Source organism: Enterobacter sp. KB-280D8 (assembly GCF_041399405.1).
Classification (GTDB): Bacteria; Pseudomonadota; Gammaproteobacteria; order Enterobacterales; family Enterobacteriaceae; genus Enterobacter; species Enterobacter cloacae_N.
Genome location: NZ_JBGKEC010000008.1, coordinates 1 through 182,918 on the forward strand (window position 1 = coordinate 1; position 182,918 = coordinate 182,918).

Here is a 182,918-nt window from a genome sequence, read left to right on the forward strand (position 1 = left end):
CTGAGCCGCCCTGGCACGTTCACCGGCCAAGTCCTTACAGAGTAGCAAGGAACATAAAGTGAACGGAATGACCACCGGAGCCGTATGTTCCCCCTCACCCTAACCCTCTCCCCAAAGGGGCGAGGGGATTGTTCACTGCTCGCATTAATTTGTGCGGATCACTCAGCCCACAGGGAGAGGGAGATGGAAGCGTCAGGCAATCGTGACTTTGCTATCCAGATAGACGTCCTGAACCGCATTGATCAGCTTCACGCCGTCGGCCATCGATTTCTTAAAGGCCTTACGGCCAAGGATCAGCCCCATGCCGCCCGCGCGTTTGTTGATCACCGCCGTACGCACCGCGTCTGACAGGTCGGTATCACCGCCCGCCGCACCGCCGGAGTTGATCAGCCCCGCACGGCCCATGTAGCAGTTCGCCAGCTGGTAGCGGACCAGGTCGATCGGGTTATCGCTGGTCAGCTTGCTGTAAACGCGATCGTCGGTGTAGCCAAAGTTCACAGCCTTATAGCCGCCGTTGTTCTCAGCCATTTTCTGCTTCACGATATCTGCGCCGATGGTCGCCGCCAGGTGGTTCGCCTGCCCGGTCAGGTCGGCCGACACATGGTAATCCACCCCGTCTTTTTTAAACGCCGAGTTACGCAGGTAGGCCCACAGCACGGTGACCATGCCCAGCTCGTGCGCGCGCTCAAACGCTGCGGAGATCTCTTCAATCTGGCGGCGGGACTGTTCAGAGCCGAAGTAAATCGTCGCCCCAACGGCCACCGCCCCCATGTTGAACGCCTGCTCGACGCTGGCGTAGAGGGTCTGATCATATTCGGTGGGGTAGCTGAGGGTTTCGTTATGGTTCAACTTCACGAGGAACGGAATGCGGTGGGCATAGCGACGCGACACCGAAGCCAGAACGCCGTAGGTGGACGCCACGCAGTTACAGCCCGCTTCAATCGCCAGCTCAACAATGTTCTTTGGATCGAAGTAGAGCGGGTTCGCCGCAAAGGAGGCCCCCGCCGAATGCTCGACGCCCTGGTCCACCGGCAGAATAGAGAGATACCCGGTGCCGCCGAGCCGCCCGGTGTTATAGAGCGTCTGCATGTTTCTCAGAACCGCAGGCGGACGGTTGTTATCAACCATCACGCGATCAACGTAGTCGTGACCAGGCAGGTAAAGCTGGTCGGCTGGAATGGTCATACAACGATGCTGTAAAAGGCTGTCGGCGTCTTTGCCAAGCAACTGCGCAATATCAGTCATGTGATACTCCCGTAAGTCCGACGTCGTGTCGGTGTGTGTTTATCCAGTCCCATTTTTTATGGGCAGACTAAGCCTGGTACCGACTTAACAGATTTTCCACCATTTGCATTTTTTTTCAGCACAATCTGCTGGCTCGATTCGTGTACAACAAAACTGTTACATTGATCAAACAATCGCCACAAAGGTATTTAAAAGGTATTATTGAGTGGTATGTTAAAGGCGTACCCTCTCTGACATGCAGGATTAAAAAATGAAAACGAAAGTCCAACTGTCATTCATGATGTTTGTTGAATGGTTTATCTGGGGCGCGTGGTTTGTGCCATTGTGGCTGTGGCTGAGCAAAAGCGGGTTTACCGCCGGGGAAATCGGCTGGTCTTACGCCTGTACCGCGATTGCCGCGATCCTCTCCCCGATCCTGGTCGGCTCGCTGACGGACCGCTTCTTCGCCGCGCAGAAGGTGCTGTCAGTGCTGATGTTTGCCGGCGCGATCCTGATGTACTTCGCCGCGCAGCAAACCCAGTTCAGCACCTTCTTCCCGCTGCTGCTGGTTTACTCCCTGACCTATATGCCGACCATCGCGCTGACCAACAGTATCGCCTTCGCGAACGTGGATGACGTTGAGGCCGACTTCCCGCGCATCCGCGTGATGGGCACCATCGGCTGGATCGCCTCGGGGCTGGCGTGCGGGTTTCTGCCGCAGATGCTGGGCTACAACGATATTTCCGACACCAATATCCCGCTGCTGATGACGGCGGCCAGCTCCGCCCTGCTCGGCGTCTTTGCCCTGTTCCTGCCGAACACACCGCCGAAAAGTACCGGCAAGCTGGATTTCAAAGTCATGCTGGGGCTGGATGCGCTGATCCTGCTGCGCGACAAAAACTTCCTGGTGTTCTTCTTCTGCTCGTTCCTGTTCGCCATGCCGCTGGCTTTCTACTACATCTTCGCCAACGGCTATCTCACCGAAGTGGGCATGAAAAACGCCACCGGCTGGATGACGCTCGGCCAGTTCTCCGAAATCTTCTTTATGCTCGCCCTGCCGTTTTTCACCAAACGCTTTGGTATTAAGAAGGTCTTACTGCTGGGCCTGATTACCGCCGCCATCCGCTACGGGTTCTTCGTCTACGGCGGTGCGGAGCAGTACTTCACCTACGCCCTGCTGTTCCTCGGTATTCTGCTGCACGGCGTGAGCTACGACTTCTATTACGTCACCGCGTATATCTACGTGGACAAAAAGGCGCCGGCGCATATGCGAACCGCCGCGCAGGGCCTGATTACGCTGTGCTGCCAGGGCTTTGGTAGCCTGCTGGGATACCGCCTGGGCGGCGTAATGATGGAAAAAATGTTCGCCTACAAAGAGCCGGTGAATGGGCTGACCTTCAACTGGGCCGGAATGTGGACATTTGGTGCAATCATGATTGCCGTGATTGCCGTGCTGTTTATGCTGTTTTTCCGCGAATCGGATAAAGAGATCACCGCAATTGAGGTGGTTGATGGCGATACCGCGCTGACACAAGGGGAAGTTAAATGAAACAAGACCGTATTCTCGGGGCCCTTTACGGGCAGGCATTAGGGGATGCGATGGGCATGCCGTCGGAGCTGTGGCCGAGAAAGCGCGTCAAAGCGCACTTCGGCTGGATCGACCGCTTTTTACCCGGCCCGGCAGAGAATAACGCGGCCTGCTATTTCAGGCAGGCAGAGTTCACCGACGATACCTCGATGGCGCTGTGCCTGGCGGATGCGATCATCGAGTGCGACGGCGAGATTAACGCGGAGGTTATCGGCAAGCATATCCTGAACTGGGCGCTCGACTTCGACGCGTTTAATAAGAACGTGCTTGGCCCGACCTCGAAAATCGCGCTTAACGCGATCCGGGACGGTAAGCCGGTCAGCGAGCTGGATAACAACGGCGTGACTAACGGGGCGGCGATGCGCGCCTCCCCGCTGGGCTGCCTTCTCCCGGCGACGCGGCTGGAACACTTTGTGGGGCAGGTGGCGCTGGCCTCCAGCCCAACGCATAAATCGGATCTTGCCATCGCCGGTGCGGTGGTGATTGCCTGGGCGGTTTCCCGCGCCATCGACGGAGAGCGCTGGCAGAACATCGTCGATGCGCTGCCGGGGATCGCCCGCTATGCGCAGGAGGTGAAAACCACCACCTTCAGCGCGTCGCTGGCGGCGCGCATTGAGCTGGCGCTTAAGACCGTACGGGAAGCCAACGGGATCGACTCCGCCAGCGAGCAGATTTATCAGCTCACTGGCGCAGGAACCAGCACCATCGAGTCCGTTCCGGCGGCCATTGCGATGGTGGAACTGGCGGGAACCGACCCGAACCGCTGCGCGATTTTATGCGCCAATCTGGGCGGAGATACCGACACCATCGGCGCGATGGCGACAGCCATCTGCGGCGCGCTCCACGGCGTTCAGGCGATTGACCCGGCGCTGAAGGCCGAGCTCGACGCCGTTAACCAGCTCGATTTTGGCCACTACAGCGAGAAGCTGCTGCACTTCAGGGAGCAAAGGGAGGGCGTATGAATTCATTTGCCCAACGTCTCGACACCCTGCACGCCACCCGCCCGGTGACGGTGCTGGGCGCGGCGGTAATTGACGTCATCGCCGACGCCTACGCCCTGCCCTGGCGCGGGTGTGATATCGAGCTTAAACAGCAGGGGGTAAATATTGGCGGCTGCGCGCTGAATATCGCCATCGCCCTGAAACGGCTCGGCATTGTGGCGCAAAACGCCCTTCCCGTAGGCCACGGCGTGTGGGCGGATATTATCCGCAACGCGATGGCGAAGCAGGATCTGCGCAGCGCCGTGGAGGCTGAAACCGGCGACAACGGCTGGTGTCTGGCGCTGGTGGAGCCTGACGGCGAGCGCACCTTTATGTCCTTTAGCGGCGTCGAGAACCAGTGGCAGCAGCGCTGGCTTGACGAGCTATACGTTCCGCAAAACAGTCTGGTTTATCTCTCCGGCTACCAGTTGGCCTCGCCGTGCGGCGAGCTGCTGACGGGCTGGCTGGAAGGGCTGCAGGACGTGACGGCGCTTATCGATTTCGGCCCGCGCATCGCGGATATTCCCGACGCGCTGATGACGCGGATTATGGCCTGTAAACCGATCGTGTCGCTTAATCGTCAGGAAGCGGAGCTCGCTGCTGAAAGGCTGGGTGTAGAGGCTGAACACCTGGGTGAGGTGTGGCAGCAGCGCTTCGGCGCCGCGCTGATTGTGCGCCACGATAAAGACGGTGCTACGTGGTATGACGGTGCCGTCTCGGGCGTTGTTCCGGCGTTTCCCGCCACGGTGGTGGACACCATTGGTGCAGGCGACAGCCACGCGGGCGGCACGCTTGCCGGGCTGGCGGCGGGATGGTCACTGGCAGACGCCGTTCTGCTGGGGAATGCCGTGGCGTCCTGGGTGGTCAGCCACCGCGGCGGGGATTGCGCGCCCACGCGTGAGGAATTACTCCTCGCACACAAAGACGTATAGATCGCTGCGACAGTAGCTGATGCTGTACTCAATCGGCCGGTGCTGCTGGTCAAGCGCAACCTGCTTGATCACCAGCACCGGTATTTTTTCGTCCATCTGAATGTGCGCCTGAAACTCGCTGTCCGGCATGCGGGCGCTGACCCGAGAACGGGTGCGCTGCGGGAAGATATTCTGACTGCGGAAGTAGTCGTACAGCGAAATCCCTATCGCATCCGGATCGGGAATGAGCCCGACCGGTACCCAGGACTCTTCAATCGACACCGCATCGTCATCCACATAGCGAATGCGCTTCAGCAAAAAGACGTCGCTGTTCGGCTCCAGCGACAGGTGGCCCGCCACCTCTTCCGGGCATTTCACCACGCGTTTATTGACCCACAGCGTGTTTGGCGTTTTGCCGCGCAGCACCACCTGCTGAGAGAAACCGCGCGCTTCCTTGAGCGAGTATTCGAAGATGTTGTTAATTTGCGTGCCGTAACCCCGGGCACGCGTCACAACCCCCTCGGCTTCCAGCGCCTGCATCGCTTTGCGCACGGTGATCCGCGACACGCCGGTTAACTGGCTCAGATCGCGCTCGCCGGGCAAAATGTTCCCGTGCTCCAGCACCCCGCTGCGCACCGCGTTTTTTACCGTTTCGGCAAATTTCAGGTAAAGCGGCGTGTTGTCAGGCGCGGCGATCCGTTCAGTCAGTTGAGCGATTAACCGGGTATGCGCTTGTTCCATCTCTGTTTTCTCAGGCGTGGTGTTTCCTGCCAGTATACTGGGTTACCACCACGCATGAAAATGATGAACCGGCCCAATACCGTGACCGACTTCCAGAGTATCGGCTTTTGCCAGCGCCGCCGAAAGCCAGGTTTTCGCTTCGCGTACCGTATCGGCCCAGCCGTCATGCCGCGGGCGCAGCGCCGCCAGCGCGGCTGAGAGGGTGCACCCCGTGCCGTGGGTGTTTTTGGTCTGCACGCGCGGGGCGGTAAACCGCAATTCGCCGTCACGGGTAAAAAGCCAGTCCGGGCTTTCAGCATCATCCAGATGCCCGCCCTTCATCAGCACCGCCCCGCAGCCCATCGCCAGCAGCGCATTGCCCTGCTCTTTCATTTCCCGTTCAGTTTGCGCGTGCGGCGCGCCCAGCAGCGCGGCGGCTTCCGGAAGATTGGGCGTGATGAGCGCTACCTGCGGCAGCAGCTTATTGCGCAGCGTCTCGACGGCGGAGGCGGAGAGCAGCGGATCGCCGCTTTTTGCCAGCATGACGGTATCCAGCACCACATTTTGCACCTGATAGCGCTTAAGCCGTTCGGCCACCGCTTCCACAATGTCCGTTTCGGCCAGCATGCCGATCTTGGTGGTATCAATACGCACATCGCTGAACACCGAATCCAGCTGTGCGGCAACAAAATCCGGCTCGATGCGGTAGACCGACTGTACACCGCGCGTGTTTTGTGCCACCAGCGCGGTAATCACTGAGCAGCCGTACGCGCCAAGGGCCGAGAAGGTTTTCAGATCGGCCTGGATGCCCGCGCCGCCGCTGGGATCGGTGCCGGCTATGGTCAGGGCGTTAATCCGCTTCATGCCTGCTCCTCCAGCGTGTAGAGTTCATCCAGGAACGCGGCGGCAAAACTGCCTGGCCCGCGCGAGCGCGTAACGGCTGCCGTTCCGGCTCGCTTAATCCATCCACAAGCGGCGGCAACGTTATCCAGCCTGTCCCCCGGCAGCGAACAGCTGGCCGCTACGACGGCAGAAAGCGCGCATCCGGTTCCCACCACGCGGGTCATCAGCGGATCGCCTCCCGTAACCGTGCGGGTGCATTGCCCATCAGTGATGTAATCCACTTCACCGGTGACCACTATGATGGCATTGGTTTGCCGGGCCAGCGCCTGAGCAGCAGGTAGCGCGCTGGCCGCGGTGTCGGTTGTATCGACGCCGCGCCCGCCCGCGCTCATTCCCGCCAGAGCCAGGATTTCTGAAGCGTTGCCGCGAATGGCGGCCGGTTGCAGGGCAAGGATTTGATGGCAAAAACGGGTGCGGAACGTCAGGGCGCCCACGGCAACCGGATCCAGCGTCCAGGGCTTGCCTGCCGCTACGGCGCTTTCTATTGCCCGACGCATCGCCTGCGCGCGCGGCGCAGTCAGCGTCCCGACGTTAACCAGCAGCGCGTCAGCGACGGCGGCGAACTGTTCAGCCTCTTCGGCCTCAACCACCATTGCAGGGGATGCACCAAGTGCCAGCAAAACGTTGGCCGTAAAGGTCTGTACGACATCGTTGGTCATACAATGGGTAAGCGGACAACGGGTGCGGAAGTGGTGTAAAACGTGTAAATCGAGCAGGTCAGGCTGCATGGGTTCGCTCCTGCCTTGCGTGAAGAAGCGATGACCGGGAAGGCATCTGACTTCCCTACGCTGGCATTATCCAGATCAGGTAATACGGGTATTTCTCAGCCTTCACAAAGAAGGGCACCCCGAGTCAAAATACTTATAAAACAATATATTAGAAGATACATATTGCCGTCATTCAGTGTAACCGCGGCGGCGTGCCAGGCGCAAGGGGTTTCGATTGTCATTGAATTTATCGCAGCATCTCCTTCAGACGGCTTTTTGCATTCCCTTGCCTATATTTATTACAGCTTAGTTAATTATACCTCAATACTTGTTAACTATTTATTAAAAAGCAGTATTACGCCCGCTTAACGAGTCAATTATTTTTAATTTTATTTTTGCTTCACGTCGTCTTTTATAAGAGATAAAAACTTCTTTCGTACGAAACAAAAAGAGAGCATTACTTTATTCTCCGCCATGAATTATTCGGATTACCATCAATAGCTTATCGTCAATGAGTTATTCATCATACAATTCGTAAGTTAATGTATACATTGAATAAATCAGCATTACCACGCATCCTGTCGCCGTATTTTTCCCTCTCATTTATGATTTAGATCAAAATCATCAGTTTGGGTTTAATTGATAGTTTATTCACGTTACTAAAAAAGATTTGAGCGAAAAAAAATCCGTATTACCGTACCGGTATAAGGATTCATCTTCGCTCAAAAATCCAGGCTATTCGGCATAATTCGATTTATCAATACGTTAATGATGTGAGTCCTTAAAATGAAATATCTTAATAAATCTTTTATTTCTGTTGTTGTAGGTATTGTAGTTGGGGGTGTAATTAATACAGCTGGAGCTGCTAATATGGTTTGGGATGATGCATACATCTCTTATATTGTAAATGATCATCAAGACCAAATTGCACAAAATAAGGTTGACAGTATTACTCGCGATCTCTCAATTGAAAATCACTTAACGCAAGTTGATAGCGATCTTCAATCAACGAAATTAGGTGTTTTGGTTCTGGAGCAAGCCACGAATGATGCTAACCAAAAGGCATTACTTGCCGGAGCGCTTGCTGATACTGCGAATCAAACAGCCGCAATAGCTTTACAGGAAAGTGCTAAAAATGGCTCGGATATCATTGATCTGCAACAACAAACACAACAACAAGGCTCAGTATTAACCGATCACGATCGGCGCATCACGTCTTTGGAAAATGCACCAAAACCAACTAACGGCGTTGATGGAAAAGACGGCGCTAAGGGTGATAAAGGCGATACCGGCGCGACAGGCGCACAAGGCGTTGCCGGGATTAACGGACGTGACGGAGCGAATGGTAAAGACGGTCAGGACGGCGCTAAGGGTGATAAAGGCGATACCGGCGCGACAGGTGCACAGGGCGTTGCCGGAATTAACGGACGTGACGGAGCGAATGGTAAAGACGGTCAGGACGGCAAAGATGGAAAAAATGGCGTGATGACCACCGTGACACGCACGCAGGTAGACACGGCAACACAGGCTAAAGTCGCTACTAATAGCCAGGCGGTTACGGCCGAGGCTCAGGAGCTGCTGGCGACCAAACAGACATTACAGGCACTGAATAATAACACTAACCAGCAATTTAAATCGCTGCGTGAGGAAGTCGATAATAATAAGAAGGAAGCAAACGCAGGTATCAGCGGCGCGATGGCGATGGCCGGTTTACCACAGGTGCAAACGAATCAGCGCGTGATGTTCTCGGCTGGCGGTGCGACGTACAACGGTGAAAGCGCTTTAGCGGTTGGGGCGTCTGTTAACTTTAACGAACATATGATTGGTAAAGTGAGCTTCTCTGATGATACCGCAAATAACATGGGTGCTTCAGTCGGCGTAGGGATCGGTTTTTAATAAATAAGCAGCATGACAAAATACATTGCTATCTCTGTAATATTGTACCTGATGCTTATTATCGTTGGCGCATGGTTAGGTATTATGTATCAGGCTTATTATATTTGCGGTTATTAAACATCCTTCTATCGTATTAAGGTATTTTTGAAATGAAAAAGTCACTCCTGGCGGTATTAATAGCTGGTGCTGCCATCCTGCTTTCTGCGTGTACCTCATCTGCTCAGCGCATGGCCGATTGCGAGCGCCAGGGGATCAGCAAAGATACCTGCTACCTGGCTGAGCAAAACCGCCAGAATGCCTACAATGAATCCGCACAAAATGCAGCATGGGCGAACGCGCGTGATGCCGCTGCGGGTACGGGTCTCTGGGCTAAGAAAGACGCGAAACAACATGCTCAGGCAGCTAAAGCGACTCACGCCTTTAAATGGGAAGGGATGAAGATCACCATTAAAGGAGAGATATTGGATGTTGACGGCGTATTGGGCGCGCTGGATGAAAACGAGCCTCAGGCAAAGGTCTATTCGCAAGGGTTATACACCTTTATTTACTATCCTGCTAAGGGCAAATTAGCGGTGAGTAAAGAGGGACAGTTCCAGGGCTACGCCAGAAAGATTAAATAAAACTAAAGGCGACATCAGTCGCCTTTATTATTTGCTGACATTACTGGATTTTTCTGACGTAACCCATTTACTCTAGTTGCCACGCCCCGGCCTCAATGAGCGATGCCGTCCCCGTCCAGGCAAACAACGCCAACTCGCGCGCCCCTTCGCAAGGGTAAATGCGGCTGCTCAGGCACGCCTCCCCCTCGTTAACAAACACCTCTACCGACGAGCAGTCAAAGAACAGGCGCAGGTTGAGCGCTTCGTTCAGGTTAAGCGCGACGCTTCGGGTACCGCACAAGCCATACTCCGGATAATGGCGTTCAAGCACCAGACGCTGCACCTGCGCATCGACGTAGACGCGTAATCCGTCGCCAAGGCGAAGGCCGTACTGCTCCGCGCTGCTGTTGGCGCAATCCCACTGCAGAATGACCTCCATCGCGTCGCACCTTTCCACCTGAGCGATCTGCTGATTATTAAGCGAACTTACCGGCCAGGGGAACCATGCCCCGCGCAGGCTTTCCACTTCTCTGGCCGGCCGCATTTGCAGACGATTATCTGCACTGAGCGTCATTTCACGCGGTAAAGAGAGCATGCCCGCCCAACCATCCTGCTGTTCCGGCAGGGGCGATTCCCACATGTCCAGCCAGGCGATAACAATACGACGACCGTCGGGCGTCAGGAAACTTTGTGGTGCATAGAAATCATGCCCGTGGTCCATCTCCTCAAATTCTCCTTCACGCACGAAAGGTTGACCGGGCTGCCACTCGCCAAGCAGGTAGCCGCTCTGGAAGAGATTACGATTTTTGAATCCGTCTGCCGCCAGCCCCTGAGGTGAAAACATCAGCACCCGTTTACCATTGAGGGTGAAAAAGTCCGGGCATTCCCACATATACCCCATCTCTTTTTCGGCTACCGCAATCACTCCCATATCCAGCCACTCGCGCAGGTCGGCAGAACGGTATACGCGCACCTGGCCCGTATCACCCTCCCGTGCGCCAACCACCATGTACCAGTACTCCCCTTCGCGCCACACTTTCGGATCGCGGAAGTGATGCAGGCCAGGCGGCGTATCAACGATCGTTCCCTGCCGGGAAAAATGGACGCCATCACGGCTGGTGGCCAGGCACTGCACCTGGTAGAGATTAGCCTCATCATCAGGATCGCCGTGGAATTTATGTCCGGTGTAAATCAGCGCCAGCGTATCGCCATCCACCACCGCCGACCCGGAAAAACAGCCGTCTTTGTCTTCTGGCCCTTCCGGTGCCAGTGCCACCGGAAGGTGTTCCCAGTGAACTAAATCCTTGCTGCGCGCATGGCCCCAGTGCATCGGCCCCCACTGGGTTGAGTACGGATGATGCTGGTAAAAGGCGTGATACCAGCCGTCAAACCACACCAGACCATTCGGATCGTTCATCCAGCCGGCACGCGCGGCGAGGTGGTAACGCGGATACCAGCGCAGGTTAAGACTGCCTTGTCTGGCCTGCAATTCCTGTTCAGCTTTGGCGATGGAATACGTCATTTGTTTACTCTTTTAGTCAGATAGTAGAGGGTTGCGGCATGAGCGGGTCAGAGGAGGACTTACCCGAGCGCAACAGAAAAATAGAGATCAGCGTGGTGCTGAAAACCAACAGGCCCATAATGAGATAGGATTGGGCAAAGCCGTATTTCTCATAGCTGTAACCTGCCAGCGGCGACAGGACAGAAGCAATCACCGAGCTTGTGCAGGCAAAGCCCACCAGATAGAGGGTGGAGGAGAGCCGCTTATCAAAATGCAGGCTGTTGTATTTAAATACCGAAACCAGCAATACGGGCAGTTCAACCGCATGCAGCAGCTTGGTAATGGAGATGAGCACCGGCCCCTCAACCAGACCCGATCCCACCATACGCATTGCCATCACCATTCCCGCGAAAATCAGGCCGTTTTTCGCGCCGAGGCGGTTCACCAGCCACGGGGCGCAAAACATGCCCGCCGCCTCAAGGAAAACCTGGAAGGAGTTGAGATAGCCGTACATGGCATTCCCTTCCTGCAACGTCGGGAACTGGGAGGAGAAATAGACCGGGAACTGCTGGTCATAAACGCCATAAATACAGGTGCCGATAACGAAAAATACCAGCGCCCAGAAACGAGGCTGCGTCAGCAGGCGCAATGCATCTTCCAGCGTCACCTTGCCACCGGACACCGCTTCCTGCATGGCGTGCGGTGCAGAAGAGACCCTGAGACGTGCCAGCAAAACAAAAAACACCAGCCCGGCGCAGCTCGCAACAGCGAAATTCAGCTTCGGATTGATGTTAAACAGGAGCCCCGCAAAAAAGGTTGCCACCGCCCAGCCAAGCGATCCCCACATTCTCGCCTTGCCGAACTCAAACTGGCTCTGGCGGGCCACGCGTTCAGTATAGGATTCCAGCACACCTATCCCGCCGTTAAACGTCAGGCCGATGAAAATCCCGCCGAAAATGCTGCCGAGTAACACGTTAATCTGCAGCAGGTAACCAAACAGCAAAAAGGCCGGGCCGGAAAGAATGAGCAGGCAGGTCAGAAACCAGAGCAGATTTTTGCGCAAACCGAGCTTGTCCTGAATAAATCCATAACAAATTTGCGCACACAGCGCGGAGACGGAAAGCACAGCATAGATAACGCCGGTGTCCCCCGCTTTTAAGCCCACTTCCTGATGAAGCCAGATCGAGAGCAACGAGCCGGAAGATGACCATGTGACAAAAAAGAAAAACAGTAATGCGCTTAGTAAAGGGTAGCTGTGAGAGTGATGCGTTTTCATCATGGCATTCTCATGTTGGAGGAATGCCTGGATGGTAACGTTAACATTGGTTCTTTCTCATGCTGTTTAGTTAAGATTTAAGATGTTAATCACGAAAGTTAACGTTAACATTAAGGGAATGAGATCGCGATCAAATATTCATCACTGAGGTAAGCATGACCTGAGCCGGGCATCAGCCTTCCTTTTACATCAGCGACTTAGTTGTATACCCTCTAACACAGAGCATTAACGGAGTAAGAAAATGGCTTCCCTGAAGGATGTCGCAAAGCTGGCTAACGTATCGCTGATGACGGTTTCCCGCGCGCTTAACAGCCCGGAACGCCTTAAACCGGAAACGCTGGCGCGCGTTCAGTTGGCTATCGAGCAGACCAGCTACGTTCCCGATCTGTCCGCCAAGAAAATACGCGGTGCGCATGCATCGCCTAAAACCATCGGCGTGCTGGCGCTTGATACGGTGACGACACCTTTCTCGGTTGAGATAACGCTGTCCATTGAAGAGACGGCCCGAATGCACGGCTGGAACAGCTTCGTGATGAATATGTTTACCGATGACAACCCGGATACCATCGTCGACCTTCTCCTCTCCCACCGGCCTGACGGGATTATCTACACCACGATGGGGTTACGTCAGGTTCCGCTTCCCGCCAAGCTGCTTACCCTTCCCTGCGTGCTGGCCAACTGCGAAAGCGTCGATGAAAAGGTCGCCAGCTATATCCCGGATGATGAGCAGGGGCAGTACTCCGCCGTCAGGAAGTTACTGGCGGAGGGCTACAGACGGCCTCTTTGCCTGCATTTACCCGCGGGCCATCTGGCCACAACCCGACGCCGCCAGGGGCTGGAACGCGCCTGCCGTGAAGCCGGGATCGACCCGGACAGTCTGGAACATGAGTATATGGCGCTCGGGGATGAGCATTATCGTGATATTCCGTCCGCATTGCTGGCGCGCATCCAGAATGGCATCCCCCGGTTTGACTCCGTTATCTGCGGTAACGATCGTATCGCGTTTATGGTGTACCAGACGCTGCTGGCGCAAGGGCTTCGCATCCCTGAAGATGTCGCGGTTCTCGGCTATGACAATATGGTGGGCATTGGCGAGCTATTTTTGCCTCCTCTTTCAACGGTTCAATTGCCCCACTACGAAATTGGTCGCCTGAGCGCTCTGCACATTATTAACGGTGAACAACATCGGGAAACGACGCGCGTTGAAAGTCCTTTTTTAAAGCGTGATTCCATTATGCATGCCGTGTGATCGCCGCTTTTCGCTGACGACGCAGAAATAAGGGGGTAAAAAGGCGGCTATCCTCTTTTTTATCTCCGCCGATGGCACGATTTGTCACACTCTTTTCCATGCCTTTACACTCCAGATAAATACGACGTAACACAATGTTTTTATTGGTTATAAAGTGCAATCTTCCTTTTAAAAAAGGGGATATTTCCTCGCCTGTGCCTTCTGTCACAAAACAGTAAACAAATTAACCATTGAGCCCCGTGGCAAAAGGCTCTATATTGGCGGCGTTTTTTTCAGGCCCCCATCTGTTTTTTAACTTTTTATTCAATCGTTGCTCATAGCGAAGCGGCGGTTGTAGGAGTGATATGATGACGGATAAAGTCCGTATTGACACCGTAGATGCCCACAAAAGCAACGAAACCTATCTGGCCCGTCAGGCCGAGTTTGAATCTAACGTCAGGAGTTATCCGCGCAAACTGCCTTTAGCCATCACTAAAGCAGAAGGCGTGTGGATCACCGATGCAGATAATAAAGAATACCTTGACTGTTTAGCAGGCGCAGGGACCCTTGCGCTTGGCCATAACCATCCTGATGTGCTGAAAAGCATCCAAAATGTCATTACCAGCGGCTTGCCGTTACACACTCTGGATCTGACTACGCCTCTGAAAGACGCGTTTTCTGAATACCTGCTCTCTCTGCTGCCAGGTCAGGGCAAAGAGTACTGCCTGCAGTTCACCGGTCCATCCGGTGCCGACGCCGTTGAAGCGGCGCTGAAGCTGGCGAAAAAAGTAACCGGTCGTAGCGGTATCATCAGCTTCTCTGGTGGTTACCACGGTATGACCCACGGCGCACTGTCCGTGACCGGCAACCTGTCACCGAAAGAAGCGGTTGACGGTATGATGCCAGAAGTGCAGTTCATGCCTTACCCGCACGAGTACCGTTGCCCGCTGGGTATCGGTGGTGAAGCGGGCGTGAAAGCGCTGACTTACTACTTCGACAACCTGATTAACGACGTCGAAAGCGGCGTGCGTAAACCTGCTGCGGTGATTCTGGAAGCCGTTCAGGGTGAAGGCGGCGTGAACCCGGCTCCGGCTGAGTGGCTGCAGCGCATCCGTAAAGTGACTCAGGAACACGGCATTCTGCTGATCCTCGATGAAGTTCAGGCAGGCTTTGCCCGTACCGGTAAATTCTTCGCCTTCGAACACGCGGGCATCGAGCCAGACATCATCGTGATGTCTAAAGCAGTGGGTGGCGGTCTGCCGCTGGCCGTGCTCGGTATCAAAAAGCAGTTCGACGCATGGGCGCCAGGTCACCACACCGGTACCTTCCGTGGCAACCAGCTGGCGATGGCAACCGGTCTGACGACGCTGAAAATCCTGAAAGACCAGAACATCGCAGGCAAAGTGGCTGCACAGGGCGAATGGCTGAAAGGCCAGCTGAAAGAGATGGCGAAACGTTATCCGGTCATCGGTCACGTGCGCGGTCTGGGCATGATGATCGGTATCGAGATCGTTAAGCCACACGAAGCCGCTGACCACATGGGCTGCTTCCCTGGCGACGGTGAGCTGTCTGCGCTGATCCAGAAGAAGTGCTTCGAAGCCGGTCTGATTCTGGAGCGTGGCGGCCGTAACGGTATCGTTCTGCGTCTGCTGCCTTCTTTGCTGATCAGCGACGAAGAGCTGAAAATCTTCCTGGATAAATTCGAGCAGGCACTGCTTGCTGCGGGCGTTCGCCCGGCGTAACCGGAGTAGTTGATTACGATGTCTGATTCAAACCCAATTTTGTTCTCCTCTGCGCAGAGCATTGAAGCTTACCAGCAGGCGATTGAACAAAGCACTCAGGCTGTGATGCAGTGGCTGAAACAGCCTGAGATGTACCAGGGCAAAACGGTCGCGGAGCTGCGCGACCGTATTAAGCTGGATTTCAACCCGAAAGGGCTGGGCAACGAAGCGGCGATTGAACGCGCCGTTGAGTTCTTCCTGAAAGACAGCTTGTCCGTCCATCACCCGCAGTGTGTGGCGCACCTGCACTGCCCAAGCCTGGTGGTAAGCCAGGCGGCGGAAGTGCTGATCAACGCCACTAACCAGAGTATGGACTCCTGGGATCAAAGCCCGTCCGCAACCATTATTGAGATCAAACTGATCGAATGGCTGCGTACCCGCGTGGGTTATCAGGCTGGCGACGCGGGTGTCTTCACCAGCGGCGGTACCCAGAGCAACCTGATGGGTCTGATGCTGGCCCGTGATGCGTTCTTCGCACGTCAGGGTCACTCCGTACAGCAGGACGGCCTGGTGGGCGATCTGCGCAAGATCCGCGTACTGTGCTCCGAAAACGCGCACTTCTCCGTACAGAAAAACATGGCGCTGATGGGTCTGGGCTACCAGTCCGTGGTGCAGGTGAAAACGGATGAATTCTCCCGCATGGATCTGACCGATCTGGCGGCGAAAATCGAGCAGTGCAACGCGAACGGCGAACAGATTCTGGCGATTGTCGCAACGGCGGGTACCACCGATGCCGGTGCGATCGACCCACTGCGCGCGATCGCTGAACTGGCGGCGAAGCAAAACATCTGGGTACACGTTGATGCGGCCTGGGGCGGCGCGCTGCTGATGTCTGAGCAGTATCGTCACTATCTGGACGGCATCGAGCTGGTGGATTCCGTAACGCTGGACTTCCACAAGCAGTTCTTCCAGACCATCAGCTGCGGCGCGTTCCTGCTGAAAGAAGCGCGTCACTATGAGCTGATGCGCTATCAGGCGGCATACCTGAACTCCGAGTTCGACGAAGAAGCGGGCGTGCCTAACCTGGTGTCCAAATCCCTGCAGACCACTCGTCGTTTCGATGCGCTGAAGCTGTGGATGAGTCTGGAGGCGCTGGGTCAGGAGCAATACGCGGCAATCATCGATCACGGCGTGACGCTGGCACAGCAGGTTGCGGCCTACGTGAAGGAGCAGCCTGCTCTGGAACTGGTTATGCAGCCGCAGCTGGCAAGCGTGCTGTTCCGCTTCCGCGGACAGGTGCAGACGGACGACGCGGGCATCGCCCTGCTGAACCAGAAAATTGGTGATGCGCTGCTGGAATCCGGCCGTGCAAACGTTGGTGTGACCGAGCATAACGGCATCACCTGCCTGAAGCTGACCCTGCTGAACCCAACCGTGACGCTGGAGGATATCAAAATCCTGCTGTCGCTGGTTGAGCGCACCGCGCAGGAAGTTCTGGCTAAGTAATACAAAACCCCTCTTCCGTCGGGAGAGGGGTTATCTTTATACGCCTGCCCACCACATTCTGATTTTCAATCCCCAGTAGCTCGTCCAGCCCGTTGTGGCGCTGACAACGTTCCCCTTTGACACAATCACCAGCGTTGGCGTTACGCTCACCTGCCACTGCTGCGACAAGGCGCCGCTTGCATCGTTAATCACCGGCATACTCAGGTTTTTCTTTTCAACCCAACGGGCAAGCTTTGCATTATCACCGGAGCGCATGGCAACGCTCACGACGTTACCGCCCTCTTTTGCCAGCTTATCGACCGCAGGAGTTGTATAGCGACAGATGCTGCACCAGGTTGCCCAGACGTAAATCAGCAGCGGGCGCTCCTGGCTGAGCGCCGCGATATCGTAAATGTTACCGTCGATGCTCTGCATTGGCGTTGCGCTAAAGCTGGCGGGTAATGACGGCTTTCGGTATTGATCCACACCCCACATGACCGCCAGCGTAAGCAGAATGAGTATGATCCCCTCCCGCGCCCAGCGGCGCAGGCGACTCAATTTACGGTTATCCATTATGACCTCTCGATTTAACGGAGGTCATCTTAACGGGCTATTCGGCGTCATGCTGTAAAGAAGTGTCGCGTCGCTTTTATTCCGGAGTGTAGCCGCCGTAGTCGTAATGGCTGTACCCCGAGTGGTAATAGAACGCCGCGGATTTCACAATATCATTGAGAATCGCACCTTCAACCTGCACGCCCATTTGCTGCAGACGCTTCAGGCAGTTCTCGATCTCTTTGATGCTGGTTTTACCGAAGCGGGCAACCAGCAACGTGGTTGCAGCGGCTCTGGCGACGAGTAGCGCATCCGTCACGGCCAGCACCGGTGGCGTGTCGACAATCACGATGTCGTACTCTTTGTCTATTCGCGACATTACCGTCCGGAAACGCTCATTCATAAGCAGTTCCACAGGATGCGAAGGTTGTGGTCCACAGGTCAACACGTCAAAACCCCCTTTCTCGAAGCGTTGAATTGCATCCTGCCACTCTACGCTTCCCCCCAGCACGCTGGACAATCCATGGTGGTTGTTCAGTTTGAAAATATTGTGGACATATCCTTTGCGCATATCCGCATCAATGAACAGCACGCGCTGTCCGGCCTGAGCCGCAATCGACGCTAGCGAGGTGCTCACCAGGGTCTTTCCGCAATCCTGCGAAGGGCCTGAAACCACAACGATCCGGTTAGCGGCATCCATCATGGTGAAATGCAGACTTGTGCGCAGCCCGCGCACCGCCTCGACAAACATATCCGCCGGTCGGTCAACGGGCAGGAAAGGTACGTTTGACGTCCTGTGCTTCCACTGGGAAGCAAACAGCGTCCTCCTGCGCAAATGCGTTTTTTTCCAAAGCCACACCGAACGAGGGAGCGTAGCCAGAAGAAGCATTCCCTGCGCTTCCAGCGGTTCAGACGAGGTGATGCCCCGTTTAAAGGCAGAGCGAACCAACACAGTCCCTGCCGAGAGCATCAATCCCACCAGCATACCGAGCACAATGATAATCACTTTGCGCGGTTTGACTGGGGCAGGCTGCGATACAGCAGAGTCAATGATCCGCACATTTCCGATGGCACTGGAGCGCGAGATATTCAATTCCTGCTGGCGCGTCAGCAGCTGCAGGTAGATGGTGCGACCGGACTCAACGTCACGGCTTAAACGCAAAATTTCCTGCTGCGTAGAAGGCATGGATGAGACGCGGTTATTCAGGCGCGTACGTTCCTGCTCAAGGGTCTGCTTTTTTTCCCGTAAGGCGCGGTAGGTTGGGTGATCCTTTTTGAAAAGCTGAGAAACTTCTGCTTCGCGGAACGTCAGCTCGTTAAGCTGATTTTCCACATTAACAACCTGATCAAGAACCGTCTTCGCCTCAAGGGATAAATCGACTGAATCGCGTTGCTCTCTGTAGGCGTTCAGCCGTGCTTCGGCTTCATCCAGTTCGCGGCTGATTTTAGGCAGTTGATCCTGTAAAAACGTCAGGCTACGGGTATCTTTAGCTTCCTGGCGCGCAATATTCTGGCTGAGATAATTTTCAGCAATGGTGTTAAGCACCGCGGCGATCTTGTCAGGCTCCTCTCCCGTTAGCGTTAAGGCGATCATTCCGCTCTGTTTCGCCGACTCCGAAACAATGAGCCGACGCTGAAGGGCGTTAATTGCCTCAAGCTTTGTGACGGTTTTGAGGGAAAACTGGGTCCCTGGTGCCGCGCTGAGGGAGGTGACAAGAAGCGTTACTCCGTCTTTAACCAGCGTTTTCCCAACAACGCCTTCAGCCTCAAGCGTTTTTCCTTCGAGGTGATACCGGCCCTGCTCCTGAACGGTCAGTAAAAGTTCCTGTGGCTTGTCTTCCAGAAGAGGAATAGTCAGCGCGCCAATTGTCAATTCACCCGCTTTACGCCCTCGTTCCAGCAGCGGTCCAATGACGGGCAGCACGTGCCGTTTGACGCTGTACGTTAGCCCCAGCTTATCAACGGTCTCTCCCAGAATCATCCGCGATTTGAGCAGCAAGAGTTCGGGTGCAGCATCAGGTGAAAGATCGGTACCAAACTGGCTTAAGCTTTTGAGCAACGAGTTGTCCTGCTTCGCTTCTATCTGCACAAGGGCATCAGCCTGATAGATCGGTGTGACGCTATATGCATAGATCCCGGCGCATACGGTGAACAGGAGCGTGATGCACGCTATCATTACCCGATGATCAAACATCTCAGCCAACAGCTGAATGAGATCAATTTCATTATCATGCGGTGTCGCAGCACCAAATTTGTCTGATTTATGAGACGACATTATTGCTTCATTCCTTGTTGACGCAAACGACGGGCCCATTCCTGGCTGGCTTTTCCTAACTGCTCGAAAACATATTCGAAGGCTTCCCGGCTTTTACGATACGGGTCGGGAATGTCCTTTGTTTCCAGCCACTGACCAAACAACAGCGATTTCCCCCGATTCTCCGGCGCCACAGAGGCAATAAAACGGAGATGCTCTGGCTCCATCACCAGAATCAAATCGGATTTTTGTAACAGATAACGTGTGACCTTACGCGCCACGTGACCTTCAAGCGAAACGCCATGACGTAAGGCGACTGCCTTTGCAGCCGCATCCGCCGGGCGTCCTTCAAGCCCGAAAATGCCTGCCGAGGATATCTGCGTGTTGGGTAACTGCTGACGCAACAGCCGCTCACCAATCGGTGAACGGCAAATATTGCCGGTGCAAACCACGAGAATTGAATTGAACATTATTGCGGCCACGACCTGATGTAACGGACGGTTTCGGTCAGGTCATGTACGCCACTGATGGTGGGTACCAACTGGGTGATCACACGATTCCAGCGCGAAAGCGGTGCCGTCGTGACATAGACAATGTCGTACGGTTCCAGTTGGAATTCTGTACTCAGCACCATGGCTGAGGCATCTTCCGCATTGAGCTGATAGATGTTGGCGATTTTATCTTTCTCGCCTTTTCGTGAAACCGGGCGAATAACAAAAATTCCGGTTGCATCGGCCATATTCTGGTTCAGCCCGCCGGCACTCCCCAGGGCTTCGGCCAGCGTCATGCCGCTACGATCCATCTTAAGCGTGCTCTGCTTAACCACCTCGCCCATCACAAACACTTTCAGCGCGTCGTTCCGGGGAACAAACAGGATATCGCCCGGATAAAGCAGCTTATTCTGGGTCAAATCGCCATGTTGCATCAGGGCATAAAGTGAAAGCCGCGAATCCTGGCCATCATGCGTAAGCACGACGTTACGCCAGTCGGCATCCGCAGAAAGGCCGCCAGCGGCGTTGACCGCATCCATCACCGTCAGCGGAATATTGGTTATGGGTTGTTGCCCCGATTTTTCGACCTCTCCGGTGACGTAGGCCTTTTGCGAACGGAAGGCGGCAATGCTGACGTCCACCTGCGGGCTCTCAATGACCTTATCCAGCCGCGCGGTGATCTCCTCACGTACCTGCGAAACCGTTTTGCCCGCCACTTTCAGCCTGCCGACGTAAGGATAGAAGAGCGTGCCATCAGCGTTAACCCAGTTACCCGAGTCGCTCGCGCTACGGTATTGCCCTGCGGGCGTCGTGAGTTCAGGGTGATCCCAGACGGTGACCGTCAGAATGTCTCCTGATCCAATGCGGTATTCCCAGTTTTTGATCTGCTCATCCAGATTAGGATTTGCCTGAGATTTCAATACGGCCGGACGCAGTTTTTCAATCAATCCCGGCGTCAGTGGAAAAATTTCCACGTGCTTATCAAGCTGATAATTGACATCTTCCGCAGCAATGCCTTTTTTCCCGGACAGACTCAAATTCTGTCCGGGGGAAAACACACACCCTGTTAATTGACTAACAGTAAGAAATAACAGCGAAAATGCAGTTGTACCTTTCATTATATAAATATTTCTTTTTAACGTTACGTTTATCATCAAGCCCGCAAAGAGACTTTATCTAAGTTTATGAAATTTAATTGCTTATTTTTCTACAATATGAAATTCTGGCATTATAAACGTGACAAAACCGCTCTCTAAAAAAACAAAAGCAATACTCAACCCTGTAAAAAAGGGAAGCAAGCCTGCTTCACCCGAAGACAATATTAAATTTTCTTTAGTGGGAAAGCATTCGCATAGCAGTCCATTCTTGATGTGAAATGTTATTTTCAGAATTTATTAATGAAATAATAAATATTAAAAATACAAGGCGCAGGCAATATTCGCCTTAGTGATAAACATCATCCAATTCGACTACACAAAACCGTCCACTTTTGTTACATTTTTTTTCAAACATACCCTGCGTTGATACTTAAAATGGACTGTCTGCTCCGCTTTGCACGACCCGCAGACAAAAAGTATCTGTAACGATATCACTGGAGAAAAAATGGCTAAGCGTAAATTGCTGCTTCTGGGTGTACTACTGTCTCTGGCGGGATCCGCATTCTCTGCCCCGCAAACCGCCGCTGCGCCATCTGGCATCAAGGCCTATGAAGAACAAGAGTTCATCGCGGATTTCACGAAGTTCAAAATCGGCGATACGGCACCGGCGCAGTATCAAACGCCGGAGTACACCATTAAACAGTACCAGTTGCGTAACCTGCCGGCGCCGGATGCCGGAACCCATTGGACCTATATGGGTGAGAACTATGTGCTGATCGGCGATGCTGATGGCAAGATCTACAAAGCCTACAATGGAGATATTTTCTATCACCGCTAACGCAATTTTGATTCGTCCCTGGCAGGAAAGTGACCGACCTTTCCTGCGCACGCTCTACATCCACGCCCGGCGTGAAGCCTGGCCATGGCTGGACAGTGCAGACTGGCAGCTTGAAGACTTTGACGCGGCAACCCGTGACGAAGTGATTTGGGTTGCTGTTCAGAACGGGCATCGACTGGGTTTTGCCTCCGTCTGGACGAACGATAATTTCCTGCACAACCTGTTTGTCGATCCGCAGTATCAGAGCCTGGGCGTCGGACATGTGTTGCTTGAGCACGTACAGAAGACGTTTACCAGTACGGGTTCGCTTAAGTGTCTGGTGAAGAATGCGCGGGCGGTTGCATTTTACCAGCGCCACGGCTGGCACATCGAGGCGACGGGGAATTCTCCGGACGGCGAATATTATTTGATGCACTATCGGCTGAGTTAACGTCAGGTGGCGCTATGCTTACCTGACCTACACGATCGTAGTTGGCCGGGTAAGGCGAAGCCGCCACCCGGCACTAAGGCGCAGAGGCGTTACACCGCGCGGAAGGCGATTTCACCCGGGATCACTTCACCCTGCCAGTAGAGCTGCGCCGCAACGCGCCCCGCCAGCTGGCGATACATCTCCGCGAATTCGCTGTCCGGACGGCTGACAACCGTCGGTTTCCCGCTGTCCAGATCTTCACGCAAGGAAATATGCAGCGGCATCTGCCCCAGCAGCTGGGTGTGATACTGTGCCGCCAGTTTTTCCGCCCCACCCGTACCGAAGATAGGTTCGTGGTGTCCGCAGTTACTGCAGATGTGCATGCTCATGTTCTCGACGATGCCGAGCACCGGCACTTCCACTTTCTCAAACATCACGATGCCTTTTTTGGCGTCGATCAGTGCGATATCCTGCGGCGTGGTGACCACGACGGCGCCCGTTACCGGAATGTTCTGCGCCAGCGTCAGCTGTATGTCACCGGTGCCCGGCGGCATGTCCAGCACCAGATAATCCAGATCCGGCCACATCGTTTCCTGCAGCATCTGCAGCAGCGCTTTGCTGGCCATTGGGCCGCGCCAGACCATAGCGTTGTCGTCGGTCACCAGGTAACCGATGGAGTTAGTCGCCAGACCGTGCGCCACGATCGGTGCCATATGCGTGCCGTCAGGTGAGGTTGGACGCTGATTTTCCGCACCCAGCATGTTTGGAATAGAAGGACCGTAGATATCGGCATCCAGAATACCGACCTTTGCCCCTTCCGCCGCCAGCGCGAGCGCGAGGTTTACGGCGGTAGATGATTTACCCACCCCACCCTTACCTGAACTCACGGCGATGATGTTTTTCACCCCGTTGACGCCCGGCTGATTTTTCACACGCTTCAGCGTGGCGATGCTGTGGCTCAGCTTCCAGTCAATCGCTTTTGCACCGGTAATGCGCAGCAACTCAGCGCTGGTCTGCTCTTTCAGCGCGTCAAAAGCGCTGGTCCAGACGAACGGCATCTGCAGCTCAACGTGCAATGTATCGTCCAGCCATGCGACGTGGTGTAACGCTTTCAGCGCAGTGAGGTTATGTTTCAGGGTTGGATGCTGAAAGTTAGCCAGCGTCCCGGCGACCATTGCTCGTAAGGCTTCCGGTGATTTGGCCTGGGATTGAGAACTCATCCCGACTCCTTTGTTCTTGTGAATAAGACCTTAGGCAAACAAGTTTACCTGAAAGGCCGCGGTTTGTGCTTACTTAATAATGCCCCTTTTGGTAATATCGAAAACCCTTTTCACAGTTAAAAGAAGTAATGCCTACTATGACTCAAGTCGCGAAAAAAATTCTGGTAACGTGCGCCCTGCCGTACGCCAACGGCTCAATCCACCTCGGCCACATGCTGGAGCATATCCAGGCTGATGTCTGGGTCCGTTACCAGCGAATGCGCGGCCACGAGGTTAACTTCATCTGCGCGGACGACGCCCACGGCACGCCGATCATGCTGAAAGCGCAGCAGCTGGGGATTTCCCCGGAGCAGATGATTGCCGAAATGAGTCAGGAGCATCAGACCGATTTTGCTGGCTTTGACATCAGCTATGACAACTATCACTCCACGCACAGCGACGAAAACCGCGAGCTGTCGGAGCTGATCTACACCCGTCTGAAAGAGAACGGTTTTATCAAAAACCGCACTATCTCTCAGCTGTACGATCCGGAAAAAGGCATGTTCCTGCCGGACCGTTTTGTCAAAGGCACCTGTCCGAAATGTAAATCCCCGGACCAGTACGGCGATAACTGCGAAGTCTGCGGCGCGACCTACAGCCCGACCGAGCTTATCGAGCCGAAATCCGTGGTTTCCGGCGCCACGCCTGTGATGCGTGATTCCGAGCACTTCTTCTTCGACCTGCCGTCCTTCAGCGAAATGCTGCAGGCGTGGACCCGCAGCGGCGCGCTGCAGGAGCAGGTGGCGAACAAGATGCAGGAGTGGTTCGAATCCGGCCTGCAGCAGTGGGATATTTCCCGCGATGCGCCGTACTTCGGCTTCGAAATCCCGAACGCGCCGGGCAAATACTTCTACGTCTGGCTGGATGCGCCAATCGGCTACATGGGCTCGTTCAAGAACCTGTGCGACAAGCGGGGCGACACCGTCAGCTTCGACGAATACTGGAAGAAGGATTCCGACGCCGAACTGTACCACTTCATCGGTAAAGACATCGTCTACTTCCATAGCCTGTTCTGGCCGGCAATGCTGGAAGGCAGTAACTTCCGTAAGCCAACCAACCTGTTCGTACACGGCTACGTAACGGTGAACGGCGCGAAGATGTCCAAGTCTCGCGGGACGTTCATTAAGGCCAGCACCTGGCTGAACCATTTCGACGCGGACAGCCTGCGCTACTACTACACCGCGAAGCTCTCTTCCCGTATCGACGATATCGACCTGAATCTGGAAGATTTCGTGCAGCGCGTGAACGCGGATATCGTGAACAAGGTAGTGAACCTGGCGTCCCGTAACGCAGGGTTTATCGCCAAACGCTTTGACGGTGTGCTTTCTGCCGAACTGGCCGATCCTGAGCTGTATAAAACCTTCACCGATGCCGCCGCTGCGGTTGGCGAAGCCTGGGAAAGCCGTGAGTTCGGTAAAGCGATTCGTGAAATCATGGCGCTGGCCGATGTTGCCAACCGCTATGTGGACGAGCAGGCCCCGTGGGTTGTCGCGAAACAGGAAGGCCGTGACGCCGACCTTCAGGCAATCTGCACCATGGGTCTGAACATGTTCCGCGTGCTGATGACCTGGCTGAAGCCGGTTCTGCCGCAGCTGGCAGCCCGCACCGAGGCGTTCCTGAATACTGAACTGACCTGGGACGCTATCCAGCAGCCGCTGCTCGGCCACAAGGTGAATACTTTTAAAGCGCTCTATAACCGCATCGAAATGAAGCAGGTTGAAGCCCTGGTCGAAGCCTCTAAAGAAGAAGTGAAAGCGGCGGCGGCACCGGTAACCGGCCCGCTGGCTGACGATCCGATTCAGGAAACCATCACCTTCGACGATTTCGCGAAAGTCGACCTGCGCGTGGCACTGATTGAAAACGCGGAGTTCGTGGAAGGTTCTGACAAGCTGCTGCGCCTGACGCTGGATCTGGGCGGCGAGAAGCGTAACGTCTTCTCCGGCATCCGTTCAGCCTACCCGGACCCGCAGGTGCTGATCGGTCGTCAGACCGTGATGGTGGCGAACCTGGCGCCGCGCAAAATGCGCTTCGGCATCTCTGAGGGGATGGTGATGGCCGCAGGCCCTGGCGGGAAAGATATCTTCCTGTTAAGCCCTGACGAAGGCGCGAAGCCGGGCCAGCAGGTGAAATAACAAAAAAGCCGGAGATTCTCTCCGGCTTTTTTGTTCTCCCTCTCCCTGTGGGAGAGGGCCGGGGTGAGGGCATCATGCCGCACCCATGCCACATTTACGCCTTAGGATGATGTACCCGGTGGGTCAGCCCGCGCAGGAAATTGCGCAGAAACTGGTCGCCGCACTCGCGGTAGTTTTTATGATCCGGCGCGCGCATCATGGCGGTCACTTCCGGTACGGATACGCGGTACTTTTGCTCCGTCATGATCGCCACAATATCGTCCGTTTTCAGCGAGAACGCGATACGCAGCTTTTTCAGCACCGTGTTGTTGTTCACGCGGCGCTCCAGCGCCAGCTCCGGCGCGGCCGGATCTTTGCCACGCTTATCGTAAATGAGGCCGTTCAGGAAACCCGACAGAATGATGTCCGGGCAGCGAACGAAGCCCTCTTCGTCTTCTTTGGTCATCCAGGTATCGAAACCTGCAGACGTGGATTCCATATCGGACAGCGCAAGAATGCGCACCATGTCGTTATTGTTTGCTTTCAGGGTGTAGCGCAGGCTACGAAGAATGTCGTTACTTAGCATAGAGCCTTCGAATGTCGATGATGCAATGGCGCGCAGTGTACCAGTTTTACAGGCCAATCGCCTCTTTCAAACTCTTCAGATAGCGACGGCTGACGGGGACGGTCTGCCCGGCACGCAGCACCAGCTCGGCCTGGCCGTTATCTTCCAGGCGGATCTCCTTCAGGTGCGCCATGTTCACCAGATACTGGCGGTGGCAGCGGAGCAGCGGCGTGCGGCTCTCCAGCGTGCGCAGAGTCAGTTCGGTGAACCCTTCGTTCCCTTCCGCACTGGTGACAAACACCCCGCTCAGGCGGCTACTGACAAACGCCACATCATCCATCTGCAGAAGATAAATCCGGCTGTGCCCGGTGCAGGGGATAAATTTCAGCGGCTGCTGGTTCTCCGGCAACAGCGTAACGTCCTGAACGGTTCGCTCCTGGCGTAAACGGCTGAGCGTTTTTTCCAGGCGCTTCTCTTCAATCGGCTTGAGTAAATAATCAAACGCGTGTTCCTCAAAAGCCTTAACGGCATACTCGTCGAACGCCGTCAGAAACACGATGTAGGGGCGATGCTCCGGGTCGAGCATGCCGACCATCTCCAGCCCGCTGATGCGCGGCATCTGAATGTCCAGGAACAGCACGTCAGGGCGCAGTTTGTGCACCGCGCCGATGGCCTCAATGGCGTTGGCGCACTCTCCCACAACCTCAATATCTGGCTGCTCCTGCAGCAGAACGCGCAGGTTTTCCCGTGCCAGCGGCTCGTCATCCACAATCAGCACTCTTAACATGCGTTTTCCTCCAGCGGCAGTCGAACGGTAATACGGGTAAATCGGTCGGGCTCACAGGCAACGGTAATGCCACAGTCATCGCCAAAGTGGGCGCGCAGACGTTTATCCACCAGGCTCATCCCTAAACCGCCGGAGGCGGAAGGCTGGTAAAGCCCGGCGTTATCTTCAATATCCAGCACCAGATGATGGTTAAAACGGCTGGCGGCGATGGTGACCTCCCCTGTCCCCAGAAGCTGCGAGGTACCGTGCTTGATGGCATTCTCCACAATAGGCTGCAGGGTAAAGGCCGGAAGATGCTGATGCGCAAGCTCATCCGGAACGGAGAGCGACACCTGCAGACGGGACTGAAAACGCGCCTGCTCAATCTGCAGATAGGCATTCACGTGCTCAATCTCGTCGGCGAGGGTCACGATCTCAGAGGGCCGCTTCAGGTTCTTGCGGAAAAAGGTCGACAGAAACTGCACCAGCTGCGCGGCCTGATCGCTGTCGCGGCGGATCACCGCTTTGAGCGTGTTGAGGGCATTGAACAGGAAATGCGGATTGACCTGGGCATGTAGCAGCTTAATTTCAGACTGCGTCAGCAGGGCTTTCTGCCGCTCATACTGCCCGGCGAGGATTTGCGCGGAAAGAAGCTGGGCTATCCCCTCCCCCAGCGTGCGGTTGATGGAGCTGAACAGACGGTTTTTCGCCTCATATAGCTTGATGGTGCCCATCACCCGCTGATTTTCCCCGCGCAGCGGAATGACCAGCGTGGAGCCCAGCTTGCACTGCGGGTGCAGCGAGCAGCGGTAAGGCACTTCGTTACCGTCGGCATACACCACCTCACCCGTTTCAATAGCGCGCAGCGTGTAGGTCGAAGAGATCGGTTTGCCAGGAAGATGATGATCGTCCCCGGTGCCGGTAAACGCCAGCAGCTTTTCGCGATCGGTAATGGCAACGGCGCCGATATCAAGCTCCTTGTAGAGCACCTGCGCGACCTTCATGCTGTTCTCTTCGTTAAACCCCTGACGCAGGATCCCTTCGGTCGAGGCGGCAACCTTCAGCGCCGTGGCGGAAAAGGCCGAGGTGTATTTTTCGAACATAGCGCGCTTGTCGAGCAGAATACGCATAAACAGCGCCGCGCCGACGGTGTTGGTCACCATCATCGGGGCGGCAATATTGCTGACCAGGTGCAGCGCATCCTCGAACGGACGCGCAATCAGCAGAATGATCGCCATCTGCGCCATTTCGGCCACAAAGGTAATGGCCCCGGCGGTAAGCGGGCTAAAGACTTTATCCGGGCGACCGCGCTTAATCATATAGCTGTGCACCAGGCCGCCGAGCAGCCCCTCGACGATCGTGGAGATCATGCAGCTGAGCGCCGTCATCCCACCCATGGAATAGCGATGAAGTCCGCCCGTCAGACCCACAAGGCCACCGACGACCGGGCCGCCCAGCAGCCCGCCCATCACCGCGCCGATGGCGCGCGTATTGGCAATAGAGTCTTCGATATGGAGACCAAAATAGGTTCCCATGATGCAAAAAATAGAGAAGGTGACATAGCAGAGCAGCTTGTGCGGCAGGCGTACGGTAACCTGCATCAGTGGGATGAAAAGACGCGTTTTGCTCATCAGCCAGGCAATGACCAGAAACACGCACATCTGCTGAAGCAACAGCAGCACCAGGTTAAACTCGTACATACTCAAAACCGTACACGCTAAAAAACGCGTAACATACACGGATGCGGATGAACTTTCTTTGAAGCATCCCATAAAAGCGTAAAATCGTGTCCGTTATCACACCTTTTTCTGCATATCGCGCATGCTTCGCATTATTTGTCTAAAAATTAACCACCCCTTCCTGGTTCGGCAAAGTGGGTCTACAGTTAAGCTGGGGACGCGTAAGCCAGGGGGCAAATATGGCGCTTTACACAATCGGTGAAGTGGCACTCCTTTGTGATATCAATCCCGTTACCCTACGGGCGTGGCAGCGACGGTATGGATTGCTCAAACCGCAGAGAACGGACGGTGGTCATCGTCTTTTCAACGATGCCGATATCGACCGGATCCGCGAAATCAAAAGCTGGATCGACAACGGGGTGCAGGTCGGCAAAGTGAAGTCTCTGCTGAGCCACGACGACCCGGACACGCAACATCTCTGGCGTGAACAACAGGAAACCCTGCTGCGGCTCCTGCAGGCCGGTAACCTGCAGCGCCTGCGCGCCTGGATTAAAGAGCAGGGGCGCGATTATCCGGCGAAAACGCTTATCACCCATCTTTTCATTCCGCTCCGTCGACGCCTGCAGTGCCAGCAGTCTACCCTGCAGGCGCTGCTCAGTATGCTTGACGGGATGCTGATTAACTATATTGCCGTCTGTCTTGCCTCGGCGAAGAACAAGGCCGGAAAAGATGCGCTGGTGGTCGGCTGGAACGTGCACGATACCACCCGTCTGTGGCTGGAAGCGTGGATCGCCACCCAAAAGGGCTGGCGCGTGGATGTCCTTGCGCACTCGCTGGGGCAGCTCAAACCCGAGTTTTTCGACGGCCAGACCCTGCTGGTCTGGTGCGGCGAAGTGCCGTCCGCCTCGCAGCAACAGCTGCTGACGGAATGGCGTGAGCACGGTTATCCGGTTTATTCCCTGGGCCCGGATGAACCATAACGGCATTTAATGGTTCATTAACAGCTGCGCTTCACCGTATAATTGTTCCGTTAACAACAGGAGCACATGATGAAGGCAACCAAACTCGCCATTATTACCCTTTTTGTCCTGATGGCCGTAAGCGGTATCGGCGGCGTGATGCTGGCCGGGTACTCGTTTATCGTTCGTGGCGGTGTCGGCTGAGGTACAGCGCCAGCCGCTCAAAAAGGCGATCGACGACGATGGCTGCCAGCGCGACCAGCACCGCCCCCTGCACAATATAAGCCGTATTAAACCCGCTTAAGCCGATGATGATCGGCGTTCCCAGCGTATTGGCACCTACCGTAGACGCAATGGTCGCCGTCCCTATGTTAATAATCACCGACGTGCGGATCCCGGCAATAATAACCGGTGCCGCAAGCGGCAGTTCTACCTTGCGAAGCCGCTGCCAGCGGCTCATCCCCATTCCTTCCGCCACGCTTAATACAGACGCAGGGACCGCCGCAACGCCCGCCAGCGTGCCCTGGAGAACGGGCAACACGCCGTATAAAATCAGAGCAATAATCGCGGGCTGCTGACCAAAACCCATCACCGGCACCGCTATCGCCAGCACCGCCACCGGCGGAAACGTCTGCCCAATGGCCGCAACCGTCTCCACCAGCGGACGAAACTCCCGGCCCGCAGGTCGCGTGACCGCAATGCCCGCCCCTACTCCCAGCACCACCGCGATGACGCTTGAGAGCGCCACCAGCCAGAGATGCGCCAGGGCGAGGTTGATAAAGCTCTCCTGCTGATAGACCGGCCGCGGCAGCCCGGGAAAAAGGGCGTTAAACAGCGCCGCGCTGTGGGGCATCAGAAACAGTAAGGCGACAAAGAGCGCTGCCAGCCAGAGGAGCGGATCACGCAGTGCCTTCACGCGTCACCTCCCCGGCCAGCAGATCGCGAAAATGCAGGCTTCCGCACGGCGCGCCCCGGGCATCCGCCACAGGCAGGACTTCACACCGGCGCGCGACAAACGCGGAGAGGGCGTCCCGCAGGCTCATCTGCTCCTGTAGCGGTTCGCCGCTCACCGCTGTCTCCTCGGGACGCATATAGTCACCAACCGTCCGCAGTGAGAGCAGCCTCACGCCCAGCTCGCTGCGGCCAAAAAACTCGCGCACAAAGTCGTTCTTCGGCCAGGTTAATAGCTCAAGCGGCGCGCCCTGCTGCACCACCTCGCCGTGGTCCATCAGCACCAGATGGTCGGCCAGGCGCAGGGCTTCATCAATATCGTGCGTCACGAGGACGATGGTTCGACCGAGAATGCGGTGAATGCGGGTCATCTCCGCCTGCAGCGCCCCGCGCGTAACCGGATCCAGCGCGCCGAAGGGTTCATCCATCAACAGCACCTGCGGGTTGGCCGCCAGCGCGCGCGCCACGCCCACGCGCTGCTGCTGCCCACCGGAGAGCTGGTGCGGATAGCGATCGCGCAGCGCGAGCTCCAGCCCCAGCAGAGACATGAGTTCATCAACGCGGTCAGCGATTTTAGCCCGCGACCATTTCTCCAGCTGCAGCACGGTGGCGATGTTCTGCGCCACCGTCCAGTGCGGAAACAGGCCGATAGACTGAATGGCATAGCCCATCCGGCGGCGCAGCTCCAGCACCGGCAGGCTGCGGATCTCTTCTCCGGCAAAGCGGATCAGGCCGCTGTCGTGCTCAACCAGCCGGTTGATCATCTTCAGCGTGGTGGATTTTCCCGAACCCGATGTGCCAATCAGCACGGAAAACGCGCCCTCGGCAAAGTTCAGGTTCAGGTGGCTCGCCGCCGGGCGACCGGCAAAGGTTTTACTGACATCATGAAATTCAATCATTGGCTCTTCTCCTGAGCAGCGCGAGCCATAAGGCAAACAGCGCGTCGACGACAACCGCCAGCGCAATGGTGGGAACCACGCCCAATAACACCAGATCGAGGGCGCTGCTCAGCAGCCCCTGGAATACCAGCGCGCCAAAGCCGCCCGCACCAATCAGTGCGGCAATCACCGCCATGCCGACGGTCTGGACCGCCACCACCCGCAGGCTGCGCAGCAGCAGGGGCAGCGCCAGCGGAAGCTGAATCCTCCAGAAACACTGTCGCGCGCTCATGCCCATCGCATGGGCGCTTTCCAGCACATCCGGCGCGACCTGGCTTAATCCCGCGACCACGCCGCGCACCAGCGGAAGCAGCGCGTATAGCACCAGCGCAATCAGCGCGGGCGTTAACCCCGTTCCGGCTATGCCCACCGCGCCCAGCGCAGGAAACGACTTCACCAGCCCGGCCAGAGGCGCAATCAGCAGGCCAAACAGCGCAACGGAGGGAATCGTCTGGATGACATTGAGCACGGCAAAGACCCCCCCCTGGCGTGTAGGATGACGATAACACCACATGCCGAGCGGTATCCCAAGCAGCAGAGCCGGGATCAACGTGCCAAAAAGAATTGTCAGATGTTGCGCCAGGGCATCATCAAACACCTCCTGACGGTTGGCGTACTCTTTTAACAGCGAGAGGTTATTTAGTTCCCCGCTGAACAGCAGGAACAATGGAATACACCATATCTGCGCGTTGAGCACCCAGCGCCAGACGGCGCTGGAGATGAGTCGACGAATGGCATCGCTACTGGCCAGCAGACACAGCGCCAGCCACAGCCAGAGGCCGCTACCCACCGTGGTTCTCGCCAGCGGACTTTCCGCCGACGCCATATGCGTCGCCGCCTGCCCGGCGCCCCAGAACAGGACGATAAACAGCCCTTCAGCGAGGAGCAGCGTCAGCCACTGCGCCGTGCGCCCTTGCCAGAGCGACAGTGCAACCCACGCGCCCAGCGCCGCCGCCAGCCACCACGGCGTGAACGCCCACACTTCCCAGATATAGCGCCCTTCCCCCGACATCAGGCGGTTAGGCGCGACGTTCACAAACGGTAACGCGACCGCCGCGATGGCCACGCAGGCCAACAGCAGCAGTACGCGGTTATGACATTTTATTGGCACAGCCCTTTCCCGTTACTTCACAAGCCCTTGTTGTTTCAGGAAGTCGGCGGCCACTTTTTTGGCATCCAGTCCCTCGACGGCAATGCTGGCATTCAGCTGCTGCAGCGTTTTTTCATCCAGCTTTTCGAAGACCGGTTTGAGCCAGTCGGCAATCTCCGGATAGGCTTTCAGCACCGCCTCACGCACTACCGGGGTCGGGGCGTAAATTGGCTGTACGCCTTTAGGATCGGTCAGGGTTTGCAGGCCGAGCGCCGCTACCGGGCCGTCGGTGCCGTAGGCCATCGCCGCGTTAACGCCAGAGGTTTGCTGCGCCGCCGCTTTGATGGTTACCGCGGTATCCCCGCCCGCGAGCGAAAGCAGTTGCGCCTGGTCGAGCTTGAAGTCGTACGCTTTTTCGAACGCGGGTAGCGCGTCAGGACGCTCGATAAACTCCGCGGAGGCCGCAAGCTTAAAATCGCCCTTCTCTTTCAGATAGCGGCTGAGATCCGCAAGCGTAGTCAACTTACCTTTCTCCGCCACGTCCTTACGCACGGCGATAGTCCAGGTATTGTTGGCCGGGGCCGGGGTTAACCAGACCAGCTTGTTCTGCTCTGCGTCGAGTTTTTTGACTTTTTCATAGCCAGCTTTGGCATTTTTCCATGCCGGATCGTTTTCGTCTTTGAAGAAGAACGCGCCGTTGCCGGTGTATTCAGGGTAGATATCCAGCTCGCCGGAGGTAATCGCGCCGCGCACAACGGGCGTGGTGCCCAGCTGAACTTTATTGACGGTTTTCACGCCGTGGCTTTCCAGCACCTGGAGAATAATATTCCCGAGCAGCGCGCCCTCGGTATCGATCTTTGAGCCCACTTTTACCGGCTCCGCCGCCTGTAGCGGCAGGCTTAGCGCTGCGAGTAGCACCGCAGAAGCTACCATCCCCGTTTTAATCGTCATTCCGCTGTCCTCATTTTTTTATCGCCTTTTTCAGAGGCTTGAGAGAAAAGCGTAGCTTAAAACGGCGGATTTACCCGGCAAAATGCCTTTTTAGCATAAGGTAAGACGCATCCCCCGGAAGTCGGGGGATGCAAAGGGAAGGAAAGGTTACAGCAGCTCGAACTCGCCTTTATTCACGCGGGCGGAATCCACCCCGATAAAGACGTTAAACTTGCCCGGTTCCGCATCATATTTCATCTGCTGGTTCCAGAACTTCAGCGCGTCCACGTCAATCGGGAAGCTGATGGTTTTGGTTTCGCCAGGTTTAAGATCAACCTTTTCGAAACCGCGCAGCTGCTTCACAGGACGGCTCATCGACGCAGTCACATCCTGCACGTACATCTGAATCACCGTTGCCCCTTCGCGCTTGCCGGTGTTGGTCACCTCAACGCTGGCGGTAACTTTGCCGTCACGCTTCAGGGTTGGCGCCGACATTTTCACGTCAGAGACCTTAAAGGTGGTGTAGCTCAGGCCGTAACCAAACGGATAGAGTGGGCCGTTAGCTTCGTCGAAGTAACGAGACGTGTACTTGTTCGGCTTGTCGGCGTTGTACGGGCGACCGGTGTTCAGGTGGCTGTAGTAGACCGGGATCTGCCCGACGGAGCGCGGGAAGGACATAGGCAGCTTGCCAGACGGGTTGTAATCACCAAACAGCACGTCGGCGATGGCGTTACCGCCTTCGGTACCGGCGAACCAGGTTTCCAGAATGGCGTCAGCCTGCTGGTCCTCTTTCACCAGCGCCAGCGGACGGCCGTTCATCAGCACCAGCACCAGCGGTTTGCCGGTGGCCTTAAGGGCGGCGATCAGATCGCGCTGGCTCTGCGGGATGGTGATGTCGGTGCGGCTGGAGGCCTCATGCGCCATACCCTGCGCTTCCCCCACGACCGCGACAACCACATCGGACTGCTTCGCGGTGTTGACCGCTTCGTCAATCATCTCCTTCGGCGTACGCGGATCGACCTTAACCGCTTCCTCGTACTGGTTAAGGAACGTGACGATGTCTTTATCGTCGGTGACGTTCGCCCCTTTGGCGTACACCACTTTGGCGTTTTCACCGACGGCGCTCTTGATGCCGGTCAGGACGGTGACGGACTGATCGGCCACGCCCGCAGCAGACCAGCTGCCCATCACGTCGCGCTTGCTGTCAGCCAGCGGGCCGACCACAGCAATGGTGCCAGATTTTTTCAGCGGCAGCGTATCGAGGCGGTTCTTCAGCAGCACCAGACTTTCGCGCGCCACTTCACGTGCTTCTTTACGGTGCAGGCGGCTTTCGGCGTTGGTATCAGCCGGGTCAGAATCTTTCGGGCCCAGATGGCTGTACGGATCGTTAAACAGCCCCATGTCGTATTTCACGTTCAGCACGTGGCGCGCGGCATCGTCCAGCTCCGCCATCGTTACCTTGCCGCTCTTCACCAGCCCCGGCAGGTATTTGCTGTAGTACTCATCGCTCATGCTCATGTTAATGCCGGACTTGAGCGCCACGCGCACCGCGTCTTCCGGGTCGGACGCCGTACCGTGTTTGATCAGCTCTTTAATCGCGCCGTGGTCGGAAACGGTGATGCCCTTAAAGCCCCACTGGTCGCGCAGGACGTCTTTCAGCAGCCAGGAATCGGAGGTCGCTGGCGTGCCGTTTAGCGAGTTCAGCGCCACCATCACCGCGCCGCTGCCCGCGTCCAGCCCTGCCTTGTACGGCGGCATGTAGTCGTTAAACAGGCGCTGCGGGCTCATGTCGACGGTGTTGTACTCTTTACCGCCCTCGACGGCGCCGTAGGCCGCGAAGTGTTTGACGCTGGTCATCACCGAGTAGCGGTCCGCCGGACTTTTGCCCTGCATCGCTTCCACCATGGTTTTGCCCATCGTGGCCGTTAAAAAGGTATCTTCACCGAAGCCTTCCGAGGCGCGGCCCCAGCGTGGATCGCGCGAAACGTCCACCATCGGCGCCCAGGTCATGTTCAGGCCGTCGTCCGCCGCTTCATAGGCAGACACGCGCCCGACGGTTTTCACCGCGTCGAGGTTAAAGGAGGAGGCCAGGCCGAGGCTGATGGGGAAGACGGTACGCTGGCCGTGCACCACATCATAGGCGAAGAACAGAGGGATTTTCAGGCGGCTGAGTTCCATCACCTGATCCTGCATTTTACGGATATCCTGACGGGTGACGGTGTTAAAAATCGCGCCCACCTGATTCTCTTTGATCATCTCGCGGATGGCCTCTTTCGGGTTATCCGGGCCGACGCTGATCAGACGCAACTGGCCGATTTTTTCATCGACCGTCATCTTCTTAAGCAACTCCGTGACAAACGCGTCGCGGGCTTCAGGCGTGAGCGGGTGATTACCAAACAAATCCTCTGCCAGCGCAGGTTGCAGCGCCAGGCTGACGGCGACACCTACAGAACATAGCCATTTCATGTTGTTATTCTCTCTCATCAATAACCGTGGGAAGCACCCGGCCAGACCGTGCGAAAAGCGCAGTGTGCCACAAACCCTCTGAACGTTGCAGGGTTATTCTCTGATTTTTCTCGTGAATACTCGACCGTTGAACAGTTAATCGCGCTATGCTTTACAGCGAGAAATTTGCCCCACCACAAGGAGTGGAAGATGACTTCTGTTCGAACTGACGATAACAAGACTTTTATTAACGAACTGTCGCGCCTGGTTGGCTCCTCTCACCTGCTTACTGACCCGGCCAAAACCGCCCGCTACCGTAAGGGTTTCCGCTCCGGTCAGGGCGAGGCGCTGGCGGTGGTCTTCCCCGGCACGCTGCTGGAGCTGTGGCGCGTGCTGAGCGCCTGCGTAGCCGCCGACAAGATTATTTTAATGCAGGCGGCCAATACCGGCCTGACCGAAGGCTCTACGCCGAACGGCAACGATTACGATCGCGATATCGTGATTATCAGTACCCTGCGCCTCGACAAGCTGCACCTGCTGGACAAAGGCGAGCAGGTGCTCGCGTTCCCCGGCACCACGCTCTACTCCCTCGAAAAAGCGCTTAAGCCGCTGGGACGCGAACCGCACTCGGTGATCGGATCCTCCTGCATTGGCGCCTCGGTGGTGGGCGGGATCTGCAATAACTCCGGCGGCTCGCTGGTACAGCGCGGCCCGGCCTACACCGAAATGTCGCTGTTTGCCCGTATCGACGAAAACGGCAAGCTGACGCTGGTGAACCACCTGGGCATCGATCTGGGCGTAACGCCGGAACAGATCCTCAGCAAGCTCGACGACGACCGCGTGAGGGACGAAGACGTACAGCACGACGGTCGCCACGCGCACGATCACGATTACGTCACCCGCGTGCGCGATATCGAAGCCGACACCCCGGCGCGCTATAACGCCGACCCGGACCGCCTGTTTGAATCCTCCGGCTGCGCGGGCAAGCTGGCCGTTTTTGCCGTACGCCTTGATACCTTCCCGGCGGAGAAAAAGCAGCAGGTGTTTTACATCGGCACCAATCAGCCTGAGGTTCTGACGGAGATCCGCCGTCATATTCTCGGTGAATTCACCCACCTTCCCGTGGCGGGCGAGTACATGCACCGGGACATTTACGACATCGCGGAGCGCTACGGGAAAGACACCTTCCTGATGATCGACAAGCTCGGCACCGACAAAATGCCGTTCTTCTTCACCATGAAGGGCCGCACCGACGCGATGCTGGAGAAGGTGTCGCTGTTCAAGCCCCACTTTACCGACCGCTTTATGCAGAAGCTGGGAAACGTTTTCCCTGCGCATCTGCCGGAGCGAATGAAAACCTGGCGTGATAAGTACGAACATCATCTGCTGCTGAAAATGGCCGGGGACGGGATTGCCGAAGCGCAGAGCTGGCTCACCGAGTTCTTCAAAACCGCCGAGGGGGATTTCTTCGCCTGTACGCCGGAAGAAGGCAGCAAAGCCTTCCTGCACCGTTTCGCCGCCGCGGGTGCCGCCATCCGTTACCAGGCGGTACATTCCGAAGAGGTGGAAGATATTCTGGCGCTGGATATCGCCCTGCGACGAAACGACACCGAATGGTTTGAGCACCTGCCGCCGGAAATTGACAGCAAGCTGGTGCACAAGCTCTATTACGGCCACTTTATGTGCTACGTTTTCCATCAGGATTACATCGTCAAAAAAGGGGTCGATGCACACGAACTGAAGGAGCAGATGCTCGCCCTGCTGCGCGAGCGCGGCGCACAATATCCTGCGGAACACAACGTTGGGCATCTTTATAAAGCCCCTGACGCACTTAAGCAGTTTTATCGCGAGAATGACCCTACAAACAGTATGAACCCCGGTATAGGGAAAACAACGCGGAAGAAATACTGGCAAGAAAGTGCAGACGCGGAGCAGCACATAACGCAAGCGTCTGATTAAACCCTACAGCCAAATTTGAGAGATTGTTTCGCGCGCCGTAATCGTAATAGAGTAGCGTTCAGTCGCCGGAGAAACGTTTCTCCGGCATTCGATAACGAGGAGCGGGCACGTCATGTCGGCTGTTGATGTTTTATCCGAAACCGAACTGGAAGTGCGCGACGCCCTTCCCGATGATGTGCATGCCATCGCCGCCATTTACGCCTGGCATGTGCTTCACGGACGCGCGTCGTTCGAAGAAGTTCCCCCCACCATCGACGAAATGCGTCAGCGCATGAAAAGCGTGGCCGAGAACGGTTTACCGTGGCTTGTCGGGCTGTACCGCGGGATCGTGGTGGGCTACTGCTACGCCGCCCCTTATCGACCGCGACACGCCTATCGCTATACCCTGGAAGAGTCGATTTACGTGGACGCCAGCATGACCGGACGCGGTTTTGGCACCGCCTTAATGAGCGCGCTAATCGCACGCTGCGAGCAAGGCCCGTGGCGGCAGATGATTGCCGTTGTGGGAGATGGCAATAATAATGCCGGATCGCTGCGGCTGCATAAAAAACACGGCTTCGAGATTGTCGGTCAGCTGCGCAGCGTGGGGTATAAGAAAGGCGACTGGCGGGATACGGTGATAATGCAGCGCCCGCTCAACGACGGTGACTGGACGCTGCCGGAATAAAAGCAGTGCGGTCTGGTGCCCTCACCCCGGCCCTCTCCCACAGGGAGAGGGAGAAAACATAAAAAACGGTAACATGCGTTACCGTTTTGCTTTTACCTAATCGTTCTGCGCCGTCGCCATCTGCTCCGCTTTCTGCTTTTTATACGTCAATGCCGCAGCCGGAACGGGCTGCACTTTCCCGGTCTCAATCCAGGTACGCAGGCGGCTCGCATCCGCAAAGTGGGTATATTTCCCGAAGGCATCCATCACCACCAGCGCCACCGGCTTACCGTTAAAAACCGTGCGCATTACCAGACAGTGTCCTGCCGCGTTGGTAAAGCCCGTTTTCGTTAGCTGAATGTTCCAGTTATCCCGGTACACCAGATGGTTAGTATTGCGGAACGGCAGCGTGTAGGACGGGTTCGCAAAGGTCGCCATCTCTTCACGGGTGGTACTGAGCTGACCAATCAGCGGATATTGTTTGCTGGCAATCAGCAGTTTCGTCAGATCGCGGGCCGTGGAGACGTTGTTAATCGACAGCCCCGTCGGTTCAACAAAATGGGTATTGCTCATCCCCAGCGCTTTGGCTTTGGCGTTCATCGCGCGGATAAACGCGTCGTAACCGCCAGGATAGTGGTGCGCCAGGCTCGCCGCCGCGCGGTTTTCGGATGACATCAGCGCCAGCAGCAGCATATTTTTACGGCTGATTTCGCTGTTCAGGCGCACGCGGGAGTAGATCCCTTTCATCTCCGGCGTGTGGCTGATATCCACTTTCAGCTTTTCGTCCAGCGGCAGATGTGCATCAAGCACCACCATCGCGGTCATTAATTTGGTTATTGAGGCAATAGGGCGCACCAGGTCCGGGTGGCTGGCGTAAATCACCTTATTGGTGTTGAGATCGACAATCATCGCGCTGCCGGACGCAATTTGCGGCTGGGCAGCAGCGGCGGTCACCGCGGGCGTTTTGGCGACGGCTGGCACAGCAGCTGACGCGCCCAGCAGCAGCGCCAGGCTAAGTAAAGAGACTCGAAATTTCAGCATGGTGAGACTTCTGATAATTATTCACGCACGTAATGACGTACACCGCCTGTGTCGACGGATAAACACAGGCTGGCTTCGGCATCATAGCGGTCACCGTGCTTTGTCGCCAGCGGATAATCGTGAACAGATGCTGCATTGCTGGCATTTACGCCAGCAATGCAGTGAGCTTAGAAGAGACGGTATCCATACCCCCAAAGAATAACCGTCAGCGCCAGTAACGCCTCCAGCACCAGCACCCCGATGGCAAGCGTGGAGCCGGAGAAGCTCAGGCCCTCTTCTTTGTTGATATTGAGGAAGGTAGGAACGCCCACATACAGCAGATACCCGGTATAAAAGAGGGCAATGGTACCGATCAGCGCGCACAGCCAGACCAGTGGATAGAGCGCAACAATACCGCTTAAGAATAGCGGGGTCGCGACGTATCCGGCGAAGATCATACAGTGTGCCAGCGATGGGCGTTGCGGATAGTTACGCGCCATCCAGTGAATCACGCGTCCCATAACTGCCACCCCGGCCAGCATCAGGCCATAAAAGAGAATGGCAAGATAGAGCCCGGTAAACCAGGAAAGCTGCACCACGGTGCCGTCACCGAAGTTCCAGCCAATTTGTGTTGTGCCAATAAACGCGCATATTACCGGCACCGCGGCCATGAGCAGCACATGGTGCGTGTAATGATGCGAGACCGTTTCGTTCTCACTTTTGATGACATGCATCTCACGATCGGGATGGGAGAAAAGTCCCCAGACATGGTTCATAGCGCCCCCTTGTTGTCGGCCCGTCAGCGATACCTTAAGTATAATGCAGGCTTTAGATTATTTTATGTACAGTGGGAAATTTCCGTTGATTGCCTCGCGGTTGATTCATGGGGTATATGATTAAACGAGGTACGCAGAGGGAGATAACACTTACGTAATGGATATTAACGCACTCATTGAACAATATGGATATGCCGCGCTGGTCATCGGCAGCGTGGCGGAAGGTGAAACCATCACGCTGCTAGGGGGCGTCGCCGCGCATCAGGGCTTACTGAAGTTCCCGCTGGTCGTCGCCGCGGTCGCGCTGGGCGGCATGATTGGCGATCAGCTGCTCTACTTCCTGGGGCTGCGCTTTGGCCCGACGCTGCTCAAGCGTTTCGCTAAACACAAAAAGAAAATCAACCGCGCGCAGCGCCTGATCCAGCGCCATCCTTACCTGTTCGTGATTGGCACCCGCTTTATGTACGGCTTCAGGGTTATCGGGCCGATACTGATTGGCGCCAGCCGCCTGCCGCCAAAAATTTTCCTGCCGCTGAATATTCTTGGCGCGATAGCCTGGGCGCTGATCTTCACGACGCTCGGTTATGCAGGCGGCGAGGTGATTGGCCCGTGGCTGCATAATCTAGACCAGCACCTGAAGCACTGGGCGTGGTTGATTCTGGTGGTTGTGGCGGTGATTGGGGTCAGGCTGTGGCTGAAGCATCGGGAAAAGGTGCGGGATGAGGAGTAGCCTGGTGCGGCCTGATGCCCTCACCCTAACCCTCTCCCCTTTGGGGAGAGGGTTAGGGTGAGGGGAAACCTGCTACCTCTCCGGCTTAAACTGCGGGTTCGCCAGCATAAAGCCCCCGTCGACGATAAACGATTGACCCGTTGTGTAGCTGGCATCGCTGTCGCACAGCCACGCCACCAGGCTGGCAATCTCTTTGGTATGGCCCGGCCTTGCCAGCGGGATTTCCGGCATTGACCCTTCCTTCACTTCGCTGTCGTCCATATCGTTCATCGGCGTGGCAATGGCACCCGGCGCGACGGCGTTCACCAGAATCTTATGCTTAACCAGCTCCATCGCCATGGATTTGGTTAAGCCGCCGAGCGCATGTTTCGCGGCCGTATAGGCGCAGGCCTCCGGCAGCGGGGTGTGCTCGTGCACCGAGGTGATGTTTACAATCCGCCCCCCTTCCCCCTGCTTCACCATTTGCCGTGCCGCAATCTGTGAGCAGAGAAACGCGCCATCCACGTCGACGGTAAAAATATTCCGCCAGTCGTCAAACGCCATCTCAAGGAATGGCGCTTTGGTCATCGCTCCGGCATTGTTAACCAGAACGTCCAGCCGCCCGAAACGCGCAATCAGCGTTTCAATGGCTTCCGCGCCGTCCGGGAGCGTGCTTAAATCAAGATGGATAGCCTCTGCGCGCTGCCCACGCGCTTCAACTTCACGGCAGGTTTCCAGCGCCCCTTTTTCATCGGAATGCCAGGTGACGCCAATATCAAACCCGCGCTCTGCGAGCATCAGCGCCGTGGTTTTACCGATCCCGGAATCCGATGCGGTTACAATCGCTACTCTGGTCATACTCACCTCCTGAAAAACTGCAAAGAGGTAAGTATAGATAATGGCCTTTTTTAGCCCTGGTGATACCCACCGCCCAGCGCTGAGGTCAGCTGCAGCGTGGCGTCGAGATACTGGCCTTTCAGCATGACGCCTTCGAGACGTTCTTTCAGCGCCGGAATTCTGGCTTCGCTGACCCGCGAGCCCGCAATGATACCAGCGCTAAAACGCGCCTGCGCCAGCGCCACCACGCGCGCCGCGTCTTTTTCGACCTGCTGCTGGTGACGATTTTTTGCCGTCAGGGTTTCAACTTCACTGGCCGTACGCGCCACCTGATTGACGGCTTCGACCACAGCTTTGTTGTAGTTCGCGACGGAAAGATTATTCTGCGCCTGGGCAATATCCAGCCTGGCGTTCAGCCTGCCGCTGTCAAAAATCGGCAGCGTCAATCCGGCGGTCACCCCCATCTGCTGCGCTGAAGAGCGAAACAGATCGCTCAGATGGAGGGCATCCTGCTGTAAGAACGCCATCAGGTTCACGTCAGGATAGAAAGCCGCTCTGGCGGCATCCACCTCGCTCATGGAGGCTTCGATATACCAGTGTGCTTCTTGCAGATCCGGACGGCGAGCCAGCAGTTCATAACCGAGCGTCGACGGTAACGAGGCTTCTGCGGCAGGCAACGGGTGGCGTGTAAGGCGTATTGCCGGGGCACCGGTCAGCGCCTCCAGACGCGCTTCAATAGCCTTCATCTTGCCCTTTACGTCCGCCAGCTGTTCATCAGTCTTGCTGGCGTGGATATCGGTTTCAACGCCCTCCACCGAGGAGGTAATCCCGTGCTGATACAGTTCGCGATCGGCGTCGATAATATTTTCCTGCTCCTGTTTAATCCGGGTAAGGACATCCCCTGCTTCGGCCTGGGTCTGCCACGCCCAGTAAAGGCGCGCAACGCTGGTTGAAAGGAGCTGGCGGGTCTGCTCCAGCTCCGCTTTTTGCGCATTCACTTTGCCAATACGCGCTGCGATCCGGTCGCGGTTTTTACCCCACAGATCGAGATCCCAGCCCGCCGTCAGGCTAAAGGTGCCGTTGGTATACCATGGGCCAGTTGTACCCGCCGCCGGGTCGGTCAGGGCAAACGGCCCCATCAGCCCCTCTGCCGACATTTTTTGCCGTTCAACATCCGCAGAAAAATCCATCTGTGGGCCATCGGCAGCAATAGCGGCTCTGGCCTGCGCTTCGGCAAGCGTAATACGCTGCCGGGCAATTTGCATATCGGGAGCATCCGCTACTGCCTTCGCAATCAGCGAATTTAACTGCGGGTCGTTATACGCTTTCCACCACTCATTTTTCGGCCAGTCCGCATGACGAAGTTGGGTATTAACGGAAGCGGCTGTCGCTTGCGTTTTGATTGGCGACACCGTGGAATGTTCCGGTGCGCACGCAGCCAGCATAAAAATAAGGGGAGCACTCAGAGATAAAATAAGAAAACGTTTCATTACGCCATGCACTCAAAAAAATAAAGGCGCAACTTACGCTTGATGACGTTCCATTTTTTAGTAACGCGTGGCAATCCGCAAATTGTCATACACTTACATAATCGGCAAAATATTCACTGTGTGAATTATTTATATTTAAATATAAATGCCAATTATTTTGTCTGTATAACCCGCGCAATATCAGCCGACGTTTGCAGCGTACGGATCTCCTGAAATAACCCCAGCGCTTCGCTGTACTCTTTGCGTAAATAACTCAGCCACTGTTTAATTCGCGCGACGTGATACAAACCGGTGTCGCCCTGCTTTTCCAGACGGCTGTATTTTTGCAGCAGCGTGACGACGTCTGCCCACGGCATCCGCGGCTCGTTATATTTCACTACACGGCTGAGGTTCGGCACGTTCAGCGCACCGCGGCCAATCATCACCGCATCACAGCCGGTAGCGTTCAGGCATGCCTGCGCACTCTCGTAATCCCAGATTTCACCGTTGGCGATCACCGGAATGGTGAGGCGTTTGCGGATCTCACCGATCGCCTGCCAGTTAATGCGCTCGGCTTTGTAGCCATCGTCTTTGGTGCGGCCATGCACCACCAGCTCGGTGGCCCCGGCCTGCTGCACCGCATCGGCGATTTCAAACTGCCGCGCGTCGCTGTCCCACCCCAGACGCACCTTAACCGTCACCGGCAAATGCGAAGGCACAGCCTCACGCATCGCCTTCGCGCCGCGGTAAATCAGCTCAGGATCTTTCAGCAAGGTCGCCCCGCCGCCGCTGCCATTGACCAGCTTCGACGGACAGCCACAGTTGAGATCCACCCCGTAAGAGCCCAGCTCAACCGCGCGGGCAGCGTTTTCCGCCAGCCATTCAGGATACTGGCCGAGCAGCTGAATACGCACCAGCGTGCCGGAAGAGGTCCGGCTCTGGTTGTGCAGCTCGGGGCACAGGCGGTAGAAGGATTTTACCGGCAACAGCATATCGACCACGCGCAGAAACTCCGTCACGCAGAGATCGTAATCGTTCACCTCGGTCAGAAGCTCGCGCACGAGGGAGTCGAGCACGCCTTCCATTGGAGCCAGTAAAACACGCATAGCAGTACCTGTGAAAAAAGACGCGCTATAGTAGCCGCTCTCTATATCGCTGGGAAGCGCTTCTGTTCAGGGAGAAAGTCGGCCGGCGTTGCCCCGACAATGGCGCGAAACGCCGCTGCAAATGCCGCCTGCCCGGAAAATCCCAGCATCCAGGCCACCTGCTTAACCGGGTATCCGTTGGCGAGCAGGTCCAGCGAGGCACAAATCCTTGCGCGCTGTCGCCAGGCCCGGAAGCTAAAGCCTGTATCTTTGATAAACGCGCGTGAAAATGTGCGTTCAGACATCGCGGCCTGTTCCGCCAGACTTTCCATAGAAACATCCCAGAGATTGTTGGCAATGATGTCACAGGCAACGCGATGTAACCGCCCATCAACGGGCATCGGTAATTCGGCCGAAATCTGCTGCGCCTCGCTGAGGATGTCGAGCAGCAAAACGGCCATGCTGCGCTGACTGGCTGGCCGGTATTGCGCACTGAACAGCCCGGCAATCAGCTCTTTTAACAACGATGTCGCCATAATCACGTGAACCTCTTCTTTCCGTGTAAAAGGCTCGCATTGCGATATCAGCGCGGGGCTAAACCAGACTGCGCGGAGCTCCGTGGTGGATAACACGCTGTAGGTGTGTTCCTGAAAGGGAGGGATCCACAGCGCGCGCTGAGGCGGTATGACCCAACGCTTATTGCCAGTCTCGACCAGCATCACCCCTTTGATGGCAAACAAAAGTTGCCCCTGTGAATGCCGGTGAGGGGGATCCACTTCGCCGCGCGTATAACTAATTGCCCCTCTGGACCATCCGATGGCATCGTCGTGAATTGGCGTTTTATCGATAACGGTTGGCATCTCACATTCCTCCCTTCCTCTTATGATGCTGCTTGTACACGTAACCGGAGAGAGACGCAATGCACATTCATTTTATCATTCATGAACATTTCGAAGCGCCAGGCGCCTATGAAATCTGGGGGAAAAATCGCGGCTGTAGCCTGAGCTACTCCAGAGTTTATCAGGGCGATCCGTTACCCGAAGACCTGGAGAGCACAGACTTGCTTATCATCATGGGAGGCCCGCAGTCACCTGCCACCACGCTTGAGGAGTGCCCCTGGTTTGATGCGCAGGCGGAAATGCGACTCATCGGCCGCGCAATAGGGGCGGGTAAAACGGTGATTGGCGTTTGTCTGGGCTCGCAGCTTATCGGTGAAGCGCTGGGCGCAGGGTTTTGCCAAAGCCCGGAAAAAGAGATCGGTAAATTTCCCGTCAGGCTCACAGATGCAGGCAAGGCGAACCCGCTGTTTGAGAATTTTGGCCACGAGCTGAGCGTCGGTCACTGGCATAACGACATGCCAGGGTTGACGCCACAGGCTAAGGTGCTCGCTTACAGCGAGGGCTGTCCCCGTCAGATCGTGCAATATGGCGAACGGGTTTACGGTTTTCAGTGTCATATGGAACTGACGGCGGAGGTCGTTGAGTTGCTGATTGAACATTCGCAGAACGATCTCCGCCGTGCGGATGAATTTCGTTTTGTCGAAACGGCGGAAAAACTACGCTCGCATGATTATCGCGAAATGAATCAGGTGCTGTTTTCTTTTCTCGATAAACTGACCGCCCTGCGCTGATGCATTCTCTGGCTCGTCACTTCGCCACCGCACTCCCTTTCCTCTAAACTGTAGCCAGCCCCTGTGCGGTGATACCGGACGTTCCATTCCGGAATGTCTGGTATGCTCAAATTTCATGATGTGATCCGTGGCACATTTTCAGGTTTAATTGTATGATGAATGCGTTTCAGCAAGGACTATCACCATGAGCAAATCATTGAACATTATCTGGCAATATCTGCGCGCATTCGTCCTGATTTACGCCTGCCTGTATGCCGGGATTTTCATCGCGTCGCTGCTGCCCATCACCATTCCCGGCAGCATTATCGGCATGCTAATCCTCTTTGTTTTGCTGGCGCTGCAAATCCTGCCCGCAAAATGGGTCAACCCCGGCTGCTTCGTCCTCATTCGCTATATGGCGCTGCTTTTCGTGCCAATCGGCGTCGGGGTTATGCAGTATTTTGATTTGCTCAAAGCCCAGTTCGGCCCGATTGTGGTTTCCTGCGCGGTCAGTACGCTGGTGGTTTTCCTGGTGGTGAGCTGGAGTTCGCATCTGGTGCATGGCGAACGCAACGTGATCGGGGAGAAAACAAAAAATGATGGCTAATATCTGGTGGTCGCTGCCGCTAACCCTGGCGGTGTTCTTCGCCGCGCGCAAGCTTGCCGCACGTTTCAAAATGCCGTTGCTGAACCCGCTGCTGGTGGCGATGGTGGTCATTATTCCGTTCCTGCTGCTCACCGGCATTCCTTATGAACGCTACTTTGCCGGCAGCAAAATTTTAAACGACCTGCTGCAGCCTGCCGTTGTGGCGCTCGCCTTTCCTTTATATGAGCAGCTCCACCAGATCCGCGCCCGCTGGAAATCCATCATTACCATCTGTTTTGTGGGCAGCCTGGTGGCGATGATCACCGGCACGTCGGTAGCGCTTTTGATGGGGGCCTCGCCGCAGATTGCCGCCTCGATTCTGCCAAAATCGGTGACCACACCTATCGCGATGGCTGTCGGTGGCAGCCTGGGCGGGATCCCGGCCATCAGCGCGATGTGCGTCATTTTCGTCGGTATTCTCGGTGCGGTGTTTGGTCACACCCTGCTGAACGGGATGCGTATTCATACTAAAGCGGCACGGGGACTGTCGATGGGGACCGCCTCCCACGCCCTGGGCACTGCCCGCTGCGCGGAGCTGGATTATCAGGAAGGGGCGTTTAGCTCGCTGGCTTTGGTGATCTGCGGAATTATCACCTCCCTGCTGGCCCCGTTCATTTTCCCGCTGATTCTGGCGGTGATGGGCTAAAATTTGCGATGCGTCGCGCAAATTTCATTTTGATTTCATAAGTTGCATACATAATGAGAAGTGGATCACATATAAAGCCCTGACGGCTCCGTAAACTACCGATCCATTAACCTTTATGAGGCAAACGCCATGCACCCACGTTTTCAAGCTGCTTTCGCCCAGCTTGCAGAGAATTTGCAGTCAGCCCTTGCTCCCGTTCTGGCAGATGCACACTTCCCCGCCCTGCTGACCGCGGAGCAGGTCACGGTGCTGAAACAGGCAACGGGACTGGACGAAGACGCGCTGGCTTTCGCACTGCTTCCCCTGGCTGCCGCCTGCGCGCGGGCCGATCTCTCCCACTTTAACGTCGGGGCCATTGCGCGCGGCGTCAGCGGCACCTGGTACTTCGGCGGCAATATGGAGTTCCTGGGCGCGACCATGCAGCAGACCGTTCACGCCGAGCAGAGCGCCATCAGCCACGCCTGGCTGCGCGGTGAGAAAGCCCTGAGCGCCATTACCGTTAACTACACCCCCTGCGGCCACTGCCGTCAGTTTATGAACGAGCTGAACAGCGGGCTGCAGCTGCGCATCAACCTGCCGGGACGCGCGCCGCACACGCTGGGCGATTACCTGCCTGACGCCTTTGGCCCGAAAGATCTGGAGATCAAAACGTTGCTGATGGACGAGCAGGATCACGGTTTCGCCCTGTCCGGCGATGACCTGAACCAGGCGGCCATTCGCGCGGCGAACAAAAGCCACACGCCTTACAGCAAGTCCCCGAGCGGCGTGGCGCTGCAGTGCCGCGACGGCCGTATCTTCACCGGCAGCTATGCGGAAAATGCCGCGTTTAATCCAACGCTGCCGCCGCTGCAGGGCGCGCTCAACCTGCTGAGCCTGAACGGCTACGATTATCCGGACATTCAGCGCGCCATTCTGGCCGAAAAAGCCGATGCGCCACTGATCCAGTGGGATGCCACCGCCGCGACGCTCAAGGCGTTAGGCTGCACGACGATCGACCGCGTCCTGCTGGCATAAACCTTCCGGCGGACAGAAATGTCCGCCACGTTGCTGAAAAACCCCTCAGTTGAGTCGCTGTTTCTTGCGCTAACCAGGCGGGTAAAGTAGCCTGAGTTAAATTTCATCCACGAACGAGCCATCTCCATGTTAAAGCGCGTTTTTTACAGCCTGTCTGTCCTGGTCGGCATACTGCTGTTTATCGTGCTGGGTCTCGACCGCTGGATGAGCTGGAAAACCGCCCCCTACATCTTTGACGATCTGCAGGACCTGCCCTATCGTCAGGTTGGCGTGGTGCTCGGCACCGCCAAGTATTACCGCACCGGGGTGATCAACCAGTACTACCGCTACCGCATTCAGGGCGCGCTGAACGCCTACAATAGCGGCAAGGTAAACTACCTGCTGCTAAGCGGCGATAACGCCCTGCAAAGCTATAACGAGCCGGTGACGATGCGGAAGGATTTGATTGCCGCTGGCGTCGATCCTGCCGATATCGTGCTCGACTACGCCGGATTCCGCACCCTGGACTCCATCGTGCGTACGCGCAAAGTCTTCGACACCAACGACTTCATCATCATTACTCAGCGCTTCCACTGCGAGCGAGCGCTGTTTATCGCGCTGCATATGGGCATTCAGGCGCAGTGTTATGCCGTGCCGTCGCCAAAAGATATGCTGAGCGTGCGCGTCCGCGAGTTCGGCGCACGTTTTGGCGCCCTGGCAGACCTCTACATTTTCAAACGCGAACCGCGCTTCCTCGGCCCGCTGGTGCCGATCCCGGCGATGCATGAAGTACCGGAAGACGCGCAGGGTTACCCGGCCGTCACCCCGGAGCAACTGCTTGATATGCAGAAAAAAGAGAAAAAATAGCCTCGCCTTTATACTTTCTTTACGCCGGGCCTGACGCTTTTTATCCCCCCTTTACGCCGCCCCCTTTATGCTGAGTTCACTGCCGCTACGGCTTCATTGAAGAATGACTATGAACTCGATAATGAATGCGTTTTTCCTGAAAAGTCTCCGTCCCTATTTTAACTTTCCCGGTTTATCGCTTCCTGGCGCACTCAATTCCGGCCTTTGGCTTGATGAAAAAATTGACGCGCTGCAGCACAACGTTTCGGTCGAAGTCGCGGATTATCTCGAACGTTACCCGCAGACGAAACATATTGACGTTTACCTGAACGATATCAACGGCATTATGCGCGGCAAGCGGCTCCCGGTAGAGAGCATGCTGGCGCTGGAAAAAGGCTGTTACTTTCCCCTCTCCGTCTACTCTATGGATCAGAAAGGAAAAATCGCCGCCCCGCTTCATGATGAACCGGACCGACTCTGCCTCCCCGTCGCCGGTTCCCTGCGCCCCTGCCCGCAGGATCCGCAGCACAACGCGCAGATCCTGCTGACGATGCAAGACAGCGACGATAACCCCTGCCCGCTGGAGCCACGAGTCATCCTGCAGAACGTCCTGTCCCGCTTCCACCAACACGGGCTCTATCCGGTGATTGCTCCGGAAATCGAATTCTATCTGACGGGACAACGCGATCGGGATCCGCAAAATCAGGGGTGTTTTCATATGGATACCTCAACAACCCATGCGGCACTGTTTGACGAGCTGGAACAGCTGGCGCACCTTCAGCGCATCCCGCTGTCCGGGATCGTGGCGGAAGCCGAATCCGGACAGTACGAATTAAACCTGAAGCACAGCCATCGCGTCATTGAGGTCTGCGATAACGTGCTTGCCCTGCGCCGAATGACCCGTTACGTAGCCGAAAAGCACGGCCTGCAGGCCAACTTTATGGCTAAGCCTTTCAGCCAGCTGTCCGGCAGCGGTTTACACTTCCATTTCAGCCTGAATAACAGTCGCGGCGAAAACGTTTTTGCTTCTCCGGTGAACGCGCTTAACAGCATGATGCGTTTGTGCATTGCAGGGCAGCTGGCGCTGATGCCCGCCTCTATCGCCATCCTTGCGCCGGGCGTCAACGCGTTTCGTCGCCTGCGTAAAAACCTGACGGAACCCGTCTTTAACTCCTGGGGCTATAACACCCGCTCCGCCGCATTGCGTATTCCCTGCTCGGAGGACAGCAACCGCCGCATTGAGTACCGGCTGGCCGGGGCGGACGCCAATCCCTATCTGGTCGCCGCCACGATCCTGACCGGCATGCTGTACGGGCTGGAAAATATCGACGAGGACGATTTGCCTGAACCGCAGCATGATGAACCCGCCCTGCCGCTGTTTCAGCAGGAAGCAATCGAGACATTTTCCCGTTGTCAGTACCTCACCGACAGCCTAGGTGACGCCTTTTGCGAACAGTGGGTGGCCTGTAAGCTTTCAGAGCTCGACTGGTTTGAGAGCATTGTGACCCGCGAAGAGACACATCTGGCGTAGGGCATAAAAAAGCCCGCTCGGTGAGCGGGCCGCATAACGCGAGGAGCAACTACTTCTTGCGCGCGTACTTCAGTGAATCCAGCGCCACCGCGAAGATAATGATGGCACCCTTGATGATGTACTGCCAGTACGGGTTCACGCCGATGTAGGTCAGGCCATAGTTGATGACGGTGAAAATGATCACACCGGTCACCACGCCAAGCACGGTACCCACACCGCCGCTGAACGAGACGCCGCCGACGACGCAGGCAGCAATTGCATCCAGCTCGTACATGAAGCCAAGGTTGTTGGTTGCGGAGCCGATGCGGCCCGCTTCCAGCATTCCACCGAAGGCGTAGAACACACCGGACAGCGCGTAAATCATCAGCAGGTTCAGGGCAACGTTTACGCCGGAGACTTTCGCCGCTTCCGGGTTACCGCCGATTGCGAAGATGTTTTTACCAAAACGCGTTTTGTTCCACAGGATCCAGACGAACGCCACCGCAATCAGCGCATAGAAGGTGATATACGACAGGCGGAAGCTACCCAGCGCGATAAACCCTTGCGTAAAGGTCGAGAAGCCGCTGTCAAAGCCCGAAATCGGTGACGCACCCACAAAGTCGTAGTAGAGGGAGTTGATGCCGTAAACGATGATCATCGTACCCAGGGTGGTGATAAATGGCGTCACGTTCAGGTAAGCGATGATGATACCGTTGATCAGGCCAATCACCGCCCCGATGGCGCAGACGATCAGAATCACCACGAAAATCGGCATGGTCGCCATTTCCGGGAACACCTTGTTGGCGTTTTCCATCGATTGCAGCAGGGTTGCCGCAATAACCGCCGCCAGGCCGACCTGACGGCCGGCAGACAGGTCCGTCCCCTGGGTGACGATAAGGCCCGCCACGCCCAGCGCGATGATGATACGCACGGAGGACTGGGTCAGAATGTTACTCAGGTTCAGCAGGCTTAAGAACGTAGGGTCCTGGAAAATAATAATGGCCAGCAGGACTAAAAGAACAACGTAAATACCGCCTTCTTTCAGGTAAGTGAGAAAACTTTTTTTATTTAACGCACTCATGAGGAGCCCCTGATCTTAAAGGTGCAAAGACGCAAGACGCAAAATTTCGTTTTGCGTTGTCGTTTTGGTGTCAACAATACCGGCAACGAGACCATTGCTCATAACCAGAATACGGTCCGTGATCCCTAACAGTTCCGGCATTTCGGAAGAAATAATAATGATCCCTTTATTCTTTTTCGCCAGCTCGGCAATCAGCTGATAAATTTCAAACTTCGCGCCGACGTCAATACCGCGGGTCGGTTCATCCAGCATCAGAATTTCTGGCTGGGTTAATAGCCAACGGCCGATGATGACTTTCTGCTGGTTACCGCCGGAAAGCGAACCAATTTGGGTACGGTGGCCCGGTGTTTTCACGCGCATGGAGTCAATTACCCATTGGGTATCGCTCTTCATGCGGGAGTTATCCAGCAGCCCGACTTTGTTTTTGTAATTACGGATATTAGAGATTAACGAGTTAAAGTTAATATCCAGATAAGCATAAATACCGGTCGAACGACGCTCTTCCGTCACCAGCGCAAAACCGTTATTAATGGCTTCGTTGGCATTGTGGTTGTTAATTTTCTTCCCGTGCAGCGTGATGGTGCCTTCGGCTTTCTCGCGGATGCCAAACAGGGTTTCCACAATGTCGGTACGCTTTGCCCCCACCAGGCCGGCAATGCCCAGAATTTCGCCTTTGTGCAGGTCGAAAGAAACATCGCGAATGGACGGCTGACGCAGCGAGGTCAGATTGCGCACCTCCAGGATCACTTCGCCCGGCCTGTTCTCTTTGTCCGGGAAGCGCTGGTTCAGAGAGCGGCCGACCATCATGGCGATGATCTTGTCCATGTCCAGCCCTTCCAGCGGCTGCGTTGCAATCCACTGGCCATCGCGCAGGATGGTAATTTCATCGCACAGCTGGAAGATCTCTTCCATTTTATGCGAGATGTACACAATGCCGCAGCCGCGATCTTTCAGCTTACGAATAATGGTAAAAAGGTGGTTAACCTCTTTTTCCGTTAAAGACGAGGTGGGTTCGTCCATGATGACGATTTTCGCGTCGTAGGAGAACGCTTTGGCAATTTCGATCATCTGCATTTGAGAGACGGATAATGTCCCCACGCGGGCGCGCGGATCGATATCAATATCCAGCTCATCAAAAATTGCTTTGGTGTCGCGATACATTTTGTCCTGATCGACAAAGACACCTTTGGTTGGGTAACGACCCAACCACATGTTATCCATCACCGAGCGTTGCAGTACCAGGTTTAATTCCTGGTGAACCATTGAGATACCGTTTTCCAGTGCTTCTTTTGCTGAATGGAAATCGATCTCTTTCCCCTGAAAAAGAATGCTGCCAGAATCTTTTTGATAGATCCCAAAAAGACATTTTAATAATGTTGATTTACCCGCACCGTTCTCCCCCATTAATGCATGAATAGAGTGAGGCCGGACTTTTAAATTAACATTATCGAGTGCCTTAACACCGGGAAATGACTTGTTAATACCGTTCATTTCCAACAAGTATTCACCGGTTGACTGAGTAGTTGTGCTGACCATAATTATACCTTGTTGGCCTCGCATATCGCGTTATAAAAGGGCGCAACAGGTTGCGCCCAGTGAAGACAATGTAGATTGCTTATTTACCGATAAACTCAGCCAGGTTGGACTGGTCTACGCCCACGTAAGGCACGCGAACGATTTTGTTGTCAATTTTCCAGCTGGTGCCATCCGCCGCGCCTTTACCATCGGCGAGGTTTTTCGCCAGATCGAAGGTCGCTTTCGCCTGGTTGTTGGCATCGTTCAGAACGGTACCGGCCATCGCGCCAGATTTAACCAGCGCCAGCGCTTCTGGCAGAGCATCCACGCCAAATACCGGGATGGAAGATTTATTGTGGGCTTTGAGCGCTTCAATTGCACCCATTGCCATCGCATCGTTGTTGGCAATGACGACTTCGATTTTGTTCGCGTTCGGGCCGGACAGCCACGCGTCCATCTTATCTTTCGCCTGAGCGGTATCCCACATCGCGGTATCTAACGCCAGCTGCTGGGTTTTCAGGCCCTTGTCGTTCAGCTCTTTGATAACGTAAGTGGTACGGGCTTCAGCATCCGGGTGGCCGGGCTCGCCTTTCAGCAGCACGAACTGAATCTGACCGTCTTTGTTCAGGTCCCAGTTCGGGTTCGCCGCCCAGTGTTTCGCGATCAGATCGCCCTGAATAATGCCGGACTCTTTGGAGTCAGTACCGACGTAATACGCTTTGTCATAGCTGTCCAGCGCCTTACGGGAAGGTTCTTTGTTGAAGAAGACGATTGGCACATTCTGGCCGCGCGCTTTCTCGATAACCGTGCCTGCTGCTGCCGGGTCAACCAGGTTGATCGCCAGAGCCTTAACGCCTTTTGCCAGCAGAACGTCGATCTGATCGTTCTGTTTGGACTGGTCGTTCTGGGAGTCATTCATCAGCAGCTGTACGTCTGGCGCTGCTTTCGCATCTTTCTCAATCGCTTTACGCACAACAGACATGAAGTTGTCGTCGTATTTATAGATGGTCACACCAATACGGGTATCCGCAGCGTGCGCTGCTGCACCAAAAAGCATGCTTGCCATTACAGCAGACAGGGTCAACACCTTCTTATTCATGGTATCTCCGGTTTTTTTTATGCAGGGTAGTTCTTGTGAATAACGATCGGCAGGCAGGTGTTAATAAAACGTTACTGACAGCCGACGTTCACTTATAAAATTTCTATCTTCCGTGGTCGGTAACGCTCCAGAAATGCGTTTTATTCGTTGTTTGCGGCACATTGGCTATAGTGAAAGTGAATAATCACCGTTACATAGCGTTTCAGCCCCTAAAACGCTGACATCATAGTCAGCGCCTTGTTAAGATACTGTGAATTTACTCACAGATTGAAAACGGTTACATCACCTGATGTAATCAGTTAGTGATCGGAACCACAATTTGCCTGGCCGCGACTGAATGACGACGCACCAGCGTCGGCATGAAGCAGTGCGTTGCCCCTGGATCCAGCAGCCCTGCCGCTCCCTGTAGCGCCAGCTCGGTCGCCAGTTTCGCCATAGAAGCAATGGGATAGCGCACCGTGGTGAGCTGCGGGTCGGTGTAACGGGCAATCGGAATATCATCGAAACCAATCAATGACAAATGCTGTGGCACCGCAATGCCGTTATCCTTCAGCGCAGTCAGCGCGCCCGCGGCCATGCTGTCGTTATAGGCAAACACCGCGGAAAGCTGCAGATTTCGGCCCAGCAATTCCACCATTGCCGCTTCACCGCCCTGCATGTCCGGCGTTCCGGTGCCGATCCAGCTTTCTGATGGCGTAATGCCGTGCTCTTTCAGGGCGTTTTGCCACCCCTCACGCCGCAATGCGTCATCTTCAATTTGATGGCTGGACGCCAGATAGCCGATCCGCTGATGGCCGTTATTGATCAGCATTTTGGTGGCCATCATGGCGCCGCTGACGTTATCCAGCCCGACACAGCGATGGGCATAGCCCGGGACGATGCGGTTGATCAGCACCATACCCGGGATCTGCTCCATAAACCCGGCCAGCTCTTCATCGCTTAAGGCTTTTGAGTGAACAATCAGAGCGTTGCAGCGCTGGCGGATCAGCACTTCAATCGCATAACGCTCCTTTTCTGCCTCGTGATAGCTGTTGCCAATCAGCACATATTTCTGATGCTGCTGGGCGACCACATCGACCGCTTTTACCAGCGCACCGAAAAAGGCGTCCGAGACGTCCATCACCACCACGCCGATGGTATCGCTGACCTGCGTTGCAAGCGCCTGGGCATTGGCATTTGGTCGGTATCCGAGCTGGGTCACGGATTTCATTACGGTTTCACGGGTTTCAGGGCTGACCAGCGCGCTGTTGTTCAGCACGCGGGAGACGGTAGCCACAGAAACGCCCGCCAGACGGGCGACGTCACGAATGGTGATCATATTCACCATCCTTCAAAGGATTGCAGCAACTCACAGACACCCCCTGTGTTTAGCAAGGTGGCTATTTTGGCAGCGAGAGAAAGGGGACTACGTGAAGAAGGTCACACTCATGAAAACGCTTACATCCGTTTTGTTAATGATTGTGATCCAGATCGTTATCTGGATGTATTACTCAATGATACCCCCGAAGCATGTGCGGTTAACTGACGCCACACCCACTCCAGCGGCCCCTGGCGGAAATAACGCAGCCAGATAACCGAAAACGCCAGGTTAACCACCCAGACCGGAATAACAAACGCCAGCAGCGCGAGGCGGTCGAATTTCATAAACAGGCCAAAGCGATAGAAAAGCGTGGTGCAGAGCAGCGTTTGCAGGAGGTAATTGCTTAACGCCATGCGGCCTACGCAGGCCACGGCGCTGACGATCCACAGACGAGAGAGCTGCGGCCAGAAACCATAGATCAGCGCCGCATAGCCGATGGTCTGGAACGGCGCGCTGAGCTCACGCGGCACCTGGAGCAGAAACGCGCACCAGCGGTAATCCCAGTGAAGGTGCCACTGCGCAACCACCGCCGGAAGATTAATCAGCATGCCGAGCAGAACCAGCCCCGCCCCGGTGCGGCGGTAGTGACGCAGGCTAAACTCCCCTTTCAGCCAGCCGGTGCGCATCAGTGACGCCCCCATCAGCATCATGCCCGCCAGTTGCCAGCCGTATTGCGCCCCCAGGGCAAGCAGATTGTCCCCCAGCATATCCGCGCGGTTGCTTATCGCTTCCGTACCGCCTTTCAGCTTCCAGTATTGTTCGTACTGCAGGTTAGCGGCATCCGGGATCCAGGAACGGTTTGTCGCATCACCGGAGATCAGCCCCAGCAAAAACAGAACGCAGAGCCCCATGAGATAGAGCATCACGCCGGTGTTAAACAGGCTTTTCACGCTATGCGCATCGCGAATGAGCCGCCAGCAGATCAGCCCGACTAACCCATAAGCGAGAAGAATATCTCCATCCCAGAAGAACAGGCCGTGGATAAACCCGAGGATGACCAGCAGCGTTAAGCGCGACTGGATCCAGCGTGTGCCGCGTTTGAGCAGAAGCTGCAGGCCCGCGCCGAACAGCAGCGCAAAAAGCGTGAGGAATTTAACCTGGGCAAACAGATCGAGGAGCGCCCACGTCCAGGCATCGCTTCGGGTGATGTCGCCGTACCAGGCGGGATTGAGGTAAGCGGCCTTCGGCAGACCGAAGGCGCTGATGTTCAGCAGCAGGATACCCAGTATGGCGACGCCGCGGACAAAATCGAGCGTGACGTTTCGCTCCATGGTCCCTGCCCTGTTTGATTAGTTGTGGTGACGCACGGCGCGCAGGAACTCCTGGCGGGTGTTCTGGCTCGATTTAAACAGGCCGCCCAGCGAGGTGGTGGTGGTCGCACTGGTCGCATCACGCACGCCGCGGGCTTTCACGCAGTAATGAACCGCGTCAATGGAGACCGCCACGTTATTGGTACCCAGCAGCGTTTGCAGCGCGATCAGGATCTGCTGCGTCAGACGCTCCTGAACCTGCGGGCGCTGCGCGAAGAACTGCACAATACGGTTGATCTTCGACAGGCCAATCACCGTGTCTTTCGGGATATACGCCACGGTCGCTTTGCCGTCGATGGTCACGAAATGGTGCTCGCAGGTGCTGGTCAGGGTGATATCCCGTACCGTGACCATCTCGTCCACCTTCATCTTGTTTTCGATGACGGTAATTTTCGGGAAGTTGGCGTAATCCAGTCCGGAGAAAATTTCGTCAACGTACATTTTCGCGATACGCTTAGGCGTTTCCATCAGGCTGTCATCGCTCAGATCGAGATTCAGCAGTTGCATGATCTCGGTCATATGCCCGGAAATCAGTTTCTTACGGGTTTCATTGTCCATATCCTGAACCGGCGGACGCAGTGGCGTTTCAAGACCGCGCGCGAGCAGGGCTTCGTGGACCAGGGCAGCTTCTTTACTGAGTGATGACATTTTGTTCTCCTGCAGGTGTGGCGTCTTTTGCCCTCGTTGTGGCAAAAGTATGCGCTCATTGTGCGTGAGGCGACGCACATAATCCAGTATTCACGACGATAATTATTGCAATTGCTGTTGCCTTTCAGCGTGGCGATTCCAGACCAGGGCACCGGCGACAAACAGCGCAACGCCCGCCAGCCCCAGCGCAGGCTCCAGCCGGTGGGTTAGCCAGGTCGATACCGCCGAGGTCACCGGACCAATCAATTGCCCGATGGCATACCCGGTGGTGAGCAGCCCCGCCATATAGCGCGTGTGGTGCGGTGCCAGCTCGCGGCCGTATAAAAGTGAGAGCTGCACCGCGCAGAGGAACCCGCCTCCCACCAGCAGCCCGCCCGTCAGCAAGCCGCCAATGCCCGGCAGCAGCCAGGCCGCCAGCACGCCAGCTCCCTGTAACCACAGCACGATGGCCAGCCTGCGGTTAGCCGTTGAGGTGTGGCGCAAAAGAATGCTGAGCGCAATCCCCACCACGGCGGCGGCACCAAAAATTGGCCAGACAAACTGGGCAAACAGGCTGCCGGGAAAGCGCACTGCCGCCATTTGCGAAAGGAAGGTCGCCGGGAGGATATAGCCAAATCCCGCCAGGCTGTAGCTCCAGACCAGGCGCCTTAAATCCGTCGTCAGCACCAGCGGCTCTGGCGCGGTGCCGGGTCGATGAAGCTGCCCGGATCGCGGCAGATAGCGCGCCACCAGCGCAACCAGTACCAGTGCCAGCACGCCGTAGATTTGCCATGCCGCACCGGCCGAAAGGGATTTCGCCTGAATATAAACCGCGAGCAGGCCGCTCAGGGCGATACCTGCCCCGGGCCCGGCAAAGACAGCCGCACTGAGCCCCGGTTTACCCAGCTGTCCCAGCCGCTCGTTGGTCCAGGCAGCAATCAGCACCATTGACCAGCCGCTCATGCAGCCAATCACAAAGCGCAGCAGGCCGTGCACGACGGCGTTATCAGCCGCGGCGGAGAGCAGGGTCAACGCAACCGCGCCGGTGATGCCAAGCCAGAGTCGCGTTTCAACAAAGCGGTGCGCGCGCATGGCATCCCATGCGCCCACCAGATAGCCCAGATAATTCATCGCCGCCACCAGGCCCGCGCTGGTCAGCGTGAGTTGCCCGGCGGCAATCATCAGCGGCACCTGAGGGGTAAAGGCAAAGCGCCCTATCCCCATCGCCACCACCAGAACGACAAAACCACTAAGCGCAATACGCAGCGCCATGACCGCTCCAATTGTTAAAGAAAAGTAAATTTATGATGCAGCATCTCGCCGTTCCGCGAAAGTGAAAGTTGCTCACAGGTAAATGAAAACGCTGTATTATGGCTCTAATGAATAGCTATTCTCATTAAGGAGCCCTGCATGGAACTGCTCGAAGAGCACCGTTGTTTTGAAGGTCGACAGCAGCGCTGGCGGCACGACTCCACCACGCTGAACTGCACCATGACGTTCAGCATTTTCCTGCCGCCGACGGAAAATCCGCCGGTTCTGTTCTGGCTGTCAGGCCTGACCTGCAACGACGAAAACTTCACCACCAAAGCGGGCGCGCAGCGTATTGCCGCCGAGCTGGGCATTGCGCTGGTGATGGCTGATACCAGCCCGCGCGGCGATGATGTGGCGGACGATGCCGGGTACGATTTAGGTAAAGGCGCCGGATTTTATCTCAACGCCACCGAACAGCCGTGGGCGAGCCATTACCGCATGTACGACTACATTCGCGACGAGCTGCCTGCGCTGATTAAGGCTGAATTTGCGGTAAGCGACCGCTGCGCCATCAGCGGACACTCCATGGGCGGACACGGGGCGCTCATCATGGCGCTGAAAAACCCGGGGAAATACGTCAGCGTCTCTGCGTTCGCGCCGATTGTGAACCCAACGCAGGTGCCGTGGGGACAAAAAGCTTTCACACACTATCTGGGTGAGGATGCCGAGAAATGGCAGGAATGGGACAGCTGCGCGCTGATGCTGGCAAGCGATTCGGCGAGCGCGATCCCGATGCTTATCGATCAGGGCGATGCGGATCAGTTCCTCGCCGGACAGCTACAGCCTGCGGTGTTGGCTGAGGCGGCACGCCAGAAGGACTGGCCGCTGACGCTGCGCATTCAGCCGGGATACGATCACAGCTATTACTTTATGGCGTCCTTTATCGAGGATCATCTCCGCTTCCATGCGGAGCATTTGTTTGGGTAAGTGCGCGTCATTGCCGGGTGGCGGCTTCGCCTTACCCGGCCTACGTTCGCTTTTACCCTCGTCGCATCAGAACTTATAATCCACGCCCACAAAGTAGCGACGGCCATCTTCCGTGTAGCTGTAATCGTCACGGCTCAGGTCTTTATCCAGCAGGTTCTGCACGCCCGCGCGCAGCTTCACGCTTTTCGTCGCCTGCCACGCCGCGCCGGTGTTCCAGATGACATATCCACCCGGCGTTGGTGCACTGCTGGTCAGCGCGCGCTTCTCGCCGGTGTAATTGCCCTGAACATAGAACGACCAGTCCTGCGTCGCCTTCCAGTCAACGGTCCCGTTAGCCGTATGGAACGGCAGCTCGGACAGTGGTTTGTTGCCGCCGTTGCTGATATCGCGACCGTCGTTATAGGTGTAGTTCAGCGTCACTTTCCAGTCTTCCGCCAGCGGGAACTTCACTTCGGTCTCCACCCCACGGATGCGCGCCTTGTTGACGTTGTAATAGCGGAAAATCGGTTCGCCGTCCGCGTTCAGACCAACGTAGTTAGGGTAGCTCTGCGCCTGTTTTGCATTCGCCGTACGGCTGATGCTGATGCGGTCGTCCACGTTATTCTGGAAGGTGGTGACGCTGGCCTGCACGCCCTCTAACCAGCCCTCTTCCCCGCTGTAGTACAGACCGAACTCGAAGCTCTCGCTGGTTTCCGGCTTCAGATCCGGGTTACCGACAATCTCGCAGGCGCCGCGGCACGAGCCGGTGACCCAGTCCGGGCTCAGCTGCAGCAGCGACGGCGCTTTAAACGCTGTTGCCCAGCCCCCTTTCACCGTCACGGTATCCGTCGCGTTATAGACCAGATAGGCTCGCGGACTCCAGTGATCGCCGTAGGTATCATGGTCATCCATACGGATGCCGGTGGTCAGCGCCAGCGGCTCAAAGATACGCCATTCGTCTTCGAGGAACAGCGCATACTGGCTTGTTGACGTACTGCTGCTGGAGCCCCCCGTCAGGTTGACCGGATCTTTCAGCTTATCGTGACGCCATTCGCCGCCAAAGGTCAGCAGCTGATTAATATCGCCCAGCGGCAGCACGTATTTCCCGTCTACCGCGTTGCTCTCGGAGGTGATGGGATTGCTGTTGCCCGGGTTTTTGTTATCCACCTTCTCACCGTAAACCTTCAGCTCGCTGTTGCCGACGCCCCAGCGGCCGTTATGGCTGAGAGAGTAGTTCTGACGCTCAAGGCGGTTTTTGTCGAGGGAGTCTGAATCGCGATCCTGGCGGTCAAAGCCGTAGCCCGCAGTGAAGTCGTGGTTTTCTGTTGGAGTCCAGGCGAATTCCACGTTGGCATCACGGCTGGTGAAGCCCTCAATGCGCGGCGTTTCACCGCTCGCCGTGGTGGAGGATTTCTGCTGCCCGTCTTTCTCACGCTTCGCGAGGCTACCGTAGGCTTTCAGGCCCAGCAGGCCGTCCACCAGCGGACCGCTGGTATAAAACTGACCGTTATACGTGTCGCCACGATCGCGGTGTTCCTGAAGGGTAGAATCCGCGCTCAGGGTGCCCGTCCACTTCTGGCCGATTTTTTTGGTGATAATGTTCACCACGCCGCCGAGAGCATCAGAGCCGTAGAGAGAAGACATCGGTCCGCGGACCACTTCGATGCGTTCGATGGCGTCAACTGGCACCCAGTTAAGGTCGAAATCGTTATGGCGGAAGACCGCGTTGCGTGAGTTTACGCGCTTGCCGTCGATCAGGATGAGCGTGTAGCTGCTGTCCAGACCGCGAATACTTACCCCTTTACGGTTGTCCCCTTCGCTCGTGAGCTGTACGCCCGGCACATCCCGTAACACATCTTTCAGGTTCTGAACGGGTTTGCGCTGCAAATCTTCCTGGGTAATCACGCTGATACTTGCCGGTGCGTCTTTCAGGTTTTGCTCGGTCGCGGAGGCCGTTACAACCATTGTGTCGCCAGATTCCGCTGCGATGACAGGCAGTGCCAGGGACATTGCGGACGCGCATAGTCCTCCCCTGACGACGGGATTCAACCTAAACATTCCATATCTCCATGAGGTAAATACAACTCAATCAAAAATCATTGCTCACAGTGCCTTGTTGTCCGCCCACATCTGCGGTGGGTCGGTAGCACGCTTATTTTTTGATAACGATAAAGCAAACGATAATTATTATCAATTAAATTGTTAAAAATTATATCTGCCGTTCATACTGTGGAGATAAAAAAGCCCGCTCAAGTGAGCGGGCTGAAAGAGAGGAAGCGCGGTTATTGTTTAAATCGTTCCGGGAAATCCATTTCACTGTAGCGAACGAAGCGGGTTCCTTTCGTCAGTTTGTAGCCGAACCAGATGACCAGGAACAGCGGAATACCAATATAGGTGGCCGTGACGGCACCCCAGTCAATGGTGTCCGCAAGGAAAGCTTCATAGTTCTGTCCCAGGGTAATAATCAGGCACAGAATGAAGGCAAAAATCGGCCCCAGCGGGAAGAAGCCAGAACGGTACGGGAGGTTATTCAGGTCGTGACCCTGCATAACGTAGCCGCGGCGGAAACGGTAGTGGCTGATGGCAATGCCCAGCCAGGCGATAAAGCCCGTCATGCCGGAGGTATTAAGCAGCCACAGGTACACGGTCTGGTTGCCGAACATAGAGGTCAGGAAGCAGAGGCCCGCAATGACCGTGGTGGCATACAGCGCGTTACGCGGGACGCCACCGCGGGACAGTTTCGAGAAAATACGCGGCGCTTTACCGTCGCAGGCCAGGGTGTAAAGCATACGGGTGGACGCGTACATACCGGAATTACCCGCCGACAGCACCGCCGTCAGGATCACCGCGTTCATTACCGCCGCCGCAGAAAGCAGGCCTGCGTGCTGGAAGACCAGGGTGAAAGGGCTGACGCTGATGTCTTTGACGTCATTACGCAGCAGGCTTGGATCGGTATACGGAATGATCAGGCTGATAATCAAAATAGCGAACACGTAGAACAGCAGAATACGCCAGAACACCTGACGCACCGCGCGCGGAATGTTCTTCTCCGGGTTTTCGGATTCACCGGCCGCGATACCAATCAGCTCCGTTCCCTGGAAGGAGAAGCCGACAATCATCGCCACGCCAATCATCGCCGAGAAGCCCCCGGCAAACGGCGCATCGCCTATCGTCCAGTTGCTCCAGCCCGCAGGTTCAGCCCCTTTGAAAATCCCCACGATCATCGCCACACCGACGACGATAAAGATGATGACGGTTGCCACTTTGATCAAAGAGAACCAGTATTCCGCTTCGCCGAAACCGCGCACGGAGATGTAGTTCAGCAGGAAGATAACGGCCAGGAACAGGGCGCTCCAGATCCAGCCCGGCGTGTCCGGGAACCACCAGGTCATCACCAGCTGTGCGGCAACGAGGTCAACGGCGATAGTGACGGCCCAGTTGTACCAGTAGTTCCAGCCCAGCGCGAAGCCGAAGCCTTCCTCAACGTATTTTTGTCCGTAGGTCGAAAACGAACCTGACACCGGCATGTACGCTGCCAGTTCGCCCAGACTGGTCATCAGGAAATAGACCATCAGGCCAATCAGGATATAAGAGAATAATGCCCCACCCGGGCCGGCTGCCGAAATCGTTGCGCCAGAGGCAACGAAAAGACCTGTACCGATGGAGCCGCCAATGGCGATCATCGTCAGGTGACGCGCCTTGAGTTCACGACGTAGCGTGGGCGCTTCTGTGGATTTAGTTTCTGAAACCATGTGAAAATGCTGTCCATTTAATAAATGAGGCGCAATTGTAGCAGACGATCTCCGTTCCTTCCGGCAGAAATACCCTGTTATAAGAGAGCTTCATGACGCGTCCAGGATTATAAGTAACGCATTATTTTTCCCTCTCCCATTTGGGGTGAGGGGCGCTTTTACATCTCGCAGTAGCGCAGAAAACGCTGCAGCGAGCTGGAAAGGTGTTTCTGACGATGGTGGATGCACCATAGCGTGCGCACCAGTTTCGGGAGCGGAATGGGAATTTCCACCAGCGACCCCGTCTCAAGCTGTTCGGCAATGACGCGCCGGGAAAGACAACTGATGCCCAGGCCATGACGCACCGCGTGCTTGATGGCCTCAGAGTTTCCCAGCTCCATTCCCAGCTGGAAATGCGGCAGATGCGACAGCAGCAGGTAGTCGACAATCTCACGCGTACCGGAGCCCTGCTCGCGGAGGATCCACTGCGCCTGCGCCAGCCGCTCCAGCGTCACCTCGCCCTGCAATAACGACGAGGCCGGAGACGCAAACACCACCAGCTCGTCTTCCAGCCAGGGCTCGGCAATGATATCGACGTTATGGCAAGGGCCTTCAATAAGACCGATATCCACGCGGAAATCGATCACCGCGTTGATCACGTCCTGGCTGTTGCCCACGCTCATCTCCAGCGGCAGAGTCGGAAAATCCCGACGGTAGCGCGCTATCACTTCCGGCAGGATATAGTTTCCGATGGTGCTGCTGGCAAACACGCGGATCGCGCCGTTGTCTTCGCGGAACAGCTGTTCGATTTCGATAGCCTGCTCCAGCAGCGCCAGCGCGCGCGGGTAAAGCAGGCGGCCATGTTCGTTGACCACCAGACGCTTCCCTACCCTGTCGAACAGCTGAACGCCCAGCTGCCCTTCAAGATCGGTCAACGCCGCGCTGACCGCAGACTGCGAGAGCGCCAGCATTTGTGACGCCTGGGTCGTCGAGCCGCTTTTCAGCACCTCGGCAAACACTTCCAGCTGACGCAAAGTAATGTGCATGGTTGCTTACCACTTATATAGATTAATTATAAGTATATAATCAATTTTATTTTTAAGCCAGAGCGCCGTAACCTTTAGCCAGACAAAGGAGAAGGTTATGTCAGAAATCACCTTACAACATCAACGTACAGTGTGGCACTTCGTGCCGGGTCTCGCGCTCAGCGCCGCAGTGACCGCCGTAGCATTATGGGGCGGCAGCATCCCGGCTATCGCAGGCGCAGGTTTTAGCGCGTTGACGCTGGCCATTTTGCTGGGCATGGTCGTGGGTAATACTGTTTACCCGCATATCTGGAAATCCTGCGACGGCGGCGTGATCTTTGCCAAACAGCACCTGCTGCGCCTCGGGATCATTCTTTACGGCTTCCGCCTCACCTTTTCGCAAATTGCGGACGTGGGCGTCAGCGGAATTGCCATCGACGTCCTGACCCTGACCAGCACCTTTTTACTGGCGTGCTTTATCGGTCAGAAGATCTTTGGCCTGGACAAGCAAACCAGCTGGCTGATCGGCGCAGGCAGCAGCATTTGCGGTGCGGCGGCAGTGCTGGCGACGGAGCCGGTCGTAAAAGCCGAAGCCAGTAAAGTAACGGTCGCCGTCGCGACGGTGGTTATCTTCGGTACGCTGGCGATTTTCCTTTATCCCGCGATGTATCCGCTGGTGGCGCACTGGTTTAGCCCGGAAACCTACGGCATCTATATCGGTTCGACCATGCACGAAGTAGCGCAGGTGGTGGCGGCAGGTCATGCCATCAATCCGGAAGCGGAAAACGCGGCGGTGATCGCCAAAATGCTGCGCGTGATGATGCTGGCGCCGTTCCTGATTTTCCTGGCCGCGCGAGTTAATCAGCTGGCCCCGGCTGGCGGCAGCGAGAAAAGCAAAATCACCATTCCGTGGTTTGCGATCCTGTTCATCGTGGTTGCGATCTTTAACTCCTTCCACCTGCTGCCGAAAGCGGTGGTGGAGATGCTGGTGACGCTGGATACGGTGCTGCTGGCGATGGCGATGGCGGCGCTGGGGGTGACCACCCACGTCAGCGCGCTGAAAAAAGCCGGTGCGAAGCCGCTGCTGATGGCGCTGGTGCTCTTCATCTGGCTGATTGTGGGCGGCGGCGCGATTAACCTCGCCGTACACAGCCTGATGGCATAAACCATCTCGTCCTTCTCCTGTTAACCCGCTATCATAAGCGTTTCGGGTTAACAGGAGTCTTTTTATGAAATATGTTGGAGCGCACGTCAGCGCTGCCGGTGGCCTTGCGAATGCCGCCATTCGCGCCGCCGAAATCGAGGCGACCGCTTTCGCCCTGTTCACCAAAAACCAGCGCCAGTGGCGCGCCGCGCCGCTCACCGCCGACGTGATTGACGACTTCAAAGCCGCCTGTGAGAAATACCGTTACGGGCCGGGCCAGATCCTTCCCCACGACAGCTATCTGATTAACCTCGGGCATCCGGTTCAGGAAGCGCTGGAAAAATCCCGAGAGGCGTTTCTCGATGAAGTGCAGCGCTGCGAACAGCTCGGGCTGACGCTGCTGAACTTCCATCCGGGTAGTCATCTGATGCAAATAGATGAAGACGCCTGTCTGGCGCGCATTGCCGAATCCATCAACATGACGCTGGATAAAACCAAAGGCGTGACGGCAGTGATTGAAAACACCGCCGGTCAGGGCAGCAACCTCGGCTTCAGGTTTGAGCATCTCGCGGCGATTATTGACGGCGTGGAAGATAAATCCCGCGTGGGCGTGTGCATTGATACCTGCCACGCGTTTGCGGCCGGGTACGACCTGCGCACCACCGAGGCGACGAAAAACACGTTTGATGAGTTTGAGCGAATAGTCGGCTTTAAGTACCTGCGCGGGATGCACCTGAACGATGCGAAAAGCGCGTTCGGCAGCCGCGTTGACCGTCACCACAGCCTGGGTGAAGGCAATATCGGCCACGATGCGTTTCGCTTTATCATGCAGGACGCTCGCTTCGACGGTATTCCGATGGTGCTGGAAACCATCAATCCGGATATCTGGGCGGAAGAGATTGCCTGGCTGAAGGCGCAGCAAAACGCTGAACAGGCGGCATAAAAAAAGCCGGGTTGCGTTAGCACCCGGCTTTTTTATTGCTTACCGCTTAAGCTGCTTTTGCCACAACTTCCGCTTCCGGACGTTTCAGCACCGCGTAAGACAGACCCGCCACCAGCGTACCGGCAATAATCGCCAGCAGATAACCCAGGACCGGGGTGATGGCGCCAGGGATCAGCAGGACGAACAGACCGCCGTGCGGAGCCATCAGCTTCGCGCCAATCGCCATGGAGATGGCACCCGTTACCGCGCCGCCGACGATACAGCACGGCAGAACACGCATCGGGTCACGCGCCGCGAACGGAATCGCGCCTTCGGTGATGAAGCACAGGCCCAGCACCAGCGCCGCTTTGCCACCTTCCTGCTGCGCTTTGTCGAACTTACGACGGGCAATAATCGTCGCCAGGCCGAGCGCCAGCGGTGGCACCATACCAGCCGCCATTATCGCCGCCATCGGCGCGTAGGTCTGGGTACTCAGCAGGCCAACGCCAAACGCGTACGCCGCTTTGTTCACCGGACCACCCATGTCGGTACACATCATGCCGCCGAGGATCGCGCCCAACAGCACCGCGTTCGCCGTACCCATGGTTTGCAGCCAGTGGGTCAGACCCGCAAGGATGCCCGCAACCGGCTTACCAATCAGGTAAATCATCGCCAGACCGACCACCAGGCTGGAGATCAGCGGAATGATCAGAATTGGCTTCAGCGCTTCCATACTCTGCGGCAGCTTCAGCTTCGAGCTAATCAGCTTCGCAACGTAACCGGCGAGGAAACCGGCGATGATACCGCCGATAAAGCCGGAACCGGTGCTCACCGCCAGCATACCGCCGATAAGACCCGGGGTCAGACCCGGACGGTCAGCAATAGAGAAGGCGATAAAGCCTGCCAGCACCGGCACCATCAGCGCGAACGCGGAGCCGCTGCCAATCTGCATTAACGCTGCCGCCAGCGTGCCCTGCTCTTTAAACGCTTCAATACCGAAGGCGAAGGAGAGCGCAATACACAGGCCACCAGCCACCACCATCGGCAGCATGTAGGAGACGCCGGTCAGCAGGTGACGGTATGCGCCCGCAGACTCTTTTTTACCTTCGGTCGGGGTTTTGGCTGCGCCAGTGGCCTGATACGGTTTGGCTTCTGCCAGTGCCTTATCAAATTCCTGCGCGGTCTTTTTCAGCGCCAGGCCGGTAGAGGTGCGGTACATCGGCTTGCCGGCAAACTTCGCCAAATCCACTTCAATATCTGCCGCCACAATCACCAGATCGGCCTCAGCGACCTCTTCCGGCGTAATGGCATTGCCCGCACCCACGGAGCCACGAGTTTCAACCTTCACCCACCAGCCGCGTTTTTTCGCTTCGGTTTCAATGGCTTCAGCCGCCATAAAGGTGTGCGCCACGCCCGTCGGGCAGGCCGTGACCGCAACAACGCGTTTCGGCCCCGATGCCGTAGCCGGAGCCGCCGCGACCGGCGCGCTGTAGACGGTCGCGTGACCTTTCGCTTCGCTCAGGAACAGTTCCGGGTGTGCCACCGCGCGATTAATATCGCCCAGCCACACTTTTTTGCCGTTCAGGGCGCTGTCAGCGGGGATTTTATCGCCCAGGACAATCGCCAGCTCTGCATCGCCTGGGTTATCAATGATGTCCAGGTGTGCTTTTTGTGCCGCCGCGCCCAGCAGGGTCTTCGCCATGTAGGCGCGAGCCTGTCCGAGACCGGAGTCAATGATCAGCAGCGTTTTCATTATTCCTCTCCTGCTGTTAGTTAAAAGGTTTTAAGTCAACGCGCGCCATCATCGCGGCTAACTGGGTACGATCGGTAATACCGACATTGCTCTGGCTCACGGCCAGGGCTGCAACGGCGGTGGCAAGACGTAACGTATGTTCACTGGATTCACGCATCAGCAGGCCGTAAATCAGGCCGCCAACCATGGAATCCCCTGCGCCAACGGTGCTCACAACTTCCATTGACGGCGGTTTGGCAATCCATTCACCTGAAGCGTTAACCCACAACGCCCCTTCTGCACCCAGCGAGATCACCACGTGAGCAATACCCTGCTCGCGCAGCGCATGGGCAGCCTCAATCACATCTTTTAATTCCGGCAGCTTACGGCCTGCCCAGATCTCCAGTTCGCGGCGATTTGGCTTCACCAGCCACGGAGAGGCTTTCAGACCCGCAACCAGCGCGTCGCGGCTGCTGTCGAAGATAATGCACGGGCACTGGCTGCGCAGGCGCGTCATCCAGTCGGTAAACGCTTCCGGGCTGACGCCGGACGGCAGGCTTCCGCTGACGCACACCATGTCGAACTGACCAAGCCAGGTCAGGGAGTCGTTAACAAAGCGCTCCCAGTCAGCTGGCGTCACTTCGAAGCCAGAGAAGTTCAGATCGGTTACTTCACCGTCTTTCTCCGTCAGCTTAACGTTGATGCGGGTACGGCCCTGCACAACCTGGAAACGGTTGGCAATGCCCAGCTCGCTGAACAGCTGCTGGAAACCATCCTGGTTATCTTTACCGAGGAATCCGCCCACGGTGACATCGATACCGAGATCCTTGAGCACTTTCGCGACGTTAATCCCTTTGCCCGCAGCATGCAGGCCAGTGGTACGCACGAGGTTGACTTCGCCGCGCTCAATTTCCGGGCAAAACCCCACCAGGTCATAAGCCGGGTTCAGCGTAATAGTCGCAACACGTCTGCTCATTATGCGCCCTCCCCCAGACCCGCCGCGATGGCGTCGCCAATTGCTTTCAGCGCCTGTTCAGCATCTGCACCCTGCGCGGTGAAGCGCAGACGATGGCCTTTCTTCACGCCCAGCGCGACGACTTTCATCAGGCTACGGCCGTTGGCCGGTTTGCCCGAACCATCCAGGTTGGTCACGGTAATCTCGCTTTCAAATTGTTTAATGGTGTTAACCAGCATGGTGCCCGGACGGGCATGCAGGCCATGTTCGTTACGCACCACGAACTCGGCGTTCAGCACATCATCGGTGAGTGCGTCGTCACTGGTCAGCAGGGCCAGCACGGTCGCGGCATCGGCGTTCAGCAGTTTTTCAGCTTTATTGTTGAGCAGCAGATCGCCCAGACGCTTCAGAACGGAAACCGGCTGCTCATCGTTCATCGCCACGGTCACCAGCATGGCTGCTGTCTCACCCTCAACGTCGAACGCGGTGGCCGCGCGGCTCACTGCAATCGCGCTGCGCAGGTTGCCCTCAGCGCTGTCGTTCAGCCAGATACCCTGACCAAGATTCAGCGGTTTATCGTTAATCACGCGCGTCACAAAGGCGGCATCAGCGGCACCCGCTTCTTTCAGGCGACCCGCGTTCAGCGCCTGCAGCGTGACCAGGTCGGAGGCCACAACATCCAGCGTCAGCGTGTCGTTATCGAGTTTCAGCGCTTCGCTCTGTTTTTCGCCCATCAGCAACGCACGCAGCTCTTCAGCAGTCGTTGCAGACTTCAGCTGTTCCGCCACGGAGTCATCGCTCAGGACATGCGTCAGCTGACGCAGCAGGCCTAAGTGTTCGTCGCTACTGGCCGCGATACCGATAGCCACATAAGCCACCTGGCCGTCGCCCCAGAGTACGCCCTGCGGGAACTGATAAACCTTCACGCCGGTTTTCAGCACCTGGTCGCGGGTGTCGGTTGTGCCGTGCGGAATGGCAATGCCATTGCCGAGGAAGGTGGAGGTCTGCTGCTCGCGCGCCAGCATACCGTTTACGTAGCCGTCCGCGACGTTACCCGCCTGCACAAGGGCAGCGGCAACCTGACGAATGGCCTCTTCTTTATCCCCGGCCTGAGCGCCCGGGTGAATATCCTGAACAGATAACTGGAACATGGTTCTCCTCTCCTGCTGAAAGTGAATCGTTTCAGCTTACATGAGAAAAAATGCGCTAGCCTGCTCCGTTTTTTTAAACAAGATAGCGCTGAAACGTTTCAAAAAGTCTTGCGCTTTCTGCAATGGCTTGCAAGAAAAGTCGTCTTTCCGATATCAGAATTTAGAGATACTGCACATTTCTTCTGCGCTCAGCTGAATTTTGCTGAAGTTCAGCAAACCAGTTTCAGCTAAGTTCAGCCAGGTGGGGCGTAAGTTGAAATGCCATTTTGATTTTTCGTGGCGTAATTGACTTCACCCACTGTTTATTTTTTAGCTGACGGCGTAAACTCCGCCCCTCTCTGCTACTCGCTAATTATAAAACATGGATAACACCCCTGCGGCCACCGCGCCGAAGCCCTTTGATTTGACATCAACGGCGTTCCTGATTGTTGCCTTCTTCACTGGCATCGCCGGTGCGTTGCAAACCCCGACGCTGAGCTTATTCCTGACTAACGAAGTACACGCCCGTCCGGCGATGGTTGGCTTCTTTTTTACCGGAAGCGCCATCATTGGCATTCTCGTCAGCCAGTTTCTCGCCGGTCGTTCCGACCGCAAGGGCGATCGTAAAAGCCTGATCGTTTTCTGCTGTCTGCTGGGGGTGTTGGCCTGCGTCCTGTTTGCCTGGAACCGTAACTATTTTGTTCTGCTGTTCATCGGGGTTTTTCTGAGCAGCTTTGGCTCAACCGCCAACCCGCAGCTATTTGCCCTCGCCCGCGAGCATGCCGACCATACCGGGCGGGAAGCGGTAATGTTCAGCTCGATATTGCGCGCTCAGGTGTCGCTGGCATGGGTGATTGGCCCGCCGCTGGCCTACGCGCTGGCGATGGGGTTTGGCTTTACGGTGATGTACCTGAGCGCGGCGGTCGCGTTTGTGGCGTGCGGCGCGCTGGTGTGGTGCTTTCTGCCGTCAATGCGCAAAGAGCCCAAAGTGGCAACGGGCGTGCTGGAAGCACCGCGTCGTAACCGCCGCGATGCCCTGCTCCTGTTTGTTATCTGCACGCTGATGTGGGGCACCAACAGCCTTTATATCATCAACATGCCGCTGTTTATTATTGATGAGCTGCACCTGCCGGAGAAGCTGGCCGGCATTATGATGGGCACCGCCGCGGGCCTTGAGATCCCGACCATGCTTATTGCAGGCTATTATGCGAAGCGTTTCGGAAAGCGTTTTTTAATGCGCGTCGCGGCCGTCGCCGGGCTGCTGTTCTACGTTGGTATGCTGACGGTGCATACGCCGGGACTCCTGCTGGCCTTACAGCTGCTGAACGCCATTTATATCGGCATCCTGGCGGGGATTGGCATGCTCTACTTCCAGGATCTGATGCCGGGCCAGGCAGGTGCCGCCACCACCCTTTATACTAATACCACCCGCGTGGGCTGGATTATCGCGGGCTCAATGGCCGGAATCGTTGCCGAGATCTGGAACTATCACACGGTATTCTGGATTGCGCTGCTGATGTGTACGCTGACGATTGGCTGTCTGGTGAGGATCAAAGACGTTTAAGGCGCAGTGAGCGCCTCCAGTTCAAGCAGCCAGGTCATCGCCTGCGCGCGCGTGCTGCCGCACATTTCGGCCGATGGCTGAAGCCCGGAACAGACCTTCGGGCGCAAGGGCGAACCAAAGATCATACACAGGTTGGATTCAGAGAGCTGAACGCAGCGGGTATTGGCAGGCTTGCCCTCCGGCATTCCTGGGATGGGGCTTGAAATGGACGGAGCGGTACAGCACGCGCCGCAATCTGGACGACAATCCATACATGCTCTCTCGGTGACGAACGCCCGTACAGTCGGGCATCGGGCGCACAGTAACACCTTTTGCGTATTGATAGCAAAAGCCACTAATTCCGCTTGCCTGAAAGGCCGCGCGCGAGTAATTTGGCGCGATATTTTTTACCTCCCGTAGACAGGATTACTGCAATGCCAAGAGCGAACGAAATTAAGAAAGGTATGGTACTGAATTACAACGGCAAACTGCTGATTGTGAAAGACATCGACATTCAGGCACCGAGCGCCCGTGGTGCAGCGACGCTGTACAAAATGCGTTTCGCCGATGTGCGTACCGGCCTGAAGGTGGAAGAACGTTTTAAAGGTGACGATATTGTCGATACCGTGACCCTGACCCGTCGCTACGTTGATTTCTCCTACGTCGACGGTAACGAGTACGTGTTCATGGATAAAGAAGATTACACCCCGTATATCTTCACCAAAGATCAGATTGAAGAGGAGCTGCTGTTTATCCCTGAAGGCGGGATGCCAGACATGCAGGTGCTGACCTGGGACGGCGTGCTGCTGGCGCTGGAACTGCCGCAGACCGTCGATCTGGAAATCGTTGAAACCGCACCGGGCATTAAAGGCGCGTCAGCAAGTGCCCGCAACAAACCAGCAACCCTGACCACCGGCCTGGTTGTGCAGGTACCGGAATACCTCTCCGCTGGCGAGAAAATCCGTATCCATATCGAAGAAAAACGCTATATGGGTCGTGCTGACTGATTATGGCATTTGTCGGGTGGCGAAGCCGCCACCCGACAATTCCGGTTACAGAAGCTCCGGATACTTCGTCATCTTCAGCGCCAGCTCAACCCCGCGCACTTCCGCCATCCCCTTCAGGCGGCCAATCGCCGAATAGCCCGGGTTGGTTTTCTTACGCAGATCGTCCAGCATTTGATGCCCGTGATCCGGGCGGAACGGAATAGGACGTACATCGCCCGCCTGCTTGCGACGTGCCTCTTCCGCCAGGATAGCGTCGACCACCGCCACCATATTCACGTCGCCGCCCAGGTGCGCCGCCTCGTGGAACGTCTTTGGATTCTCCTCACGGCAGGTCGCACGCAGGTGCGTGAAGTGGATACGATCCCCGAAGGTTTCAATCATCCGCACCAGGTCGTTATCCGCGCGCACGCCGTAGGAGCCGGTACACATGGTAAAGCCGTTATAGATGCTGTTTACCGTCTCTTTCAGCCACTGCATATCTTCAATGGTAGAAACAATGCGCGGCAGGCCGAGAATAGGACGCGGCGGATCGTCCGGGTGCACCGCCAGACGTACGCCGGCCTCTTCCGCTACCGGCACGATAGCGCGCAGGAAATACGCCATGTTTTCACGCAGCTGCTGCTTATCAATATCGCCGTATTCCGCCAGACGCGCGCGGAACTGATCCAGCGTATAGCCCTCTTCAGCCCCCGGCAGGCCCGCAATAATATTACGGGTCAGCTTTTCGATATCTGCGTCACTGGCAGCGTTAAACCACGCGAGCGCCTGCTGCTGCTCTTCAGCGGTGTAATCCGCGTCGGCACCGGGACGTTTCAGAATATGCAGCTCGAATGCCGCAAAGGCAATCTGGTCGAAACGCAGCGCTTTCGAGCCGTCCGGCATCTGATATTCAAGGTCGGTACGCGTCCAGTCCAGAATAGGCATGAAGTTATAGCAAACCGTATCAATGCCGCAGGCCGCCAGGTTGCGAATGCTCTGCTGATAGTTCGCAATCCAGGTCTGGTATTCACCGGAATGGGTTTTGATATCTTCGTGAACCGGAATGCTCTCTACCACAGACCAGGTTAATCCTTTCTCCGCCAGCAGCGCCTGACGCTGCTGAATTTCCTCAACCGGCCAGACCTGGCCGTTAGGAATGTGATGCAGCGCCGTAACGACACCCGTTGCGCCAGCCTGACGCACATCATCAAGAGAAACCGGATCGTTCGGCCCGTACCAACGCCAGGTTTGTTCCATTACCTCTTCCTCTCAAGTTGTTATACCAATATGGGGTACTGCAATGACGACTACCATACATGTTTACCGTAAAGGGTCAACATACCGCCACACATTGATTGATCAAACTCACAGAACGGGGATATTTACGGCTCACCAATTTTATTTGCTGTCATATAACTTTACACTGACATTGTTAATTAATGGTTAATCAGGTGTGTATCTCATGAAGACAATTGCCTCCACCGCCCTTCCCGCGAAGGTTCAGCAACCGCGCTACGATCGTCAGCAACTGCGCTCCCGCATCGTCCATTTTGGCTTCGGTGCGTTTCACCGCGCGCACCAGGCATTGTTAACAAACCGGGTACTGAATGAAAAAGGCGGCGACTGGGGGATTTGTGAGATTAGCCTGTTCAGCGGCGATGTGCTGATGAGCCAGCTGCGCGCCCAGGATCACCTGTTTACCGTGCTGGAGAAAGGCGCGGAAGGAAATCAGCCGATTGTTGTCGGGGCCGTACATGAATGTCTGAACGCAAAGCTGGACTCTGTTCCCGCTATTATTGAGAAATTCTGTGAGCCGCAGGTGGCGATTGTGTCACTCACCATTACGGAGAAAGGCTACTGCATCGATCCCGCGACCGGTAAGCTGGATCTGCAAAACGCCCGGATCCTTCACGACCTCGAAAACCCCGCTGAACCGCATTCCGCACCGGGGATCCTGGTCGAAGCCCTCAATCGCCGCCGCGAGCGCGGCTTGCCTGCGTTTACCGTGCTTTCCTGTGACAATATCCCGGACAACGGCCACGTAGTGAAAAACGCGGTGCTCGGCATGGCGCAAAAGCGTTCTCCCGCGCTGGCGGAGTGGATCGAAGGCCACGTGAGTTTTCCGGGAACGATGGTCGACAGAATTGTTCCCGCCGCGACGGAGGCCTCGCTCAGGGAAATCGCCGACGCGCTCGGGGTTGACGATCCGTGCGCCATCAGCTGCGAACCGTTCATTCAGTGGGTAGTGGAAGATAATTTCGTCGCCGGACGTCCTGAGTGGGAAGCCGCAGGCGTTCAGATGGTGCAGGACGTTCTGCCATGGGAGCAGATGAAATTACGCATGCTCAACGGCAGCCACTCTTTCCTGGCGTATCTTGGGTATCTTGCCGGGTACGCGCATATTAATGAATGTATGGAAGACACCACCTTCCGCGAAGCCGCCCGCCGGTTAATGCTGGATGAGCAGGCACCCACGCTGCGCATAAAGGATGTCGACCTGAAGGCTTACGCCGACAGTCTGATTGAGCGTTTTGCTAACCCGGCGCTACAGCACCGTACATGGCAAATCGCGATGGACGGCAGCCAGAAGCTGCCGCAGCGGATGCTGGATGGGATCCGCGTCCACCTTGAGCGTAAAACAGCATGGCCGCTGCTGGCGCTGGGCGTCGCCGGCTGGATGCGCTACGTCAGCGGGTTCGACGAACGCGGCAACGCGATTGACGTTCGCGATCCCCTCAGCGATAAAATTCGCGCGATTGTCGACGCCAGCAACGATACCGATCGCGTCCACGCGCTGCTGGGGCTAAGTGAGGTATTTGGTCACGATCTCGCGCAGAATAGCCTCTTTGTAGAGGCTGTCAGCCAGGCCTACCAGCGCATCGCCCGCCGTGGCGCACGTCAGGCTGTTATAGAAACGTTAAATCTTTAGCGATTATTGCGCTTAATGCGAACGGATATCGCCTCCGTTCGCCCTCCCCCTTCTCATTGCGCCCGTTTTTCGCCAGGATAAGAGCATAGTGTTATAGCATCACAATTCTCTTGCGGAGCGCACGTGACCAAAACCAACCTCATCACCGGTTTTCTCGGCAGCGGTAAAACCACCTCAATCCTTCATCTGCTGGCAAATAAAGATCCCGCAGAGAAATGGGCCGTGCTGGTCAATGAATTCGGCGAGGTGGGCATTGATGGCGCGTTGCTTTCATCCAGCGGCGCGATGATTAAAGAGATCCCCGGCGGATGCATGTGCTGCGTAAACGGCCTGCCGATGCAGGTGGGTCTCAATACGCTGCTGCGTCAGGGTAAACCGGACCGCCTGCTGATTGAACCCACCGGTCTGGGCCACCCGAAGCAGATCCTCGATTTACTGACCGCCCCGGTTTACGAGCCGTGGATCGATCTGCGCGCCACGCTGTGCCTGCTCGATCCGCGTCAGCTTCTGGATGAAAAAGCGGTGGCCAATGAAAACTTCCGCGATCAGCTTGCCTCAGCAGACGTTATCGTCGCCAACAAAGAAGATCGCGCCACGCCGGAAAGCCAGGCCGCGCTGGACGCGTGGTGGCAACATTTCGGCTGCAATCGAACGCGGGTGCAGACCACCCAGGGGAACATTGACAGCGCCCTGCTGGATCTTCCTCGCCTGAATCTGACGGAACTTCCGGCCAGCGCGGAGCATGCGCATCACCATCCTGCAAAACAGGGCCTGGCCGCGCTTAGCCTGCCGGAACATCAGCGCTGGCGTCGTAATCTGAACAGCGGTCAGGGGTATCAGGCCTGCGGATGGATTTTCGATGCCGATACCGTTTTCGATACCATTGGCATCCTTGAGTGGGCCAGGCTTGCGCCGGTCGACCGCGTGAAAGGGATTATGCGCACGCCAGACGGGCTGGTAAGGATCAACCGCCAGGGCGACGATTTCTTTATCGAAACGCAAAACGTCGCGCCGCCTGACAGCCGAATAGAGTTAATTAGTGCGGTTAACGCCGACTGGAATGCCCTGCAGTCCAGCCTGTTGAAGCTTCGTTTAAGTTCGGGCGGCTAACGTTGCCCCAGTTTTCACTCTATGCAGAACGTTATGACGACTCGAATTCCCCTGATATTACTGCTTAATGTCGCCGGTCTGGCGCTTTTCTTCTCCTGGTATATCCCGGTGAATCACGGTTTCTGGTTCCCGCTGGATTCATCCCTGTTTCATTTCTTCAACCAGGGGCTAGTGAAGAGCGACGCCTACCTGTGGCTGGTGGCGATCACCAACAACCGCGCCTTTGACGGCTTTTCCCTGCTGGCCATGGGCTGCCTGATGCTCTCTTTCTGGCTCAAAGAGGATTATTCAGGGCGTCGCCGTATCCTGATTATCGGACTGGTGATGCTTCTGACCGCGGTGATCGTTAATCAGCTGGCGCAACATCTGATGCCGGTAAAACGTGCAAGTCCTTCGCTCTCTTTCCCGAATATTTATCGCGTGAGTGAATTGCTGCATATTCCAACAAAAGATGCGTCGAAAGACAGTTTCCCGGGCGATCACGGCATGATGCTGCTTATTTTCTCTGGGTTCATGCTGCGCTATTTCGGCAAGAAAGCGTTCGCTATTGCCCTGCTTATTGTGGTGATATTTGCCTTTCCGCGCGTAATGATCGGCACTCACTGGCTAACTGATATTGTTGTGGGTTCCCTTTCCGCGGTACTGATTGGTCTGCCGTGGGTTTTGATGACGCCGTTGAGCGATCGCCTGATTGCTGTTTTCGATCGCCACCTCCCGCGCAGAAAGCAACAAGTATTAAACAAATAATCAACATCTTTTAACGTTAACGCTCGGGGATCATAGCGATCCCTGATAGAGCGCTTCCCACGATCCTTCCTCGCTGTCATATTCTCGTCATCGTATTCATGATAAAAATGAAGCAATTGCGCGATTACGCTATGGATCTGCCGCTATTTTGAGCATTTACGGATTTTTACTTTCTGTATCACAATTTCTTATAAAAAAAAGGCTTTTTTTACTCGCAATACCCCAGGCAATCGGTTAATCTCGAACTCGTTTTGCCCCATAGGGATAATTATTTCCATGGTGAATAATTTTGTGCGCTGCGCCACAAATGTCGCCAGAAACAATTGTCTCATTGTGAACAGATAATTAGTCTCGTCACGTTTGGCATTTTTATAACGATATTTGTCGTTAAGGACTTCAAGGGAAAATAAACAAAATGGTCAAATCTCAACCGTTTCTGAGATATATCTTACGGGGGATCCCGGCGATAGCAGTCGCGGTACTGTTATCTGCATGTAGTACATCGAACACCGCAAAGAATATGCATCCTGAGACGCGTGTTGTGGGAATGGAAGACGCCTCTTCACTGCAAGCCTCTCAGGATGAATTTGAAAATATGGTACGTAATCTGGACGTGAAGTCCCGCATTATGGACCAGTATGCTGACTGGAAAGGCGTGCGTTACCGTCTTGGCGGCAGTACCAAAAAAGGCATTGATTGTTCCAGTTTTGTACAGCGTACGTTCCGTGAACAATTTGGGTTAGACCTTCCGCGTTCGACCTACGAACAGCAGGAGATGGGCAAGTCGATTTCACGTTCCAAACTGCGCACCGGCGATTTAGTTCTGTTCCGTGCGGGTTCGACAGGTCGACACGTGGGTATCTACATTGGTAACGACCAGTTTGTACATGCCTCCACCAGCAGCGGTGTGACTATTTCCAGCATGAATGAACCGTACTGGAAGAAGCGCTACAACGAAGCGCGACGCGTACTGACCCGCAGTTAATATGATGATTGTATCGTTGGTTATCCCTTGGCTGGCGATACAATAAAAAAAAGCACTGCTTCGGCGGTGTTTTTTTTTTGCCCGTTACAATGAATACTATCAGCGGCAATTCAGGAACCACGACGTTTATGCTCACCCGCTACTTTTCCAGTCATCGAAAGATACTGATCCTCAGTATCATTACCGGCCTGATTGCCGCCCTGCTCCTGGGTTCGTTGCAATTTCTCTGGAGCTACCACAAGCGGGAAATTCGATTCGATACGCTGATTAAGGATGTGAGCATCTACATGGATAGCTATTTTGACGAGCTAAAAGCCTCGATCGACGTGCTCCAGCCGCTCACGCTCAATAATTGCCATGACGTTAACGCGGAGCTAACCTCGCGCGCAGCCTTCAGCCTCAACGTGCGTGCCTTCCTGCTGGTCAGAGACAAAATGGCGTTCTGCTCGTCAGCCACAGGGCCAATGAATGCCCCGATGGAGGAGCTGATACCCGAGCTGCACATCAACAAGCAGGTTGATGTCGCGCTGCTCCCCGGCACCCCCATGCTGCCCAATAAACCCGCGATTGCCATCTGGTATCGTAACCCGCTCGTGAAAGACGGCGGCGTATTCACCTCAGTGAATCTTAACCTGACGCCGTACCTGCTTTATACCGCGCGTCAGGACGAGTTTGCGGGTATCGCGATTATCATCGGCGACAATGCGTTATCGACCAGGTCGAGCACCCTCGTCAGGGCGCAGGATTTACACGAGACGCCCGCGCGCACCGCGACGCTCAAAGACGTTCCTCTGACCATCAACCTGTACGCCGAGGAGTGGACGAGCGATGAGATACTTTACGCCCTGTTCTTCGGGCTGGTATGCGGGATTGCGGCAGGGTCGCTGAACTTCTACATCCTTACCACGCGCCTCAACCCGGGCAAAGAAATTCTGAGCGCCATCAAGCGCGGCCAGTTCTATGTGGTTTATCAGCCCGTTGTCGATGCCAAATCGCTCAGGATGACCGGGCTTGAAGTCCTGATGCGCTGGAAGCACCCGACCATGGGTGAGATCCCGCCGGACGCTTTTATCAATTTTGCCGAAGCGCAGAAGCTGATTGTCCCGCTGACGCTGCATCTTTTTGACCTGATTATTCACGATGCGCCAGTGTTACAGACCGTGCTGCCGCCGGGTGCGAAAGTGGGCATTAATATCGCGCCGGGGCATCTGCATGCGGAAAGCTTCAAAGACGATATGCGCACCTTCAAAGCCCTGCTACCGCCTGATTACTTCCAGATCGTACTGGAAATTACCGAGCGCGACATGCTTAACCATCGGGAAGCTAACAGCCTCTTCGAATGGCTGCATAACGAAGGGTTTGAAATTGCCATCGACGATTTCGGCACCGGCCACAGTGCGTTGATTTATCTTGAACATTTCACCATGGACTACCTGAAAATCGACCGTGGTTTCGTCAACGCCATTGGCACAGAAACCGTGACCTCCCCGGTGCTGGATGCCGTACTGACTCTGGCAAGACGACTGAATATGTCGACCGTTGCGGAAGGGGTGGAAACGCCGGAACAGGCGGCCTGGCTGCGCGAGCATGGGGTTAATTACCTGCAGGGGTACTGGATTAGCCGCCCGATGCCGCTGGAGCAGTTCCGCACGTGGCAAAATACGCTGTCGCCTGACGGTGAATAATTTCACATTGCCGGTGGCGTCACTTATTATTCAGCTTTACTGAGCCGGTCTGTAAAAGAGGGAGCCGCCGCGAGATGTTTATGCGCTTTATGTTGCTTTGGTTGGCAGTAGTGAGCCTGTCCAGCCAGGCGCAAACCATCAAAGAGAACATCGCGTTCGCCGTGATTGGCGAGCCCAAATACGCGGTCAATTTTACGCACTTCGATTACGTCAATCCTGCCGCCCCTAAGGGTGGAAAGGTCACGCTCTCGGCGACGGGAACGTTCGACAACTTTAACCGCTTCGCCCTGCGCGGGGTGGCCGCGGCGCGAACAGAATCGCTCTACGACACGCTTTTTGTGACGTCTGATGATGAGCCCGGCAGCTACTACCCGCTGATTGCCGATAACGTGCGCTACGCGGATAACTTCGCCTGGGCCGAAATTACCCTAAACCCCCGGGCCCGCTTTCACGACGGCACGCCGGTCAGGGCCAGCGACGTGGCCTTTACGTTTCATAAATTTATGACCGAAGGCGTTCCCCAGTTCCGCATTGTGTATAAAGGCACAACGGTGCGCGCCATTGCGCCGCTCACCGTACGCATCGAGCTGAGCGAACCGAACAAAGAGAATATGCTCAGCCTGTTCTCGCTGCCGGTTATGCCTGAATCGTTCTGGAAAAGCCATAAGTTAAGCGACCCGCTCTCCACGCCACCGCTGGCCGGCGGCCCTTACCGCATTACCGACTGGCGCATGGGGCAGTACGTGGTCTATTCCCGCGTGAAAGACTACTGGGCGGCTAACCTGCCGGTAAACCGCGGGCGCTGGAATTTCGACACCCTTCGCTATGACTACTACCTCGACGATAACGTGGCGTTTGAAGCCTTCAAGGCCGGCGCATTCGATTTACGCGTGGAGAGCAGCGCCAAAAACTGGGCGACCCGCTATATCGGCAAAAACTTCACGAAAGGCTACATCGTGAAAGACGAGCATAAAAACGAATCCGCCCAGGACACGCGCTGGCTGGCATTTAATATTCAGCGCCCGGTATTTACAGACCGCCGCGTTCGGGAAGCGATTTCCCTGGCCTTTGATTTTGAATGGATGAACAAAGCGCTTTTTTACGGGGCGTACAGCCGTGCGAACAGCTATTTCCAGAACACCGAATATGCCGCGCGGGATTACCCGAAAGCCGACGAACTGGTCCTGCTGGCGCCGCTGAAAGCGGACGTGCCGCCGGAGGTATTTACCACGGTGTTTCAGCCGCCCGCTTCAAAAGGGGACGGGTACGACCGCGACAATCTGCTGAAGGCCAGCAAGCTGCTGGATGAGGCAGGCTGGCAGCTGAAGAATCAGAAGCGCGTCGATGCGAAAACCGGCAAGCCTTTAAGCTTTGAACTGCTGCTCTCCTCCGGCGGCAACGATCAGTGGGTGCTGCCGTTTAAACACAACCTTGCGCGGCTGGGGATCACCATGAATATTCGTCAGGTTGATAACGCGCAGATCACCAACCGCATGCGCAGCCGTGATTACGACATGATGCAGCGCCTGTGGCCCGCGCAGCCGTGGCCCAGCTCGGACCTGCAAATCTCCTGGGCCTCCAGCTACATCGACTCGTCCTACAATGCGCCCGGGGTAAAAAGCCCGGCGATTGATGCCCTGATTGCAAAAATTGTGGCGGCGCAGGGCGATAAAGAAAAACTTCTGCCGCTCGGTCGCGCCCTCGACAGGGTCTTAACCTGGAACTACTACATGCTACCGATGTGGTATATGGGCGAAGACCGGCTTGCACGCTGGGACAAGTTCTCCGTGCCTGCCGTGCGCCCTGTCTATTCGCTGGGCTTTGACACCTGGTGGTATGACGTAAATAAAGCCGCCAGACTGCCCGCCGAGCGGCGATAAGGAATTATCATGGGTGCCTATTTAATACGCCGTCTTCTGCTGGTCATTCCCACGCTGTGGGCCATTATCACCATTAACTTTTTTATCGTGCAAATAGCTCCTGGCGGCCCGGTCGATCAGGCTATTGCCGCCATTGAGTTTGGCAATAGCGGCGGCATGCCCGGCGGCGGCGGAGAAGGCATGGGCGCGAGCCATGCGCGCACCGGCGTGGGGAATATCAGTGAAAGCCACTACCGCGGCGGGCGCGGGCTGGATCCTGAGGTGATCGCCGAGATCACCCATCGCTACGGCTTTGATAAGCCAATTCACGAGCGCTATTTCAAGATGCTCTGGGATTATATCCGCTTTGATTTTGGCGATAGCCTGTTCCGCAGTGCGTCCGTGTTAACGTTGATCAAGCAAAGCCTGCCGGTTTCGGTCACGCTGGGGCTGTGGGGGACGCTGATTATCTATCTGGTCTCTATACCGCTTGGGATCCGTAAAGCGGTGCATAACGGCAGCCGCTTCGATATCTGGAGCAGCACTTTTATCATCATCGGCTATGCTATTCCGGCGTTTTTGTTTGCCGTCCTGCTGATCGTCTTTTTTGCCGGGGGCAGCTACTTCGACATCTTCCCGCTGCGGGGGCTGGTCTCCGCCGATTTCAGCACGCTGCCGTGGTACCAGAAAATCACCGACTATCTCTGGCATATCACGCTGCCGGTTCTGGCAACGGTGATCGGCGGGTTTGCCGCCCTGACCATGTTGACCAAAAACGCGTTTCTCGATGAAATTCGCAAGCAGTATGTCGTGACCGCCCGCGCCAAAGGGGTCAGCGAGAAGCAAATTATGTGGAAACACGTCTTCCGCAACGCCATGCTGCTGGTGATTGCCGGGTTTCCGGCCACGTTCATCAGCATGTTTTTTACCGGCTCGCTGCTGATTGAGGTGATGTTCTCGCTTAACGGTCTCGGCCTGCTGGGCTACGAAGCCACCGTGTCGCGCGATTATCCGGTAATGTTTGGCACGCTCTATATTTTCACCCTGATTGGCCTGCTGCTGAATATCGTCAGTGATATCAGCTATACGCTGGTCGATCCCCGAATTGATTTTGAGGGCCGCTGATGCCGCGTTTAAGCCCCGTTAACCAGGCCCGCTGGGCCCGTTTTCGCCATAACCGCCGCGGCTACTGGTCGCTGTGGATTTTTGCCGTCCTGTTTGTCCTGAGCATGTGTTCGGAGCTGATCGCCAACGACAAACCGTTGCTGGTGCACTTTAACGACCGCTGGTATGTGCCGGTACTGGCTAACTACAGTGAAAGCGACTTCGGCGGCCCGTTTGCGACGCCGGCGGAGTATCAGGATCCGTGGCTGCGCCAGCAGATCGAACAGCACGGCTGGGCCCTTTGGGCGCCGGTGCGCTTTGGTGCCAACAGCATTAACTTCGCGACCACGACCCCCTTCCCTTCTCCGCCCTCTGCGCAAAACTGGCTGGGGACGGACGCTAACGGCGGCGACGTGCTGGCGCGCATTCTCTACGGTACGCGGATTTCTATTCTCTTTGGGCTGATGCTGACGATCTTCTCCAGCGTAATGGGCGTGGTGGCCGGCGCCGTTCAGGGCTACTACGGCGGGAAAATTGACCTGTGGGGTCAGCGTATCATCGAAGTCTGGTCTGGTATGCCAACGCTGTTTCTGATTATCCTGCTTTCCAGCGTGGTGCAGCCGAGCTTCTGGTGGCTGCTGGGCATCACCGTTCTGTTTGGCTGGATGGCGCTGGTAGGCGTGGTGCGGGCAGAGTTTCTGCGCACCCGTAATTTCGACTATATCCGCGCCGCGCAGGCGCTTGGAGTGAGCGACCGGGGAATCATCTTCCGCCATATGCTGCCTAACGCCGTTGTAGCAACGCTCACCTTCCTGCCGTTTATTCTGTGCAGCTCCATCACCACCCTCACCTCGCTGGACTTTCTGGGCTTCGGCCTGCCGCTGGGGTCGCCGTCGCTCGGCGAACTGCTGCTGCAGGGCAAGAACAACCTGCAGGCTCCGTGGCTGGGCATCACCGCCTTTCTTTCCGTGGCCGTGCTGCTTTCGCTGCTGATTTTTATCGGCGAAGCCGTACGCGATGCCTTCGATCCCAACAAGGCGGTATAAGATGACGCAGCCTCTTCTCAGTATTGATAACCTGTCGATTGCCTTCTCAAAGCAGGGCGAGACGCGGACCGTAGTCACTGACCTGTCGCTGCAGATCCAGCGCGGTGAAACGCTGGCGCTGGTGGGTGAATCCGGCTCAGGCAAGAGCGTTTCGGCGCTCTCCATCCTGCGTCTGCTGCCTTCTCCGCCGGTGAGCTACCCGCAAGGGGATATTCTGTTTCACGGCACTTCGCTGCTGCACGCGGATGAGCAAACCCTGCGCGGGATCCGCGGCAATAAAATCGCCATGATCTTCCAGGAGCCGATGGTCTCTCTCAACCCGCTGCATACCCTGGAAAAACAGCTCTATGAAGTGCTCTCTCTGCACCGGGGCATGCGCAAAGAGGCCGCGCGGGGCGAAATGCTGGATTGTCTGGAACGGACAGGCATACGCAACGCGGCCAAACGGCTGAATGATTTTCCGCACCAGCTCTCCGGCGGCGAACGCCAGCGGGTGATGATCGCCATGGCCCTGCTCACCCGGCCAGAGCTGCTGATTGCCGACGAGCCGACGACGGCGCTGGACGTAACGGTGCAGGCGCAAATTCTGACGCTGCTGCGGGAGCTGCGTGACGAGCTGAACATGAGCCTGCTGTTTATCACGCACAACCTGAGCATCGTGAAAAAGCTGGCCGACAGCGTTGCGGTAATGCAAAACGGACGCTGCGTTGAACAGAATATCGCATCCACGCTGCTGAACGCCCCGCAGCACCCCTATACGCAGCGCCTGCTCGACAGCGAGCCTTCCGGCGACCCGGTGCCACTCGCGGCAGACAGCACACCGCTGCTGCGCGTTGATGATTTATCCGTCTCGTTCCCGATCCGCAAAGGCATTCTGCGGCGCATCGTCGACCAGAATCCGGTCCTGAAAAATATCCGCTTCTCGCTGCGTCCGGGTGAATCCCTGGGGCTGGTAGGCGAATCCGGTTCGGGTAAAAGCACTACCGGTCTGGCACTGCTGCGCTTAATTGCCTCAGAGGGCGAGATCCTGTTTGACGATATGCCGCTGCACCGCTGGAACCGTCGCCAGATGCTGCCCGTGCGGCCCCGCATGCAGGTGGTGTTTCAGGATCCCAACTCCTCGCTTAACCCGCGCCTCAGCGTATTGCAGATTATCGAAGAGGGCCTGCGCGTTCATCAGCCTCAGCTGAGCGCGCAACAGCGGGAACAGGAGGTGATGCGGGTCATGGCTGAAGTGGGCTTAGATCCCGAGACCCGCCACCGCTACCCTGCGGAATTTTCCGGCGGACAGCGCCAGCGCATCGCCATTGCCCGCGCGCTGATCCTGAAACCGGAGCTGATTATTCTGGATGAACCGACCTCGTCGCTGGACAGAACCGTTCAGGCGCAGATTCTTGCGTTGTTGAAAGGGCTACAGGAAAAGCACCGGCTGGCCTATATTTTTATCAGCCACGATCTGCAGGTGGTTCGGGCGCTGTGCCATCAGGTGATTGTGCTACGACAGGGTGAGGTGGTCGAACAGGGGGATTGCCAGCGCGTATTTACTGCGCCAACGCAGAGCTACACGCGCCAGCTGCTCGCGGCAGACTAGCGCTTAAAACGGATACTGGCCGGAGAAAGGCTCAGCAATTGCAACGCCAAAGTTTTTCAGACGGCAGGTCGCGGCGAATTCGTCCTGGCTTTTCACAAACAGGCACGGCTCCCCTTCGCACTCCAGTACGGAGCTGTCCACTTCGATATCCGTCAAAGCCTGGCTGAGACGCTCCATCACCCGCCACGCATTTTCATCGCTCGGGCTCAGCAGCTTGAGCGCAACCAGGCAATTCTCACAGCCCGCGACGCTTTGCGGAATCGGTTCAACTTTCGAACCTGCAAAACCCGCCGACCAGCGGTAGCTCTGGGGCAAGCGATGGACAATGGAGAGTTGTAATGTATTCACGTTCGTTCCCCGGAAGCAAAATTTACTTCACAATTTATTTACATTTATAGTAACACATCATCGCCAACCTGCACTATTCAGCGCTTTTTTATCGGTATCGAGGCTCGCGTCGGCGCTATATGTACCCGTTTCTGCGATCTAACTCAACCTTTTTGAATACAATGATGTGACTTTTTACATAAATAGATTTTACATAAAATAAACAAACACGGGATAAACGAACGCGGGTTTGGTTGATGTGTATCAACAAAAAAGGCCCTTCCGGGCCTTCTCTGTGGTTAGCGAGCCGCTTTTCGCGGCCGACTGGCGTAAAGACAGAAGAGAACGGAGCTGGTTGCGCAAAATGCCATCGCCCACAGCATGGGCCAGGCCGTGCTGAAGGTTGCCATAGACAGTAACGCCCCGACGATGGCGCCAATCCCGAAGCGGAAGGTTCCCGCCAGTGACGATGCGGTCCCCGCCATGTGCGGAAACTCATCGAGGATCACCGCCATCGCATTGGACGAGATCATCGACACGCAGCCGACAAACGCCGCAACGCCGATCACCAGCGCCCAGAACCCCACGCCCAGGAACGCGCTCACCACCAGCCAGACCGCCATCACAAACTGAATCCACAGCCCGGCGCGGAACATGTTCAGCGCGCCCACCCGCCGGACAAAGCGACTGTTAATGATGGTCAGGACAAACAGGAAGACGATATTGAGCGCAAAATAATAGCCAAAGTGCTGTGGCGAAACGTGGTTCAGTTCGATATAGACAAACGGCCCGGCGCTCAGGAAGGAGAACATTCCGGCAAAGCTGAACCCGCTCGCCAGCATGTAACTCAGCACCCGCTTGTGGCGAAACAGCGAGGCAAAGTTACCTATCGTAGTTCGAATATGAAATTTCTGGCGGCGCTCGACGGGCAGCGTTTCATCAATAAAGAAGAAAATCATCGCCGAAGCCAGCAGTGCGGCCAGGGCCAGGATCCAGAAAATCGCATGCCAGCTAAACCACACCAGCACCGCACCACCGGCCATCGGGGCCACCAGCGGCGCAATCGTCGTCACCAGCATGACAAACGACATCATGCGGGAGAACTCTTCCTTCGGGTAGATATCGCGCATCAGGGCGTTGATCACCACGCTCGCAGCGGCAGCGGCCAGCCCGTGCAGGAAGCGCATGGCGATCAGCTGATCGATACTCTGCGCCAGCGCACAGGCGACCGCAGCGGCCGCAAAGACCAGCGTCCCGCCCAGAATCACCGGTTTGCGACCAAGGCTGTCGGCCATTGGGCCGTATAAAAGCTGTCCGAGAGCGAAACCGAGAATATAGGTGCTGAGCGTCATCTGAGCGCTGCCTGCCGGTACGCCAAACTGCGCGGAAATCACCGGCAGCGCAGGCAGATACATGTCGATAGACAGCGGCATCAGCATCGCCAGCAGGCCAAGAATGAAGACAATTTTGAACGACGAGTGTGGCCTGGTGGTCACAGAGTTCTCCTGAAATTAATGCGAAGGCAGACCGACGCTGGCAATCTCTTCTTCCGTTAACGGACGGTATTCGCCTGGCGCAAGGTCGGGATCGAGCGCGATCGCACCGATGCGTTCACGGTGCAGGCCCACAACGAGGTTCCCCACCGCGGCAAACATACGTTTAACCTGATGGTAACGCCCTTCGCTGATGGTCAGACGGACCTCTGTCGGGGTGATGACTTCAAGCACCGCCGGTTTAGTCAGATCTTTTTCATTATGCAGCTGCACGCCTTTCGCGAAGTGCTCTGCCGTGTCATCAGCAACCGGCGACTCCAGCGTGACCAGATAGGTTTTCTCACAGTGGTGACGCGGGGAAGTAATGCGATGCGACCACTGCCCGTCGTCGGTCATCAGCACCAGACCGGTGGTGTCGATATCGAGGCGACCCGCAGCGTGCAGCTTGTGCGCCACCGGTTCGTCGAGGAAATAGAGCACCGTCGGATGATCCGGATCGTCCGTTGAGCAGACGTAGCCTTCCGGCTTGTTGAGCATGAAATAGCGCGGACCGTGCTGCTGGGTCAGCGGATTGCCGTCGTACTCCACCTGATGGTCAGGTTGCAGTTTGAACGCGCTGTCTCTCACAATGTCGCCATCCACGGTAACGCGGCTGGCGCGTATCTCGCGCCCGGCAATAGCGCGGCTTACGCCGAGTTGCTGAGCGATAAACTTATCAAGTCGCATGAAATCTTTTTAGCCTTAATGGTGCTGGAAGTCGGACCGTGCGTCCGAAAAAGAAGCAGTCTGGAACGGTTCAGTATAATGGTCTGGTTGCGCCACTCAAGGGAAAAAGTTTCGTGGCATACTATATGCGGATTAACGAAACCGAGACCCCATGACTTTTACACTTCGTCCCTATCAGCAGGAAGCCGTTGACGCCACCCTCGCCTGGTTCCGCAAACACCGGGAACCGGCGGCCATTGTCCTCCCGACCGGTGCAGGCAAGAGCCTGGTTATTGCCGAGCTGGCCCGCCTGGCGCGCGGTCGCGTGCTGGTGCTGGCGCACGTCAAAGAGCTGGTTGCGCAAAACCATGCTAAGTATTGTGCGCTGGGACTGGAAGCCGATATTTTCGCAGCCGGTCTAAAGCGCAAAGAGAGCCACGGCAAAGTGGTTTTCGGCAGCGTACAGTCCGTGGCCCGCAACCTGGATCTGTTCCGCAGCGAGTTTTCGCTGCTAATTGTCGACGAGTGTCACCGCATCAGCGATGACGACGACAGCCAGTATCAGCAAATCCTCACTCACCTGAAAGAGGTGAACCCTCACTTACGCCTGCTCGGCCTGACGGCAACCCCGTTTCGCCTGGGCAAAGGCTGGATCTATCGCTTTCATTATCACGGCATGGTGCGCGGCGACGAGAAAGCGCTGTTCAGCGACTGTATCTATGAACTTCCGCTGCGCTACATGATTAAGCACGGCTACCTGACGCCGCCCGAGCGGCTGGATATGCCGGTGGTGCAGTATGATTTCAGCCGGTTACAGGCGCAGAGCAACGGCTTGTTCAGCGAAGCTGACCTCAATCAGGAGCTGAAAAAGCAGAAGCGCATAACTCCGCATATCATTAGCCAGATCGAAGAATTTGCACAGACGCGCAAAGGGGTAATGATTTTCGCCGCCACCGTTGAGCACGCTCGCGAAATTACCGGATTGCTGCCCGCAAACGACGCGGCGCTGATCACCGGCGAAACGCCCGGTCCGGAGCGCGACAGGCTGATTGAAGCCTTCAAAGCGCAGCAGTTCCGTTATCTGGTCAACGTCTCTGTCTTGACTACCGGTTTCGATGCACCGCACGTCGATCTAATCGCCATTCTGCGCCCAACCGAATCCGTCAGCCTGTATCAGCAGATTGTCGGCCGTGGCCTGCGCCTGGCGCCGGGCAAAACCGACTGTCTGATCCTCGATTACGCGGGTAACCCGCACGATCTCTACTCCCCCGAAGTGGGCACGCCGAAAGGCAAAAGCGACAACGTGCCGGTGCAGGTGTTTTGCCCGGCCTGCGGCTTTGCCAACACATTCTGGGGAAAAACCACCGCCGACGGCACGCTGATTGAACACTTTGGCCGCCGCTGTCAGGGCTGGTTTGAAGATGATGAGGGACATCGCGAGCAGTGCGATTTCCGCTTCCGCTTCAAAAACTGCCCGCAGTGCAACGCCGAAAATGACATCGCCGCCCGCCGCTGCCGCGAGTGCGACACGGTGCTGGTCGACCCGGACGACATGCTGAAAGCGGCGCTGAAGCTGAAAGATGCGCTGGTGCTGCGCTGCTCCGGCATGGCGCTGCAGCCCGGCGCGGATGAAAAAGGCGAATGGCTGAAAATCACCTATTACGACGAGGATGGCGCTGACGTCAGCGAACGGTTCAGGGTTCAGACGCCTGCCCAGCGCACGGCATTTGAGCAGCTGTTTATCCGCCCGCATACCCGTACGCCTGGCGTGCCGCTGCGCTGGATAACCGTAGCGGATATCGTTCATCAGCAGGTGCTGCTGCGCCACCCCGACTTCGTAGTCGCCCGCAAGAAAGGCCAGTTCTGGCAGGTTCGCGAGAAGGTCTTTGACTATGAAGGCCGCTATCGTCGGGCAAATGAATTGCGCGGTTAGCGGACTTTTCATTGATGTGCGCGGCATTTGAGTATAAAATGCCGCCCGCTTCACATCCGTGAGGCAGAACACTCACCTGCTGCTGGGTCGCCTGTAGTAGGGTTTTAAATACAGAGAGAAATCAATGTTCACTATCGAAGCAGAAGTACGTAACGTGCAGGGTAAGGGTGCGAGCCGCCGCCTGCGTACCGCTAACAAGTTCCCGGCTATCGTTTACGGTGGCGAAGCTGCTCCAGTTGCTATCGAACTGGATCACGACAAAGTATGGAACATGCAGAACAAAGCTGAGTTCTACAGCGAAGTTCTGACCATCGTTGTTGGCGGTAAAGAAGAAAAAGTGAAAGTTCAGGCTGTTCAGCGTCACGCGTTCAAGCCAAAACTGACTCACATCGACTTCGTTCGCGCGTAATCGCAAACCAGTCGAAAAAAAACCCCGCAGCTGCGGGGTTTTTTTATGCCTGTTATTTACCGCCAGAGGTGCGGCGCTGAAGCTGATCGCGCAGGTTCGGCGGCGTGCCTTTGATGGTCAGGGTGTCGGTGGCCGGATCCCAGAAAATGCGTTCACCTAACAGCATGGCGTCAAAGTTGAGGGTTAACCCACCGCCGCTGCCGGCAAATTTGGTTAACTGGCGCAGCGTGCTGCGATCCGCCGGGAAGCTCTCCTCAAGCTCATAGCCTTTCTCAGCGGTGAATTCCTGGAAGCTCACTTCGCTGACGCCAGCCAGCTCTTTTGACAGGGACTCCAGCTCAATCTCTTCCCCCGCCTGCAGCTGCTCGTTGCAGTAGCTGTAAACCTGCTGACGTACGGTCTGGCGTTCAGATTTATCGAGCTGCGCTTCAGCCGTGAAGTCATCAACAGCCTGCAGCAGCCCTTTGTTCTGCGCTTTGGCGTTCAGGCCTTCACTGGCACCGAGGAAGTCCATAAAGAAATCCGCCACTTTACGGCCCACGCGCCCCTTCAGGAAGGTCAGGTAGCGGGTCGACTCCGGGTTAGTTTCCCACTCGGTCAAATCAATACGCGCCACAATATCCGCATGGTTGATATCCAGATAGTGCGTTGAGCTGATGTCCAGCTGCTCGTTCACGCGCATGCTGCTTAAGTTGTTCAGCACGCTGACCAGCAGGTATTCGACCGCCAGATAACGATAGTGGCAGAACAGGACGATGCCGCCGTCGGCGAAGGGATATTTCGCCAGCTCGTCGCGCAGACGCCCGGTTGCGGCGCGGCTAAACGCCAGGAAATCCTCTTCGCCCTGACGCTGCAGGCGCAGGCTATCGGCCAGCTCACTCTCTTCGCTGAACAGACCATAGGCTTTATTTTTGGCGCTGTAAACGCGATGCAGCTCTGCCATCATTTCCACAACGGTTGCCGTGGGTTCCAGTAATGAATCGCGTAGCACCACTTCAAGGGTTTGCTCATCACGCTTGATAAGCTGGTGCAAGGCAATCTGGTTGATTTCCAGACTCATGATAAACTCTCCTTTTAGACCGGGCGGTATTCAACCACCACCAGGACATGTGTGCAACAACAGATAAAAAAGGGGAAAAAAAGCTGTTGCTACGGTAATATGTTGCCCTTTCATCAACAAACTGATTTTGATTTATGCCACAACATTCCCGCTACAGTGATGAACACGTTGAACAACTGCTCAGTGAGCTGGTCAACGTACTGGAAAAACATAAAACGCCGACCGATCTCTCCCTGATGGTTTTGGGAAATATGGTCACCAACCTTATCAACACCAGCGTTGCTCCGGCTCAGCGTCAGGCGATCGCCAACTCTTTCGCCCAGGCATTAAAGTCATCCGTCAGCAACGACCAGGCCCATTAAGGGAAACGAACAACAGTTTATGGTGACGAATCGTCAGCGCTACCGTGAAAAAGTCTCCCAGATGGTCAGCTGGGGACACTGGTTTGCCCTGTTCAACATTCTGCTAGCGACGGTAATTGGCTGTCGTTATCTGTTTGTCGCAGACTGGCCTACAACGCTAACCGGGCGTGTCTACTCCTGGATAAGCGTTGTCGGCCACTTTAGCTTTTTGGTATTCGCCACCTATCTGCTGATCCTGTTTCCTCTGACGTTTATCGTCATGTCGCAGCGCCTGATGCGGTTCTTGTCCGCCATCCTTGCGACGGTGGGGATGACGCTGCTGCTTATCGACAGTGAAGTGTTCACCCGCTTCCACCTGCATCTCAACCCTATTGTCTGGGAACTGGTGATAAACCCGGACCAGAACGAAACGGCCCGCGACTGGCAGCTGATGTTCATCAGCGTCCCGGTGATCCTGTTGATTGAGATGCTGTTTGCCACCTGGAGCTGGCAAAAGCTCCGCAGCCTGACCCGACGCCGTCATTACGCGAAGCCTGTGGCCGCGCTCTTTTTCGTCTCATTTATCAGTTCGCACATTATGTATATCTGGGCGGATGCGAACTTCTATCGCCCTATTACCATGCAGCGCGCTAACCTGCCGCTCTCTTATCCAATGACGGCCCGTCGTTTCCTTGAGAAGCATGGCCTGCTCGATGCCCAGGAGTATCAGCGCCGTCTGGTCGAACAGGGTAATCCGGAAGCGGTTAGCGTGCAGTATCCGCTGAGCGATCTGCGCTATCGCGATATGGGTCGCGGGCAAAACGTCCTGCTGATCACCGTTGATGGCCTGAACTATTCCCGTTACGAGAAGCAGATGCCTGCGCTGGCCGATTTCGCGAGTCAAAACGTGTCGTTTACCCAGCATATGAGTTCCGGTAACTCAACCGATGCGGGTATCTTTGGCCTGTTCTATGGCATTTCTGCCGGATATATGGACGGCGTGCTGTCTGCGCGCATTCCTGCGGCGCTGATCACCGGGCTTAATCAACAGGGTTATCAGTTAGGGCTGTTCTCATCGGACGGCTTCAACAGTTCACTGTACCGCCAGGCGCTGCTCTCTGATTTCTCCCTGCCTGCCGCGCAGAGCCAGTCTGATGCCCAGACCGCAAACCAGTGGATAAACTGGCTGCAGCGCTACGCGCAGGAAGATAACCGCTGGTTCTCGTGGGTGGCCTTTAACGGCACAACGCTTAACGACAGCAACCAGGCAGGCTTTGCGCGCCGCTACGGCCGCGCGGCCGGCGATGTTGACGCACAGATTGGCCGCGTGCTTGACGCGCTACGTGAATCAGGCAAGCTTGATAACACCGTCGTGATCGTGACCGCGGGGCATGGGGTACCGTTAGGCGACGAGACGAAGAGCATGAGCTGGTCACGTCCGAACCTGCACGTTCCGCTGGTGATCCACTGGCCGGGAACGCCGGCGCAGCGCATCAATATGCTCACAGAACATAAAGATGTCATGACGACCCTGATGCAGCGCCTGCTGCATGTCAGCACGCCAGCAAACGAGTATTCTCAGGGGCAGGATCTCTTCAGCGCGGTACGACGTCATAACTGGGTGACGGCAGCAGACCGTAACACGCTGGTGGTGACCACGCCGAAGCTGACGCTGGTGCTGAACAGCAACGGGAACTATCAGACCTATAATCTGCAGGGTGAACGGCTGAAGGACCAGAAGCCGCAGCTGAGTCTGCTGCTGCAGGTTCTGACGGATGAGAAGCGTTTTATCGCTAACTGATTAATTATAAACCAGTTAGCGACAGATTCCCTTGCATTCGAAACGGAATCGAGTAGTATCTTTTTATGCGTCGGCACGTAGCGCAGCCTGGTAGCGCACCGTCATGGGGTGTCGGGGGTCGGAGGTTCAAATCCTCTCGTGCCGACCAAAAACACATTGAAAACCAGCCTCTTACGGCTGGTTTTTTATTTCGCCTCGTCCGGTGTTTTACCCAGATAGATCAGAGTCGCCAGACAAATCACCGCTCCGGCGCAAAACGTATACGGTGCTCCAAAGGTTTCCCAGATTGCCCCGGCTCCCAGGCTGGCGATTAACAATCCCGCGCCGCTGACCAGGCTAAATATACCGTAGGCGGTACCGCGCAGATCCGCAGGAGCCGTTTTCGCAACCATTGCCGCCAGTAGCCCCTGCGTCATCCCCATATGAACACCCCACAGCGCGACGCCTAACACAATGCCCGTCCAGTGGGTGCTAAGCGCCAGCACAATGTCTGCCCCAATCAGAACCACCAGCCCCCACTGCAGCAGCCGGGTGTGGCTCATCGTGTCGGACAACTTGCCAAACGGATATGCCGAGAGAAAATAAAGCAGATTCATGGCCACCATCACCAGCGGGATCAGCGCCAGCGGCACCCCCGACTGCTGTGCGCGAAGCACGAGAAATGCTTCACTGAAACGCGCGAGCGTGAAGATGGCACCCAGGCCAATAACCCACCAGCAGCCTTTCCCGAGGCGTCTGAGGTTCTCTTTTTTGATGGGATTTGTTCGCTTATGTTCGACAGGGGTTTTCGGCTCATGCAGACCGAAAAAAAGCAGTGCAACGGCGAGGACGCCGGGGATCACCGCCACCCAAAAAATAGTGCGAAAATCATCATTCCACAGCAGCATTAAGCCGACGGCCAGCAGCGGCCCGAGAAATGCGCCGATAGTGTCCATCGACTGACGCAGACCAAAGGCCGCACCACGGAGTTCCGGTGGCGTAACGTCAGCGACCAGCGCATCACGCGGCGCCCCCCGGATTCCCTTCCCTACCCGGTCAATCAAGCGTGCCCCAAGAATCATGCCGGAGGAAGAGGCTATAGCGAACAATGGCTTACTCACCGCGCCAAGACCGTATCCCAGTACCGCCAGCCCTTTACGCTTGCCCAGGTAGTCACTGATTGCCCCGGAAAAAACTTTGATAAACAGCGCGGTGGCTTCAGCCAGGCCTTCAATCAAACCAATAAAAAGCACGCTGGCACCCAGCGTTGTGACCATAAACAACGGGAGCAGACTGTGAATGATCTCAGAGGAGATATCCATCAACATACTGACCCCACCCACAACCCAGACGCCTTTCGGGATCCGGCTGAGCGTTGCAAACCGGGATAACATTGAGCCTCTCCTGCTTTATGGCGAACAAGCTTATGCGGAACAGAATATCCTGGAAAAGAGAATAAAAATTATCAGGCATAAAAAAAGCCAGCCCGCAGGCTGGCTTCTTATAGCAGATAAATGCTTAGTGCTTATCACGTCCGCCCAGGAAGAAAATGCCCAACGGGATGGCCAGCAGAACGGTGAAGACAAGGCTGTAAACGAAGATCATCGCCGACTGCAGCACATACATGCTGGTAGTCCAGGCGGAGAGAGGAATGTTGTACTGTTCGATGACGCCAACAATGGTGGCCCGCCCGACGCACGCGGCAGCAATCATAAACACGACCAGCAGCGCCAGGAGGAACTTGCGGCCTTCAGGTGTTTTCAGTTTTGCACGAACCATCTCTCTTCCCTTTCACAGATGAATAACATAATAGAGGGTCTAAAATAACACGAACGCCCGCCACACTCCACACCAGTACAAATACCTGCAAAAATGGGTAATACCAGGTTTATTACGCTACACATAATGAAAATGTAAGTAAATCACACTAATCATTCATACGCGTTATGTTAGTCTGTGCAGGACCGTTTTGACATAAAGGAATGACAATGAAAAACGCACCTAAATTTGCCATCGCGCTTCTCGCCGCCGCGTGCGTCAGCACCAGCGCTTTCGCCAGCGACGCCCAAAAAGCGCAGCCGCTGGAAAAAGTTGCCCCCTATCCGCAAGCGGAAAAAGGCATGAAGCGTCAGGTGATTCAGCTGCCGGTTCAGCAGGACGAAGCGAATTACAAAGTGGAACTGTTAATTGGCAAGACGCTGGAAGTGGACTGCAATCAGCACCGTCTTGGCGGTCAGCTGGAAAGCAAAACCCTGGAAGGCTGGGGTTACGACTATTACGTCTTTGATAAAGTCACCTCTCCGGTTTCCACCATGATGGCCTGCCCTGACGGCAAGAAAGAGAAGAAATTTGTGACGGCCTATCTGGGCGACAACAGCCTGCTGCGCTACAACAGCAAGTTGCCGATCGTGGTGTATACGCCTGAAAACGTGGAAGTGAAATATCGCGTCTGGAAGGCAGATGAGACTGTCGGTCAAGCCGTAGTACGTTGAATATAAGTCGGGTGGCGGCTTCGCCTTACCCGACCCCTCTCCCACCGGGAGAGGGAGAAAACACTAAAAACGGTAACGAATGTTACCGTTTTGCTTTTACCTTACAGCGCGATATCGGCAACCGGTTTGTTTTCCGGCTGAGGCTTCAGCTCCGCTTTTGGCGCAGCATCCGCAGCCTGCGGCTTCACGTACTGCAACTGCAATACGCGGCTGGTGTATTCCAGCTCCTGCTCCGTCGCATCCACGTTACCGTTCAGCTTCGTGCCGTACGATGGAATAATGGTTTTCAGCTTCGCCTGCCATTCCGGGCTGGCAACTTTGTCTTTAAACACTTTTTCCATCAGGTGCAGCATGATTGGCGCAGCGGTAGACGCACCCGGTGACGCGCCCAGCAGCGCGGCAATCGTGCCATCCTTATCGCTCACCACTTCGGTACCCAGACGCAGTACGCCGCCCTCTTTCGGATCGCGCTTGATGATCTGGACACGCTGACCCGCCTGCCACAGACGCCAGTCTTCTTTCTTCGCCTGCGGATAGTACTCTTTCAGCGCCTCGAAGCGTTCGTCGTCAGAGAGCATCACCTGGCTGATCAGGTATTTTACCAGGTCGAAGTTATCCAGACCCACGTCCATCATCGGCTTGACGTTAGAGGTGGTGGTTGCGCTCAGCAGATCCCACAGGGAGCCGTTTTTCAGGAACTTGGTGGAGAAGGTCGCGAACGGTCCGAACAGCACCACGCGTTTACCGTCCAGCATACGGGTGTCAATGTGCGGTACGGACATCGGTGGCGCACCTACGGAAGCCTGACCGTACACTTTTGCCAGATGACGATTCACCACTTCCGGGTTCTCGGATACCAGGAACTGGCCGCCGACCGGGAAGCCCGCGTAGTCGTCAGCTTCAGGAATACCGGACTCCTGCAGCAGCTTCAGCGCCGCGCCGCCCGCACCGATGAAGACAAACTTGGCCTTAATGACGTGCTCGGCTTCATTGTTTTTCAGATCGGCAACCGTCACGCTCCAGCTGTTGTCCGCATTGCGCTTAAAGCCGCGCACTTCGGTGCTGAGCTGCAGGTTGAAGTTCTCTTTTTTCTTCAGGGACGCCACCAGCTGACGGGTAATTTCACCGTAGTTCACGTCGGTCCCGATTTCGGTACGGGTCGCCGCCACTTTTTGGTTTGGATCGCGACCTTCCATGACCAGCGGGGCCCACTCTTTGATCTGCGCGTGGTCTTCGGAGTATTTCATCCCGCGGAACAGGGTGCTCTGCTGCAGCGCAGCGTAACGCGCGCGCAGGAAATTCACGTTCTGCTCGCCCCACACAAAGCTCATGTGCGGTACGGTGTTGATGAAGGAGTGCGGGTCGTGCATCACGCCGCTGTTGACCTGGTGAGACCAGAACTGGCGCGAGATCTGGAATGCTTCGTTGATCTCTACCGCCTTCTCGATACTAATGGAACCGTCCTTTTTCTGCGGCGTATAGTTCAGTTCCATGAGTGCCGAATGACCGGTACCGGCGTTATTCCAGCCGTTCGAACTCTCCTGCGCCACGCCATCGAGGCGCTCGACCATGGTCATGGACCAGTCCGGCTGCAGTTCCTGCAGATAGGTTCCCAGCGTGGCGCTCATGATACCGCCACCAATTAAAAGGACGTCCGTTTCCTGCTCTTTTGGTGCGTCTGCTTTCGCTGCCATCGAGACGGCGCTGAGCCCAACGGCCAGAGAAAAGAGCATGGCAGTCATTTTTTTCATAATTTATGCCTTAGTGTAAAAGTGCTTGATGCGTGGAAAGTGCAGGTGAAAAAAGCTGCGTGGGCACGGTAACAACTTTTAAATATTGTTTAAAGGTTACGAAATTATTGTAATTGTGAAATTTAATGATGGATTGTTTGTAGGGGATTGCGGGGCGCAGCTGGCAATAGAGGGAATTTATGGCTACTATGCTGCACTTTGTGATCGCGCGCACGGAAGCCTGCCCTAACCAGCGAACTGTTATGTCCTTACCCCATTCTGCTGTATCCCCCGAAGACCGCGTAGCCAACGTACTGCGTTCCCCTAAGCAGCTGACGCGTGAAACGCTGGCGGGCGTTATTACCGCCCTGGCCCTGATCCCGGAAGTGATCTCTTTTTCCGTAGTCGCAGGCGTTGACCCAAAAGTCAGCCTGATCGCCTCCGTAGTGCTGTGCCTTGTTCTCTCCGTGTTGGGAGGTCGTCCGGCGATGGTCACGGCAGCCGCCGGTTCCGTAGCGCTGGTCATTGGCCCAATGGTGCATCAGCACGGCGTACAGTACATTCTTCCCGCCGTGCTGATGGCTGGCGTGATACAAATTCTGTTCGGCGTGCTAGGCATGGCAAGACTCATGCGCTTTATTCCCCAGTCGGTCATGACGGGGTTTGTTAACGCCCTGGGTATTCTGATCTTCTTCGCTCAGGTGCCGCATTTCTGGAGCCGAAGCCCGCTGATTGTGGGCCTGTTCGTGCTGACGCTGCTGATCGTGCTGTGGGTGCCGCGCTATATCAAAAGCATCCCTTCCCCGCTGATTGCGATCGTGCTGTTAACCTTGTTCACCGTTTCAACCGGCCAGGTCCTGCCGACCGTGGGCGATGAAGGCTCCATGAGCGGCGGTTTGCCGGGGTTTACCGAGCTGCTGGTACCGCTTAACGTACAGACGCTGAGCATCATCTGGCCGTGCGCCTTGAGTATTGCCTTCGTCGGTCTGCTGGAATCCCTGCTAACGGCAAAGCTGGTGGATGAACTGACCGTAACGCCATCGAGCAAACGCCGCGAGAGCATCGGGCTGGGCGTCGGCAATATTCTGGCCGGTTTTTACGGCGGCATTGCGGGCTGCGCGATGATCGGACAAACCATCGTTAACGTGGAGATGGGGAAAGGGCGAAGCCGTATTTCAACCCTTGCGGCGGGCATCGTGCTGCTGATCCTGGTGACGGCACTCAGTGAAGTCATGGCGAAAATCCCGATGGCGGTGCTGGCGGGGATTATGGCGATCGTCGCCGTCAAAACCTTCAGCTGGCACAGCCTTCAGCCCGCCACGATAAAAAATGCCCCGATTGCCGAAACGGTGGTGATGCTGGTGACCGTTGCCGCAACGGTTTCAACTGGCAACCTGGCGATTGGCGTACTGGGCGGGATTATCGTCATGGCACTAATCCCCGCCCGGATTAAGCGTCGGGTTAAAGCAGAAAAACCGTTGCCAGCCCAAGAAAAATAAAGAAACCGCCGGTATCGGTGATGGCGGTGATCATCACGCTCGACCCCACCGCGGGGTCGCGCCCCAGTTTGGTCATCGTCAGCGGGATAATAACGCCCATCATCGATGCCACCAGTAAATTCAGCACCATCGCCAGCATCATCACCCCGCCTAAGGCCATATCGTCATACAGCCACCAGGTGATGCCGCCCATAATGCCGCCCCACACCAGGCCGTTGATCAGCGCCACGCCCATCTCTCTGAAGATCAGAAAGGCAAAATTACCGGGCTGAATATTTTCCAGCGCCAGCGCGCGGACGATCATGGTGATGGTCTGGTTTCCGGTGTTGCCGCCAATCCCGGCCACAATCGGCATCAGCGAGGCCAGCGCCACCAGCTGCGAAATGGTGTGTTCAAAGCCGTCAATCACGCGGGAGGCGATAAAGGCGGTACACAGGTTAATAGCCAGCCACGCCCAGCGGGTTTTTACCGCCTTGCCGACGGAGGCATGGACGTCATCTTCGGCGCTGATCCCCCCGAGCGCGCGCAGGTCGTTGTCGGTTTCTTCGTAGACCACATCAACGATCTCATCAATGGTCAGACGCCCCATCAGCTTGCCAACGGAGTCTACGACCGCCGCACTCACAAGGTCATCACGTTCAAAGGTACGCGCCGCTTTTTCCGCGTCGTCTTCCGGGGAGAAGACCATCGGCTCGTTTTCCATCACCTCACTCACCTTCCGCTGGGTGCTGTTGAGCAGGATGGTTTTCAGCTCCAGCTCGCCGAGCAGGGTTTTGTCCCGCGAGGTAACAAACAGTTTATCGGTGTTATCCGGCATCCTGCCCAGGCGGCGCAGGTAGCGCTGCACGGTACCCAGCGTGACGTCCGGACGTACCGTGATAACGCCAAACTCCATGATCGCGCCAACGCTGTTTTTCTCGTAGTGCATCACCTGGCGCACGCGCGCGCGTTCATCGGCGGGCAGAGACGCCAGCAGGCGACCGGTCAGGTTACGCGGCAGGTGCTGTACAAGGTAAATCTGCTCGTCGATATCCAGGGTTTGCAGGGCGTCGAGGATGTCCCGGTCGCTCATCTCGTCGATCAGGTCGTCCCAGACGTTTTCCGAGGCTTCAAGCAGGACCTGGCCGCGCTCGTGATCCTGCACCAGACGCCACAGAGCGTGACGTTCTTCCGAGGGAAGCGCCTCAAGGGTATCCGCCAGATCCGGCGGGGGTAAATGAGCAACCAGCGCACCTACCTCAGCAATATCGTCGGCTAAGGTGCCGACATCATATTGCTCAGCCAGGGTCAGTTTGCCTAATAGCGTAGAAGTGACCGCTTTATCGGTCGTGAGAAGCCAGATGAGTCGCGCACGCTCCTGGTCACGCTGCCTGGCGCTGTTTTTCTTTAATACCGACATCAATCATAAATCCATTAAATGAGTTGGGGTTAAGCATAGCGCGGGGATATGTAAATAAGAATAAACAACGGGCCGAGGTGGAGAAAAAAGCGTCATTACAGCCACGATCTATCCCCTCTCCCTGTGGGAGAGGGTTAGGGTGAGGGCATCAGGCCGTACGCGCCACCGCGTCACGCGAGGCCGCATCGCGCTCTTCACCGGTCAGCTCGCTCAGCTTGCCGTCACGCATCTCCAGCAGACGGTCGGCATGAATGAAGTAGTGATCGTCGTGGCTGATGGCGAAAATGGTCTTGCCCATCTCCTGCATCAGCGGCAGCAGCACCTGATAAAACTCGCGGCGGAAATGCGGATCCTGATCCGCCGCCCACTCATCCAGCAGGATGATGTCACGCTCTTCCGCCAACGCCAGCAGCAGCGCCACGCGCTTCTTCTGCCCCTTGGAGAGCTTGAGGTTGAGGATTTTTCCGTCCTGAAGCTCCAGCTTGTGCGCCATCTGCAGCTGCGTCAGCCATTTTTCAACCAGCTCAGGATTGGCCTGCTGCCCTTCCGGCCCCAGCAGCCGGTCAAACAGCCAGACATCGGTGAACACCGCCGAGAAAAGCTTGCGGTAATCCTCGGGCTTCTCTGCACTCAGCGCCTTACCGTCCAGCAGGATTTCGCCCGACTGCGGCTGGTAAAGTCCGGTGAGCAACATCGCCAGCGTGGATTTTCCGCTGCCGTTGCCGCCGATGAGAAACAGCAGTTCACCGCGGTGAATCGTCAGGTTAACTGGCCCCACGGAGAAGGCGTTGTCCTGATAGCGGAACATCACGTCGCGCAGCTCCAGGGTCTGCCAGTTCGGGAAGGCCTGCGGGCGCGGGAATTCGGCTTTGAACGGCGCGAGATCGAATTTTTTGAGCTTATTAAACGCCACCTGCGCGCTGAGTAACGTAGGCAGTGCGCCAACGGCCGAGAGCAGCGGCGTACGTAAAAACAGCAGCGTCAGCGAGTAGGTCGCCGCCACGTTGGTATCCGCCCAGCCCAGGCTGTTCGCCATCCAGAACACCAGGCCAATGGCACCCAGCATCATAATGTTGGACCAGTTCACGGCGCTCAGGTGGAAGGTATCGGCGCGAATGATGTGGTGCCGGTATTCACGCGCGTCCGGAATATAAAGTTGATTGAAAATATGCTCGGCGCGCTCGCGGTTGAGAGTCAGCTCTTTGCGCCCTTCCAGCACCGTCTGATAATCGTTATAGAGCTTATCTTCCGTTTCGCGCAGGACCGCCATGTGCTTATAGACGCGCGACACCAGCATAAAGCCGCCCCAGATGGTGATGGCAATCCACAGGGCGGTCACCGCCAGCATTTTAGTAGAGAGCCAGGCGAGATAGGCGGCAGAGCCAAAGGTCAGGATGATCCCCTGCACCAGCTCCGGCAGGCGGACAAACGCGATGGTAATGGCGCGCACGTCGCTGGTCAGCCCTGCCAGCAGGGAGGCGCTACCGAGCTGCTCCACGCGCTCAACCTGCGTGTCGAGGATCCGCTTGATGAACTCGCTGCGCAGGCGGAAAACGAAATGGTGCCCAAGCGCGGTCAGCGCCAGCTGAGAACCAAGCGTAACCGCCATCAACAGCAGCAGCAGGCCGAGAAACTCTGGCAGTACCGAGAGTGAGGTATCAACCATTTCGATCAGCCGCACGTTTATAAACGCGATCAGGCCAATACCCAGCGCGGCGCTGGCAAGGCTTAACGCCATTACGGCAATGAAGGGCCAGCGGTACTGACGCCAGACAAGAAGAAGTAGTTGCATGCAGGCAATCCGGACAATAAAAATCAGCCAGCAGTGTAAACTGCCCTGCGCGGACATCAAGAATAATTCTTATTTTTGTTTGCTAAAGCCCGCCTGACGGAAAGTCAGATTATAGCGGTACTCGCCAGTAAGGGGATGAACCCCGGGCTTCAGGGGCTGAATGCCGTGATAGTACAGCCGCGACTCCCTGCCCCATACCACCACGTCACCATGTTCCAGCATGATGCGCTTGAACGGATCGTTGCGGCGTAGACCGCCAAACTGGAAGACGGCGGGCAGGCCCAGCGATACCGAGACGATAGGCGCACGCAGATCGGGTTCATCTTTGTCCTGATGCAGGGAGAGCTTCGCGCCGATGGCGTAGCGGTTGATCAGGCAGGCATCCGGCCGAAAGTCAGGATAATCCGCTGCAACGGCAGCTTCGTGGCAGAGAGTCTGAAAAACCGCTGGCATCGGCGGCCACGGCTGGCCGGTGGCGGGATCGTTGGGGGCATAGAGATAGCCCCGCGCGTTCGTAGCCCACCCCAGTTCCCCGCAGTTGGCCATGGCCACCGACATGGTGTAGCCGCCCGGCGTTACCATATGGCGAAACGGTGAAACGGCCGTCACCTCTTCTATGCCGGCAAGCAATGCCTGTGCGCGGGAGAGTGCGAAGCGGCGCAGGATCGTCGCTCCCGGCGCAAGCGGCTCCTGCCAGGGTTCAGCATCCGCAAAAAGATCGAGCATTATCCCTCCCGGCGTTTTGCCTCACGTTTCAGTAATAGCGCTTTTCGCGCCGCCCCCCAGCGATAGCCCGACAGCGCGCCGTCGTTACGAACCACGCGATGACAGGGGATCACAATCGCCAGCCTGTTTGCCGCGCAGGCACCGGCGACGGCACGCACCGCATTGGGCTGGCCAATCGCCTGCGCCACCTGCTGATAGCTGGCCGTGTCCCCGCTGGGGATGTTCCGCAGAGCCTGCCATACCCGCTGCTGGAACGCGGTTCCGCGTATATCCAGCGGCAGGGCCAGCGGCACCGCGCGGTTATCAATACTGGCAATGACCTGACGGAGACGCTGAGCGAAGGCATCTTCACGTGAAGAAGGCTCAGCGTTTGGAAACAGCGTCGCCAGCTCTTGGGCTAATTCGGTATCGCTGTCGCCCAGCAGTATCGCGCAAATCCCCCGCTCGCTTTCAGCGACCAGACAGCGTCCTAATGAACAGTCGTCGATGGCGTACTGCACCGGTACCTCGCCTTTGCGGTACTGTTTCGCCGTCATTCCCAGCGCGTCGTTGGCTTTGCGGTAATAGCTGCTGCTGTCGGGAAAACCTGCCGCCAGCACGGCATCGGTAATTTTGTTTCCCTGCGCAAGCGCCGTGCGCAGACGCTGTCCCCGCGCCGCCTGCTGCCAGGCTTTTGGCGTCATCCCGGTAATGGATTTAAACAGCCGGTGGAAATGGAAAGGACTCATGGCGACCTGCTGCGCCAGACCTTCAAGCGTCAGCGCGGGATCCTGCTCCAGAAGGCGACAGGCATACTCCACTTTCGCCAGCTTCTGCTGCTGCGGATCGCGTTTGTCCGGCATACAGCGCTTGCACGGACGAAACCCTGCCTGAATGGCATGCTGGACATCAGGATAAAAGCAGACATTTTTACGCAGCGCGTGACGGGCACGGCAGGACGGGCGGCAGAAAATCCCCGTCGTCTGCACGGCAAAAACAAACCGATCGTCAGCGCGCGGATCGCGAGCCAGAACGGCCTGCCAGCGATCCTCATCGTTCATGTAGGTTGGATTTTTCATCATCAGCTCCTCTTACAAGCATACCTTTAGCGTGCCCGAGTGCCAGTGATAAAAAACCCGCAACCTTGCTTTTTAATTTTTGTCGCTCACCAGGAAGCTGTTGAACTGCGGCGAGCTCCAGGTTTTGAATCCGTCGCCTTCTTTAGTGATCATGTAAACTGCAAGCCCTTCCTGACGAACCACCTCTTTAGCTTTTTCCGGGCCGAGAACCATCAGGCCGGTATCCCAGGCATCGGCTTCCAGCGCAGTCGGTGCAATCACGGTCACCGAGACCAGGTTATGCGTGATGGGACGTCCGGTCTGAGGGTCAATCACGTGCGAAATACGCTTCCCGTCGAGTTCGTAATAGTTACGGTAGCTCCCGGAAGTGCTGATGCCGTGTCCGTTGATATCCACAATGGCCTGTACGGCGTTTTGCCGATCGGTCGGTTTTTGAATCGCCACGCGCCACGGTTTACCGCTGGCGTTCATGCCCCGGCTAACTAACGCGCCGCCCACGGAGACCAGGTAGCGCGAAATCCCTTCCTGCATCATCAGCGCGGCAAGGTGATCCGCCGCGTAGCCTTCCCCTACCGTCGACAGATCGACAAACAGATCGGGAATATCCTTTTGCAGATACTGCTGACCGTACTGGTTGATGACCGTCAGATGCTGTAGCCCTGTCCGGGCGCGGGCATCATCAATAGCCGCATTGTCCGGCGTGGTCACCGGCTGTTTGTTGGGACCAAATCCCCAGAGATTCACCAGGGGACCGACGGTGACGTCCATCGCGCCGTTGGTTTTATATCCCACGCGCATCGATTCAGTGACGATATCGGCCATCGCTTCGCTCACCGGCCACAGGGAGGTACTGGTGGAGAGATTGAAGCGCATCAGCGCCGAGTCATTTTTATAGGTTGAGAGCAGCTGATCGTCGGCATCCAGCTGAGACTGGATTTTGCCGCGAAGTTCATCAGCGCGCGTTTTGTCCAGGCCCATCACGCTGACGCGCCAGAAGGTGCCCATCGTTTTGCCTTCAAGCACCGTCGCGGCGGGTGCATCGGTTTTCGCCACGGGCGCGGGTTCATCACACGCGGTCAGGAAAAAAAGCATAGCCAGAAAGCTGGCGCGTAAAAAAGTCATGTCCATTCATTATTATCCTCATGCCAGGGCGGCAAGAGTACACCAAAACGGTTGCATTGTGAGGCCAAAAAAAGCACAAAAAAGGGGCCATCAGGCCCCTTAAGTCACACGATGACGCGATTAGAACTGGTAAACCAGACCCAGCGCGACGATATCATCAGTACCGATGCCGGCCTGACGGGTGAACTCATTTTCATCAACCAGGTTGATTTTGTAATCCACGTAGGTGGACATGTTTTTGTTGAAGTAGTAAGTCGCACCTACATCAACATATTTCAGCAGATCCTGATCGCCGTAACCTTCGATGTCTTTACCTTTGGACTGCAGGTAAGCCACGGATGGACGCAGGCCGAAGTCGAACTGGTACTGAGCAACCACTTCGAAGTTCTGCGCTTTGTTAGCAAAGCCGTAAGCGGTAGTCGGGCTGTCGCCGTTAGAGGTACCGAAGCGGGTTGCATTGTAGGTCTGAGAGTACTGCGCTGCCAGGTAGATGTTGTTGGCATCGTATTTCAGGCCGCCAGAATAGACTTCTGCGTGATCGCCGTTACCGTAAACGCCCGGTGCGTTTTGGTCAGCGGTACGTTTGGAGGAGGACATTGCACCCCCGACGCTGAAGCCTTCGCCCAGGTTATAGGTTACAGATGCACCGTAGCCGTCGCCGTTCTGGTTCAGCAGGCTACGTCCACCGACGTTTTCACCGCTTACGCTGCCGTTTTTACCCTGGTACTGCAGCGCAAAGTTCAGGCCGTCAACCAGACCGAAGAAGTCCTGGTTACGGTAAGTTGCCACGCCGTTTGCACGAGACTGCAGGAAGTTGTCTGCGCCGTAGGTATCGCCGCCAAATTCTGGCAGAACGTCAGTCCAGGAAGTTACGTCGTAGATCACGCCGTAGTTACGACCGTAATCGAAAGAACCCGCTTCAGCGAATTTCAGACCGGCAAACGCCACACGCGTCCAGGACTGGTTGTCGCTTTCCGTCGTGTTACCCTGGATCTGGTATTCCCACTGGCCATAACCGGTCAGCTGATCGTTAACCTGAGTTTCGCCTTTGAAGCCAAGACGCATGTAGGTCTTGTCGCCGTCGGCACTCTTATCGTCAGAGAAATAGTGCAGACCATCAACTTTGCCGTACAGATCTAATTTGTTGCCATCTTTGTTATAAATTTCGGCCGCATTTGCTGCGCCTGCTACCAGCAGTGCTGGTACCAGGAGGGACAGTACTTTAACTTTCATTTTATTAACCCTCTGTTATATGCCTTATAATTGCCACTGCTTACTGGTTAACCCTCATTAACCAGTCGGCAATTTCATTCTCCGCAAAATTACAGAATAATCCAATGCGAATATGATACGAAAACTTTGAAGATGTTTCATTTATCTATCAACATGTTTCAAGATGTAAATGAAAAGGAACTTTTACAAAGCACAAAAAGCTTAAAAATTTAGCACTTATAATCAAAAAGAAAAATCAACCCAAACAAATCAATAAGTTAAAATAAAAAAAGTTACCGCACTGAATGACAAAACAAGATCGACTCCAATCTCTAAAATAACTCTCGCTATCATCATTAACTTTATTTATTACCGTCATTCAGCTTTGAATGTCTGTTTATCCCTAATTCAACCGGATGCTTCGCATTCGGTTTTTTTTTACCCTTCTTTACGTAACTTTTCTTTTTTTTGTGCTACCGCAGCGAAATTGTAACGACTATTAACTAAATTCTCGCCCACCTCCGCGCAGAATGCGAAAATTTGAACAAAACTTAATTTCTTGTTAATTCGTGCTATTTAATGCGCGAAAGCATTTTGTATTTGTACACGCATCATCGGCTTGTACACATTTAACACACACTTCATCTCCCGTACGGGCCATCGAAAAAGTCGCCTGTTCCAGGACAGTGGCGCTGGAAATTCAGTTATTACCCTTTATACTGCCCTATCGCCACAGAGCACGACCATCACGGGTTAAAGATATCAATGAGTCAGACTGAAACTACCGCCCCGAGCAAATTCTCCCTCCTTCCCGGGAGCATCACCCGTTTCTTTCTTCTTTTGATCGTTGTGCTGTTAGTCACAATGGGCGTGATGGTGCAGAGCGCGGTTAACGCCTGGCTGAAGGATAAGAGCTATCAGGTGGTTGATATTACTCATGCCGTTCACAAGCGCATTGATACCTGGCGCTACGCCACCTGGCAGATTTACGACAACATTGCCGCGGCGCCTGCCAGTTCGTCCGGGGATGGACTTCAGGAGACGCGGCTGAAGCAGGACGTCTACTACCTCGAAAAACCGCAGCGTAAGACTGAAGCGCTTATCTTTGGCTCTCACGACAGCGCGACCCTTGAGATGACGCAGCGTATTTCGACCTACCTGGATACCCTCTGGGGCGCCGAAACGGTACCGTGGTCGATGTACTATCTGAACGGTCAGGATAACAGCATGATCCTGATCTCGACGCTGCCGTTGAAAGATCTCTCTTCCGGATTTAAAGAGACGACGGTCGGCAGCATTGTCGACTCCCGCCGGGCAGAAATGCTGCAGCAGGCCAACGCCCTTGATGAACGTGAGAGCTTCTCATCGCTGCGCCGGCTGGCATGGCAGAATGGTCACTATTTTACCCTGCGTACCACCTTTAACCAGCCGGGACATCTGGCGACGGTCGTGGCCTTTGATTTACCCATTAATGATTTGATCCCGCCGGATATGCCGCTCGACAGCTTCCGTCTGGAGCCCGACAGCAGCACCCAGAACATGCGTGCGGCGTCTGACAAAGAGGCCGCAGAGAGCGTCACAATCTCCTTTAACGGCTCGAAAATTGAAATTGCCTCGTCGCTGAACTCAACAGGCATGCGTCTGGTGTGGCAGGTACCGTTTGGCACGCTGCTGCTCGACACCCTGCAAAATATTCTGCTACCTCTGCTGCTGAATATCGGCCTGCTGGCGCTGGCGCTGTTCGGCTACAGTACCTTCCGCTTCCAGCCTGGGCGCCAGAGCGACGCGTCTGCGGTCTCGGCGGGCAATACCAATGAGCTACGCGTGTTGCGCGCGCTCAATGAAGAGATTGTTTCCGTGCTGCCGCTTGGGGTGTTAGTTCACGATCAGGAAGCGAATCGCACGGTAATGAGCAATAAAATTGCCGACCATCTGCTGCCGCACCTTAACCTGCAGAACATCACCACCATGGCGGATCAGCACCAGGGAGTCATTCAGGCCACCATTAACAATGAACTGTACGAGATCCGTCAGTTCCGCAGCCAGGTAGCCCCGCGCACGCAAATCTTCATCATCCGCGACCAGGATCGCGAAGTGCTGGTGAATAAAAAGCTCAAGCAGGCGCAAAGGCTGTATGAGAAGAACCAGCAGGGGCGCGCAGCATTTATGCAGAACATTGGCGATGCCTTCAAGCAGCCGTTAAAAACGCTGGCGACCCAGGCGGCGGCGTTAAACACGTCTGAAAGCCACCAGCTCGCCTGCCAGGCCGACTCGCTGGTCCGCATGGTGGATGAGATCCAGCTGGCGAACATGCTGGAGAATGATTTCTGGAAAGGCACCCCTTCTCTCTTCTCCATTCAGGATTTGATCGATGAAGTGGTTCCGGAAGTCCTGCCCGTCATTAAGCGCAAAGGGCTGCAGCTACTGATCAACAACCATTTACCCGCCAATGACGAACGTCACGGCGACCGCGAGGCGCTGCGTCGTATTCTGCTGATGATTATTCAGTACGCCGTGACCACCACGCAGATTGGCAAGATAACCCTTGAAGTGAGCACCGACGAGTCGGCGGAAGATCGCCTGACGTTCCGTATCCTGGACACCGGGGAAGGCGTCACGGCGAGTGAAATTGATAATCTGCACTTCCCGTTCCTGAATGACACGCAAAGCGATCATTACGGCAAGGCTAACGCCCTGACCTTCTGGCTGTGCGATCAACTGGCGCGTAAGCTCGGCGGTCATCTGAATATCAAGGCCCGTGAATCACTGGGTACGCGTTACTCTCTGCACGTGAAAATGGCCGCCAATCCGCAGGAAGAAGATGAAGAACGCCTGCTGGATGATGTCGTGGTGATGGTGGATGTGACCTCAAACGAGATCCGCAATATTGTTGTTCGTCAGCTCGAAAACTGGGGCGCGGCCTGCATCACGCCGGATGAAAGGCTGGCAAGTCAAGAATTTGATCTGTTTTTAACTGATAATCCGTCTAATCTTACTGCCTCGGGCTTGCTTTTAAGCGATGATGAGTCAGGCGTGCGGAAAATCGGCCCTGGCCAGCTGCGCGTCAACTTTAATATAAGCAATGCGATGCAGGAAGCTGTACTACAACTAATAGAAGAGCAGCTGGCGCAGGAAGAGATAACGGAATCCCCGTTAGGCGGCAATGAAAATGCCGAGCTTCACGCCAGCGGATACTATTCCCTCTTTGTTGATACAGTACCAGATGATGTGAAGCGGTTGTATACTGAGTCCGCTGCGAATGATTATGCAGCGCTGGCACAGACAGCACACCGGCTTAAAGGGGTGTTTGCCATGCTTAATCTGGTTCCCGGCAAGCAGTTATGTGAAACGCTGGAACATCTAATTCGTGAGAAAGATGCCTCTGGCATTGAAAAATACATCAGCGACATTGACGCCTACGTCAAAAGCTTGCTGTAGCAAGGTAGCCTTATACATGAACAATATGAACGTAATTATTGCCGATGACCATCCGATTGTACTGTTCGGTATTCGCAAATCACTTGAACAGATCGAGTGGGTGAATGTAGTCGGTGAATTTGAAGACTCTACAGCACTGATCAATAACCTCCCAAAGCTTGATGCACACGTGCTCATTACCGATCTCTCCATGCCTGGGGACAAATACGGTGATGGGATCACGCTCATCAAATATATTAAACGTCACTTCCCGGACATCTCGATCATTGTTCTGACAATGAACAACAACCCGGCGATCCTGAGCGCCGTGCTGGATCTGGACATCGAAGGGATTGTGCTGAAACAAGGCGCCCCGACCGATCTGCCAAAAGCGCTCGCTGCGCTGCAGAAAGGCAAGAAGTTCACGCCTGAGAGCGTCTCTCGTCTGCTGGAAAAAATCAGCGCGGGTGGCTACGGTGACAAACGCCTGTCGCCGAAAGAGAGTGAGGTTCTGCGCCTGTTCGCTGAAGGTTTCCTGGTGACCGAGATTGCCAAGAAGCTGAACCGCAGCATTAAAACCATCAGTAGCCAGAAGAAATCCGCAATGATGAAGCTGGGCGTGGACAACGATATTGCCCTGCTGAACTATCTCTCCTCCGTTACGCTGAGCGCATCGGATAAGGATTGATCCCTGGCGGGTGTGCGGCCTGATGCCCTCACTCCAGCCCTCTCCCCCAGGGAGAGGGTGAAAAACGTAAAAGGCCCTTGCGGGCCTTTTTTATATTCTGGTTTTTCTCACGCGATCCGCGTAAATCGACAACGTCTGCTTCAGCACGTCCAGCGTGACCGGTTTCGACAGGCAGCTGTCCATGCCGGACTCCAGACAGCGCTGTTTCTCTTCCGCCAGCGCGTTCGCCGTTACGCCCACCACCGGCAGCGTCAGGCCAAGCTGTCGGATGCGCTGCGTCAGCCGGTAGCCGTCCATGTTAGGCATGTTGACGTCGCTCAGCACGATATCAATATGATTTTTACTCAGCACATTCAGCGCATCCACGCCGTCATTGGCGGTTTTGCACTGGTAGCCCAGCGATCCAAGCTGGTCAGCCAGCAGACGACGGTTAATCGGATGGTCATCCACCACCAGAATCATCATATCGTCATTCACTGACGCCAGACCTTCCGGTGACGGCAGCGCGCCTGCACCGTCGTTCTCTTCCAGCTCGACTTTGTAGATACGGGCCAGCAGGCTCAACAGCTCATGCGGCGTTGCGACGCTGTGAACCCATTCCCCCGGCGCCCGTTCAACTGGTATGCCAATGTGGCGGCGGCAGAAGAGCACCGTTCCTCTCCCCTGCCACGGCTGTTCAGGCATCTCGTCGGTGATGAGCACATCATCCACGTCCGGCATCTGGCCTTCATAGCGGCAGACCCTCACGCCGCTATGGGTGAGCAGCGCCGTCAGATAGTCATTCAGCGAGGCATTATTGACTGCCAGCCAGCAGCGCTTGTCGCTCAGCCCGTCAACTGCGGCTTTTGCCGGATACTGCGCCGAATAGAGCGGAATGCGGATGGTGAACTGGCTGCCCATGCCGGGCTCGGTATCCACGGAAATGTCACCGTCCATCATGCTGACGAGCTTCTCGCAAATCGCCAGCCCCAGACCGGTGCCCTGGAAGTTACGCTGCACGCCGGTGCCGACCTGGAAGAACGGGTCGAACAGACGTACCACCTCCTTGGCCGGAATACCCACCCCCGTGTCGCGCACGCGGATGCTCAGGTAATCCCCTGCCCTGCAAACGTGTAGCACTATGCAGCCGATATCGGTGAATTTGATGGCGTTGCTGAGCAGGTTAGAGATGACCTGCTGCAGACGCATCGGATCGCCGTGCAGCGTCAGCGGCACATCCGGCTCGATAAAGCAGTAGAGCCCCAGCTGTTTACGCACCACCAGCGGCAGATAGTTGGCGCTGATGTGGTTCATGACCTCACGCGGCGAAAACTCGCGCGGCTCGATTTTCAGCTGCTCAGACTCAATTTTAGAGAAGTCGAGAATATCGCTGATGATCTTCAGCAGCAGGCTGGAGGAGTTGTTCATCGCCGTTACCAGCCGGTCGACGCCTTTCGGCAACTCTTTCGTCTGCAGCAGATCGAGGTTACCGATAATCCCGTACAGCGGCGTACGCAGCTCGTGGCTTACAGTAGCCAGGAACATGGATTTCGACTGGCTGGCCTGCTCCGCGGCCTGCGCCATCTCCTGCAGCGACTCTTCCATCTTCACGCGCGCGGAGACATCCACCAGCACGCAAATCGCTACGTTTTCATTGCGATAGCGGGAATGGACAAAGCTTATCTGCAGGTTGGTGTGGGTGCTGGTGAGCACGTCGACAAAGTTCACCTGCTGCCCGCAGATGATCTGCGTCAGCCTTTGCCGGTCCTCGTGCGTCAGCATATTCAGGTAGTTGTGCGCCAGCTCGTTACTCAGGATGTTGGTCCCGTCCTGGGTACGCAGAATGCAGATCCCCACCGGCGCGGAAGCGACAATTTTGCGGTTGAACTGCTCGTGCTCCTCCAGACGCTGTGCGTCACTTTCGGCGGGAATAAAGATTCTACGCTCATACATGCGCGCCAGCGTGAACAGCGCGCCCCCCACCAGCAGGTTCAGCAGAATCGCATTCATAATAAGAATACGTATCCGCTCGAGCACCATATCCACCGGCAGCGAGTAGACAATGCTCAGCGAAGATGGTGGCAGGCTTTTTTTCAGCACCAGCTCGCGGAAGCCGGAGGTGTAGCCAAACCATGAGCGTTCCTGCATCCAGTGCGGATCGACGTTCAAACTCTTATCCGGCCCGGCGAGTGAGATCAGCTGATGCCCATTTTCATCCAGAATAGTCACGCCCATCGGCAGGCTGCCCGGCGTGAAGAAGTTTTCCATGCGAATGGTCTGCTCAATCCCCAGCAGCGCCTGCAGGCGATTGCCCAGATAAACCGGCGTCAGCGCGTAGAAATAGCCCACGCCCATACGCGGCCCCTGGCTAATCCAGAAGATGTTGTTCCCGCGCTCGTCCTGCGGGGCATTGCGATATTTGACAATACGCTCGTGCAGGCTTTTCAGCGCATCATCGCGCTCGACGGGCACATCGCGCAGGCCAAAGTCAGCCATGCAGAGATTTTCGCTGCCAATCAGGAATACGCGGTTGAGATCGTAGGCGGCAGAGAAGTTATCGCGCCAGTAGCGCATAAACCAGGCGAGGGATTCCAGCGACCCGCGCCAGGTATTGCTCATGGTGGAGCAATCGGAGTCCGGGAACAGCGGCTGGAAGTCCGGCACTTCGGTTTTGTCATTGCGCCCGCGAAGGGCAAGGATACCGTTTTCCGCCGTCAGTCGATTTTCGGCAATATACTTCAGCTCCTTCATCACGTCCGATGTTCGCTGAATGTAGCGCTGGGCCTGATCGGAGCTTAAATTAAACTCCTGGCGAATCTCTGCTTCTTTCTGATGCAGCGCATTGACGATGTAAAACACCGACAGCAAGACCACCAGCAGCCAAAGCAAGAGCGCCAGCGCCCGGAACAGATAGCGAGAAACTTTCAGCGTGGTACGAAAGGAGACGAGGTATTTCAAAGGGGCGAGGCTCCGCCGTCGGGGTCAAAAGAATGTGGTTAAGGTAGCGGTAAACGCGGCTTGTCGCAACGTTCACGTATCTGCAACTGCAAAAGAAAAGGGCCGGAATCCGGCCCTTTATGCGTCATGAGACGTTACTCGTCAGCGTCATCCGCTGCGTCATCGTCGGTCTCCGCTTCCGGTGCGATTTCGTCATCACCTTCCGCGACGCTGCCGTCAATAGAGTCGAGCTCTTCGTCGTCCACCGGCTCAGCAACGCGCTGCAGACCCACTACGTTTTCATCTTCCGCCGTACGGATAAGGATAACGCCCTGGGTGTTACGGCCCACCACGCTGATCTCGGACACGCGGGTACGCACCAGCGTACCGGCATCGGTGATCATCATGATCTGGTCGGCATCGTCCACCTGCACCGCGCCTACAACGGACCCGTTGCGTTCGGTGACCTTGATGGAAATAACGCCCTGCGTGCCGCGTGACTTGGTCGGATATTCGCTTTCCGCCGTACGTTTACCGTAGCCGTTCTGGGTGACGGTCAGGATTGCGCCTTCGCCACGTGGAACGATCAGGGAAACAACGGAATCTTCACCCGCCAGTTTGATACCGCGTACACCGGTCGCCGTACGACCCATTGCACGCACGGCATTCTCTTTGAAGCGCACCACTTTACCGGCCGCAGAGAACAGCATCACTTCATCAGAACCGGAGGTCAGATCCACACCGATCAGCTCGTCGCCTTCGTTCAGGTTCACCGCAATAATACCGGCAGAACGTGGACGGCTGAATTCGGTCAGCGCGGTTTTCTTCACGGTACCGCTGGCGGTCGCCATAAAGACGTTCACGCCCTCTTCGTACTCGCGTACCGGCAGAATAGCGGTGATACGTTCGTTCGCTTCCAGCGGCAGCAGGTTGACGATTGGACGACCACGCGCGCCACGGCTCGCTTCCGGCAGCTGATAGACCTTCATCCAGTACAGACGGCCGCGGCTGGAGAAGCAGAGGATCGTGTCGTGGGTGTTGGCCACCAGCAGGCGGTCAATAAAGTCTTCTTCTTTAATGCGTGCAGCAGATTTGCCCTTACCGCCACGACGCTGTGCTTCGTAGTCGGTCAGCGGCTGATACTTCACATAGCCCTGGTGAGACAGGGTGACCACCACGTCTTCGCGGTTGATCAGATCTTCAATGTTGATATCAGAGCTGTTAGCGGTGATTTCGGTGCGGCGCTCGTCGCCGAACTGATCGCGGACCAGCTCCAGCTCTTCGCGGATTACTTCCATCAGGCGCTCGGCGCTACCCAGGATGTGCAGCAGCTCAGCAATTTGCTCCAGCAGCTCTTTGTACTCGTCGAGCAGTTTTTCGTGCTCAAGGCCGGTCAGCTTCTGCAGGCGCAGATCCAGAATCGCCTGGGCCTGCTGTTCAGTCAGGTAGTACTGACCGTCACGCACGCCGAATTCAGGCTCCAGCCACTCAGGACGCGCGGCGTCATCGCCCGCACGTTCCAGCATCGCCGCCACGTTACCCAAATCCCACGGACGCGCAACCAGCGACGCTTTCGCTTCAGCCGGGGTTGGCGCACGACGGATCAGTTCGATGATCGGGTCGATGTTGGCCAGCGCAACCGCCAGCGCTTCAAGGATGTGTGCACGGTCGCGCGCTTTGCGCAGCTCGAAGATGGTACGACGGGTCACCACTTCGCGGCGGTGACGCACGAACGCGCTCAGGATCTCTTTCAGGTTCATGATCTTCGGCTGACCATGGTGCAGCGCAACCATGTTGATACCGAAGGAGACCTGAAGCTGAGTCTGGGAGTAGAGGTTATTCAGCACAACCTCACCCACCGCGTCGCGCTTGATTTCAATCACGATGCGCATACCGTCTTTGTCAGACTCGTCACGCAGCGCGCTGATGCCTTCAACGCGTTTCTCTTTTACCAGCTCGGCGATTTTTTCAATCAGACGCGCTTTGTTCACCTGATACGGGATCTCGTGAACAATGATGGTTTCACGGCCGGTTTTCGCGTCCGCTTCCACTTCAGCGCGGGCACGGATGTAAATCTTGCCGCGGCCGGTGCGGTACGCTTCTTCAATGCCGCGACGACCGTTAATGATCGCCGCCGTCGGGAAGTCCGGGCCCGGGATGTGTTCCATCAGCCCTTCAATGCTGATGTCTTCATCGTCGATATAGGCCAGGCAGCCGTTGATCACTTCCGTGATGTTGTGTGGCGGAATGTTGGTTGCCATACCGACGGCGATACCGGACGAGCCGTTCACCAGCAGGTTAGGGATCTTCGTTGGCATAACGTCAGGAATTTTTTCCGTGCCGTCGTAGTTATCAACGAAATCAACCGTCTCTTTTTCCAGGTCGGCCATCAGCTCATGGGCAATCTTCGCCAGACGGATTTCCGTATAACGCATTGCCGCGGCGGAGTCGCCGTCGATAGAACCAAAGTTACCCTGACCATCTACCAGCATGTAACGCAGCGAGAATGGCTGCGCCATACGGACGATAGTGTCGTACACCGCGGAATCACCATGAGGATGGTATTTACCGATTACGTCACCAACGACACGGGCAGATTTTTTGTAGGCTTTATTCCAGTCATTGCCCAATACGTTCATGGCGTATAGTACGCGACGGTGTACCGGCTTCAGGCCATCGCGGACGTCCGGCAGCGCACGGCCAACAATGACCGACATCGCATAGTCCAGATAGGAGCTCTTCAGCTCTTCCTCGATGTTAACCGGTGTAATTTCTCTCGCAAGGTCGCTCATCTAACCGCTATCCCTCTACTGTATCCCGGATTCAAAGGTCGCAAATTATAACACAGCCGCGGTGATACAGGTAAACCTATACGCTTTATTCACAGGGATTGCCTGATATACTCCCTTGTCTTGCTAAATAAGGAGTAAAAGCGCCCATGAATGCCGAAAAATCCCCGGTGGCACAAAACGTTGACCACGAAGAGATTGCCAAATTTGAAGCGGTGGCGTCCCGCTGGTGGGATCTCGAAGGTGAGTTCAAACCGCTGCATCGCATCAACCCGCTACGTCTGGGCTATATCGCGGAGCGTTCCGGCGGTCTGTTCGGTAAGAAAATGCTCGACGTCGGCTGCGGCGGCGGCATCCTGGCGGAGAGCATGGCGCGCGAAGGGGCTACCGTCACCGGCCTGGACATGGGCTTTGAACCGCTGCAGGTTGCCCGTCTTCATGCGCTGGAGTCCGGTATACAGGTGGAATATGTGCAGGAAACTGTGGAAGCGCACGCGGCAAAACATGCCCACCAGTACGATGTGGTGACCTGCATGGAGATGCTGGAGCACGTTCCGGATCCGCAGTCCGTGGTAAACGCCTGTGCAAAACTGGTGAAACCGGGCGGCCAGGTCTTTTTCTCGACCATCAACCGCAACGGCAAAGCCTGGCTGATGGCCGTTGTCGGCGCGGAGTATGTGCTGCGCATGGTGCCGAAAGGCACGCACGACGTGAAGAAATTCATCAAGCCGGCCGAGCTGTTAAGCTGGGTTGACCAGACGTGGCTCAAAGAGCAGCACATCACCGGCCTGCACTACAATCCGCTGACCGATAAATTCAAGCTCGCACCGGGCGTGGATGTTAACTATATGTTGCACACAACCGCCAAAAACGACTAACGTCATTCGTTATTCTTATAAAGATTGCGCGACATCATGTTGCGCAATTCTGACCTCCCGTTGAAGAAATCAGCACTCGATCAAATTTTGAATTTTTTTTCTTAATTATTGACATGTCTTCCAGGCCTTACGGTACGAGGACTTACGCTTTTTTACCCTTTCACAACCTCAATTTAACGTCAAAATCAACCCTTGTGCTGAAAAGATTCGATACTAGAATACTCACCATATAGCGTTTTTCTTATCGCAAACCCCCTATATGTAGTATTTATCCACAGAGTTAGTCACAAGACGGATCTGTGGATAAGCGGGGGATATTTTTTATTTCACGGACAGGTAAAACCCACATGAATCAGAGTCTGCTGGTGACAAAGCGCGACGGTACTACCGAGCGTATCAATCTGGACAAAATCCATCGAGTTCTCGACTGGGCAGCAGAAGGACTGAACAACGTATCTATATCCCAGGTTGAACTGCGTTCCCACATTCAGTTCTACGACGGCATTAAAACGTCTGATATCCACGAAACGATCATTAAAGCAGCGGCAGACCTCATCTCCCGCGAAGCGCCGGATTATCAGTACCTCGCTGCACGTCTGGCGATTTTCCACCTGCGTAAAAAAGCTTACGGCCAGTTCGAGCCGCCGAAGCTTTACGATCACGTGGTGAAAATGGTCGAGCTGGGCAAATACGACACGCATCTGCTGGAAGACTATACGGAAGAAGAGTTCGAGCAGATGAACGGGTTTATCGATCACTGGCGCGACATGAACTTCTCCTACGCGGCGGTGAAGCAGCTCGAAGGCAAGTACCTGGTTCAGAACCGTGTGACCGGTGAGATCTACGAAAGCGCCCAGTTCCTCTATATTCTGGTAGCCGCCTGTCTGTTCTCAAACTACCCGCGTGAGACCCGTCTGGACTACGTGAAGCGTTTCTACGATGCGGTATCCACGTTCAAGATTTCTCTGCCAACGCCAATCATGTCTGGCGTGCGCACCCCTACCCGTCAGTTCAGCTCCTGCGTGCTGATCGAGTGTGGTGACAGCCTGGATTCCATCAACGCCACCTCCAGCGCCATCGTGAAATACGTCTCCCAGCGTGCCGGTATCGGCATCAACGCCGGTCGCATTCGCGCGCTGGGCAGCCCGATTCGCGGCGGTGAAGCGTTCCACACCGGCTGTATCCCGTTCTACAAGCACTTCCAGACGGCGGTAAAATCCTGCTCTCAGGGCGGCGTGCGCGGCGGAGCAGCAACCCTGTTCTACCCAATGTGGCACCTGGAAGTGGAAAGCCTGCTGGTACTGAAAAACAACCGCGGTGTGGAAGGCAACCGCGTGCGTCACATGGACTACGGCGTGCAGATCAACAAGCTGATGTACACCCGCCTGCTGAAAGGCGAAGACATCACCCTGTTCAGCCCGTCCGACGTCCCGGGCCTGTACGATGCGTTCTTCGCCGATCAGGACGAGTTCGAGCGTCTGTACACCAAATATGAAAAAGACGACAGCATCCGCAAACAGCGCCTGAAGGCGGTAGACCTGTTCTCCCTGATGATGCAGGAACGTGCCTCTACCGGCCGTATCTACATCCAGAACGTTGACCACTGCAATACCCACAGCCCGTTTGATCCGGTGGTAGCGCCAGTGCGCCAGTCTAACCTGTGCCTGGAGATCGCCCTGCCGACCAAACCGCTGGAAGACGTGAACGACGAAAATGGCGAAATCGCCCTGTGTACGCTGTCCGCGTTCAACCTGGGCGCGATTAAGAGCCTGGATGAACTGGAAGAGCTGGCCGTGCTGGCGGTTCGCGCGCTGGATGCCCTGCTGGACTACCAGGATTACCCAATCCCGGCCGCTAAACGCGGTGCGATGGGTCGTCGTACCCTGGGTATCGGCGTGATCAACTTCGCCTACTGGCTGGCGAAAAACGGCAAGCGTTACTCCGACGGCAGCGCCAACAACCTGACGCACCAGACGTTCGAAGCGATTCAGTACTACCTGATGAAAGCCTCTAACGAGCTGGCGAAAGAGCAAGGCGCGTGCCCGTGGTTCAACGAAACCACCTACGCAAAAGGCATTCTGCCGATCGACACCTACAAGAAAGACCTGGATGCGATTGTCAGCGAGCCGCTGCACCTCGACTGGGAAGGCCTGCGCGAATCCATCAAAACGCACGGCCTGCGTAACTCCACGCTCTCTGCCCTGATGCCGTCCGAGACCTCTTCGCAGATCTCCAACGCCACCAACGGTATTGAGCCGCCGCGCGGCCACGTCAGCATTAAAGCGTCGAAAGACGGCGTGCTGCGTCAGGTGGTGCCGGATTACGAAACGCTGGGCAACAACTACGAGCTGCTGTGGGAGATGCCAAACAACGACGGCTACCTGCAGCTGGTGGGTATCATGCAGAAGTTTATCGACCAGTCGATCTCTGCCAACACCAACTATGACCCGACGCGCTTCCCGTCCGGTAAGGTGCCGATGCAGCAGCTGTTGAAAGACCTATTGACCGCCTATAAATTCGGCGTGAAAACCCTGTACTATCACAACACCCGTGACGGTGCAGAAGACGCCCAGGATGACCTGGTACCGTCAATTCAGGACGATGGCTGCGAAAGCGGCGCATGTAAGATCTAATGAAGGGCGGGGATATCCCCGCCTTTATTTCGTAAGACAGGACACACTCATGGCATATACCACCTTTTCACAGACGAAAAACGACCAGCTCAAAGAGCCGATGTTCTTCGGCCAGCCGGTCAACGTGGCACGCTACGATCAGCAAAAATATGACATCTTCGAAAAGCTGATTGAAAAGCAACTCTCCTTCTTCTGGCGCCCGGAAGAAGTGGACGTTTCCCGCGACCGTATTGATTACCAGTCGCTGCCGGATCACGAAAAACATATCTTCATCAGCAACCTGAAGTACCAGACACTGCTGGACTCCATTCAGGGTCGTAGCCCGAACGTGGCGTTGCTGCCGCTGATCTCCATTCCCGAGCTGGAAACCTGGGTGGAAACCTGGGCGTTTTCCGAGACGATCCACTCCCGCTCTTACACCCACATCATCCGCAACATCGTGAACGATCCGGCGGTGGTGTTTGACGATATCGTCACCAACGAGCAGATCCAGAAGCGCGCGGAAGGCATTGCCCACTACTACGACGAACTGATCGAGATGACCAGCTACTGGCATCTGCTGGGTGAAGGCACCCACAGCGTGAACGGTAAAACCATTACCGTGAACCTGCGCGCGCTGAAAAAGCAGCTGTACCTGTGCCTGATGAGCGTCAACGCGCTGGAAGCGATCCGCTTCTACGTGAGCTTCGCCTGCTCCTTCGCCTTTGCCGAGCGCAAGCTGATGGAAGGTAACGCCAAAATCATCCGTCTCATTGCCCGTGATGAAGCCCTGCACCTGACCGGCACCCAGCACATGCTGAACCTGCTGCGCAGCGGTACGGACGACCCGGAGATGGCGGAAATCGCCGAAGAGTGCAAGCAGGAGTGCTATGACCTGTTCGTGCTGGCGGCCCAGCAGGAGAAAGAGTGGGCAGACTACCTGTTCCGCGACGGCTCCATGATTGGCCTGAACAAAGACATCCTGTGCCAGTACGTTGAGTACATCACCAACATCCGCATGCAGGCGGTTGGGCTGGATCTGCCGTTCCAGACGCGCTCTAACCCTATCCCGTGGATCAACACCTGGCTGGTGTCCGATAACGTGCAGGTTGCGCCGCAGGAAGTGGAAGTGAGCTCTTATCTGGTCGGTCAGATTGATTCTGAAGTCAACACCGACGACCTGAGTGATTTCCAGCTCTGATGAGCCGCGTAACGCTGAGCCTTTCTGGCACCGAAGTGCTGTGCCAGGAAGAGCATCCTTCCCTGCTGGTGGCGCTTGAAGCGCATCAGGTGGAGGTAGAGTACCAGTGTCGTGAAGGCTATTGCGGTTCCTGCCGCTGCCGTCTGGTCGCAGGCCAGGTGGACTGGCTGACCGAGCCGCTGGCCTTTATCAGTGAAGGAGAAATTTTGCCCTGCTGCTGCCGGGCAAAAGGCGATATTGAGATCGAGATGTAAAAAAGGGCCTTACGGCCCTTTTTCTATTTTAAGAACGTCACCGCTTTATCCGGGAAATCCGTAAACAGTCCGTCCACGTCCGCCTGCTTATACAACACATCATAGAGCTGATTCACATCCGTGGCGTACGGCGGCAGCTGGTCTGCACGCACCGTGTACGGATGCACCTGCATCTTGCTGGCGTGCGCCTCTTTCACCATCGCCGTCAGCTTCACGTGGCCCGGCGTTGAGCCTTCCGCCACCAGCATATGGTAATCCGGACCGATGCCATCGGCGTACTGGGCAATCTGCTTCATTGCGCCCGGCTTGAACATCCAGTCGTAGCTGTAGTTCACCCACTTCCCGTCCGGCTGCTTCTCCTGGGTTTCGTTCCAGTCGGTATAGGCAATCAGCTGTACCAGATTGAGATCCATCCCCATCTTCGGCTCCAGCTCGGTTTTGATGCGCTTCAGCTCGGCGGCGTCAAAACATTGCAGGTAAACTTTGTCCTTCTTGCTGGTGTAGCCGTACTGTTTCAGTACCTCCAGCGTCTTCGCGGCAATGTCTTTTCCTTCCTGATGATGGAACCACGGCGCTTTGATTTCCGGGTAGATGCCGATATTTTTACCGGTGGAGTGGTTCAGCCCCTGAACAAATTCAATCTCTTCCTGGAAGGTATGGATTCGGAAGTCGGATTTGCCCATCGGGAAACGTCCCGGGTAGACCTGCACCTTCTTGCCGTTTTCAATCTCGAAGCCTTCGGTAAACTTCAGGGAGCGGATCTCTGCCAGGGTGAAATCTATGGCGTAGAAACGGCCATCCTTGCGGGCGCGGTCCGGGAAACGCTCCGCCACGTCCGTCACGCGGTCAAGATAGTGGTCATGCAGGACGACCAGCTGGTCGTCCTTGGTCATCACCAGATCCTGCTCCAGGTAATCCGCGCCCTGCGCATAGGCCATCGCTTTCGCCGGCAGCGTATGCTCCGGCAGATAGCCGCTGGCACCGCGGTGAGCAATAACGATTTTATCCGCCGCCAGCGCGGAGCCTGTCATCAGGCCTGCCAGCAGCAGACCGGTTGCTAGTTGAGTTAATTTCATCGCAATGCTCCTTATTGACGACGCGCCAGCACTTCCGCGTGGTGACGTTTCTCGCCGATCATCACAATAACCAGCAGCAGAACCGCCAGCACGCTACCGCCGATCATCACCATAAAGCCGCCGTCCCAGCCGAAGAAGTCAACGGTATAGCCCACAATGGCGCTCGCCGCGACCGAGCCGCCCAGGTAACCAAACAGACCGGTAAAACCTGCCGCCGTGCCCGCCGCTTTTTTCGGCGCCAGCTCCAGCGCGTGCAGGCCGATCAGCATCACCGGACCGTAAATAAGGAAGCCGATAACGATCATACAGGCCATATCCACGCCCGGATTACCCGGTGGGTTAAGCCAGTACACCACGGTGGCGATGGTCACGAGGGTCATAAAGAACACGCCCGTCGCGCCGCGGTTGCCTTTAAACACTTTGTCCGACATCCAGCCGCAAATCAGCGTGCCCGGGATCCCGGCATATTCATACAGGAAGTAGGCCCAGGAGGATTTATCCAGCGCGAAGTGCTTCACCTCTTTCAGGTAGGTCGGGGACCAGTCGAGGATGCCGTAGCGCAGCAGGTAAACAAACACGTTCGCTACCGCGATGTACCACAGCAGCTTGTTCGGCAGCACGTACTTCATGAAGATCTGTTTTGCGGTCAGCTCTTCTTCGTGCTTCTCGCTGTAATCGTCCGGATAGTCGTTTTTGTACTCTTCAATCGGCGGTAGCCCGCAGGACTGCGGCGTATCGCGCATCAGGGCGAAGGCAATAATCGCCACCAGAATGGCGCCAAAGGCAGGCATATAAAGCGCGGCGTGCCAGTCGTTAAACCAGGCCATCCCCAGCAGGAACAGCAGAGGTGGAAGCCCGCCCCCGACGTTATGCGCGCAGTTCCACACCGATACAATACCGCCACGCTCTTTCTGCGACCACCAGTGGACCATGGTACGCCCGCACGGCGGCCACCCCATCCCCTGGAACCAGCCGCAGATGAACAGCAGGACAAACATAATGGCAATGCTGGACGTCGCCCACGGCACAAAGCCCATGAACAGCATGACCGCTGCCGCCAGGATCAGACCGGCGGGCAGGAACACGCGCGGATTCGAGCGATCCGACACGGAACCCATGATGAATTTAGAAAAACCGTAGGCGATAGAGATCCCCGACAGCGCGAATCCCAGATCGCCGCGTGAAAAGCCCTGCTCCACCAGATACGGCATGGCGAGCGCAAAGTTTTTACGTACAAGGTAGTACGCCGCGTACCCGAAGAAGATCCCCAGGAAAATTTGCCAACGCAGACGACGGTATAGCGGATCAATTTCTGCCTCTGGCAGACGCGCCCGGTGTGGCGCAGGTTTGAAGATACTGAGCATAACAGCCTCCGTGGCCTTTCAAAAAATGACCAGGCATCTCGTGCCCGGTTACAGAGGCGGGGATGTTAAAAAAACATGCGGTTTGTTACTGTGAATCAACGCACAGATTGTTACAGAAATATGACAGAATGCGCAAAAAAGCGCATGAAATCACGTTTCAGTTTCGAATTTCGCGCGTTTATGTTCGAAATCAAACAAACCACACGATCTATGTGGCTAAATGCTAAAAAACGAACATAGAGGAAAGGCAATGACAATTCACGATCCACGCTACAGCGATGTGATTATCATTGGCGGTGGCGCAACCGGCGCCGGCATCGCACGCGATTGCGCCCTTCGCGGCTTAAGCGTCACGCTACTGGAGCGCCACGATATTGCCACGGGCGCAACCGGACGAAACCACGGCCTGCTCCACAGCGGCGCGCGGTATGCGGTTACCGACGGTGAATCCGCGCGCGAATGTATCGCTGAAAACCAGATCCTCAAGCGCATCGCCCGCCACTGCATTGAGCCGACCGACGGCCTCTTTATTACGCTTCCCGAAGATGACCTCGCCTTTCAGTCAACCTTTATAACCGCCTGCACTGCAGCGGGTATTCAGGCCGAGGCCGTCGACCCGGCGCTGGCGCGGCGGCTGGAGCCGTCGGTGAACCCGGCGCTTATCGGCGCGGTGAAAGTGCCTGACGGCACCGTCGATCCGTTCCGCCTGACCGCCGCCAACATGCTGGATGCCCGCGAGCATGGCGCGCAGATTCTGACCGGACATAAAGTGACCGGGCTTATTCGCGAGGGGCATCGCATCTGCGGCGTGCGGGTGTTTGATACGCAGTACAACGAGCACAGCGAGCTGTATGCCGCCGTGGTTGTCAACGCGGCGGGGATTTGGGGCCAGCGCATTGCGGAGTATGCCGACCTGTCGGTGCGCATGTTCCCGGCGAAAGGCTCGCTGCTGATCCTCGACCACCGCATCAATAACCACGTGATCAACCGCTGCCGCAAGCCGTCTGACGCCGATATCCTCGTGCCAGGCGACACCATTTCGTTAATCGGCACGACCTCCACCCACGTGGACTACAGCGAGATTGACTACAACCGCGTGACCGCCGAAGAGGTCGACATCCTGCTGCGCGAAGGAGAAAAACTGGCCCCGGTGATGGCGCAGACGCGTATTCTCCGCGCCTACGCGGGCGTGCGTCCCCTTGTCGCCAGCGACAACGATCCAAGCGGACGGAACGTCAGCCGGGGCATCGTGCTGCTCGATCACGCCGAGCGCGACGGCATGGACGGTTTTATCACCATCACCGGCGGCAAGCTCATGACCTACCGCCTGATGGCGGAGTGGGCAACCAATGCCGTCTGCCGCAAGCTCGGCAATACCGAGCCGTGCGTCACGGCAGAACAGCCTCTACCGGGATCGCGCCAGTCTACCGAAAAAACGCTGCAAAAAATCATCTCCCTGCCGGCGCCGCTGCGCGGTTCGGCCATCTACCGCCACGGCGACAGAACGCCACAGTGGCTCGGTGAAGGAAGATTGAGCCGCAGTCTGGTGTGCGAGTGCGAAGCCGTTACCGCAGGCGAAGTGCAGTACGCGGTAGAGAACCTGACGGTCAACAGCCTGCTCGATCTCCGCCGCCGCACCCGCGTCGGAATGGGCACCTGCCAGGGCGAGCTGTGCGCCTGCCGTGCGGCCGGGCTGCTGCAGCGTTTTCATACCACCACCGCCACCCAGTCGCTCGATCAGCTCAGCGCGTTTTTGAACGAGCGCTGGAAAGGCATTCAGCCCGTCGCCTGGGGGGATGCCCTGCGCGAAAGCGAATTTACCCGCTGGGTCTACCAGGGGCTTTGCGGCCTGGAGAAGGAGCAACATGATGAAATTTGATACCGTGATTGTCGGCGGCGGGCTGGCAGGCTTGCTTTGCGGCATCAAACTCACGAAGCAGGGGCTGCGCTGCGCCATTATCACCCGCGGCCAGAGCGCCCTGCACTTCTCGTCGGGCTCGCTGGATCTGCTGGACGAAGCGTACCGCGATAAGCTGCCGCCGGAGCACCCCTATCACCTGATTGGCGCGCAGCATATTGACCGCCTGGCGCTGGAAGCCGAAGCGCTGCTGGCGGACAGCGGCGCGCGTCTGAAGGGGAGCGCCAGGCAAAACCATCTGCGCGTTACGCCGCTCGGCACCCTGCGCTCCGCGTGGCTCAGCCCGGAGGAGGTTCCCGTTGCCCCCGTCAGCGCGGGACGAGTGCGGGTGGTGGGTATTAGCGGCTTTCTGGATTTTCAGCCCCATCTCGCGGCGGCATCGCTCTGTCGCCAGGGCGTTAACGCCGACACGGCAGAAATAGAGCTGCCCGAGCTTGATGTCCTGCGCGACAACCCGAGCGAGTTTCGCGCGGTGAATATCGCCCGTTTTCTGGATAACGAGGACAAATGGCCGCTGCTGTATGACGCGCTCAGACCACTCGGCGAAACCTGCGATGCTCTGTTAATGCCCGCCTGCTTTGGTTTAAACGACAACCGCCTGTGGCGCTGGCTGTCGGACCGTCTGCCCTGCACGCTCGGCCTACTGCCCACGCTGCCCCCTTCCGTACCCGGCATTCGCCTGCACACCCAGCTTCAGCGCCAGTTTGTGGCGCAGGGCGGCGTGTGGATGGCGGGTGACGAGGTGAAAAAAATCACCCTGACCGACGGTGCGGTGAGCGAAATCTGGACGCGCAACCACGATGATATCCCCCTTCGTGCCCGCTATACGGTGCTGGCGAGCGGCAGCTTCTTCAGCAACGGGCTGCTGAGCAGCCGGGAGGGCATCCGGGAAGCCATCATGGGGCTGGATGTTCGGCAGATCGCCTCCCGCGCGGACTGGTATCAGAGTGATTTCTTCACGCCACAGCCCTGGCAGCAGTTTGGCGTGATTGTCGATAACCGGCTGCACCCGCAGCTTTCCGGTAAGCCCGTCAGCAATCTCTTTGCCATCGGCTCGCTGCTGGGCGGGTACGATCCCATCGCTCAGGGATGCGGTGGCGGGGTCTGCGCCGTCACGGCGCTGTATGTGGCCGAGCAGATTCGCCAGCGCGTGGAGGCTGAACAATGAACGACACCCGTTTTGAAAGCTGCATTAAATGCACGGTGTGTACCACCGTCTGCCCGGTCAGCGGCGTGAATCCGCGCTACCCTGGACCAAAGCAGGCCGGGCCGGACGGTGAACGCCTGCGCCTGAAGGACGGCAAGCTGTACGACGAGGCACTGAAATACTGCATCAACTGTAAACGCTGCGAAGTGGCCTGCCCGTCGGACGTGAAAATCGGCGATATCATCCAGCGCGCCCGGGCGCGCTACAGCACGCAAAAGCCGTCGCTTCGCGATGCCATTCTGAGCCATACCGATCTGATGGGCAGCGTCTCAACGCCTTTTGCCCCGCTGGTGAATGCCGCGACATCGCTCAAACCGGTGCGCCAGTTGCTGGATGCCACGCTCAGGATTGACCATCACCGAAGCCTGCCGAAATATTCTCACGGCACCTTCCGCCGCTGGTACAAATCCGTTGCGGCGGAACAGGCGCAGTACGCCGACCAGGTGGCTTTTTTCCACGGCTGCTATGTGAATTACAACCACCCGCAGCTGGGTAAAGACCTGCTGAAGGTGCTTAACGCCATGGGAACCGGCGTACAGCTCCTCAGCAAGGAGAAGTGCTGCGGCGTCCCGCTGATTGCCAACGGGTTCACCGATAAAGCGCGCAAGCAGGCCAAAAGCAATGTCACCTCCCTGCGTGAAGCCATCGTCGACAAAGGCATGCCGGTGTTGGCGACCTCGTCCACCTGTACCTTCACCCTGCGCGATGAGTATCCGCACCTGCTGGACGTGGATAACGCCGGACTGCGCGAGCACATCGAGCTGGCGACGCGCTTCCTGTGGCGCAAGCTGGACGGCGGGCAGACGTTGCCGCTGGGGACATTGCCACTGAAAGTGGTCTATCACACGCCGTGTCATATGGAGAAAATGGGCTGGTCGCTCTATACGCTTGAGCTGCTGCGGCTTATTCCGGGCCTGGAGCTGACGGTGCTGGATTCGCGCTGCTGCGGCATCGCGGGAACCTACGGCTTTAAGCGTGAAAACTACGAAACCTCGCAGGCGATTGGCGCCCCGCTGTTCCGCCAGATTGAAGAAAGCGGCGCGGATATCGTGGTGACGGACTGCGAAACCTGTAAATGGCAAATTGAGATGTCCACCAGCAAGCGCTGCGAACATCCGATTAGCCTGCTGGCGAAAGCGCTGGGCTGAACGTAGCCGGGGCGAAAGGCCCCGGCACAGGCGTTACTCAACGAACAGCGACTCGACAACGTTAATCCAGCCGTGCTCGCTGACAACCTCTTTGCCGTTGAGCCAGCGGCGCAGCATGTTCAGCGCCATCATGGCGCACACCTCCTGACGCACCGCCAGGCTGTGGCGGGTGATGCTCATTTTCACCCGCAGCGCCCAGGTGCCTTCCGGCGTCGCCAGCGCGAAGTTGAGGTATTCCTCATCCAGCCCGCCGACAAACAGCGCCAGACCGGCAAAATGCTTCACCCTTCTCTCGGAAGCCCAGCGGGCGGTTTGCGCCAGGGTCTCCTGCTGGAACGGCACCACTTCGCTGGCGAGCAGCGGCGCGTTGACGCGCGACAGCTGCAGCGCCAGCAGGCCACCGGTGAACTGCTCGCTTAGGGTCACGCTGAGCTGGCGAGTCTGGAGATGTTTTGCAATCTGAACGGGTAACCCTTCCGTCCCTTCAAAAATCAGGCTTTCGCCCGCCACGCGCTGCACCTCGGGCCACAGGGCCAGCATCGCCTCTTTCTGCGCAGCAGGTCCTGTTAATTTGAGTTCAATGATCGGCATAGAGGAGCGATAGCCCATGGACACGCCCGGCGGCAGCGGGAGGAGATCGAGGCTCTGGGCCAGATCGCTTTCCGAGCGGCCAAAGGTCGTCAGGCGCAGGCACAGCGGAGGTTCTGGCAGGGTAAAACGAGCGCGAAGGCGCGGCAGGATCTGCTGTTCGACCATCACCTTAAATTCGGAAGGTACGCCCGGCGTGAAGAACATCAGGCAGCGGTTCAGCTGCATGGCGAACCCGCATGCGGTACCGACCGGGTTATCAACCAGCTCGGCGCTGGCGGGAATTTCAGCCTGTTTGCGGTTGCTGGGGGCCATGACGCGGCCACGTTCGGAGAAGAAGTGCTCCATCTGCGAAAGCCACGCCTCGTGCAGCACCAGCCCTTCGCCTTTTGCGGTCGCGGCGGCCAGCGCGCTGAGATCGTCACCGGTGGGGCCAAGCCCGCCGTTCACGATCAGCACGTCGCACTGTTCGCTGCGCTCGCGCAGAATAGCGACCAGCGACTCAAGATTGTCGCCCACGGTATTGCGGCGCGTTAACGGTAATCCTTGCTCAAAGAAAAGATCGGCAAGCCAGGCAGCATTGGTATCGATAATCTGTCCATGCAGCACTTCGTCGCCGGTGGATAACATCTCCACGTTAATCATTGTGTTCTCCCGCTTATTTGGTCAAAACACTATAGCGCAAACGTGGGAGGGAGATGAGAGAAACTGGCGCGACGGAACGCCGCGCCGGAACGATTAGAAGCCTGCGCTCACGCCCACATACGGGCCATCAGCCAGCGCGTTATCGCGGTTACCGTCTTTACCGGCCAGGTTCAGATAACGATAACCCGCTTCGAGGGTAATCGGACGCATGATGGTCCAGCGCGCGCCGGCGTTGGCTTCTTCATAGCTATCGATGCCGCTGGAGAGAGAGTCCGGAGAGTAGTAGTACTCACCAAACAGGCCAAAGCTGTCGCCAATTTTCCACTGCAGGCCGCCGCCCACAGCCGCCGCATACCCTTCATCACCGTCGTTCGGGTTGGTATAGATACCTTTACCACCCACGGTGGCCAGGAATGGGCCAAGAGGAATGTTCAGACCGAGGCCGAGGCTGGCCGCATCGCCGTCGTCGTCGTTGTGGGTCCAGCCGCCGGTCATCGCCAGACCGGAGGTCTCCGTGCCCATGCCAAAACCGAGGTGGGTATAGTCCTGACCCGCCGAACCATTAACACTAATGGCGTTAGCCGCCGCAGATACAACCATCAGGCCGAGGCCCAGTAATGCCACTTTTTTCATTGTCGCGATCCCGCATAATTATTATAGAGAAGTCCCAAAACCGCGAGATTTTAACCTGAGTCTCCCGGGGATCAAGCACTCTGCGTGCGGCGGACAGGAAGATTGTAACGATTTGAAACCTGCGGCTTTTTTACGTAAGCAGCAGAAAGCGCATTTTGACGCACAGGCCGCCCAGCGTTCCGCTGCGGGTCAGCTGCAAATGGCTGCGGTGAAGCCGGGCGATGTCCCCCGCCAGCGCCAGTCCAATCCCGGAACCGGAGGCGTCCCCGACGTTGTCCAGCCGGTGGAACGGCAGCATCGCCTGGTAGATCTGATCCTCTTCAATGCCGGGTCCGCTATCCTCAACGCTCAGCTCAACGGCACCGCCGTCCACGCGCAGGAAAACGGTCACGGTCCCGCCTGCAGGCGTATATTTAATCGCGTTCTCCAGCAGGTTGGCGCACAGCTCACCCAGCAGAACGTCATCGCCTTCGATCATCACCGGCTGCTGTACACCGTCATACCCTAAATCGATCGCCTTGCTCCGCGCCTGCGCCAGCCGGGAGAAGCAGCAGTTCTGCACCACCTGAACCAGATCCACGGGCGTAAACTGACGCTCCCCCTGCTCTTTGCCCTTCACCGCTGAAAGCTGCAGCAGCCGCTCGGTGAGCACGATAGTGTCGTCCAGGGTGGCATTCATTGCCCGCAGGCTCTCCTGCCACAGAGCGGGATCCTGGCGAGTGAGGGCGACGGAGACCTGCGTTTTAAGCACCGCCAGCGGGGTTTTGAGCTGGTGCGACGCATCCGCGTTAAAGCGTTCCTGCCGCGAAAGCACGCCGCGCAACCTGTCGATATAGCGGTTAAAGGCAACAATCAGCAGCCGGGTCTCCGACCAGGGCAGCAGCTCCGGCAGGGGCGCGAGCAGGCCCGGTTCGCGCCGCACCATCAGAGACGAAAGCTGGCGCATTGGGCGCAGCACGCGGCGCAGCAGCCACGCGGTCAGCACCAGCGTCAGCAGCACCAGCAGCCCCTGCGAGACCCAGGATGAAAAGAGCAGCTGGCTGGCAAGATAGCGGCGGGACTGGAGCGTCTCCGCGACGTAAATCTCCGCCATGCCAAAAATATTATCTTCATGTACGGGCTGCAGCAGACGCGCCACCCGAATCGCCTGGCCGCGATATTCAGTGTGGTAAAACCACGCCAGCGCCGGGTAGAGGGTGGTGCGCGACGTCGCAGGCGGCATCTTCGGCAGATCGTCATAGCCGGAGATCACCCGGCCGTCGGGGTCGACCACCTTATAGTAGAGCCGGTCGTTCATGTTGAGCTCAAAGCTGTCGAGCACCACCCAGGGCACGTCCACCGCCAGCCTGCCGTTGTGCACCTCCAGCCGCTCTGAGATGGTGCGAGCAGAAGATAACAGCGTGCGGTCGTAAGCCTGCGTGGCCGCCTGCAGCGCGCTGACGTAGCTGTTAAAGGCCGACAATCCCCACAGCAGCAGCAGCGGCAGGCCAAGGAAAAGCAGCAGCTGCAGGTAGAGCGACTGCGGCTTAACCCACCTCATCGCCGCACTCCAGCACGTACCCAAGCCCCCGCAGGGTGGTGATCCGCACGCCGCTGCCGGCCAGTTTCTTACGCAGGCGGTGAATATAAAGATCGATGCTTTCAGGGCTGACGTCGTCGTTAAGGCTGAATACCTGGTCGAAAAGCTGCTGACGTGAAACCGGACGGGTCCGGCGGTGCATCAGCACTTTCAGCAGGGAGAGCTCGCGCGGCGTCAGGGAAAGCGGTTCATCGCGCAGCAGGAAAAAGCCCTCGTCGTCATACTCCAGCTCCCCAAGGCGCTGGCGCTCCTGCGTCCGCCCCTCGCTTCGGCGCAACAGGGCGCGCAGACGTGCGTCAAGCTCCTCCAACTCAAACGGTTTTGGCAGATAGTCGTCTGCCCCGGCGTTCAGTCCCTTCACCCGATCCGCCACGTTGCTTCGGGCGGTAAGAAACAGCACCGGCAGCGTCTGCCCCCGTTTTCTGAGGCGATGGACCACTTCGAGACCGTCAAAACCGGGCATGCCGATGTCCAGAATAGCAACCGCGTAATTTTCACCCTGCAGCAGATGGTCGGCGGCGCGCCCGTCGGAGACGCAGTCCACGGCAAAGCCTTCCTGCACCAGCGCTTTCTCCAGCCAGTGAGCCAGCTCACGATTATCTTCTGCCAGTAAGAGACGCATGTCACATCCTGTAAAGTTGGTTCCCCATTGAAAGGGAAATGAAAGGTTATTGTTTTAACAATCACGCAACGGAACCGCTACAAGGTGGTTCACATAATCAGAAAAAAGACCCATACCCGTACCCCGGCGTGAGGATAAACGATGAAAAAACAATTACTTTCTACCCTTGCTGCAAGCGTATTGCTGTTGAGTACCTCTGTCGTTCAGGCCCAGGACGCTCCGTCCCGTACCGAATGTATCGCCCCGGCCAAGCCGGGCGGCGGCTTCGATCTCACCTGCAAACTGATTCAGGTTAGCCTGCTGGAGACGAAGGCCATCGAGAAACCGATGCGCGTCACCTACATGCCCGGCGGCGTGGGCGCGGTGGCCTATAACGCCATCGTCGCACAACGACCCGCAGAAGCGGGAACGGTGGTGGCCTTCTCCGGCGGCTCGCTGCTGAACCTGTCGCAGGGCAAGTTTGGCCGCTACGGCGTGGACGACGTGCGCTGGCTGGCGACCGTCGGCACCGACTACGGGATGATTGCCGTACGTGCCGATTCCCCGTGGAAATCCCTGAAAGATCTGCTGACCGCTATGGAAAAAGATCCGAACAGCGTGGTGATTGGCGCAGGGGCGTCTATCGGGAGCCAGGACTGGATGAAAGCGGCCCTTCTCGCCCAGCAGGCAAAGGTTGACCCGCACAAGATGCGCTACGTGGCCTTTGAAGGCGGCGGCGAACCGGTCACGGCGCTGATGGGCAACCACGTTCAGGCCGTTTCCGGCGATCTCAGCGAGATGGTGCCGTACCTGAGCGGGGATAAAATCCGCGTGCTGGCGGTCTTCTCAGAAAACCGACTGCCGGGGCAGCTGGCGAACGTCCCGACCGCCAAAGAGCAAGGTTATAACCTGGTCTGGCCAATCATCCGCGGGTTCTTCGTCGGGCCAAAAGTGACCGATGCCGAGTACCAGTGGTGGGTCGACGCGTTCAACAAACTTCAGCAGACCGAAGAGTTTAAGAAACAGCGCGATCTGCGCGGGCTGTTTGAGTTTAACCTGACCGGTAAGCCGCTTGATGAGTACGTGAAAAAACAGGTGAATGACTACCGCGAGCAGGCGAAAGCCTTTGGCCTGGCGAAATAAGCGGAGGCGCTATGAGCGATCGTATTTTTGCCGGGATATGGCTGCTGCTCTGCGTTGGCGGGATGTTTGTCGCCTGGCAGATCCACAGCGAGTACAGCTATGAACCCGTGGGGCCCCGCCCCTTCCCGATGGGCATCGTCGGCCTGATGCTGCTCTGCTCGGTGGCGCTGCTGCTTCGCCACCCGGATACCGTCGAGTGGCCGCCGCGTCGCATTCTGCAGCGTCTGCTGGTGATGGTGATCGTGCTGCTGATGTATGCCTGGGGCTTTGAGTGGCTCGGCTTCCCGGTGGCAACCGCTATCCTGACGATGGTCATCGGCATGCTGTTTAACGCCACTCTCCCCGCTGCGGGGATCTCTGGCGTGGTGATGGGGATTTTACTGTGGTACGCCTTTGACCGCCTGCTGGACGTGACCTTACCGCTCGGCGCCTGGCTTAATTAACGGAGCACGCTATGGATACCTGGATTTACCTCTCGCAGGGGTTCGCCGTGGCGATGACCCCGGAAAACCTGGTGATCGCCCTGATAGGCTGTTTCGTGGGGACGATTGTCGGCCTGCTGCCGGGCCTTGGGCCGATCAACGGCGTGGCGATTTTACTCCCGCTGGCGTTTGCCCTGCATCTGCCTGCGGAGTCGGCGCTGATCCTGCTGGCAACGGTCTATATCGGCTGTGAATATGGCGGACGCATTTCGTCAATCCTGCTTAACGTTCCGGGGGATGCGGCGGCGATCATGACCGCGCTGGACGGCTACCCGATGGCGCGGCAGGGACGCGGCGGCGTGGCGCTCTCCATCTCTGCGGTCAGTTCATTCTTTGGCTCAATGATTGCCATTGGCGGCATCATTCTGTTTGCGCCTGCGCTGGCCCAGTGGTCGCTGGCGTTTGGTCCGGCAGAATATTTTGCCCTCATGGTGTTCGCCATTGCCTGCCTCGGCAGCATGATGGCGCAAAATCCGCTGAAGTCGTTTTTGTCCGCGCTGATTGGCTTAGGGTTAGCCACCGTCGGCGTGGATGCCAACACCGGGGTTTATCGCTTTACCTTCGACAGCGTTCACCTGTCCGACGGCGTGCAGTTCATCGTGGTTGTGATCGGCCTGTTCTCTGTCTCTGAGATCTTACTGATGCTGGAGCATACCAGCAGCGGGCAGACGCTGGTGCGCAAAACCGGCCGGATGCTCTTTAGCGCTAAAGAGGGCGCGCAGTGCATCGGCGCCACGCTGCGCTCGTCGGTGATTGGCTTCTTCGTCGGCATCCTGCCGGGCGCCGGGGCCACTATCGCCAGTGCCATTACCTACATGACCGAGAAGAAGCTCAGCGGCAACAGCGACAGCTTTGGTAAAGGCGATATTCGCGGCGTCGCCGCGCCTGAGGCGGCTAATAACGCCTCGGCATGTGGCTCGTTTATCCCGATGCTGACCCTGGGCGTGCCGGGTTCCGGCACCACGGCGGTGATGATGGGCGCGCTGACGCTCTATAACATCACGCCCGGCCCGGCGATGTTTACCGAGCAGCCCGATATTGTCTGGGGGCTGATTGCCGCACTGCTGATCGCTAACGTGATGCTGCTGGTGATGAATATCCCGCTGATTGGGCTGTTCACCCGCATGCTAACCATTCCCCTGTGGTTCCTTGTGCCCGCCATTGCCGCCGTCTCTGCAGTGGGGGTGTACGCGGTACACAGCACCACGTTTGACCTGGTGCTGATGGTGGTCCTGGGCGTGTTCGGCTACATCTTGCGAAAAATGCACTTCCCGATGTCACCGCTGATTTTGGGCTTTGTGCTGGGTGAGATGCTGGAGCAGAACCTGCGCCGCGCCCTGTCCATCAGCAATGGCAATGTGTCGATACTGTGGGACAGCAGCGTCGCGAAGGTTCTGTTAGCGCTGGCAGTAATGGTGATTGTGGTGCCGCCGGTGTTGCGCCTGCTGCGTCGTCGCCAGCGCAAACCGGAGCCGGATATCGGCTAACTACACGGACAGTTGGGCATTCACCCACTGTTTTAACGCCTGGCGGGAGATCTTAATCCCGCCATTTTTTAGCTCAGCCGGCAGCACCAGCCAGTGAACAGGCTGCTCAAAGCGTGCCAGCCTGCCCTGTACCCAGGTCGGGAGACGGGTGATATCCGTTCCCGGCTCGCACTCCACCACCGCTACCGGGCGCTGTCCAAACTCGGCGTCATCCAGCGGGACGATAAACACCTGGTTAATCTGCGGGTGCGCGGCGATAACGCGCTCCAGCGATTCCGGCTGGATCCCCTCTCCTCCGCTGAAAAAGAGGTTGTCCATTCGGCCTAAAATCGTCAGACGGTCGCCATGCCATTCCCCGCGATCGCGGGTGGCGAACCAGCCCTGCGCGTTGGTCAGCGGAATTAGCGCGCCGTCCCGCCAGTAGCCGGAAGCCATGCTTTGCGCTTTGATCCAGACTTCACCGTTAACGACCTGCACCTCTCTGCCCGGCAGCACACAGCCCACATCCGGATCGCCGTCAGCCTCTTTTGCGCAAACGGTAGAGGCAAACTCGGTCAGGCCGTAGCCGCAGTACGTCCGAATCCCCTGCTCCCGGGCCTTTTGGGTCAGCGTCACGGGAATGGCCGCCCCGCCAAGCAAAACCGCTTTCAATGCGATGTGGCTTTCGCTATTCAGCAGACGCCAGAGCTGGGTCGGCACCAGCGAGGCGTGGGTGCAGCCGCGCAGCGCCTGCTCCAGCGGCTGCTTCTCGCGCACGGTCAAGCGCGCACCGGCCTGCAGCCAGCGCCATAAAATCCCCTGGCCGGAAACGTGAAACAGCGGCAGCGAAAGCAGCCAGTCGTCGTTATCTCCGTAAGGCATCAACGACAGCACGCCGCGAGCGCTGGCAAGATGGGCGTCGCAGGTATGCACCGCCGCCTTCGGCAGCCCGGTGGATCCGGAAGTCAGCGTCATGGAGGCCAGCCGCGTCGGTTGCCACGCAGCGCAGTACGTATCAGCTGGCTCGCGCATGCTCGGGGCATGAAGACCCTCGTAGCGGCCGTCCAGCACCAGCGCAAAGCGCAGCGTCATCTGCGGGATCAGCACGTCAAGCACCGGACGCGGCAGCTGCGGATTAACGGGAAGAATACGCGCCCCGCACTGCAGCAGCGCCAGCCATGCCAGCAGCGTTTGCGGGTGGTTATAGGCCAGCAGCAGTACGCCGTCGCCCTCCGCCACCCCCTGCTGGTGAAAGCCTGCCGCAAGGCGGTCGACGCGCGCGCACAGCTGGCGCCAGGTGAGCGCTTCGTCATTCAGCCTCAGGGCCGGTTTATCGGCAAAACGCGCGCACCAGTGCCGCCAGGGCCAGTCGGTAAAGCTCATAGCAACGGCTCCAGCGCCTCTGCGTCGAGGCACGGCAGCGCGCTGTCCGGCCACGTGCGGATAAGCTGCGCCTGCATCAGATTAAGCGTGTCGAGGCCAGGAACCGTGTCCGGCGTTAGCCAGGCGGCAACGCGCGCCAGCTGACTCAGCCCAAGGCTGGACTCAATCGACGAGCTGATCACCGCCGTCAGCCCCAGCGCGTGCGCCGCCGCGACCTGCTCGCGCACCTTCGCCAGGCTGCCGGTCAACGTTGGCTTAATCACCACCGCGCTGACGCCGGGCTCGGCGACAAATTCAAAATCGTCCTCGCGCAGGCTTTCATCCCAGGCGATAGCAATCCCCGTGTCGCGGGCAAAGGCGCGCGAATCATCGCGGGTTTTGCACGGTTCTTCGAGGAAGGCAATGCGGCTGCGGTACGCCGGGTTGACGTACTTCGCGAACTGCTGCGCCTTAAGCGGCGTCCAGGCGCGGTTGGCATCCAGACGCAGGTGCAGATCGGGGATTGCTTCCAGCAGCAGGTTAGCGACCATTCCGTCGCGCACCGCTTCGTAGAGACCGACTTTAATTTTCGCCACTTTCTCGCCCGGCATGGCGGAGAGCTGCGCGAACAGCTCGTCCGGATCTCCCGTGCAGAGCGGTGCCGAGCGGTAATTAGCCTCTTTCGGCAGGCTGCCGTCCAGCTCCGCCAGCGCACAGCTGATACCAAACGCTGCGGAAGGCGCGTCCGGCAACGCCAGGTTTGTGCCATCACACCAAGCTTTTGCCCACGTCAACAGCGCAGCCTGCGCGTCATCCATCGACTCCAGGCTAAAGCCCGGCAGAGGCGAAATCTCGCCCCAGCCTTCCCGCTCGTCCTGCTGCAGATGGACGAAGAAGCCGTCACGGGTTTTTAACCGCCGTTCACGCAGCACCACGCCCGCGTCCATCGGTATCTGCCAGCGGTAAACCTGCGCGCGACGCATTACGGGTTCCGTTTGTATTTGCTGAAGTCCGGCTGGCGTTTTTCGTTAAACGCGTTGCGTCCTTCCTGACCCTCTTCGGTCATGTAGAACAGCATGGTGGCGTTGCCCGCCAGCTCCTGCAGGCCCGCCTGACCGTCACAGTCCGCGTTGAGCGCGGCCTTCAGGCAGCGCAGCGCCATCGGGCTGTTTTGCAGCATTTCGCGGCACCAGCGCACGGTCTCTTTTTCGAGATCGGCAATCGGCACCACGGTATTGACCAGGCCCATATCCAGCGCTTCCTGAGCGTTGTACTGACGGCACAGGAACCAGATTTCGCGAGCTTTTTTCTGCCCGACGATGCGCGCCATATAGGACGCGCCCCAGCCGCCGTCGAAAGAGCCCACTTTCGGGCCGGTCTGGCCGAAGATGGCGTTTTCCGCGGCGATAGTCAGGTCGCACATCATGTGCAGCACGTGGCCGCCGCCGATGGAGTAACCCGCCACCATCGCCACCACCGGTTTCGGACAGGTGCGGATCTGGCGCTGGAAATCGAGCACGTTCAGATGGTGCGTACCCGCATCGTCCTGATATCCGCCGTAGTCGCCACGCACTTTCTGATCGCCACCGGAGCAGAAGGCTTTCTCACCTTCGCCGGTCAGCACAATCACGCCGATGCTGTCGTCGTAGCGCGCATCCGCCAGGGCCTGAATCATCTCTTTGACGGTCAGCGGACGGAAGGCGTTACGCACCTGCGGACGGTTGATGGTGATTTTGGCAATGCCGTCGATGGATTTGTGGTAACGAATGTCGGTGTAGCCTTCGGAGCAGTCCTGCCATTCAACCGGCGCATAAAGCATATGTTCATCAGGATAGATCATAGAGTGTCCTTTATTCGAAGACGCAGTATCTTAGCCAGACTCGCGGCAACCGCGTCGGGGTTTTCCCGGTGGGCGTTGTGTCCGGCGTTGGGAATCGCATGGTGAACGGCGTCCAGCTCAGCGGCCAGGGCCGCGAACTTCTCATCCCATTCACCATAGAGATAGTCAAAAGGGAAATTGCATACGCTAATCGCGGCACGCAAATCGGGCTGCACGGCCAGCGATGTTGCGTCGAGCATCTTCGCCAGCGTCGCGCCGTTGTTCTGGCTGCGCAGGGTAACAAGCGCCTTGCGCTGGTCGTCTGTGAGGGAAGCAAACACGGGCTGTTGATACCAGTCGGTAAAAACCGTTTCCAGCGGTTCGGTGCGAAAACGCGTTGCCCAGCGATGGTCGGATAACCGCCGCGCAGTGCGCTCGTTCTCATCCTGCAGGCCCGGATGCCCACCTTCAACAATCACCCCAAGCAGCCCCTTCGGCTGCTGGCAGGCATGAAACATCGCAATGCGGCCGCCGAGGGAGTACCCCACCAGCCAGAAGTTTAGTATGTTGTAACTAAGAAGGGTTCGGGTGAGCAAATGACTCATCTCGTCGAACCCCGTCACGGTTATCTCCCCTGACTCACCGTGGCCCGGCAGGTCAAGATAGAGCCGGGGATACTCGCTGAGCGTCTTCCCGACATCCTGCCACTCGCGGCAGTCGCCGGAAAAACCGTGCAAAAAGACCAGCCAGGGATAGCCTGGCTTTCCGGCCTGCTGCACGCCCGAGAGGATCACAGCTGGCTCACCTGCGCCAGCAGGCTTTGCAGGGTCTGCGCGCCGTCGGCCTCGTTCACCACCAGCTCAATCAGCGTCGCGCCCGGCTGCTTCCAGGCGGTGCTTAACGCCGCATCCAGCTGTTCCCAGCTTTCCGGACGATGGTATTTCAGGCTAAACATCGCCGCGGCGTGTTCAAACTGCACGTTCTGCGGCATCAGATAGAAGCGCTCGCGCTCGCTCTGGGGCGTCGGTAACAGGGAGAAGATCTGCCCGCCGTTATTATTGACTACAATCAGCACAAACGGTGCAGATGCCTGACGCAGCAGCGCCAGCGCGTTGAGATCGTAGAGCGCGGAAAGATCGCCGACGATCGCCAGCGTCGATTTCGCGCTGGCGCGCTGCACGCCTGCCGCCGTCGAGATCAGCCCGTCGATGCCGCTGGCGCCACGGTTGCTGTAAACCGGATAGCCCGCCGGCAGCTTCGAAAAGGCGTCAATCAGCCGCACGACGAGGCTGTTGCCGACAAACAACTGGCCCTGTTCAGGCAGGTACTGGCGAATACGGTGCGCCAGCCCGGCTTCGCTGAATGCCTCACAGCGCGCTTTGGTGATTTCCCACGCCTGACGCGACAGCTCCGGGATCGCCACCGCCCAGGGCTGACGTTTTTCCGCCGGGTGCAGTTCCAGCCAGCTGTCAATTTCGCTCACCAGACGACGGCCGCGATGGTGCGCCGGGTCGAGCCGCCCTTCCAGCGCGTCCACCACCCAGTACTCTTCAGGCGTGCAGGTCGCCTGCCACTGCAGCAGACGTTTGCCGGTAAGGCTTGCGCCGATCTGGACCACAATCTGCGCCTGTGAAAGCTCAGTAACCGCTTTCGCGTTACCCAGCCAGAGATCGGCGCACGGCAGCGGCTGACCGGTCTGGGAAAGCACGTCGCCAATCAGCGGCCAGCCAAGGGTTTGCGCCCATTCGGCGACCCGCCTGCCTTCGGCGGCGCTCATGCGCCCGGCGATAACCACGCCGCGCTTCTGCCGCCAGAAGAACCAGTCGCGCTGCTTCGCGCTCTCAAGATGCGTCTGCTCGCGCAGCCACGGCTTTTCACTCTGCCACCAGTCGCCGAGTGACTGCTGCCAGTCAATACCGGTATCGTCCAGCTCCCCGTAAAGCGGTTCGGCAAACGGGCAATTGATATGCAGCGCCCCGCTGCGCAATGTTGCCATGGCGTGATCGACGGTGGAGACCAGCCAGCTTGCCGGAATATCCTGGGTAGGACGCGGTAACGAAACCGTCTGTGAGGGATGCGAAGAAAACAGTCCCGGCTGGCGTATGGCCTGATTGGCGCCACAGTCGATTAGCTCAGGCGGGCGGTCGGCCGTCAGCAGGATCAGCTTTTCACCGGTTAACCCGGCTTCAATCAGTGCCGGATAGAGGTTCGCCACGGCGGTACCGGAGGTGACGATCACCGCCACGGGTTCTTTGCTAACCTTCGCCAGCCCGAGCGCGAGATGGCCAAGGCCGCGTTCATCAAAATGGGTGTGGTGAATCAACGCCCGGTTTTCAGCGGCTGTCAGCGTCAGCGGCGTTGAACGAGAACCCGGTGCAATACACACGTGCCTGACGCCATGGCGCGTCAGGGCTTCAAGGATCACCGCCGCCCAGCGTCGGTTAAAAGAACTTACTGACATGAGATTGTCCGGTATCAAGAATGCGACACAGTATAAATAATAGAAAAAATTGGAATTTTGATATGAATCGGGATTGCGCGAATCTGTATTAATCCCTTAGGAGCAGAGAGCGCAATCCGGCGGCTTTGTTTTCGATCTCCTGCCACTCCTGCTCCGGGTCAGACCCGCTGACAATGCCCGCCCCGGCGTAGAGCCGCAGGGCGTCTTCCCGGACGCGCGCCGAGCGCAGCGCCACGCAGAACTCGCTTTGCTCGGGGGATAAATACCCGGCTGAACCGGCGTACCACTCGCGGTTAAAGGGTTCTACGTGCTGTATAAACTCACGCGCAGGCTGTCGCGGTAGCCCGGCTACCGCCGCCGTCGGCTGGAGCACGTGCAGGCACAGCTCATCGTCGGCCTGCTTAAGCTCGGTCCAGATACAGCGGCGTAAGTGCTGCACTTTGCGCAGGCGGACGACCTGAGCCGGCAATACCTCCAGCGTCTGCGTATGGTGCTGAAGACGCTGGCATATATCCTCCACCACCAGCATATTTTCGCGCTGGTTTTTATCGTCATTCAGCAGCCACTCGCCGAGACGCTGCGCCTGCTTATCGTCAGTATGGCTGGCAACGGTGCCCGCCAGCGCTTCGGTGCGCAGCAGCTTGCCGCGCCGCCGCCAGAGACGCTCTGGCGTGGAGCCGAGAAACGCATTGCTGGCGTCGAATATCATGCAAAAATGATAGCAGTTTAAATTCAGGGCGCGGCTGGCGGCCATCAGCGCGACGGGGTTAACGCGCTGTTTACACTGCAAATCGGTTGCGCGGGCGAGAACCACCTTTTCGAAATCACCGCGTGCAATCGTCTCTGTCGCTTTGCCGATAAGGCTAAGCCATTGCGGTTTTTCCGGATGATGGGTTTCGCGCTCAACCTGCACGGAGAGCGGACGGATGGGTTTTGCGGGAAGGAGTTGCTGTAAGAGCGCACGCGCGGTGTCGGCATCGTCCTCAAGCGAGCTGTCGCTCCACAGCTGCAGGCGCAACGTGGCGTGGCCAGCGGTACGACGCCACAGCAGACGCGGTAAAAAGAGGCTGCCCTGCTCCGGGTTAAACGCGTTCAGGCCGCAGATACGGGTATCTTCAGGCGCGTGTTGCGCGCGCAAAAACTGCGAGGCTAACGCCAGAGAGGAGAATTGGGTAACCGCTCCCAGCGCGGCCAGCTCTTCATCGCCGTTACGCTGTTGCCAGTAAAACTGCGGATAGCACTGCTGCTCGCCCAGCCAGGCGAGGGGATCGAAGGCATCGTTTAACGGGAAAGAGACGTCGAATTGACGCAGGCCGGATGTTGCAGGTAACGCTTGCGCAAGCTGGGTACGCAGGTGCTCCAGCGCGAGGAAAATCGAATTCACGCGAACCTCTCCCTGTTAAAACCTCATATTATACGGGGTACCATAAGAAATATCAGTACCCACGTATAGGGAGTGGTTAAGCGCCTTAACGACGGGCCAGCAGCAGCCCCAGCACCAGCCCTACGGCTGCCCCCACCCCAATGCCCTGCCACGGTTTTTCATGGACGTAGTCATCGGCACGATAAACCGCTTTTTTGGCGCGGTAGTAATACGTATCAGACGCATGGCTGACGCGGTTTTTAACGTCGTGGAGCGCCTGCTCTGCACGGGCTTTCAGCTCGATATATTTCTGATCGGCAGGGTCGCCTGAGGAACGTAACACCTCTTCCAGCGTTTCGCTCAGTAAGGTCAGGTCGTCGTCGATACGGGTATCCCAGGATTGAAATGACATATTTTTCTCCATGTTAGTACACCAGTCCGCTAACTATAGACAACGACGCGCCATTACGCCTGTTTCGCTTCGCGCGCCATGCCGATGTGCGGAATACCGTCTTCGTCGTAGATGTCGGTGACCGGCATAAAACCGAAATGACCGTAGAAGGATTGCAGGTGTGCCTGCGCGCCCAGGTATAACGCCTTGTCCGGCCACTGTTTTTGGCACGCCTCCAGCGTTTTTTCCATCAGCCGATAGCCCAGCTTTTCACCGCGCGCGTTACCGCTGACGATAACCCGACCTATCGCGACGGGCTCGACATCGTCCTCGCTTTTCAGAATCCTCGCATACGCCACCAGCTCGCCATCCTTCCAGCCAAGGATATGGCGGTTTTCGCCAACGAGGTCATCGCCGTCGATGTCCTGATACGGGCAGGTCTGTTCAACCACAAACACTTCGCAGCGCAGTTTAAGCAGCGCGTAGAGCGAATGAACGGTGAGCTCACTATGATGTAAATCTTGCCACTGAATCATCTCTTTCTCCTTCCTGGGGTTCATCACGTTATACTAAACCCCTCCCCGTTCGGCAAAGGGCTGATTGCGTTATGGAACTGATTTTTCTGGGTACGTCCGCTGGCGTGCCAACCCGCTCACGAAACGTGACGGCAATTCTGCTGGATCTTAAGCATCCCACCCGCGGCGGGCTGTGGCTGTTTGACTGCGGTGAGGGGACGCAGCATCAGCTGTTACATACCTCGTATCACCCCGGCAAGCTGGACAAAATTTTTATTACTCATCTTCATGGCGACCATCTGTTTGGCCTTCCCGGCCTGCTGTGCAGCCGCTCTATGGCCGGTAACGCCAACCCGCTGACGATTTACGGACCAGCTGGTATTCGTGAATTTGTTGAAACCACGCTGCGCCTGAGCGGGTCGTGGACCGATTATCCGCTGGAGGTGGTTGAGATTACGGAAGGCCTGGTATTCGATGACGGAGATTATCGGGTTAGTGCTCAACCGCTCAATCATCCTGTGGAATGCTATGGCTACCGTGTTGAAGCTCATGACAAAACCGGCGCGCTGGATGCCGCCGCGCTGATGGCCGACGGCGTAAAACCCGGGCCGCTGTTCCAGCGACTCAAACAGGGCGAGACCGTCACGCTGGAGGACGGACGCGTCATCAACGGCCAGGATTATCTCGCCGCACCGCAGCCAGGCAGAAAACTGGCGATTTTTGGCGATACGGCCCCCTGCCCGACGGCGCTCACGCTTGCCGAGGGCGTGGACGTGATGGTGCACGAAGCCACGCTGGAGACGGCGATGGAAGAGAAAGCCAACGGCCGCGGCCACAGCTCAACGCGTCAGGCGGCGCAGCTTGCCCGTGATGCGGGTGTAGGGAGACTGATCGTCACTCATGTTAGCTCCCGCTACGACGCGCGGGGGTGCGCAAGCCTGCTGGCAGAGTGCCTGGCGGTGTTCCCGGCGTGCGAGCTGGCCGAAGATTTCGCTAAGGTCAGCGTTTAGCCCTTCATTTTTCTCTCAGAATGCCGATAACGATTAAAAGGTCAGCATTTCTCTCGAGGGTAGAATGGATAATTTCCAGAAAGATATTGATGACAGGGCGAATCTCACCCTGTCGAACCGTTTTGAACTGTTGCTGTTCCGTCTTGGCACCTCTCTGAACGAAAATAAATCCGAGCTGTTTGGCATTAACGTTTTTAAGCTGCGTGAGATTGTGCCGATGCCGGAATTCACAAAACCCGCCGGGATGAAATCACCGCTGATGGGGATGGTGAATATACGCGATCAGGTGATCCCGGTGATCGACCTGGCCGCCGTGGCGGGCTGTAAGCCCACCACCGGGCTGAACATCCTGCTGATCACCGAATACGCCCGCAGCGTGCAGGCCTTTGCCGTGGAATCGGTTGAGAACATCATGCGTCTGGACTGGAAGCAGGTGCACGCGGCGGAAACCGCCGTCAGCGGCCGCTATATCACCAGCATTGCCTGCCTCGATGAGAAAACGGATACCAACGATCTGGCGATGGTGCTGGACGTTGAGCAGATCCTGTATGACATCACCCCGGCCAATCACGATCTGCACGCGACCAATCTGAAGACGACCAAATTCAACATCAAGCCGGGTTCGGTCGCCATTGTGGCGGAAGATTCCAAAGTAGCGCGTTCGATGCTGGAGAAAGGTCTGCAGGCGATGGAGATCCCGGCGCAGCTGCACATCACCGGCAAAGACGCGTGGGAGAAAATTGGCGTGCTGGCCGCTCAGGCGCAGGCTGAGGGTGTGCCGATCACAGACAAGATCGCCCTGGTGCTGACCGACCTCGAAATGCCGGAGATGGACGGATTTACGCTGACGCGCAAAATCAAAACCGACCCGGTCCTGAAAGATATTCCGGTGGTGATCCACTCGTCCCTTTCCGGCAACGCTAACGAAGATCATATTCGCAAGGTGAAGGCGGACGGGTATGTGGCGAAGTTTGAGCTGAACGAGCTGTCGTCGGTGATTGAAGAGGTGCTGGACCGCTCGATGAAGAAGATTGACGGGCCGTTGATTAGCAGGAAGCAGCTGGCTTAAGTCCTGTGCGGGCTGGTGCCCTCACCCCATCCCTCTCCCACGGGGAGAGGGCGCAAACCATAAAAAACCCGCCGAAGCGGGTTTTTTGTTTTTACATTAATGGCATCGCTCGCTGCACAATATCAATCAGCGGCTGCGGATAGATACCGAAGATCAGCACCAGCAGCGCGGAGATGAGTACCACGATACCCCCGGCGCTGTACTGCCAGTTGGATGGCGCATCACGGTTGAGCTGCTGAGGCGCACTCAGATACAGGCTCACCGCCACGCGCAGGTAGTAGTAGAGGCCAATCGCGGAGCCAATCACCACGCCCGCAGTCAGCCACCACAGGTGCGCCTGCACACCAACGGCCAGCACGTAGAACTTACCGATAAAGCCCAGCGTCATTGGGATACCCGCCAGAGAAAGCATCATCACGGTCATCACCGCGGACAGGATCGGACGGTGCCAGAACAGACCACGGTAGGAGAACAGTGAATCGGCATCCGGGCCACGGTACGGGCTGGACATCAGGCTCACCACGCCGAAGGCGCCGAGGCTGCTGAACAGGTAACCTGCCAGATACACGCCCACGGCTTCCATTGACATCTCACCGCTCTGCAGCGCAATCAGCGCCACCAGCAGGTAGCCCAGATGAGAGATGGACGAGTAGCCCAGCAGACGCTTGATGTTGGTCTGGCTCAGCGCCATCAGGTTACCGAAGATGATGGAGACGAACGCGATAATGCCCAGCACCACGCGAACCGCTTCGCTGTCACCGACCGGCGCGTACAGGAACAGACGCATGACCACACCGAAGATAGCGATTTTGCTCGCCGTCGCCAGGAAGGTCGACACCGGCGCCGGAGCGCCCTGGTAGACGTCTGGCGTCCACAGGTGGAACGGAACCAGAGAGAGCTTGAAGCCGAGGCCAACGATCATCATGCCCAGACCCGCCAGCAGCAGCGGCTCATGCAGCATGCCATCACCGAGGCTCTTGCCGAGCGCCATGAAGGAGAGGTTACCGGACTGTGCGTACAGCAGCGCAATGCCAAACAGCAGGAACGAGGACGCAGCAGCAGACAGAATGGTGTACTTGATGCTCGCTTCCAGAGAACGCTTCTGGCGGAAGGCGTAACCAATCAGGCCGAACAGCGGCAGAGAGATCAGCTCAATACCGAGGAACAGCGCGGCCAGGTGGTTGGCATTCGCCAGCAGAATGCCGCCCAGCGCGGCAATCAGAACCAGCAGGTAAAACTCTTCTTTGTTGTCGTTGTAGCCTTCAAGCCACGGGTACGCAAAGGTACAGGTCGCCAGGCTCGCCAGCAGCACCAGACCGGTATAAAGCATGGCATAGCCGTCAACGCGCATCAGCGGGGTGACGTCCATCGCCCCGCCCTGGCCAACAAACCAGAGAGAGACTAACGCGGCGTTCAGTCCGATGACCGACAGCGTGGCATTCAGGAAGTGATTGCGTCGCCACGCAATGGAGAGCATCACAACCACCACCGTCAATCCGACGATCAGCAGCGGTAGCAGCGCGATCAGTTGTTGTGGAGTTATTGTCATGGCGAATTACGGCCTTGTAGTAGAAGCAGAATTAACAAACCACTGCTGGATGTTACCCATCGCGCTGTGCGAGGTATCCAGAATCGGCTGCGGGAAGAAGCCCAGCAGCACCAGCAGTACGACCAGCAGCAGGATGATGAACAGCTCGCGCAGCGACATCCCCGGCAGTTCTTGAGCAGCAATTTCGCTCTTCGCTTTACCGAAGTAAGCGCGGTGCAGCATCGCCAGCGAGTACACGGAAGCGAAAACCAGACCAAAGGTGGAGATCACGGTAATCACCGGTACCACTTTGAAGCTGCCGAACAGAATCATAAATTCGCCGACGAAGTTACCGGTACCTGGCATCCCCAGGGTAGCCACCGCGAAGAACATGGACAGCGCTGGCAGCCACTTAATTTTGCTCCACAGGCCGCCCATCATGCGCATGTCGCGGGTATGCAGACGTTCGTACAACTGGCCGCACAGGATGAAGAGGCCGGCTGCGGACAGACCGTGCGCAATCATCTGGATCACCGCGCCCTGGTACGCCAGCTGGCTGCCGGTGTAGATAGCAATCAACACGAAGCCCATGTGGGAAACGGAGGTGTAGGCAATCAGACGCTTGATGTCGTACTGCGTGAAGGCCATCCACGCGCCGTAGAAGATACCGATTACGCCCAGCCACATGGCGATTGGCGCGAACTCTGCGGAAGCATTCGGGAACAGCGGCAGTGCGAAGCGCAGCAGACCGTAGGCCGCCGTTTTCAGCAAGATGCCCGCCAGGTCAACGGAACCCGCCGTTGGTGCCTGAGAGTGCGCGTCTGGCAGCCAGCCGTGCAGCGGAACCACCGGCATTTTCACCGCGAAGGCGATGAAGAAGCCCAGCATCAGCAGGTATTCAACGCCGTGGGACATTGGTGTCTTCAGCAGATCTTCGTAGTTGAAGGTCCAGGTGCCGGTCGCGTTGTGGTGAACAAACACCAGCGCCAGAATCGCAATCAGCATCACCAGACCACTCGCCTGGGTATAGATGAAGAATTTGGTTGCCGCCGTGATACGCGTTTTACCGTCGGACGCCTTGTGGCCCCACAGCGCGATCAGGAAGTACATCGGCACCAGCATCATCTCCCAGAAGAAGAAGAACAGGAACATGTCGATGGCAAGGAACACGCCGATCACGCCGCCCAGGATCCACATCAGGTTCAGGTGGAAGAAGCCCTGGTATTTTTCGATTTCTCGCCAGGAGCAGAGTACCGCCAGAACGCCGAGCAGACCGGTCAGCACTACCATCAGCAGCGACAGACCGTCAATCGCCAGGTGGATGGTGATACCGAAACGCGGGATCCACGGCAGGATAAACTCAGACTGCCACTGCGGAATGCCCGCAGACTGGGTCAGTGAGTAACCGCCCTGCAACCACAGTTGCAGGCCAAGCGCGAGCGTCAATCCCATGGTGATCAGCGCGATCCAGCGCGGCATCTTCACGCCAAAGCGTTCAGTCTGCCAGCACAGGAAGCCGCCGATGAAGGGAATTAATATTAGCCAGGGTAGTAACATGGCGATTTACATTCCTTTTTAAGGCCCCCAGCAGGGGCCTGATTTTCAACGAATTCGAATAAAATTCACTTAACGATCAACGCAACACCATCAGCAGCGCCAGCACGACAACCGCACCGATGCTCATGGACGCCACATACCAGCGCAGGTAACCGTTCTCGCTGTACAGCAGGCCTTTACCTGCAAAGCGGGAGAGGATCGCCGGGATATTCATCAGGCTGTTCAGTGGGTCGCGCTTCAGCAGCCACGCAATGCCCAGGAACGGCTTAACAAAGATCATGTCGTACAGCCAGTCGAAGCCCCACGCGTTGTACCACCAGGTACCCAGCAGACGGCCCGGCGCGCTGTTGGCAACGGCAGTGACCAGCGTGCGTTTACCCAGCCACAGCCATGCTGCAATCAGAATACCCGCGATAGCGACCACACCGGAGGTGATTTCAAGCGTCAGAACGCGACCGTGCTCAAGCTCGGTAGTGTCTGGCAGTACGCCCTGCAGCGGAGGCACAATCATCGCGCCAACGAAGGTGGAGAGTACCAGCAGCACAATCAGCGGCAGGTGGTGGGTGATCCCCTTACCTGCGTGAGCGTGAATTTGTTCTTTACCGTGGAATACGATGAAAATCATACGGAAGGTATACAGGGAGGTCATAAACGCACCGACCAGACCCGCAACCATAAGATTGATATGACCATTCGCCATGGCGCCCGCAAGGATTTCGTCCTTACTGAAGAAGCCCGCGGTGATCAGCGGCAGTGCCGCCAGCGCCGCGCCGCCCACCAGGAAGCAAACATACACCAGCGGGATGGACTTACGCAGTCCGCCCATCTTGAAGATGTTCTGTTCGTGATGGCAGGCCAGGATGACGGAACCGGACGAGAGGAACAGCAGCGCTTTAAAGAACGCGTGCGTCATCAGGTGGAAAATGGCCGCGTCCCACGCCTGAACGCCCAGCGCCAGGAACATGTAACCAATCTGGCTCATGGTGGAGTATGCGAGAACACGCTTGATGTCGGTCTGCACCAGCGCAGCAAAGCCCGCCAGCACCAGCGTAACTGCACCGACAATACCCACCAGATGCAGAATTTCCGGGGTCATCAGGAACAGGCCATGGGTACGCGCAATCAGATAAACACCAGCGGTTACCATGGTCGCGGCGTGGATCAGCGCGGAGACAGGGGTTGGACCCGCCATCGCGTCGGCCAGCCAGGTCTGCAACGGCAGCTGTGCGGATTTACCCACGGCACCACCCAGCAGCATCAGCGTTGCCCACCACAGCATGTTGTTGCCTGCTTCGAAGTGCGCCGGCGCCAGTTCCACCATTTCGCGGAAGTTCAGCGTGCCCAGTTCGTTGTAGAGAATGAACAACGCGAACGCGAGGAAGACGTCACCCACGCGGGTCACGACGAACGCTTTCATGGCCGCTGCGCCATTCTTCGGATCGGTATAGTAGAAACCGATCAGCAGGTAAGAACACAGACCCACGCCTTCCCAGCCCAGATACATCAGCAGCAGGTTATCGGCCAGCACCAGAACGACCATGCTGGCGATAAACAGGTTGGTGTAGGCGAAGAAGCGGGAGTATCCCTCTTCACCGCGCATGTACCAGGAGGCAAACATGTGGATCAGGAAGCCGACGCCGGTGACCACGGAGAGCATGGTCAGCGAGAGGCCGTCCAGCACCAGGTTGAAACCGATGTTGAAATCACCGACCGACATCCACGTCCACAGCGGCACGCTGAAAGGCTGACGCCCGTTGTTAAAGAAGTCGATACCCGCATACGCTGTGACCAGCGCGGCCAGGCCAACAGAGCCCATGCCGACGGTTGCAGACAGATTCTCAGACCAGCGGCCGCGAGAAAACGCCAGCAGCACGAAGCCAATCAGCGGAAAAATAATGGTTAAGGCAAGCATGTTCATCCACGCAACTCACTTACTGAATCGATGTTCAGATTCTGGCGGCGACGATGGAGCTGCAGCAACAGCGCCAGGCCAATACTCGCTTCGGCAGCCGCGAGGCTGATAGCGAGAATGTACATCACCTGACCATCGGTCTGGCCCCAGTAGCTTCCGGCGACCACGAAGGCCAGCGCGGAGGCGTTAATCATGATTTCCAGACCGATCAGCATAAACAGCAGATTGCGGCGGATAACCAGACCGGTCAGACCCAGAACGAATAAAATCGCAGCGAGGATCAGTCCATGTGTTAAGGGGATCATGCGCGCTCCTCCGTTTTTCTTTTCGCGCGGTCGTCAGTGCGGTTGCTCAGCACCTCGCCAGCACGCTCTTCACGGCCAACGTGGAAAGCCACAACCAGGCCTGCCAGCAACAGCATAGAGGCCAGTTCCACCGCCAGAACGTATGGGCCAAAGAGCGTGATACCCACCTCTTTCGCACCAATCGGCGTGCCGTCGATGCCCTGATCGTTAACACCCAGGATGGCGTAAACGATCACCACCAGCATGATGGCCGACAAAATTGCCGGGCCAATCCACACCTGCGGTTTTAACCACTGACGTTCCTGCTCAATTTCAGAGCCGCCCAGGTTCAGCATCATCACCACGAATACGAACAGCACCATGATGGCCCCGGCGTAGACGATGATTTCCAGCGCACCGGCAAAGTGCGCGCCCAGCGCGAAGAACACCCCGGAAATGGCCAGCAGCGAGATGATTAAGTACAGCAGCGCATGCACCGGATTGGTGTGCGTAATCACTCGCAGCGTGGCCAGGATGGCGATAAGGCCACAGATATAAAAAGCGAATTCCATTGCCCTCTCCTTACGGTAACAGGCTCTTGACGTCGATAGGCTTAGCTTCGTTCTCTGCTTCGCCCTTATCTTTGCCGTCGATTGCCATACCCGCCATCCGGTAGAAGTTATATTCCGGGTATTTGCCCGGACCGGAAATCAGCAGATCCTCTTTCTCGTACACCAGGTCCTGGCGCTTGTACTCACCCAGCTCAAAGTCCGGAGTCAGCTGAATCGCCGTGGTTGGGCACGCTTCTTCACACAGACCGCAGAAGATGCAGCGTGAGAAGTTGATGCGGAAGAACTCAGGGTACCAGCGGCCGTCTACCGTCTCTGCTTTCTGCAGGGAGATACAGCCGACCGGACACGCTACCGCACACAGGTTACAGGCAACGCAGCGCTCGGAACCGTCCGGGTCGCGCGTCAGCACGATACGGCCACGGTAGCGCGGCGGCAGATATACCGGCTCTTCCGGGTACATCCGGGTTTCGCGTTTGGCAAACGCGTGCAGGCCGATCATCCAGATACTGCGTACCTGGGTACCGAAGCCTACCAGTAATTCTTTTAAGGTCATGGTCTATAGCCCCTTATGGCTGCTGCCAGAGAATGACAGCTGCCGTTACCAACAAGTTGACGAGCGTCAGCGGCAGGCACACTTTCCAGCCGAAGGACATTACCTGGTCATAACGCGGACGCGGTAACGCTGCGCGAATCAAAATGAACATCATCATGAAGAACGCGGTTTTCAGCGCGAACCAGATGAACGGCGGTAAGAACGGGCCATGCCAGCCACCAAAGAACAGCGTTACCATCAACGCGGAAATGGTGACGATACCGATGTACTCGCCCACGAAGAACAGACCGAACTTCATACCGGAATATTCAATGTGGTAACCGTCGGCCAGTTCCTGTTCGGCTTCTGGCTGGTCAAACGGGTGACGGTGACACACGGCCACGCCCGCGATAGCAAAGGTAATAAACCCAAAGAACTGCGGGATAACGTTCCAGATGTCGGCCTGGTTATTGACGATGTCGGTCATGTTGAATGAACCGGCCTGCGCCACCACGCCCATCAGGGAGAGCCCCAGGAACACTTCGTAGCTCAGCGTCTGCGCGGAAGCACGCATCGCACCCAGCAGCGAGTATTTGTTGTTACTGGACCAGCCTGCGAACAGCACCGCGTAAACCGCGAGGCCTGCCATCATCAGGAAGAACAGAATGCCGATGTTCAGGTCAGCGACCACCCAGGTCGGGCTGACCGGAACGATAGCAAACGCCAGCAGCAGCGAGGTGAAGGCGATCATCGGTGCCAGAGTAAAGATCACGCGGTCCGAGAAGCGTGGGATCCAGTCCTCTTTAAAGAACATCTTGATCATGTCCGCGACCAGCTGGAGTGAACCACCCCAGCCCACGCGGTTCGGTCCGTAACGGTTCTGGAACAGACCGAGCAGACGACGTTCACCAAAGCTCATGAACGCGCCGCAGGTGACCACCACCAGCAGGATAACAATCGCTTTCAGAATGCTCAGCAGGATGTCGATAAGATCCGGCGTTAACCAACTCATGCTTTTGCCTCCTGCAGATTATCAAGACGCGCGCCCGCCAGAACCGGGGCGATGCCAGGCATACCCATCGGCAGACCCACCTGCCCTGCTGTCAGACCTTCAGAGATAATCAGCGGCAGGCTGATTGTCTGGCCTTCATAGCTAAAGGCGATCTTCGCGCCCGCGTTAACGCCAAGCTTCGCGGCATCCGCCGGGTTGAGCTTGATGTAAGGCTGCGGCATACGGGTCTGGAAGACCGGTGAACGCTGGGACAGCTCGTCGCTACCGAACAGATGGTAGTACGGCGCAATACGCCACTGACCATCCTGAGCCTGGAAGCTCGCCGGTACGGTCGTGAAGAAATCCAGACCGGTTTCGGAGGCTTCAATCAGACGCACGCCCGGATCGCCGTGGCGCAGGGAGCCGCCCACTTCAGCCTGGAACTTGTTCCACGCCTGCGGGGAGTTCCAGCCCGGAGCCCATGCGAACGGGATTTGCGAACGCGGCGCAGACGGCTGGTTGTTCCCTTCCATGGAGAAGGCGAACATGGTGTCTTTATCCTGCGGCTGGCGCGGTTCGTGCACGCTGATGTTGGCGCGCATCGCGGTACGGCCGCTGTAGCGGTGCGGTTCACGCGCCAGTTTCTGGCCGCGAATGCGGAAGCTTGCTTCAGGCGCGGCATCTTTAATGCCTGCCAGCTGAGGCAGTTTTTCGACTACCGCGTCGATAACGTGGTCGAGCTGCGTCCAGTCCACTTCACGGCTCTGCACGGTGCTGTGCAGGGAGTGCAGCCAGCGCCAGCTTTCCAGCATCACGGTGTTGCTGTCGTAGTACGCCGGGTCGTAAACCTGGAAGAAACGCTGGGCGCGGCCTTCGTTGTTAATAACCGTACCGTCGCTTTCTGCGAAGCTTGCCGCAGAGAGCACCAGGTGTGCTTTGTCCATGATCGCGGTGCGCTGATGGTCAATCACCATCACCAGCGGCGCTTTGGAGAGCGCTGCGTCAACGCGAGCGGCAGACGCATGACGATGCAGGTCGTTTTCCAGCACCACAACGGCGTCAGCGGAACCGGACTCCAGTTCGCTTAATGCTTCTTCCAGCGAACCGCCGCCAATCATACCCAGACCGATGCTGTTCACCGCACGGGCAATCATGGTCACGCCAACGTCCGCACCGCGGCCTTTCAGGGCTTTGGCAACGTTTGCTGCCGCCTGAACGATCTCCGCGCTGCCGGCGTTGGTACCGGAAATAATCAGCGGTTTCTTCGCACCCGCCAGGGCCTGAACAATCACGTCGACCTTGTTTTGCAGGTCGCGATCCAGCTCAACGGCTGGGGAGTTGCTGTCCAGCGCGTGGGCAATGGCAAAGCCAAGACGCGCCTGATCTTCAACCGGCGCGCAGTAGGTCCACGCGGCGATATCGTCCAGACGGGTGCTGTCGACGTTGGTCACAAACAGAGGATGCTTCGCGCGCTGGCCAATGTTGAGGATTGCCGCAATCTGCCAGTCGGCCACTTTCTGCGCCGCTGCCATTTCACGCGCTTTGCCCTTCACCGCCTGACGAACCGCCAGAGCCGCGCGTGCGCCGGTCTGCGTCAGGTCTTCACCCAGCACCAGAACCGCATCATAGGATTCAATTTCGCGCAGCGCAGGGGTATGGATACCACCTTCACGCAGCACTTTTAGTACCAGCTGCAGACGTTCCTGCTCGCCCTGGGCGATACCGGTATAGAAGTTTTCCGCCCCAACCAGCTCGCGCAGCGCGAAGTTGCTTTCGATGCTGGCGCGCGGGGAGCCGATACCGATCACTTTCTTCGACTGGCGCAGAATATCTGCCGCGCCCTGCATCGCCTGCTCGGCGTTCAGGGTGATAAAGTCGTCGCCACGGCGCTGAACCGGCTGACGCGGACGGTCTTTCAGGTTCACATAGCCATAGCCGAAACGACCGCGGTCGCACAGGAAATAGTGGTTAACGGTACCGTTGTAGCGGTTTTCGATACGACGCAGCTCGCCGTAACGCTCACCCGGGCTGGTGTTACAGCCGAGGGAACACTGCTGGCAGATGCTTGGCGCAAACTGCATGTCCCATTTACGGTTGTAACGCTCGGAGTGGGTTTTATCCGTGAAGACGCCGGTCGGGCAGATTTCTACCAGGTTTCCGGAGAATTCGCTTTCCAGCGTACCGTCTTCAGGACGACCGAAGTAGACGTTGTCATGCGCGCCATACACGCCCAGATCCTGACCGTCTGCATAGTCTTTGTAGTAACGCACGCAGCGGTAGCAGGCGATGCAGCGGTTCATTTCGTGAGAGATGAACGGCCCAAGGTCCTGGTTACGGTGGGTCCGCTTGGTAAAGCGATAGCGACGGAAGCTGTGACCGGTCATCACGGTCATATCCTGAAGGTGGCAGTTACCGCCCTCTTCACAAACCGGACAGTCGTGCGGGTGGTTGGTCATCAACCACTCCACCACGCTTTCGCGGAACTGTTTGGCTTCTTCGTCATCAATCGAAATAAAGGTGCCTTCGGTGGCTGGCGTCATACAGGACATCACCAGGCGACCACGCGTGTCTTCCGCGTTTTGATATTGCTTCACCGCACACTGGCGGCAAGCACCGACGCTGCCCAGCGCCGGATGCCAGCAAAAGTACGGAATATCGAGGCCAAGAGACAGACAAGCTTCCAGCAGGTTGTCCGCCCCGTTGACTTCGTATTCTTTGCCGTCTACATGAATCGTAGCCATTAGCATGCTTCCAGTTGGCTCGGCCGAAACCGAGCGTTAATCAAAATTCTGTTTTTACCAGCGCGCTTTCAGCAGGTTCGGCTGAATACCATTAATTGAATGGGTATTGCTGAACGGCTGCTTGATGCCTGCTTCGAATTCGTCGCGGAAATATTTAATCGCGCTCTGCAGCGGCTCGACGGCACCCGGTGCGTGGGCGCAGAAGGTTTTACCTGGCCCTAAGAATCGACACAGTTGCTCAAGCGTCTCGATATCACCCGGCTGGCCTTCGCCACGTTCGATTGCACGCAGGATCTTCACGCTCCACGGCAGACCATCACGGCACGGTGTACACCAGCCGCAGGACTCGCGGGCAAAGAACTCTTCCAGGTTACGCACCAGCGAGACCATGCCGATCTCGTGGTCGACGGCCATCGCCAGCGCCGTACCCAGACGGCTGCCCGCTTTACCAATGCTTTCGAATTCCATCGGCAGGTCAAGGTGGGCTTCGGTCAGGAAGTCTGTCCCTGCCCCACCCGGCTGCCAGGCTTTAAATTTCAGGCCATCGCGCATGCCGCCGGCGTAGTCTTCAAGAATTTCGCGTGCGGTGGTACCGAACGGCAGTTCCCAGACGCCAGGATTCTTCACGCGACCGGAGAAGCCCATCAGCTTGGTACCGGCATCCTTGCTTGAGGAGATGCCCTGATACCACTCCACGCCGTTCGCGAGGATCGCCGGAACGTTACACAGGGTTTCGACGTTGTTGACGCAGGTCGGTTTACCCCACACGCCGGAGCTTGCCGGGAACGGTGGCTTGGAACGCGGGTTCGCGCGGCGGCCTTCGAGGGAGTTAATCAGCGCGGTTTCTTCACCGCAGATATAACGCCCGGCACCGGTGTGCACGAACAGTTCGAAGTCAAAGCCGGTACCCAGGATGTTTTTACCCAGCAGACCCGCTTCTGTCGCTTCGGCAATCGCGCGACGCAGGTTTTCCGCCGCTTCGATGTACTCACCGCGCAGGAAGATGTAGCCACGGTACGCTTTCAGCGCGAACGCGGAGATCAGCATGCCTTCCACCAGCAGGTGCGGCAGCTGCTCCATCAGCAGGCGGTCTTTATAGGTGCCCGGCTCCATTTCATCGGCGTTACACAGCAGGTAACGGATGTTCATGGATTCGTCTTTTGGCATCAGGCTCCACTTCAGGCCGGTGGAGAAGCCCGCGCCGCCGCGGCCTTTCAGGCCGGAATCTTTTACCGCGTTAACGATGTCGTCCGGCGCCATGCCGCCAAGGGCTTTACGCGCGCCGGCATAGCCGTTTTTGCTCTGGTATTCGTCGAGCCATACCGGCTGTTTGTCATCGCGCAGACGCCAGGTCAGCGGATGCGTCTCAGCAGTACGAATTACAGTTTTCATTTGTACTGCTCCAGCAGGTCAGGAATCGCTTCCGGCGTCAGATGGCTGTGAGTGTCCTCATCAATCATCATGGTCGGCCCCTTGTCGCAGTTACCCAGGCAGCAGGTTGGCAGCAGAGTAAAGCGTCCATCGAACGTGGTCTGGCCCGGCTTGATATTGAGCTTCTTCTCAATCGCAGCCTGAATGCCCTGATAGCCGGTGATGTGGCAGACAACGCTGTCACAGTAGCGGATCACATGGCGGCCTACCGGCTGACGGAAGATCTGGCTGTAGAACGTGGCTACGCCTTCTACGTCACTGGCCGGAATACCCAGCACTTTCGCGATTTCATAGATCGCCCCATCCGGCACCCAACCACGCTGTTTCTGTACGATTTTCAGCGCTTCAATGGACGCCGCACGCGGGTCTTCGTAGTGGTGCATCTCGTGCTCAATGGCGGCACGCTCTGCTTCACTCAGCTCAAAAGCCTCGGTTTGTGGTTGTTGATTCTCGTGCATAATTAGCGGTCCACATCTGACATAACAAAATCGATACTACCCAGATACACAATCAGGTCGGAGACCAGACTGCCGCGGATGGCGGACGGAATCTGCTGCAGGTGCGCAAAGCTCGGCGTACGCACGCGGGTACGGTAGCTCATGGTGCTGCCGTCACTGGTCAGGTAGTAACTGTTAATACCCTTGGTCGCTTCAATCATCTGGAAGGATTCTTGCGCCGGCATGACCGGACCCCAGGAAACCTGCAGGAAGTGGGTGATCAGGGTTTCGATATGCTGCAGCGTGCGCTCTTTCGGTGGCGGCGTCGTGAGCGGGTGATCCGCCTTGAACGGGCCTTCCGGCATGTTGTTGAGGCACTGCTCAAGGATGCGCAGACTCTGGCGCAACTCTTCCACTTTCAGCATCACGCGGGTGTAGCAGTCGGACACTCCGCCGCCCACCGGGACTTCAAAGTCGAAGTTCTCGTAGCCAGAGTAAGGACGGGCTTTACGCACGTCGAAATCAATACCGGTCGCGCGCAGGCCAGCACCTGTGGTACCCCACTCCAGCGCTTCTTTCGCGCCGTAGGCGGCAACGCCCTGGGAACGGCCTTTCAGGATGGTGTTGCGCAGCGCGGCTTTCTCGTAGGAGGCCAGACGCTTCGGCATCCAGTCGAGGAATTCACGCAGCAGGCGGTCCCAGCCGCGCGGCAGATCGTGTGCCACGCCGCCGATACGGAACCAGGCCGGGTGCATACGGAAACCGGTAATCGCTTCCACCAGATCGTAGATTTTCTGACGATCGGTAAAGGCAAAGAAGACCGGAGTCATCGCGCCGACGTCCTGAATGAAGGTGGAGATGTACAGCAGGTGGCTGTTGATGCGGAACAGTTCTGACAACATCACGCGAATCACGTTAACGCGATCCGGTACGGTGATGCCTGCCAGTTTCTCAACGGCCAGCACGTATGGCATCTCGTTGACGCAGCCGCCGAGGTACTCGATACGGTCGGTATACGGAATGTAGCTGTGCCAGGACTGACGCTCGCCCATCTTCTCAGCACCACGGTGGTGGTAGCCGATGTCAGGCACGCAGTCGACAATCTCTTCGCCATCAAGCTGAAGAATAATACGGAATGCACCGTGCGCAGACGGGTGGTTTGGACCGAGGTTGAGGAACATGAAGTCCTCGTTTTCGGTACCGCGCTTCATGCCCCAGTCTTCAGGTTTGAAGGTCAGCGCTTCCATCTCCAGATCCTGCTTGGCTTTGGTCAGCTCAAACGGATCGAATTCAGTCGCACGTGCCGGGTAGTCTTTACGCAGCGGGTGGCCGGTCCAGGTCTGCGGCATCATGATGCGCGTCAGATGCGGGTGGCCGTCGAAGGTCATGCCGAACATTTCCCAGGTTTCACGCTCGTACCAGTTGGCGTTCGGGAAAAGTTTGGTGATCGTCGGCAGATGCATGTCGTTTTCAGACAATGCCACCTTGAGCATGATATCCGTGTTGCGGTCTATTGAGATCAGGTGGTAGAAAACGGAAAAATCCGCAGCAGGGAGACCCTGGCGGTGCGTACGCAGACGTTCGTCCATGCCGTGTAAGTCAAACAGCATGACGTAAGGTTTTGGCAATTTCTTGAGGAAATCGACAACTTCCAGCAATTGCTCACGCTTCACCCAAACAACGGGTACCCCGGTGCGGGTCGCCTGAACGGTAAAGGCATCCGGCCCAAAACGGTTGCGCAGTTCGCCAATGACGGGGTCATCAAGATGATCCCGGGTCTGCCAGGCGGCTTCTTGCGCGGTTAAGTCGGTCATATTGTTCACCATTGCAAATGGTCCGTGGTGACTGTTAAGCCTGGCTTCGCGCTATTTGAGTAGTGATATGCGAAGGTTTTCTCCAGGCCTACAGGCGCAAATTAAATTTCGTCAGGCGTACGCAGGTTGGTGACGGCAATACGTTCACCACGTTTACGCTCGCGCTCAGACTGCATGTTCGCGCGATAGACACCCTGATCGCCAACAACCCATGAAAGCGGGCGACGTTCTTTACCGATAGACTCCTGCAGCAGCATCAGCGCCTGCATATAGGCTTCTGGACGCGGCGGACAGCCCGGAATGTAAACATCCACCGGAATGAACTTATCAACGCCCTGCACGACGGAATAAATGTCGTACATACCGCCAGAGTTTGCACATGCGCCCATGGAAATAACCCATTTTGGCTCCAGCATCTGGTCATACAGACGCTGAATAACAGGTGCCATCTTGGTAAAGCAGGTACCGGCTACCACCATCAGGTCAGCCTGACGCGGGGAAGCACGCAGTACCTCGGCCCCAAAACGCGCAACGTCATGCACCGCAGTGAATGACGTCACCATTTCAACGTAGCAGCAAGAAAGACCAAAGTTGTATGGCCAGATAGAGTTCTTACGACCCCAGTTGACCATATCGTGCATGGCATGTTCGAGTTTGCCCATGTACACGCTTTTATTGACTTCTTGCTCCAGGGGGTCGGTTACGATCTCCTGTTTTTGCAGGGGGTAACGGTCATTCTCACCGTTAGGATCTATGCGGGTGAGCGTATAATCCATCTTATTGCCTCGCTGTTACTGCTGACGATTAGAGATACTGTTTTCCGGGTTGATGTGTTCACGACGTGAACGCGCAGGCGTCCAGTCAAGCGCGCCAATACGCACCAGATAAACCAGACCGGCCAGTAACACTAAAATGAAAATTGCGGCCTCGACAAAGCCCACCCAACCACTTTCGCGAATGGAGGTCGACCATGCGAACAGGTAGAGCGCTTCCACGTCGAAGATGACGAAGAACATCGCTACCAGATAGAACTTGGCAGACAGGCGTAAGCGAGCGGAACCTACTGAATCAATACCTGATTCGAAAGGTGTGTTTTTGTGCCTTGCACGGGCGCGACCGCCCAGGAACCAGCCGCCGACTAACATCAGGCAGCACAGGCCAATGGCTACAATAAGAAAGATTGCGAATGCCCAGTGATGAGCGATGACTTCTGTGGATGTTGACATACTCATTGCTTACTCATCAAAAGTGATACCAACGACACTGCTCTTGCTGGCAGATGGGCATCACATCGATTCATGGGGAGGAACAAATAACCTTACACTAACTGTCTGAAATGAGACGTAGACAGCAAAATGATGGGGTTTTTTACTCCTTTCTATAACCTATTGTCAACTTTAACAAAGGTTTCTTCACATTAAATTACATCGAGCGATTCTCATTAACATTTGGTGCCCTTTAACCCTGGTGGTTACCGGACTTTTCGTCAAATGTGTGTTGTTGAATCGTGTCCGTTTTGGAAGTAAAAAAAATAACCCTCCTATTTTGACAGGATTTGCCAACGATTCCTCCCCCCAAATAGGAGTATTTTCTTGATCTGAGACACGCTTTTGTTAATTCAACCAAAAAACCGGCAACATATTTGCTGCTTTTTTAACATCGAGGGGCTATGGACGAAGTTAGAACGCAAAACGAACAATATTTAAGCGAAAGCATTTACATCTTTGATATATATGATCTCTTTATGAAAACCTGGTGACGAATGGGGATAATATTGTCAAAAAAAAGCCACTGCGTGCGAAAACGACACGAGTGGCTTTTTTTTACACTTACAATTTGTTACCAGAATTTTGAGCTTTTGATCACTCAAAGTCACCTTCTACGATCAGGGAATCATCCCCCCCTTCGGAGGTAACATGCTCGAACTGCCACGGGTTGTGGTAGTTTTGCATCGCCTCAAACACCACCTTTGCCAACTCGTTGTGACTGGCCGCGTTATGGCAAAGCAGGTACTCGGTATCCGGCAGCGCAGGGAGCCCGTCTGCTTTACCGAGAACGCGCAGATCGGGGCTCATCATCTCCACCGGACGGGCCGTGACGCCAAGACCGGCTTTCACTGCGGCACGCACCGCGGGCAATGTAGATGCCACATAGGCCAGACGCCACGGAATGTTGGCTTCATTTAACGCCGTTAGCACCATATCGCGGAAGGGACTCGGATCGTCCAGTAAAACCAGCGGTACCGGCTCCCCTTTTTGCAGCACATATTCAGCCGCGCAATACCAGTGCGTTGGCGATGTGCGCAACGTCAGACAATCAAACTGCCCGGGACGATGCGTCGTGACCACCAGGTCGACCTTATTCTCATTTAACATCTCAACCATAAAGGCATTACGTTTTACGCTAACATCCAGCGCAAGCTTCGGATAAACCGAGCTAATTCGATTGAGAAGAAACGGCAAAATAGTATCCGCTGACTCATCAGATGCCCCTAAAGTTAACACCCCCTGAAGGTTGCTAAACATTAATGACATACATGCTTCATCATTAAAGCGAAGAATTTTCCTGGCATAACCCAGTAGCTGAATACCGTGTTCCGTTAAGAGCTTATTACGCCCATGACGGGCAAAAAGCTCTTTCCCAACCAGTTGCTCCAGCCGCTGCATTTGCTGGCTAACGGCGGACTGAGTTCGGCAGACGGCGGCAGCAGCTGCTGCAAAAGTGTTGAGATCGGCGACCGCAACAAACGTTCTCAGCAGATCGAGGTCGAGATTCATTATCGGACGATTTGCATTTATCATATCTATTCACTTTCAGGTTGCTCGTGCGGAGCTGCCCGGGTTGAAGCTGTGTGTAACAGTTAAGCAATTCCTTCTGAAGGTTTTCCCTCGCATCCCGGCCCGGCAGACTGCCTGACAGATAGTTATTGTGCTGCTTTATATCAACAGTCAGAAAGCACGTTTCATGACGTTATTTTTATTCTCTTAAACGTTCAGGATATTTAGATGTTCGCAGGTTTATGTAAATTACATTAAAGGCGTAACACTTTTTCTGCCATCTTTATCGCAGCGCTGTCAACGTAGCAGGAGATGTTTGACACATTCCAGCCAGAGATAACTCCAACAATAACAATCAATTAAATCAGAAAGCCAGTTTGAGATATACAAAGCTTGTGCATCTTTCTTCTGCTTTCCTTAAAGACATCTTAACCCAAATCCACTTTATTTATAAGTCTTATTGCAATATTCAGGATTAAGGAGGTTTGTTAAGCTTCTCAACTAATTTTATTAAAATTAACTAAAGTTGCATTTTGTTCGCTAATAATAAATAAATTTTAATTTTGATTAAAGCCATTCATTAATAACACTTAACATTAATTTCACATGATTAACTTTTAGCCGCTTCAGGCTATTACTGCAAGATTTTTCCAACACTCAGGTTTTACGAAAAGTCACTTAGCGTGACTTCTGTCTCTTTCCTGCGCGCCATTTATTTTACATCAGAACAATATACATAATTAATAGAATTATACAGCATAAACAACCTTAACCAGCGACCAGCTCAACACGTTAAGTCCGTAAAATCGTCAACGACCAGCCAAATAGATTCATCAGAAATTCGCATCGTGCACAAAATCTTCTCCTGTACACCCTTCAAAACGGAGCGAGGGGGGAGTACATTATTCCGTGCTGACTTCCACGGCAGGGAGTGGCAATAATAGCGAAAAGGTTAAAGGTTCATGTCCCCTATCGAAAAATCCAGCAAGCTAGATAACGTCTGTTATGACATCCGTGGCCCGGTTCTGAAAGAGGCAAAACGCCTTGAAGAAGAAGGCAATAAGGTTCTGAAGCTCAACATTGGTAACCCCGCGCCATTTGGTTTTGACGCGCCGGATGAGATTCTGGTTGATGTGATCCGCAACCTGCCTACGGCACAAGGCTATTGCGATTCAAAGGGACTTTACTCGGCACGTAAAGCCATTATGCAGCACTACCAGGCGCGCGGTATGCGTGACGTTACCGTCGAAGATATTTACATTGGCAACGGCGTCTCCGAACTGATCGTTCAGGCCATGCAGGCGCTGCTGAACAGCGGCGACGAAATGCTGGTTCCCGCGCCGGACTATCCGCTATGGACGGCTGCCGTATCACTCTCCAGCGGTAAAGCGGTACATTATCTTTGCGACGAATCTTCTGACTGGTTCCCGGATCTGGATGACATTCGCGCGAAAATCACGCCCCGCACGCGTGGGATTGTGATCATCAACCCGAACAACCCTACGGGCGCGGTCTATTCAAAAGAGCTGCTGATGGAGATCGTGGAGATCGCCCGCCAGCACAACCTGATCATCTTCGCTGACGAAATCTACGACAAGATCCTCTATGACGCGGCACAACACCACTCTATCGCCGCGCTGGCCCCGGACCTGCTGACCGTCACCTTCAACGGCCTGTCTAAAACCTACCGCGTGGCCGGTTTCCGTCAGGGCTGGATGGTGCTGAACGGCCCGAAAAAACACGCTAAAGGCTATATTGAAGGGCTTGAGATGCTGGCGTCGATGCGTCTTTGCGCTAACGTGCCTGCGCAGCACGCGATCCAGACGGCGCTGGGCGGATACCAGAGCATCAGCGAGTTCATCGTCCCTGGCGGTCGCCTGTACGAACAGCGCAACCGCGCATGGGGACTGATCAACGATATTCCGGGCGTCTCCTGCGTGAAGCCGAACGGGGCGCTGTATATGTTCCCTAAAATCGACGCGAAGCGCTTCAATATTCATGACGATCAGAAAATGGTGCTCGATTTCCTGCTGCAGGAAAAAGTGCTGCTGGTACAGGGGACGGCGTTTAACTGGCCGTGGCCGGACCACGTGCGTATCGTAACCTTGCCGCGCGAAGACGATCTCGAAATGGCCATCAGCCGCTTCGGGCGATTCCTCTCTGGGTACCATCAGTAATCTTAAAATCAGGCTACTTCGGTAGCCTGATTTGCATCTTCCCTCCCCTCCCCGCACAATGAAGTCCTGTCGCAGTGAAGACAAAAGGTAACCTATGAGTCAGAGCCATTTCTTTGCCCACCTCTCCCGCCTGAAACTGATCAACCGCTGGCCTCTAATGCGCAACGTACGTACAGAGAACGTGTCTGAGCATAGCCTGCAGGTTGCTATGGTCGCTCATGCGCTGGCTGCCATTAAGAACCGCAAATTTAACGGGCAGGTGAATGCCGAGCGCATCGCTCTGCTGGCGATGTACCACGATGCATCAGAAGTGCTGACCGGCGACCTGCCTACGCCAGTGAAATATTTCAACTCGCAGATTGCACAGGAATATAAGGCTATCGAGAAGATTGCTCAGCACAAGCTTATCGAGATGGTGCCCGAAGAGCTGCGCGATATCTTTGAACCGCTCATCGACGAGCATCAGTATACGGAAGAGGAAAAATCTCTGGTCAAGCAGGCCGACGCGCTGTGCGCCTATCTGAAGTGTCTGGAAGAGCTCTCTGCGGGCAATAATGAGTTTTTACTGGCGAAAACGCGTCTGGAAAAAACGCTGGAATCCCGCCGCAGCGAAGAGATGGACTATTTCATGCAGGTATTTGTGCCAAGCTTCCATCTGTCGCTGGACGAGATTAGCCAGGATTCACCGCTTTAACTATTTGCCCAGCGGCGCTGTGCTTGCAGGGCCTACGCGTCATGTAGGCCAGGTAAGGCGCAGCCGCCACCCGGCGATGTTCTCAGAACGGGAATAAAACCGGAATTAACACCACGCACACCACCATCACCAGTACGGTGAACGGCACGCCCAGCTTCACGAAATCGCTGAACTTATAATTCCCCGGCCCCAGCACCAGCGTGTTAACCGGCGAAGAAACCGGCGTCATAAACGCCGCGGACGCCGCCATCGCGACCATCATCGCAAACGGATACGGCGACACGCCCATGGATTTCGCCATCGCCAGCGCAATGGGCGCCATCAGCACCGCCGTCGCGGTGTTGGAGATAAACAACCCTATCGTGGCACACATGACAAACAGACAAACCATCATCATGTACGGACCATACCCGCCGCCCACGTCCATCAAGCCTTTTACGATCAGATCCACCCCGCCGGTTTTTTGCAGTGCGAGGGCAAAAGGCATCATCCCGACGATAAGAATAATGCTCGGCCAGTGAATGGCTTTATACGCGCTTTCGGCGTCAATACAGCGGAATTTCCCCATCAGCAGGCAGGCGATAATGGCCGCGACCGGATTAGGGATTTCATCGGTCAGCATCAGCGCCACCATCAGCACCAGACAGAAAATCGCATGCGGTGCCTGGCTGTGCGCCGGTGACGCATCGCTCTCTTCGACCGGCATGTTGAGCACCACAAAATCACGTCCTTTTTGTCCGAGCTGGCTTATCAGCTTCCAGTTACCGACGACGAGAAAGATATCGCCCAGCAGGATCGGCTCATCGACGACGGCCCCCTCCATCGCCACGCCATCGCGCTTCAGCCCCACGACGTTCAGGCCATAGCGGGTACGGAACCCCATTTCACGCACGGTTTTACCCAACAGTTCCGATTCCGGTATCAGCGACACTTCGGCCATGCCCACATCCAGCGCCTGATCGGAAAAATACTCGCCGCGCAGCACCATCGGCTCCAGCAGCTGTTCGCTGCAAAACTCACGCAGGTCCACCTCCGCGGTAGACATATCGATCAGCAGGACGTCTCGCGCCCGAAATTCCGACACCCCGTTAACGTTGACGATCACCCGGCGAAAACGGCGCCAGCGCTCTACGCCAATTACGTTCGCGCCATAACGCTCGCGCAGCTTAAGGTCGTCGAGCCTCTGGCCAACCATCGGCGAGCCGGGGCGAATGGCCAGACGGCGCGCCCGCCCGGAGAGACGGTACTCCCTGATCAGATCGCGGAAGGTACGTCGCTTCCACCCCTCTTTGTTCTTATCCTGTTTGTCGCCTTTCAGGGCAAAACGGGTCAGCAGCATGTAGATCACGCCCATCGCCAGAATCACCAGCCCAAGCGGGGTGACGCTGAAAAAGCTGAAGCCCTGAAATCCTTCCCGAAGCAGCTCGCTGTTGACGACCAGGTTCGGCGGCGTCGCCACCAGCGTCATCATACCGCTGATCAAACCGGCAAAGCTCAGGGGCATCATCAGGCGCGACGGCGAGCTCTGCATCCGCATGGAGACGCTCAGCACCACCGGGATAAAAATGGCGACCACGCCCGTTGAGCTCATAAATGCCCCCAGCCCGGCGACCGTCAGCATCAGATAGATCAGCATTTTGGTTTCACTGCTGCCGGCCACCTTGACCAGCCACGCGCCCATGATGGTCGCCACACCGGTGCGCACAAGGCCGTCGCCGATGATAAACAGAGCAGCAATCAGGATAACGTTGGGGTCGCTGAACCCGGAGAAGGCTTCCGGTAGCGTGAGCGTGCCGCTCAGCACAAACGCGACAATGACAAACAGGGCAACGGCATCCATGCGCACCTTGCCTGTGGCGAAGAGAATAATGGCGATTAAAAGCAGGCTCAGAACCCAGATCAGTTCACCGTTCACAACCTATCCTTGTCAGTGGAAGATGAGAAATTCTGCCATAAAAAAGCCCCAGCAGCGTGGGGCTATATCATGGGATTACATTTTTAGCGAGACGGTTACAACTCCATCGGGTGCTTTTGCCACCGCCAGCGCCGTCAGGGAATTAATCACAAAGTCAGCCTCGTCCAGGCGTGGGGACCCCGCCGGAACGTTTACGGCAATGACGTGGCTACCGGCGTTCAGCCCGGCCAGCACGCCAGCGGCCGCATCTTCCACCACCACGCACTCTGCAGGCGCGAAGCCCAGCATTTCTGCACCAAGCAGAAACGCATCCGGCTCCGGCTTGCCGCGTTTGACGCGCTCTGCCGTAATGAACACCTCTGGCTTCGGTAAGCCGGCCGCCTTATGGCGGGCATGAGCGACCGGAACAGAGCCGGAGGTAACAATCGCCCACGGGATCTGCGCTTCATTCAGATGCTCAAGCAGTTCGCGCGCCCCGGGCAGCGCGGTAATACCCTCGGTATCGGTGGCCTCAATCTGCTCCAGGTATTTGAACTCCGCCTGGATCTCCTCCTCAGAACGCCCCGCTAAGAAGTGCCGCAATGAGGTAATGGCCTGTTTGCCATGGATAAAATTCAGCACGTCCTGATGATCGATGCCGTGCCGGTCGGCCCAGTGGCACCACGAGCGCTCCACAACCGGCAGCGAATCCACCAGCGTACCGTCCAAATCAAACAGAAAACCTTTACACTGCACACGCACCTCCGTCAGGCATTAATAATTTGTTGAATTTCGTTGCTGCTTAAATGGTACTGGCGCGGGCAGGCGTGCCACGCGCTCAGCATACGCTGGTATTTATCCCACATAGGGGTCTGGGCGTTGAAACCGTGCGTACCCGCATCAAAGTGGGTGTAACGCCCTTCGGTGTTCACCATAAAGCGCACGTAGCTCAGATAGCGCGCTTCCGTCGCTGCATCAAAGCCTAAGAAGGTGACGCGGCGTTCGTCAATGGACTGCTGGTCTTTGAGATTCGTCCAGGACACATGCAGGGCGTGGTACATCTCCATAATGTCGATCACGACGCGGCAGGTTTCTTCTTTCAGCTCGCCAAATTCGCGGTCCAGTTCACGCATTTGCAAACCGAACCCTCGTTCGACGATGGTCTGCAGGCGGCTGTAGCGCGCAGCGTTATCGGGATCAAGCATAGTCATCATCTTGTACTGGTTAGACAAAATCAGACGTTGAGCATGGGTCATTTCCATCTTTCGACTCCTGTAGCGCATTGCACTGTAAAAAAAAGACACGGTAACGGTTTGTTACTGTGCCTTCTTTTGTTAGTCGTTTCGATGATCAATCACAAGTCATCGAGGAATGTTTTATCCAACTGCTTAAAAGCACGCTTTAACGTGTCCGCCAGCGCCTGGTAATCCGGCTTGCCTTCAACCGGGGCCAGCGCCTGCCCGGCCTCCTCCAGTTTTCCACGCACTTCATAAAACCAGTGTAAAATAGAAGGCGGAAGCGGCGTGATGGAGCGTTTACCTAACCACCACAGCCCCTGCATCGGCAGGCTTAACGCGAAGAGCGCCGTCGCGACGGCAGGGCCAAGCTGTCCACCGAGGGCGATTTGCCAGCACAGGGTAAAGATGGCAACCGGAGGCATAAAGCGAATCGCATAGCGCGTAGCGCGGATGGTGCGATTCTCAATAAACATTGGCGCAAGGCTCTTTTCCATTGGCCACGTCTTTGCGTAATGCTGTCCCCGACGAAACAGACTGAAAAAGTTCACGGACGGGATTTCGGGTGTCGACATGGCTGTACCTCAACTTCACATATAAAAATTAAAATTTTTGTGCAAAACCACAACAGGCTATGACAACGTTCAAAATATTTTGTCATCGCTACCCCGTATCGGGTATCCTGTGCCAGCCTGATAGGGCCGTAGACGAGAAGCATTAACTCGTCAAATTATCGCATATTATGCCATTGGCTGAAAATTGTGCAAAATGGCATAAAATCATAGTTATTTCTTTCATCATGCCAGAATGTTCGTTTGCCATGATGTTAATCATAAATGTCTGAGTCATCATGCGTTACGCTGTTAGACTCACTGACGTTTTTTTAGCCACGTATCAATAATAGGTACTTCCATGTCGAGTAAGTTAGTACTGGTTCTGAACTGCGGTAGCTCCTCACTGAAATTCGCCATCATCGATGCGCTCAACGGTGACGAGTACCTCTCTGGTTTGGCCGAATGTTTCCATCTGCCTGAAGCACGTATCAAGTGGAAGATGGACGGCAGCAAACAAGAAGCGGCTTTAGGTGCAGGCGCCGCTCACAGTGAAGCGCTGAACTTTATCGTTAACACTATTCTGGCACAAAAACCAGAACTGTCTGCTCAGCTGACTGCGATTGGTCACCGTATCGTCCACGGCGGCGAAAAATACACCAGCTCCGTCGTGATCGACGACTCTGTTATCCAGGGCATCAAAGACTCTGCCTCTTTTGCTCCGCTGCACAACCCGGCGCACCTGATTGGTATCGCTGAAGCGCTGAAGTCCTTCCCGAATCTGAAAGACAAAAACGTGGCCGTGTTTGACACCGCGTTCCATCAGACCATGCCGGAAGAGTCTTACCTCTATGCCCTGCCGTACAGCCTGTACAAAGAGCACGGCGTACGTCGCTACGGCGCGCACGGCACCAGCCACTTCTATGTGACTCAGGAAGCCGCAAAAATCCTGAACAAACCTGTTGAAGAAGTGAACATCATCACCTGCCACCTGGGCAACGGTGGTTCTGTTTCTGCTATCCGCAACGGTAAATGTGTTGATACCTCCATGGGTCTGACCCCGCTGGAAGGTCTGGTGATGGGTACCCGTTCCGGTGACATCGACCCGGCGATCATCTTCCACCTGCACGACACCCTGGGCATGAGCGTTGACGACATCAACAAAATGCTGACCAAAGAGTCTGGCCTGCTGGGTCTGACCGAAGTCACCAGCGACTGCCGCTATGTTGAAGACAACTACGCTGAGAAAGCTGACGCTAAACGTGCAATGGACGTTTACTGCCACCGTCTGGCGAAGTACATCGGCTCTTACACTGCACTGATGGACGGTCGTCTGGACGCGGTGATCTTCACCGGCGGTATCGGTGAGAACGCGGCAATGGTTCGTGAACTGTCCCTGGGCAAACTGGGCGTTCTGGGCTTCGACGTTGATCACGAGCGTAACCTGGCTGCTCGCTTCGGCAAGTCTGGTTTCATCAACAAAGAAGGCACCCGTCCGGCAATCGTTATTCCAACTAACGAAGAGCTGGTCATCGCGCAAGACGCGCATCGCCTGACTGCCTGATTCCACACCGCCAGCAATGCTGGCGGTGCTGTTTTGTAACCCGCCCAATGTCGGCGGTAACGAAAGAGGATAAACCGTGTCCCGTACTATTATGCTGATCCCTACCGGAACCAGCGTCGGCCTGACCAGCGTCAGCCTTGGCGTGATCCGTGCTATGGAACGCAAAGGCGTTCGTCTGAGCGTCTTTAAGCCAATCGCCCAGCCGCGTGCCGGTGGCGATGCGCCAGACCAGACGACCACCATCGTTCGCAAAAACTCCAATCTGCCAGCGGCTGAACCGCTGAAGATGAGCCACGTCGAGTCTCTGCTCTCCAGCAACCAGAAAGACGTGCTGATGGAAGAGATCATCGCTAACTACCACGCTAACGCGCAAGACGCAGAAGTGGTGCTGGTAGAAGGTCTGGTTCCAACCCGCAAACACCAGTTTGCTCAGTCTCTGAACTTTGAAATCGCGAAAACCCTGAACGCAGAGATCGTTTTCGTAATGTCTCAGGGCACTGACACCCCGGAACAGCTGAACGAGCGTATCGAACTGACGCGCAGCAGCTTCGGCGGTGCGAAAAACACCAACATCACCGGCGTGATCGTCAACAAACTGAACGCGCCAGTGGATGAGCAGGGCCGTACTCGCCCTGACCTGTCTGAAATATTCGACGACTCTTCCAAAGCGAAAGTCATCAAAGTTGACCCGGCTAAGCTGCAGGAATCCAGCCCGCTTCCGGTTCTGGGCGCGGTGCCATGGAGCTTCGATCTGATTGCCACCCGTGCAATCGATATGGCGCGTCACCTGAACGCTACCATCGTTAACGAAGGCGATATCAACACTCGCCGCGTGAAGTCCGTGACCTTCTGTGCGCGCAGCATTCCGCACATGCTGGAACACTTCCGCGCAGGCTCCCTGCTGGTGACCTCCGCTGACCGTCCTGACGTGCTGGTTGCAGCGTGCCTGGCGGCGATGAACGGCGTGGAAATTGGCGCCATCCTTCTGACCGGTGCCTACGAGATGGACCCACGCGTGAGCAAGCTTTGCGAACGCGCTTTCGCCACTGGCCTGCCGGTCTTCATGGTGAACACCAACACCTGGCAGACCTCCCTGAGCCTGCAGAGCTTCAACCTTGAAGTGCCGGTTGATGACCACGAGCGTATCGAGAAAGTTCAGGAATACGTTGCTGGCTACATCAACGCAGACTGGATCGAATCCCTGACTGCCACCTCTGAGCGCAGCCGTCGCCTGTCTCCACCGGCCTTCCGTTACCAGCTGACCGAGCTGGCGCGTAAAGCGGGCAAACGCGTTGTGCTGCCAGAAGGCGACGAACCACGTACCGTTAAAGCGGCTGCCATCTGTGCAGAGCGCGGCATCGCGACCTGCGTGCTGCTGGGCAACCCGGATGAGATCAACCGCGTAGCGGCGTCTCAGGGCGTTGAACTGGGCACTGGCATCGAAATCGTTGACCCTGAAGTGGTTCGCGAAAGCTACGTTGCCCGTCTGGTTGAGCTGCGTAAGAGCAAAGGCATGACCGAAGCCGTTGCGCGCGAGCAGCTGGAAGACAACGTGGTGCTGGGCACGCTGATGCTGGAGCAGGACGAAGTTGACGGTCTGGTTTCCGGTGCGGTTCACACCACCGCGAATACTATCCGCCCACCGCTGCAGCTGATCAAAACGGCACCGGGCAGCTCTCTGGTCTCCTCCGTGTTCTTCATGCTGCTGCCTGAACAGGTTTACGTTTACGGCGACTGCGCAATCAACCCGGATCCTACCGCAGAACAGCTGGCTGAGATCGCTATCCAGTCCGCAGACTCCGCGACCGCTTTCGGTATCGAGCCGCGCGTAGCGATGCTCTCCTACTCCACCGGCACCTCTGGTGCAGGTAGCGACGTAGAGAAAGTGCGTGAAGCGACCCGCATTGCGCAGGAAAAACGTCCTGATCTGATGATCGACGGCCCGCTGCAGTACGACGCCGCAGTAATGGCTGACGTTGCGAAATCCAAAGCACCGAACTCGCCGGTTGCAGGTCGCGCGACCGTGTTCATCTTCCCGGATCTGAACACCGGTAACACCACCTACAAAGCGGTACAGCGTTCAGCAGACCTGATCTCCATCGGGCCAATGCTGCAGGGTATGCGCAAGCCTGTGAACGACCTGTCCCGCGGTGCGCTGGTTGACGATATCGTCTACACCATCGCGCTGACGGCGATTCAGTCTTCGCAGCAGCAGTAATGTTAAAAAGCCCGGTGGCGCTAGCGCTTACCGGGCCTATGGTTTTGTAGGCCGGATAAGCGAAGCGCCATCCGGCAAAAAAGGCGACCACTTAACCGGTCGCCTTTTTTATTTACAGCAGCTCTCTCGCCGCCGACACAATGTCATGCGCAGTAAGACCATATTCCTTCTGCAGGAAATCCTGCGTCCCCACCTGACCGTAGCGCTCCTTAACGCCCACCCGACGCATCGGCACCGGGCAGGTTTCCACCAGCACCTCCGCCACCGCCGACCCCAGGCCGTTGTGAATGCTGTGGTTTTCGCAGGTGACGATGCGCCCGGTTTTCTCGGCGTAGTTTTTCACCAACATTCGGTCGATAGGCTTCAGGGTAAACATGTCGATGACCGCCGCGCTGACCCCCTCCTGCTCTAGCTGGCGCGCCGCCTCCAGCGCCTCCGCCACCATGATGCCGTTGGCAATCAGCGTGATATCGCTGCCTTCGCGCAGCACGTTGCCTTTGCCAATGGTAAAGGTCGAGCCCGGCGCATAGACGCTCGGCGCCTGCTTGCGGATGGTGCGCACCCAGTAAAAGCCTTCGAGGTCGATAAGCTGACGCAGCACGTCCTCGAACATCACCGCGTCTGTGACCTCCAGCACCACCGAATGCGCCAGACCGCGCACGATGCCCATATCTTCGAACGACATGTGCGTCCCGCCGTTGTGGCAGGCCGTCACGCCCGCGTCTGAAGCAATCACCTTCACGTTGTTACGCTGGTAGTCCAGGGACATAAACAGCTGGTCGAAGCAGCGGCGGCTGGCAAACGCGGTGAAGGTATGAACGAACGGCTTACGCCCGGTGAGCGACAGCCCCGCCGCGGTGCCAATAACGTTGGCCTCCATAATGCCGCAGTTAATCACGTGCTGCGGATAATCGCGCGCTACGCCGTCCATCGCCATCGAGCTCATCAGATCCGCTTCCAGGGCGATAATCTCGCTGCCGGCCTCAATCTGCTTTGCTACGAAGCCCGCGTAGACCTTACGCATCTCAACGGCGTCTTTCTGTCCTGCCGGTGCAACCTTAATCATGTGAAGCCTCCAGTTGGCAAATCGTCTCGTTGAGGGCCGCTTTGCTCTCCGCGGTCAACCGCAGGTGGTGCGAGTTGCTGAGCTGTTCCAGGTACGGCACCCCCTGCCCTTTGATGCTGTCGAGGATCACCACCCGCGGACGCGCATCGGCCTCCGGTACCCTTGAAGTCACCTCCAGCAGCGCCGGAACGTCATCCCCCTTCACCGTTACTACGTCAAAGCCAAAGGCGCGGAATTTCCCTTCCAGGTCGAACGCGCTGATGATCTCGTCCAGCTCGCCGTCGAGCTGCTGTTTGTTCCAGTCGACGAACACCGTCAGGTTGTTGAGGCGATGGTGGGCGATAAACTGGAAGGCTTCCCAGCACTGACCCTCGTTCAGCTCGCCGTCACCGACGATGCAGAAGACCCGATTCGGCCGCCCCGCGAGCTTGTGCGACAGCGCCATGCCGCCAGCGATGGAGATCCCCTGCCCGAGCGAGCCGGTGGTGGCGTCCACGCCGCGCGTTTTCAGGCGGTCCGGATGGCTTGGCAGACGCGTGCCGTTCTGGTTCAGGGTGCTCAGCTCCTCCATCGGGAAGTAGCCCTTAATCGCCAGGGTGCTGTAGAGCGCCGGGCCCGCATGGCCCTTCGACAGCACAAAATAGTCGCGCTCCGGCCAGTCCGGATCCGCCGGGTCGATCTTCATCACCGCGCCGTACAGCACGGCCAGGGTTTCGACCACCGACATGCTGCCGCCGTAGTGCCCAAAGCCCAGCTGCGTCAGCGATTTCAGCGTCTCAAGGCGGATCTGGCGCGCCAGTTCAGTTATCTCGTTCTCATTCATGATTTGGCTCCGGTGTTTTCCTGCGCGTTACCGCCAGCAGGTTTGTTTTTCGCGAAGACGTTGTACGCCACCAGCAGTGCGAACAGCGCCACAACCAGCCCGGTGATGGCGAGCGGCGACAGGAAGCGCGCCAGGTTACCCAGCACAATGCCGACCGCGCCGAAATCGGCATCCGAGAAGGTGGTGTTAGCAAAGCCAATCGCGCCCAGTACCGGCAGCAGCAGAACCGGCAGGAAGGTGATCAGCAGGCCGTTGGCGAAAGCGCCTATCATTGCCCCGCGGCGTCCGCCCGTGGCGTTACCGAACACGCCCGCCGTCGCGCCGGTGAAGAAGTGCGGCACTACGCCCGGCAGGATCAGCACCCAGTTGAACTGGCCGCAGATGATTAACCCCACAATCCCCCCCAGGAAGCTGAACAGGAAGCCAATCAGCACCGCGTTTGGCGCATAGGGATAGACCACCGGGCAGTCCAGCGCGGGACGCGCGTTCGGGACCAGTTTTTCCGAGAAGCCGGTAAAGGCCGGGACGATTTCTGCCAGAATCAGGCGCACGCCCTGCAGGATGATGAACACGCCCGCCGCGAAGGTGATCGCCATGATGATGGCGTATACCAGGTAGTTCTGACCGCCGCTGAAGGTCGACTCGACATACTCGCGTCCGGCGCTCACCGCCATGATCAGGTAGATAATCATCATGGTCAGGGAGATGGAGATCGAAGAGTCGCGCAGGAAGCTCAGGTTCTTCGGCAGGTTCATCTCTTCGGTGGAGCGGGAGCCTTTGCCGACTTTGCTGCCAATCCAGCCGGACAGCACGTAGCCCAGCGTACCGAAATGGCCAAATGCAATCTCATCATTGCCGGTAATACGCTTCATATAGCGCTGCGCAATGGCCGGGAAGAACGCCATAATCAGGCCGAGGATCAGTGAGCCGGTAAACACCAGCCCCACGCCCTCAAAGCCCGCCACGGTGAGGATCACGCCAATCATGCACGCCATATAAAACGTGTGGTGTCCGGTCAGGAATATGTACTTCAGGCGGGTAAAGCGCGCGACGACAATATTCGCCACCATGCCGAAGGCCATGATCAGCGCGGTCGAGGCACCGTATTTTTCCAGGGCTATCGACACTATCGCTTCATTGTTAGGAATAATGCCCTGGATATTAAAGGCGTGCTCAAACATGCCGCCTAAGGGATTTAGCGACCCCACCAGCACCGTGGCGCCGCCGCCCAGCACAATAAAGCCGAGAATCGTTTTAATTGTGCCTTTTACGACATCTGAAAAAGATTTTTTCTGCGCAACAAGACCAATTAACGCAATTAACCCCACCAGTACCGAAGGGACTTTTAAAATATCGACAACGAAATTCAGCGTTTCAAGGATAAACATATCCACCTCGCCTTATCAGGGTTATTGTCTGTCGAACCAGGCGCGCAGCTGCGCTTCGAGTTCGTTGATATCAATGATGTTGTTGATCACTACCAGCTGGCTTTCCGGCACGCTGGCGCTTGCCGCAATGTCTTTCGCCATCACGAACAGGTCCGCCGCGCCCGGCGTGGCGGAGGAGAGATCGGAGTGTTCAACCTCGGCGTCAATGTCCAGCTTTTTGAGCACCTTTTTAATGTTCATTTCGACCATAAAACTGCTGCCCAGGCCAGAACCGCAAATAGCCATGATTTTCATTGTTGTCCCCTTATTTTGAGTAGAGCACGCCCCATCACGCTGGCGCGTAATGTTGGGAAGAATCGGATTAAAGAATTAAATCAGAAGCGGTCAATAATGGTTTTAATATCCTCCAGGGTATTCGCCTGATGTAATTTCTCCATATCCTCGTCGCTGGAAAATAGTTCTGCGAGTGCGGATATCATTTCAATATGGCTATGTTTATCCGGTGCCGCGAGCATAATAATCAGATCGACAGGGTCAAACTCTCCGGCACCAAAAGAGACGCCCTGTTTTAGTTTTAGTAATGACAAGCCCAGTCCTTTGGCGCCCTCCTCCGGCCGCGCATGCGGCATGGCCAGCCCTGGTGCCAGCACATAATAGGGTCCTAACGTATGGTGCTGCTGAATGATTGCCGTCACGTATTCCGGTGCAATCACCTGCAGATCCAGCAGCGGTTTCGCGCATATCTCCAGCGCCTGCGGCCAGCTTTCAACGCTATCCTGCAGCGTAATGGTTGTATCATATATCCACTTTTTGAGCATTTTTCCCTCCCGCTAAACGCTAAAGATGGGCAAACTTTATTCAACCCATCAATCATTGACTGCGATCGCGATCACAAAGATAGCGCTACCAATAACTAACATGCAGAAGTGTGATAGCGCTATCAAATTGTCATCATCGTGTGAAATCACAGCAAAAAAAAGGGATTTAAGGCGTATACTGCCTGTCACCTGAAATGAAGGAAAAAGAACGCGTCTGGTCAGCAGGAAGGTGTATGTCTTTAACCCGAAAACGGCGCAGTACCGGAAAAGTCACGCTCGCTGATGTCGCACAGCTTGCCGGAGTCGGCACGATGACCGTCTCCCGTGCACTCCGCACGCCTGAACAGGTTTCCGATAAACTGCGTGAAAAAATTGAAGCTGCGGTGCAGGAGCTGGGCTATATGCCCAATCTCGCCGCCAGCGCACTGGCATCGGCGTCGTCATGGACGATTGCGATGGTTGTTCCCAACCTTTCCGAAGCCGGTTGTTCAGAGATGTTTGCCGGGCTACAGCAGGTGCTGCAGCCGGCCGGATACCAGATCATGCTGGCTGAGTCCCAGCATCGTCTTGAACAGGAAGAGAAACTGCTCGAAACGCTGCTGGCGTCGAATATCGCCGCCGCGATTTTACTCAGCGTCGAGCACACCGACACCGTTCGCCACTGGCTGAAAAATGCGTCGATTCCGGTGATGGAGATGGGTGCTATGCGCGCCGATCCGATCGATATGAATATCGGGATCGATAACGTGGCGGCCATGTTTGAGCTGACGGAAATGGTGATCAGGCGCGGCTACCAAAATATTGGCCTGCTGTGCGCCAACCAGGAGCAGTGGATTTTCCAGCAGCATTTGCAGGGCTGGTACAAGGCGATGCTGCGCCATCATCTGTCGCCGAACCGGGTGATTAACGCGGCGATGCCGCCGAGCTTCTCGACCGGCGCGGCACAGCTGCCAGAGTTCCTGCTGGCGTGGCCGGAACTGGATGCGCTGGTGTGCGTATCAGACGAGCTGGCCTGTGGCGCGCTGTATGAGTGTCAGCGTCGACGCATTAAAGTGCCGGACGATCTGGCAGTCGTGGGCTTTGGTGATAGCGACGTGAGCCGCGTTTGCCAGCCGCCGCTGACGACGATGGCGGTACCGCATCGTAAGATTGGGATTGAGGCAGGAAAAGCGCTACTGGAACGTCTGAATGACGGAGACTGGCGCGACCAAAAACCCATCGCGTCCAGCCTGTGCCTGCGGGAAAGCTGTTAAGACTTACTCAGCCTCTTCCTCTTTTTCCGCTTTATTTTCCGGCTTAGCGGATTCGTTTTTGGCGTTGCGGGTCATCCACAGCGCCAGCGCCTTTAATGAATCTGGCGTGAACTCGTCACAGCGGGCAGTAATCTCTTCCGGCGTCATCCAGCAGACTTCGCTTACTTCCTCTTCCTGCAGGGCGAAAGGCCCGTGGGACACACAGCTAAACAGTCCGCCCCAGACGCGGCAATGCTCGTCTTCGAAATAGAACTGGCCGTGCTCGGCAAACGGCACCCCGGCGATGCCTAACTCTTCTTCCGCTTCACGACGCGCGGAATCCAGCAGCACTTCATCGGCCTGCACGACGCCACCCGCGGTGGCATCCAGCATACCCGGAAGAAAATCTTTAGTGTCCGTGCGGCGCTGGACCAGAATTTTGCCCATGCCGTCATGCACAACGATGTACGTTGCACGGTGACGCAGGCGCTCTGCACGCATTTGTTCGCGGCTCGCCTGCGCGATCACTTCATTTTCTTCGCTGACAATGTCAACCCATTCAGTACTTGCCAAATGATTCTGCTCCACCATCGGGAAACCTTCTCGTCTAAGCGCTCTTTCGGCGCGTTTGCAGTTGTGGTGTAACTTACGGATTAATCGCTACCTGCGCAATAACTTGCTGATCATTAAGTGCGATAACGCTCAGGGTATTTCCATCCAGCATGCCATAACTCGCAGGATATCCGCCTTTCGGGATGCTGACCGACCCCGGGTTAAAGTGATAGATCTCACCGCGTTTTTCAGCAACCGGAATATGAGTATGACCGTAAACCAGGACATCGCCAGCCGCGAGCGCAGGGAGATTGTCCGGGCTAAAAAGATGCCCATGCGTCAGGAACAGCCGACAGTTTTCCTGCAGCACCTGTTGCCACGGCGCGGTAAGAGGAAAATGGAGCAGCATCTGGTCCACTTCGCTGTCGCAGTTGCCGCGCACGGCGATAATGCGCGAGGCAAAGGAGTTGAGCTTCTCCGCCACCTGCGCAGGGGCATAGCCTTCCGGCAGCGCATTGCGTGGCCCATGATTTAACACATCCCCCAGAATCACCAGCCATTGCGCCCCGCTTTGCGAAAACAGAGAAAGCACTCGCTCGGTCGCGGGCAGCGATCCATGGATATCCGACGCAAACATCAGTTTCATCCGTCACTCCCAGGTAAAAAAACTGCCCTTATCATACCTGAAGCGTCAGGGCTTATCAGCCCGCGCGCTTAGCGGAGAGTGCCACATAGCGCTGTACGGAAGCGCGCTGCCACTGGAACGCCGCATAATCCACCAGCAGTTGAGGCACCTCATCGCCGTTGAGGATCAAACGGTTCAGCATCAGCGCCAGATCGGTATCGGCAATGCACCATTCACCGAACAGGTTCGGATTACCGTGAGCGAGCAGCGAGGTGGCGGTTTCAATCAGTTTTTGCGCGCTGTCGACGCCTTCTGCGCTGAGCGCTGGCTTTTTCACACCGGCAAACACGACATCCGTGGAGCGCTCGACGCGAATCGGCACCAGGTCGCTACGCAGCCACGCCTGGATCTGCCGCGCGCGGGCGCGCTTTTGCAGATCGTGAGGATAGATGCGCTCCCACTCAGGCGGCGCAAAACGATCTTCCAGATATTCATCGATCGCCGACGATTCGCTCAGCGCAAAGCCATCGATCTCCAGCACCGGCACGCGTCGGGTCAGGTCGTAACCCTGCCACTGGGGTTTGAGATGTTCACCACCGTCGAGATCGACGGTCTTCAGCGTAAAGGAGAGTCCCTTTTCGGCCAGCGAAACGTATACGCTCATGACGTAGGGAGAAAAGAAATTTGCATCGGACCACAACGTAATTACGGGCTGGTTCATAACATCCTCATCGGCTGATCGGTTTTTACTCAACATATAATCTCTTTGCGTCTCTGTCACTTGATGAAAACTCACGATTTACAACCACCACCTATACTCATTTGTCATGGCACCACTATTCGACTGACAGGAGTTGAGAATGATTGACCTTTATTACGCCCCTACTCCAAACGGCCATAAGATCACCCTCTTTCTCGAAGAAGCCGAACTGGATTACAGAATCATTCGCGTGGATATCAGCAAAGGCGAACAGTTCAACCCTGTGTTTTTGGCTATCTCGCCGAACAATAAAATTCCGGCCATTATTGATAGCCAGCCAGCGGACGGAGGCAGGCCGCTGAGCCTGTTTGAATCCGGCGAAATTTTGCTTTATCTGGCGGAGAAAACCGGCAAGCTGCTGAGCGGTGAATTGCGCGAGCGTCACCACACTCTGCAGTGGCTTTTCTGGCAGTCAAGCGGCTTTGGGCCGATGCTGGGGCAGAACCACCACTTCACCGCCTTCGCGCCGCAGACCATTCCTTACGCCATCGAGCGATATCAGGTTGAAACCCAGCGTCTTTACGGCGTTCTGAACCAGCGGCTGGAGAAAATGCCGTGGCTCGGGGGCGACCATTACAGCATTGCCGATATTGCCTGCTGGCCGTGGGTAAATACGCATGATAAACACCGGATTGACTTAGCGTCTTACCCGGCGGTGAATAACTGGTTTGAGCGTATCCGGACCCGCCCGGCCACCGAACGCGCGATGCAAAAAATCCAGCAAATTTAACCTTGTAGGAAGCTGGGTGCCTGCGAGGCTCTCATGTATTATGGGCGGAAATACTGACACGGAGATGACCTGCAATGTCACAGCCAGACGCTATTATTCGGATAAAAAATTTACGCTTGCGCACGTTCATTGGTATCAAAGAGGAAGAGATTGCCAACCGTCAGGATATTGTTATTAATGTGGTTATCCACTACCCGGCAGACAAAGCGCGGGCCAGCGAAGACATCAACGACGCGCTGAACTATCGCACGATAACCAAAAACATCATTCAGTACGTGGAAAACAACCGCTTCTCGCTGCTGGAGAAATTAACTCAGGATGTGCTCGATATCGCACGCGACCATGACTGGGTCACTTATGCTGAAGTAGAGATCGATAAACTTCACGCCCTGCGCTATGCCGACTCCGTCTCCATGACGTTAAGCTGGCGACGCCAGGGGTAAACCTGGAGGTTGTATGAAGATTTTGCTGACTGGCGGTACAGGCCTGATTGGTCGCCATCTCATTGCCCGCCTGCAGGCGCTGCATCATGATGTCACCGTGGTGACGCGCAGCCCGGAAAAAGCGCGTCAGGTGCTGGGAGCAGGGGTCGATATCTGGAAAGGGCTGGCCGATCGGCAGAATCTGGACGGTTTTGACGCCGTCATCAACCTTGCAGGCGAACCCATCGCTGATAAGCGCTGGACCGAAGAGCAGAAACAGCGGTTGTGCAGTAGCCGCTGGAATATTACCGAAAAGCTGGTTGAGCTGATTCGCAACAGCCACACGCCGCCGTCGGTGCTGATTTCAGGTTCTGCGACGGGCTATTACGGCGATCTTGGCGAAGTGGTGGTAACCGAAGAGGAGCCGCCCCACAACGAGTTTACCCATAAACTCTGCGCCCAGTGGGAGCGCATCGCCTGCGCGGCGCAGAGCGATAAGACCCGCGTCTGCCTGCTGCGTACCGGCGTGGTGCTTGCGCCGAAAGGCGGCATTCTGGGTAAAATGCTTCCGCCCTTTAGGCTGGGGCTCGGCGGGCCGATCGGCAACGGCCGTCAGTACCTGGCCTGGATCCATATCGACGATATGGTGAACGGCATTATCTGGCTGCTGGATAACGATCTGCGCGGGCCGTTTAATATGGTTGCGCCGTATCCGGTACGCAATGAACAGTTTGCCCATGCGCTGGGGCACGCCCTGCACCGCCCGGCGATTTTACGCGTGCCTGCGACGGCGATTCGCCTGATGATGGGCGAAGCGTCCGTGCTGGTGCTGGGCGGCCAGCGCGCGCTGCCAAAACGGCTGGAGGCGGCCGGGTTTGCGTTTCGCTGGTATGATTTAGAAGAGGCGCTGGGGGATGTGGTGCGGTGAATATGTTACAGTGATACGCCATGTTCCGATGAAATGGCGTAACAATGGCAACCATCACCACTCCCCGGCTTCACCTTACCCCTTTCGAACCCGCAGACTGGGCGTTCTTCCGCTCGCTGCGCGAAAACCGCGACATCATGCGCTATATGGCCGCGATTGCTCCCGAAAAAGAGACCCGACGCGTGTTTGCCGCACGCCTGATGGCGGAGCATGTCTTCGTGATCCGCTTTCTGAATGATGATACGCCGCTGGGGGATATCGGCCTGCAAATCAGTCAGGAGAATCGTGCAGAGGCGGACATCGGCTACACGGTTGTGCCTGCGGCGCAGGGAAAAGGTATCGCCAGTGAGGCGCTGCGCGCGGTGTGTGACTATGCGTTTAACCAGACCGGCGTGAGAGCGATTAACGCGTACGTGCTGGCGGACAACGGCGGGTCCGTGCGGGTGCTGGAGAAAGCCGGTTTTGTGCGCACGCAGGTGCTGGAAAAGGCGTATGAGATTGACGGCGTGCGTTATGACGACTGGGTGTATCGGCTGGAGTGTGGTGCGGCCTGAGGCCCTCACCCACGGGGTTGAGGAATCCCCACAAATTAATGCCAGCACGAACGCCCCCCTCTCCCTTGAGGGAGAGGGCTGGGGTGAGGGGGAACATACGGCTCTGGTGGTCATTCCGTTCACTTTATGTTCATTGCTACTCTGTAACGACAATACCTGTGAACGTGCCAGGGCGGCTCAA

Annotated in this window: 160 protein-coding genes, 1 tRNA gene and 1 riboswitch; of the genes, 66 read left to right on the plus strand and 95 right to left on the minus strand. The window is 56.5% G+C overall.

Features of this window, described 5'->3' with window-relative positions:
- Positions 1 to 192: 192 nt before the first annotated feature.
- Positions 193 to 1,245 (minus strand): class I fructose-bisphosphate aldolase, encoded by a 1,053-nt coding sequence (gene fbaB / locus AB8818_RS18230; protein ID WP_008500869.1) that lies wholly within the window; start codon positions 1,243 to 1,245, stop codon positions 193 to 195.
- Between the two features lie 250 nt (positions 1,246 to 1,495).
- On the opposite strand from fbaB, the gene AB8818_RS18235 reads away from it, so the two are divergent.
- From AB8818_RS18235 to AB8818_RS18245, 3 genes are read left to right on the plus strand one after another with little or no spacing between them, the layout of a single operon-like run.
- Positions 1,496 to 2,773 (plus strand): nucleoside permease, encoded by a 1,278-nt coding sequence (locus tag AB8818_RS18235; RefSeq protein ID WP_163330212.1) that lies wholly within the window; start codon positions 1,496 to 1,498, stop codon positions 2,771 to 2,773.
- Positions 2,770 to 3,774 carry an ADP-ribosylglycohydrolase family protein gene (locus tag AB8818_RS18240; RefSeq protein WP_116338757.1) on the plus strand — a complete coding sequence of 335 codons (1,005 nt, stop codon included), beginning with the start codon at positions 2,770 to 2,772 and terminating at the stop codon, positions 3,772 to 3,774. The genes AB8818_RS18235 and AB8818_RS18240 overlap by 4 nt, the downstream gene beginning before the upstream one ends.
- A complete protein-coding gene (locus AB8818_RS18245) occupies positions 3,771 to 4,724 on the plus strand; it encodes a PfkB family carbohydrate kinase (RefSeq protein WP_166711765.1) in 954 nt (317 codons plus the stop codon). The genes AB8818_RS18240 and AB8818_RS18245 overlap by 4 nt, the downstream gene beginning before the upstream one ends.
- Here the strand turns inward: AB8818_RS18245 and AB8818_RS18250 are convergent.
- From AB8818_RS18250 to thiM, 3 genes are read right to left on the minus strand one after another with little or no spacing between them, the layout of a single operon-like run.
- Positions 4,698 to 5,444 carry a GntR family transcriptional regulator gene (locus tag AB8818_RS18250; protein WP_163330215.1) on the minus strand — a complete coding sequence of 249 codons (747 nt, stop codon included), beginning with the start codon at positions 5,442 to 5,444 and terminating at the stop codon, positions 4,698 to 4,700. The two genes, AB8818_RS18245 and AB8818_RS18250, sit on opposite strands and share 27 nt — an antisense overlap.
- A gap of 42 nt (positions 5,445 to 5,486) precedes the next feature.
- Positions 5,487 to 6,287: a bifunctional hydroxymethylpyrimidine kinase/phosphomethylpyrimidine kinase gene (gene thiD, locus AB8818_RS18255; RefSeq protein WP_163330216.1), complete on the minus strand. Its 801-nt coding sequence runs from the start codon at positions 6,285 to 6,287 to the stop codon at positions 5,487 to 5,489.
- Complete coding sequence (gene thiM / locus AB8818_RS18260; protein ID WP_166711767.1) at positions 6,284 to 7,054, minus strand: hydroxyethylthiazole kinase; 771 nt, start codon at positions 7,052 to 7,054, stop codon at positions 6,284 to 6,286. Before thiM ends, thiD begins: the two co-directional genes overlap by 4 nt.
- 35 nt (positions 7,055 to 7,089) lie before the next feature.
- Positions 7,090 to 7,186: riboswitch (TPP riboswitch) on the minus strand.
- A 633-nt stretch (positions 7,187 to 7,819) separates the two neighbouring features.
- Here thiM and AB8818_RS18265 point away from each other — a divergent pair.
- Complete coding sequence (locus AB8818_RS18265) at positions 7,820 to 8,929, plus strand: YadA C-terminal domain-containing protein (RefSeq protein WP_305038618.1); 1,110 nt, start codon at positions 7,820 to 7,822, stop codon at positions 8,927 to 8,929.
- A 149-nt stretch (positions 8,930 to 9,078) separates the two neighbouring features.
- Positions 9,079 to 9,549: a hypothetical protein gene (locus AB8818_RS18270; protein WP_192983092.1), complete on the plus strand. Its 471-nt coding sequence runs from the start codon at positions 9,079 to 9,081 to the stop codon at positions 9,547 to 9,549.
- A gap of 67 nt (positions 9,550 to 9,616) precedes the next feature.
- Here the strand turns inward: AB8818_RS18270 and AB8818_RS18275 are convergent, their stop codons facing one another.
- Both AB8818_RS18275 and AB8818_RS18280 read right to left on the minus strand, forming a co-directional pair.
- Entirely contained in the window at positions 9,617 to 11,050 is a 1,434-nt protein-coding gene (locus AB8818_RS18275) for a glycoside hydrolase family 32 protein (RefSeq protein ID WP_192983094.1), read from the minus strand.
- A 16-nt stretch (positions 11,051 to 11,066) separates the two neighbouring features.
- Positions 11,067 to 12,308: an MFS transporter gene (locus tag AB8818_RS18280; protein WP_116338746.1), complete on the minus strand. Its 1,242-nt coding sequence runs from the start codon at positions 12,306 to 12,308 to the stop codon at positions 11,067 to 11,069.
- Positions 12,309 to 12,546: 238 nt separating this feature from the next.
- Here AB8818_RS18280 and AB8818_RS18285 point away from each other — a divergent pair, with 238 nt between their 5' ends.
- The 3 genes from AB8818_RS18285 (at position 12,547) to AB8818_RS18295 (ending at position 16,760) form a co-directional block, all read left to right on the plus strand.
- Positions 12,547 to 13,554: a LacI family DNA-binding transcriptional regulator gene (locus AB8818_RS18285; RefSeq protein ID WP_116338745.1), complete on the plus strand. Its 1,008-nt coding sequence runs from the start codon at positions 12,547 to 12,549 to the stop codon at positions 13,552 to 13,554.
- A gap of 344 nt (positions 13,555 to 13,898) precedes the next feature.
- On the plus strand, positions 13,899 to 15,275 hold the full coding sequence (locus AB8818_RS18290; protein WP_014884533.1) for a diaminobutyrate--2-oxoglutarate transaminase: 1,377 nt from the start codon (positions 13,899 to 13,901) through the stop codon (positions 15,273 to 15,275).
- Positions 15,276 to 15,293: 18 nt separating this feature from the next.
- On the plus strand, positions 15,294 to 16,760 hold the full coding sequence (locus AB8818_RS18295; protein WP_116338744.1) for an aspartate aminotransferase family protein: 1,467 nt from the start codon (positions 15,294 to 15,296) through the stop codon (positions 16,758 to 16,760).
- A 36-nt stretch (positions 16,761 to 16,796) separates the two neighbouring features.
- Here the strand turns inward: AB8818_RS18295 and AB8818_RS18300 are convergent, their stop codons facing one another.
- From AB8818_RS18300 to AB8818_RS18315, 4 genes are all read right to left on the minus strand, one after another.
- Positions 16,797 to 17,312 carry a protein disulfide oxidoreductase gene (locus AB8818_RS18300; RefSeq protein WP_116338743.1) on the minus strand — a complete coding sequence of 172 codons (516 nt, stop codon included), beginning with the start codon at positions 17,310 to 17,312 and terminating at the stop codon, positions 16,797 to 16,799.
- Positions 17,313 to 17,388: 76 nt separating this feature from the next.
- Positions 17,389 to 19,566, minus strand: coding sequence for a polysaccharide biosynthesis tyrosine autokinase (locus AB8818_RS18305; protein WP_192983097.1), 2,178 nt, complete (start codon positions 19,564 to 19,566; stop codon positions 17,389 to 17,391).
- Entirely contained in the window at positions 19,566 to 20,015 is a 450-nt protein-coding gene (locus tag AB8818_RS18310) for a protein tyrosine phosphatase (RefSeq protein WP_116338741.1), read from the minus strand. Before AB8818_RS18310 ends, AB8818_RS18305 begins: the two co-directional genes overlap by 1 nt.
- A complete protein-coding gene (locus tag AB8818_RS18315; RefSeq protein ID WP_166711779.1) occupies positions 20,015 to 21,154 on the minus strand; it encodes a polysaccharide export protein in 1,140 nt (379 codons plus the stop codon). The genes AB8818_RS18310 and AB8818_RS18315 overlap by 1 nt, the downstream gene beginning before the upstream one ends.
- 484 nt (positions 21,155 to 21,638) lie before the next feature.
- Between AB8818_RS18315 and AB8818_RS18320 the strand changes: the two genes are divergently transcribed.
- Together AB8818_RS18320 and AB8818_RS18325 are read left to right on the plus strand one after the other, a co-directional pair.
- The gene (locus AB8818_RS18320) at positions 21,639 to 21,971 is read left to right on the plus strand and encodes an RcnB family protein (RefSeq protein WP_008500887.1); all 333 of its coding nucleotides are present in this window, start codon (positions 21,639 to 21,641) and stop codon (positions 21,969 to 21,971) included.
- The gene (locus AB8818_RS18325; protein ID WP_166711781.1) at positions 21,922 to 22,401 is read left to right on the plus strand and encodes a GNAT family N-acetyltransferase; all 480 of its coding nucleotides are present in this window, start codon (positions 21,922 to 21,924) and stop codon (positions 22,399 to 22,401) included. Before AB8818_RS18320 ends, AB8818_RS18325 begins: the two co-directional genes overlap by 50 nt.
- 89 nt (positions 22,402 to 22,490) lie before the next feature.
- Here AB8818_RS18325 and apbC read toward each other — a convergent pair whose 3' ends face one another.
- Positions 22,491 to 23,600, minus strand: coding sequence for an iron-sulfur cluster carrier protein ApbC (apbC, locus tag AB8818_RS18330; protein ID WP_061097640.1), 1,110 nt, complete (start codon positions 23,598 to 23,600; stop codon positions 22,491 to 22,493).
- A gap of 137 nt (positions 23,601 to 23,737) precedes the next feature.
- Between apbC and metG the strand changes: the two genes are divergently transcribed.
- Positions 23,738 to 25,771 (plus strand): methionine--tRNA ligase, encoded by a 2,034-nt coding sequence (gene metG, locus AB8818_RS18335; RefSeq protein ID WP_116338739.1) that lies wholly within the window; start codon positions 23,738 to 23,740, stop codon positions 25,769 to 25,771.
- A 94-nt stretch (positions 25,772 to 25,865) separates the two neighbouring features.
- Here metG and AB8818_RS18340 read toward each other — a convergent pair whose 3' ends face one another.
- From AB8818_RS18340 to AB8818_RS18350, 3 genes are read right to left on the minus strand one after another with little or no spacing between them, the layout of a single operon-like run.
- The gene (locus tag AB8818_RS18340) at positions 25,866 to 26,336 is read right to left on the minus strand and encodes a DUF1456 family protein (protein ID WP_023312442.1); all 471 of its coding nucleotides are present in this window, start codon (positions 26,334 to 26,336) and stop codon (positions 25,866 to 25,868) included.
- 46 nt (positions 26,337 to 26,382) lie between these two features.
- On the minus strand, positions 26,383 to 27,102 hold the full coding sequence (gene btsR, locus AB8818_RS18345) for a two-component system response regulator BtsR (RefSeq protein WP_192983101.1): 720 nt from the start codon (positions 27,100 to 27,102) through the stop codon (positions 26,383 to 26,385).
- Positions 27,096 to 28,781, minus strand: a complete 1,686-nt coding sequence (locus AB8818_RS18350; RefSeq protein WP_192983104.1) for a sensor histidine kinase — start codon at positions 28,779 to 28,781, stop codon at positions 27,096 to 27,098. Before AB8818_RS18350 ends, btsR begins: the two co-directional genes overlap by 7 nt.
- Before the next feature lie 218 nt (positions 28,782 to 28,999).
- Here AB8818_RS18350 and mlrA point away from each other — a divergent pair, with 218 nt between their 5' ends.
- Positions 29,000 to 29,740, plus strand: coding sequence for an HTH-type transcriptional regulator MlrA (gene mlrA, locus AB8818_RS18355; protein ID WP_192983107.1), 741 nt, complete (start codon positions 29,000 to 29,002; stop codon positions 29,738 to 29,740).
- A gap of 69 nt (positions 29,741 to 29,809) precedes the next feature.
- Complete coding sequence (locus AB8818_RS18360; protein ID WP_008500895.1) at positions 29,810 to 29,923, plus strand: protein YohO; 114 nt, start codon at positions 29,810 to 29,812, stop codon at positions 29,921 to 29,923.
- On the opposite strand, the gene AB8818_RS18365 is transcribed toward AB8818_RS18360, so the two are convergent.
- The 5 genes from AB8818_RS18365 to bglX form a co-directional block, all read right to left on the minus strand.
- Positions 29,898 to 30,635, minus strand: a complete 738-nt coding sequence (locus AB8818_RS18365; RefSeq protein ID WP_163330229.1) for an ABC transporter permease — start codon at positions 30,633 to 30,635, stop codon at positions 29,898 to 29,900. The two genes, AB8818_RS18360 and AB8818_RS18365, sit on opposite strands and share 26 nt — an antisense overlap.
- Positions 30,619 to 31,569, minus strand: coding sequence for an ABC transporter ATP-binding protein (locus AB8818_RS18370; RefSeq protein ID WP_163330230.1), 951 nt, complete (start codon positions 31,567 to 31,569; stop codon positions 30,619 to 30,621). The genes AB8818_RS18365 and AB8818_RS18370 overlap by 17 nt, the downstream gene beginning before the upstream one ends.
- Positions 31,562 to 32,719, minus strand: a complete 1,158-nt coding sequence (locus AB8818_RS18375) for an ABC transporter permease (protein ID WP_116338728.1) — start codon at positions 32,717 to 32,719, stop codon at positions 31,562 to 31,564. Before AB8818_RS18375 ends, AB8818_RS18370 begins: the two co-directional genes overlap by 8 nt.
- A gap of 12 nt (positions 32,720 to 32,731) precedes the next feature.
- Positions 32,732 to 33,649, minus strand: a complete 918-nt coding sequence (locus AB8818_RS18380; RefSeq protein WP_116338726.1) for an ABC transporter substrate-binding protein — start codon at positions 33,647 to 33,649, stop codon at positions 32,732 to 32,734.
- Between the two features lie 147 nt (positions 33,650 to 33,796).
- Positions 33,797 to 36,094: a beta-glucosidase BglX gene (gene bglX, locus AB8818_RS18385; protein ID WP_192983109.1), complete on the minus strand. Its 2,298-nt coding sequence runs from the start codon at positions 36,092 to 36,094 to the stop codon at positions 33,797 to 33,799.
- A 189-nt stretch (positions 36,095 to 36,283) separates the two neighbouring features.
- Here bglX and dld point away from each other — a divergent pair, with 189 nt between their 5' ends.
- Positions 36,284 to 38,032: a D-lactate dehydrogenase gene (gene dld, locus AB8818_RS18390; RefSeq protein ID WP_166711787.1), complete on the plus strand. Its 1,749-nt coding sequence runs from the start codon at positions 36,284 to 36,286 to the stop codon at positions 38,030 to 38,032.
- A 112-nt stretch (positions 38,033 to 38,144) separates the two neighbouring features.
- On the plus strand, positions 38,145 to 38,699 hold the full coding sequence (locus AB8818_RS18395) for a GNAT family N-acetyltransferase (RefSeq protein ID WP_166711789.1): 555 nt from the start codon (positions 38,145 to 38,147) through the stop codon (positions 38,697 to 38,699).
- A 96-nt stretch (positions 38,700 to 38,795) separates the two neighbouring features.
- On the opposite strand, the gene pbpG is transcribed toward AB8818_RS18395, so the two are convergent.
- Both pbpG and AB8818_RS18405 read right to left on the minus strand, forming a co-directional pair.
- Positions 38,796 to 39,719, minus strand: a complete 924-nt coding sequence (gene pbpG / locus AB8818_RS18400; RefSeq protein WP_116338718.1) for a D-alanyl-D-alanine endopeptidase — start codon at positions 39,717 to 39,719, stop codon at positions 38,796 to 38,798.
- A 167-nt stretch (positions 39,720 to 39,886) separates the two neighbouring features.
- Entirely contained in the window at positions 39,887 to 40,474 is a 588-nt protein-coding gene (locus AB8818_RS18405) for a Yip1 family protein (protein ID WP_116338716.1), read from the minus strand.
- Positions 40,475 to 40,631: 157 nt separating this feature from the next.
- On the opposite strand from AB8818_RS18405, the gene AB8818_RS18410 reads away from it, so the two are divergent.
- Positions 40,632 to 41,204 carry a DedA family protein gene (locus AB8818_RS18410; protein WP_116338714.1) on the plus strand — a complete coding sequence of 191 codons (573 nt, stop codon included), beginning with the start codon at positions 40,632 to 40,634 and terminating at the stop codon, positions 41,202 to 41,204.
- Between the two features lie 72 nt (positions 41,205 to 41,276).
- Here AB8818_RS18410 and AB8818_RS18415 read toward each other — a convergent pair whose 3' ends face one another.
- From AB8818_RS18415 to AB8818_RS18430, 4 genes are all read right to left on the minus strand, one after another.
- Complete coding sequence (locus tag AB8818_RS18415; protein WP_116338712.1) at positions 41,277 to 42,041, minus strand: SDR family oxidoreductase; 765 nt, start codon at positions 42,039 to 42,041, stop codon at positions 41,277 to 41,279.
- Between the two features lie 50 nt (positions 42,042 to 42,091).
- Positions 42,092 to 43,510: a multidrug resistance outer membrane protein MdtQ gene (gene mdtQ / locus AB8818_RS18420; RefSeq protein ID WP_192983112.1), complete on the minus strand. Its 1,419-nt coding sequence runs from the start codon at positions 43,508 to 43,510 to the stop codon at positions 42,092 to 42,094.
- 152 nt (positions 43,511 to 43,662) lie between these two features.
- Positions 43,663 to 44,595, minus strand: a complete 933-nt coding sequence (gene dusC / locus AB8818_RS18425; protein ID WP_192983116.1) for a tRNA dihydrouridine(16) synthase DusC — start codon at positions 44,593 to 44,595, stop codon at positions 43,663 to 43,665.
- A gap of 41 nt (positions 44,596 to 44,636) precedes the next feature.
- Positions 44,637 to 45,434: a helix-turn-helix domain-containing protein gene (locus AB8818_RS18430; protein WP_192983119.1), complete on the minus strand. Its 798-nt coding sequence runs from the start codon at positions 45,432 to 45,434 to the stop codon at positions 44,637 to 44,639.
- 59 nt (positions 45,435 to 45,493) lie between these two features.
- Here AB8818_RS18430 and AB8818_RS18435 point away from each other — a divergent pair, with 59 nt between their 5' ends.
- From AB8818_RS18435 to AB8818_RS18460, 6 genes are all read left to right on the plus strand, one after another.
- The gene (locus tag AB8818_RS18435) at positions 45,494 to 46,204 is read left to right on the plus strand and encodes a type 1 glutamine amidotransferase (RefSeq protein ID WP_192983122.1); all 711 of its coding nucleotides are present in this window, start codon (positions 45,494 to 45,496) and stop codon (positions 46,202 to 46,204) included.
- A 184-nt stretch (positions 46,205 to 46,388) separates the two neighbouring features.
- Positions 46,389 to 46,790 carry a CidA/LrgA family protein gene (locus AB8818_RS18440; protein ID WP_192983125.1) on the plus strand — a complete coding sequence of 134 codons (402 nt, stop codon included), beginning with the start codon at positions 46,389 to 46,391 and terminating at the stop codon, positions 46,788 to 46,790.
- Entirely contained in the window at positions 46,780 to 47,475 is a 696-nt protein-coding gene (locus AB8818_RS18445) for a CidB/LrgB family autolysis modulator (RefSeq protein WP_029740398.1), read from the plus strand. The genes AB8818_RS18440 and AB8818_RS18445 overlap by 11 nt, the downstream gene beginning before the upstream one ends.
- A gap of 129 nt (positions 47,476 to 47,604) precedes the next feature.
- Positions 47,605 to 48,489, plus strand: a complete 885-nt coding sequence (cdd, locus tag AB8818_RS18450; protein ID WP_166711801.1) for a cytidine deaminase — start codon at positions 47,605 to 47,607, stop codon at positions 48,487 to 48,489.
- Between the two features lie 126 nt (positions 48,490 to 48,615).
- Positions 48,616 to 49,335 carry an outer membrane permeability protein SanA gene (gene sanA / locus AB8818_RS18455; RefSeq protein ID WP_028013857.1) on the plus strand — a complete coding sequence of 240 codons (720 nt, stop codon included), beginning with the start codon at positions 48,616 to 48,618 and terminating at the stop codon, positions 49,333 to 49,335.
- 121 nt (positions 49,336 to 49,456) lie between these two features.
- A complete protein-coding gene (locus AB8818_RS18460; RefSeq protein ID WP_192983202.1) occupies positions 49,457 to 50,845 on the plus strand; it encodes a glutamine synthetase family protein in 1,389 nt (462 codons plus the stop codon).
- 49 nt (positions 50,846 to 50,894) lie between these two features.
- Here the strand turns inward: AB8818_RS18460 and mglC are convergent, their stop codons facing one another.
- From mglC to AB8818_RS18495, 7 genes are all read right to left on the minus strand, one after another.
- Entirely contained in the window at positions 50,895 to 51,905 is a 1,011-nt protein-coding gene (gene mglC / locus AB8818_RS18465; protein ID WP_013097952.1) for a galactose/methyl galactoside ABC transporter permease MglC, read from the minus strand.
- A 15-nt stretch (positions 51,906 to 51,920) separates the two neighbouring features.
- The gene (gene mglA / locus AB8818_RS18470; RefSeq protein ID WP_163330238.1) at positions 51,921 to 53,441 is read right to left on the minus strand and encodes a galactose/methyl galactoside ABC transporter ATP-binding protein MglA; all 1,521 of its coding nucleotides are present in this window, start codon (positions 53,439 to 53,441) and stop codon (positions 51,921 to 51,923) included.
- Positions 53,442 to 53,520: 79 nt separating this feature from the next.
- Complete coding sequence (gene mglB, locus AB8818_RS18475; protein ID WP_116338698.1) at positions 53,521 to 54,519, minus strand: galactose/glucose ABC transporter substrate-binding protein MglB; 999 nt, start codon at positions 54,517 to 54,519, stop codon at positions 53,521 to 53,523.
- A 295-nt stretch (positions 54,520 to 54,814) separates the two neighbouring features.
- Positions 54,815 to 55,837 carry an HTH-type transcriptional regulator GalS gene (gene galS / locus AB8818_RS18480; protein ID WP_192983129.1) on the minus strand — a complete coding sequence of 341 codons (1,023 nt, stop codon included), beginning with the start codon at positions 55,835 to 55,837 and terminating at the stop codon, positions 54,815 to 54,817.
- 155 nt (positions 55,838 to 55,992) lie between these two features.
- Positions 55,993 to 57,150 (minus strand): DUF418 domain-containing protein YeiB, encoded by a 1,158-nt coding sequence (gene yeiB / locus AB8818_RS18485; protein WP_192983131.1) that lies wholly within the window; start codon positions 57,148 to 57,150, stop codon positions 55,993 to 55,995.
- An 18-nt stretch (positions 57,151 to 57,168) separates the two neighbouring features.
- Positions 57,169 to 57,837 (minus strand): GTP cyclohydrolase I FolE, encoded by a 669-nt coding sequence (gene folE / locus AB8818_RS18490; RefSeq protein WP_116338692.1) that lies wholly within the window; start codon positions 57,835 to 57,837, stop codon positions 57,169 to 57,171.
- 102 nt (positions 57,838 to 57,939) lie between these two features.
- Positions 57,940 to 59,088 carry a YbfB/YjiJ family MFS transporter gene (locus AB8818_RS18495; protein ID WP_116338690.1) on the minus strand — a complete coding sequence of 383 codons (1,149 nt, stop codon included), beginning with the start codon at positions 59,086 to 59,088 and terminating at the stop codon, positions 57,940 to 57,942.
- 138 nt (positions 59,089 to 59,226) lie between these two features.
- Between AB8818_RS18495 and fghA the strand changes: the two genes are divergently transcribed.
- Entirely contained in the window at positions 59,227 to 60,054 is an 828-nt protein-coding gene (fghA, locus tag AB8818_RS18500; RefSeq protein ID WP_116338688.1) for an S-formylglutathione hydrolase, read from the plus strand.
- A gap of 66 nt (positions 60,055 to 60,120) precedes the next feature.
- Here the strand turns inward: fghA and cirA are convergent, their stop codons facing one another.
- The 3 genes from cirA to yieE form a co-directional block, all read right to left on the minus strand.
- The gene (cirA, locus tag AB8818_RS18505; protein ID WP_166711807.1) at positions 60,121 to 62,091 is read right to left on the minus strand and encodes a catecholate siderophore receptor CirA; all 1,971 of its coding nucleotides are present in this window, start codon (positions 62,089 to 62,091) and stop codon (positions 60,121 to 60,123) included.
- Positions 62,092 to 62,315: 224 nt separating this feature from the next.
- A complete protein-coding gene (locus tag AB8818_RS18510) occupies positions 62,316 to 63,785 on the minus strand; it encodes an amino acid permease (RefSeq protein WP_192983133.1) in 1,470 nt (489 codons plus the stop codon).
- Positions 63,786 to 63,943: 158 nt separating this feature from the next.
- Positions 63,944 to 64,810: a DNA-binding transcriptional regulator YeiE gene (yieE, locus tag AB8818_RS18515; protein WP_116338684.1), complete on the minus strand. Its 867-nt coding sequence runs from the start codon at positions 64,808 to 64,810 to the stop codon at positions 63,944 to 63,946.
- 97 nt (positions 64,811 to 64,907) lie between these two features.
- Between yieE and AB8818_RS18520 the strand changes: the two genes are divergently transcribed.
- The gene (locus tag AB8818_RS18520; protein ID WP_192983135.1) at positions 64,908 to 65,954 is read left to right on the plus strand and encodes a YeiH family protein; all 1,047 of its coding nucleotides are present in this window, start codon (positions 64,908 to 64,910) and stop codon (positions 65,952 to 65,954) included.
- 64 nt (positions 65,955 to 66,018) lie between these two features.
- Positions 66,019 to 66,876, plus strand: coding sequence for a deoxyribonuclease IV (nfo, locus tag AB8818_RS18525; protein ID WP_163330243.1), 858 nt, complete (start codon positions 66,019 to 66,021; stop codon positions 66,874 to 66,876).
- A 46-nt stretch (positions 66,877 to 66,922) separates the two neighbouring features.
- On the opposite strand, the gene fruA is transcribed toward nfo, so the two are convergent.
- From fruA to fruB, 3 genes are read right to left on the minus strand one after another with little or no spacing between them, the layout of a single operon-like run.
- Complete coding sequence (gene fruA, locus AB8818_RS18530) at positions 66,923 to 68,608, minus strand: PTS fructose transporter subunit IIBC (protein WP_371199944.1); 1,686 nt, start codon at positions 68,606 to 68,608, stop codon at positions 66,923 to 66,925.
- Positions 68,609 to 68,624: 16 nt separating this feature from the next.
- Entirely contained in the window at positions 68,625 to 69,563 is a 939-nt protein-coding gene (gene fruK / locus AB8818_RS18535; protein WP_116338677.1) for a 1-phosphofructokinase, read from the minus strand.
- Positions 69,563 to 70,693: a fused PTS fructose transporter subunit IIA/HPr protein gene (gene fruB, locus AB8818_RS18540; protein ID WP_116338675.1), complete on the minus strand. Its 1,131-nt coding sequence runs from the start codon at positions 70,691 to 70,693 to the stop codon at positions 69,563 to 69,565. The genes fruK and fruB overlap by 1 nt, the downstream gene beginning before the upstream one ends.
- A gap of 361 nt (positions 70,694 to 71,054) precedes the next feature.
- On the opposite strand from fruB, the gene setB reads away from it, so the two are divergent.
- Positions 71,055 to 72,236, plus strand: a complete 1,182-nt coding sequence (gene setB, locus AB8818_RS18545) for a sugar efflux transporter SetB (RefSeq protein ID WP_192983137.1) — start codon at positions 71,055 to 71,057, stop codon at positions 72,234 to 72,236.
- Here setB and AB8818_RS18550 read toward each other — a convergent pair.
- Entirely contained in the window at positions 72,233 to 72,487 is a 255-nt protein-coding gene (locus tag AB8818_RS18550; protein ID WP_163330244.1) for a YkgJ family cysteine cluster protein, read from the minus strand. The two genes, setB and AB8818_RS18550, sit on opposite strands and share 4 nt — an antisense overlap.
- Before the next feature lie 162 nt (positions 72,488 to 72,649).
- Here AB8818_RS18550 and yeiP point away from each other — a divergent pair, with 162 nt between their 5' ends.
- On the plus strand, positions 72,650 to 73,222 hold the full coding sequence (gene yeiP / locus AB8818_RS18555) for an elongation factor P-like protein YeiP (RefSeq protein ID WP_014884579.1): 573 nt from the start codon (positions 72,650 to 72,652) through the stop codon (positions 73,220 to 73,222).
- 45 nt (positions 73,223 to 73,267) lie between these two features.
- Here the strand turns inward: yeiP and uxuA are convergent, their stop codons facing one another.
- Entirely contained in the window at positions 73,268 to 74,458 is a 1,191-nt protein-coding gene (gene uxuA / locus AB8818_RS18560; protein ID WP_163330245.1) for a mannonate dehydratase, read from the minus strand.
- A 205-nt stretch (positions 74,459 to 74,663) separates the two neighbouring features.
- Between uxuA and AB8818_RS18565 the strand changes: the two genes are divergently transcribed.
- From AB8818_RS18565 to yejF, 9 genes are all read left to right on the plus strand, one after another.
- The gene (locus AB8818_RS18565) at positions 74,664 to 76,130 is read left to right on the plus strand and encodes a mannitol dehydrogenase family protein (RefSeq protein WP_192983140.1); all 1,467 of its coding nucleotides are present in this window, start codon (positions 74,664 to 74,666) and stop codon (positions 76,128 to 76,130) included.
- A gap of 123 nt (positions 76,131 to 76,253) precedes the next feature.
- Positions 76,254 to 77,240 (plus strand): GTP-binding protein, encoded by a 987-nt coding sequence (locus AB8818_RS18570; protein WP_192983142.1) that lies wholly within the window; start codon positions 76,254 to 76,256, stop codon positions 77,238 to 77,240.
- 33 nt (positions 77,241 to 77,273) lie between these two features.
- The gene (locus AB8818_RS18575) at positions 77,274 to 77,987 is read left to right on the plus strand and encodes a phosphatase PAP2 family protein (RefSeq protein ID WP_371199946.1); all 714 of its coding nucleotides are present in this window, start codon (positions 77,274 to 77,276) and stop codon (positions 77,985 to 77,987) included.
- Positions 77,988 to 78,402: 415 nt separating this feature from the next.
- Entirely contained in the window at positions 78,403 to 78,972 is a 570-nt protein-coding gene (gene mepS, locus AB8818_RS18580) for a bifunctional murein DD-endopeptidase/murein LD-carboxypeptidase (protein ID WP_116338663.1), read from the plus strand.
- Between the two features lie 128 nt (positions 78,973 to 79,100).
- Positions 79,101 to 80,657 (plus strand): cyclic di-GMP phosphodiesterase, encoded by a 1,557-nt coding sequence (locus tag AB8818_RS18585; RefSeq protein ID WP_163330249.1) that lies wholly within the window; start codon positions 79,101 to 79,103, stop codon positions 80,655 to 80,657.
- 74 nt (positions 80,658 to 80,731) lie between these two features.
- Complete coding sequence (locus AB8818_RS18590; protein WP_116338659.1) at positions 80,732 to 82,537, plus strand: extracellular solute-binding protein; 1,806 nt, start codon at positions 80,732 to 80,734, stop codon at positions 82,535 to 82,537.
- A gap of 9 nt (positions 82,538 to 82,546) precedes the next feature.
- Positions 82,547 to 83,641: a microcin C ABC transporter permease YejB gene (locus tag AB8818_RS18595; protein WP_116338657.1), complete on the plus strand. Its 1,095-nt coding sequence runs from the start codon at positions 82,547 to 82,549 to the stop codon at positions 83,639 to 83,641.
- Positions 83,641 to 84,666, plus strand: a complete 1,026-nt coding sequence (locus AB8818_RS18600) for an ABC transporter permease (RefSeq protein ID WP_116338655.1) — start codon at positions 83,641 to 83,643, stop codon at positions 84,664 to 84,666. The genes AB8818_RS18595 and AB8818_RS18600 overlap by 1 nt, the downstream gene beginning before the upstream one ends.
- 1 nt (position 84,667) lies before the next feature.
- Positions 84,668 to 86,257, plus strand: coding sequence for a microcin C ABC transporter ATP-binding protein YejF (yejF, locus tag AB8818_RS18605; RefSeq protein ID WP_166711836.1), 1,590 nt, complete (start codon positions 84,668 to 84,670; stop codon positions 86,255 to 86,257).
- A 3-nt stretch (positions 86,258 to 86,260) separates the two neighbouring features.
- Here yejF and AB8818_RS18610 read toward each other — a convergent pair whose 3' ends face one another.
- The 3 genes from AB8818_RS18610 to rsuA all read right to left on the minus strand — a co-directional run bounded on the left by AB8818_RS18610 (position 86,261) and on the right by rsuA (position 88,803).
- Positions 86,261 to 86,605, minus strand: coding sequence for a YejG family protein (locus AB8818_RS18610; RefSeq protein ID WP_028013883.1), 345 nt, complete (start codon positions 86,603 to 86,605; stop codon positions 86,261 to 86,263).
- Positions 86,606 to 86,883: 278 nt separating this feature from the next.
- Positions 86,884 to 88,080: a Bcr/CflA family multidrug efflux MFS transporter gene (locus AB8818_RS18615; protein WP_163330252.1), complete on the minus strand. Its 1,197-nt coding sequence runs from the start codon at positions 88,078 to 88,080 to the stop codon at positions 86,884 to 86,886.
- A gap of 15 nt (positions 88,081 to 88,095) precedes the next feature.
- Positions 88,096 to 88,803 carry a 16S rRNA pseudouridine(516) synthase RsuA gene (rsuA, locus tag AB8818_RS18620; protein WP_192983147.1) on the minus strand — a complete coding sequence of 236 codons (708 nt, stop codon included), beginning with the start codon at positions 88,801 to 88,803 and terminating at the stop codon, positions 88,096 to 88,098.
- 151 nt (positions 88,804 to 88,954) lie between these two features.
- Between rsuA and AB8818_RS18625 the strand changes: the two genes are divergently transcribed.
- Together AB8818_RS18625 and rplY are read left to right on the plus strand one after the other, a co-directional pair.
- A complete protein-coding gene (locus tag AB8818_RS18625; protein WP_192983150.1) occupies positions 88,955 to 90,715 on the plus strand; it encodes a DEAD/DEAH box helicase in 1,761 nt (586 codons plus the stop codon).
- A 124-nt stretch (positions 90,716 to 90,839) separates the two neighbouring features.
- A complete protein-coding gene (rplY, locus tag AB8818_RS18630) occupies positions 90,840 to 91,124 on the plus strand; it encodes a 50S ribosomal protein L25 (protein ID WP_061097582.1) in 285 nt (94 codons plus the stop codon).
- A gap of 52 nt (positions 91,125 to 91,176) precedes the next feature.
- Here the strand turns inward: rplY and yejK are convergent, their stop codons facing one another.
- Positions 91,177 to 92,184, minus strand: coding sequence for a nucleoid-associated protein YejK (yejK, locus tag AB8818_RS18635; protein ID WP_116338645.1), 1,008 nt, complete (start codon positions 92,182 to 92,184; stop codon positions 91,177 to 91,179).
- A 134-nt stretch (positions 92,185 to 92,318) separates the two neighbouring features.
- Between yejK and AB8818_RS18640 the strand changes: the two genes are divergently transcribed.
- From AB8818_RS18640 to AB8818_RS18650, 3 genes are all read left to right on the plus strand, one after another.
- Positions 92,319 to 92,546, plus strand: a complete 228-nt coding sequence (locus AB8818_RS18640; RefSeq protein ID WP_116338643.1) for a YejL family protein — start codon at positions 92,319 to 92,321, stop codon at positions 92,544 to 92,546.
- Between the two features lie 19 nt (positions 92,547 to 92,565).
- Entirely contained in the window at positions 92,566 to 94,326 is a 1,761-nt protein-coding gene (gene yejM / locus AB8818_RS18645) for an LPS biosynthesis-modulating metalloenzyme YejM (protein WP_316379360.1), read from the plus strand.
- A gap of 71 nt (positions 94,327 to 94,397) precedes the next feature.
- Positions 94,398 to 94,474: transfer RNA gene (locus tag AB8818_RS18650), tRNA-Pro, on the plus strand.
- Between the two features lie 37 nt (positions 94,475 to 94,511).
- On the opposite strand, the gene AB8818_RS18655 is transcribed toward AB8818_RS18650, so the two are convergent.
- Positions 94,512 to 95,699, minus strand: a complete 1,188-nt coding sequence (locus AB8818_RS18655) for an MFS transporter (RefSeq protein ID WP_192983156.1) — start codon at positions 95,697 to 95,699, stop codon at positions 94,512 to 94,514.
- A 124-nt stretch (positions 95,700 to 95,823) separates the two neighbouring features.
- Positions 95,824 to 96,084 (minus strand): DUF2534 family protein, encoded by a 261-nt coding sequence (locus AB8818_RS18660; protein ID WP_010433451.1) that lies wholly within the window; start codon positions 96,082 to 96,084, stop codon positions 95,824 to 95,826.
- A 209-nt stretch (positions 96,085 to 96,293) separates the two neighbouring features.
- Here AB8818_RS18660 and eco point away from each other — a divergent pair, with 209 nt between their 5' ends.
- The gene (eco, locus tag AB8818_RS18665; RefSeq protein ID WP_116338638.1) at positions 96,294 to 96,797 is read left to right on the plus strand and encodes a serine protease inhibitor ecotin; all 504 of its coding nucleotides are present in this window, start codon (positions 96,294 to 96,296) and stop codon (positions 96,795 to 96,797) included.
- Between the two features lie 101 nt (positions 96,798 to 96,898).
- On the opposite strand, the gene mqo is transcribed toward eco, so the two are convergent.
- Positions 96,899 to 98,548 carry a malate dehydrogenase (quinone) gene (mqo, locus tag AB8818_RS18670; RefSeq protein ID WP_116338636.1) on the minus strand — a complete coding sequence of 550 codons (1,650 nt, stop codon included), beginning with the start codon at positions 98,546 to 98,548 and terminating at the stop codon, positions 96,899 to 96,901.
- A gap of 188 nt (positions 98,549 to 98,736) precedes the next feature.
- Between mqo and AB8818_RS18675 the strand changes: the two genes are divergently transcribed.
- Positions 98,737 to 100,026 carry a SulP family inorganic anion transporter gene (locus tag AB8818_RS18675; RefSeq protein WP_192983204.1) on the plus strand — a complete coding sequence of 430 codons (1,290 nt, stop codon included), beginning with the start codon at positions 98,737 to 98,739 and terminating at the stop codon, positions 100,024 to 100,026.
- Here the strand turns inward: AB8818_RS18675 and mgtE are convergent.
- The 6 genes from mgtE to AB8818_RS18705 all read right to left on the minus strand — a co-directional run bounded on the left by mgtE (position 99,989) and on the right by AB8818_RS18705 (position 107,356).
- Positions 99,989 to 101,425 (minus strand): magnesium transporter, encoded by a 1,437-nt coding sequence (mgtE, locus tag AB8818_RS18680; protein ID WP_116338632.1) that lies wholly within the window; start codon positions 101,423 to 101,425, stop codon positions 99,989 to 99,991. The genes AB8818_RS18675 and mgtE overlap by 38 nt on opposite strands.
- A gap of 148 nt (positions 101,426 to 101,573) precedes the next feature.
- Entirely contained in the window at positions 101,574 to 103,217 is a 1,644-nt protein-coding gene (locus tag AB8818_RS18685) for a multidrug ABC transporter permease/ATP-binding protein (RefSeq protein ID WP_163330255.1), read from the minus strand.
- Between the two features lie 69 nt (positions 103,218 to 103,286).
- On the minus strand, positions 103,287 to 103,943 hold the full coding sequence (gene alkB, locus AB8818_RS18690; RefSeq protein ID WP_371199950.1) for a DNA oxidative demethylase AlkB: 657 nt from the start codon (positions 103,941 to 103,943) through the stop codon (positions 103,287 to 103,289).
- Entirely contained in the window at positions 103,943 to 105,001 is a 1,059-nt protein-coding gene (ada, locus tag AB8818_RS18695) for a bifunctional DNA-binding transcriptional regulator/O6-methylguanine-DNA methyltransferase Ada (RefSeq protein WP_116338628.1), read from the minus strand. The genes alkB and ada overlap by 1 nt, the downstream gene beginning before the upstream one ends.
- A 72-nt stretch (positions 105,002 to 105,073) precedes the next feature.
- Complete coding sequence (gene apbE / locus AB8818_RS18700; protein WP_116338626.1) at positions 105,074 to 106,129, minus strand: FAD:protein FMN transferase ApbE; 1,056 nt, start codon at positions 106,127 to 106,129, stop codon at positions 105,074 to 105,076.
- Positions 106,130 to 106,243: 114 nt separating this feature from the next.
- Positions 106,244 to 107,356: a porin OmpC gene (locus AB8818_RS18705; RefSeq protein WP_116338624.1), complete on the minus strand. Its 1,113-nt coding sequence runs from the start codon at positions 107,354 to 107,356 to the stop codon at positions 106,244 to 106,246.
- Positions 107,357 to 108,100: 744 nt separating this feature from the next.
- Between AB8818_RS18705 and rcsD the strand changes: the two genes are divergently transcribed.
- Together rcsD and rcsB are read left to right on the plus strand one after the other, a co-directional pair.
- Positions 108,101 to 110,773 (plus strand): phosphotransferase RcsD, encoded by a 2,673-nt coding sequence (gene rcsD / locus AB8818_RS18710; RefSeq protein ID WP_192983159.1) that lies wholly within the window; start codon positions 108,101 to 108,103, stop codon positions 110,771 to 110,773.
- Between the two features lie 16 nt (positions 110,774 to 110,789).
- Positions 110,790 to 111,440 carry a response regulator transcription factor RcsB gene (rcsB, locus tag AB8818_RS18715; RefSeq protein WP_006176468.1) on the plus strand — a complete coding sequence of 217 codons (651 nt, stop codon included), beginning with the start codon at positions 110,790 to 110,792 and terminating at the stop codon, positions 111,438 to 111,440.
- A 90-nt stretch (positions 111,441 to 111,530) separates the two neighbouring features.
- Here rcsB and rcsC read toward each other — a convergent pair whose 3' ends face one another.
- Positions 111,531 to 114,377, minus strand: a complete 2,847-nt coding sequence (rcsC, locus tag AB8818_RS18720) for a two-component system sensor histidine kinase RcsC (protein WP_163330257.1) — start codon at positions 114,375 to 114,377, stop codon at positions 111,531 to 111,533.
- Positions 114,378 to 114,511: 134 nt separating this feature from the next.
- Complete coding sequence (gene gyrA, locus AB8818_RS18725; protein WP_116338618.1) at positions 114,512 to 117,148, minus strand: DNA topoisomerase (ATP-hydrolyzing) subunit A; 2,637 nt, start codon at positions 117,146 to 117,148, stop codon at positions 114,512 to 114,514.
- Positions 117,149 to 117,294: 146 nt separating this feature from the next.
- On the opposite strand from gyrA, the gene ubiG reads away from it, so the two are divergent.
- From ubiG to yfaE, 4 genes are all read left to right on the plus strand, one after another.
- Complete coding sequence (ubiG, locus tag AB8818_RS18730) at positions 117,295 to 118,023, plus strand: bifunctional 2-polyprenyl-6-hydroxyphenol methylase/3-demethylubiquinol 3-O-methyltransferase UbiG (RefSeq protein WP_192983162.1); 729 nt, start codon at positions 117,295 to 117,297, stop codon at positions 118,021 to 118,023.
- A gap of 347 nt (positions 118,024 to 118,370) precedes the next feature.
- A complete protein-coding gene (gene nrdA / locus AB8818_RS18735; RefSeq protein ID WP_116338614.1) occupies positions 118,371 to 120,656 on the plus strand; it encodes a class 1a ribonucleoside-diphosphate reductase subunit alpha in 2,286 nt (761 codons plus the stop codon).
- A gap of 49 nt (positions 120,657 to 120,705) precedes the next feature.
- Positions 120,706 to 121,836, plus strand: a complete 1,131-nt coding sequence (nrdB, locus tag AB8818_RS18740) for a class Ia ribonucleoside-diphosphate reductase subunit beta (protein ID WP_045327964.1) — start codon at positions 120,706 to 120,708, stop codon at positions 121,834 to 121,836.
- The gene (yfaE, locus tag AB8818_RS18745; RefSeq protein WP_003859419.1) at positions 121,836 to 122,090 is read left to right on the plus strand and encodes a class I ribonucleotide reductase maintenance protein YfaE; all 255 of its coding nucleotides are present in this window, start codon (positions 121,836 to 121,838) and stop codon (positions 122,088 to 122,090) included. The genes nrdB and yfaE overlap by 1 nt, the downstream gene beginning before the upstream one ends.
- 23 nt (positions 122,091 to 122,113) lie before the next feature.
- Here the strand turns inward: yfaE and glpQ are convergent, their stop codons facing one another.
- Positions 122,114 to 123,166: a glycerophosphodiester phosphodiesterase gene (gene glpQ, locus AB8818_RS18750; protein WP_163330259.1), complete on the minus strand. Its 1,053-nt coding sequence runs from the start codon at positions 123,164 to 123,166 to the stop codon at positions 122,114 to 122,116.
- 11 nt (positions 123,167 to 123,177) lie between these two features.
- Complete coding sequence (gene glpT, locus AB8818_RS18755; RefSeq protein ID WP_116338610.1) at positions 123,178 to 124,530, minus strand: glycerol-3-phosphate transporter; 1,353 nt, start codon at positions 124,528 to 124,530, stop codon at positions 123,178 to 123,180.
- Positions 124,531 to 124,780: 250 nt separating this feature from the next.
- Here glpT and glpA point away from each other — a divergent pair, with 250 nt between their 5' ends.
- Genes glpA through glpC form a run of 3 tightly spaced genes read left to right on the plus strand, consistent with a single transcriptional unit; the run spans position 124,781 to position 128,803 of the window.
- Positions 124,781 to 126,409 (plus strand): anaerobic glycerol-3-phosphate dehydrogenase subunit A, encoded by a 1,629-nt coding sequence (glpA, locus tag AB8818_RS18760; RefSeq protein WP_192983164.1) that lies wholly within the window; start codon positions 124,781 to 124,783, stop codon positions 126,407 to 126,409.
- Positions 126,399 to 127,616, plus strand: coding sequence for a glycerol-3-phosphate dehydrogenase subunit GlpB (gene glpB / locus AB8818_RS18765; RefSeq protein WP_116338606.1), 1,218 nt, complete (start codon positions 126,399 to 126,401; stop codon positions 127,614 to 127,616). The genes glpA and glpB overlap by 11 nt, the downstream gene beginning before the upstream one ends.
- Complete coding sequence (glpC, locus tag AB8818_RS18770; protein ID WP_192983167.1) at positions 127,613 to 128,803, plus strand: anaerobic glycerol-3-phosphate dehydrogenase subunit GlpC; 1,191 nt, start codon at positions 127,613 to 127,615, stop codon at positions 128,801 to 128,803. The genes glpB and glpC overlap by 4 nt, the downstream gene beginning before the upstream one ends.
- Before the next feature lie 33 nt (positions 128,804 to 128,836).
- On the opposite strand, the gene AB8818_RS18775 is transcribed toward glpC, so the two are convergent.
- The 4 genes from AB8818_RS18775 to tctD all read right to left on the minus strand — a co-directional run bounded on the left by AB8818_RS18775 (position 128,837) and on the right by tctD (position 132,870).
- Positions 128,837 to 130,036 (minus strand): nicotinamide mononucleotide deamidase-related protein YfaY, encoded by a 1,200-nt coding sequence (locus AB8818_RS18775; protein WP_371199952.1) that lies wholly within the window; start codon positions 130,034 to 130,036, stop codon positions 128,837 to 128,839.
- 93 nt (positions 130,037 to 130,129) lie between these two features.
- Positions 130,130 to 130,669 (minus strand): YfaZ family outer membrane protein, encoded by a 540-nt coding sequence (locus AB8818_RS18780; protein WP_116338600.1) that lies wholly within the window; start codon positions 130,667 to 130,669, stop codon positions 130,130 to 130,132.
- 130 nt (positions 130,670 to 130,799) lie between these two features.
- The gene (locus AB8818_RS18785) at positions 130,800 to 132,209 is read right to left on the minus strand and encodes a sensor histidine kinase (RefSeq protein WP_233002561.1); all 1,410 of its coding nucleotides are present in this window, start codon (positions 132,207 to 132,209) and stop codon (positions 130,800 to 130,802) included.
- Complete coding sequence (tctD, locus tag AB8818_RS18790; protein ID WP_116338597.1) at positions 132,196 to 132,870, minus strand: transcriptional regulator TctD; 675 nt, start codon at positions 132,868 to 132,870, stop codon at positions 132,196 to 132,198. The genes AB8818_RS18785 and tctD overlap by 14 nt, the downstream gene beginning before the upstream one ends.
- Before the next feature lie 141 nt (positions 132,871 to 133,011).
- Here tctD and AB8818_RS18795 point away from each other — a divergent pair, with 141 nt between their 5' ends.
- Genes AB8818_RS18795 through AB8818_RS18805 form a run of 3 tightly spaced genes read left to right on the plus strand, consistent with a single transcriptional unit; the run spans position 133,012 to position 135,961 of the window.
- Positions 133,012 to 133,992: a tripartite tricarboxylate transporter substrate binding protein gene (locus AB8818_RS18795; RefSeq protein ID WP_047363034.1), complete on the plus strand. Its 981-nt coding sequence runs from the start codon at positions 133,012 to 133,014 to the stop codon at positions 133,990 to 133,992.
- Positions 133,993 to 134,003: 11 nt separating this feature from the next.
- A complete protein-coding gene (locus AB8818_RS18800; RefSeq protein WP_014884622.1) occupies positions 134,004 to 134,435 on the plus strand; it encodes a tripartite tricarboxylate transporter TctB family protein in 432 nt (143 codons plus the stop codon).
- An 11-nt stretch (positions 134,436 to 134,446) separates the two neighbouring features.
- Positions 134,447 to 135,961 (plus strand): tripartite tricarboxylate transporter permease, encoded by a 1,515-nt coding sequence (locus AB8818_RS18805; RefSeq protein WP_116338595.1) that lies wholly within the window; start codon positions 134,447 to 134,449, stop codon positions 135,959 to 135,961.
- Here the strand turns inward: AB8818_RS18805 and menE are convergent, their stop codons facing one another.
- The 8 genes from menE to AB8818_RS18845 form a co-directional block, all read right to left on the minus strand.
- The gene (menE, locus tag AB8818_RS18810) at positions 135,962 to 137,323 is read right to left on the minus strand and encodes an o-succinylbenzoate--CoA ligase (RefSeq protein ID WP_371199955.1); all 1,362 of its coding nucleotides are present in this window, start codon (positions 137,321 to 137,323) and stop codon (positions 135,962 to 135,964) included. It abuts the gene before it with no gap.
- Positions 137,320 to 138,285, minus strand: a complete 966-nt coding sequence (menC, locus tag AB8818_RS18815; protein WP_192983180.1) for an o-succinylbenzoate synthase — start codon at positions 138,283 to 138,285, stop codon at positions 137,320 to 137,322. The genes menE and menC overlap by 4 nt, the downstream gene beginning before the upstream one ends.
- Positions 138,285 to 139,142: a 1,4-dihydroxy-2-naphthoyl-CoA synthase gene (gene menB / locus AB8818_RS18820; RefSeq protein ID WP_192983183.1), complete on the minus strand. Its 858-nt coding sequence runs from the start codon at positions 139,140 to 139,142 to the stop codon at positions 138,285 to 138,287. The genes menC and menB overlap by 1 nt, the downstream gene beginning before the upstream one ends.
- Complete coding sequence (gene menH, locus AB8818_RS18825) at positions 139,139 to 139,915, minus strand: 2-succinyl-6-hydroxy-2,4-cyclohexadiene-1-carboxylate synthase (RefSeq protein WP_192983186.1); 777 nt, start codon at positions 139,913 to 139,915, stop codon at positions 139,139 to 139,141. Before menH ends, menB begins: the two co-directional genes overlap by 4 nt.
- Positions 139,912 to 141,582 carry a 2-succinyl-5-enolpyruvyl-6-hydroxy-3-cyclohexene-1-carboxylic-acid synthase gene (gene menD, locus AB8818_RS18830; RefSeq protein ID WP_192983189.1) on the minus strand — a complete coding sequence of 557 codons (1,671 nt, stop codon included), beginning with the start codon at positions 141,580 to 141,582 and terminating at the stop codon, positions 139,912 to 139,914. The genes menH and menD overlap by 4 nt, the downstream gene beginning before the upstream one ends.
- Before the next feature lie 88 nt (positions 141,583 to 141,670).
- Positions 141,671 to 142,966 carry an isochorismate synthase MenF gene (gene menF, locus AB8818_RS18835; protein ID WP_192983192.1) on the minus strand — a complete coding sequence of 432 codons (1,296 nt, stop codon included), beginning with the start codon at positions 142,964 to 142,966 and terminating at the stop codon, positions 141,671 to 141,673.
- An 85-nt stretch (positions 142,967 to 143,051) separates the two neighbouring features.
- Complete coding sequence (gene elaB / locus AB8818_RS18840; protein WP_028013924.1) at positions 143,052 to 143,357, minus strand: stress response protein ElaB; 306 nt, start codon at positions 143,355 to 143,357, stop codon at positions 143,052 to 143,054.
- A 53-nt stretch (positions 143,358 to 143,410) separates the two neighbouring features.
- Entirely contained in the window at positions 143,411 to 143,872 is a 462-nt protein-coding gene (locus AB8818_RS18845) for a GNAT family N-acetyltransferase (protein WP_116338580.1), read from the minus strand.
- A 71-nt stretch (positions 143,873 to 143,943) separates the two neighbouring features.
- Here AB8818_RS18845 and rnz point away from each other — a divergent pair, with 71 nt between their 5' ends.
- Both rnz and AB8818_RS18855 read left to right on the plus strand, forming a co-directional pair.
- Positions 143,944 to 144,861 carry a ribonuclease Z gene (gene rnz / locus AB8818_RS18850; protein ID WP_192983195.1) on the plus strand — a complete coding sequence of 306 codons (918 nt, stop codon included), beginning with the start codon at positions 143,944 to 143,946 and terminating at the stop codon, positions 144,859 to 144,861.
- Positions 144,862 to 144,925: 64 nt separating this feature from the next.
- Entirely contained in the window at positions 144,926 to 145,930 is a 1,005-nt protein-coding gene (locus tag AB8818_RS18855) for a chemotaxis protein (RefSeq protein ID WP_116338576.1), read from the plus strand.
- 91 nt (positions 145,931 to 146,021) lie between these two features.
- On the opposite strand, the gene nuoN is transcribed toward AB8818_RS18855, so the two are convergent.
- The 14 genes from nuoN to lrhA form a co-directional block, all read right to left on the minus strand.
- Positions 146,022 to 147,479 (minus strand): NADH-quinone oxidoreductase subunit NuoN, encoded by a 1,458-nt coding sequence (nuoN, locus tag AB8818_RS18860; protein ID WP_061097547.1) that lies wholly within the window; start codon positions 147,477 to 147,479, stop codon positions 146,022 to 146,024.
- A 6-nt stretch (positions 147,480 to 147,485) separates the two neighbouring features.
- Positions 147,486 to 149,015, minus strand: a complete 1,530-nt coding sequence (gene nuoM, locus AB8818_RS18865) for an NADH-quinone oxidoreductase subunit M (RefSeq protein WP_023312532.1) — start codon at positions 149,013 to 149,015, stop codon at positions 147,486 to 147,488.
- A gap of 76 nt (positions 149,016 to 149,091) precedes the next feature.
- Positions 149,092 to 150,933, minus strand: a complete 1,842-nt coding sequence (nuoL, locus tag AB8818_RS18870; protein WP_061097545.1) for an NADH-quinone oxidoreductase subunit L — start codon at positions 150,931 to 150,933, stop codon at positions 149,092 to 149,094.
- Entirely contained in the window at positions 150,930 to 151,232 is a 303-nt protein-coding gene (gene nuoK, locus AB8818_RS18875; protein WP_003861496.1) for an NADH-quinone oxidoreductase subunit NuoK, read from the minus strand. The genes nuoL and nuoK overlap by 4 nt, the downstream gene beginning before the upstream one ends.
- Positions 151,229 to 151,783, minus strand: a complete 555-nt coding sequence (gene nuoJ, locus AB8818_RS18880) for an NADH-quinone oxidoreductase subunit J (RefSeq protein WP_008500212.1) — start codon at positions 151,781 to 151,783, stop codon at positions 151,229 to 151,231. Before nuoJ ends, nuoK begins: the two co-directional genes overlap by 4 nt.
- 10 nt (positions 151,784 to 151,793) lie before the next feature.
- Positions 151,794 to 152,336 (minus strand): NADH-quinone oxidoreductase subunit NuoI, encoded by a 543-nt coding sequence (nuoI, locus tag AB8818_RS18885; protein ID WP_003861491.1) that lies wholly within the window; start codon positions 152,334 to 152,336, stop codon positions 151,794 to 151,796.
- 13 nt (positions 152,337 to 152,349) lie between these two features.
- Positions 152,350 to 153,327 carry an NADH-quinone oxidoreductase subunit NuoH gene (gene nuoH, locus AB8818_RS18890; protein ID WP_008500211.1) on the minus strand — a complete coding sequence of 326 codons (978 nt, stop codon included), beginning with the start codon at positions 153,325 to 153,327 and terminating at the stop codon, positions 152,350 to 152,352.
- Positions 153,324 to 156,047, minus strand: coding sequence for an NADH-quinone oxidoreductase subunit NuoG (gene nuoG, locus AB8818_RS18895; RefSeq protein WP_162874930.1), 2,724 nt, complete (start codon positions 156,045 to 156,047; stop codon positions 153,324 to 153,326). Before nuoG ends, nuoH begins: the two co-directional genes overlap by 4 nt.
- 54 nt (positions 156,048 to 156,101) lie before the next feature.
- The gene (gene nuoF, locus AB8818_RS18900) at positions 156,102 to 157,439 is read right to left on the minus strand and encodes an NADH-quinone oxidoreductase subunit NuoF (protein WP_006811381.1); all 1,338 of its coding nucleotides are present in this window, start codon (positions 157,437 to 157,439) and stop codon (positions 156,102 to 156,104) included.
- The gene (nuoE, locus tag AB8818_RS18905; RefSeq protein WP_006176513.1) at positions 157,436 to 157,936 is read right to left on the minus strand and encodes an NADH-quinone oxidoreductase subunit NuoE; all 501 of its coding nucleotides are present in this window, start codon (positions 157,934 to 157,936) and stop codon (positions 157,436 to 157,438) included. Before nuoE ends, nuoF begins: the two co-directional genes overlap by 4 nt.
- 2 nt (positions 157,937 to 157,938) lie before the next feature.
- Entirely contained in the window at positions 157,939 to 159,741 is a 1,803-nt protein-coding gene (gene nuoC, locus AB8818_RS18910) for an NADH-quinone oxidoreductase subunit C/D (protein WP_028013933.1), read from the minus strand.
- 89 nt (positions 159,742 to 159,830) lie between these two features.
- The gene (gene nuoB / locus AB8818_RS18915; protein WP_003861482.1) at positions 159,831 to 160,505 is read right to left on the minus strand and encodes an NADH-quinone oxidoreductase subunit NuoB; all 675 of its coding nucleotides are present in this window, start codon (positions 160,503 to 160,505) and stop codon (positions 159,831 to 159,833) included.
- Between the two features lie 15 nt (positions 160,506 to 160,520).
- Positions 160,521 to 160,961, minus strand: a complete 441-nt coding sequence (gene nuoA / locus AB8818_RS18920) for an NADH-quinone oxidoreductase subunit NuoA (protein ID WP_014171000.1) — start codon at positions 160,959 to 160,961, stop codon at positions 160,521 to 160,523.
- Between the two features lie 630 nt (positions 160,962 to 161,591).
- Positions 161,592 to 162,530 carry a transcriptional regulator LrhA gene (lrhA, locus tag AB8818_RS18925; RefSeq protein WP_192983197.1) on the minus strand — a complete coding sequence of 313 codons (939 nt, stop codon included), beginning with the start codon at positions 162,528 to 162,530 and terminating at the stop codon, positions 161,592 to 161,594.
- Between the two features lie 938 nt (positions 162,531 to 163,468).
- On the opposite strand from lrhA, the gene alaA reads away from it, so the two are divergent.
- Positions 163,469 to 164,683: an alanine transaminase AlaA gene (alaA, locus tag AB8818_RS18930; protein WP_192983207.1), complete on the plus strand. Its 1,215-nt coding sequence runs from the start codon at positions 163,469 to 163,471 to the stop codon at positions 164,681 to 164,683.
- Positions 164,684 to 164,777: 94 nt separating this feature from the next.
- Positions 164,778 to 165,377 carry a 5'-deoxynucleotidase gene (gene yfbR / locus AB8818_RS18935; RefSeq protein ID WP_116338568.1) on the plus strand — a complete coding sequence of 200 codons (600 nt, stop codon included), beginning with the start codon at positions 164,778 to 164,780 and terminating at the stop codon, positions 165,375 to 165,377.
- 82 nt (positions 165,378 to 165,459) lie between these two features.
- On the opposite strand, the gene AB8818_RS18940 is transcribed toward yfbR, so the two are convergent.
- From AB8818_RS18940 to yfbV, 4 genes are all read right to left on the minus strand, one after another.
- The gene (locus AB8818_RS18940) at positions 165,460 to 167,292 is read right to left on the minus strand and encodes an SLC13 family permease (protein ID WP_116338566.1); all 1,833 of its coding nucleotides are present in this window, start codon (positions 167,290 to 167,292) and stop codon (positions 165,460 to 165,462) included.
- A 75-nt stretch (positions 167,293 to 167,367) separates the two neighbouring features.
- Entirely contained in the window at positions 167,368 to 168,027 is a 660-nt protein-coding gene (locus AB8818_RS18945) for a sugar phosphatase (RefSeq protein ID WP_116338564.1), read from the minus strand.
- Between the two features lie 11 nt (positions 168,028 to 168,038).
- Positions 168,039 to 168,533, minus strand: a complete 495-nt coding sequence (locus AB8818_RS18950; protein WP_163330273.1) for a YfbU family protein — start codon at positions 168,531 to 168,533, stop codon at positions 168,039 to 168,041.
- Between the two features lie 92 nt (positions 168,534 to 168,625).
- Positions 168,626 to 169,081, minus strand: coding sequence for a terminus macrodomain insulation protein YfbV (gene yfbV / locus AB8818_RS18955; protein ID WP_192983209.1), 456 nt, complete (start codon positions 169,079 to 169,081; stop codon positions 168,626 to 168,628).
- A gap of 337 nt (positions 169,082 to 169,418) precedes the next feature.
- Between yfbV and ackA the strand changes: the two genes are divergently transcribed.
- Together ackA and pta are read left to right on the plus strand one after the other, a co-directional pair.
- Positions 169,419 to 170,621, plus strand: a complete 1,203-nt coding sequence (gene ackA / locus AB8818_RS18960) for an acetate kinase (RefSeq protein ID WP_116338560.1) — start codon at positions 169,419 to 169,421, stop codon at positions 170,619 to 170,621.
- Positions 170,622 to 170,697: 76 nt separating this feature from the next.
- On the plus strand, positions 170,698 to 172,839 hold the full coding sequence (gene pta / locus AB8818_RS18965) for a phosphate acetyltransferase (protein WP_116338558.1): 2,142 nt from the start codon (positions 170,698 to 170,700) through the stop codon (positions 172,837 to 172,839).
- A 112-nt stretch (positions 172,840 to 172,951) separates the two neighbouring features.
- Here the strand turns inward: pta and AB8818_RS18970 are convergent, their stop codons facing one another.
- The 5 genes from AB8818_RS18970 to AB8818_RS18990 all read right to left on the minus strand — a co-directional run bounded on the left by AB8818_RS18970 (position 172,952) and on the right by AB8818_RS18990 (position 176,934).
- Positions 172,952 to 173,905: a transketolase family protein gene (locus AB8818_RS18970; protein ID WP_045259691.1), complete on the minus strand. Its 954-nt coding sequence runs from the start codon at positions 173,903 to 173,905 to the stop codon at positions 172,952 to 172,954.
- On the minus strand, positions 173,898 to 174,728 hold the full coding sequence (locus tag AB8818_RS18975; protein ID WP_116338554.1) for a transketolase: 831 nt from the start codon (positions 174,726 to 174,728) through the stop codon (positions 173,898 to 173,900). Before AB8818_RS18975 ends, AB8818_RS18970 begins: the two co-directional genes overlap by 8 nt.
- Positions 174,725 to 176,116 carry a PTS ascorbate transporter subunit IIC gene (locus AB8818_RS18980; protein WP_116338552.1) on the minus strand — a complete coding sequence of 464 codons (1,392 nt, stop codon included), beginning with the start codon at positions 176,114 to 176,116 and terminating at the stop codon, positions 174,725 to 174,727. Before AB8818_RS18980 ends, AB8818_RS18975 begins: the two co-directional genes overlap by 4 nt.
- 21 nt (positions 176,117 to 176,137) lie before the next feature.
- A complete protein-coding gene (locus AB8818_RS18985) occupies positions 176,138 to 176,410 on the minus strand; it encodes a PTS sugar transporter subunit IIB (RefSeq protein ID WP_116338550.1) in 273 nt (90 codons plus the stop codon).
- An 80-nt stretch (positions 176,411 to 176,490) separates the two neighbouring features.
- Positions 176,491 to 176,934, minus strand: coding sequence for a PTS sugar transporter subunit IIA (locus AB8818_RS18990; protein ID WP_047367993.1), 444 nt, complete (start codon positions 176,932 to 176,934; stop codon positions 176,491 to 176,493).
- Positions 176,935 to 177,167: 233 nt separating this feature from the next.
- Between AB8818_RS18990 and AB8818_RS18995 the strand changes: the two genes are divergently transcribed.
- Positions 177,168 to 178,187 carry a LacI family DNA-binding transcriptional regulator gene (locus AB8818_RS18995; RefSeq protein WP_116338548.1) on the plus strand — a complete coding sequence of 340 codons (1,020 nt, stop codon included), beginning with the start codon at positions 177,168 to 177,170 and terminating at the stop codon, positions 178,185 to 178,187.
- Positions 178,188 to 178,190: 3 nt separating this feature from the next.
- Here the strand turns inward: AB8818_RS18995 and yfcD are convergent, their stop codons facing one another.
- Genes yfcD through yfcF form a run of 3 tightly spaced genes read right to left on the minus strand, consistent with a single transcriptional unit; the run spans position 178,191 to position 180,064 of the window.
- Complete coding sequence (gene yfcD, locus AB8818_RS19000) at positions 178,191 to 178,757, minus strand: NUDIX hydrolase YfcD (RefSeq protein WP_006811396.1); 567 nt, start codon at positions 178,755 to 178,757, stop codon at positions 178,191 to 178,193.
- 55 nt (positions 178,758 to 178,812) lie between these two features.
- Positions 178,813 to 179,364: a phosphodiesterase gene (yfcE, locus tag AB8818_RS19005; RefSeq protein ID WP_116338546.1), complete on the minus strand. Its 552-nt coding sequence runs from the start codon at positions 179,362 to 179,364 to the stop codon at positions 178,813 to 178,815.
- 55 nt (positions 179,365 to 179,419) lie between these two features.
- On the minus strand, positions 179,420 to 180,064 hold the full coding sequence (gene yfcF / locus AB8818_RS19010) for a glutathione transferase (protein WP_116338544.1): 645 nt from the start codon (positions 180,062 to 180,064) through the stop codon (positions 179,420 to 179,422).
- 139 nt (positions 180,065 to 180,203) lie between these two features.
- Between yfcF and yfcG the strand changes: the two genes are divergently transcribed.
- From yfcG to AB8818_RS19030, 4 genes are all read left to right on the plus strand, one after another.
- Positions 180,204 to 180,833, plus strand: coding sequence for a GSH-dependent disulfide bond oxidoreductase (gene yfcG / locus AB8818_RS19015; RefSeq protein WP_192983211.1), 630 nt, complete (start codon positions 180,204 to 180,206; stop codon positions 180,831 to 180,833).
- A 74-nt stretch (positions 180,834 to 180,907) separates the two neighbouring features.
- Positions 180,908 to 181,276 (plus strand): dihydroneopterin triphosphate 2'-epimerase, encoded by a 369-nt coding sequence (gene folX / locus AB8818_RS19020; protein WP_116338540.1) that lies wholly within the window; start codon positions 180,908 to 180,910, stop codon positions 181,274 to 181,276.
- Positions 181,277 to 181,289: 13 nt separating this feature from the next.
- Positions 181,290 to 182,183 carry a TIGR01777 family oxidoreductase gene (locus AB8818_RS19025; RefSeq protein ID WP_116338538.1) on the plus strand — a complete coding sequence of 298 codons (894 nt, stop codon included), beginning with the start codon at positions 181,290 to 181,292 and terminating at the stop codon, positions 182,181 to 182,183.
- Between the two features lie 44 nt (positions 182,184 to 182,227).
- The gene (locus AB8818_RS19030; protein ID WP_192983213.1) at positions 182,228 to 182,737 is read left to right on the plus strand and encodes a GNAT family N-acetyltransferase; all 510 of its coding nucleotides are present in this window, start codon (positions 182,228 to 182,230) and stop codon (positions 182,735 to 182,737) included.
- Positions 182,738 to 182,918: the final 181 nt, after the last annotated feature.

Bases quoted from the DNA above. Each gene is read 5' to 3' on its own strand.
- AB8818_RS18325 (WP_166711781.1), top strand. From the start codon at position 21,922: ATGGCAAGATCTACAAAGCCTACAATGGAGATATTTTCTATCACCGCT.
- AB8818_RS18240 (WP_116338757.1), top strand. From the start codon at position 2,770: ATGAAACAAGACCGTATTCTCGGGGCCCTTTACGGGCAGGCATTAGGG.
- btsR (WP_192983101.1), bottom strand. From the start codon at position 27,102: ATGTTAAGAGTGCTGATTGTGGATGACGAGCCGCTGGCACGGGAAAAC.
- AB8818_RS18565 (WP_192983140.1), top strand. From the start codon at position 74,664: ATGAAGACAATTGCCTCCACCGCCCTTCCCGCGAAGGTTCAGCAACCG.
- alkB (WP_371199950.1), bottom strand. From the start codon at position 103,943: ATGCTCGATCTTTTTGCGGATGCTGAACCCTGGCAGGAGCCGCTTGCG.
- AB8818_RS18295 (WP_116338744.1), top strand. From the start codon at position 15,294: ATGTCTGATTCAAACCCAATTTTGTTCTCCTCTGCGCAGAGCATTGAA.
- AB8818_RS18660 (WP_010433451.1), bottom strand. From the start codon at position 96,084: ATGGTTCGTGCAAAACTGAAAACACCTGAAGGCCGCAAGTTCCTCCTG.
- folE (WP_116338692.1), bottom strand. From the start codon at position 57,837: ATGTCATCACTCAGTAAAGAAGCTGCCCTGGTCCACGAAGCCCTGCTC.
- AB8818_RS18805 (WP_116338595.1), top strand. From the start codon at position 134,447: ATGGATACCTGGATTTACCTCTCGCAGGGGTTCGCCGTGGCGATGACC.
- yeiB (WP_192983131.1), bottom strand. From the start codon at position 57,150: ATGGAGCGAAACGTCACGCTCGATTTTGTCCGCGGCGTCGCCATACTG.
- AB8818_RS18380 (WP_116338726.1), bottom strand. From the start codon at position 33,649: ATGACGATTAAAACGGGGATGGTAGCTTCTGCGGTGCTACTCGCAGCG.
- AB8818_RS18290 (WP_014884533.1), top strand. From the start codon at position 13,899: ATGATGACGGATAAAGTCCGTATTGACACCGTAGATGCCCACAAAAGC.
- thiM (WP_166711767.1), bottom strand. From the start codon at position 7,054: ATGCAGCCTGACCTGCTCGATTTACACGTTTTACACCACTTCCGCACC.
- mdtQ (WP_192983112.1), bottom strand. From the start codon at position 43,510: ATGAAACGTTTTCTTATTTTATCTCTGAGTGCTCCCCTTATTTTTATG.
- menB (WP_192983183.1), bottom strand. From the start codon at position 139,142: ATGATCTATCCTGATGAACATATGCTTTATGCGCCGGTTGAATGGCAG.
- AB8818_RS18250 (WP_163330215.1), bottom strand. From the start codon at position 5,444: ATGGAACAAGCGCATACCCGGTTAATCGCTCAACTGACTGAACGGATC.
- glpA (WP_192983164.1), top strand. From the start codon at position 124,781: ATGACAATTCACGATCCACGCTACAGCGATGTGATTATCATTGGCGGT.
- nuoJ (WP_008500212.1), bottom strand. From the start codon at position 151,783: ATGGAATTCGCTTTTTATATCTGTGGCCTTATCGCCATCCTGGCCACG.
- AB8818_RS18655 (WP_192983156.1), bottom strand. From the start codon at position 95,699: ATGTTATCCCGGTTTGCAACGCTCAGCCGGATCCCGAAAGGCGTCTGG.
- yfcD (WP_006811396.1), bottom strand. From the start codon at position 178,757: ATGGTGGAGCAGAATCATTTGGCAAGTACTGAATGGGTTGACATTGTC.
- AB8818_RS18595 (WP_116338657.1), top strand. From the start codon at position 82,547: ATGGGTGCCTATTTAATACGCCGTCTTCTGCTGGTCATTCCCACGCTG.
- AB8818_RS18410 (WP_116338714.1), top strand. From the start codon at position 40,632: ATGGATATTAACGCACTCATTGAACAATATGGATATGCCGCGCTGGTC.
- yfcF (WP_116338544.1), bottom strand. From the start codon at position 180,064: ATGAACCAGCCCGTAATTACGTTGTGGTCCGATGCAAATTTCTTTTCT.
- AB8818_RS18245 (WP_166711765.1), top strand. From the start codon at position 3,771: ATGAATTCATTTGCCCAACGTCTCGACACCCTGCACGCCACCCGCCCG.
- yfcG (WP_192983211.1), top strand. From the start codon at position 180,204: ATGATTGACCTTTATTACGCCCCTACTCCAAACGGCCATAAGATCACC.
- AB8818_RS18975 (WP_116338554.1), bottom strand. From the start codon at position 174,728: ATGAATGAGAACGAGATAACTGAACTGGCGCGCCAGATCCGCCTTGAG.
- menE (WP_371199955.1), bottom strand. From the start codon at position 137,323: ATGAGCTTTACCGACTGGCCCTGGCGGCACTGGTGCGCGCGTTTTGCC.
- cdd (WP_166711801.1), top strand. From the start codon at position 47,605: ATGCACCCACGTTTTCAAGCTGCTTTCGCCCAGCTTGCAGAGAATTTG.
- AB8818_RS18305 (WP_192983097.1), bottom strand. From the start codon at position 19,566: ATGTCGTCTCATAAATCAGACAAATTTGGTGCTGCGACACCGCATGAT.
- AB8818_RS18590 (WP_116338659.1), top strand. From the start codon at position 80,732: ATGTTTATGCGCTTTATGTTGCTTTGGTTGGCAGTAGTGAGCCTGTCC.
- mglB (WP_116338698.1), bottom strand. From the start codon at position 54,519: ATGAATAAGAAGGTGTTGACCCTGTCTGCTGTAATGGCAAGCATGCTT.
- AB8818_RS18520 (WP_192983135.1), top strand. From the start codon at position 64,908: ATGTCAGAAATCACCTTACAACATCAACGTACAGTGTGGCACTTCGTG.
- AB8818_RS18510 (WP_192983133.1), bottom strand. From the start codon at position 63,785: ATGGTTTCAGAAACTAAATCCACAGAAGCGCCCACGCTACGTCGTGAA.
- AB8818_RS18640 (WP_116338643.1), top strand. From the start codon at position 92,319: ATGCCACAACATTCCCGCTACAGTGATGAACACGTTGAACAACTGCTC.
- AB8818_RS18445 (WP_029740398.1), top strand. From the start codon at position 46,780: ATGATGGCTAATATCTGGTGGTCGCTGCCGCTAACCCTGGCGGTGTTC.
- folX (WP_116338540.1), top strand. From the start codon at position 180,908: ATGTCACAGCCAGACGCTATTATTCGGATAAAAAATTTACGCTTGCGC.
- galS (WP_192983129.1), bottom strand. From the start codon at position 55,837: ATGATCACCATTCGTGACGTCGCCCGTCTGGCGGGCGTTTCTGTGGCT.
- fruK (WP_116338677.1), bottom strand. From the start codon at position 69,563: ATGAGCAGACGTGTTGCGACTATTACGCTGAACCCGGCTTATGACCTG.
- AB8818_RS18300 (WP_116338743.1), bottom strand. From the start codon at position 17,312: ATGGATAACCGTAAATTGAGTCGCCTGCGCCGCTGGGCGCGGGAGGGG.
- AB8818_RS18275 (WP_192983094.1), bottom strand. From the start codon at position 11,050: ATGACGTATTCCATCGCCAAAGCTGAACAGGAATTGCAGGCCAGACAA.
- AB8818_RS18415 (WP_116338712.1), bottom strand. From the start codon at position 42,041: ATGACCAGAGTAGCGATTGTAACCGCATCGGATTCCGGGATCGGTAAA.
- yejF (WP_166711836.1), top strand. From the start codon at position 84,668: ATGACGCAGCCTCTTCTCAGTATTGATAACCTGTCGATTGCCTTCTCA.
- fruB (WP_116338675.1), bottom strand. From the start codon at position 70,693: ATGTTCCAGTTATCTGTTCAGGATATTCACCCGGGCGCTCAGGCCGGG.
- nuoM (WP_023312532.1), bottom strand. From the start codon at position 149,015: ATGTTACTACCCTGGCTAATATTAATTCCCTTCATCGGCGGCTTCCTG.
- mlrA (WP_192983107.1), top strand. From the start codon at position 29,000: ATGGCGCTTTACACAATCGGTGAAGTGGCACTCCTTTGTGATATCAAT.
- yieE (WP_116338684.1), bottom strand. From the start codon at position 64,810: ATGCACATTACTTTGCGTCAGCTGGAAGTGTTTGCCGAGGTGCTGAAA.
- fruA (WP_371199944.1), bottom strand. From the start codon at position 68,608: ATGAAAACGCTGCTGATCATTGACTCCGGTCTCGGACAGGCTCGCGCC.
- AB8818_RS18350 (WP_192983104.1), bottom strand. From the start codon at position 28,781: ATGTACGAGTTTAACCTGGTGCTGCTGTTGCTTCAGCAGATGTGCGTG.
- AB8818_RS18370 (WP_163330230.1), bottom strand. From the start codon at position 31,569: ATGATTGAATTTCATGATGTCAGTAAAACCTTTGCCGGTCGCCCGGCG.
- yeiP (WP_014884579.1), top strand. From the start codon at position 72,650: ATGCCAAGAGCGAACGAAATTAAGAAAGGTATGGTACTGAATTACAAC.
- mepS (WP_116338663.1), top strand. From the start codon at position 78,403: ATGGTCAAATCTCAACCGTTTCTGAGATATATCTTACGGGGGATCCCG.
- AB8818_RS18265 (WP_305038618.1), top strand. From the start codon at position 7,820: ATGAAATATCTTAATAAATCTTTTATTTCTGTTGTTGTAGGTATTGTA.
- nuoE (WP_006176513.1), bottom strand. From the start codon at position 157,936: ATGCACGAGAATCAACAACCACAAACCGAGGCTTTTGAGCTGAGTGAA.
- AB8818_RS18985 (WP_116338550.1), bottom strand. From the start codon at position 176,410: ATGAAAATCATGGCTATTTGCGGTTCTGGCCTGGGCAGCAGTTTTATG.
- yfbV (WP_192983209.1), bottom strand. From the start codon at position 169,081: ATGTCGACACCCGAAATCCCGTCCGTGAACTTTTTCAGTCTGTTTCGT.
- nuoA (WP_014171000.1), bottom strand. From the start codon at position 160,961: ATGAGTATGTCAACATCCACAGAAGTCATCGCTCATCACTGGGCATTC.
- ubiG (WP_192983162.1), top strand. From the start codon at position 117,295: ATGAATGCCGAAAAATCCCCGGTGGCACAAAACGTTGACCACGAAGAG.
- gyrA (WP_116338618.1), bottom strand. From the start codon at position 117,148: ATGAGCGACCTTGCGAGAGAAATTACACCGGTTAACATCGAGGAAGAG.
- rsuA (WP_192983147.1), bottom strand. From the start codon at position 88,803: ATGCGACTTGATAAGTTTATCGCTCAGCAACTCGGCGTAAGCCGCGCT.
- fbaB (WP_008500869.1), bottom strand. From the start codon at position 1,245: ATGACTGATATTGCGCAGTTGCTTGGCAAAGACGCCGACAGCCTTTTA.
- nuoI (WP_003861491.1), bottom strand. From the start codon at position 152,336: ATGACCTTAAAAGAATTACTGGTAGGCTTCGGTACCCAGGTACGCAGT.
- nuoN (WP_061097547.1), bottom strand. From the start codon at position 147,479: ATGACAATAACTCCACAACAACTGATCGCGCTGCTACCGCTGCTGATC.
- AB8818_RS18430 (WP_192983119.1), bottom strand. From the start codon at position 45,434: ATGCCAACCGTTATCGATAAAACGCCAATTCACGACGATGCCATCGGA.
- AB8818_RS19030 (WP_192983213.1), top strand. From the start codon at position 182,228: ATGGCAACCATCACCACTCCCCGGCTTCACCTTACCCCTTTCGAACCC.
- pbpG (WP_116338718.1), bottom strand. From the start codon at position 39,719: ATGCTGAAATTTCGAGTCTCTTTACTTAGCCTGGCGCTGCTGCTGGGC.
- AB8818_RS18780 (WP_116338600.1), bottom strand. From the start codon at position 130,669: ATGAAAAAAGTGGCATTACTGGGCCTCGGCCTGATGGTTGTATCTGCG.
- thiD (WP_163330216.1), bottom strand. From the start codon at position 6,287: ATGAAGCGGATTAACGCCCTGACCATAGCCGGCACCGATCCCAGCGGC.
- glpC (WP_192983167.1), top strand. From the start codon at position 127,613: ATGAACGACACCCGTTTTGAAAGCTGCATTAAATGCACGGTGTGTACC.
- AB8818_RS18585 (WP_163330249.1), top strand. From the start codon at position 79,101: ATGCTCACCCGCTACTTTTCCAGTCATCGAAAGATACTGATCCTCAGT.
- apbC (WP_061097640.1), bottom strand. From the start codon at position 23,600: ATGAGTTCTCAATCCCAGGCCAAATCACCGGAAGCCTTACGAGCAATG.
- yfbR (WP_116338568.1), top strand. From the start codon at position 164,778: ATGAGTCAGAGCCATTTCTTTGCCCACCTCTCCCGCCTGAAACTGATC.
- AB8818_RS18550 (WP_163330244.1), bottom strand. From the start codon at position 72,487: ATGGATTGTCGTCCAGATTGCGGCGCGTGCTGTACCGCTCCGTCCATT.
- cirA (WP_166711807.1), bottom strand. From the start codon at position 62,091: ATGTTTAGGTTGAATCCCGTCGTCAGGGGAGGACTATGCGCGTCCGCA.
- AB8818_RS18395 (WP_166711789.1), top strand. From the start codon at position 38,145: ATGTCGGCTGTTGATGTTTTATCCGAAACCGAACTGGAAGTGCGCGAC.
- menC (WP_192983180.1), bottom strand. From the start codon at position 138,285: ATGCGTCGCGCGCAGGTTTACCGCTGGCAGATACCGATGGACGCGGGC.
- eco (WP_116338638.1), top strand. From the start codon at position 96,294: ATGAAAAACGCACCTAAATTTGCCATCGCGCTTCTCGCCGCCGCGTGC.
- AB8818_RS18775 (WP_371199952.1), bottom strand. From the start codon at position 130,036: ATGATTAACGTGGAGATGTTATCCACCGGCGACGAAGTGCTGCATGGA.
- AB8818_RS18440 (WP_192983125.1), top strand. From the start codon at position 46,389: ATGAGCAAATCATTGAACATTATCTGGCAATATCTGCGCGCATTCGTC.
- AB8818_RS18270 (WP_192983092.1), top strand. From the start codon at position 9,079: ATGAAAAAGTCACTCCTGGCGGTATTAATAGCTGGTGCTGCCATCCTG.
- yejM (WP_316379360.1), top strand. From the start codon at position 92,566: ATGGTGACGAATCGTCAGCGCTACCGTGAAAAAGTCTCCCAGATGGTC.
- AB8818_RS18315 (WP_166711779.1), bottom strand. From the start codon at position 21,154: ATGAAAGGTACAACTGCATTTTCGCTGTTATTTCTTACTGTTAGTCAA.
- glpB (WP_116338606.1), top strand. From the start codon at position 126,399: ATGAAATTTGATACCGTGATTGTCGGCGGCGGGCTGGCAGGCTTGCTT.
- AB8818_RS18360 (WP_008500895.1), top strand. From the start codon at position 29,810: ATGAAGGCAACCAAACTCGCCATTATTACCCTTTTTGTCCTGATGGCC.
- AB8818_RS18285 (WP_116338745.1), top strand. From the start codon at position 12,547: ATGGCTTCCCTGAAGGATGTCGCAAAGCTGGCTAACGTATCGCTGATG.
- yejK (WP_116338645.1), bottom strand. From the start codon at position 92,184: ATGAGTCTGGAAATCAACCAGATTGCCTTGCACCAGCTTATCAAGCGT.
- tctD (WP_116338597.1), bottom strand. From the start codon at position 132,870: ATGCGTCTCTTACTGGCAGAAGATAATCGTGAGCTGGCTCACTGGCTG.
- yfcE (WP_116338546.1), bottom strand. From the start codon at position 179,364: ATGAAACTGATGTTTGCGTCGGATATCCATGGATCGCTGCCCGCGACC.
- mqo (WP_116338636.1), bottom strand. From the start codon at position 98,548: ATGAAAAAAATGACTGCCATGCTCTTTTCTCTGGCCGTTGGGCTCAGC.
- AB8818_RS18685 (WP_163330255.1), bottom strand. From the start codon at position 103,217: ATGCAACTACTTCTTCTTGTCTGGCGTCAGTACCGCTGGCCCTTCATT.
- nuoG (WP_162874930.1), bottom strand. From the start codon at position 156,047: ATGGCTACGATTCATGTAGACGGCAAAGAATACGAAGTCAACGGGGCG.
- AB8818_RS18970 (WP_045259691.1), bottom strand. From the start codon at position 173,905: ATGATTAAGGTTGCACCGGCAGGACAGAAAGACGCCGTTGAGATGCGT.
- glpT (WP_116338610.1), bottom strand. From the start codon at position 124,530: ATGCTCAGTATCTTCAAACCTGCGCCACACCGGGCGCGTCTGCCAGAG.
- nuoL (WP_061097545.1), bottom strand. From the start codon at position 150,933: ATGAACATGCTTGCCTTAACCATTATTTTTCCGCTGATTGGCTTCGTG.
- sanA (WP_028013857.1), top strand. From the start codon at position 48,616: ATGTTAAAGCGCGTTTTTTACAGCCTGTCTGTCCTGGTCGGCATACTG.
- nrdB (WP_045327964.1), top strand. From the start codon at position 120,706: ATGGCATATACCACCTTTTCACAGACGAAAAACGACCAGCTCAAAGAG.
- nuoK (WP_003861496.1), bottom strand. From the start codon at position 151,232: ATGATCCCCTTAACACATGGACTGATCCTCGCTGCGATTTTATTCGTT.
- uxuA (WP_163330245.1), bottom strand. From the start codon at position 74,458: ATGGAACAAACCTGGCGTTGGTACGGGCCGAACGATCCGGTTTCTCTT.
- AB8818_RS18310 (WP_116338741.1), bottom strand. From the start codon at position 20,015: ATGTTCAATTCAATTCTCGTGGTTTGCACCGGCAATATTTGCCGTTCA.
- AB8818_RS18800 (WP_014884622.1), top strand. From the start codon at position 134,004: ATGAGCGATCGTATTTTTGCCGGGATATGGCTGCTGCTCTGCGTTGGC.
- AB8818_RS18320 (WP_008500887.1), top strand. From the start codon at position 21,639: ATGGCTAAGCGTAAATTGCTGCTTCTGGGTGTACTACTGTCTCTGGCG.
- AB8818_RS18625 (WP_192983150.1), top strand. From the start codon at position 88,955: ATGACTTTTACACTTCGTCCCTATCAGCAGGAAGCCGTTGACGCCACC.
- rplY (WP_061097582.1), top strand. From the start codon at position 90,840: ATGTTCACTATCGAAGCAGAAGTACGTAACGTGCAGGGTAAGGGTGCG.
- nuoF (WP_006811381.1), bottom strand. From the start codon at position 157,439: ATGAAAACTGTAATTCGTACTGCTGAGACGCATCCGCTGACCTGGCGT.
- menD (WP_192983189.1), bottom strand. From the start codon at position 141,582: ATGTCAGTAAGTTCTTTTAACCGACGCTGGGCGGCGGTGATCCTTGAA.
- AB8818_RS18795 (WP_047363034.1), top strand. From the start codon at position 133,012: ATGAAAAAACAATTACTTTCTACCCTTGCTGCAAGCGTATTGCTGTTG.
- ackA (WP_116338560.1), top strand. From the start codon at position 169,419: ATGTCGAGTAAGTTAGTACTGGTTCTGAACTGCGGTAGCTCCTCACTG.
- AB8818_RS18855 (WP_116338576.1), top strand. From the start codon at position 144,926: ATGGATAATTTCCAGAAAGATATTGATGACAGGGCGAATCTCACCCTG.
- rnz (WP_192983195.1), top strand. From the start codon at position 143,944: ATGGAACTGATTTTTCTGGGTACGTCCGCTGGCGTGCCAACCCGCTCA.
- bglX (WP_192983109.1), bottom strand. From the start codon at position 36,094: ATGAAATGGCTATGTTCTGTAGGTGTCGCCGTCAGCCTGGCGCTGCAA.
- metG (WP_116338739.1), top strand. From the start codon at position 23,738: ATGACTCAAGTCGCGAAAAAAATTCTGGTAACGTGCGCCCTGCCGTAC.
- AB8818_RS18675 (WP_192983204.1), top strand. From the start codon at position 98,737: ATGCTGCACTTTGTGATCGCGCGCACGGAAGCCTGCCCTAACCAGCGA.
- mglC (WP_013097952.1), bottom strand. From the start codon at position 51,905: ATGAGTGCGTTAAATAAAAAAAGTTTTCTCACTTACCTGAAAGAAGGC.
- AB8818_RS19025 (WP_116338538.1), top strand. From the start codon at position 181,290: ATGAAGATTTTGCTGACTGGCGGTACAGGCCTGATTGGTCGCCATCTC.
- rcsD (WP_192983159.1), top strand. From the start codon at position 108,101: ATGAGTCAGACTGAAACTACCGCCCCGAGCAAATTCTCCCTCCTTCCC.
- nuoB (WP_003861482.1), bottom strand. From the start codon at position 160,505: ATGGATTATACGCTCACCCGCATAGATCCTAACGGTGAGAATGACCGT.
- lrhA (WP_192983197.1), bottom strand. From the start codon at position 162,530: ATGATAAATGCAAATCGTCCGATAATGAATCTCGACCTCGATCTGCTG.
- AB8818_RS18995 (WP_116338548.1), top strand. From the start codon at position 177,168: ATGTCTTTAACCCGAAAACGGCGCAGTACCGGAAAAGTCACGCTCGCT.
- AB8818_RS18845 (WP_116338580.1), bottom strand. From the start codon at position 143,872: ATGATTCAGTGGCAAGATTTACATCATAGTGAGCTCACCGTTCATTCG.
- nfo (WP_163330243.1), top strand. From the start codon at position 66,019: ATGAAATATGTTGGAGCGCACGTCAGCGCTGCCGGTGGCCTTGCGAAT.
- nrdA (WP_116338614.1), top strand. From the start codon at position 118,371: ATGAATCAGAGTCTGCTGGTGACAAAGCGCGACGGTACTACCGAGCGT.
- setB (WP_192983137.1), top strand. From the start codon at position 71,055: ATGGATAACACCCCTGCGGCCACCGCGCCGAAGCCCTTTGATTTGACA.
- fghA (WP_116338688.1), top strand. From the start codon at position 59,227: ATGGAACTGCTCGAAGAGCACCGTTGTTTTGAAGGTCGACAGCAGCGC.
- AB8818_RS18235 (WP_163330212.1), top strand. From the start codon at position 1,496: ATGAAAACGAAAGTCCAACTGTCATTCATGATGTTTGTTGAATGGTTT.
- glpQ (WP_163330259.1), bottom strand. From the start codon at position 123,166: ATGAAATTAACTCAACTAGCAACCGGTCTGCTGCTGGCAGGCCTGATG.
- nuoC (WP_028013933.1), bottom strand. From the start codon at position 159,741: ATGGTGAACAATATGACCGACTTAACCGCGCAAGAAGCCGCCTGGCAG.
- AB8818_RS18435 (WP_192983122.1), top strand. From the start codon at position 45,494: ATGCACATTCATTTTATCATTCATGAACATTTCGAAGCGCCAGGCGCC.
- AB8818_RS18495 (WP_116338690.1), bottom strand. From the start codon at position 59,088: ATGGCGCTGCGTATTGCGCTTAGTGGTTTTGTCGTTCTGGTGGTGGCG.
- elaB (WP_028013924.1), bottom strand. From the start codon at position 143,357: ATGTCATTTCAATCCTGGGATACCCGTATCGACGACGACCTGACCTTA.
- rcsB (WP_006176468.1), top strand. From the start codon at position 110,790: ATGAACAATATGAACGTAATTATTGCCGATGACCATCCGATTGTACTG.
- AB8818_RS18600 (WP_116338655.1), top strand. From the start codon at position 83,641: ATGCCGCGTTTAAGCCCCGTTAACCAGGCCCGCTGGGCCCGTTTTCGC.
- mglA (WP_163330238.1), bottom strand. From the start codon at position 53,441: ATGGTCAGCACAACTACTCAGTCAACCGGTGAATACTTGTTGGAAATG.
- AB8818_RS18280 (WP_116338746.1), bottom strand. From the start codon at position 12,308: ATGATGAAAACGCATCACTCTCACAGCTACCCTTTACTAAGCGCATTA.
- AB8818_RS18785 (WP_233002561.1), bottom strand. From the start codon at position 132,209: ATGAGGTGGGTTAAGCCGCAGTCGCTCTACCTGCAGCTGCTGCTTTTC.
- AB8818_RS18990 (WP_047367993.1), bottom strand. From the start codon at position 176,934: ATGCTCAAAAAGTGGATATATGATACAACCATTACGCTGCAGGATAGC.
- nuoH (WP_008500211.1), bottom strand. From the start codon at position 153,327: ATGAGTTGGTTAACGCCGGATCTTATCGACATCCTGCTGAGCATTCTG.
- yfaE (WP_003859419.1), top strand. From the start codon at position 121,836: ATGAGCCGCGTAACGCTGAGCCTTTCTGGCACCGAAGTGCTGTGCCAG.
- dld (WP_166711787.1), top strand. From the start codon at position 36,284: ATGACTTCTGTTCGAACTGACGATAACAAGACTTTTATTAACGAACTG.
- AB8818_RS18340 (WP_023312442.1), bottom strand. From the start codon at position 26,336: ATGCTAAGTAACGACATTCTTCGTAGCCTGCGCTACACCCTGAAAGCA.
- mgtE (WP_116338632.1), bottom strand. From the start codon at position 101,425: ATGTCGGTATTAAAGAAAAACAGCGCCAGGCAGCGTGACCAGGAGCGT.
- alaA (WP_192983207.1), top strand. From the start codon at position 163,469: ATGTCCCCTATCGAAAAATCCAGCAAGCTAGATAACGTCTGTTATGAC.
- ada (WP_116338628.1), bottom strand. From the start codon at position 105,001: ATGAAAAATCCAACCTACATGAACGATGAGGATCGCTGGCAGGCCGTT.
- AB8818_RS18405 (WP_116338716.1), bottom strand. From the start codon at position 40,474: ATGAACCATGTCTGGGGACTTTTCTCCCATCCCGATCGTGAGATGCAT.
- AB8818_RS18950 (WP_163330273.1), bottom strand. From the start codon at position 168,533: ATGGAAATGACCCATGCTCAACGTCTGATTTTGTCTAACCAGTACAAG.
- AB8818_RS18980 (WP_116338552.1), bottom strand. From the start codon at position 176,116: ATGTTTATCCTTGAAACGCTGAATTTCGTTGTCGATATTTTAAAAGTC.
- AB8818_RS18705 (WP_116338624.1), bottom strand. From the start codon at position 107,356: ATGAAAGTTAAAGTACTGTCCCTCCTGGTACCAGCACTGCTGGTAGCA.
- dusC (WP_192983116.1), bottom strand. From the start codon at position 44,595: ATGCGTGTTTTACTGGCTCCAATGGAAGGCGTGCTCGACTCCCTCGTG.
- AB8818_RS18575 (WP_371199946.1), top strand. From the start codon at position 77,274: ATGACGACTCGAATTCCCCTGATATTACTGCTTAATGTCGCCGGTCTG.
- apbE (WP_116338626.1), bottom strand. From the start codon at position 106,129: ATGGACATGACTTTTTTACGCGCCAGCTTTCTGGCTATGCTTTTTTTC.
- AB8818_RS18460 (WP_192983202.1), top strand. From the start codon at position 49,457: ATGAATGCGTTTTTCCTGAAAAGTCTCCGTCCCTATTTTAACTTTCCC.